The organism is Pseudomonas sp. W3I7 (assembly GCF_030816095.1).
GTDB lineage: Bacteria > Pseudomonadota > Gammaproteobacteria > Pseudomonadales > Pseudomonadaceae > Aquipseudomonas > Aquipseudomonas salomonii.
Genome location: NZ_JAUSXP010000001.1, coordinates 5,079,386 through 5,307,686, shown reverse-complemented (window position 1 = coordinate 5,307,686; position 228,301 = coordinate 5,079,386). Strand labels below are relative to the sequence as shown.

At 60.1% G+C, this 228,301-nt stretch carries 209 protein-coding genes, 1 other RNA gene, 5 pseudogenes and 1 riboswitch (2 of these 216 cut by a window edge); of the genes and pseudogenes, 113 read left to right on the top strand and 102 right to left on the bottom strand.

Annotated features, from left to right (window positions below; translation table 11 throughout):
• The 3 genes from QF043_RS24525 to QF043_RS24515 all read left to right on the top strand — a co-directional run.
• On the top strand, positions 1-335 hold the 3' end of the coding sequence (locus QF043_RS24525) for a Fe2+-dependent dioxygenase (protein WP_305457718.1). Its footprint begins 346 nt before the window's first position; only the last 335 of its 681 coding nucleotides appear in the window; the start codon falls outside the window, past its left edge; it ends in the stop codon at positions 333-335.
• 2 nt (positions 336-337) lie between these two features.
• Positions 338-1,090, top strand: coding sequence for a tetratricopeptide repeat protein (locus tag QF043_RS24520; protein ID WP_307420483.1), 753 nt, complete (start codon positions 338-340; stop codon positions 1,088-1,090).
• 98 nt (positions 1,091-1,188) lie between these two features.
• The gene (locus QF043_RS24515) at positions 1,189-1,455 is read left to right on the top strand and encodes a CopG family ribbon-helix-helix protein (RefSeq protein WP_307420482.1); all 267 of its coding nucleotides are present in this window, start codon (positions 1,189-1,191) and stop codon (positions 1,453-1,455) included.
• A gap of 211 nt (positions 1,456-1,666) precedes the next feature.
• On the opposite strand, the pseudogene QF043_RS24505 reads toward QF043_RS24515, so the two are convergent.
• Positions 1,667-1,842, bottom strand: a pseudogene (locus QF043_RS24505) (type III PLP-dependent enzyme); the annotation flags it as partial.
• A 177-nt stretch (positions 1,843-2,019) separates the two neighbouring features.
• On the opposite strand from QF043_RS24505, the gene QF043_RS24500 reads away from it, so the two are divergent.
• Positions 2,020-3,501, top strand: coding sequence for a M10 family metallopeptidase C-terminal domain-containing protein (locus QF043_RS24500; protein WP_307420481.1), 1,482 nt, complete (start codon positions 2,020-2,022; stop codon positions 3,499-3,501).
• Positions 3,502-3,644: 143 nt separating this feature from the next.
• Here the strand turns inward: QF043_RS24500 and QF043_RS24495 are convergent, their stop codons facing one another.
• From QF043_RS24495 to QF043_RS24475, 5 genes are all read right to left on the bottom strand, one after another.
• Positions 3,645-4,808 (bottom strand): type III PLP-dependent enzyme, encoded by a 1,164-nt coding sequence (locus QF043_RS24495; RefSeq protein WP_017138295.1) that lies wholly within the window; start codon positions 4,806-4,808, stop codon positions 3,645-3,647.
• Between the two features lie 496 nt (positions 4,809-5,304).
• On the bottom strand, positions 5,305-6,462 hold the full coding sequence (locus tag QF043_RS24490; protein ID WP_053131666.1) for a betaine/proline/choline family ABC transporter ATP-binding protein: 1,158 nt from the start codon (positions 6,460-6,462) through the stop codon (positions 5,305-5,307).
• Positions 6,459-7,112, bottom strand: coding sequence for an ABC transporter permease (locus tag QF043_RS24485; protein ID WP_027604864.1), 654 nt, complete (start codon positions 7,110-7,112; stop codon positions 6,459-6,461). The genes QF043_RS24490 and QF043_RS24485 overlap by 4 nt, the downstream gene beginning before the upstream one ends.
• A gap of 11 nt (positions 7,113-7,123) precedes the next feature.
• Positions 7,124-8,020: a glycine betaine ABC transporter substrate-binding protein gene (locus QF043_RS24480; protein WP_307420479.1), complete on the bottom strand. Its 897-nt coding sequence runs from the start codon at positions 8,018-8,020 to the stop codon at positions 7,124-7,126.
• Positions 8,021-8,040: 20 nt separating this feature from the next.
• Positions 8,041-8,757, bottom strand: a complete 717-nt coding sequence (locus QF043_RS24475; RefSeq protein WP_307420478.1) for an ABC transporter permease — start codon at positions 8,755-8,757, stop codon at positions 8,041-8,043.
• A gap of 332 nt (positions 8,758-9,089) precedes the next feature.
• Here QF043_RS24475 and QF043_RS24470 point away from each other — a divergent pair, with 332 nt between their 5' ends.
• Complete coding sequence (locus tag QF043_RS24470) at positions 9,090-10,673, top strand: peptide chain release factor 3 (RefSeq protein WP_307420477.1); 1,584 nt, start codon at positions 9,090-9,092, stop codon at positions 10,671-10,673.
• Between the two features lie 93 nt (positions 10,674-10,766).
• On the opposite strand, the gene QF043_RS24465 is transcribed toward QF043_RS24470, so the two are convergent.
• Positions 10,767-11,096 (bottom strand): hypothetical protein, encoded by a 330-nt coding sequence (locus QF043_RS24465; RefSeq protein WP_307420476.1) that lies wholly within the window; start codon positions 11,094-11,096, stop codon positions 10,767-10,769.
• 380 nt (positions 11,097-11,476) lie between these two features.
• Between QF043_RS24465 and QF043_RS24460 the strand changes: the two genes are divergently transcribed.
• Positions 11,477-11,722, top strand: a complete 246-nt coding sequence (locus QF043_RS24460) for a hypothetical protein (protein WP_307420475.1) — start codon at positions 11,477-11,479, stop codon at positions 11,720-11,722.
• Between the two features lie 97 nt (positions 11,723-11,819).
• On the top strand, positions 11,820-12,080 hold the full coding sequence (locus QF043_RS24455; protein ID WP_138816864.1) for a hypothetical protein: 261 nt from the start codon (positions 11,820-11,822) through the stop codon (positions 12,078-12,080).
• Positions 12,081-12,140: 60 nt separating this feature from the next.
• Here QF043_RS24455 and QF043_RS24450 read toward each other — a convergent pair whose 3' ends face one another.
• The 12 genes from QF043_RS24450 to QF043_RS24395 all read right to left on the bottom strand — a co-directional run bounded on the left by QF043_RS24450 (position 12,141) and on the right by QF043_RS24395 (position 30,646).
• Positions 12,141-13,277, bottom strand: a complete 1,137-nt coding sequence (locus tag QF043_RS24450; RefSeq protein WP_307420474.1) for a hypothetical protein — start codon at positions 13,275-13,277, stop codon at positions 12,141-12,143.
• A gap of 217 nt (positions 13,278-13,494) precedes the next feature.
• Complete coding sequence (locus tag QF043_RS24445) at positions 13,495-14,466, bottom strand: peptide ABC transporter ATP-binding protein (RefSeq protein ID WP_101266467.1); 972 nt, start codon at positions 14,464-14,466, stop codon at positions 13,495-13,497.
• Entirely contained in the window at positions 14,466-15,434 is a 969-nt protein-coding gene (locus QF043_RS24440; protein WP_017138287.1) for an ABC transporter ATP-binding protein, read from the bottom strand. Before QF043_RS24440 ends, QF043_RS24445 begins: the two co-directional genes overlap by 1 nt.
• A gap of 10 nt (positions 15,435-15,444) precedes the next feature.
• The gene (locus QF043_RS24435; RefSeq protein WP_065911602.1) at positions 15,445-16,356 is read right to left on the bottom strand and encodes an ABC transporter permease subunit; all 912 of its coding nucleotides are present in this window, start codon (positions 16,354-16,356) and stop codon (positions 15,445-15,447) included.
• Positions 16,357-16,366: 10 nt separating this feature from the next.
• A complete protein-coding gene (locus tag QF043_RS24430; RefSeq protein ID WP_056859204.1) occupies positions 16,367-17,377 on the bottom strand; it encodes an ABC transporter permease subunit in 1,011 nt (336 codons plus the stop codon).
• Positions 17,378-17,454: 77 nt separating this feature from the next.
• Positions 17,455-19,053 carry an ABC transporter substrate-binding protein gene (locus QF043_RS24425; RefSeq protein ID WP_307420473.1) on the bottom strand — a complete coding sequence of 533 codons (1,599 nt, stop codon included), beginning with the start codon at positions 19,051-19,053 and terminating at the stop codon, positions 17,455-17,457.
• 80 nt (positions 19,054-19,133) lie between these two features.
• Complete coding sequence (locus QF043_RS24420) at positions 19,134-20,528, bottom strand: OprD family outer membrane porin (RefSeq protein WP_307420471.1); 1,395 nt, start codon at positions 20,526-20,528, stop codon at positions 19,134-19,136.
• Positions 20,529-20,698: 170 nt separating this feature from the next.
• On the bottom strand, positions 20,699-22,243 hold the full coding sequence (locus tag QF043_RS24415; RefSeq protein ID WP_370694350.1) for an ABC transporter substrate-binding protein: 1,545 nt from the start codon (positions 22,241-22,243) through the stop codon (positions 20,699-20,701).
• 364 nt (positions 22,244-22,607) lie between these two features.
• Complete coding sequence (locus tag QF043_RS24410) at positions 22,608-24,236, bottom strand: ABC transporter substrate-binding protein (RefSeq protein WP_307420470.1); 1,629 nt, start codon at positions 24,234-24,236, stop codon at positions 22,608-22,610.
• A gap of 258 nt (positions 24,237-24,494) precedes the next feature.
• On the bottom strand, positions 24,495-26,096 hold the full coding sequence (locus QF043_RS24405; RefSeq protein WP_307420469.1) for an ABC transporter substrate-binding protein: 1,602 nt from the start codon (positions 26,094-26,096) through the stop codon (positions 24,495-24,497).
• Positions 26,097-26,187: 91 nt separating this feature from the next.
• Entirely contained in the window at positions 26,188-26,904 is a 717-nt protein-coding gene (locus tag QF043_RS24400) for an SIMPL domain-containing protein (protein ID WP_307420468.1), read from the bottom strand.
• Positions 26,905-27,061: 157 nt separating this feature from the next.
• The gene (locus QF043_RS24395; RefSeq protein WP_307420467.1) at positions 27,062-30,646 is read right to left on the bottom strand and encodes a dermonecrotic toxin domain-containing protein; all 3,585 of its coding nucleotides are present in this window, start codon (positions 30,644-30,646) and stop codon (positions 27,062-27,064) included.
• 242 nt (positions 30,647-30,888) lie between these two features.
• On the opposite strand from QF043_RS24395, the gene QF043_RS24390 reads away from it, so the two are divergent.
• The 3 genes from QF043_RS24390 to QF043_RS24380 all read left to right on the top strand — a co-directional run bounded on the left by QF043_RS24390 (position 30,889) and on the right by QF043_RS24380 (position 34,528).
• On the top strand, positions 30,889-32,151 hold the full coding sequence (locus QF043_RS24390) for an ATP-binding protein (protein ID WP_110622086.1): 1,263 nt from the start codon (positions 30,889-30,891) through the stop codon (positions 32,149-32,151).
• A complete protein-coding gene (locus QF043_RS24385) occupies positions 32,144-32,704 on the top strand; it encodes a response regulator transcription factor (protein ID WP_003171731.1) in 561 nt (186 codons plus the stop codon). The genes QF043_RS24390 and QF043_RS24385 overlap by 8 nt, the downstream gene beginning before the upstream one ends.
• Before the next feature lie 99 nt (positions 32,705-32,803).
• Entirely contained in the window at positions 32,804-34,528 is a 1,725-nt protein-coding gene (locus QF043_RS24380; RefSeq protein ID WP_307420466.1) for an ABC transporter ATP-binding protein/permease, read from the top strand.
• Positions 34,529-35,125: 597 nt separating this feature from the next.
• Here the strand turns inward: QF043_RS24380 and QF043_RS24375 are convergent.
• Positions 35,126-35,563 carry a YhcB family protein gene (locus QF043_RS24375; protein ID WP_017138275.1) on the bottom strand — a complete coding sequence of 146 codons (438 nt, stop codon included), beginning with the start codon at positions 35,561-35,563 and terminating at the stop codon, positions 35,126-35,128.
• 147 nt (positions 35,564-35,710) lie between these two features.
• Here QF043_RS24375 and QF043_RS24370 point away from each other — a divergent pair, with 147 nt between their 5' ends.
• From QF043_RS24370 to zapE, 3 genes are all read left to right on the top strand, one after another.
• Positions 35,711-36,340, top strand: coding sequence for an alpha/beta hydrolase (locus QF043_RS24370; RefSeq protein WP_307421507.1), 630 nt, complete (start codon positions 35,711-35,713; stop codon positions 36,338-36,340).
• 24 nt (positions 36,341-36,364) lie between these two features.
• Positions 36,365-37,720, top strand: coding sequence for a tryptophan--tRNA ligase (locus tag QF043_RS24365; RefSeq protein WP_307420465.1), 1,356 nt, complete (start codon positions 36,365-36,367; stop codon positions 37,718-37,720).
• Positions 37,721-37,799: 79 nt separating this feature from the next.
• Positions 37,800-38,894: a cell division protein ZapE gene (zapE, locus tag QF043_RS24360; protein WP_065911585.1), complete on the top strand. Its 1,095-nt coding sequence runs from the start codon at positions 37,800-37,802 to the stop codon at positions 38,892-38,894.
• Between the two features lie 129 nt (positions 38,895-39,023).
• On the opposite strand, the gene QF043_RS24355 is transcribed toward zapE, so the two are convergent.
• A complete protein-coding gene (locus tag QF043_RS24355; RefSeq protein WP_177336516.1) occupies positions 39,024-39,944 on the bottom strand; it encodes a GlxA family transcriptional regulator in 921 nt (306 codons plus the stop codon).
• 220 nt (positions 39,945-40,164) lie between these two features.
• Between QF043_RS24355 and QF043_RS24350 the strand changes: the two genes are divergently transcribed.
• Complete coding sequence (locus tag QF043_RS24350) at positions 40,165-41,301, top strand: acyl-CoA dehydrogenase family protein (RefSeq protein WP_307420464.1); 1,137 nt, start codon at positions 40,165-40,167, stop codon at positions 41,299-41,301.
• Positions 41,302-41,417: 116 nt separating this feature from the next.
• On the opposite strand, the gene QF043_RS24345 is transcribed toward QF043_RS24350, so the two are convergent.
• On the bottom strand, positions 41,418-42,458 hold the full coding sequence (locus tag QF043_RS24345; protein WP_307420463.1) for an NADP(H)-dependent aldo-keto reductase: 1,041 nt from the start codon (positions 42,456-42,458) through the stop codon (positions 41,418-41,420).
• A 249-nt stretch (positions 42,459-42,707) separates the two neighbouring features.
• Here QF043_RS24345 and rplM point away from each other — a divergent pair, with 249 nt between their 5' ends.
• The 8 genes from rplM (at position 42,708) to QF043_RS24305 (ending at position 48,507) form a co-directional block, all read left to right on the top strand.
• Positions 42,708-43,136: a 50S ribosomal protein L13 gene (gene rplM, locus QF043_RS24340; protein WP_003171742.1), complete on the top strand. Its 429-nt coding sequence runs from the start codon at positions 42,708-42,710 to the stop codon at positions 43,134-43,136.
• Positions 43,137-43,150: 14 nt separating this feature from the next.
• Complete coding sequence (gene rpsI / locus QF043_RS24335) at positions 43,151-43,543, top strand: 30S ribosomal protein S9 (RefSeq protein WP_003216038.1); 393 nt, start codon at positions 43,151-43,153, stop codon at positions 43,541-43,543.
• 265 nt (positions 43,544-43,808) lie between these two features.
• Complete coding sequence (gene petA / locus QF043_RS24330) at positions 43,809-44,405, top strand: ubiquinol-cytochrome c reductase iron-sulfur subunit (RefSeq protein WP_003216040.1); 597 nt, start codon at positions 43,809-43,811, stop codon at positions 44,403-44,405.
• Positions 44,405-45,616 carry a cytochrome bc complex cytochrome b subunit gene (locus QF043_RS24325; protein ID WP_017138268.1) on the top strand — a complete coding sequence of 404 codons (1,212 nt, stop codon included), beginning with the start codon at positions 44,405-44,407 and terminating at the stop codon, positions 45,614-45,616. Before petA ends, QF043_RS24325 begins: the two co-directional genes overlap by 1 nt.
• Positions 45,616-46,395: a cytochrome c1 gene (locus tag QF043_RS24320; protein WP_068932034.1), complete on the top strand. Its 780-nt coding sequence runs from the start codon at positions 45,616-45,618 to the stop codon at positions 46,393-46,395. The genes QF043_RS24325 and QF043_RS24320 overlap by 1 nt, the downstream gene beginning before the upstream one ends.
• Positions 46,396-46,544: 149 nt before the next feature.
• Entirely contained in the window at positions 46,545-47,162 is a 618-nt protein-coding gene (locus QF043_RS24315) for a glutathione S-transferase N-terminal domain-containing protein (RefSeq protein ID WP_017138266.1), read from the top strand.
• A gap of 17 nt (positions 47,163-47,179) precedes the next feature.
• The gene (locus QF043_RS24310; protein WP_069786065.1) at positions 47,180-47,599 is read left to right on the top strand and encodes a ClpXP protease specificity-enhancing factor; all 420 of its coding nucleotides are present in this window, start codon (positions 47,180-47,182) and stop codon (positions 47,597-47,599) included.
• A gap of 158 nt (positions 47,600-47,757) precedes the next feature.
• Positions 47,758-48,507 carry a FadR/GntR family transcriptional regulator gene (locus QF043_RS24305; protein WP_106578653.1) on the top strand — a complete coding sequence of 250 codons (750 nt, stop codon included), beginning with the start codon at positions 47,758-47,760 and terminating at the stop codon, positions 48,505-48,507.
• Between the two features lie 163 nt (positions 48,508-48,670).
• On the opposite strand, the gene QF043_RS24300 is transcribed toward QF043_RS24305, so the two are convergent.
• Positions 48,671-49,828: a phospholipase gene (locus QF043_RS24300; protein WP_307420462.1), complete on the bottom strand. Its 1,158-nt coding sequence runs from the start codon at positions 49,826-49,828 to the stop codon at positions 48,671-48,673.
• A 236-nt stretch (positions 49,829-50,064) separates the two neighbouring features.
• Between QF043_RS24300 and kdgD the strand changes: the two genes are divergently transcribed.
• The 5 genes from kdgD to QF043_RS24275 all read left to right on the top strand — a co-directional run bounded on the left by kdgD (position 50,065) and on the right by QF043_RS24275 (position 56,717).
• Positions 50,065-50,976 (top strand): 5-dehydro-4-deoxyglucarate dehydratase, encoded by a 912-nt coding sequence (gene kdgD / locus QF043_RS24295; RefSeq protein WP_138816847.1) that lies wholly within the window; start codon positions 50,065-50,067, stop codon positions 50,974-50,976.
• Positions 50,977-51,030: 54 nt separating this feature from the next.
• Positions 51,031-52,476, top strand: a complete 1,446-nt coding sequence (locus QF043_RS24290) for an aldehyde dehydrogenase family protein (RefSeq protein ID WP_017138260.1) — start codon at positions 51,031-51,033, stop codon at positions 52,474-52,476.
• A gap of 183 nt (positions 52,477-52,659) precedes the next feature.
• Complete coding sequence (locus QF043_RS24285) at positions 52,660-54,024, top strand: MFS transporter (protein ID WP_307420460.1); 1,365 nt, start codon at positions 52,660-52,662, stop codon at positions 54,022-54,024.
• Between the two features lie 11 nt (positions 54,025-54,035).
• Positions 54,036-55,589: a galactarate dehydratase gene (gene garD / locus QF043_RS24280; RefSeq protein WP_307420459.1), complete on the top strand. Its 1,554-nt coding sequence runs from the start codon at positions 54,036-54,038 to the stop codon at positions 55,587-55,589.
• Positions 55,590-55,775: 186 nt separating this feature from the next.
• Complete coding sequence (locus QF043_RS24275; protein ID WP_017138257.1) at positions 55,776-56,717, top strand: AEC family transporter; 942 nt, start codon at positions 55,776-55,778, stop codon at positions 56,715-56,717.
• 109 nt (positions 56,718-56,826) lie between these two features.
• Here the strand turns inward: QF043_RS24275 and QF043_RS24270 are convergent, their stop codons facing one another.
• The 6 genes from QF043_RS24270 to gatC form a co-directional block, all read right to left on the bottom strand.
• Complete coding sequence (locus QF043_RS24270; RefSeq protein ID WP_065875108.1) at positions 56,827-57,210, bottom strand: carboxymuconolactone decarboxylase family protein; 384 nt, start codon at positions 57,208-57,210, stop codon at positions 56,827-56,829.
• Entirely contained in the window at positions 57,207-58,253 is a 1,047-nt protein-coding gene (locus QF043_RS24265; RefSeq protein ID WP_307421503.1) for a calcium/sodium antiporter, read from the bottom strand. The genes QF043_RS24270 and QF043_RS24265 overlap by 4 nt, the downstream gene beginning before the upstream one ends.
• 56 nt (positions 58,254-58,309) lie before the next feature.
• On the bottom strand, positions 58,310-58,681 hold the full coding sequence (locus QF043_RS24260; RefSeq protein WP_056859040.1) for a septal ring lytic transglycosylase RlpA family protein: 372 nt from the start codon (positions 58,679-58,681) through the stop codon (positions 58,310-58,312).
• Between the two features lie 159 nt (positions 58,682-58,840).
• Positions 58,841-60,286, bottom strand: a complete 1,446-nt coding sequence (gene gatB, locus QF043_RS24255) for an Asp-tRNA(Asn)/Glu-tRNA(Gln) amidotransferase subunit GatB (RefSeq protein WP_307420458.1) — start codon at positions 60,284-60,286, stop codon at positions 58,841-58,843.
• A gap of 10 nt (positions 60,287-60,296) precedes the next feature.
• Positions 60,297-61,748, bottom strand: coding sequence for an Asp-tRNA(Asn)/Glu-tRNA(Gln) amidotransferase subunit GatA (gatA, locus tag QF043_RS24250; RefSeq protein WP_307420457.1), 1,452 nt, complete (start codon positions 61,746-61,748; stop codon positions 60,297-60,299).
• Between the two features lie 16 nt (positions 61,749-61,764).
• Entirely contained in the window at positions 61,765-62,052 is a 288-nt protein-coding gene (gene gatC, locus QF043_RS24245; protein ID WP_003188556.1) for an Asp-tRNA(Asn)/Glu-tRNA(Gln) amidotransferase subunit GatC, read from the bottom strand.
• Between the two features lie 210 nt (positions 62,053-62,262).
• On the opposite strand from gatC, the gene mreB reads away from it, so the two are divergent.
• The 8 genes from mreB (at position 62,263) to tldD (ending at position 73,467) form a co-directional block, all read left to right on the top strand.
• Positions 62,263-63,300: a rod shape-determining protein MreB gene (mreB, locus tag QF043_RS24240; protein ID WP_002555108.1), complete on the top strand. Its 1,038-nt coding sequence runs from the start codon at positions 62,263-62,265 to the stop codon at positions 63,298-63,300.
• Positions 63,301-63,486: 186 nt separating this feature from the next.
• Positions 63,487-64,551 carry a rod shape-determining protein MreC gene (gene mreC / locus QF043_RS24235; protein WP_373460788.1) on the top strand — a complete coding sequence of 355 codons (1,065 nt, stop codon included), beginning with the start codon at positions 63,487-63,489 and terminating at the stop codon, positions 64,549-64,551.
• On the top strand, positions 64,551-65,039 hold the full coding sequence (gene mreD, locus QF043_RS24230; protein ID WP_017138250.1) for a rod shape-determining protein MreD: 489 nt from the start codon (positions 64,551-64,553) through the stop codon (positions 65,037-65,039). The genes mreC and mreD overlap by 1 nt, the downstream gene beginning before the upstream one ends.
• A gap of 51 nt (positions 65,040-65,090) precedes the next feature.
• Positions 65,091-65,687, top strand: a complete 597-nt coding sequence (locus QF043_RS24225; protein ID WP_307420455.1) for a nucleoside triphosphate pyrophosphatase — start codon at positions 65,091-65,093, stop codon at positions 65,685-65,687.
• 71 nt (positions 65,688-65,758) lie between these two features.
• The gene (gene rng / locus QF043_RS24220; protein WP_010213134.1) at positions 65,759-67,216 is read left to right on the top strand and encodes a ribonuclease G; all 1,458 of its coding nucleotides are present in this window, start codon (positions 65,759-65,761) and stop codon (positions 67,214-67,216) included.
• A gap of 76 nt (positions 67,217-67,292) precedes the next feature.
• Complete coding sequence (locus QF043_RS24215) at positions 67,293-71,108, top strand: YhdP family protein (RefSeq protein ID WP_307420453.1); 3,816 nt, start codon at positions 67,293-67,295, stop codon at positions 71,106-71,108.
• A 48-nt stretch (positions 71,109-71,156) separates the two neighbouring features.
• Positions 71,157-72,008 carry a carbon-nitrogen hydrolase family protein gene (locus tag QF043_RS24210; RefSeq protein WP_307420452.1) on the top strand — a complete coding sequence of 284 codons (852 nt, stop codon included), beginning with the start codon at positions 71,157-71,159 and terminating at the stop codon, positions 72,006-72,008.
• 16 nt (positions 72,009-72,024) lie between these two features.
• The gene (gene tldD / locus QF043_RS24205) at positions 72,025-73,467 is read left to right on the top strand and encodes a metalloprotease TldD (protein ID WP_056859033.1); all 1,443 of its coding nucleotides are present in this window, start codon (positions 72,025-72,027) and stop codon (positions 73,465-73,467) included.
• Positions 73,468-73,512: 45 nt separating this feature from the next.
• Here the strand turns inward: tldD and yjgA are convergent, their stop codons facing one another.
• On the bottom strand, positions 73,513-74,034 hold the full coding sequence (gene yjgA / locus QF043_RS24200) for a ribosome biogenesis factor YjgA (protein ID WP_017138246.1): 522 nt from the start codon (positions 74,032-74,034) through the stop codon (positions 73,513-73,515).
• Positions 74,035-74,142: 108 nt separating this feature from the next.
• Here yjgA and pmbA point away from each other — a divergent pair, with 108 nt between their 5' ends.
• The 6 genes from pmbA to QF043_RS24170 all read left to right on the top strand — a co-directional run bounded on the left by pmbA (position 74,143) and on the right by QF043_RS24170 (position 79,382).
• Positions 74,143-75,489, top strand: coding sequence for a metalloprotease PmbA (gene pmbA / locus QF043_RS24195; protein WP_307420451.1), 1,347 nt, complete (start codon positions 74,143-74,145; stop codon positions 75,487-75,489).
• 133 nt (positions 75,490-75,622) lie between these two features.
• Positions 75,623-76,018 carry a hypothetical protein gene (locus QF043_RS24190; RefSeq protein WP_058419314.1) on the top strand — a complete coding sequence of 132 codons (396 nt, stop codon included), beginning with the start codon at positions 75,623-75,625 and terminating at the stop codon, positions 76,016-76,018.
• Positions 76,011-77,387 (top strand): lyase family protein, encoded by a 1,377-nt coding sequence (locus QF043_RS24185; protein WP_307420450.1) that lies wholly within the window; start codon positions 76,011-76,013, stop codon positions 77,385-77,387. The genes QF043_RS24190 and QF043_RS24185 overlap by 8 nt, the downstream gene beginning before the upstream one ends.
• 27 nt (positions 77,388-77,414) lie before the next feature.
• Positions 77,415-77,843, top strand: a complete 429-nt coding sequence (locus QF043_RS24180) for a hypothetical protein (RefSeq protein WP_065930275.1) — start codon at positions 77,415-77,417, stop codon at positions 77,841-77,843.
• Between the two features lies 1 nt (position 77,844).
• The gene (locus QF043_RS24175) at positions 77,845-78,456 is read left to right on the top strand and encodes a superoxide dismutase (RefSeq protein WP_058419317.1); all 612 of its coding nucleotides are present in this window, start codon (positions 77,845-77,847) and stop codon (positions 78,454-78,456) included.
• Between the two features lie 32 nt (positions 78,457-78,488).
• Complete coding sequence (locus tag QF043_RS24170; protein ID WP_307420448.1) at positions 78,489-79,382, top strand: ZIP family metal transporter; 894 nt, start codon at positions 78,489-78,491, stop codon at positions 79,380-79,382.
• Between the two features lie 37 nt (positions 79,383-79,419).
• On the opposite strand, the gene QF043_RS24165 is transcribed toward QF043_RS24170, so the two are convergent.
• The 10 genes from QF043_RS24165 to QF043_RS24120 all read right to left on the bottom strand — a co-directional run bounded on the left by QF043_RS24165 (position 79,420) and on the right by QF043_RS24120 (position 86,466).
• Complete coding sequence (locus QF043_RS24165) at positions 79,420-79,692, bottom strand: HPr family phosphocarrier protein (protein WP_017138240.1); 273 nt, start codon at positions 79,690-79,692, stop codon at positions 79,420-79,422.
• Between the two features lie 16 nt (positions 79,693-79,708).
• A complete protein-coding gene (gene rapZ, locus QF043_RS24160; protein WP_056859026.1) occupies positions 79,709-80,566 on the bottom strand; it encodes an RNase adapter RapZ in 858 nt (285 codons plus the stop codon).
• A 2-nt stretch (positions 80,567-80,568) separates the two neighbouring features.
• Complete coding sequence (gene ptsN / locus QF043_RS24155) at positions 80,569-81,033, bottom strand: PTS IIA-like nitrogen regulatory protein PtsN (protein WP_307420447.1); 465 nt, start codon at positions 81,031-81,033, stop codon at positions 80,569-80,571.
• 9 nt (positions 81,034-81,042) lie between these two features.
• The gene (gene hpf / locus QF043_RS24150; RefSeq protein ID WP_056859024.1) at positions 81,043-81,348 is read right to left on the bottom strand and encodes a ribosome hibernation-promoting factor, HPF/YfiA family; all 306 of its coding nucleotides are present in this window, start codon (positions 81,346-81,348) and stop codon (positions 81,043-81,045) included.
• Positions 81,349-81,423: 75 nt separating this feature from the next.
• Positions 81,424-82,917, bottom strand: a complete 1,494-nt coding sequence (locus QF043_RS24145) for an RNA polymerase factor sigma-54 (protein WP_305457774.1) — start codon at positions 82,915-82,917, stop codon at positions 81,424-81,426.
• A 184-nt stretch (positions 82,918-83,101) separates the two neighbouring features.
• Positions 83,102-83,827 carry an LPS export ABC transporter ATP-binding protein gene (gene lptB, locus QF043_RS24140; RefSeq protein ID WP_016974288.1) on the bottom strand — a complete coding sequence of 242 codons (726 nt, stop codon included), beginning with the start codon at positions 83,825-83,827 and terminating at the stop codon, positions 83,102-83,104.
• Positions 83,827-84,399 carry a lipopolysaccharide transport periplasmic protein LptA gene (gene lptA, locus QF043_RS24135; RefSeq protein ID WP_065930282.1) on the bottom strand — a complete coding sequence of 191 codons (573 nt, stop codon included), beginning with the start codon at positions 84,397-84,399 and terminating at the stop codon, positions 83,827-83,829. The genes lptB and lptA overlap by 1 nt, the downstream gene beginning before the upstream one ends.
• The gene (gene lptC, locus QF043_RS24130) at positions 84,386-84,958 is read right to left on the bottom strand and encodes an LPS export ABC transporter periplasmic protein LptC (protein WP_056859022.1); all 573 of its coding nucleotides are present in this window, start codon (positions 84,956-84,958) and stop codon (positions 84,386-84,388) included. The genes lptA and lptC overlap by 14 nt, the downstream gene beginning before the upstream one ends.
• 8 nt (positions 84,959-84,966) lie before the next feature.
• Positions 84,967-85,491 carry an HAD family hydrolase gene (locus QF043_RS24125; RefSeq protein WP_056859021.1) on the bottom strand — a complete coding sequence of 175 codons (525 nt, stop codon included), beginning with the start codon at positions 85,489-85,491 and terminating at the stop codon, positions 84,967-84,969.
• Entirely contained in the window at positions 85,492-86,466 is a 975-nt protein-coding gene (locus tag QF043_RS24120; RefSeq protein WP_307420445.1) for a KpsF/GutQ family sugar-phosphate isomerase, read from the bottom strand.
• A 287-nt stretch (positions 86,467-86,753) separates the two neighbouring features.
• Between QF043_RS24120 and QF043_RS24115 the strand changes: the two genes are divergently transcribed.
• The 11 genes and pseudogenes from QF043_RS24115 (at position 86,754) to hisC (ending at position 94,826) form a co-directional block, all read left to right on the top strand.
• On the top strand, positions 86,754-87,563 hold the full coding sequence (locus QF043_RS24115; protein WP_005784851.1) for an ATP-binding cassette domain-containing protein: 810 nt from the start codon (positions 86,754-86,756) through the stop codon (positions 87,561-87,563).
• Positions 87,563-88,360, top strand: coding sequence for a lipid asymmetry maintenance ABC transporter permease subunit MlaE (gene mlaE / locus QF043_RS24110; protein ID WP_056859019.1), 798 nt, complete (start codon positions 87,563-87,565; stop codon positions 88,358-88,360). Before QF043_RS24115 ends, mlaE begins: the two co-directional genes overlap by 1 nt.
• Positions 88,360-88,827, top strand: coding sequence for an outer membrane lipid asymmetry maintenance protein MlaD (mlaD, locus tag QF043_RS24105; RefSeq protein ID WP_005784855.1), 468 nt, complete (start codon positions 88,360-88,362; stop codon positions 88,825-88,827). The genes mlaE and mlaD overlap by 1 nt, the downstream gene beginning before the upstream one ends.
• Before the next feature lie 11 nt (positions 88,828-88,838).
• Entirely contained in the window at positions 88,839-89,486 is a 648-nt protein-coding gene (locus QF043_RS24100) for a phospholipid-binding protein MlaC (RefSeq protein WP_307420444.1), read from the top strand.
• A complete protein-coding gene (locus tag QF043_RS24095) occupies positions 89,483-89,788 on the top strand; it encodes a lipid asymmetry maintenance protein MlaB (RefSeq protein WP_307420443.1) in 306 nt (101 codons plus the stop codon). The genes QF043_RS24100 and QF043_RS24095 overlap by 4 nt, the downstream gene beginning before the upstream one ends.
• A 114-nt stretch (positions 89,789-89,902) precedes the next feature.
• Positions 89,903-90,157: a BolA family protein gene (locus QF043_RS24090; protein WP_307420442.1), complete on the top strand. Its 255-nt coding sequence runs from the start codon at positions 89,903-89,905 to the stop codon at positions 90,155-90,157.
• A gap of 23 nt (positions 90,158-90,180) precedes the next feature.
• On the top strand, positions 90,181-91,446 hold the full coding sequence (murA, locus tag QF043_RS24085) for a UDP-N-acetylglucosamine 1-carboxyvinyltransferase (protein ID WP_017138227.1): 1,266 nt from the start codon (positions 90,181-90,183) through the stop codon (positions 91,444-91,446).
• 25 nt (positions 91,447-91,471) lie between these two features.
• Positions 91,472-91,567: pseudogene (locus QF043_RS30880) on the top strand (N-acetyltransferase); the annotation flags it as partial.
• Positions 91,568-91,687: 120 nt separating this feature from the next.
• Complete coding sequence (gene hisG, locus QF043_RS24080; protein ID WP_003188599.1) at positions 91,688-92,323, top strand: ATP phosphoribosyltransferase; 636 nt, start codon at positions 91,688-91,690, stop codon at positions 92,321-92,323.
• 127 nt (positions 92,324-92,450) lie between these two features.
• A complete protein-coding gene (hisD, locus tag QF043_RS24075; RefSeq protein WP_056859015.1) occupies positions 92,451-93,770 on the top strand; it encodes a histidinol dehydrogenase in 1,320 nt (439 codons plus the stop codon).
• 3 nt (positions 93,771-93,773) lie between these two features.
• On the top strand, positions 93,774-94,826 hold the full coding sequence (gene hisC, locus QF043_RS24070) for a histidinol-phosphate transaminase (RefSeq protein ID WP_307420441.1): 1,053 nt from the start codon (positions 93,774-93,776) through the stop codon (positions 94,824-94,826).
• 127 nt (positions 94,827-94,953) lie between these two features.
• On the opposite strand, the gene QF043_RS24065 is transcribed toward hisC, so the two are convergent.
• Together QF043_RS24065 and upp are read right to left on the bottom strand one after the other, a co-directional pair.
• Positions 94,954-96,228 carry a uracil-xanthine permease family protein gene (locus QF043_RS24065; RefSeq protein WP_017138224.1) on the bottom strand — a complete coding sequence of 425 codons (1,275 nt, stop codon included), beginning with the start codon at positions 96,226-96,228 and terminating at the stop codon, positions 94,954-94,956.
• 2 nt (positions 96,229-96,230) lie between these two features.
• The gene (gene upp, locus QF043_RS24060; protein ID WP_017138223.1) at positions 96,231-96,869 is read right to left on the bottom strand and encodes a uracil phosphoribosyltransferase; all 639 of its coding nucleotides are present in this window, start codon (positions 96,867-96,869) and stop codon (positions 96,231-96,233) included.
• Between the two features lie 164 nt (positions 96,870-97,033).
• On the opposite strand from upp, the gene QF043_RS24055 reads away from it, so the two are divergent.
• From QF043_RS24055 to QF043_RS24040, 4 genes and pseudogenes are all read left to right on the top strand, one after another.
• A complete protein-coding gene (locus tag QF043_RS24055) occupies positions 97,034-97,591 on the top strand; it encodes a hypoxanthine-guanine phosphoribosyltransferase (protein WP_003216150.1) in 558 nt (185 codons plus the stop codon).
• Between the two features lie 3 nt (positions 97,592-97,594).
• Positions 97,595-98,062 (top strand): WbuC family cupin fold metalloprotein, encoded by a 468-nt coding sequence (locus QF043_RS24050; RefSeq protein WP_307420439.1) that lies wholly within the window; start codon positions 97,595-97,597, stop codon positions 98,060-98,062.
• A 36-nt stretch (positions 98,063-98,098) separates the two neighbouring features.
• Positions 98,099-98,585: pseudogene (locus QF043_RS24045) on the top strand (hypothetical protein).
• Positions 98,586-98,775: 190 nt separating this feature from the next.
• The gene (locus QF043_RS24040) at positions 98,776-99,063 is read left to right on the top strand and encodes a PA4642 family protein (RefSeq protein WP_307420438.1); all 288 of its coding nucleotides are present in this window, start codon (positions 98,776-98,778) and stop codon (positions 99,061-99,063) included.
• A 53-nt stretch (positions 99,064-99,116) separates the two neighbouring features.
• On the opposite strand, the gene mqo is transcribed toward QF043_RS24040, so the two are convergent.
• Both mqo and QF043_RS24030 read right to left on the bottom strand, forming a co-directional pair.
• Positions 99,117-100,625: a malate dehydrogenase (quinone) gene (gene mqo, locus QF043_RS24035; protein ID WP_307420437.1), complete on the bottom strand. Its 1,509-nt coding sequence runs from the start codon at positions 100,623-100,625 to the stop codon at positions 99,117-99,119.
• Positions 100,626-101,347: 722 nt separating this feature from the next.
• Complete coding sequence (locus tag QF043_RS24030; RefSeq protein ID WP_081321407.1) at positions 101,348-101,581, bottom strand: hypothetical protein; 234 nt, start codon at positions 101,579-101,581, stop codon at positions 101,348-101,350.
• Positions 101,582-101,763: 182 nt separating this feature from the next.
• On the opposite strand from QF043_RS24030, the pseudogene QF043_RS24025 reads away from it, so the two are divergent.
• Positions 101,764-102,349, top strand: a pseudogene (locus QF043_RS24025) (YajG family lipoprotein).
• Between the two features lie 71 nt (positions 102,350-102,420).
• On the opposite strand, the gene QF043_RS24020 reads toward QF043_RS24025, so the two are convergent.
• Positions 102,421-102,630 (bottom strand): hypothetical protein, encoded by a 210-nt coding sequence (locus tag QF043_RS24020; RefSeq protein ID WP_056859008.1) that lies wholly within the window; start codon positions 102,628-102,630, stop codon positions 102,421-102,423.
• A 183-nt stretch (positions 102,631-102,813) separates the two neighbouring features.
• Between QF043_RS24020 and QF043_RS24015 the strand changes: the two genes are divergently transcribed.
• Positions 102,814-103,071, top strand: a complete 258-nt coding sequence (locus QF043_RS24015) for a hypothetical protein (RefSeq protein WP_307420435.1) — start codon at positions 102,814-102,816, stop codon at positions 103,069-103,071.
• 167 nt (positions 103,072-103,238) lie between these two features.
• Here QF043_RS24015 and QF043_RS24010 read toward each other — a convergent pair whose 3' ends face one another.
• Positions 103,239-104,402, bottom strand: a complete 1,164-nt coding sequence (locus QF043_RS24010) for a 1-acyl-sn-glycerol-3-phosphate acyltransferase (RefSeq protein ID WP_307420434.1) — start codon at positions 104,400-104,402, stop codon at positions 103,239-103,241.
• A gap of 131 nt (positions 104,403-104,533) precedes the next feature.
• Here QF043_RS24010 and QF043_RS24005 point away from each other — a divergent pair, with 131 nt between their 5' ends.
• Genes QF043_RS24005 through QF043_RS23995 form a run of 3 tightly spaced genes read left to right on the top strand, consistent with a single transcriptional unit; the run spans position 104,534 to position 105,644 of the window.
• The gene (locus tag QF043_RS24005; RefSeq protein ID WP_307420433.1) at positions 104,534-104,713 is read left to right on the top strand and encodes a CPXCG motif-containing cysteine-rich protein; all 180 of its coding nucleotides are present in this window, start codon (positions 104,534-104,536) and stop codon (positions 104,711-104,713) included.
• Between the two features lie 12 nt (positions 104,714-104,725).
• On the top strand, positions 104,726-104,986 hold the full coding sequence (locus QF043_RS24000) for a putative signal transducing protein (protein ID WP_017138212.1): 261 nt from the start codon (positions 104,726-104,728) through the stop codon (positions 104,984-104,986).
• A gap of 37 nt (positions 104,987-105,023) precedes the next feature.
• Positions 105,024-105,644 carry an SOS response-associated peptidase gene (locus tag QF043_RS23995; protein WP_056859005.1) on the top strand — a complete coding sequence of 207 codons (621 nt, stop codon included), beginning with the start codon at positions 105,024-105,026 and terminating at the stop codon, positions 105,642-105,644.
• A gap of 117 nt (positions 105,645-105,761) precedes the next feature.
• Here the strand turns inward: QF043_RS23995 and QF043_RS30875 are convergent, their stop codons facing one another.
• Entirely contained in the window at positions 105,762-106,505 is a 744-nt protein-coding gene (locus QF043_RS30875; protein WP_373460787.1) for a methyl-accepting chemotaxis protein, read from the bottom strand.
• A gap of 114 nt (positions 106,506-106,619) precedes the next feature.
• Positions 106,620-106,814 (bottom strand): annotated as a pseudogene (locus tag QF043_RS30870) (HAMP domain-containing protein); the annotation flags it as partial.
• A 1,313-nt stretch (positions 106,815-108,127) separates the two neighbouring features.
• Here QF043_RS30870 and QF043_RS23985 point away from each other — a divergent pair.
• Positions 108,128-108,946 (top strand): M48 family metallopeptidase, encoded by an 819-nt coding sequence (locus tag QF043_RS23985; RefSeq protein WP_056859003.1) that lies wholly within the window; start codon positions 108,128-108,130, stop codon positions 108,944-108,946.
• 134 nt (positions 108,947-109,080) lie between these two features.
• Here the strand turns inward: QF043_RS23985 and QF043_RS23980 are convergent, their stop codons facing one another.
• From QF043_RS23980 to QF043_RS23970, 3 genes are all read right to left on the bottom strand, one after another.
• Positions 109,081-109,665: a TMEM165/GDT1 family protein gene (locus QF043_RS23980; protein WP_101266603.1), complete on the bottom strand. Its 585-nt coding sequence runs from the start codon at positions 109,663-109,665 to the stop codon at positions 109,081-109,083.
• Between the two features lie 89 nt (positions 109,666-109,754).
• Positions 109,755-109,874: riboswitch (yybP-ykoY riboswitch) on the bottom strand.
• A 51-nt stretch (positions 109,875-109,925) separates the two neighbouring features.
• On the bottom strand, positions 109,926-110,924 hold the full coding sequence (locus QF043_RS23975; RefSeq protein WP_307420430.1) for a class I SAM-dependent methyltransferase: 999 nt from the start codon (positions 110,922-110,924) through the stop codon (positions 109,926-109,928).
• A gap of 30 nt (positions 110,925-110,954) precedes the next feature.
• Positions 110,955-111,917, bottom strand: coding sequence for a 2-hydroxyacid dehydrogenase (locus tag QF043_RS23970; protein WP_307420429.1), 963 nt, complete (start codon positions 111,915-111,917; stop codon positions 110,955-110,957).
• A gap of 87 nt (positions 111,918-112,004) precedes the next feature.
• On the opposite strand from QF043_RS23970, the gene QF043_RS23965 reads away from it, so the two are divergent.
• The 5 genes from QF043_RS23965 (at position 112,005) to QF043_RS23945 (ending at position 121,096) form a co-directional block, all read left to right on the top strand.
• On the top strand, positions 112,005-112,637 hold the full coding sequence (locus QF043_RS23965) for a LysE family translocator (RefSeq protein WP_065930304.1): 633 nt from the start codon (positions 112,005-112,007) through the stop codon (positions 112,635-112,637).
• Between the two features lie 258 nt (positions 112,638-112,895).
• Positions 112,896-114,578: a fatty acid--CoA ligase gene (locus QF043_RS23960; protein WP_305457806.1), complete on the top strand. Its 1,683-nt coding sequence runs from the start codon at positions 112,896-112,898 to the stop codon at positions 114,576-114,578.
• A 333-nt stretch (positions 114,579-114,911) separates the two neighbouring features.
• Complete coding sequence (locus QF043_RS23955; RefSeq protein ID WP_307420428.1) at positions 114,912-116,771, top strand: DUF1302 domain-containing protein; 1,860 nt, start codon at positions 114,912-114,914, stop codon at positions 116,769-116,771.
• A gap of 43 nt (positions 116,772-116,814) precedes the next feature.
• Positions 116,815-118,179 carry a DUF1329 domain-containing protein gene (locus QF043_RS23950; protein WP_305457810.1) on the top strand — a complete coding sequence of 455 codons (1,365 nt, stop codon included), beginning with the start codon at positions 116,815-116,817 and terminating at the stop codon, positions 118,177-118,179.
• 187 nt (positions 118,180-118,366) lie between these two features.
• Positions 118,367-121,096: a LuxR C-terminal-related transcriptional regulator gene (locus tag QF043_RS23945; RefSeq protein ID WP_307420427.1), complete on the top strand. Its 2,730-nt coding sequence runs from the start codon at positions 118,367-118,369 to the stop codon at positions 121,094-121,096.
• A 197-nt stretch (positions 121,097-121,293) separates the two neighbouring features.
• Here the strand turns inward: QF043_RS23945 and QF043_RS23940 are convergent, their stop codons facing one another.
• Genes QF043_RS23940 through QF043_RS23925 form a run of 4 tightly spaced genes read right to left on the bottom strand, consistent with a single transcriptional unit; the run spans position 121,294 to position 124,730 of the window.
• Positions 121,294-121,854 (bottom strand): membrane integrity-associated transporter subunit PqiC, encoded by a 561-nt coding sequence (locus tag QF043_RS23940; protein ID WP_307420426.1) that lies wholly within the window; start codon positions 121,852-121,854, stop codon positions 121,294-121,296.
• Between the two features lie 14 nt (positions 121,855-121,868).
• A complete protein-coding gene (locus tag QF043_RS23935; RefSeq protein ID WP_307420425.1) occupies positions 121,869-123,518 on the bottom strand; it encodes an intermembrane transport protein PqiB in 1,650 nt (549 codons plus the stop codon).
• A complete protein-coding gene (locus QF043_RS23930; protein WP_307420424.1) occupies positions 123,499-124,143 on the bottom strand; it encodes a paraquat-inducible protein A in 645 nt (214 codons plus the stop codon). Before QF043_RS23930 ends, QF043_RS23935 begins: the two co-directional genes overlap by 20 nt.
• Positions 124,140-124,730: a paraquat-inducible protein A gene (locus QF043_RS23925; protein ID WP_169986918.1), complete on the bottom strand. Its 591-nt coding sequence runs from the start codon at positions 124,728-124,730 to the stop codon at positions 124,140-124,142. Before QF043_RS23925 ends, QF043_RS23930 begins: the two co-directional genes overlap by 4 nt.
• Before the next feature lie 136 nt (positions 124,731-124,866).
• Between QF043_RS23925 and QF043_RS23920 the strand changes: the two genes are divergently transcribed.
• Entirely contained in the window at positions 124,867-125,511 is a 645-nt protein-coding gene (locus QF043_RS23920; protein WP_056858989.1) for an MBL fold metallo-hydrolase, read from the top strand.
• A 244-nt stretch (positions 125,512-125,755) separates the two neighbouring features.
• A complete protein-coding gene (locus QF043_RS23915) occupies positions 125,756-126,535 on the top strand; it encodes an OmpA family protein (RefSeq protein ID WP_307420423.1) in 780 nt (259 codons plus the stop codon).
• A 68-nt stretch (positions 126,536-126,603) separates the two neighbouring features.
• Here the strand turns inward: QF043_RS23915 and QF043_RS23910 are convergent, their stop codons facing one another.
• The 4 genes from QF043_RS23910 to QF043_RS23895 form a co-directional block, all read right to left on the bottom strand.
• Positions 126,604-127,185 carry a BON domain-containing protein gene (locus QF043_RS23910; RefSeq protein WP_307420422.1) on the bottom strand — a complete coding sequence of 194 codons (582 nt, stop codon included), beginning with the start codon at positions 127,183-127,185 and terminating at the stop codon, positions 126,604-126,606.
• Positions 127,182-127,775, bottom strand: a complete 594-nt coding sequence (locus tag QF043_RS23905; protein WP_007904374.1) for a phosphoheptose isomerase — start codon at positions 127,773-127,775, stop codon at positions 127,182-127,184. Before QF043_RS23905 ends, QF043_RS23910 begins: the two co-directional genes overlap by 4 nt.
• A gap of 92 nt (positions 127,776-127,867) precedes the next feature.
• Positions 127,868-128,239 (bottom strand): YraN family protein, encoded by a 372-nt coding sequence (locus tag QF043_RS23900; protein WP_305459986.1) that lies wholly within the window; start codon positions 128,237-128,239, stop codon positions 127,868-127,870.
• Positions 128,239-130,050 (bottom strand): penicillin-binding protein activator, encoded by a 1,812-nt coding sequence (locus tag QF043_RS23895; protein WP_307420420.1) that lies wholly within the window; start codon positions 130,048-130,050, stop codon positions 128,239-128,241. The genes QF043_RS23900 and QF043_RS23895 overlap by 1 nt, the downstream gene beginning before the upstream one ends.
• 165 nt (positions 130,051-130,215) lie before the next feature.
• Here QF043_RS23895 and rsmI point away from each other — a divergent pair, with 165 nt between their 5' ends.
• The 19 genes from rsmI (at position 130,216) to QF043_RS23800 (ending at position 151,021) form a co-directional block, all read left to right on the top strand.
• Complete coding sequence (gene rsmI / locus QF043_RS23890; protein ID WP_307420419.1) at positions 130,216-131,121, top strand: 16S rRNA (cytidine(1402)-2'-O)-methyltransferase; 906 nt, start codon at positions 130,216-130,218, stop codon at positions 131,119-131,121.
• Between the two features lie 96 nt (positions 131,122-131,217).
• Positions 131,218-131,571, top strand: an RNA gene (gene rnpB / locus QF043_RS23885) — RNase P RNA component class A.
• A 355-nt stretch (positions 131,572-131,926) separates the two neighbouring features.
• Entirely contained in the window at positions 131,927-132,382 is a 456-nt protein-coding gene (gene mraZ / locus QF043_RS23880; protein ID WP_003171868.1) for a division/cell wall cluster transcriptional repressor MraZ, read from the top strand.
• The gene (gene rsmH, locus QF043_RS23875) at positions 132,379-133,326 is read left to right on the top strand and encodes a 16S rRNA (cytosine(1402)-N(4))-methyltransferase RsmH (protein WP_017138192.1); all 948 of its coding nucleotides are present in this window, start codon (positions 132,379-132,381) and stop codon (positions 133,324-133,326) included. The genes mraZ and rsmH overlap by 4 nt, the downstream gene beginning before the upstream one ends.
• A complete protein-coding gene (gene ftsL, locus QF043_RS23870) occupies positions 133,323-133,616 on the top strand; it encodes a cell division protein FtsL (protein WP_307420417.1) in 294 nt (97 codons plus the stop codon). Before rsmH ends, ftsL begins: the two co-directional genes overlap by 4 nt.
• The gene (locus QF043_RS23865) at positions 133,616-135,358 is read left to right on the top strand and encodes a penicillin-binding protein 2 (RefSeq protein ID WP_164488397.1); all 1,743 of its coding nucleotides are present in this window, start codon (positions 133,616-133,618) and stop codon (positions 135,356-135,358) included. Before ftsL ends, QF043_RS23865 begins: the two co-directional genes overlap by 1 nt.
• A complete protein-coding gene (locus tag QF043_RS23860; RefSeq protein ID WP_305457824.1) occupies positions 135,358-136,821 on the top strand; it encodes a UDP-N-acetylmuramoyl-L-alanyl-D-glutamate--2,6-diaminopimelate ligase in 1,464 nt (487 codons plus the stop codon). Before QF043_RS23865 ends, QF043_RS23860 begins: the two co-directional genes overlap by 1 nt.
• Positions 136,814-138,184 carry a UDP-N-acetylmuramoyl-tripeptide--D-alanyl-D-alanine ligase gene (gene murF, locus QF043_RS23855; protein WP_307420416.1) on the top strand — a complete coding sequence of 457 codons (1,371 nt, stop codon included), beginning with the start codon at positions 136,814-136,816 and terminating at the stop codon, positions 138,182-138,184. Before QF043_RS23860 ends, murF begins: the two co-directional genes overlap by 8 nt.
• A complete protein-coding gene (mraY, locus tag QF043_RS23850; protein ID WP_017138188.1) occupies positions 138,184-139,266 on the top strand; it encodes a phospho-N-acetylmuramoyl-pentapeptide-transferase in 1,083 nt (360 codons plus the stop codon). The genes murF and mraY overlap by 1 nt, the downstream gene beginning before the upstream one ends.
• Before the next feature lie 6 nt (positions 139,267-139,272).
• Complete coding sequence (gene murD / locus QF043_RS23845; protein ID WP_307420415.1) at positions 139,273-140,619, top strand: UDP-N-acetylmuramoyl-L-alanine--D-glutamate ligase; 1,347 nt, start codon at positions 139,273-139,275, stop codon at positions 140,617-140,619.
• Complete coding sequence (gene ftsW / locus QF043_RS23840; RefSeq protein WP_056858979.1) at positions 140,616-141,833, top strand: putative lipid II flippase FtsW; 1,218 nt, start codon at positions 140,616-140,618, stop codon at positions 141,831-141,833. Before murD ends, ftsW begins: the two co-directional genes overlap by 4 nt.
• On the top strand, positions 141,823-142,893 hold the full coding sequence (gene murG, locus QF043_RS23835; RefSeq protein ID WP_056858978.1) for an undecaprenyldiphospho-muramoylpentapeptide beta-N-acetylglucosaminyltransferase: 1,071 nt from the start codon (positions 141,823-141,825) through the stop codon (positions 142,891-142,893). The genes ftsW and murG overlap by 11 nt, the downstream gene beginning before the upstream one ends.
• Entirely contained in the window at positions 142,886-144,331 is a 1,446-nt protein-coding gene (murC, locus tag QF043_RS23830) for a UDP-N-acetylmuramate--L-alanine ligase (protein WP_065912514.1), read from the top strand. Before murG ends, murC begins: the two co-directional genes overlap by 8 nt.
• Positions 144,328-145,284, top strand: a complete 957-nt coding sequence (locus QF043_RS23825) for a D-alanine--D-alanine ligase (RefSeq protein WP_307420414.1) — start codon at positions 144,328-144,330, stop codon at positions 145,282-145,284. Before murC ends, QF043_RS23825 begins: the two co-directional genes overlap by 4 nt.
• A gap of 4 nt (positions 145,285-145,288) precedes the next feature.
• Complete coding sequence (locus QF043_RS23820) at positions 145,289-146,158, top strand: cell division protein FtsQ/DivIB (protein ID WP_017138182.1); 870 nt, start codon at positions 145,289-145,291, stop codon at positions 146,156-146,158.
• Between the two features lie 15 nt (positions 146,159-146,173).
• Complete coding sequence (ftsA, locus tag QF043_RS23815) at positions 146,174-147,439, top strand: cell division protein FtsA (protein WP_017138181.1); 1,266 nt, start codon at positions 146,174-146,176, stop codon at positions 147,437-147,439.
• 66 nt (positions 147,440-147,505) lie between these two features.
• Positions 147,506-148,711 (top strand): cell division protein FtsZ, encoded by a 1,206-nt coding sequence (ftsZ, locus tag QF043_RS23810; protein WP_056858975.1) that lies wholly within the window; start codon positions 147,506-147,508, stop codon positions 148,709-148,711.
• Positions 148,712-148,823: 112 nt separating this feature from the next.
• Positions 148,824-149,735, top strand: a complete 912-nt coding sequence (gene lpxC, locus QF043_RS23805) for a UDP-3-O-acyl-N-acetylglucosamine deacetylase (protein ID WP_003171886.1) — start codon at positions 148,824-148,826, stop codon at positions 149,733-149,735.
• Positions 149,736-150,016: 281 nt separating this feature from the next.
• Positions 150,017-151,021 (top strand): hypothetical protein, encoded by a 1,005-nt coding sequence (locus QF043_RS23800; RefSeq protein WP_307420413.1) that lies wholly within the window; start codon positions 150,017-150,019, stop codon positions 151,019-151,021.
• 81 nt (positions 151,022-151,102) lie between these two features.
• Here QF043_RS23800 and QF043_RS23795 read toward each other — a convergent pair whose 3' ends face one another.
• From QF043_RS23795 to QF043_RS23770, 6 genes are all read right to left on the bottom strand, one after another.
• Positions 151,103-152,596, bottom strand: a complete 1,494-nt coding sequence (locus QF043_RS23795; RefSeq protein WP_307420412.1) for a diguanylate cyclase — start codon at positions 152,594-152,596, stop codon at positions 151,103-151,105.
• A gap of 187 nt (positions 152,597-152,783) precedes the next feature.
• Positions 152,784-154,106, bottom strand: coding sequence for an OprD family porin (locus tag QF043_RS23790; RefSeq protein ID WP_307420411.1), 1,323 nt, complete (start codon positions 154,104-154,106; stop codon positions 152,784-152,786).
• Between the two features lie 257 nt (positions 154,107-154,363).
• Entirely contained in the window at positions 154,364-155,728 is a 1,365-nt protein-coding gene (locus tag QF043_RS23785; RefSeq protein WP_307420410.1) for a heavy metal sensor histidine kinase, read from the bottom strand.
• On the bottom strand, positions 155,718-156,395 hold the full coding sequence (locus tag QF043_RS23780; RefSeq protein WP_017138176.1) for a heavy metal response regulator transcription factor: 678 nt from the start codon (positions 156,393-156,395) through the stop codon (positions 155,718-155,720). Before QF043_RS23780 ends, QF043_RS23785 begins: the two co-directional genes overlap by 11 nt.
• A 10-nt stretch (positions 156,396-156,405) precedes the next feature.
• Positions 156,406-159,501: a multidrug efflux RND transporter permease subunit gene (locus QF043_RS23775; RefSeq protein ID WP_307420409.1), complete on the bottom strand. Its 3,096-nt coding sequence runs from the start codon at positions 159,499-159,501 to the stop codon at positions 156,406-156,408.
• Positions 159,498-160,664, bottom strand: coding sequence for an efflux RND transporter periplasmic adaptor subunit (locus tag QF043_RS23770; RefSeq protein ID WP_307420408.1), 1,167 nt, complete (start codon positions 160,662-160,664; stop codon positions 159,498-159,500). Before QF043_RS23770 ends, QF043_RS23775 begins: the two co-directional genes overlap by 4 nt.
• 215 nt (positions 160,665-160,879) lie before the next feature.
• Here QF043_RS23770 and QF043_RS23765 point away from each other — a divergent pair, with 215 nt between their 5' ends.
• Entirely contained in the window at positions 160,880-161,113 is a 234-nt protein-coding gene (locus tag QF043_RS23765; protein ID WP_056858969.1) for a hypothetical protein, read from the top strand.
• Positions 161,114-161,281: 168 nt separating this feature from the next.
• Positions 161,282-162,064 (top strand): transporter substrate-binding domain-containing protein, encoded by a 783-nt coding sequence (locus tag QF043_RS23760; RefSeq protein ID WP_307420407.1) that lies wholly within the window; start codon positions 161,282-161,284, stop codon positions 162,062-162,064.
• An 81-nt stretch (positions 162,065-162,145) separates the two neighbouring features.
• Here the strand turns inward: QF043_RS23760 and QF043_RS23755 are convergent, their stop codons facing one another.
• The 5 genes from QF043_RS23755 to QF043_RS23735 all read right to left on the bottom strand — a co-directional run bounded on the left by QF043_RS23755 (position 162,146) and on the right by QF043_RS23735 (position 166,753).
• A complete protein-coding gene (locus QF043_RS23755; protein ID WP_058419351.1) occupies positions 162,146-162,889 on the bottom strand; it encodes a YkgJ family cysteine cluster protein in 744 nt (247 codons plus the stop codon).
• A gap of 108 nt (positions 162,890-162,997) precedes the next feature.
• The gene (locus tag QF043_RS23750; RefSeq protein ID WP_307420405.1) at positions 162,998-163,480 is read right to left on the bottom strand and encodes an N-acetyltransferase; all 483 of its coding nucleotides are present in this window, start codon (positions 163,478-163,480) and stop codon (positions 162,998-163,000) included.
• Positions 163,481-163,483: 3 nt separating this feature from the next.
• Entirely contained in the window at positions 163,484-164,386 is a 903-nt protein-coding gene (locus tag QF043_RS23745; protein WP_017138169.1) for a chemotaxis protein CheV, read from the bottom strand.
• A 208-nt stretch (positions 164,387-164,594) separates the two neighbouring features.
• On the bottom strand, positions 164,595-165,569 hold the full coding sequence (locus tag QF043_RS23740; protein ID WP_307420404.1) for a D-glycerate dehydrogenase: 975 nt from the start codon (positions 165,567-165,569) through the stop codon (positions 164,595-164,597).
• 215 nt (positions 165,570-165,784) lie between these two features.
• The gene (locus QF043_RS23735; RefSeq protein WP_058419353.1) at positions 165,785-166,753 is read right to left on the bottom strand and encodes a LysR family transcriptional regulator; all 969 of its coding nucleotides are present in this window, start codon (positions 166,751-166,753) and stop codon (positions 165,785-165,787) included.
• A 182-nt stretch (positions 166,754-166,935) separates the two neighbouring features.
• Here QF043_RS23735 and QF043_RS23730 point away from each other — a divergent pair, with 182 nt between their 5' ends.
• The 4 genes from QF043_RS23730 to QF043_RS23715 are packed head-to-tail and all read left to right on the top strand — an operon-like array spanning position 166,936 to position 171,711.
• Positions 166,936-168,447, top strand: a complete 1,512-nt coding sequence (locus QF043_RS23730; RefSeq protein WP_307420402.1) for an efflux transporter outer membrane subunit — start codon at positions 166,936-166,938, stop codon at positions 168,445-168,447.
• A 10-nt stretch (positions 168,448-168,457) separates the two neighbouring features.
• Positions 168,458-170,635 carry an FUSC family protein gene (locus QF043_RS23725; RefSeq protein ID WP_307420401.1) on the top strand — a complete coding sequence of 726 codons (2,178 nt, stop codon included), beginning with the start codon at positions 168,458-168,460 and terminating at the stop codon, positions 170,633-170,635.
• Positions 170,625-170,825 carry a DUF1656 domain-containing protein gene (locus QF043_RS23720; RefSeq protein WP_307420400.1) on the top strand — a complete coding sequence of 67 codons (201 nt, stop codon included), beginning with the start codon at positions 170,625-170,627 and terminating at the stop codon, positions 170,823-170,825. Before QF043_RS23725 ends, QF043_RS23720 begins: the two co-directional genes overlap by 11 nt.
• 10 nt (positions 170,826-170,835) lie before the next feature.
• Positions 170,836-171,711 (top strand): HlyD family secretion protein, encoded by an 876-nt coding sequence (locus QF043_RS23715; protein WP_307420399.1) that lies wholly within the window; start codon positions 170,836-170,838, stop codon positions 171,709-171,711.
• Here the strand turns inward: QF043_RS23715 and QF043_RS23710 are convergent.
• The 3 genes from QF043_RS23710 to QF043_RS23700 all read right to left on the bottom strand — a co-directional run bounded on the left by QF043_RS23710 (position 171,708) and on the right by QF043_RS23700 (position 174,742).
• Positions 171,708-172,997, bottom strand: a complete 1,290-nt coding sequence (locus tag QF043_RS23710) for a hypothetical protein (RefSeq protein WP_307420398.1) — start codon at positions 172,995-172,997, stop codon at positions 171,708-171,710. The two genes, QF043_RS23715 and QF043_RS23710, sit on opposite strands and share 4 nt — an antisense overlap.
• A 159-nt stretch (positions 172,998-173,156) precedes the next feature.
• Positions 173,157-173,561, bottom strand: a complete 405-nt coding sequence (locus QF043_RS23705; protein ID WP_307420397.1) for a DUF4440 domain-containing protein — start codon at positions 173,559-173,561, stop codon at positions 173,157-173,159.
• Between the two features lie 2 nt (positions 173,562-173,563).
• Entirely contained in the window at positions 173,564-174,742 is a 1,179-nt protein-coding gene (locus QF043_RS23700) for an MFS transporter (RefSeq protein ID WP_307420396.1), read from the bottom strand.
• A gap of 111 nt (positions 174,743-174,853) precedes the next feature.
• Between QF043_RS23700 and QF043_RS23695 the strand changes: the two genes are divergently transcribed.
• A complete protein-coding gene (locus QF043_RS23695; RefSeq protein ID WP_138452322.1) occupies positions 174,854-175,711 on the top strand; it encodes a LysR family transcriptional regulator in 858 nt (285 codons plus the stop codon).
• On the opposite strand, the gene QF043_RS23690 is transcribed toward QF043_RS23695, so the two are convergent.
• From QF043_RS23690 to yaaA, 16 genes are all read right to left on the bottom strand, one after another.
• Positions 175,708-176,520 (bottom strand): SDR family oxidoreductase, encoded by an 813-nt coding sequence (locus QF043_RS23690; protein WP_307420395.1) that lies wholly within the window; start codon positions 176,518-176,520, stop codon positions 175,708-175,710. The genes QF043_RS23695 and QF043_RS23690 overlap by 4 nt on opposite strands.
• 14 nt (positions 176,521-176,534) lie before the next feature.
• On the bottom strand, positions 176,535-176,999 hold the full coding sequence (locus QF043_RS23685) for a multidrug transporter (protein WP_307420394.1): 465 nt from the start codon (positions 176,997-176,999) through the stop codon (positions 176,535-176,537).
• A 161-nt stretch (positions 177,000-177,160) separates the two neighbouring features.
• Positions 177,161-177,436: a DUF3077 domain-containing protein gene (locus tag QF043_RS23680; protein ID WP_064450788.1), complete on the bottom strand. Its 276-nt coding sequence runs from the start codon at positions 177,434-177,436 to the stop codon at positions 177,161-177,163.
• Positions 177,437-177,756: 320 nt separating this feature from the next.
• Positions 177,757-179,208, bottom strand: a complete 1,452-nt coding sequence (locus QF043_RS23675) for a mannose-1-phosphate guanylyltransferase/mannose-6-phosphate isomerase (RefSeq protein WP_056858955.1) — start codon at positions 179,206-179,208, stop codon at positions 177,757-177,759.
• Between the two features lie 195 nt (positions 179,209-179,403).
• Complete coding sequence (locus QF043_RS23670; RefSeq protein WP_053254501.1) at positions 179,404-180,060, bottom strand: alginate O-acetyltransferase AlgF; 657 nt, start codon at positions 180,058-180,060, stop codon at positions 179,404-179,406.
• A 16-nt stretch (positions 180,061-180,076) separates the two neighbouring features.
• Positions 180,077-181,249 (bottom strand): alginate O-acetyltransferase, encoded by a 1,173-nt coding sequence (locus QF043_RS23665; RefSeq protein WP_307420393.1) that lies wholly within the window; start codon positions 181,247-181,249, stop codon positions 180,077-180,079.
• Between the two features lie 11 nt (positions 181,250-181,260).
• Entirely contained in the window at positions 181,261-182,793 is a 1,533-nt protein-coding gene (locus tag QF043_RS23660) for an MBOAT family protein (RefSeq protein WP_305457878.1), read from the bottom strand.
• 227 nt (positions 182,794-183,020) lie between these two features.
• Complete coding sequence (locus tag QF043_RS23655) at positions 183,021-184,130, bottom strand: mannuronate-specific alginate lyase (protein ID WP_307420392.1); 1,110 nt, start codon at positions 184,128-184,130, stop codon at positions 183,021-183,023.
• 8 nt (positions 184,131-184,138) lie between these two features.
• Positions 184,139-185,587, bottom strand: a complete 1,449-nt coding sequence (locus QF043_RS23650) for an alginate O-acetyltransferase (RefSeq protein WP_307421496.1) — start codon at positions 185,585-185,587, stop codon at positions 184,139-184,141.
• A gap of 11 nt (positions 185,588-185,598) precedes the next feature.
• Positions 185,599-187,167: a mannuronan 5-epimerase AlgG gene (gene algG, locus QF043_RS23645; RefSeq protein ID WP_307420391.1), complete on the bottom strand. Its 1,569-nt coding sequence runs from the start codon at positions 187,165-187,167 to the stop codon at positions 185,599-185,601.
• Positions 187,167-188,654 carry an alginate export family protein gene (locus tag QF043_RS23640; protein WP_307420390.1) on the bottom strand — a complete coding sequence of 496 codons (1,488 nt, stop codon included), beginning with the start codon at positions 188,652-188,654 and terminating at the stop codon, positions 187,167-187,169. The genes algG and QF043_RS23640 overlap by 1 nt, the downstream gene beginning before the upstream one ends.
• Positions 188,651-190,192 (bottom strand): alginate biosynthesis TPR repeat lipoprotein AlgK, encoded by a 1,542-nt coding sequence (gene algK, locus QF043_RS23635; protein WP_373460726.1) that lies wholly within the window; start codon positions 190,190-190,192, stop codon positions 188,651-188,653. The genes QF043_RS23640 and algK overlap by 4 nt, the downstream gene beginning before the upstream one ends.
• A gap of 9 nt (positions 190,193-190,201) precedes the next feature.
• Positions 190,202-191,368: an alginate biosynthesis protein Alg44 gene (locus QF043_RS23630; RefSeq protein WP_307420387.1), complete on the bottom strand. Its 1,167-nt coding sequence runs from the start codon at positions 191,366-191,368 to the stop codon at positions 190,202-190,204.
• Positions 191,369-191,404: 36 nt separating this feature from the next.
• Entirely contained in the window at positions 191,405-192,886 is a 1,482-nt protein-coding gene (gene alg8 / locus QF043_RS23625) for a mannuronan synthase (RefSeq protein ID WP_307420386.1), read from the bottom strand.
• 83 nt (positions 192,887-192,969) lie between these two features.
• Complete coding sequence (locus QF043_RS23620) at positions 192,970-194,286, bottom strand: nucleotide sugar dehydrogenase (protein ID WP_056858946.1); 1,317 nt, start codon at positions 194,284-194,286, stop codon at positions 192,970-192,972.
• 879 nt (positions 194,287-195,165) lie between these two features.
• A complete protein-coding gene (yaaA, locus tag QF043_RS23615) occupies positions 195,166-195,945 on the bottom strand; it encodes a peroxide stress protein YaaA (RefSeq protein ID WP_307420385.1) in 780 nt (259 codons plus the stop codon).
• Positions 195,946-196,065: 120 nt separating this feature from the next.
• Here yaaA and QF043_RS23610 point away from each other — a divergent pair, with 120 nt between their 5' ends.
• From QF043_RS23610 to moaE, 6 genes are all read left to right on the top strand, one after another.
• Positions 196,066-197,190, top strand: a complete 1,125-nt coding sequence (locus QF043_RS23610; protein ID WP_307420384.1) for a polysaccharide deacetylase family protein — start codon at positions 196,066-196,068, stop codon at positions 197,188-197,190.
• A gap of 339 nt (positions 197,191-197,529) precedes the next feature.
• A complete protein-coding gene (locus QF043_RS23605; protein WP_012722339.1) occupies positions 197,530-198,924 on the top strand; it encodes a PhoH family protein in 1,395 nt (464 codons plus the stop codon).
• 309 nt (positions 198,925-199,233) lie between these two features.
• Complete coding sequence (locus QF043_RS23600; protein WP_307420383.1) at positions 199,234-202,968, top strand: autotransporter domain-containing protein; 3,735 nt, start codon at positions 199,234-199,236, stop codon at positions 202,966-202,968.
• A gap of 202 nt (positions 202,969-203,170) precedes the next feature.
• Positions 203,171-203,644 (top strand): cyclic pyranopterin monophosphate synthase MoaC, encoded by a 474-nt coding sequence (gene moaC, locus QF043_RS23595; protein ID WP_056858942.1) that lies wholly within the window; start codon positions 203,171-203,173, stop codon positions 203,642-203,644.
• The gene (gene moaD, locus QF043_RS23590) at positions 203,641-203,883 is read left to right on the top strand and encodes a molybdopterin converting factor subunit 1 (RefSeq protein ID WP_307420382.1); all 243 of its coding nucleotides are present in this window, start codon (positions 203,641-203,643) and stop codon (positions 203,881-203,883) included. Before moaC ends, moaD begins: the two co-directional genes overlap by 4 nt.
• A gap of 2 nt (positions 203,884-203,885) precedes the next feature.
• Positions 203,886-204,335, top strand: coding sequence for a molybdopterin synthase catalytic subunit MoaE (gene moaE / locus QF043_RS23585; RefSeq protein WP_307420380.1), 450 nt, complete (start codon positions 203,886-203,888; stop codon positions 204,333-204,335).
• Positions 204,336-204,439: 104 nt separating this feature from the next.
• Here moaE and rhlB read toward each other — a convergent pair whose 3' ends face one another.
• Both rhlB and QF043_RS23575 read right to left on the bottom strand, forming a co-directional pair.
• Positions 204,440-205,909, bottom strand: coding sequence for an ATP-dependent RNA helicase RhlB (rhlB, locus tag QF043_RS23580; protein WP_307421494.1), 1,470 nt, complete (start codon positions 205,907-205,909; stop codon positions 204,440-204,442).
• A 96-nt stretch (positions 205,910-206,005) separates the two neighbouring features.
• On the bottom strand, positions 206,006-206,662 hold the full coding sequence (locus QF043_RS23575) for an alpha/beta hydrolase (RefSeq protein WP_307420379.1): 657 nt from the start codon (positions 206,660-206,662) through the stop codon (positions 206,006-206,008).
• Positions 206,663-207,007: 345 nt separating this feature from the next.
• Between QF043_RS23575 and QF043_RS23570 the strand changes: the two genes are divergently transcribed.
• The 4 genes from QF043_RS23570 (at position 207,008) to QF043_RS23555 (ending at position 211,177) form a co-directional block, all read left to right on the top strand.
• The gene (locus tag QF043_RS23570; RefSeq protein WP_056858938.1) at positions 207,008-208,039 is read left to right on the top strand and encodes an amino acid ABC transporter substrate-binding protein; all 1,032 of its coding nucleotides are present in this window, start codon (positions 207,008-207,010) and stop codon (positions 208,037-208,039) included.
• A gap of 72 nt (positions 208,040-208,111) precedes the next feature.
• Positions 208,112-209,293 carry an amino acid ABC transporter permease gene (locus tag QF043_RS23565; RefSeq protein WP_065912585.1) on the top strand — a complete coding sequence of 394 codons (1,182 nt, stop codon included), beginning with the start codon at positions 208,112-208,114 and terminating at the stop codon, positions 209,291-209,293.
• A 10-nt stretch (positions 209,294-209,303) separates the two neighbouring features.
• Positions 209,304-210,401: an amino acid ABC transporter permease gene (locus QF043_RS23560; RefSeq protein ID WP_305457905.1), complete on the top strand. Its 1,098-nt coding sequence runs from the start codon at positions 209,304-209,306 to the stop codon at positions 210,399-210,401.
• Positions 210,402-210,412: 11 nt separating this feature from the next.
• Complete coding sequence (locus tag QF043_RS23555; RefSeq protein ID WP_003171943.1) at positions 210,413-211,177, top strand: amino acid ABC transporter ATP-binding protein; 765 nt, start codon at positions 210,413-210,415, stop codon at positions 211,175-211,177.
• 52 nt (positions 211,178-211,229) lie between these two features.
• Here the strand turns inward: QF043_RS23555 and QF043_RS23550 are convergent, their stop codons facing one another.
• Together QF043_RS23550 and QF043_RS23545 are read right to left on the bottom strand one after the other, a co-directional pair.
• Positions 211,230-211,718 (bottom strand): type II toxin-antitoxin system MqsA family antitoxin, encoded by a 489-nt coding sequence (locus tag QF043_RS23550; RefSeq protein ID WP_307420378.1) that lies wholly within the window; start codon positions 211,716-211,718, stop codon positions 211,230-211,232.
• Entirely contained in the window at positions 211,715-212,026 is a 312-nt protein-coding gene (locus tag QF043_RS23545; RefSeq protein WP_307420376.1) for a type II toxin-antitoxin system MqsR family toxin, read from the bottom strand. Before QF043_RS23545 ends, QF043_RS23550 begins: the two co-directional genes overlap by 4 nt.
• 159 nt (positions 212,027-212,185) lie before the next feature.
• Between QF043_RS23545 and QF043_RS23540 the strand changes: the two genes are divergently transcribed.
• Both QF043_RS23540 and QF043_RS23535 read left to right on the top strand, forming a co-directional pair.
• A complete protein-coding gene (locus QF043_RS23540) occupies positions 212,186-212,845 on the top strand; it encodes a FadR/GntR family transcriptional regulator (RefSeq protein WP_056858933.1) in 660 nt (219 codons plus the stop codon).
• Positions 212,835-214,100 carry a CynX/NimT family MFS transporter gene (locus QF043_RS23535; RefSeq protein ID WP_307420375.1) on the top strand — a complete coding sequence of 422 codons (1,266 nt, stop codon included), beginning with the start codon at positions 212,835-212,837 and terminating at the stop codon, positions 214,098-214,100. The genes QF043_RS23540 and QF043_RS23535 overlap by 11 nt, the downstream gene beginning before the upstream one ends.
• On the opposite strand, the gene QF043_RS23530 is transcribed toward QF043_RS23535, so the two are convergent.
• The 9 genes from QF043_RS23530 to QF043_RS23490 form a co-directional block, all read right to left on the bottom strand.
• Positions 214,097-214,741 carry a DUF1120 domain-containing protein gene (locus QF043_RS23530; RefSeq protein WP_307420374.1) on the bottom strand — a complete coding sequence of 215 codons (645 nt, stop codon included), beginning with the start codon at positions 214,739-214,741 and terminating at the stop codon, positions 214,097-214,099. The two genes, QF043_RS23535 and QF043_RS23530, sit on opposite strands and share 4 nt — an antisense overlap.
• Positions 214,742-214,766: 25 nt before the next feature.
• On the bottom strand, positions 214,767-215,906 hold the full coding sequence (locus tag QF043_RS23525) for a DUF1120 domain-containing protein (protein WP_307420373.1): 1,140 nt from the start codon (positions 215,904-215,906) through the stop codon (positions 214,767-214,769).
• Between the two features lie 11 nt (positions 215,907-215,917).
• Positions 215,918-218,371 carry a fimbria/pilus outer membrane usher protein gene (locus tag QF043_RS23520; protein ID WP_307420372.1) on the bottom strand — a complete coding sequence of 818 codons (2,454 nt, stop codon included), beginning with the start codon at positions 218,369-218,371 and terminating at the stop codon, positions 215,918-215,920.
• A gap of 118 nt (positions 218,372-218,489) precedes the next feature.
• Positions 218,490-219,194: a fimbria/pilus chaperone family protein gene (locus QF043_RS23515; protein ID WP_307420371.1), complete on the bottom strand. Its 705-nt coding sequence runs from the start codon at positions 219,192-219,194 to the stop codon at positions 218,490-218,492.
• A gap of 33 nt (positions 219,195-219,227) precedes the next feature.
• The gene (locus tag QF043_RS23510) at positions 219,228-219,902 is read right to left on the bottom strand and encodes a DUF1120 domain-containing protein (RefSeq protein WP_307420370.1); all 675 of its coding nucleotides are present in this window, start codon (positions 219,900-219,902) and stop codon (positions 219,228-219,230) included.
• 3 nt (positions 219,903-219,905) lie between these two features.
• Entirely contained in the window at positions 219,906-220,523 is a 618-nt protein-coding gene (locus QF043_RS23505) for a DUF1120 domain-containing protein (protein ID WP_307420369.1), read from the bottom strand.
• Positions 220,524-220,535: 12 nt separating this feature from the next.
• Positions 220,536-221,150, bottom strand: coding sequence for a DUF1120 domain-containing protein (locus QF043_RS23500; protein WP_307420368.1), 615 nt, complete (start codon positions 221,148-221,150; stop codon positions 220,536-220,538).
• A gap of 42 nt (positions 221,151-221,192) precedes the next feature.
• Positions 221,193-221,828 carry a DUF1120 domain-containing protein gene (locus tag QF043_RS23495; RefSeq protein WP_307420366.1) on the bottom strand — a complete coding sequence of 212 codons (636 nt, stop codon included), beginning with the start codon at positions 221,826-221,828 and terminating at the stop codon, positions 221,193-221,195.
• Positions 221,829-222,452 (bottom strand): DUF1120 domain-containing protein, encoded by a 624-nt coding sequence (locus QF043_RS23490; RefSeq protein WP_307420364.1) that lies wholly within the window; start codon positions 222,450-222,452, stop codon positions 221,829-221,831. It abuts the gene before it with no gap.
• A gap of 393 nt (positions 222,453-222,845) precedes the next feature.
• Between QF043_RS23490 and QF043_RS23485 the strand changes: the two genes are divergently transcribed.
• From QF043_RS23485 to QF043_RS23460, 6 genes are all read left to right on the top strand, one after another.
• Positions 222,846-223,664: a response regulator gene (locus QF043_RS23485; protein ID WP_307420362.1), complete on the top strand. Its 819-nt coding sequence runs from the start codon at positions 222,846-222,848 to the stop codon at positions 223,662-223,664.
• Between the two features lie 199 nt (positions 223,665-223,863).
• Positions 223,864-224,499 (top strand): response regulator transcription factor, encoded by a 636-nt coding sequence (locus QF043_RS23480; RefSeq protein WP_307420361.1) that lies wholly within the window; start codon positions 223,864-223,866, stop codon positions 224,497-224,499.
• Between the two features lie 277 nt (positions 224,500-224,776).
• Positions 224,777-225,370, top strand: a complete 594-nt coding sequence (locus tag QF043_RS23475; protein WP_307420360.1) for a DUF1120 domain-containing protein — start codon at positions 224,777-224,779, stop codon at positions 225,368-225,370.
• 127 nt (positions 225,371-225,497) lie between these two features.
• Entirely contained in the window at positions 225,498-225,968 is a 471-nt protein-coding gene (locus tag QF043_RS23470) for a nuclear transport factor 2 family protein (RefSeq protein WP_307420359.1), read from the top strand.
• A gap of 36 nt (positions 225,969-226,004) precedes the next feature.
• Complete coding sequence (locus QF043_RS23465) at positions 226,005-226,328, top strand: GIY-YIG nuclease family protein (protein ID WP_307420358.1); 324 nt, start codon at positions 226,005-226,007, stop codon at positions 226,326-226,328.
• Between the two features lie 83 nt (positions 226,329-226,411).
• A protein-coding gene (locus QF043_RS23460; protein WP_307420357.1) for a TonB-dependent receptor crosses the window boundary here: on the top strand, positions 226,412-228,301 show its 5' portion. Its footprint extends 525 nt past the window's final position; the window shows 1,890 of its 2,415 coding nt (coding positions 1-1,890); its start codon is at positions 226,412-226,414; its stop codon lies off the right edge, out of view.

Below are 228,301 nucleotides of genomic sequence, written 5' to 3'. Positions count from 1 at the left end.
CGTCCACGCTGTTCTTCAGCGACCCGCAGGAATACGACGGCGGTGAGCTGGAGATTCAAGACACCTTCGGCCTGCAACGGGTAAAACTGCCGGCGGGCGATATGGTCTTGTACCCCGGTTCCAGCCTGCACAAAGTCAACGCCGTGACCCGTGGCGCGCGCTATGCCTCGTTCTTCTGGACCCAAAGCCTGGTGCGCGAAGACAGCCAGCGCACGTTGCTGTTCGAAATGGACGGCGCTATCCAGCAATTGACCCGTGACGTCCCCGACCACCCGGCGCTGATCCAGCTCACCGGCACCTACCACAACCTGCTGCGCCGCTGGGTTGAGGTGTAAGCATGGGTTTTTTATTGCGCCGCGAAGAAGTGCTCAACGTCGAGCAACTGCAAAGCATGCTCGACGACTCCCCGGTGCGCGCGGCCCAGGCGATTTTGATGGCAGCCAAGGAAGGCGTGGTCGACGCTCAAGCGTTGCTCGGGCAAATCCTGCTGGAAGGGCGCGGCATTGCACGCGATGAAGCGCTGGCACTGCGCTGGTTCCAGATCGCGGCCCATGCCGGGCATACGATGGCGCGCAATATGGTGGGGCGTTGCCTGGAGCATGGCTGGGGTTGCGCCGTCGATGAAGCAGCGGCGGCGCGCAATTATCGTCTGGCGGCAGAAGCTGGATTGGATTGGGGGCAGTACAACTACGCCAACTTGCTGGCGACCGGCCGAGGTATTGCTGAGAACCGGCCGCAAGCGCTGGCGTTTTACCGGCTGGCCGCAGAGCAGGGTCATGCCAAGTCGATGAACCTGCTGGGGCGGTATCTGGAAGACGGCCAGTATTGCCCTCAGGATCTGGACGCGGCCGTGGCGTGGTATCGGCGCTCAGCCGAAGGCGGGGATTTTCGCGGGCAGTTCAGCTATGCGGCGGTGCTGGCTGACAGAGGCCAGATCGATGAGGCGCTGGGTTGGTTGCGCAAGGCGCTGGCTGGAGGGAATCTCAAGTTTTTGCGCACGGCGCACAAGGCACTGTTAAATGCAGCGCAGCCGCAAATCAGGTCTTTGGCTAAGGATTTCGAGCAGCGAGTGGCTCAATTAAACCATTAACGGCATGGGTTAGCGGTTGCTGCACCACTCTGAATCACCATGATTGAAGCTGATTCAGATTTAATCATATGTTTCGCGATGCTGCGAAGAGAGGATTTATGGGCGCCGACACTAAAGTACTGACCGCTCACGTCCCCACGGCCTTGGCGCAAAAAGTCGATCAGATGGCGGCACGGATGGATCGTTCGCATGGCTGGATCGTTAAGCAAGCGCTCGCCGATTGGGTCGATATGGAGGAAGAACGCAGTCGGCTGACACGAGAGGCCATGACCGATGTTGATGCTGGTCGGGTAATTGATCAGCAAGCCGTTCAAGCCTGGGCGGATAGTTTAAGCACTGATACGCCGCTGCCGGTACCTCGCTGATGGAGTTGAAGACGACCAGTAAGGCCTTATCAGATCTGGCTCGACTTTTCGACTTCCTGGCCGTTGTAAATCGCATGGCGGTGGCGCGCACAGTGCAGTCACTCTATATTTTGCGCTTATGGCACGTGCGCGAAGATCGTTGAACTGTAGACACCCCTAAAAAACCCCATGACATGTCATGGGGTTTTTGTGTGCAGCGTTGTTACACGTATCAAGACTTCAGCGGCGCAAAGCCGTTGAACTCAACCGCGCTGTAGCTGGTGGTGTATGCACCGGTCGACAGCCAGTACAGACGATGACCCCTTCTTCCATCTCACCTTTTTTCTCGGTCCAGATCGGGAACTTGATGGCTTCGTCCATGGTTTCGATCCGACCGGAGAATTTTCCTGCAGTGAGCAAGGCCGCGCAGACGACAATTAAAACCGAATGGACTGACCTTGCTGGGAGATGAGTCTGGAGATTGTGTGGCAGGAAGAGTGGCATGTTTGTGGCTCTTATTCACAAACGGTTGAAGCGTGTTTCCAGGTAAGCACTGCTTCTGCTAAGCACCCACAGTAGGTATTTATGATACGGGCCAATCAGCCATCTGGTTCTGCGAATTATGAACTGCTTCAGAAAGTTCTCGAAGAAGAAAAACGAGGCGGTAAAGCCAAAGGTGAGCATGATGAGCCGTCAATGACCAGCGCTCAGGTGGCCACTCGACTGACTCGTTCTGGCGCCGGCTGGATCGATCGCAATAGAAACGGGAAGACGGAACTTACTTATGAGTTTTCCACCGCTCCAGCACAACAATCCGAAGAATACCGCGTTGACCTCAGCAAACATAATGTCGAGAAAATAATACCGCTTACCATGAGGCAGAAAGAATTTGTCAGGAAAGCACAGCAGGAATATGCCGATGTTGCCAATGTAACGTTCACAGAAAAAACAGGTAGCGCTGCAAGTGAAGGGCACCTGACCTATAGAGCTTACAGCACTGGCAGTCGAGCCGGCGAAGGAGGGTTTGCTTACCCGCCGGTTCCGGACAACAAGGAGCACCAGGGCGAAGTGTGGCTGCGCCATCTGGATCGGGACAGCAAATTCACTACGGTGGACGGTGTTGATGAAAGTCTTGTCAGTGAGGAAAGCTGGCGCTCTAACTTGATCCACGAGGTGGGGCATGGCCTGGGTCTGGACCATCCGTTTTCTGAAAAAAATGAAGCGCTTGAACCCAGTGATTATTTTGAGAACTGGAAAAATTACACGGTCATGAGCTATAACATTCCGTTACTCAGCGCCGCTGAAGAGATTGTACAGCCGGTCAGCCTGATGATTGATGATATGGCGGGAATCCAATCAAAATATGGTGCCAACTATTCCACCCGTAAAGGCAATACGGTTTACGGCTTCAACTCCAATACCCATCGTGATCACTACAGCTTGAAAACTTCCCAAGACAAGCCGCTGTTCGCGGTGTGGGATGGTGGCGGTTGGGACACCCTCGATTTTTCTGAATTCACTCAAGATCAGACGATCAACCTCAATGAGGGCTCGCTTTCTTCAGTCGGCGGGTTGGCGGGTAACGTTGGCATCGCTCACGGCGTGACGATTGAGGAGGCCAGGGGCGGCAAAGGCAAGAACATATTGATCGGCAATGCCGCTTTCAATGTCCTGCGCGGCGGTGGCAATCGCGATCTCCTTTACGGCGGCAGTGGTGGCGCGCAGATGTGGGGTGGAGAGGGCGCGGATACTTTTGCCTTTGATACGACGTCCAGCGGCAAGCCGAACCTGGTGATGGATTTTGTCAGCGGCAAGGACAGGATCGACCTTTCCGGCATGCGCCGACAATCAGGCCCGCTGAACCTCGTTTCCAGGCTGGCGCTTGACCACAGAAAAGCGCAAAACCCGAACAATCCGACGTTTATCACCAAGCCCGGTGATGTGCTTGTGAATTACGACCGTACCCTGCAGCAGACGCTGTTGAGGATGGACACTACGGGAGATGGCAAAATGGATATGCAAATTTATGTCCGCGGAACAGTGCGGCGTGATGACATTGTTGTTTGACGCCATCAGACGCGTCACGCTGTGGGCTCTTGAATTGTCTGTGATTCAGCGAACCGATGAGCGGCCCGTACGCGAAGATCGCTGAAACGTAGCCCTCATAAAAAAACCCATGACATGTCATGGGTTTTTTGTGTGCGCGGATCTTACACGTAGTAAGACTTCAGCGGCGGAAAGCCGTTGAACTCAACCGCGCTGTAGCTGGTGGTGTACGCACCGGTCGACAGCCAGTACAAACGATCACCAATCGCCAGGTTCAGCGGCAGGCCGTACTTGTAGTTTTCGTACATGATATCGGCGCTGTCACAGGTTGGGCCGGCGATGACCACTTCTTCCATCTCGCCTTTCTTCTCGGTCCAGATCGGGAACTTGATGGCTTCGTCCATGGTTTCGATCAGGCCGGAGAACTTGCCCACATCCGTGTACACCCAACGCTCGACGGCGGTGCGCGATTTACGTGCAACCAGTACCACTTCGCTGACCAGGATACCGGCGTTGGCGATCAACGAACGGCCTGGCTCCAGGATGATTTCCGGCAGGTCGTCGCCGAAATCTTCCTTGAGGAAGCGGATGATTTCTTCGGCGTAGGTTTCCAGGCTGTTGGTGCGGGTAATGTAGTTGGCCGGGAAGCCGCCACCCATGTTGATCAGCTTGAGGTGGATGCCGTCTTCTTCCTTCAGGCGCTCGAAGATCACTTTGACCTTGGCGATCGCCGCGTCCCACACGCTGATGTCGCGCTGTTGCGAGCCGACGTGGAAGGAGATGCCGTAAGGCACCAGGCCCAGGTCACGGGCGAGGATCAGCAGGTCCATGGCCATGTCGGTCTGGCAGCCGAATTTGCGCGACAACGGCCAGTCGGCCGTGGTCGAGCCTTCGGTGAGGATACGCACATACACTTTCGAACCCGGCGCGGCCTTGGCGATGTTGCGCAGGTCGGCTTCGGAGTCGGTGGAGAACAGACGCACGCCTTTATCAAAGAAGTAGCGGATGTCCTTGGATTTCTTGATGGTGTTGCCGTAGCTGATACGGTCCGGGCTGACGCCACGGTCCATCACTTTATCCAGCTCGTAGATAGACGCGATGTCGAAGCTCGAACCCTTGTCTTTCAACAGGTCGATGATCTCGACGGCCGGGTTGGCCTTGACCGCGTAATAGACTTTGGCGAATTCGAAACCGGCGCGCAGGTCATCGTAGGCCTGGCTGATCATCGCGGTGTCGATCACCACGAACGGGGTTTCTTGCTTGTCGGCGAACGCCTTCATTTTGTCAAAAGTGGCGCGCGCGAAATAATCTTCGACGTTGATCGACATGCTGGGGAGCTCCTAAGGGCAAACTTTAATAAACAATGGGTGCAAATGAACGTCCTCCGTATCCCCACTTTGGTTCGCCTACTTCCCAAGGCATGTCGCCGAAAGCAAAAAGGCCATGGGAATTACCGCTTCCCTTGGCCTTGCTGTCTCGTCGTCAGTACTTGAGCCGGATGGATCGTTTCCAGCATGGACGTTCGGCGCGAACTTTAGGACGTGAGGGGCCATAGATCAACTAAAAATGTCGCGTTTTTGCACGCGTTCGTCGCGAGGTCGCGTGCAGCTACTTATGTAACCGACAGGTGTGACGGATTGATGTTCCCCCAGGAGTGTTATTTGAGGGGAATGTGGAGCACTTCTGTGGCGAGGGAGCTTGCTCCCGCTGGGGCGCGAAGCGCCCCCAAAATCAGTCAACCCCGTTTACCTGAAACTATTGAGTCGTCTGTTCTGGGGCTGCTGCGCGGCCCAACGGGAGCAAGCTCCTCGCCACAGACGTTAATCAGGCCAGCGCGGTTTCGGCCGGCGAAACAATACTGGTCTTGCCCCCACGGGACTTACCGGAACTCAGGTACTCGGCGATCGACTCCTGGGTCACTTCACCGAGGAACACCCGCTCAGCGTCCATCACCGGCAACCACGAACGGTTGAACTCGTACATGCGCGACAGCAGGATGCGCAAATGCTCGTCATACGCCGCCGTGGCGTTGAACTCGCGCAGGTACTGGCCGCACGTACCGGTCTGACGGTGCAGGTCGCGGCGTCGTACATAGCCCAGTGCCTTGTTCTCGGCGCAGGTGACCACCACATAACGGCGGTCCGTCTCGTCCATCAACTCCAGCGCTTCGGCCACCGGGGTTTCCGGGCTTACCGACGGGGCGTTGTCCGCCGCGTCTTCGGCTTTCACCAGGAGCAGGCGCTTGAGGGTGCTGTCCTGGCCGACAAAATTGCTCACGAACTCGTCAGCCGGATGCGCCAGCAGCGTGTCCGGGTGGTCGATCTGCAGCAGCTTGCCGGCGCGGAAGATGGCAATCTTGTCGCCCAGCTTGATCGCTTCGTCGATGTCGTGGCTGACCATGATCACGGTCTTGTTCAGCGCCCGTTGCATCTCGAAAAACTCGTTCTGGATCATTTCGCGGTTGATCGGGTCGACCGCGCCGAACGGCTCGTCCATCAGCAGCAACGGCGCATCCGCCGCCAGCGCGCGGATCACGCCGATGCGCTGCTGCTGGCCGCCCGAGAGTTCACGCGGGTAGCGATGCAGGTACTGCTTGGGTTCGAGCTTGATCATGCTCATCAATTCGCGGGCGCGGTCATGGCATTTCTGCTTGTCCCAGCCCAGCAGCTTGGGGACCACCACGATGTTTTCTTCGATGGTCATGTTCGGGAACAGGCCGATCTGCTGGATCACATAGCCGATGTTGCGGCGCAGGGTCACTTCGTCGAGGTCGGTGGTGTCTTCGCCATTGATCAAAATCTTGCCCGAAGTGGGCTTGATCAAGCGGTTGATCATTTTCAGCGTGGTGCTTTTGCCGCAGCCCGACGGGCCGAGGAATACGCAAATCTCGCCTTCGTTGACGGTCAGGCTTACGTCGTTCACGGCGGATACGGTTTTGCCGTTGCTTTGAAAAGTCTTGGTCAGGTTTTGAAGTTCGATCATTTGAGCAGTCCTTTTGGAGTCAGCGAGCGTTGCAGCCATTGCAGAAGCAGGTCGGCGAAGATGGCCAGGAGACTGACCAGTACGGCGCCAACGATCAGCATCGACATGTCGCTGCGGCTGATGGAAGCCAGAATAAGTACACCCAGGCCACCGGCGCCGATGGTGGCGGCAATGGTCATGACGCCAATGTTCATCACCACAGCGGTGCGCACACCGGCGAGGATCACCGGCACGGCGATCGGCAGTTCGACCATGCGCAGGCGCTGGCCGAAGGTCATGCCGATGCCTTTGGCGGCTTCGCGAATGCCCGGCTCAACGCCGGTCAGTGCCAGGTAGGTGTTACGCATGATCGGCAGCAGGGAGTAGAGGAACACGGCGGTGATCGCCGGCATCGGCCCCAGGCCCTGGCCGAACTTAGAGTAGAACGGCAGCAGCAGGCCGAACAGCGCGATGGACGGCACGGTCAGCAGCACCGTGGCGCTGGCTTGCAGCGGGCCGGCCAGGGTCGGGAAGCGCGTCATCAGCACGCCGAGGGGCACACCCACGACGATTGCCAGGATGACGGCAATGCCGACCAGGGTGATGTGCTGCCAGGTCAGGTGCAGGACCTGGGCCCAATCAAGATGGGAAAAGGCGTTTAAAAATTCCATGTCTTCTCCTCTTATTGGCTGATGGGATGCTGGCGCAGAAAATCTGCGGCCACGGCGGATGGGCTTTCATGGTCGACGTCAACCCGCGCGTTCAGCTGGCGCATGGTTTCGTCGTCGAACAGCGCGGCCAGTGGTTTCAGGTCGGCGGCCAATTGCGGGTGGGCGTCGAGATAAACCTGACGCACCACCGGCGCGGCGGTGTAGTCCGGGAAGTAGTGCTTGTCGTCTTCCAGCAGCTTCAATTTGAAGGCATTCAGGCGACCGTCGGTGGTGTAGACCAAGCCCGCAAACACCTGGCCATTACGCAGCGCGGTGTAGACCAGGCCGGCGTCCATCTGCCGAGTGTTTTTGCGCGTGAGGTTCATGTCGTACAGCTTGACCATGCCGGCCAGGCCGTCGGAGCGGTTGGCGAACTCAGTGTCCAGGGCCACCAGGCGGTTTTCCTTGGTGTGTTGCGCCATGGCTTGGGTGAGGTCGCTGATGCTGTTGATTTCAGGATGTTCCTTGGCCACTTTTTCAGGCAGTGCCAGGGCGTAGGTATTGCTGAAGTGCGACGGAGAGAGCCAGATCAGGCCTTTTTTCGCGTCGAGTTCTTTAACCCGGGCGTAGGACTGTTCGCTGTCGAGCTTCTCATCGACGTGGTTGTAGGCCACCAGCGACACGCCGGTGTACTCCCAGATCAAATCCAGCTGCCCGCTTTCCTGGGCACTGCGCGCCAGGTTACTGCCCAGGCCGCCGGTCACGCGGGTGTCGTAGCCTTTGGTGCGCAGGTACTGGGAAGTGATTTCGGCGAGCAGGGTCTGTTCGGTGAACACCCGGGCGCCGATGCGAATTACCGGTTTTTCGGCGGCTTGCGCAAACCCTGCAAACAGCAGGACGCAGCTCAATATCAAGGTCAGTTTTTTCATGTGATTTCCTTTGCCAAGCCTTAAGACGCACGCACTCCGCGTTCCAGCCAGAGGCGGCTGGCCATGGTCACCAGGCCGTCGAGCAGCAATGCCAGCAGCGCGGTGCACGCGGCGCCGAGCAGCAGTTGCGGCTGATTGTTCAGGGCGATGCCGGGGAAAATCAGGCTGCCAAGGCTGTTGGCGCCGATCAGGAACGCCAGTGGCGCAGTACCCACGTTGATCGCCAGGGCCACGCGCACGCCGCCGATGATGATCGGTACGGCGTTGGGCAGTTCCACGCGAAACAGCACCTGACGCGGCGTCATGCCGATGCCGGTGGCGGCTTCTTTGAGTGAGCCTTGAACGTTTTTGAGGCCTTCGTAGGTGTTGCGCACGATGGGCAGCAACGAGGCGAGGAACAACGCGAAGATGGCCGGGCCACTGCCGATGCCGAGGACGCCGAGGGCGATGGCCAGTACGGCCAGGGGAGGGACGGTGTTGCCGATGTTGAAGATCTGCATGAAACGTTCTGCGCGCCCGACCATGTTCGGTCGGCTGAGTAGGATACCGGCGGGGATCCCTACAACGAGGGCGGCCAGCATGGAGACTAGAACGAGGATCAGGTGTGCTTGCAGGTAAAACAACAAATCGTCGCGGTACAGTTCGATCGTGTTGATGCCGATCCAGTGGACCAGCAGGGCCAGGAGCGCGACGACAACCACGCCTCCTATCAGCCCTTTGCCATAGCGAATAGCCACAGGCGGACTCCTTTTTTTCTTTTGTCGGCGAACACATTTTCCGGCGGCAATGCCATTCCTGGCTGCCTTCGAATGTGTTCGCGAAAAGCAGCTCGCCGATACCGGCAACGCGGTATGCGATCGAGCCATGAGCGCAGCCTCGTCAGGCTAACTTGCTGATTTTTCAGCCCCTGTTCCGAGTGCGGTAGCAGGGGAGTGGACGTCTCTACCTTTTAAAAGGTTCCACACTTGGCACCATTTAGCCACCCCCAATCGGGTGAACGGTGGTCTGGCTCCCTGTGTTTGCGCTATACTCGCCGCCCTTTTTTGACTCACCTGCCAGGCGATTTCCCATGACCCACCAGGCCGCCGAAGTCGCGAAACGCCGCACTTTCGCCATTATTTCCCACCCCGATGCCGGTAAAACCACCATCACCGAGAAGCTGCTGCTGATGGGCAAGGCAATCGCTGTGGCCGGCACGGTGAAATCCCGCAAATCCGACCGCCATGCGACATCCGACTGGATGGAGATGGAGAAGCAACGGGGTATTTCCATTACCACGTCGGTCATGCAGTTCCCGTATCGCGACCACATGGTCAACCTGCTCGACACCCCCGGCCACGAAGACTTCTCCGAAGACACCTACCGCACCCTGACTGCGGTGGACTCGGCCTTGATGGTTCTCGACGGCGGTAAAGGCGTCGAGCCACGGACCATCGCGCTGATGGATGTGTGCCGCCTGCGTGACACGCCCATCGTCAGCTTCATCAACAAACTCGACCGCGACATCCGCGACCCGATCGAGTTGCTGGATGAAATCGAAGCGGTCCTGAAGATCAAGGCCGCGCCGATCACTTGGCCGATCGGCTGCTACCGCGACTTCAAGGGCGTGTACCACCTGGCTGATGACTACATCATTGTCTACACCGCCGGCCACGGTCACGAACGCACCGAAACCAAGATCATCGAAAAACTCGACTCGGACGAAGCCCGCGCCCACCTGGGTGATGAGTACGACCGTTTTGTCGACCAGCTGGAACTGGTGCAGGGTGCCTGCCACGCGTTCAACCAGCAGGAATTCCTCGACGGCCAGCTGACGCCGGTGTTCTTCGGTACCGCCCTGGGCAACTTTGGTGTCGACCATGTGCTCGATGCCGTGGTGGATTGGGCGCCCAAGCCTCTGGCCCGGGTTGCCAACGAGCGCACCGTGGAACCGGTCGAAGAGAAATTCACCGGCTTCGTGTTCAAGATCCAGGCGAACATGGACCCCAAACACCGTGACCGTATCGCCTTTATGCGTATCTGCTCCGGCAAATACGAAAAAGGCATGAAGATGCGCCACGTGCGCACCGGCAAGGACGTGCGCATCGGCGACGCCCTGACGTTCTTCTCTTCGGAGCGTGAACAGCTGGAAGAGGCGTTTGCCGGCGACATCATCGGCCTGCACAACCACGGCACCATCCAGATCGGCGACACCTTCACCGAAGGCGAAGCCCTGGGCTTCACCGGTATCCCGCACTTCGCCCCGGAACTGTTCCGCCGCGTACGCCTGCGTGACCCGCTCAAATCCAAGCAACTGCGCCAAGGTTTGCAGCAGCTGGCGGAAGAGGGCGCCACCCAGGTGTTCTTCCCCGAGCGCAGCAACGACATCATCCTTGGCGCCGTTGGTGTGCTGCAGTTCGATGTGGTCGCCAGCCGCTTGAAAGAGGAATACAAGGTTGAATGCTCCTACGAGCCGATCACCGTGTACTCCGCACGCTGGATCGATTGCAGCGATAAGAAGAAGCTGGAAGAGTTCTCCAACAAGGCCGTGGAAAACCTGGCGATCGACGGCGGTGGTCACCTGACCTACCTGGCACCGACCCGGGTCAACCTGGCGCTGATGGAAGAGCGTTGGCCGGATGTGAAATTCCGTGCGACCCGCGAGCATCACTAACAACGAGGCGGGCCATACAATACGTATGGCCCGGCTTGGCGTGTTGAGTATCAGCAACTGATGCTGAAACCACTCAGGCCAGCATTCAATTGACTATCGTTTAGTTGGAAAGTAACTGTGGGTCGTTGCCTCAACGACAAAGCGGTCATATTCGGGCCGTGAGATAAAACTGTTATTGTCTTTGTCGGCAGCCTTGAAGGCAACGCTGTCAAATTCTGATTTATCCGAATAACCCAGGTCTGTTGCTGTTTTAACGTAACGATCGTCCATGTATGAACTCCACTCTTGCCTTGAAAGTTGCTGGTCTTTGTTGCGGTCTGAATAATCCCAGTTGTCATTGTAGGTGCTGTTGTAGAGGCCTCCGCAGGCGGTGGTGTTTACTACGACAGCGATGAGTGCACAGGTGGCGAGAAAAGGTTTCACTTTACGTGTCTCGGGAGTAGTTCGTGGAGTCAGGACTTTAGTGATGGGTATTCGCTAGATGCAATAAACTCGGTTGTAGCATTAAGATTTTCGGAATATTCCTACGCTCGGGGCGGAAACACGCACCGCGTGATATCAAAGGGCGAAGCCGTCATGGCTTCGCCCTTTTTTGTAGGTGCGACGCCGCTCAAGTGTGGGAGCTGGCTTGCCTGCGATGGCGGTCTGTCAGTCACCCCATGAGTGGCTGGCCCACCGCTATCGCAGGCTAGCCAGCTCCCATATTTTGATCTTCATAGTGTCAGTGGCATTGGCGAGAACCCCGCATCCGGACTAGCGTATTCAAATGCTTCACCCATTCACCGACGGATCCGGAGGCGACCTTGCGTATAACTCAACGTGCCGTCCAACTGATGCTGCTGGCGGCTTTGGGCCTGGCCGGCACAGCGGCGCTGGCGGATACCGGCACGCCACAGTGGAAAGACACTGGCCCGGTCACCAAGAAAAAGCAGAAGGAAGTTAACTCCGGCAGCTGGCAGCCCCAGGTTCAGCCGGCCCCCAAGGAAGATCAAGAAAACCCCTACAACGAAGGTGAGGACAGCGAAACCTACGATGACGGCAATACCTGAGGCCTTATTGGCAGAAACCCGAGAACGGAACTAGCTTCATTCACAGCGCCGGTCGAACACTGGCGCACGTGTTTCACTGACTGGACGGAAATCGACCATGACTATCTTTCAACGTTTGGTGCTGTTGCTGAAAGTGTTGGTGATGTTATCGCTGGGCGCTTCATCGGCGTGGGCCAGTACGGCCGTGCAGAGCCAGGCCCCAGGCTATGTGGCGGCGAAGACGGCGCAGGTGGGTGGTTTGCAGTTGGCCAAGAGCGAGGCAGAGCCTGGTGATGAAGACCAGGGCGGTTCCAAGGATGACGATGACCAGCAAGCCCCGCCAGATGACGATGACACCGAAGGTGACAGCGATACGTAAGGTGATCTGAAAAAGCCCTTCCCGCTTAGCGGCGCGTCAACCGTCGGGAAGGGCTGCAGTTCAGCCGATGTCTTTGAAATAGTCGTTGTTGGGAATATGGTCTGTTGCAAGCCCAGGTTCCGGGGCATAACTGGCACTGCTTGCTGCCGTGAAGTTGATTTCTTTACTGCCCTTGGTAATGCTGCGCTCACCTGCTATTTGAGTCGGTGTGGTGTAAACCGTCCGACGCATCGTTACATAAGCGCTCTGGTCATTTTTCATCTTTGTGAGAAGCTCATTTATCGGGTCGGCGGTCAGGTTGAGTTTCTTTTCCAAACGAACACCCCAGCGTGTCAGGCATGTTTCTGCAAAGTGACGAACGATCTGACCGGGTTCTGCATAGACCTTCGCGCCTTGATTACCATCCGCAGCAGCATTGCCCACTAAGGTCGCGTGGCGGCCTGGCAATGGGTAAATATGCACCTTGGTCGCTGTATCAAACTCAGGAACAACACACGCGAAGCCGAGTGATCGCTCATCCCTTGCGTAAAAGGCTACATACTCTTTGACGTTGCTGCCGAGCTTTACCCGGCTGTCCTGGAAGTTCAACAACCCCGGAACAGGGTCAACTGCAAAGATGTTGACGGGCACATTTTTTAAGGCACTGTCATTGCGCATGGCATTGGCCAGCATATGGCAACTGATCCCGCCACGGCTCCAACCGACCAGATTGACTTGGGTAGGAATGATGCCGTCTTTTCGAAAGGTCTTGATGATCTGCTCTTGCAGCTGTTGTTGCGTTACTTTGCGCGTGCCGTAGTCATACGTGCGCCAATACCAGCTGCCCGTGGCTTTGACCTCTTCAATGGGGACGCCGGCTTTCTGTAGTTGGTTGTAGTTCTCTTCGGTCAGTTTTGTCCGCTGCCATGTGAAGGTGCCCTTCATGATATTGAGGGCGTGAGTCACATTTTCCTCCCAGCCGGAACCCAAGGCTGTTCCCGTTAGCTGTAAATGGTTCGCCGACGCCGTGAACATTTCATCGGCTTGCAGATTGCCGCTGCCGGGCCCGTCGATAACGATCCATTCGGCAAACTCTTTACTGAGGCTTGAAGTGTTTTGCGCGAGGGTGGAAATGAGTTCGCCGTTCCAATAGTTGGCGTTGCTGTCATCAAATTTGGTTGAGCCGGTGCCGCAGAAAAAAACTGTGAAAGTGGTCATGAGCGCTTACCCGTCCGCTGGATAAAGGTCGTGAGCCCATGAAAGTGCAAATAGGATTGGCTGCCTACTGTGAGAATTCACAGTTCGTTAGATTGCTTTTGAATACCTAACGGGGGGAGTGGTAGAAAAGCGTCGGTGATACACCAAAAAGAAAGCCCCTCCCGCCAGGCTGATGCGCAACCTGATGGGAAGGGCTGTAAAACTCAGTGTGATCTCGTCAGGCCACGAATTGCTCCGCATAGTGGCAAGCCACCTGACGATTATCCAAAGGCCTCAATAACGGCTCCTCACTGCTGCACCGCGCCGTGGCATACGGGCAGCGCTTGTGGAATGCGCAGCCAGGCGGCGGGTTCAGCGGGTTGGGCAGTTCGCCGACGATCTTGATCTTCGGCTTGTTCGGGTCCGGGTGGATGGTCGGGGTGGCCGACAGCAGCGCCTGGGTGTACGGGTGCAGGGGGCGGGCGTAGATGTCTTCCTTGGGGCCGACTTCCACCGGGCGGCCGAGGTACATCACCATCACGTCGTCGGCAACGTGCTGTACCACCGCCAGGTTGTGGGAGATGAACACGTAGGCGGTGTTGAATTCCTGCTGCAAATCCATGAACAGGTTGAGTACCTGGGCCTGGATCGACACGTCCAGCGCCGAGGTCGGCTCATCCGCCACCAGCACCTTGGGTTGCAGCATCATGGCGCGCGCCAGGGCGATGCGCTGGCGCTGACCGCCGGAGAACATGTGCGGGTAGCGCTGATAATGCTCAGGGCGCAGGCCCACTTGCTTCATCATCGCCTGCACTTTCTCGCGGCGTTCGGCGGCGGACAGGTTGGTGTTGATCAGCAGCGGCTCGCCGAGCTGGTCACCGACCTTCTGGCGCGGGTTCAGCGAGGCGTACGGGCTCTGGAACACCATCTGCACGTCTTTGCGCAATTGCTTGCGCTGGGCCTTGTCGGCGCCGGCCACTTCCTGGCCGGCGATTTTCAAGGAGCCCGAAGACGGCTCTTCGATCAGCGTCAATGCGCGGGCCAGGGTGGATTTGCCGCAACCCGATTCGCCTACCACGGCGAGGGTCTTGCCGGCTTCCAGTTCAAACGACACACCATTGAGCGCGCGTACCAGTGCATGGCCCTTGAACAGGCCACGGGACACTTCGTAGTGACGGGTGAGGTCGCGGGCGGTAAGAACGACGGCCATTACGCCACCTCCTGGTTCAAGGGGTAGAAGCAGCGCGCGAGGCTGTTGCTTTTCGGGTCAAGGCCGGGGCGCTGGGCGCGGCAGGATTCCTGCACGTACGGGCAGCGCGGCGACAGCAGGCAACCCTGCGGGCGGTCATAACGACCGGGCACGATACCCGGCAGCGTGGCCAGGCGCGTGGCGCCCAGGCTGTGCTCGGGAATCGCCTTGAGCAGTGCTTCGCTGTACGGGTGCGCCGGGATGTCGAACAGTTGCGGCACCTGGCCGACTTCCACGGCTTGGCCTGCGTACATCACGCACACGCGCTGGGCGGTTTCAGCCACGACCGCGAGGTCGTGAGTGATCAGCACCAGGCCCATGTTCTGCTCTTTTTGCAGGGCCAGCAGCAGCTCCATGATCTGTGCCTGGATGGTCACGTCCAGTGCCGTGGTCGGTTCATCGGCGATCAGCAGTTTCGGCTCGCCGGCAATTGCCATGGCGATTGCCACACGCTGGCTCATACCACCGGACAGTTGGTGCGGGTAGGCATCCATACGGCTGGCGGCGCCCGGGATTTCTACTTTTTCGAGCAGTTCGATGGCGCGCTTGCGCGCTTGCTTGCCGGACATTTTCAGGTGCAGGCGCAGCACTTCTTCAATCTGGAAACCCACGGTGTAGCTGGGGTTCAGCGCGGTCATCGGGTCCTGGAACACCATCGCCAGGTCTTTGCCGACGATCTGGCGGCGCTGGCGGTTGCTCAGCTTGAGCATGTCCTTGCCGTCAAAGTTCAGGGCGTCGGCGGTGACGATGCCGGGGTGCTCGATCAGGCCCATCAGCGCCATCATGGTCACGGATTTACCCGAGCCCGACTCGCCAACGATCGCCAGTACTTCGCCTTTGTCGACCGAGATGTCGAGGCCATCGACCACCGGTACGGCGGTCTTGTCGCCGAAGCGCACGTTGAGATTCTTGATTTCTAACAGTGACATGGGAATCTCCTCAGGCGGCGTTCTTGAGTTTCGGGTCCAGCGCATCGCGCAGGCCGTCACCCATCAAGTTGATTGCCAGCACGCTGAGCAAAATGGTCAAACCAGGCAGGCTCACCACCCACCAGGCGCGTTCGATGTAGTCACGGGCCGAAGCCAGCATGGTGCCCCACTCAGGGGTAGGCGGTTGTACGCCAAGGCCCAGGAAGCCCAGGGCCGCGGCATCGAGGATCGCCGAAGAGAAGCTCAAGGTAGCCTGTACGATCAGCGGCGCCATGCAGTTGGGCAGCACCGTGATGAACATCAGGCGTGGCAGGCCGGCGCCGGCGAGGCGGGCGGCGGTCACGTAGTCACGGTTCAGTTCGCCCATCACCGCAGCGCGGGTCAAGCGCACATAAGACGGCAGCGACACGATAGCGATGGCGATCACGGTGTTGATCAGGCCAGGGCCGAGGATCGCGACAATGGCTACAGCCAGCAGCAGCGATGGCAGGGCCAGCATGATGTCCATCAAGCGCATGATGGTTGGGCCAAGCAGGCGCGGGAAGAACCCGGCGAACAGACCCAGCAGGATGCCCGGGATCAGCGACATCACCACCGACGACAAACCGATCAGCAACGACAGGCGCGAACCCTGGATCAGGCGCGAGAGCAGGTCACGGCCCAGCTCATCGGTGCCCAGCAGGAACTGCATCTGCCCACCTTCCAGCCAGGCTGGCGGGGTGAGCAGGAAGTCGCGGTATTGCTCGCTCGGGTTATGCGGCGCTACCCACGGGGCAAACAGCGCGCAAAACACCACCAGCAACATGAACAGCAGGCCGGCAACCGCGCCTTTGTTCTTGGAGAAGGCTTGCCAGAATTCTTTGTACGGGGACGGGTACAGCAGGCTTTGATCAACTGCTGACACTTGAGTAGGTGTGGTCATGGTCATGATCTCAGCGCTGGTGACGGATGCGTGGGTTGGCGAAGCCGTAGAGGATATCCACCACGAAGTTCACCAGGATCACCAGGCAGGCGATCAACAGGATGCCGTTTTGCACCACCGGGTAGTCCCGTGCGCCAATGGCTTCGATCAGCCATTTGCCGATGCCGGGCCACGAGAAGATGGTTTCGGTCAGTACCGCACCGGCCAGCAGGGTGCCGACTTGCAAGCCGACGACGGTAAGCACCGGAATCAACGCGTTACGCAGGCCGTGCACGAATACCACGCGCGCCGGCGACAGGCCTTTGGCCTTGGCGGTACGGATGTAGTCTTCGCGCAGCACTTCGAGCATCGACGAACGGGTCATCCGCGCAATCACCGCCAGCGGGATGGTGCCGAGCACGATAGCGGGCAGGATCAGGTGGTGCAGGGCATCCCAGAATGCGTCCGGCTCGTCAGCCAGCAGGGTGTCGATCAGCATGAAGCCGGTGCGCGGCTCGATGTCGTAGAGCAGGTCGATACGCCCGGAAACCGGGGTCCAGCCCAGGCTCACCGAGAAGAACATGATCAGGATCAGGCCCCACCAGAAGATCGGCATCGAATATCCCGCGAGGGAGATGCCCATCACCCCATGGTCGAACAGGGATCCTCGTTTAAGGGCCGCGATCACCCCGGCCAACAGGCCCAGGATACCGGCGAACAACAGGGCGGCCATGGACAGTTCCAGGGTCGCAGGGAAGAGGGCGGTGAATTCGGTCCACACGCTGGTGCGTGTGCGCAGGGATTCGCCGAGGTCGCCGTGGGCGAGCTTGCCTACATAGTCAAAGTATTGCGCATAGAGCGGCTTGTTCAGGCCAAGGCGTTCCATTGCCTGTGCGTGCATCTCGGGGTCGACACGGCGTTCGCCCATCATGACTTCTACGGGGTCGCCGGGAATCATGCGAATCAACGCAAACGTCAGCAACGTGATGCCGAAAAACGTGGGGATCAGTAACCCCAATCGGCGGGCAATAAAACTAAACATCTTGTTGTGTACCTCAATCAGCCGGTTAGGCAGGTTCGGCACCGTCAATGTCGACGGTACCGAGCGTCTTCTCTTATTTACTTCACCTGGGTGGTGGCGAAGTTATTTGTGGTCAGAGGGCTTTGGGTAAAGCCTTCGACGTTTTTGCGCATGGCGGTGAACATTTTCGGGTAAGCCATGGGAATCCACGGTTGGTCTTTTTCGAAGACATCCATGGCTTGTTCATAGAGTGCAGCGCGCTGGCCAGGTTCAGCGATGGCGCGCGCCTTGTCGATCAAGTCTTGAAACTCTTTGTTACACCAGCGGGCGTAGTTTTCGCCGTTTTTCGCCGCATCGCAACTCAGGTTTGGCGTGAGGAAGTTATCCGGGTCCCCGTTATCCCCTGCCCAACCGGCGGAAACCATGTCGTGCTCGCCGTTTTTGGCGCGCTTGAGCATCTCGCCCCATTCCATCACTTTGATGTTCACCTTCAGGCCGATCTGCGCCAGATCCGCCTGCATGCGCTGGGCGCCGAGCATCGGGTTCGGGTTGGTCGGGCCGCCGCCGTTACGGGTGAACAGGGTGAACTCGGTGCCTTCCGGTACGCCGGCTTCCTTGAGCAGGGCGCGGGCTTTGTCGAGGTCACGGGTTGGGTTTTTCAGCTTGTCGCTGAAACCCAGCAGCGTTGGCGGATACGGGCCAGTGGCATCAATAGCATTGCCTTTGCCGTACAGGGATTCGTTGTAGCCTTTTTTGTCGAACGCGATGTTGATCGCGTGGCGTACGCGGGCGTCGCTCATGTACTTGTGGGTGGTGTTCAGCGCAGTGTAGGCGGTGGTCATCGCCGCCAACTCCGCAACCTTCAGGTTCGGGTCAGCCTTCACGCTTGGCACGTCATCCGGTTTGGGATACAGCGCGATCTGGCACTCGTTGGCCTTGAGCTTCTGCAGGCGCACATTGTTGTCGGTGGTGATCGCCAGGATCAACGGGTCAGCTGGCGGTTTGCCACGGAAGTAGTCCGGGTTGGCCTTGAAACGCACCTGGGCGTCTTTGGCGTAACGGGTGAAGATGAACGGGCCGGTGCCGATGGGCTTGGCGTTCAGGTCATCGGTCTTGCCGGACTTGAGCAACTGGTCGGCGTATTCGGCGGAGTGAATCGAGGAAAACGCCATGGCCAGGTCGGCCAAAAACGGTGCTTCAGGACGGGTCAGGGTAAAGACGACGGTGTGATCGTCGGTCTTCTCTACGCTCTTGAGCAGTTCCTTGAAGCCCATGCTTTCAAAATACGGGTAGCCCACGTTGGACTTGTTGTGCCAAGGGTGATTCGGGTCCAGCTGGCGCTGAAAGCTCCAAAGCACGTCGTCGGCATTCATGTTGCGCGTGGGTTTGAAGTAGTCGGTGGTGTGGAACTTTACATCGTCACGCAGGTGGAAGGTGTAGGTCAGGCCGTCGGCGCTGATTTCCGGCAGGGCCTTGGCCAGTGCCGGTACAACTTCGGTGGTACCGGGCTTGAAGTCCACCAGGCGGTTGAACATGGTTTCAGCGGCGGCGTCAGCGGTTACCGCAGTGGTGTACAGCACCGGGTCAAAACCTTCCGGGCTGGCTTCGGTGCAGACCACCAGCGGTTTGGCCGAAACGCCGATCGCAACGCTCAACAGCGCAGCGGCAATGGCAGCTTGTAGCGGGAGCATTTTCATTCAGAGCCCTCTGCAATCGATTAAACCAGACAAGCGTAGACGGCGGGCTCGCGATGAGCCCGCCGTCTACCTGGCGCTAATTAGAGAATGTTGAACGGGATGGTGGTCACCAGGCGGAACTCACGGATGTTGCCGTCAGCCTGGTTGGCGCTGGCACGGTGAGTCACGTAGGTACCACGGATGGTGGTGGCCTTGAGTGCGCCGCTCTGAATGGCGTACGAAGTGCCGACACCGTATTCCTGGTGTTTCTCGCCGTCCTGGGCCTGGATGCCGTTGTAAGCGAAGCCGGCACGGCCGCCGTCGCCGGTGTAGTGAGTGCCGTCGATGCCCCAGCCGCGAGCCGAGTAGATGTTGAACTTCAGGCCCGGCACGCCGTATTCGGCCATGTTGATGCCGTAAGCGATCTGGAACGATTTCTCGTTCGGACCGTTAAAGTCGGACGTCAGGGAGTTGGCCAGGTAGATGCCGTTGGTTTCGTGCAGGTAGTCGAAGTACTCGTTACCGTTCACTTCCTGGTACGAGAAGGTCAGGCTGTGAGCCTGGTGAGTCAGGCCCAGCGACAGCGAGTAAGTGTCGTTGTCGATCTTGCCCATCAACTTTTTGCCTTCGTCCACGGTCTTGTAGTAGTTCAGGCCGGTGGTCAGAGCCAGGGTCTGAGCATCACCCAGTTCGTGGGTAGCGCCGAAGTAGTACTGGTTCCAGAAGTCTTTGACTTGAGCGCCGAAGAAGCTGGTTTTCAGGCTCTTGAACGGCTGGTAGTTCACACCGGCGGTGTAGACGTGATCCGCTTCCTGGCCATTGCCGTATTCGGTACGGAATTTCGACAGGCTTTGTTCGGTACGTGGCGACACGCGGTCGAAGTAAGCGCCCTGGAACGACAGGTTGCTGAATTCTTCGCTGTTCAGGGCGAAACCTTCGAAGCTCGATGGCAGTGCACGGTTGCCGATGGTGTCGACGATGCCGCTGCTGAAGTTCTGGCGACCGGCGGTCAAGGTGGTGTTCGACACACGGAACTTCACGTTGGCCAGGCCCAGTTTGCTCCACTGATCGACTGCGTCGCCGTTGGAGTCGGCCAGGGTACGGTTGGAACCACCCTTGATGTCGCGCTTGCTGCGGTCCAGAACCAGAGCGTTGTACACCGCCAATTCGGTGCTCACGCCAACGGTGCCTTGGGTGAAGCCCGAGGTAGCGTTGAGGATCGTGCCCTGTACCCAGTTGGTACGGTAAGCGTCAGTGCGCGCTTCGCCGTGCTTCTGGTAGGTGAACTTGCCGCCACGGAACTTCTGTTCGTTGGAGAACCAGTTACGGGTGGTACCGCCCAGGCTTGCGCCGTCGATAAAGCCCTTGGCCTCGCTTTGGGCGCTGGTGCCGGCCAATGTGGTGGGGACGAAGTCCTGGCTCTGGGTTTCCGCAAATGCGGTGGCCGTGATGCTGCTGATGGCCAGGGCCAGAAGCGCTTTGCTGCTCAGTTTCATGGGTGAAGCTCCTTTGGTTCTCTTTTTAATGCCGGTCTTTTTAGGTGAACCGGCTATTGGGTGTGTAACTCGTTCAAGCTAGTGCAAACGTTTGCCGTAGGATAAATCCCAACAAAAGGCTGCACGTTTGCTACGGAGCCGATTGGGCTCCGCACCATCCGGTTATTTTCTTATGGGTTGAGACTGACGCCCGAAAACACGTTGCGGCCGAAGGGGCTGACTTTGAAACCTTCGACTTTGGCGCTTAACGGCTGGTTGACCGTCGAGTGGGCGACTGGCGTGATCGGCACTTGCTGTTTAAGCAATTGCTGCGCCTGTTTGTACAGAACAGTCCTTTGTTCGCGGTCGGTCACGACCTTGGCTTGCTTGATCAGCTTGTCGTACGCCGGGTCACACCACATGGAGTAGTTGTTCCCGCCGATGGCGTCGCAGCTGTAGAGGGTGCCCAGCCAGTTGTCCGGGTCACCGTTGTCGCCGGTCCAGCCGATCAGGCTGATATCGTGCTCACCGTTTTTGGTGCGCTTGATGTATTCGCCCCATTCATAGCTGACGATCTTGACCTTGAGGCCGATCTTGGCCCAATCGCTTTGCAGCATCTCGGCCATCAGCTTGGCGTTGGGGTTGTACGGACGCTGCACCGGCATGGCCCACAGAGTGATCTCGGTGCCTTCTTTAACGCCGGCGGCCTTGAGCAGTTGCTTGGCTTTTTCCGGGTTGTAGGCGGCGTCCTTGATGCTGTCGTCGTAGGACCACTGGGTCGGCGGCATGGCGTTGACCGCCAGTTGGCCCGCGCCCTGGTACACGGCATTCAGAATGCTCTGCTTGTTCACCGCCATGTCCAGCGCCTGGCGCACTTCGAGCTGGTCGAAGGGTTTGTGGCGCACGTTGTAGGCGATGTAGCCGAGGTTGAAACCCGGCTTGGTCAACAGTTGCAGGTTTGGATCGGCCTTGAGCGCGTCGACATCAGCGGGGCGCGGATGCAGGGTGATCTGGCACTCGCCTGCCTTGAGCTTCTGCACCCGCACCGAGGCGTCGGTGTTGATGGCAAAAATCAGTTGGTCCAGCTTGACGCGACTTGGGTCCCAGTACTGTTTGTTGCCCACATAACGGATCTGCGAGTCTTTCTGGTAGCGCTGGAATACAAAGGGCCCAGTGCCGATCGGCTTCTGGTTGATGTCGCTGGGTTTGCCCTCTTTCAGCAACTGTTCGGCGTACTCGGCCGACAGGATCGAGGCAAAGCTCATGGCGATGTTCTGTACAAATGCGGCGTCGACCGTGTTCAGGGTCATCACCACGGTGTAAGGGCCGGTCTTCTCGACCTTGGCGATGTTCTTGTTCAGGCTCATCCCGTTGAAGTACGGAAACTCGGTGGGGTAGGCCTTGCGAAACGGGTACTCCGGGTCAAGCATGCGGTTGAAGGTGAACAGCACATCGTCGGCATTGAAGTCGCGCGTCGGCTTGAATTCCTTGTTGCTGTGGAACTTCACCCCTTCACGCAGGTGAAAGGTGTAAGTCAGGCCGTCTTCGGAAATATCCCACTTGGTTGCCAGCCCTGGCACCACGTCAGTCGCCCCTTTTTCGAATTCAACCAGGCGGTTGTACAAAGGTTCCGCCGCGTCGTTGTCGGTGGCGGTGGTGTACTGCGCGGTGTCGAACCCGGCCGGGCTGCCTTCAGAGCAGAACACCAGGCTCTTCTTTTCGGCGGCTTGGCCCATCGTGGCCACCGCCAGCAGGCTGGTGCCAAAAATTGCGGATAGAACAGTGGTATGGCGCATGACGATCCCGATCCTTGTTTGTTGTTGTCATCAGCGAGCAATCACCCAGGCGTCAGGCCTGGTGGACATCACTGATCCCACACGCAGCAAGTGCCTTTCCTGGATTGGAGCTTCTGCTGTCCTACGACGTTATGGGTCGCGGAGCTTGCAGTAAATGCGCCAAAACGGACTGACCTTGTAGGCAACGGATGCACAAGTTGCAGTTCATTGCTGTAGGACGGCAATGTTGCGGTTGTGGTCTGTTTCCTATGGTCTAGGCAGATGCAATAACGGCGACGTTATGAAACGTCGCCGCTACTGAGTCTTACTTGCCGCTTACGCTCACGCCGTAGAAGGAGTTCAAGCCAAACGGGCTGATCTTGAAGTCCTGCACGGTGTTGCGCATGGGTTGATACACCGTCGAGTGCGCGATAGGTGTCATCGGGACTGCATCTTTGAGGATATGTTGCGCCTGCTTGTACAGCTCGGTGCGTTTGGCGATATCCGATGTGGCTTTGGCTTCTTTGACGATGCCGTCGAATTTCTTGTCGCACCATTTGGAGAAGTTGTTACCGGCCAGCGAGTCGCAGCCGAACAGCACGTTCAGCCAGTTGTCCGGGTCACCATTGTCGCCGCTCCAGCCAATGATCATGGCCTGGTTCTCGCCGCCTTTGGAGCGCTTGAGGTACTCGCCCCACTCGAAGCTGACGATGTTGACCTTCAGGCCGATCTGTTTCCAGTCGTTCTGCAGCATCTCGGCCATCAGCTTGGCGTTCGGGTTATACGGCCGTTGAACCGGCATGGCCCACAGGGTGATCTCGGTGCCTTCTTTAATGCCGGCTTCCTTGAGCAGTTCCTTGGCCTTGGCTGGGTCGAACTTCGTATCCTTGATGGTGGTGTCGTAGGACCACTGGGTCGGCGGCATGGCGTTGACGGCCAGTTGGCCTGCGCCCTGATACACGGAGTCGATGATCTGCTGCTTGTTCACCGACATGTCCAACGCTTGACGTACACGCAGGTCGGCCAGTGGGTTGGCGGCGGTCTGCCCCTTGATCACCGGCATGACGTTGTAAGCGATGTAGCCCAGGTTGAAACCGGCTTGGTGCGGCAGTTTCAGGTCCTTGTCTTCGCCCAGCGCCTTGAGGTCGGCCGGACGTGGGAACAAGGTGATCTGGCATTCGTTTTTCTTGAGCTTCTGGATGCGCACCGACGGGTCGGTGGTGATGGCGAAGATCAGGTTATCGATCTTCACATCCTCAGGTTTCCAGTAGTCCTTGTTGCCGGTGTAACGAATGTTCGAGTCTTTCTGATAGCTTTTGAACACGAACGGGCCAGTGCCGATTGGCTTCTGGTTGATGTCCGCGGGCTTGCCTTCCTTCAACAGTTGAGCGGCGTATTCGGCTGACTGGATGGAGGCAAAACTCATCGCCAGGTTCTGGATGAAAGCGGCGTCCACAGTGCCAAGGGTGAACTTGACGGTGTGGTCATCGACTTTCTCGATGTTCTTGATGTTGGTGTCCATCCCCATGTCCGTGAAGTACGGGAACTCGGTGGGGTAGGCTTTACGGAACGGATCGTCCTTGTTGATCATGCGATTGAACGTGAACAGAACGTCATCGGCATTGAAGGTACGGGTCGGCTTGAAGTACGAAGTGGTGTGGAATTTCACGCCATCACGCAGGTGGAAGGTGTACGTCAGGCCATCCGGGGCCACGTCCCAGCTGGTGGCCAGCCCAGGAATCACAGCGGTGCCGCCGCGTTCGAACTGGGTCAGACGGTTGAACATGGTTTCGGCCGAGGCATCGAAGTCTGTTCCGGCGGTGTACTGGCCTGGGTCGAAACCGGCCGGGCTCCCTTCGGAGCAGAACACCAGGTTACTCGCCGCATGGGCGAAAGGAGCAGCGGCCATAAGGCCAGCACTCACTAAAAGCGGAAGGACTGCGTGTTTAAGCATGTTGGCCTCATGATTTGTTGTCATTTTTGGTGGTGAGGGCGACCTCGTGAGTCGGCCTGCGGATACTTATGCAGGGGCCATACCCATTGCAAGATGCTGAACCGTTGCAAGAGGCAAACTGTGGTACGAACGTACAGGAATGTCGCATTTATGAAAGTTTGTACATAAATGCATATATATAGAGGGTTTTTTCGGTGCATCGAGCGCACCAAAAAAGCCCAGCCGAGGCGTCTGGCGCACTCGGTTGGGGCGCCTTTGTTACTTATCTAGACTGACACCGTAGAACGGCGTCAGCCCAAACGGACTGATTTTGAAGTCTTGCACTTCTTTACGCAGTGGCTGGAAAACCGTCGAGTTCGCAATAGGCGTTATAGGTACCTGTTCCTTAAGGATTTTCTGCGCCTGTTGATACCACTTGATGCGTTGCTCGCGGTCGTTGCTGACCTTGGCCTGCTGCACCAGTTTGTCGTAGGCCGGGTTACACCATTTGGCGTAGTTGCTGCCCTTTACGGCGGCACAACTGTAGAGCACGCCGAGCCAGTTATCGGGGTCGCCGTTGTCACCGGTCCAGCCGTAAATCATCGCGTCATGCTCGCCATTTTTGGCGCGTTTGATGTATTCGCCCCATTCGTAGCTGATGATGTTGGCTTTGATACCGACCTTCGCCCAGTCTTGCTGGATCATTTGTGCCGACATGCGCGCGTTGGGGTTGGAAGCCCGCTGGACGGTCATGGCCCACAAATTGATGGTGGTACCTGGTGCAACCCCTGCTTCTTTTAGTAGCGCCCGGGCCTTGGTCGGATCGTAGGGTGCATCCTTGATCGTCGGGTCATAAGACCACTGCGCCGGTGGCAGCGCGTTCTGCGCCAATTGTCCGGCGCTTTGGTAAACGGCCTTGATAATCGCCGGCTTATCAATGGCCATGTCCAGCGCCTGGCGTACCTTGAGCTGGTCCAGCGGTGGATGCGTCACGTTGTAGGCCAGGAAACCCAAATTGAAACCGGCCTGTTGCAGCACGCGCAGGTTGGGGTCTTGTTTCATTATTTCGATGTCGGACGGGCGCGGGTAACCGCTGACCTGGCATTCCCCGGCCTTGAGCTTTTGCAGGCGCGCGGCCGCGTCCGGGGTGATGGCGAATACCAGGTTATCGAGCTTCACATCCTCGGGTTTCCAATACTGTTTATTGGCCACGAAGCGAATCTGCGAGTCTTTCTGGTAGCGCTTGAACACAAATGGCCCGGTGCCTACCGGTTTCTGGTTGATTTCCTCGGCTTTGCCTTCTTTGAGCAGTTGAGCGGCGTATTCGGCTGATTGCACCGAGGCGAAGCTCATGGCCAGGTTCTGTACGAACGAGGCATCGACGTTGTTGAGGTTGAACTGCACGGTGTGGTCATCGAGTTTTTCGACGTTTTTGATCGTGGTGTTCAAACCCATGTCGGTGAAGTAGGGCGACTCGGACGGGTAAGCCTTGCGAAACGGACTGTCGGCATCCAGTAGGCGATTGAACGTGAATAGCACGTCATCCGCGTTGAAGTCGCGGGTAGGCGTGAAGTCATCGGTGGTGTGGAATTTGACGCCATCACGCAAGTGGAAGGTGTAGGTCAGGCCGTCCTTGGACACATCCCAGCTCGTCGCCAGGCCCGGCTCAACCTCGGTACCGCCGCGCTTGAACTGGGTCAGGCGGTTGAAGACGGTTTCGGCGGAGGCATCGAAATCGGTACCGCTGGTGTACTGGCTGGGGTCGAAACCGGCGGGGCTGGCTTCGGAGCAATAGACCAGGGTAGTCGCCGCCTGAGCCATCGGCATAAAAGCCAGGAGGCCTGCGGCAAGGAGCAACGGTTTTAAGGTGATTCTTTCCATAAAGACCCCTGAAGTGGCAGGCATATAAAAGCTGCCCAAACGAAAACGGCGGTCACCGAGGTTACCGCCGTTCAGGGTTGTCAGGTAGGGGTCACTGCATCTGTACTTCAATCACCCCATCAGCGCTCATGTTGACCTGGCTGGTGCCGGCTTCTACTTCTGGCGTTGGCGCCGAATCCGCCATGGCCGCTTTCATCATCATCCCGCCATTGCGGGCGTAAGGCATCGGGTAACCATTGGTGTTGAAGTTCAGGTTGACGATCTTGTAGCCCTTGCCACCCAACGCATCAGTTGCGAGCTGGGCGCGGGCCTTGAACGCGGCGACCGCATCCTTGAGCAACGCATCTTCGCTGGCCTTGCGCGTGGCGTCGGCGATGGCGAAGTCCATGTTTTCCATTTTCAGGGTGTTCAGCAGTTCGCCGGTGAGCTTGGACAGTGCCGGGAAGTCGGCGCTTTCCAGGCGCAGTTCGGCACGCTCGCGCCAGCCGGTGATCTTCTGGTTCTTGCTGTCGTAGATCGGGTAGCTGTTGCGGCTGCCTTGGCGCAGGGTCACCGCTTTGACTTCGCGTGCCTCGCCCAAGGCCTTGTTCATGGTGTTGGTGATTTCGGCCGCGAGTTTAGCCGGGTCGGCATTTTGCGACTCGGTGTAAAGGGTGACGATCATCTTGTCGCGGGCAACCTCCTGGCTGACCTCGGCGCGCAGGGAAATCTGGTTGTAATGCAAGTCATCGGCAGCGGTGGCCGGCAGGCTTGCGAGTGTTGCGGCACCGAGAGTGATAACGGCTGCAGTGCGGATCAAACGTGACATATAAACTCCTGGGGTTGTTCGTAATCGGTATGACTGTAGACGGAGCCTTTCGGTTCGTCGGGTTTATGCATACATAAAATAACGCGAACCATCAGTTGCGGACTGAATCTGAAAGACTGCGCAGGCCGACGATGTTCGGTTCCGACACGTCAATGCTTTAGAACACCTGCGCGTCGCCATGAACGGTTGCGTTTATCCATCCGGGATCCCTAGGGTCTCGCCATACCGATTGGGGCGGTGTGCCGCCATCGCTGATCAGGATTTGCTTGCCGCTACGGCTCCATTCCTGCATTCGTTGCTCGAACTGGTTACGATAGTCGCCGGCAGGGCAGGAGATTCCCGCCCACGGATCCACGACCCAGGCGTCGGCCCATTCCGGGCCTTTGAAACCGGAGGTGATTTGCCCTCCCTTGGGGCCACCTACCACGGCGAATGTATGCCCTTTGACTTGCGCAATTCTCGCATCACCGCCGCTGAGATTGATGGTGTCAACGGCCACGTGGGCCATCTGGTCACAGTTGCCTGCACCGACTTTCATAATGGATTCTGAGTAATTGGGGGCAGCAGTCCGTGTATATAACCAGGTCACTATTTCATCGGCGCTGTATGCACGGGCACCGTCAGCCAAGTCCTTAGGGATACGTTGATTGGCAGATCTTATTCCCGTCGCGTCGAATTGTCGGTCTATCGCCTCGCGTGACGCCTCAGCGAAGAACTTATTTTTATCAGCAGGGGACAATGAGTTGAACGTCGCCGGTATATTCATCGGTTCAAGCGCGATGGGCTTCAGCGCCGTGGGTACATTAATTTTTTTACCCCAGGCGCGAATGTTCAGCAGCAATTCGCGTTGTTTTTCGTCGCTCAAGCCACTCAGCACGTTTTTGAGCTGCTGGGTTTCGGCGGGCGACAAGTTATTATCGATAACGATATTTTTTACCAGGTCATCCATGCCGGGCAGTACGACGATGTCTTGATTGGGAGTGCCATTGGCGGCGTAACCATGAATATCTTTGTATTGATCGTGCAGCTCAATTATTCGACTGCTGACGGGGTTGTTATTGGCGGTGATTCGTTGAAAGTCCAGTTGACCTGACGCGTTAAGTTCCGCGCAGTAGAATACTCCGGTGTCGCCTTCGGCAACGACATAGTTTTTCCCGTTGTACTGAGTCTTATAACCCCTGAGCGTGCGTTGATCGTCACTGAGGTCACTGATGGGGCCCAGTTTTACAACCACGGTGTCATTGTTGATAGGGCGAAATTGTCCAAGTTTATCAAAACCAAAGTCTGGCTCATTGACAATACTGCCGGTTACTTGGTTTCGATAAGTGATGGGGGACTGTCTGGGCACCTCAATCAGCTGGTCTCCATTGTTGGGGTCCACTTGGTAAAGGCGATGATCGTGTACAACCGTTCTTGGCTGTCCACTGACTTCCGGGCTCGGCACCAGTCGTCTGTGTTCCAGCGCTTGGGCTTCTTGGTACACCGGTGTTCCGCCCGGTTCAATCCACTTGGTGTAGCACAATCCGTTTAAATCCCGGCCCATCCGAGCACCGGGCGAGCCGCATTTCATTTCAAAACCTGCCAGAGGCTCGAAATCAGTTTCTGCCCCGACTTCAGTCAATACATCGGGCTTGCTGGGGTCGAAGCGATAGACTTTGTCGCCGACGACCACATCGGTATATTTTTCTCTTCTCAGAATTTTCGGCTTTTCGGCCCAGATGCCATCAGGCACGAGCACACTTTGGCCGTCTGGCCCCACTTCGCGTTTGAGTGCAATCGTGCCTGTACCCTTTGCGGTTGGCGTCTGATTGTCGACTCGATTGGCTCCTTGACCTGGCGAAACTCGCTCAGGTACTGACTCAATAGGCGTTTCTGGTTCCACCCCAAGCGATGGTTCCACGGGTTCTAAAGGCCTTTCGGGAGTGATATGTGGGCCTTCTCCTCCGATACCTCTCGCCAGTACGGGTAACGTGGCATTGAGCACGCCAAACACTAATTTTTCGACGCCCCCGGGTTTGCCATGTGCGACGTCGACGGCACCGATACCGGCCTCAACCGCTCCTGAAGTAATAGCGAGTACGTCCAATACAATCGTCACTTCAGGCATTAAAAAAGCGAAGGGGGTGAAGAGCAGAGCAACCATCGCTGCTTTATTGAGGAATTTCTCGATCTCTTTTTTTATCACATCGTTTTTGCTGGTGATGAGCAGATCGGCGTCGGCGTATGAGCGGCTGCGCTGGCGTTCGCTCACTTCGGTGAAGGGGGAGGCGTAGGGTTCTATCTTGATTTCTTTGTCAGGATTCCACTTGTAGCGATGACCGGGTTTAGGCCATGCGCCAAGCCCTTTCAGTGCTTCGATAATACCGGCATGCCATTCACTACCGTTTCTTTCCTTTAATTTGAAATGCTGTAAAAGCGCCTCGCGCTTAACCGGGTCTGCCGCCCATTGTGCGAGGGTTGCTTTCATCTCCTCTGGTGAGTCGAAGGAATGTATGGGTGAGGAGTTGCCCGGTATGTAAAGCAACGTTCGGTGAATAGTCTTACCGTTTTTGACTTCCCCTTTTTTGTCGGTAATGACCATGATGTCGGTCGATGGGTAACGGCCAATTGTGAGTAAACCTGTCTCCACATCCGGATCCCGAGAGGGCGGTTTCAGCAAGCTTTCCATTGGGGTGTCGGCCCACGCAGGCTGATTCGGATCAAGCCCGATACCGCGCATCAATAGTTGTTTGTCTTTATCGGCGAGCGTGCCTTCCTGTGTTTGGGCGTGCGCAGCCTTTACTAACGAGGCCTTGACGAGGGTCGGATATTTCGCGCTGTTTTTGTCCCAGAAGTCATTCAGGAACTCAGTGTGAGACCTTTGAAAGTCAGAGTTTTTAATCGCGCTCTTGAGATCGTCGACCGAAAAGGGGAGCTGGGTTGCTGGGCTATAGATGTCAGGTTTGGAGGGGGCAGAGACGTACACGCCCTGGTAGGTATGAGTGACATGCGCGGACTCCCTGCCTGGGTTAGCGCGGCTACCAAAATCAGAGATGGTCGATACGACACTCTCCAATTTGTCGACCAATTTGATATCCGGGCCACCCCTGTAGTAAGGGACGTGAGTGCGCCCGGCCCCTGGGATATTTTGTGAGTTCTGAATAAAGGCCTGGGTCAGACTGATTTTGCTGACGATTTGTGCCGGGTACGGTTTGCCTGCATTTGTGTTGTATTTGTAAGTCACGATAAACGTAGTGTTGGGGTCGATATCCACCCCCCATTTTTCTTTGACGAGTTCTTTGACGGTTGTTGCGGCGTCCCGATTCACATCCTTGAACGACCGCGCGACTTGTTGAACATAGTCATCAACGTCAATATTTGTTCCAAGGTCGACAGGCGCGGGTTCTTTTGAGTGGCGCGATATTTCTTTACCTTCAGGCCTGCGGGGCGCATGCGTGTAGACCTTGTCCCCTGACGGCGACTCGGGGTCAGGTACCACGTCTTCGACTAATTCGTTTTCTATGGCGTCATCGCGGATTTTCAAGGTCTGACTTGGACTTATTGAGAGTTGGTGAGGTTGCGATTGCACGGCTGAAGAGCTGTGTTGTCCAGGACGACCGTGGCCATCTGCGCCTGCCCCCCGGGCCGATTCTTTCGACGGGGCATCATCAGTTGATAATTTGTTATTTGGTGCCGCGTGACTTTTCTGCTCCAAAACGAGAGGCGGTGCGGAGGTGATTTGCAGGGGAGTGATCGTGCTCAACTTTTCGGCTCTTGTGCAGTTAAGGGCTAGATGGGTGGCTGAGTGAGTACGAAGAGTTCCCGGTCAAGCCTGAAAAACGGCTATACGCATGTATGACTTGTTACCTGTTTGGCAAATATCCATCGTGGTGGTTGACGGTGAGAGGCTCCAGGGCTGTGGCCGTTTGCCGCAGTTTCGCTGTCCGTCGCTTTGCTTCGTTTATACTCGTGCCGATCCGCCTGCAGCGCTCACCGGGAGAGCTCATGCTCGCCGCCGTAAAACTTACTTCCGCCACACGCCAGAACCTCTGGCGCCTGACGTTCATCCGTACCCTGGTACTGGCCGCACAGGCCGGCTCCGTCGGGCTTGCCTATTGGTTCGACCTGCTGCCGCTGCCGTGGCTGCAACTGGGTGTGACCCTGGCGTTTTCCACGGTGCTGTGCGCGTTCACCGCCATCCGTTTGCGCACTACGTGGCCGGTGACCGAGTTGGAATATGCGCTCCAGTTGGCCTGCGACCTGTTTATCCACAGTGTTTTGCTGTATTTCTCCGGTGGTTCCACCAACCCGTTCGTTTCGTATTACCTGGTGCCACTGACCATCGCCGCCGTGACCTTGCCATGGCGCTACTCGGTGGTGCTGTCGGGCATTGCGCTGACGCTCTATACCTTGCTGCTCGCGCAATTCTATCCGCTGCAAACCTTTCCCATCGCCCGCGAAAACCTGCAGATCTACGGGATGTGGCTGAGCTTTGCGCTGTCTGCGGCGGTGATTACGTTCTTCGCTGCACGCATGGCCGAAGAGCTGCGCCGCCAGGAAGAGCTGCGCGCTATTCGCCGCGAAGAAGGCCTGCGCGACCAGCAATTACTGGCCGTCGCCACCCAGGCCGCCGGCGCCGCCCACGAATTGGGCACACCACTGGCGACCATGAGCGTGCTGCTTAACGAGATGACCCAAGACCATCACGACCCAGTGCTGCAAGAAGACCTCGGTGTGTTGCGCGAACAGGTCAAGCAGTGCAAGCAGACCTTGCAGCAACTGGTGCGCGCCGCCGAAGCCAATCGCCGCCTGGCGGTAGATATGCAGGACGTGACCCAGTGGCTCGATGAGGCCCTGAACCGCTGGCACCTGATGCGTCCCGAAGCCAGCTACCGCTTCAACCTGCTGGGGCAGGGCACGGTGCCGCGCATGGCGCCGCCGCCGGACCTGACCCAGGCCTTGCTCAACCTGCTGAACAACGCCGCCGACGCCTGCCCCGAAGGCCTGGGCGTACAGCTGGACTGGGACGCCGAAAACGTCACCATCAGTATTCGTGACCACGGCGCCGGCGTGCCGCTGGCCATTGCCGAGCAGATCGGCAAACCGTTCTTTACCACCAAGGGCAAAGGCTTCGGCCTCGGCCTGTTTTTGAGCAAGGCCAGCGTGACCCGCGCGGGCGGCTCAGTGAAGCTCTATAGTCATGAGGAAGGTGGCACGCTCACCGAGCTGCGCCTGCCCCGTGTCGCACGAGGAGATATCGATGAGTGACGAGATCCAAGTCGAAGGCGAAGAACTGCCGCACCTGTTGCTGGTAGATGACGACGCCACCTTTACCCGCGTAATGGCGCGCGCCATGAGCCGTCGTGGCTTTCGCGTGAGCACCGCAGGTTCGGCTGAAGAAGGCCTGACCATCGCCCAGGCCGACCTGCCGGACTACGCCGCGCTCGACCTGAAAATGGACGGCGACTCCGGCCTGGTGCTGCTGCCCAAGCTGCTGGAGCTGGACCCGGAAATGCGCGTGGTGATCCTCACCGGTTATTCCAGCATCGCCACTGCCGTCGAGGCCATCAAGCGCGGCGCCTGCAACTACCTGTGCAAGCCGGCGGATGCCGACGACGTGCTGGCTGCCTTGCTCTCCGAGCACGCCGACCTCGACACCCTGGTGCCGGAAAACCCGATGTCGGTGGACCGCCTGCAGTGGGAACACATCCAGCGCGTGCTCACCGAGCACGAAGGCAATATCTCCGCTACTGCCCGCGCGTTGGGCATGCACCGACGTACCCTGCAACGCAAGTTGCAGAAACGCCCGGTACGGCGCTGAACAAAGTCTGAACAATCCGCTTCAGGCCGCACGGAGCCCTGAACCGATCGTCTATGATCGGTTCAAACGCCTGTCACATTTTCTTACAGAGCCTGAACGATGAATCAGAACGCTGAGTATTCCGCGGTCAACGACGCGGTGCATGGGCACTTCCTGCGCCGAACGTGGGCGATGATCACACCCTATTGGCGCAGTGAAGAGAAGGGCAAGGCCTGGTTGTTGCTGGCTGTGGTGGTTGGTCTGACGCTGTTCAGTGTCGCGATTTCCGTGTGGCTCAACCACTGGTACAAGGATTTCTATAACGCCCTGGAAAAAAAGGACACTGCGGCTTTTTGGCAGCAGATCATCTATTTCTGCGGCATCGCTGCAGTGGCTATTCTCGGCGCGGTCTACCGCCTTTATCTGACCCAGATGTTGACCATTCGCTGGCGCGCGTGGCTTACCGAAAAGCACTTTGCACGCTGGCTTAACAACAAGAACTACTACCAGTTGGAGCAGGGCGGCTACACCGATAACCCGGACCAGCGGATTTCCGAAGACCTCAATAGCTTTACCTTGAACACGTTAACGCTGGGTTTGGGCCTGTTGCGCAATGTGGTCAGTCTGGTGTCGTTCTCGATTATCTTGTGGGGCGTGTCGGGCAGCATCGAAGTGTTCGGTATCACCATCCCCGGCTACATGTTCTGGTGCGCATTGCTGTATGCCGCCGTCGGCAGTTGGCTGACGCACCTGATCGGCCGTCGTTTGATCGGCTTGAGCAACCAGCAGCAACGGTTCGAAGCAGACTTGCGTTTCTCCATGGTGCGCGTGCGGGAAAATGCCGAAAGCATTGCTTTGTACAATGGCGAGTCAAACGAAAATCAACGTTTGAGTGCGCGGTTCGGCAAGGTCTGGCACAACTTTTGGGACATCATGAAAGTGTCCAAGCGCCTGACATTCTTCACCGCAGGCTATGAGCAGATCGCGATTGTCTTTGCGTTTATCGTGGCGGCACCGCGCTATTTCGCCGGCAAGATCGAACTGGGTGAGCTGATGCAAATCAACTCGGCATTCGGCAATGTGCAGGGCAATTTCAGCTGGTTTATCACCGCTTACTCCGACCTCGCCAGCTGGCGTGCCAGCAGTGACCGTCTGCTGAGTTTCCATGAGGCCATGAGCCGCAACGAGCAACGTGCTCCGGCCATCGATGTGCGCCCGCACGGCGAGCAACTGGTGGTCAAAGACCTGGGCATGGACCTGGCCGACGGTCGCCACCTGCTCACTGACGCCGACATGACGGTAGAGCCTGGGCAGCGCGTGATGCTCAGTGGGCGTTCCGGTAGCGGTAAAAGTACGTTACTGCGCGCCATGGGCAACTTGTGGCCGGCGGGCCATGGCAGCATTCGCCTGCCGGCGGCGCGTTATCTGTTCCTGCCGCAAAAGCCTTACTTGCCGATTGGCAGCCTGAAGGCCGTGTTGAGTTACCCACAAGACGACAGCACCTACCCGGCCGAACGTTATGCACAGGTCCTGGAAACCTGCCGCTTGCCCCATCTGGTCAGCCGTCTGGATGAGGCCAACCACTGGCAGCGCATGCTCTCACCCGGTGAGCAGCAGCGCCTGGCCTTTGCTCGCGCCTTGTTGTTCGCGCCGCAATGGCTGTACATGGACGAAGCCACCTCGGCCATGGATGAAGAGGATGAGGCGAACTTGTATCAAGCGTTGATCGATGAACTGCCGGGGCTGAGCATCGTCAGTGTCGGCCATCGCAGCAGCCTCAAGCGCTTCCATGGGCGGCATGTGCGGATTGAGGGTGGGCTGTTGCAGGAGCAACCCGTCTCCTGAGGTCGAACTCGATCAAAATGTGGGAGCGGGCTTGCTCGCGAATGCGGTACATCAGTAACAATCAAGCTGCCTGACCCACCGCCATCGCAGGCAAGCCAGCTCCCACACTTATTTGTGGCAGACCTGAATCCTGTGCACGCGGCAGTTCAAGTGTGGGAGCGGGCTTGCTCGCGAATGCGGTGTATCAGCAGTAGATAAGCTACCTGACCCACCGCCATTCGCAGGCAAGCCAGCTCCCACACTCATTTGTGCCAGACCTGAATCCTGTGCCCACCACCTTTCAACTGTGGGAGCGGGCTTGCCCGCGAATGCGGTGTATCAGCAGTAGATAAGCTACCTGACCCACCGCCATTCGCAGGCAAGCCAGCTCCAACGCTTATTTGTGGCAGACCTGAATCCTGTGTCCACCACCCTTCAACTGTGGGAGCGGGCTTGCTCGCGAATGCGGTCTGTCAGTTGCAGTTGTTTTGACTGATCCACCGCTTTCGCGAGCAAGCCCGCTCCCACAGTGGATCTCCACTGTTCTGGAGAGTGAGCACCCACAAAAAAGCCCGGCTGATCATCGATCAGCCGGGCTTTTTAGTGCTTGAAAATTACTTACTTCTTCAAGCCGTAATGCTCATCCAGCATGCCTGGGGCGTTCGGCGTTTTTGGCGCGTAGTCCCGTGGTGGCTCCTGGTTTTCCCGCGGTGGCGTCAAGCGCTCCCGTGGGGCTTGCGGTGCATCGGAATGCAGCGCGGCCAGCAGGCGCTGGCGGGTGATGTCGTCGAGGGCGAGGCGGTTGGCGCCATCGGCGAGATGATCCTGTACTTCCTGGTAGCTCTGAGTGAGCTTCTTGACCAGGGTCGCGGTGCTGTTGAAGTGGGTAACAACCTCGTTCTGATAACTGTCAAAACGTTCCTGAATGTCATCCAGCTGACGCTGCGTGCGGTTAGGCGCGGCATTCGGCAGCAAGCGGGCAACCAGGAATCCAATGGCGACACCGGCAACCAGGGCAAGAGTCGGCAACAACCAAACTAAGAGCGAGTGTTCCACGAGTCCTTCCTCTATAAACGGCTTTGCTTTACGTTAACGGCTCAAACCTGCGCTGTATACCGCGATTAAGCTCGCAATGATGCCATGCACAGACTTTTAGCTAGACGAGTCGACCCTTTGAGAGGTCACGGAGTTCATTCCTTGCTCATGCGTGAAACCCCCGTTTTGATCGCTGGCCCGGTAGGCCAATTGGAAGCCTTGTACCTGGATCACCCCGAGCCACGTGGCCTGGCGCTGATCTGCCACCCTAACCCGGTGCAAGGTGGCACCATGCTCAATAAAGTCGTTTCGACCCTGCAGCGTACTGCCCGCGATGCTGGTTTGATTACTTTACGTTTCAATTACCGTGGCGTCGGCGCGAGCGCCGGTACTCACGACATGGCCACCGGTGAAGTGGACGATGCCGAAGCGGCGGCCACCTGGTTGCGGGAAAAACACCCTGAACTGCCGATTACCCTGCTCGGCTTTTCCTTCGGCGGCTACGTCGCGGCCAGCCTCGGCGGCCGCCTGGAAGCCAAGGGCGAAAAGCTTGCGCACCTGTTCATGGTCGCCGCCGCGGTGATGCGCCTGCGTGATACCGACGTGCTGCCCCAAGGCTGCCCATTGACCCTGATCCAGCCGGAAACCGATGAAGTGGTCGACCCGCAGCTGGTCTACGATTGGTCCGCCGACCTCAAACGCCCCCATGAGCTGCTGAAAGTGGCAGAATGCGGACACTTTTTTCATGGCAAGCTCACCGATCTCAAGGATCTGGTGCTGCCGCGCCTCTCGAATTGATAGCAGTCTGATAAGCGATTACCCATGACGACTCGTACCCGTATCCTCACCGGCATCACTACCACCGGCACGCCGCACCTGGGCAACTACGCCGGTGCGATCCGCCCGGCGATCCTCGCCAGCCAGGACGCGAATGCCGATTCCTTCTACTTCCTGGCCGACTACCACGCCCTGATCAAGTGCGATGACCCGCAGCGCATCCAGCGCTCGCGCATGGAAATCGCCGCGACCTGGCTGGCCGGTGGCCTGGATGTGAACCGGGTAACCTTCTATCGCCAGTCCGACATCCCGGAAATCCCCGAGCTGACCTGGCTGCTGACCTGCGTTGCCGCCAAGGGCCTGCTCAACCGCGCCCACGCCTACAAGGCCTCGGTGGACAAGAACGTCGAAAGCGGTGAAGACCCGGACGCGGGCATCAGCATGGGCCTGTACAGCTACCCGGTGCTGATGGCGGCGGACATCCTGATGTTCAACGCGCATAAAGTGCCGGTGGGCCGCGACCAGATCCAGCACGTGGAAATGGCCCGCGACATCGGCCAGCGTTTCAACCACCTGTTCGGCAACGGCAAAGAATTCTTCACCATGCCCGAGGCGTTGATCGAAGAAAGCGTCGCCACCTTGCCGGGCCTGGACGGCCGCAAGATGTCCAAGAGCTACGACAACACCATCCCGTTGTTCACCAGCGCCAAGGACATGAAGGACGCCATCTCGCGGATCGTCACCGACTCGCGTGCGCCCGGCGAAGCCAAGGACCCGGACAACTCGCACCTGTTTACCTTGTTCCAGGCATTTGCCAGCAAGGCTCAGGAACAAGAGTTCCGCGCCGAGCTGCTGCAAGGCCTGGGCTGGGGCGAGGCGAAGAACCGCCTGTTCCAACTGCTCGACAGCCAACTGAGCGAGCCGCGCGAGCGTTACCACCAGTTGATGTCGCGCCCCTCGGACATGGAAGACCTGCTGCTGATCGGCGCCAAGAAAGCCCGCGCCGTGGCCGCACCGTTCCTTGCCGAGCTGCGTGAAGCCGTGGGCCTGCGCTCGTTCGTCAACCAGGCCGCCGCGCCGGTGGCGGCCAAGAAGAAAGCCGCGAAAGCTGCGCGCTTTGTGAGCTTTCGTGAAGACGACGGCAGCTTCCGCTTCCGTCTGCTGTCGGCCGAGGGCGAGCAATTGCTGTTGTCGCGCAATTTTGCCGACGGCAAAACAGCGGGCGCAGTGACCAAGCAACTGCAAAACGGCGACGCGCTGGATCTACGTACTGAGGCCACAGGCTTCAGCGTATGGCTGGACGGTGCTGCCGTGGCTGATAGCGCTGGCTTTGCCGACGAAACGTCACGCGATGCAGCCATCGCCGCCTTGCGCGTTGCGTTGACCCCCATCGAGGATTAACCCGACCAAGGGTTGATTGCCATTATTCAGGGCCGTCGTTACAGTGACGGCCCGTTTTTGTTGCCTTGCTAACGAAATTATGACGCCCCTAGAACGATATCAAGCTGATCTGAAACGCCCTGAGTTCTTCCATGACGCGGCCCAGGAAAATGCGGTGCGTCATTTGCAGCGCCTGTACGACGACCTGGTCGCGGCCTCGCACAACAAGCCAGGGATGTTCAGCAAGCTGTTTGGCAAGAAAGACCACACGCCGGTCAAAGGCCTGTACTTCTGGGGTGGTGTGGGCCGCGGCAAGACCTACCTGGTCGACACCTTCTTCGAAGCACTGCCCTTTAAGGAAAAGGTGCGTACGCACTTCCACCGCTTCATGAAGCGTGTGCACGAAGAGATGAAGACGCTGCCGGGCGAGAAAAACCCGCTGACCATTATCGCCAAGCGCTTCTCCGACGAAGCGCGGGTCATCTGCTTCGATGAATTCTTCGTCTCCGACATCACCGACGCCATGATCCTCGGCACCTTGATGGAAGAGCTGTTCAAGAACGGCGTGACCCTGGTCGCGACCTCGAACATCGTGCCCGACGGCTTGTACAAGGACGGCCTGCAACGTGCTCGCTTCCTGCCGGCCATCGCGCTGATCAAGCAGAACACCGAGATCGTCAACGTCGACAGCGGTGTCGACTACCGTTTGCGTCACCTTGAGCAGGCCGAGCTGTTCCACTTCCCGCTGAACGAAGCGGCGCATGAAAGCCTGAAAAAGAGCTTCCGCGCGCTGACGCCGGAATGCACCCAGGCGGTGGAAAACGACAAGCTGATGATCGAGAACCGCGAAATCATCGCCCTGCGTACCTGCGATGACGTGGCCTGGTTCGAATTCCGCCAGCTGTGCGACGGCCCACGTAGCCAGAACGACTACATCGAGTTGGGCAAGATCTTCCACGCGGTGATCTTGAGCGGCGTGGAGCAGATGAGCGTTACTACCGATGACATCGCGCGGCGGTTCATCAACATGGTCGACGAGTTCTACGACCGTAACGTGAAGCTGATCATCTCGGCGGAAGTCGAGCTCAAGGACCTCTACACGGGCGGTCGCTTGAACTTCGAATTCCAGCGCACCCTGAGCCGCTTGCTGGAAATGCAATCCCACGAGTTCCTGTCGCGTGGGCACAAGCCTTAAAAGCAACCCAGATCAAATGTGGGAGCGGGCTTGCTCGCGAATGCGGTGGATCAGTTAAAGATGCATTGACTGACACACTGCATTCGCGAGCAAGCCCGCTCCCACATTTTTTACCGTGTTGAGTCTGGCTTACGCGGCTTGCTGGAACTGTTGGCGGTACTGGTTCGGCGACAGCTCGGTGTGCTGCCTGAACAGCCGCGCAAAGAAGCTTGCATCGTCGTAACCCACTTCATAGCTGATGGTCTTGATGCTCTTGCGACTGCCCGAGAGCAGGCCTTTGGCCGTCTCGATGCGCAGCCTTTGCAGGTAATGCAGCGGCTTGTCACCCGTGGCCGTCTGGAAGCGGCGCATGAAGTTGCGAATGCTCATGCCGTGTTCCCGGGCGACGTCTTCGAAGCGGAACTTGTCGGCAAAGTGCTCTTCCAGCCAGTGCTGGATTTGCAGGATGATCACATCCTGGTGCAGCTTCTGCCCGCCAAAACCGATGCGCCCTGGCGCGTAGTTGCGCTGCACTTCGTAAAGGATGTCGCGGGCCACCGCCTGGGCGATGTTGGCGCCGCAGAAGCGTTCGATCAGGTAGATGTAAAGGTCACACGCCGAGGTGGTGCCGCCGGCGCAGTACAGGTTGTCGGCGTCGGTGAGGTGCTTGTCCTGGTTGAGCTGCACCTTGGGGAAACGCTCGCTGAAGGCGTTGAAGAAGCGCCAGTAAGTGGTTGCCTCTTTACCATCGAGCAGCCCGGCTTCGGCAAGCCAGAACACTCCGGTGGCTTCGCCGCACAGCACCGCGCCACGCGCATGTTGCTCGCGCAACCACGGCAGCACTTGCGGGTAGCGGCTGCACAGGGCTTCGAAGTCATCCCAGAAGGCCGGCAACACGATGATGTCGGCGTTTTCCAGGCCGCCGTCCACCGGCATGATCACATCGCTGAAGCTGCGTACCGACTGCCCGTCAGGGCTTACCAGTCGCGTTTCGAATGCCGGGGTCAGGCCCAGGCCTTGCTGTTTGCCATAACGCAGGCTGGCGAGGTGGAAGAAATCCTTGGCTTGCATGAGGGTGGAAGCGAATACCCGATCAATGGCCAAAATGCTGACGCGCCGCAAGGGCGTGGAGATTTGGTTAGACATAATTTCATTTATTCTTATAGGGGAAAGTGGTCACCAGACGGCTGGATCGTCTTATTTTTTGTCGCATGTGTCCAGTGTCCTGTGACGCCTTCGCGGCATAGGCTCTGTGGTCTGGTCTTTGTCCGACAATCCACGCAGGTGACCCATGATCCCCAGAACCTTGTTCAGCTCGGAGCACGAACTCTTCCGCGAAAGCGTGCGCACCTTCCTTGAAAAACACGCTGCGCCGTTCCACGGGCAGTGGGAAAAGCAGGGTTACATCGACCGTAATCTGTGGAGCAGGGCGGGGGAGGCGGGGATGCTGTGTTCCCACCTGCCGGAGGAATACGGCGGGCTGGGCGCGGACTTTTTGTACAGCGCGGTAGTGATCGAAGAGATCAGTCGCTTGGGCCTTACCGGCATCGGCTTCTCCCTGCATTCGGACATCGTCGCACCTTACATCCTGCACTACGGCAGTGAAGCGCTGAAGCACAAGTACCTGCCCAAATTGATCTCTGGCGAGATGGTCACGGCCATCGCCATGACCGAGCCGGGTGCCGGTTCTGACCTGCAAGGTGTGAAGACCACCGCCGTGCTGGATGGCGATGAGTATGTGATCAACGGCTCCAAGACCTTTATCACCAATGGCTACCTCGCCGAGTTGGTGATCGTGGTGGCCAAGACCGACCCCAAGGCCGGCGCCAAGGGCACCAGCCTGTTTCTGGTGGAAGCCGACACGCCGGGCTTCGACAAGGGCAAGCGCCTGGAGAAGGTGGGCATGAAGGCCCAGGACACTTCGGAGCTGTTCTTTCAGGATGTACGCGTGCCCAAGGAAAACCTGCTGGGTCAGGCAGGCATGGGCTTCGCCTACTTGATGCAGGAGCTGCCTCAGGAGCGGCTGACCGTGGCGATTGGCGCGCTGTCATCCGCCGAAGCTGCGCTGCAGTGGACCCTGGACTACACCCGCGAGCGCAAGGCGTTCGGCAAAGCGATTGCCGACTTTCAGAATACTCGCTTCAAGCTGGCGGAGATGGCCACCGAGATTCAGATCGGCCGCGTGTTTGTCGATAAATGCATGGCGCTGCACCTGGAAGGCAAGCTCGACGTGCCCACCGCTGCGATGGCCAAGTACTGGGCCACCGACCTGCAATGCAAAGTGCTCGATGAGTGCGTGCAGTTGCACGGTGGCTACGGCTTCATGTGGGAATACCCGATTGCGCGGGCCTGGGCGGATGCGCGGGTGCAGCGCATTTATGCGGGGACCAATGAGATCATGAAGGAGATTATTGCGCGGGCGCTTTGATGGTCTTGTGGTGCTGTTTAAGGGCCCATCGCAGGCAAGCCAGCTCCCACATTTGAAGGTATTCACAATTCAAAATGTGGGAGCTGGCTTGCCTGCGATAGCTATCTACAAATCAATCAAGGCGCTGGGTTCGGATGATCCTTCTGAATCGCCTCAATCCCATCCAGAACCTCTTTGGACAGTTCCAGGTCAGCACTGGCAATGTTGCTGTCCAATTGCTCCAGGCTCGTGGCGCCAATAATATTGCTGGTCACAAACGGCTGTTGCGTCACAAACGCCAGGGCCATCTGCGCCGGGTCCAGGCCATGTTCCCGCGCCAGGGCCACATAACGGCTGCACGCGGCTTCCGACTGCGGGTTGAAGTAGCGGCTGAAACGGCTGTACTCGGTCAGGCGCGCCTTGGCCGGGCGTGCGCCATTTTCGTATTTGCCGCTGAGCATGCCGAAGGCCAGCGGTGAATAGGCCAGCAAGCCGCATTGCTCGCGAATCGCCACTTCCGCCAAACCCACCTCAAAGCTGCGGTTGAGCAGGTTGTAGGGGTTCTGGATCGACACGGCGCGGGTCCAGCCACGGGCTTCGGCCAAGGCCAGGAACTTCATGGTGCCCCATGGGGTTTCGTTGGACAGGCCGATATGGCGGATCTTGCCGGCCTTGACCTGTTCGTCCAGCGCTTCGAGGGTTTCTTCCAGCGGGGTCAGGTCGTCTTCGTCCTTGTGCTTGTAGCTCAGTTGGCCAAAGAAGTTGGTGCTGCGCTCCGGCCAGTGCAGCTGGTAGAGGTCGATCCAGTCGGTTTGCAGGCGCTTGAGGCTGGCATCCAGGGCTTCGACGATGTGCTTGCGGTTGTGGCGCAGGTGGCCGTCGCGGATGTAGTCGATGGTATTGCCGGGGCCGGCGATCTTGCTGGCGAGGATCCAGTCGGCACGGTCGCCGCGGCTTTTGAAGTAATTTCCGATATAACGCTCGGTGGTGGCATAGGTGTCGGCTTTAGGCGGCACCGGGTACATTTCGGCGGTGTCGAGGAAGTTGATCCCTGCGGCCTTGGCCCGTTCGATCTGTGCGAAGGCCTCTGCCTCGCTGTTCTGCTCACCCCAGGTCATGGTGCCCAAGGCGATCGCGCTTACGTTCAGATCGGTGCGGCCCAGCTGTCGATAATCCATCGGGTACTCCTTCGGGGGAAAACAATCATAAAAGCAGGTTGAATTTTTTTTCGCAATCTGCATAATTGCCCACCTCTTTCTGCAGTGGAAGTGATGCGCCGCCTGCCGAAGAATCTTGCCGTTGAACGGACGCGCCGACCCGAGCCCCCGATAGCGTCTGTATCCGGCTGCCTTTGACTTGTCAAAGTACGCACTATTCAGTAAGATCCGCCGTCTAATTTACAGGGCGGCCCCTGAGGCTATTAAAGAATGACAACTTTTACTGCAAAACCGGAAACAGTTCAGCGCGACTGGTTTGTCGTCGACGCCGCTGGTCAGACCCTGGGTCGTCTGGCCACTGAAGTCGCCAGCCGTCTGCGTGGCAAGCACAAGCCTGAGTACACCCCTCACGTTGACACCGGTGACTACATTGTCATCATCAACGCCGAGCAGGTACGTGTTACCGGCAACAAAGCGCAAGACAAAATGTACTACCGTCACTCCGGTTTCCCAGGCGGTATCAAGTCTTCGAACTTCGAAGGCCTGATCTCCAAGAAGCCTGAAGCCCCGATCGAAATCGCGGTCAAAGGTATGCTGCCTAAGGGCCCACTGGGTCGCGATATGTTTCGCAAGCTGAAAGTCTATGCGGGCGCTGTACACCCTCATGCTGCTCAGCAGCCCCAAGAACTGAAGTTTTAACGGAATAGTTCATTATGTCGGCGACTCAAAATTACGGCACTGGCCGTCGCAAAACCGCTACCGCTCGCGTTTTCCTGCGTCCGGGTACTGGTAACATCTCGATCAACAACCGCACTCTGGAAAATTTCTTCGGTCGCGAAACTGCCCGCATGGTAGTTCGTCAGCCGCTGGAACTGACCGAGACTGTTGAAAAGTTCGACATCTACGTCACCGTTATCGGTGGCGGTGTAAGTGGTCAAGCTGGCGCAATCCGCCACGGTATCACTCGCGCTCTGATGCAGTACGACGAAACCCTGCGTGGCGCTCTGCGCAAAGCTGGCTTCGTAACTCGCGATGCTCGTGAAGTTGAACGTAAGAAAGTCGGTCTGCGTAAAGCGCGTAAGCGTCCGCAGTACTCGAAGCGTTAATTCGCTTTACGTTCCACAAAAACGCCCAACTCCTCACGGAGCTGGGCGTTTTTTATTGCCTGCGATTTATGCATAAATTTCACCGTGACAACTTGCCACATCCGTAGACCCCCTATACTACAAGGCCTGGAGGCTGAGCCCTGGGCAATTCCCTTGTCATACGTGGGGCTTTTCATTACCATCCGACAAAATTTTTATAAGTAAAGATTCAACACTTAGTAGACGCCTGATTTAACAGGCCAAAAAGCTGATGGGAGAGGACTGAATGAGCAATGACGGCGTGAATGCAGGCCGGCGTCGCTTCTTGGTAGCAGCCACATCCGTGGTGGGTGCTGCAGGAGCGGTGGGGGCTGCGGTCCCGTTCGTGGGGTCATGGTTTCCCAGTGCCAAGGCGAAAGCCGCAGGTGCACCGGTGAAGGTGAATGTCAGCAAGATCGACCCAGGCCAGCAGATGATTGCTGAGTGGCGCGGTCAGCCGGTCTTCATCGTTCGTCGTACTGAGGAGATCCTGGGGAATCTGAAGAAAATCGAAGGTCAGCTATCTGACCCCGACTCTAAGAACTCCGACCAGCCCGCCTACGTCGATAAGGAAATCCGTTCGATCAAGCCAGAGATCCTGCTGCTGATCGGTATCTGCACCCACTTGGGTTGCTCGCCTACCTTCCGCCCGGAAGTTGCTCCTGCCGACCTTGGCAAGGATTGGGTCGGTGGCTACTTCTGCCCTTGCCACGGCTCCCACTACGACCTCGCCGGTCGCGTCTACAAGTCACAACCCGCACCACTGAACCTGCCAGTGCCGCCACATCACTACGAGACTGACAGTGTCATTGTCATTGGCGTCGACGAGGGGGAGAAAGCCTGATGAGCAAGTTCATGGATTGGGTGGATGCGCGCTTCCCCGCCACTAAAATGTGGGAAGACCATCTCAGCAAATATTACGCTCCAAAAAACTTCAACTTCTTCTACTTCTTCGGCTCGCTGGCATTGCTGGTGCTGGTCAACCAGATCGTCACCGGTGTGTGGCTGACGATGAGCTACACGCCGTCGGCGGAGGAGGCGTTCGCCTCCGTCGAGTACATCATGCGTGACGTCGAGTACGGCTCGATCCTGCGTCTGCTGCACTCCACCGGCGCATCGGCGTTCTTCATCGTCGTGTATATGCACATGTTCCGGGGCCTGCTCTACGGTTCATACCAGAAGCCACGCGAGCTGGTGTGGGTGTTTGGCATGCTGATCTACCTGGCGTTGATGGCCGAGGCCTTCATGGGCTACCTGCTGCCGTGGGGCCAGATGTCGTACTGGGGCGCCCAGGTGATCATCTCGCTGTTTGGTGCTATCCCGGTGATCGGCAACGACCTGACCCAGTGGATTCGTGGTGACTACCTGATCTCCGGCATCACCCTGAACCGCTTCTTCGCCCTGCACGTGGTGGCACTGCCCATCGTGATTCTGGGCCTGGTGGTGCTGCATATCCTGGCGCTGCACGAAGTGGGTTCCAACAACCCCGATGGTGTGGACATCAAGAAGCACAAAGACGAAAACGGCATCCCGCTGGATGGCATTCCGTTCCACCCGTACTACACCGTCAAAGACATTGTCGGCGTGGTGGTCTTCCTGTTCATCTTCTGCTCGATCGTGTTCTTTTTCCCGGAGATGGGCGGTTATTTCCTGGAGAAGCCGAACTTCGAACAGGCCAACGCCTTCAAGACGCCAGAGCACATTGCGCCGGTCTGGTACTTCACGCCGTTTTACGCGATCTTGCGGGCTATCCCCGACAAGCTCATGGGCGTAATGGCCATGGGCGCGTCGATTGCGCTGCTGTTCGTACTGCCGTGGCTCGACCGCAGCCCGGTCAAGTCGATGCGCTACAAAGGCTGGCTGAGCAAGATCTGGCTGTGGGTGTTCTGCATTGCATTCGTGATCCTGGGCGTATTGGGCGTATTGGCGCCGACCCCTGAGCGCACGCTGCTGTCGCAGGTCTGCACCTTCCTGTACTTCGCCTACTTCATTCTGATGCCGTTCTACACCCGGCTCGAGAAGACCAAACCGGTTCCGGAAAGGGTGACTGGCTGATGAAAAAGTTATTCGTTGCTTTGATCCTTGCGGCGCTGCCGCTACTGTCCTTCGCGGCCGAGCACGGCGCGGAGCTGGAAAAAGTCGATATCGACGTGTCTGACAAGGCCGCCATGCAAGATGGCCTGCGTACGTTCACCAACTACTGCATGGGCTGCCACAGCGCCAAGTTCCAGCGTTACGAGCGGGTTGCCGATGACCTGGGCATTCCCCATGAGGTGATGCTCAGCCACGCCGTGTTCACGGGCGCCAAGATCGGCGACCACATGAACATCGGCATGCAGCCGGCAGATGCCAAGGCCTGGTTCGGCGCGGCGCCGCCCGACCTGACCCTGGTGGCGCGCGTGCGCGGTACCGATTGGCTGTATGGCTACCTCAAATCCTTCTACGAAGACCCGGCGCGCCCTTACGGTGTGAACAACAAAGTCTTCCCGAACGTCGGCATGCCTAACGTTCTGGTCGGCCTGCAGGGTCGCCAAGTGGTAGGATGCAAGCAGGTTCAGGTCGTTGAAGACGGCAAGAAGCAATATGATCCGCTGACCGGCACGCCTCTGACACACGAAGCGTGCGATCAACTGACCATCGTGCCCAAGACCGGTACGCTGAACGAAGAGCAGTTCGACGAGAAGGTCAAGAATCTGGTGACCTTCCTGGCCTACTCGGCCAACCCGGTCAAATTGCAGCATCAGCGCATCGGTACGTATGTGTTGCTGTACCTGGCCTTCTTCTTCGTGTTTGCTTATCTGCTCAAACGCGAATACTGGAAGGATGTGCATTGATCCAACCGTAAGCAATTGCTGTTAATCTTGCGCGCCCAGCGGCATCTCTGAATACGTAGCGGTCTGGTTGAACCAGGCACTACAGGGATGCTCTCTGGGCGCGCTCGTTTTTGAGCTTTCCATAATTTCAACAAGCGAGGAGGACCGCCATGGGCGTGACCAATCGGTTGGCCTGTTACTCCGACCCCGCCGACCACTATTCCCACCGAGTACGCATCGTGCTCGCAGAGAAGGGTGTCAGCGCCGAGATCATCAGTGTGGAGGCAGGTCGTCATCCGCCGAAACTGATCGAAGTGAACCCTTACGGCAGCTTGCCCACCCTGGTCGATCGTGACCTGGCGTTGTGGGAGTCAACCGTGGTGATGGAATACCTGGATGAGCGTTACCCGCATCCACCTTTGCTGCCGGTGTATCCGGTGGCGCGTGCCAACAGCCGCCTGCTGATCCATCGGATCCAGCGTGACTGGTGCGGGCTGGTGGATGTGATCCTGGATACACGCAGTAAAGAAGCCGTTCGTGTGCAAGCGCGCAAGGAATTGCGCGAGAGCCTGACCGGCGTTTCGCCGCTGTTCGCCGACAAGCCTTTTTTCCTCAGTGAGGAACAAAGCTTGGTGGATTGCTGCCTATTACCCATACTCTGGCGCTTGCCGATCCTGGGCATTGAACTGCCACGGCCGGCCAAGCCGTTGCTTGATTACATGGAGCGCCAGTTTGCGCGTGAGGCTTTCCAGGCGAGTCTGTCTGGTGTCGAACGCGATATGCGCTAAGGCTTAAGGAGCCGCTGATGAACTCCAGTCGACCCTATTTGGTCCGCGCGCTCTATGAGTGGATTGTGGACAACGATTGCACCCCGCACATGCTGGTCAACTCTGAATTTCCCAAGGTTGACGTGCCGCAGGGTTTTGCCAGTGACGGGCAGATCGTACTGAACGTTTCGCCAAGTGCTGTGCGCCACCTGCACATGGACAATGAAGCCGTCAGCTTCGAAGGGCGTTTTGGCGGCGTGCCGCATACGCTGTTCGTGCCGATTGGTGCCATCCTCGGGATCTATGCCCGGGAAAATGGCCAGGGCATGGTGTTTGATCTGGAGTCGCCTTTCGAGGATGACGAAGCGATTGAAGGCGAAGACGGTGATGATGTACCGCCACCGGACTCCGAGCCGCCGCGTCCAAGCGGTCGGCCGAGCCTGAAAGTGGTGAAGTAAGCGGCGTTCACCTTCGTGTGAGCCCTGAAAATGCCTCGGCCTGTGCCGGGGCATTTTTTTGCGTAAAGGATATGGATGAAAGTCGTGTCAGAACGGTGATCGTACAACCGCCATGGGCTATGATGCGGGCTCAAGTTCGCCGAGAAAGATCATTCGTCATGGAAAACGCCAACACCGCCCCTCGTCTTCCCCGCAAGCGCCGCAGCCTTGCCCAGGAATTGGTCACGGTGTTGTCCGAGCAGATCCGCGACGGCCAGCTCAAACGCGGCGACAAGTTGCCCACCGAGTCGGCCATCATGGAAGCCCATGGGGTCAGCCGCACGGTGGTGCGTGAGGCCATCTCACGCTTGCAGGCGGCGGGGCAGGTGGAAACCCGCCACGGTATCGGCACCTTTGTGCTGGACACGCCCAGCCCGAGCGGTTTCCGGATCGACCCGGCCACGGTGGTAACGTTGCGGGATGTGCTGGCGATTCTGGAGTTGCGTATCAGCCTGGAAGTGGAGTCGGCTGGCCTTGCTGCGTTGCGCCGCAGTGACGAACAACTGGCTGCCATGCGCGCAGCCCTCGATGCGCTGAATGAAAGCGCGGCCCACGCAGGGGACGCGGTGGCGTCAGATTTTGCGTTCCACCTGGAAATCGCGCTGTCCACCGGCAACCGCTACTTCACCGACATCATGACCCACCTGGGCACCAGCATCATTCCGCGTACCCGCCTGAATTCGGCGCGTCTGGCCCATGATGACCAGCAGCACTACATGGGCCGCCTGAGCCGCGAACACGAAGAGATTTACGAGGCGATTGCCCGCCAGGATTCGGACGCGGCACGCGCAGCCATGCGCCTGCATCTGACCAACAGCCGTGAGCGGCTGCGCCATGCCCATGAAGAGGCGGAGGCGCAGCGCGGTTAACTGGGCAACCGAGTGGTGTCAGGAGTAAATCGATCCAAGTGTGGGAGCGGGCTTGCTCGCGAATGCGGTGTGTCAGTCTGCACATGCATCAACTAAAACAACGCCTTCGCGAGCAAGCCCGCTCCCACATTTTGACCTCCTTGGCCTGGCGTTTTGTGTTTACTTAATGGGCCGGTTGGTTGGGCTTGTAGTCCTTGAGCAGCAGGTAAGTGCTCCAACCCCACCAATCATTGGTCCAGTGCTTGTCGTTCAGGTCATTCACGTCCTTGCGGCGCAACACCTTGTCACCCTCCATCTTGAACAGCGGCGAAAAGTTGTTCGCCGGGTTCTGCGCCGCATTCAGGTCCGGCACATACAACGGCGCCTTGAAGCTGGCCGGGGAGGGCGCGATACCGCTGATGAAGGTCTCGAAGATCTCATCGGCCGAGGCCTGCACCGCGCGTTTAACCATGGCCCGATTGTCCGCGTCGATCGCATCGAAGTAGCGCTTGTCCCCATACGCTTGCCATTGATCACCTTTGGCATTGCGTACCTTGAGCCCGAACTTGCTGTCTTCGTCGTGCATGAAGCGGCTGATCAGCGAGCCCAGCTCTGCGGGTGTGACCACCGCCGCCAATTGCTTGCGCGGCACGCGCAGGTGGCCGGCAGAAAACAGATCGGTCAAAAAGTGATCGGCAAAGCTGTTCATCGCATACGCCAGTTCCAGCGCCTGGTCGGTGCCGGTCTGGTGCGCGATGACCGCCTGTTGCAGCGCCGCCGTATGGCCGGCCAGGTACGCCGACAGCGCCCATTCGCCAAAGTGGTCGGCGTTGTCTGCGGCCAGCTTCAAGTAGCGCCCCAGTGGAATCAGCGCCGAAACCGCACTGCCGCCGCCGGTGATGCGGTTCCATTCCTCGGACAACGTATCACCCAGCGCGTCGTAGGCCTCATGGGGTTGTTTGCCGTCGCGGATTGCCAGGCTGACCGCGTTGATCTCCTTTTGCATGACCGCGAGGATTTTCCCGGCTTCTTCACGCGAGGCCGGTAGCACCGCCAGCGAGTTGAAGGCGGCGGTAAAACGTTGCACACGCTCGGCCGGGGAGGCGCCATCGCTGATGGCCTGGCCCGGAATGCCGTAGAAATCGCCGCCCAGGGCAATCACTTGGCCGTAGGTCAGCGCCAGGCCATTGGGCAGGTGCAGTTCAACTTGCCGCGCAGGAATCGCCGGAGCGTCCTTGACGAAACGCAGCAGCGTGTCATCGCCAATGGCAGTGTGTTCACCGCCTTCAAAACGTAAGGTGGGTGGTGTTTTTTCGGGGGCTGCGAGTTCAAGACCTGACATGTTAGCTCCTTGCTATGTCGTAGGAATCTTCCGTAATAACTGTATGTATATACAGTCTTTGTGAGCATAGAGGAATAATTTCCTACGTCAAGAAGCTGCGTTTAAACACGTGCCTACGAATGAGGCCCGATGAATTGCAGTTGACGAATCTTTTTATAGTTGTACGATGACGTACGACATCACCAAAACCAACAACAACCTTTCGACAGAAAGTCTTCATCCAGGGTGTTCGAATAATGAATCCACAAGAACTGAAGTCCATCCTCTCCCACGGTTTGCTGTCTTTTCCGGTAACCGATTTCAATGCCCAGGGTGACTTCCACCAGGCGGGCTACATCAAGCGTCTGGAATGGCTGGCCCCTTACGGCGCCACCGCCTTGTTCGCCGCTGGCGGCACCGGTGAGTTTTTCTCCCTGGCCGCCAGCGAATATTCCCAAGTGGTGAAGACTGCTGTTGATACCTGCGCCACCAGCGTGCCGATTCTGGCCGGTGTCGGCGGTTCGACCCGCCAGGCCATCGAATACGCCCAGGAAGCCGAGCGCCTTGGCGCCAAAGGCTTGCTGCTGTTGCCGCACTACCTGACCGAAGCCAGCCAGGACGGCGTTGCCGCCCACGTTGAGGCCGTGTGCAAGTCGGTCAAAATCGGCGTAGTGGTCTACAACCGCAACGTTTGCCGCCTGACCGCGCCCTTGCTCGAACGCCTGGCCGAGCGCTGCCCGAACCTGATCGGCTACAAAGACGGCCTGGGCGATATCGAGCTGATGGTGTCGATCCGCCGCCGTCTTGGCGATCGTTTCAGCTACCTCGGCGGCCTGCCGACTGCAGAGGTTTACGCCGCTGCCTACAAGGCCCTGGGTGTGCCGGTGTACTCCTCGGCGGTGTTCAACTTCATCCCGAAAACCGCGATGGACTTCTACCACGCGATTGCCCAGGACGATCACGCCACTGTTGCCAAGATCATCGACAACTTCTTCCTGCCTTACCTCGATATTCGCAACCGTAAAGCCGGTTACGCGGTGAGCATCGTCAAGGCCGGCGCCAAAATCGTCGGTTATGACGCAGGCCCGGTGCGCACGCCGCTGACCGACCTGCTGCCGGAAGAGTACGAAGCCCTGGCCGCGCTGATCGACAAGCAAGGTCCGCAGTAACTTATCCACAAGGCCGCTGAGCAATCAGCGGCCTTTTGCGTCAGGAGAGAATGTGTGTCCCAAGCCAAACGTTTTGAAAACTACATCAACGGCGAGTGGGTGGCCGGTGCCGACTACTGCAACAACATCAACCCGTCGGAGTTGTCCGATGTCATTGGCGAATACGCCAAGGCTGACGTAGCCCAAGTCAACGCTGCTATCGATGCCGCCCGCGCCGCGTTCCCGGCCTGGTCGACGTCCGGCATCCAGGCGCGCCACGATGCACTGGATAAAGTCGGCAGCGAAATCCTCGCCCGCCGCGAAGAGCTCGGCACCTTGCTGGCCCGTGAAGAGGGCAAGACCCTGCCCGAAGCCATCGGCGAAGTGACCCGCGCCGGTAACATCTTCAAATTCTTCGCCGGCGAGTGCCTGCGCTTGTCTGGCGATTACGTGCCTTCGGTGCGCCCAGGCGTAAATGTGGAAGTCACCCGCGAAGCCCTCGGTGTGGTCGGCTTGATCACGCCGTGGAACTTCCCGATTGCCATCCCCGCGTGGAAAATCGCCCCGGCCCTGGCCTACGGCAACTGTGTGGTGATCAAACCGGCCGAACTGGTGCCGGGTTGCGCCTGGGCCTTGGCCGAGATCATCTCCCGCGCCGGTTTCCCGGCCGGTGTGTTCAACCTGGTGATGGGCAGCGGCCGTGTGGTCGGCGATGTGTTGGTCAACAGCCCGAAAGTCGACGGCATCAGCTTTACCGGTTCGGTTGGCGTCGGTCGCCAGATCGCCGTCAGCTGCGTGTCGCGCCAGGCCAAAGTGCAGTTGGAAATGGGCGGTAAAAACCCGCAGATCATCCTCGATGACGCCGACCTCAAGCAGGCCGTCGAGCTGTCGGTACAGAGCGCGTTCTACTCCACGGGCCAACGTTGCACGGCCTCCAGCCGCTTGATCGTCACCGCCGGTATCCACGACCAGTTCGTCGCGGCCATGGCCGAGCGCATGAAGTCGATCAAAGTCGGCCACGCGCTCAAAAGCGGCACTGACATTGGCCCGGTGGTTTCCCAGGCCCAGTTGGACCAGGACATGAAGTACATCGACATCGGCCAAAGCGAAGGCGCGCGGCTGGTCAGCGGTGGCGGCCTGGTGACCTGTGACACCGAAGGCTACTACCTGGCGCCGACGCTGTTTGCCGACAGCGAAGCCGCCATGCGTATCAGCCGTGAAGAGATCTTCGGCCCGGTGGCCAACGTGGTGCGCGTGGCGGATTACGAGGCGGCGCTGGCCATGGCCAATGACACCGAGTTCGGCTTGTCGGCGGGCATCGCCACCACCTCGCTCAAGTACGCCAACCACTTCAAACGCCACTCCCAGGCCGGGATGGTGATGGTCAACCTGCCAACCGCTGGCGTGGATTATCACGTGCCGTTCGGTGGCCGTAAGGGTTCGTCCTATGGTTCGCGCGAGCAAGGCCGCTATGCGCAAGAGTTCTACACAGTGGTGAAAACCAGCTACATCGGGTCGTAGGAAATGGCCCGGTAGGCACCGGCTTATGTGGGAGCTGGCTTGCCTGCGATTGCATCACCAGGGTGTAACTGACACACCGTGGTGCCTGTATCGCAGGCAAGCCAGCTCCCACACAAAGCGGTTCCTGCACTTAAAACAGAAATGATTACCCGCAAAAAAAATAATTAGTGGGAGTACTTCTTCATGCAAGCGACCAAGCCGACTCACGTCCGCTATTTGATCCTGCTCATGCTGTTTCTGGTGACCACGATCAACTATGCCGACCGAGCCACTATCGCCATCGCCGGCTCCAGCCTGCAAAAAGACCTCGGCATTGACGCGGTCACCCTCGGTTACATCTTCTCTGCATTCGGTTGGGCCTACGTGGCCGGGCAAATTCCCGGTGGCTGGCTGCTAGACCGGTTCGGCTCGAAAAAAGTCTATGCGCTGAGCATTTTCACTTGGTCGCTGTTCACCGTGCTGCAAGGCTATGTGGGTGAATTTGGGGTCTCCACCGCGATTGTGGCGCTGTTCATGCTGCGCTTCTTGGTGGGCCTGGCTGAGGCGCCTTCGTTTCCCGGAAACGCCCGTATTGTGGCGGCGTGGTTTCCTACGGCAGAACGCGGCACAGCGTCGGCGATTTTCAACTCGGCGCAGTACTTCGCCACGGTGCTGTTTGCACCGCTGATGGGCTGGATCGTCTACAGCTTCGGCTGGCAGCACGTGTTTATCGTGATGGGCGGCATCGGCATCCTGTTCTCGCTGATCTGGCTCAAACTTATCCACAGCCCGCGCCAGCATCCGATGATCAATGAGGCCGAGTTCAACCACATCGCGGCCAACGGTGCGATGGTCGACATGGACCAGGACAAAGCCAAAGGCCAGAAAACCGACGGGCCGAAGTGGGATTACATCCGCCAATTGCTCACCAACCGTATGATGCTCGGCGTGTACCTGGGCCAGTACTGCATCAATGGCATCACCTATTTCTTCCTGACCTGGTTCCCGGTGTACCTGGTTCAAGAGCGCGGCATGACCATCCTCAAGGCGGGTTTCATTGCCTCGTTGCCTGCGATCTGCGGCTTTATCGGCGGCGTACTCGGCGGCGTGATTTCCGACTACCTGCTGCGCAAAGGCCATTCGCTGACGTTCGCGCGCAAGGCGCCGATCATTGCTGGCTTGTTGGTTTCCAGCAGCATCATTGCGTGTAACTACGTTGACGTTGAATGGATGGTGGTGGGCTTCATGGCTTTGGCCTTCTTCGGCAAAGGCGTTGGCGCACTGGGTTGGGCGGTGGTGTCCGACACCTCGCCGAAACAAATCGCCGGGCTCAGTGGCGGCTTGTTCAATATGTTCGGCAACCTGGCGTCCATCAGCACGCCGATTGTGATTGGTTACATCATTGCCACCACCGGCTCGTTCAAGTGGGCCTTGGTGTTCGTCGGCGCCAACGCGCTGCTGGCGGTGTTCAGCTATTTGGTGATCGTTGGCCCGATCAAGCGCGTGGTGCTCAAAGAGCCGCCAAGCAAAGGGCCGGAACTGACTAACCTTACCCAAGCGCACTCCTGAGGGGCGATGTAATGCAGTTGATTGAACATGCCGACTCGCCGCGCTCGATCCGTTTGCACGCGCGCGATAACGTGGTGATCGTGGTGAACGACCAGGGCGTGCCGGCCGGCACCGAGTTCCCGGACGGCCTGGTCACCGTGGATTTCATCCCGCAGAGCCACAAGGTCACCCTGGAAGACATCCCCGAAGGCGGTGAGATTATTCGCTACGGCCAGACCATCGGCTACGCGCTGGCGCCGATTCCGCGCGGCAGTTGGGTGCAGGAAGACCAGTTGCGCATGCCCACTGCGCCGCCGCTGGACAGCTTGCCGCTGTCGACCGAGGTGCCTGCCACCCAGGCGCCGTTGGAAGGCTTCACGTTTGAGGGCTACCGCAACGCCGACGGCACCGTCGGCACGCGCAATATCCTCGGCATCACCACCACGGTGCAGTGCGTCACCGGTGTGCTGGACCATGCGGTCAAGCGCATCAAGGACGAGTTGCTGCCCAAGTACCCACACGTTGATGACGTGGTGGCGCTGACCCACAGCTACGGCTGTGGCGTGGCCATCACTGCGACCGATGCCTATATTCCGATTCGCACCGTGCGCAACCTGGCACGCAACCCGAACCTGGGCGGCGAAGCGCTGGTGATCAGCCTGGGCTGCGAGAAGTTGCAGGCCGGACAGGTGATGCACGACGACGACAGTTCGGTCGACCTCAGTGAGCCGTGGCTGTACCGCCTGCAGGACTCCAGCCACGGGTTTACCGAAATGATCGAGCAGATCATGGCGCTGGCCGAAACCCGCTTGAAGAAACTCGACCAGCGTCGCCGGGAAACCGTGCCGGCGTCCGAGTTGATCCTGGGCATGCAATGCGGCGGCAGTGATGCGTTTTCCGGCATCACCGCGAACCCGGCGTTGGGCTATGCCTCGGATTTGCTGTTGCGGGCCGGGGCGACGGTGATGTTTTCCGAAGTCACCGAAGTGCGCGATGCCATCTACCTGCTGACGTCGCGCGCCGAGAGCAAGGCAGTTGCCCAGGAACTTGTCAGGGAAATGGACTGGTATGACCGTTACCTGGCCAAGGGTGAGGCGGATCGCAGCGCCAACACCACGCCGGGTAACAAGAAGGGCGGGTTGTCGAACATTGTCGAGAAGTCCCTGGGCTCCATCGTCAAATCCGGCAGCAGCGCGATCAATGGCGTGCTTGGCCCGGGTGAGCGGTTCAAGGGCAAGGGCCTGATCTTTTGCGCCACGCCGGCCAGCGACTTTGTGTGTGGCACCCTGCAACTGGCGGCCGGGATGAACCTGCATGTGTTCACCACCGGGCGTGGTACGCCGTATGGGCTGGCGATGGCGCCGGTGGTCAAGGTGTCGACGCGCACGGAACTGGCGCAGCGTTGGCCGGACTTGATCGATATCGACGCCGGGCGCATCGCCACCGGGCGTGCGACCATCGAGGAATTGGGCTGGGAGTTGTTCCACTTCTATTTGGATGTGGCCAGCGGCAAGAAACAGACGTGGGCGGAGCGGCATAAGCTGCATAACGACATCACCCTGTTCAACCCTGCACCCATTACCTGAGACCAGCACGGACTCTGTGGGAGCTGGCTTGCCTGCGATGGCGGTGTATCAGTAACGAATGCATCGACTGATACTGCGCCATCGCAGGCAAGCCAGCTCCCACATTTGCTCGGGGTTGCCCAGACGAACCGGGCTGCATGGCTTATCATTAGCCACCTGACGACACCCACCAAGGTTCTCCCCGGCATGCTGGCAATCTTCCTCACCACCCTGACCATCACCGCGCCGGTGTTTGCCATGCTGTTTCTGGGGGTGCTGCTCAAGCGCATCAACTGGATCAACGACAACTTCATCCACGTTGCATCGTCGCTGGTGTTCAACGTCACCATGCCGGCGCTGCTGTTTCTCGGCATTCTTCACGCCGACCTGCATTCGGCGCTCAAGCCCGGTTTGCTGATCTACTTTGCCGTCGCCACGCTGCTGAGCTTTGCCCTGGCCTGGGGCTGGGCGATCTTTCGCTGCCCGCGTGAAGACCGTGGCATTTATGCCCAAGGCGCGTTTCGCGGCAATAACGGCGTAATCGGCCTGGCGCTGGCGGCCAGCATGTACGGCGACTACGGCATCTCCCTTGGCGCGATTCTCGCGGCGCTGGTCATTCTGTTTTACAACACGCTGTCGACCATCGTGCTGGCGGTGTACAGCCCGGTGATCAAGTCCGACCCGTGGAGCATCTTCAAAAGCGTGATAGCCAACCCGCTGATCATCAGCGTGATCGTCGCCGCGCCGTTCGCGATCTTCAAGATCGGCTTGCCGGGGTGGTTGGAGTCGTCCGGGCAGTATCTGGCGGACATGACTTTACCGCTGGCACTGATCTGCATTGGCGGTACCTTGTCGTTGGCAGCCTTGCGCAAAAGCGGCAGCATGGCCTTGAGTGCGAGCCTGGTGAAGATGATCGGCCTGCCGCTATTCGCGACGCTGGGCGCGTGGCTGTTGGGCTTTCGCGGGCCCGAATTGGGGATTTTGTTTCTGTATTTCGGCGCGCCGACAGCGGCCGCGAGTTTTGTCATGGCCAGGGCTGCCGAGGGCAACCATGAATTGGCGGCGGCGATTATTGTGATCACTACGTTGATGGCGGCGGTGACCACCAATATCGGGATTTTTGTGTTGCAGGCGGGTGGTTGGATCTAGGTTTTGTGGTGTGTTTTAGGGCCAATCGCAGGCAAGCCAGCTCCCACACTTTGAATGTATTCACAGTTCAAATGTGGGAGCTGGCTTGCCTGCGAAAGCTATCTAACTGTCACTGCTTATCTGCCTGATACGCCTCAATCACTTCCTGCGCCGCCCTGAACGCATCAATCGCCGCCGGCACGCCCGCATACACCGCGCAATGCAGCAGCGCTTCGCGAATCTCTTCCACCGTGCAGCCATTGTTCAGTGCGCCGCGCACGTGGCCCTTGAGTTCCTGTGGGCACTTGAGTGCGGTCAGGGCCGCGAGGGTGATCAGGCTGCGAGTCTTCAAGGGCAAGCCTTCGCGATTCCACACGCTGCCCCAGGCATGTTCGTTGACAAAGTCCTGCAGCGGCTGGGTGAACTCGGTGGCGTTGCCCAGGGCGCGATCGACGAACACGTCGCCCATTACCTGGCGACGCATCTCAACGCCGGGCTTTTTCTGATCGGTCATTGCGCTTCCCTCTTGTGTTGGCGGCGCCAGGCGCGCAGCGTGCTGAGTAGCAGAAACGCCACCAGCGCCGGCAGGACGTAATACAGCATCAGTTTTTCCAGCCGGGCAGCCAAGGGCATGCCGAACGTGAACGACACCACATGCAACGCGTACACCAGGTACAGGCCCAGCAATACCAGACCTTCGGCGCGGGTGACCCGGTAACCGGTGTAGAACACCGGCAGGCACAGCGCCACCACGGCGAGCATCACCGGCAAGTCGAAATCGAGGGCGTTGGGCGATACCGACAGCGGTGACGGCGCTACCAATGCGGTAAACCCCAATACACCGAGCAGGTTGAACAGGCTGCTGCCGATCACATTGCCCACGGCAATCTCGCGCTCGCCGCGCACGGCGGCAATCAATGAGGTGGCCAGGCACGGCAACGAAGTGCCGACGCCGATCAAGGTCAGGCCAACGATGCGTTCCGACAGGCCCAGGTCGCTCGCCACGTCCACTGCCGCGCCCAGCAGCAAGTGCCCGGCCAGCACCAGAATCAATAGCCCGCCGAGCATCAGTAACACGCTGCTCAACCACGGCGCCCTGGCCACGGTGTCCAGCGTGCGCGGGCGCCGGGAATAGCGGGTCTGGTAGTGCAGCACACCCAGGTAGGCCACCAGCGCCGCGAGCAGTACCAGCCCGTCAGCGGGCGTCAGCTCTTCATTGGCCGACAGGGTAAACACCAGCAGCGCAGCGCAAATCATCACCGGGATGTCCAGGCGCACCAATTGCCGCGATACCCGCAGCGGGATGATCAACGCAGACAGGCCCAGGGTGACGAGGATGTTGAAAATGCTGCTGCCGATCACGCTGCCCACGGCGATATCGGTATTGCCGGCCAGGGTGGCTTGCAGGCTGACGGTCATCTGCGGCGCGCTGCTGCCGAAGGCGACGATGCTCAAGCCGATGATCAGCGGCCGCACCTTGAGGCTGGCCGCCAGGCGCACGGCGGCGCGCACCAGGATTTCGGCGCCGAGGATCAGCAGCAGCAGGCCGCTGACCAATTCGAGCAGGCTGAAGGGCGAGAGGGCGGTGAGTACGGAAATGGCCAAGGCTCCTGTCAGTTGCTCAGCGCTTGCACGCGAACCCGCGCGGTGCCACGGCCCAGCATACCGAGCTGCTCAGCCGCCTTGCGGGAAACATCGATCAGGCGACCACGGGTGTGCGGGCCGCGATCATTCACACGCAGCACCACGGATCTGTTGTTGTCGAGATTGGTCACCTTGACCCGCGTGCCAAAGGGCAAGCGCCGATGGGCGGCGGTCAGGGCGTTTTGGTTGAAGGGTTCACCGCTGGCGGTTCTATTGCCATGGTGCTTGGCGCCGTAATAGGAGGCGGTGCCGGTTTCGTCGTAGCCGTTGGGGTCGATGAGGCCGCTGGCGCAACCGGCCAGTAGAGAGAACAGGGCCAGGAGGCCGAGTAGACGCTTCATTATCAATGCTGCCCCGTATCAAATGTGGGAGCGGGCTTGCTCGCGAAAGCGGTGTGTCAGCTAAATATCTCTTCACTGACCCACCGCATTCGCGAGCAAGCCCGCTCCCACAAGGGGTCCGAGTTGGGCATGAAATCCCACTCCGACCATTCACCGCTGTCAGCCTTCGAGCTTGCTTTTGAGCAGTTCGTTCACCTGTTGCGGGTTGGCTTTGCCTTTGGAGGCTTTCATCGCCTGGCCGACAAAGAAGCCGAACATCTTGCCGCGTTTGGCTTCGTCTGCCCCACGGTATTGTTCAACTTGCTCGGCATTGGCGGCGAGCATCTCATCAAGCACGGCCGAAATAGCGCCGCTGTCGGTGACTTGCTTGAGGCCACGCTTCTCGATGATGTCGTCGGCGCTGCCTTCGCCTGCGGCCATCGCTTCAAACACGGTCTTGGCGATTTTGCCGGAGATAGTGTTGTCCTTGATGCGCAGCAGCATGCCGCCCAACTGCTCGGCGGTCACCGGGGCTTCGTCGATCTCCAGGCCCTGTTTGTTCAACAGGCTGCCCAGCTCAACCATCACCCAGTTGGCCGCCAGCTTGGCGTCGCCGGCAATGCTCACGACTTTTTCGAAGTAGTTGGCTTGCTCACGGCTGGAGGCCAATACGCTGGCATCGTAGACCGACAGGCCGAATTGTTCCTGGAAACGCTCGCGTTTTTGCGGCGGCAATTCCGGCAGGGTGGCACGCACGTCATTAAGGAACGAATCCTCGATGATCACCGGCAACAGGTCCGGGTCGGGGAAGTAACGGTAGTCGTTGGCTTCCTCTTTGCTGCGCATGGCACGGGTTTCGTCTTTGTTCGGGTCGTACAGGCGCGTTTGCTGGATCACCTTGCCGCCGTCTTCGATCAGCTCGATCTGGCGACGCACTTCGGTGTTGATCGCCTTCTCGATGAAACGGAACGAGTTGACGTTCTTGATCTCGCAGCGTGTACCGTACTCGGCCTGGCCTTTTGGCCGCACCGACACGTTGCAGTCGCAACGCAGCGAACCTTCGGCCATGTTGCCGTCGCAGATCCCTAAGTAACGCACCAGCGCGTGGATGGTCTTGACGTAGGCCACGGCTTCCTTGGCGCTGCGCATGTCCGGCTCGGAGACGATCTCCAGCAGCGGCGTGCCGGCACGGTTCAGGTCGATGCCGGTGGCGCCGTTGAATTCTTCATGCAGGCTCTTGCCGGCATCTTCTTCCAGGTGCGCACGGGTCACGCCGACACGTTTGATGGTGCCGTCTTCCAGCGGGATGTCCAGGTAGCCCTTGCCGACGATCGGCAATTCCATCTGGCTGATCTGGTAGCCCTTGGGCAGGTCCGGGTAGAAGTAGTTCTTGCGCGCGAACACGTTGTGCTGGCCGATCTCGGCGTCAATCGCCAGGCCGAACATCACCGCCATGCGCACCGCTTCCTCGTTCAGCACCGGCAGTACGCCGGGCATGCCCAGGTCCACCAGGCTGGCCTGGGTGTTGGGCTCGGAGCCGAACGTGGTGGCGCTACCGGAGAAAATCTTCGATTGGGTGGCGAGCTGGGTATGAATCTCCAGCCCGATCACAACTTCCCATTGCATAGTGTTCTCCTCAGAAGCCGGTAGGGGTGCGAGTGTGCCAGTCGGTGTTCAACTGGTACTGGTGCGCCACATTGAGCAGGCGGCCTTCCTGGAAATACGGGGCGAGCAATTGCACGCCGACCGGCAGGCCATCGACGAAACCTGCGGGCATGGACAAGCCCGGCAAGCCCGCGAGGTTGGCGGTGATGGTGTAGAGGTCTTCCAGGTACTCGGCGATCGGGTCGCCGGTCTTGGCGCCGATCTTCCAGGCCGGGTTCGGCGTGGTCGGGCCGAGGATCACGTCGACTTTTTCAAAGGCAGCCATGAAGTCGTTCTTGATCAGGCGACGGATCTTTTGCGCCTTGAGGTAGTACGCGTCGTAGTAACCGGCGGACAGCGCGTAGGCACCGACCATGATCCGGCGTTGCACTTCGGCACCGAAGCCTTCGCCACGGGAGCGTTTGTACAGGTCGGTAAGGTCTTTCGGGTTTTCGCAGCGGTAGCCGAAACGCACGCCGTCGAAACGCGACAGGTTCGAGGAGGCTTCTGCCGGCGCGATCACGTAGTACGCAGGAATCGCGTGCTGGTTGTTCGGCAGGCTGATTTCCTTGATCACCGCGCCGAGCTTTTCCAGCTCTTTGATGCTGTTGTGCACCAGTTCAGCGATACGCGGGTCGAGACCGGCACTGAAATACTCTTTCGGCACGCCGATACGCAGGCCTTTAAGCGAGGTATTAAGGCTGGCGCTGTAGTCCGGCACCGGCTCATCGATGCTGGTGGAGTCCTGTTTATCGAACCCGGCCATACCTTGTAACAATATTGCGCAGTCTTCTGCCGTGCGTGCCAGCGGGCCGCCCTGATCGAGGCTGGAGGCGTAGGCAATCATGCCCCAGCGGGAAACGCGACCGTAAGTCGGCTTCAAACCAGTGAGGTTAGTGAAAGCCGCAGGCTGGCGGATCGAGCCGCCGGTGTCGGTGGCGGTCGCAGCCGGCAGGAAGCGCGCAGCAACGGCAGCAGCCGAACCGCCCGATGAACCGCCGGGCACGTGTTCCAGGTTCCACGGGTTTTTCACCGCGCCGTAGTAGCTCGACTCGTTGGCCGAACCCATGGCGAATTCGTCCATGTTGGTCTTGCCCAGGGTCACGGCCCCGGCGGCAGCCAGCTTGGACACCACGGTGGCGTCGTAGGGCGCCTTGAAGTTGTCGAGCATCTTCGAGCCGCAGCTGGTGCGAATGCCCTGGGTGCAGAACAGGTCTTTGTGGGCGATCGGTGCGCCCAGCAGTGCGCCGTTTTCACCGTTGGCGCGACGTGCGTCGGCGGCCTTGGCCTGGCTCAGGGCCAGCTCCTCGGTGAGGCTGATAAAGCTGTTGACCTTGGGGTCCAGCGCGGCAATACGCGCCAGCAGGGTCTGGGTCAGCTCTTCGGAAGAAAACTTTTTGTCGGCGAGACCGCGGGCGATCTCGGCCAGAGTCATGTGATGCATGAAAGGCTCTTTCCCTTTAGTCGATGACTTTCGGAACCAGGTACAGGCCGTTTTCGACCGCTGGCGCGATGGACTGGTAGGCCTCGCGATTATTTCGCTCGGTCACAACGTCTGCGCGCAGGCGCTGGCTGGCTTCCAGCGGGTGAGCCAGGGGCTCGATGCCGTCAGTATTCACGGCCTGCATTTGGTCGACCAGCCCGAGAATGCTGTTCAGGGCTGCGGTGGTCTGTGGAAGATCGGCGTCATTCAGGCCAAGCGAGGCCAGATGCGCGATTTTTTCCACGTCGGAGCGTTCAAGCGCCATGGGTTTCTCCAGTGGAAAACAGAACGGAGGGCATCCGTGTGTTAGATTGTCGGAACACTACCGCATTTCTACGGTCATAAGGCCGCGATTGTGGGGGTTGGTGCACAGAAAGTCGGCCAATTTAGCACATTGGCGCCTTGCCCAAAATCCCTGTCGTTGTTAGAGTTTGCCGCACTTTTTTACCCACGCGTTGCCTAGGGTCCTTTCCCCATGTTCAAGAAACTGCGTGGCATGTTTTCCAGCGATCTTTCCATTGACCTGGGCACTGCCAACACCCTTATTTACGTGCGCGAGCGCGGTATCGTTCTGAATGAGCCATCGGTTGTGGCCATTCGGACCCATGGTAATCAGAAAAGTGTCGTTGCCGTAGGCACCGAGGCCAAGCGTATGCTCGGCCGTACACCAGGCAATATTGCTGCCATTCGTCCGATGAAAGACGGCGTGATCGCCGACTTCAGCGTCTGCGAAAAGATGCTGCAGTACTTCATCAACAAAGTTCACGAAAACAGTTTTCTGCAGCCCAGCCCTCGTGTGCTGATCTGCGTTCCGTGCAAGTCCACCCAGGTGGAGCGTCGTGCCATCCGTGAATCGGCCCTTGGCGCCGGTGCCCGCGAAGTGTTCCTGATCGAAGAGCCTATGGCTGCCGCAATCGGCGCCGGCCTTCCGGTTGAGGAGGCGCGCGGTTCGATGGTGGTGGATATCGGTGGTGGTACTACCGAGATCGCCCTGATTTCCCTGAACGGTGTGGTGTATGCCGAATCCGTGCGTGTAGGCGGTGACCGTTTCGACGAAGCGATCATCACCTATGTGCGTCGTAACTACGGCAGCCTGATCGGCGAATCTACCGCTGAGCGCATCAAGCAGGAAATCGGCACCGCTTACCCGGGCGGCGAAGTTCGCGAAGTCGATGTTCGCGGTCGCAACCTGGCCGAAGGCGTTCCACGTGCCTTCACCCTGAACTCCAATGAAGTGCTGGAAGCTCTGCAAGAGTCCCTGGCCACCATCGTTCAGGCTGTGAAAAGCGCCCTGGAGCAATCGCCGCCGGAACTGGCTTCCGATATCGCCGAGCGTGGCCTGGTGCTGACCGGTGGTGGCGCCTTGCTGCGCGACCTCGACAAGCTGCTGGCCCAGGAAACCGGCCTGCCGGTGATCGTCGCCGAAGACCCGCTGACCTGCGTTGCCCGTGGCGGTGGTCGTGCACTGGAAATGATGGATAAACACACCATGGACCTGCTCTCCAGCGAATAAGATCGTTGGTTGCACCATGCTTCGCCCGCAGGCAGCACTTTGCAGTGCTGCCTGTTGGCGTTTATCTTCTTCAATCTGCATCCAGGCCGGTTTGATGCCGTATGAATAAAGAGAACATTTGCCTGGGAGGAGCGGCTTATTAAACCGCTTTTCGCCAAAGGCCCCTCATTGGGCGTGCGCTTATTGGTGCTGGTCGTGCTTTCGGTCGCGCTGATGGTGGTCGATGCCCGCTTTGCATTGCTCAAGCCCGTGCGCAGCCAGATGTCGCTGGTGTTGATGCAGACTTACTGGATCACCGACCTGCCGCAACGTCTTTACCAGGGCGTGGCCAGCCAATTCGGCAGCCGTACCGAACTGGTCGCCGAGAACGAAAAACTCAAGACTGAAAACCTGCTGTTGCAGGGGCGCATGCAAAAGCTCGCGGCCCTCACCGAGCAGAACGTTCGGCTGCGCGAGTTGCTCAATTCGTCGGCATTGGTCAACGAGAAGGTCGAAGTGGCCGAGTTGATCGGCATGGACCCCAACCCCTTTACCCATCGCATCATCATCAACAAGGGTGAGCGCGACGGTGTGGTGCTGGGCCAGCCGGTGCTCGATGCCCGAGGCCTGATGGGCCAGGTAGTGGAGCTTATGCCCTACACCTCACGGGTCTTGTTGCTGACGGACACCACCCACAGCATTCCGGTACAGGTCAACCGTAACGGCCTGCGCGCCATTGCCAGCGGCACCGGTAACCCGGAACGCCTGGAATTGCGACATGTGGCCGACACCGCCGACATCAAGGAAGGCGACCTGCTGGTCAGCTCCGGTTTGGGCCAGCGCTTCCCGGCGGGTTACCCGGTGGCGACGGTCAAGGAAGTGATCCACGATTCCGGCCAGCCGTTTGCTATCGTACGCGCCGTGCCAACCGCCGCCTTGAACCGCAGCCGCTACCTGCTGCTGGTGTTCAGCGACAACCGCACCCCGGAAGAGCGCGCCAACGACGCCGCTCAAGCCCAGGAAGCGGAAGACAAGCAGAACGGTACAACGCCGATCGTTCCCGCAACGGTGCCCAAGCCAGCCTTTGTTGGGCCGCCTGCACCGGTGGCAACTCCGGCAGCGCCGGCGGCGACGCCCGTCAAACCCGCCGCCCACAACGCCCGCCCGGCTAAACCCGCCGCAGCCAAACCGCCTGCGACAACGCCTGCCGCCACACCCGCCGCTCGGCCAGCGGCCGCAGCCCCGGCAACCACGCGGCAGAGGGAGGAATAATGGCCGGTACTCATTCGCGTAATGGCTGGATCGTCTGGCTGACTTTCGCCATCGGTTTGCTGCTCAGCGTTTCGCCGCTGCCGCAATTCATGGAGATCCTGCGACCGCTCTGGCTGGCGTTGCTGCTGGCCTTCTGGTCGCTGACCCTGCCGCACAAAGTCGGGATGGTGACGGCAATGTGCCTGGGCTTGGCGGAAGACGTGCTCTATGGCACCTTGCTGGGTCAGAACGCACTGATCCTCACGCTGATTACGTTCCTGGTGCTGTCGTTGCAGCAGCGTTTGCGCATGTTCCCGATGTGGCAACAGTGCCTGGTGATCCTGGTGATCTTCGGCCTCGCGCAGTTGGTGCAACTGTGGCTCAGCGCCTTGACCGGCAACCGCCAACCGACCTTGGCGCTGGTGTTGCCGGCGTTGGTCAGTGCGCTGTTGTGGCCTTGGGTGAGTTTCGGCCTGCGTGGGTTACGTCGTCGCTATAAAATCAATTGAATGGATTGCGAGGCTCTGCCTGGTTATCGAACCCTACAGGGAGAGTCTGCAATGAATTCGCTTTACCTGGCCTCGGGCTCACCGAGGCGGCGTGAACTGTTGACCCAGATCGGTGTGCCTTTCACCGTGGTCAGCGCCGCCATTGATGAAACCCCTCTTACCAATGAACTCGCGGTTGCCTACGTCGAACGCCTTGCGCGCGGCAAGGCCACGGCGGGTTTTGCTGCGCTTGAACACGCCTCGGGCGCCTGTGTGCTGGGTGCCGATACGGCGGTGATCGTGGATGGCCAGATCCTTGGCAAGCCTGTGGACCAGGCCGATGCCCTGGCGATGCTGATGGCGCTTTCCGGCCGTGAGCATGAAGTGCTCACCGCGATAGCCCTTACCGACGGCCAGCGCTGCGAAACCCGCTGTGTAAGCAGCCGTGTTCGTTTTCGCGGTATTTCTGTCGAGGAAGCTACAACCTACTGGCACAGTGGCGAACCTGCGGACAAGGCGGGCGGCTATGCTATCCAGGGGCTGGGTTCGGTGTTTGTCGCCGGGCTCAATGGCAGCTATTCCGCTGTGGTCGGCCTGCCGGTGTGCGAAACCGCGCAACTGCTCGACCAATTCGGCATACCCTGTTGGCAAAACCTTACCGCGCGCTGAACGCCTTTATTTGCGCGCCAAGCCTTAAGCGATCGGTCACTATTGTGAAAACGCCTGAACGAGACCCAGCCATGAGTGAAGAGATTCTGATCAATATCACGCCGATGGAATCGCGCGTGGCGGTGGTAGAAAACGGTGTTCTGCAAGAAGTGCACGTCGAGCGCACCCAGAAGCGCGGGATCGTCGGCAATATCTATAAAGGCAAGGTGGTGCGCGTATTGCCGGGCATGCAGGCGGCTTTCGTCGACATCGGCCTGGACCGTGCTGCGTTTATCCACGCCTCGGAAATCTCCCTGCGTGAAGGCCCTGCAGTGGAAAGTATCAGCGCCCTGGTGCACGAAGGGCAGAGCCTGGTGGTGCAGGTCACCAAGGACCCCATCGGCTCCAAAGGCGCGCGGCTCACTACGCAACTGTCGATTCCTTCGCGTTATCTGGTGTACATGCCGCGTACCGCGCATGTGGGTATTTCCCTCAAGATCGAAGATGAAGCCGAGCGTGAGCGCCTGAAAAAGGTGGTCAGCGACTGCGTAGCGGCCGAAGGCATCAAGGAAGCCGGCGGGTTTATCCTGCGCACCGCCGCTGAAGGCGCCGGCGCCGACGAAATCCTCATGGACATCCGCTACCTGCGCAGGCTGTGGGACCAGATCGGCGCACAGATCAAAACCATTGGTGCGCCGAGCGTCATCTATGAAGACCTCGGTCTGGCGTTGCGTACCTTGCGTGATCTGGTCAGCCCCAAGATCGAGAAAATTCGCATCGACTCGCGGGAAACCTTCCAGCGCACCACGCAATTTGTCGCCGAGCTGATGCCGGAAATTGCCGACCGCCTGGAGCATTACCCTGGCGAGCGACCGATCTTCGACCTGTATGGCGTCGAAGATGAAATCCAGAAGGCTTTGGAGCGCAAAGTGCCGCTCAAGTCCGGCGGCTATCTGGTGGTGGACCCGGCCGAGGCCATGACCACCATCGACGTCAACACCGGCGCGTTCGTGGGCCATCGCAACCTCGAAGAAACCATCTTCAAGACCAACCTCGAAGCGGCCACTGCGATTGCCCGTCAGCTGCGCCTGCGCAACCTGGGCGGCATCATCATCATCGACTTCATCGACATGGAAGACGAAGAGCACCAGCGCCAAGTGTTGCGCACCCTGGAGAAGCAACTGGAGCGCGACCACGCCAAGACCAATATCATCGGCATCACCGAGCTTGGCCTGGTGCAGATGACCCGCAAGCGCACCCGCGAAAGCCTTGAGCAAGTGCTGTGCGAGCCGTGCAGCAGTTGCCAGGGGCGTGGCAAATTGAAGACCCCGGAAACGGTTTGCTACGAGATTTTCCGCGAAATCTTACGGGAGGCACGTGCCTACCAGGCCGAAGGCTATAGAGTGCTTGCCAACCAGAAAGTGGTCGACCGATTGCTGGATGAAGAGTCCGGTAACGTCGCTGAGCTGGAGGGTTTTATCGGGCGCACTATTCGTTTCCAGGTCGAAACCATGTATTCCCAGGAACAATACGACGTGGTGCTGCTCTGATCCCCAATCGCTTTATTTATTCGAGACCGGCAGGCATTGATCTGCCGTCCGCTAACTGCCTTGAGGGTCGCCTGACATGGAGCGTCTGACACGCTTTTTTGCCGCCTTGACCCGTTGGGGCCTGGGCCTGTGCGCCTTGCTGCTGGTATTGGCGGCGGTGTACGTGAGCCTGGGTCGTGAGTTGGTCCCACTGGTGGCGGAGTACCGCGCCGAAGTTGAAGCCAAGGCGCAGGCTGCGGTGGAAATGCCCCTGCACATCGGCAGCCTCGAAGGGCGCTGGAGTGGTTTCGCGCCGATATTGATGGCCCACGATGTGATGGTCGGCGAAGGCAACAGCGCCTTGCGCCTGGATCAGGTTGAAGTGGTGCCGGATATCTGGGCCAGCCTGATGGCGCGCGAAGTGCGTATCGCCCACCTCGAAGTCAGCGGCCTGCAGTTGAGTGTCAAGGAAGACCAGGACGGCCACTGGGCGCTGCAAGGTTTGCCGGTACAGGACGACCAGCCGCTGGACCCACAGCAGTTGCTCACGCGCATGCAGAGGGTCAAGCGTGTGTCGTTGCTCGACAGCCAGGTGACGTTGCAGCCGTTCGACCAGGCGCCCTTGACCCTGACCTATGTGGGCCTGAGCCTGCATACCGGCAACACCCGCCAACGCCTGGATGCGCGCCTCACCCTGCCGGATGGCCAGCCTCTGGCCCTGAGCCTGCGCAGCCGTATTCGCGCCAGCGCATGGAAAGAGGGTGAAGTCGAAGCCTACCTGAGCCTGCCCCAAAGTGACTGGGCCAAATGGATTCCCGCCAGGCTGACCCAGCAATGGAAACTCACCCAGTTCAAAGCTGGCGGCGAGGTCTGGCTCAATTGGGCCAAGGGCACCGTCCAAAGTGCCGTGGTGCGCCTCAACTCAGCGCAAGTAAAAGGCAGTTACGCCGACCGCAAACCTGTGCATATCGAAAACCTCGCCCTGACCGCCTACCTGCAACGCAGTGACAGTGGCCTTAAGGTGTTGTTCGATTCGCTGGCGATGAACATCGGCGACACCCGTTGGGAATCACACCTGCAACTGCAACAAAGCTTGGCGACCGACAAAGACCTGGAAACCTGGAAGCTTCAGGCTGACCGTCTTGACCTCACCCCGATTACCCCGCTGTTGAATGCCCTGGCGCCATTGCCGGAAGGCTTTGCCAAGACCATTGAGCACCTGAAGGCCACGGGCGTGTTGCGCAATGTGTTGGTGGATTTCCGCCCGCAGGACACCACCGATAAAAAAGTCAGCTTCGCCGCCAACCTTGAGCGCATCGGTTTTGACGCGTACTTCGGTGCGCCAGCCGCACGGAACGTATCCGGGAGCATCAGTGGCGATTTGGGCCAGGGTGAGTTGCGTATGGACAGCAAGGATTTTTCCCTGCACCTGTACCCGATCTTCGCCAAGCCCTGGCAGTACATCCAGGCCAACGCGCGGCTGACATGGAAGCTGGATAAAGAAGGCTTCACCCTGATTGCCCCGTACATCAAGGTGCTGGGCGAAGAGGGCAAAGTGGCTGCCGACTTCTTGATTCGCCTGCATTTTGACCATGCCCAGGAAGATTACATGGACCTGCGGGTCGGTATGGTCGATGGCGATGGCCGCTTCACGCCCAAGTATTTGCCGGCCGTGTTGAGCCCGTCCCTGGATGAATGGCTGCGCACCGCAATTCTCAAAGGTGCGGTGGACGAAGGGTTCTTCCAGTACCAGGGCTCGCTCAACCATGACGCGCTGCCCGCTGCGCGCAACATCAGTTTGTTCTTCAAGGTGCATGACGCCGAACTGGCCTTCCAGCCGGGTTGGCCGCATGTGAGCAAGGTCAATGGCGAAGTGTTCGTCGAGGAGAGCGGCGTGCGCATCCTGGCCAGCAAGGGCCAATTGCTCGATACCAAGGTCAAGGACGTCTACGTCAATATTCCCCACGCACCGGCCGGTAAAGACAGCCACTTGCTGATCACCGGCGGGTTTGCGGGCGGCCTGGGGGATGGTTTGAAGATCCTGCAGGACGCGCCGATAGGCACGGGGTCAACCTTTGCCGGCTGGAAGGGCGACGGTGACCTGCAAGGCAACCTGGACCTGGATATTCCGCTGGTCAAAGGCACAGAGCCCAGGATCGTGGTGGACTTCAAGACCGACAAAGCCCGTCTGCAATTGGCGGAGCCGACCTTGGACCTGACACAGCTCAAGGGCGACTTCCGCTTCGACAGCAGCAAGGGCTTGAGTGGCCAGAACATCTCGGCCCAGGCATTCGATCGGCCGATCACCGCGCAAATTGTTGCCGATGGCAAGCCGGGCAACATCAGTACCCGCGTCACCGCCAAAGGCCAGGTCACGGTCAAGCGCCTGACCGATTGGTTAAAAATCAGCCAGCCGTTGCCGGTGTCCGGTGATATTCCGTACCAATTGCAGCTTACACTGGACGGCGCCGACAGCCAGCTGATGGTCAGTTCCAGTATGAAGGGTGTGGCGGTAGACCTGCCGGCGCCCTTCGGCATGCCTGCCAGCCAAGGCCGTGACAGTGTGTTCCGCATGACGTTGCAAGGTGCCGAGCGTCGTTACTGGTTCGACTACGGCGAATTGGCGAGCTTTACCTTTGCTTCGCCGCCGGACAAATTCAATGACGGGCGCGGGGAGTTGTTCCTTGGCGCCGGCAATGCCGTATTGCCCGCAGCCAAAGGCTTGCGTATTCGCGGTGTGCTGTCGGAACTGGACATCGACCCGTGGAAACAACTGGCCAACCGTTATGCAGGTAACGACCCGGGCGGCAGCGCCAAGCAATTGCTCAGTGGTGCCGACTTCAAAGTCGGCAAGCTGACCGGTTTTGGCACCCAGCTGGATCAGGCCAACCTTCAGCTCGACCGCAAGCCGGCCGCCTGGGGCTTGCAGCTCGACAGCCAGCAGGCCAAGGGCACGGTCAACCTGCCGGACGCCAAAGGCGCGCCGATTGCGATCAACCTGCAATACGTGAAACTGCCGGCGGTTGACCCGACCGTGCAGGCCGACGAAAACGCACCGGACCCGTTGGCAGATATCGACCCCAAGGACATCCCTGCGCTGGATATCGCGATCAACCAGCTGTTCCAGGGGCCCGACCTGGTGGGCGCCTGGTCGCTGAAGATCCGCCCGACTGCCAAAGGCCTGGCTTTCAACAACCTCAACCTCGGCCTCAAGGGCATGCAGCTTAATGGTGCCGGCGGTTGGGAAGGCGCGCCGGGCGCCAGCAGCAGTTGGTACAAGGGCCGCCTGGACGGCAAGAACATTGCCGATGTGCTCAAGGGCTGGGGCTTTGCGCCGACCGTGACCAGCGAAGACTTCCATCTGGATGTGGATGGTCGGTGGCCGGGTTCGCCGGCGTGGGTGGGCCCCAAGCGTTTCTCCGGCAGCCTGGATGCGTCATTCCGTAAAGGCCAGTTTGTTGAAGTTGAAGGTGGCGCCCAGGCCCTGCGGGTGTTTGGTTTGCTCAACTTCAATTCCATCGGTCGCCGGTTGCGCCTGGACTTCTCGGACCTGCTCGGCAAAGGCCTGAGTTATGACCGGGTCAAAGGCCTGCTGGCCGCCAGTGATGGGGTGTTCGTCACCCGTGAACCCATCACCATGACCGGCCCTTCCACCAACCTGGAACTCAATGGCACCCTCGACCTGGTGGCTGACCGTGTCGACGCCAAGCTGCTGGTCACGTTGCCGGTGACCAACAACCTGCCGATTGCTGCGCTGATTGTTGGCGCGCCCGCCATTGGCGGCGCGTTGTTCCTGATCGACAAGCTGATCGGTGACCGTGTTTCGCGCTTCGCCAGCGTGCAATACAAGGTGCAAGGCCCGTGGAAGGATCCAAAAATCACCTTCGACAAGCCATTTGAAAAGCCAAACTGAGAGCCTGTGGAGTAGCATGGCCGCATGCCTATTACGGAGTGTCGGCCCATGTCCTTTGCGGTAATCCAAATGGTCAGCCAGAAGAGCGATGTGCTGGCCAACCTGGCCCAGGCCCGGCGCTTGCTGGAGCAAGCGGCTGCGGGCGGTGCGAAGCTTGCGGTACTGCCGGAAAACTTCGCCGCCATGGGCCGCCGCGACGTGGCCGATATCGGTCGCGCCGAAGCCTTGGGCGAAGGCCCGATACTGCCCTGGTTGAAACAGACCGCCCGCGACCTCACCTTATGGATAGTGGCCGGCACTTTGCCGTTGCCGCCCCAGGACCAACCGCACGCCAAGTCCAACGCTTGCTCGCTATTGATCGATGATCAGGGCGAAATCGTTGCCCGGTACGACAAATTGCACCTGTTCGATGTCGATGTTGCAGATGCCAGGGGCCGTTATCGCGAATCCGACGACTATGCTTTCGGCAGTAATGTGGTGGTGGCGGACACGCCGGTGGGGCGTTTGGGCCTGACGGTGTGCTACGACCTGCGGTTCCCCGAGCTGTACAGCGAACTGCGTGCTGCGGGGGCGGAATTGATTACTGCGCCTTCGGCCTTTACGGCGGTGACCGGCGCTGCACATTGGGATGTACTGATTCGGGCGCGAGCTATCGAAACCCAGTGCTATTTATTGGCTGCCGCTCAGGGCGGTGTGCACCCGGGGCCACGGGAAACCTTTGGCCACGCAGCCATTGTCGACCCCTGGGGGCGTGTGCTGACACAACAGGATCAAGGCGAAGCGGTGTTGTTGGCCGAACGCGATAGCAGTGAACAGGCGTCGATAAGGGCGCGCATGCCGGTGGTCAATCATCGGCGCTTTTTCTCGCAGGGCGCGCAGCGGCCTGCTTCAGAACGATGAATTTAAGGCCAAACCTATGAGCGAGTTGTTGTCCTCAGTCAGTGAACACCTCCTGGCACCCGGTGGCGTGACCATCGAAAGTTTGCAAACCGTGCTCGGTGATCTGGCCGGGCCAGGCATCGACGCGGCCGACCTGTATTTTCAGGGCCAGATTTCCGAGTCGTGGGCCCTCGAAGACGGCATCGTCAAGGAAGGCAGTTTCAATCTTGACCAAGGCGTAGGCGTGCGCGCGCAATCCGGTGAAAAGACTGGTTTTGCCTACAGCAACGCCATCACCCTTGAAGCCCTGGGCCTGGCGGCGCGTGCGGCGCGCTCGATTTCCCGCGCTGGCCAGAATGGCACCGTGCAGGCTTTCAGCACTCAGGACGTGGCCCAGCTGTACGCACCGGATAACCCGCTGGAAGTGATCAGCCGCGCGGAAAAGGTTGATTTGCTCAAGCGTATCGACGCCGCCACCCGCGCCCTCGACCCACGTATTCAGCAAGTGACCGTGAGCATGGCCGGCGTGTGGGAACGCATTCTGGTGGCGTCCACGGACGGCGGGCTGGCGGCAGACGTGCGGCCGCTGGTGCGTTTCAACGTGAGTGTCATTGTTGAGCAGAATGGTCGCCGCGAGCGCGGTGGCCATGGCGGTGGCGGGCGTACCGACTACCGTTATTTCCTCACTGACGACCGCGCCATGGGTTATGCCCGTGAAGCGCTGCGTCAGGCACTGGTCAACCTGGAAGCCATTCCAGCGCCGGCCGGTACTTTGCCGGTGGTGTTGGGCTCGGGCTGGTCCGGCGTGCTGCTGCACGAAGCCGTTGGCCATGGCCTGGAAGGTGACTTCAACCGCAAAGGCAGTTCGGCCTACAGCGGGCGCATGGGTGAAATGGTGGCGTCCAAGCTCTGCACCATCGTCGATGACGGCACCCTGGCCGGCCGGCGTGGCTCGCTGAGTGTCGACGACGAAGGCACGCCGACCGAATGCACCACGCTGATTGAAAACGGCGTGCTCAAGGGCTACATGCAAGACAAGCTCAACGCTCGCCTCATGGGTGTTGCACGCACCGGCAACGGCCGTCGCGAATCGTACGCGCACCTACCGATGCCGCGCATGACCAACACCTACATGCTCGGTGGCGAAAGCGACCCCGCAGAAATCATCGCCTCGGTAAAACGCGGGATCTACTGCGCCAACCTCGGCGGCGGCCAGGTGGATATCACCAGTGGCAAGTTCGTGTTCTCCACCAGCGAAGCGTACCTGATCGAAGACGGCAAGATTACCGCGCCGGTCAAAGGGGCGACGTTGATTGGCAATGGGCCGGAAGCGATGAGCAAGGTGTCGATGGTCGGTAACGACCTGTCGCTGGACAGCGGCGTAGGCACGTGCGGTAAGGATGGGCAGTCGGTGCCGGTCGGCGTCGGTCAGCCAACCTTGAAAATCGATGCGATCACCGTGGGTGGCACGGGGTCGTAGTGGCCGGAGCTTCGGGTGGCGAAGAACGCCACCCGGGGAAGAGGATCAACGCAGGCCGCGTTGAGTCTCGTCCAGCTCACGGATGTACTTGAATATTTTACGGCTGGTGGCCGGCGCCTTGTTATGCGCCTGCTCGTGCTGGGCCTGACGGATCAGGGAGCGCAGTTGCTGGCGGTCCGCATCCGGGTAGTCCAGCACGAATTTCTCCAGCACCGCGTCATCGCCCGAAATCAGGCGGTCACGCCAGCGCTCCAGGTTATGGAAGCGTTCGTTGTATTGGCGAGTGGAGGCATCGGTTTGATCAAGCAACGCCAGAATCGCGTCAGTGTCCTGATCGCGCATCAGCTTGCCGATAAACATGATGTGCCGCTTACGCGCGATATTCGCGGTGTGCTTGGGAGCATCCGCAAGCGCCCGGCGCATTTCGTCGGTCAATGGCAATTTGGCAATCAAGTCTTTCTTGAGCGTTGTAAGGCGCTCGCCGAGGTCAACCAGCGCATGCAGCTCGCGTTTGACCTGGGTTTTGCTTTTCTCCCCATCGAGGGAGTCGTCGTAAGAATCAACCATGGTGGCAGTCCGCAAAGAAACGCCGCCATGATAACCAGTCGGGGGCCGCTTGTCCGGCCCGGTCGCTCGATGGCCTTAACCGAAAGCAGAATTTGAGTGGAGAAAACCATGAGTGCAGCCCAAAGCGTCGGTCCGCAAGCGTTACCGGCACTGCAGGAACAAGTCGAGCAGATCCTCGCCGAGGCCAAGCGCCAGGGGGCCAGTGCCTGTGAAGTAGCCGTTTCGCTGGAGCAGGGGCTGTCGACGTCGGTGCGTCAGCGTGAGGTGGAAACTGTCGAATTCAATCGCGACCAGGGTTTCGGCATCACGTTGTATGCCGGGCAGCGCAAAGGCTCGGCCAGTACCTCCGCCAGTGGGCCGGAAGCGATTCGTGAAACCGTCGCGGCGGCGCTGGCGATTGCCAAGCACACTTCCGAAGATGAAAGCTCGGGCCTGGCCGACAAAGCGCTGATGGCCAAGGACTTGAAGGACTTCGATCTGTTTCACGCCTGGGACATCACGCCCGAGCAAGCAATCGAAAAGGCTCTGATCTGCGAAGCCGCCGCGTTTGATGCCGATGCCCGCATCAAGAACGCCGATGGCACCACGTTGAGCACTCATCAAGGCTGCCGTGTCTACGGTAACAGCCATGGCTTTATCGGCGGTTATGCCTCCACTCGGCATAGCTTGAGCTGCGTGATGATCGCCGAAGCCAATGGCCAGATGCAGCGCGATTACTGGTACGACGTGAGCCGTCAGGGCGAATTGCTGGCCGATCCGGTCAGCATCGGCCAGCGCGCGGCGCAACGTGCAGCCAGCCGCCTGGGCGCGCGCCCGGTACCAACTTGTGAAGTGCCGGTGCTGTTTTCGGCTGAGCTGGCCGGTGGTTTGTTCGGCAGTTTCCTGGGCGCGATTTCCGGCGGCAACCTGTACCGAAAATCCTCGTTCCTTGAAGGTGCGATTGGCCAGAAGCTGTTTCCTGAATGGCTGACCCTCGATGAGCGCCCGCATTTGATGCGTGCCATGGGCAGTGCGGCATTCGACGGGGATGGCCTGGCCACCTATGCCAAACCGTTCGTCGAGAACGGCGAGTTGGTGTCCTACGTACTGGGCACTTACGCCGGTCGCAAGCTGGGCCTGCCAAGCACGGCGAATGCCGGTGGCGTGCACAACCTGTTCGTCACCCATGGCGACGAAGACCAGGCAGCGCTGTTGCGTCGTATGGGGCGCGGTCTGCTGGTCACCGAGCTGATGGGCAGTGGCCTGAACATGGTGACCGGTGATTACTCGCGCGGCGCGGCGGGTTTCTGGGTGGAAAATGGCGAGATTCAGTTCGCTGTCCAGGAAGTGACTATTGCCGGCAACATGCGCGATATGTTCAAGCAGATCGTCGCAGTGGGGAATGACCTGGAGCTGCGCAGTAATATTCGCACCGGTTCGGTGCTGATTGAGCGGATGACCGTCGCCGGCAGTTAACGGCGCGACGCTTCATGAAAAGGCACGCCATCCTCGAGATGGCGTGCCTTTTTTTATGGCTGCGATTTGCCACGCTTGTTTTGATTCTCAATATCATTTAATAATAAATATCATTACCGAATGAGCGTGGATCATGAGTTCTGTCCTGCATGAGGATCCGTACCTGGAAAGTTGGCGTTGGATGAGTCGTCAGATTCGCTGCGGTCTCGATCCCAATGAGCCGCGCCTGATCGAACACTACCTCAACGAGGGTCGATACCTGGCGTGCTGCACCGCGACCCATCCGTGGACGATCGCCGAAACGTCATTCCGCCTTTTGATCGACACCGCCAGCGACATCGCCTTGCCCTGGCACTGGCGATCCATGTGCCTGGACCAGGCCTGGCGCCCACTGCGCGACCTGGAAAAACTTTCCCACTGTGCCTGCCGCCTCAAGCGCTGGCAGACCTTTGCCTGGCAATTGGCGACCTGCGAATTGCTGCCGTCTATTTCTCACTCCGACCTGGTGCAAGGATCAAACGATGAGTAACACCCGTATCGAACGCGACAGCATGGGCGAGCTGCAAGTACCCGCCGAGGCCTTGTATGGCGCGCAAACCCAGCGCGCGGTGAACAACTTTCCGATCAGCCATCAACGCATGCCGGCGCAATTCATTCGCGCCCTGATCCTGGCCAAGGTCGCCGCCGCCAAGGTCAACGTCGACCTCAAGCAAATCAGCGAAGGGCAGGGCAAGGCCATCGTTGACGCGGCCCAGGGCCTGCTCGAAGGCGACTTCATGCCGCACTTCCCGGTGGATATCTTCCAGACCGGCTCCGGCACCAGTTCCAACATGAATGCCAACGAGGTGATTGCGACCCTGGCCAGCCGCTTGCTGGGTGAGCCGGTCAACCCCAATGACCACGTGAACTGTGGCCAGAGCAGCAACGACATTATCCCAACCACCATCCACGTCAGCGCAGCCTTGGTGCTGCATGAGCAAACGCTGCCGGCCTTGCTGCATTTGGTACAAGTCATCGAGCAAAAGGCCGAAGAAGTCCACCCGTTCATCAAGACCGGCCGCACGCACCTGATGGACGCCATGCCGGTGCGCATGAGCCAGGTGCTTAATGGTTGGGCGCAACAGCTCAAGGCCAATATCGGCCACTTGCAGGATTTGCTGCCGAGCTTGCAGGCCCTGGCACAGGGGGGCACAGCGGTTGGCACCGGGATCAATGCACACCCGGAATTTGCAGCACGTTTCAGTCAGCAACTGAGCAGCCTGACCGGGGTGAAATTCACACCGGGCAAAAACCTGTTTGCGCTGATCGGCTCCCAGGACACTGCCGTCGCCGTGTCCGGCCAGTTGAAAGCCACCGCAGTGTCGCTGATGAAAATCGCCAACGACCTGCGCTGGATGAACTCTGGCCCGCTCGCAGGCTTGGGTGAGATCGAACTGGAAGGCTTGCAGCCAGGCTCCTCGATCATGCCGGGCAAGGTCAATCCGGTGATCCCGGAAGCCACCGCCATGGTCGCGGCGCAGGTCATCGGCAATGACACGGTGATCACTGTGGCGGGGCAGTCTGGCAACTTCGAGCTGAACGTGATGCTGCCGATCATCGCCCAGAACCTGCTCAGCAGCCTCGAACTGCTGGCCAATTCCAGCCGCCTGCTGGCCGACAAGGCCATTGCCAGCTTCAAGGTCAACGAAGCCAAGCTTAAGGAAGCGCTGTCGCGCAACCCGATCCTGGTCACCGCACTCAACCCGATCATTGGTTACCAAAAGGCCGCTGAAATCGCCAAGAAGGCCTATCAGCAAGGCCGCCCGGTGATCGATGTCGCCCTCGAGCACACCGACTTGCCACGTAGCCAACTGGAGATCCTGCTGGACCCGGAAAAGCTCACGGCCGGCGGCGTGTAATCACCGACCCTGCTTTGGAGGCTCACCATGGAGCACTGGAAACGCACGATCGAACGGGCTAATCGCTGTTTTATGGCGGGCGAGCTGGTCGACGCTCGCGAAGCCTATCTGCAAGCCCTGGCCCTGGCTCAAGTGTTGTTCGAGCGTTGGGCGGATGCCGACGAAGCAGTGGCGGCCTGCGTCATTTCCCATCACAACCTGGCGGACCTGCACCTGCGCCTCAACCAGCCGGAGGAAAGTGCGGAATACCTCTGCGCCATTCACCAGCGGCTGTTGCAGACCATGCAGGACCCGCGTCTGAGCCCGCAACTGCGCGAGGCGGCGCTGCGCCAGAGCAGCAAAACCTATGTCGAACTGTTGAATTTCATCAGCGATCACGGCGAATACCCGCGTACCCATCGCCTGCTGGGTGGTGCTGCGGCGCAACCGATCACTCCACACTACGGAGCACATTGATATGACCTACACCTTGCCTGCCCTGCCTTACGCCTACGATGCCCTGGAACCGCATATCGATGCGCAAACCATGGAGATCCACTACACCAAGCATCACCAGACCTACATCAACAACCTCAATGCTGCGGTCGAAGGCACGGAGTTCGCGGGCTGGCCGGTAGAGAAGTTGGTGTCCAGCGTGCAGCAACTGCCGGAAAAACTGCGTGCTGCCGTGATCAACCAAGGCGGTGGTCATGCGAACCACTCGTTGTTCTGGGCGGTGATGTCGCCAAAGGGCGGCGGCAAACCCGAAGGTGCACTGGGCAAAGCCATCGACGAGCAATTGGGCGGCTTCGACAGTTTCAAAGAGGCCTTCACCAAGGCCGCCTTGACCCGCTTCGGCAGCGGCTGGGCCTGGCTGAGCGTCACCCCGCAGAAGACGCTGGTAGTGGAAAGCAGTGGCAACCAGGACAGCCCGTTGATGAGCGGCAACACGCCGATCCTCGGCCTGGACGTGTGGGAGCACGCCTATTACCTGCTGTATCAGAACCGTCGCCCGGAATACATCAACGCCTTCTACAGCGTCATCAACTGGCCGGAAGTCGCCGCACGCTACCAGGCCGCTTTGGCCTGATTTTCACTCTATAACAAGATCTAAGGCCGACTATGGGCACTGAAACACTGGCGATCAGCAGCGGGCGAATGTTTCGTTATGCGTTTGGCTCGCTGTTGCTGTTGGCCGGGACTGCATTGCTGGTGGCCCACGGGCTGGCCTGGCTAAACCTTGAACCGCGTATCCTGCGCGCTTTGCAGGGTGGGGCGATCTGCGCGCTCGGCACTGCGCTGGGCGCGGTGCCCGTACTGGTAATACGCCGCATGCCGGTAGCGCTGAGCGATACCTTGCTGGGCTTTGGTGCCGGGGTAATGTTGGCGGCGACTGCGTTTTCGCTGATCGTGCCCGGTATTGCAGCCGCTGAAGGCCTAGGGCTCTCACCCTGGGGCGCCAGTGGGTTGATCAGCTTCGGCATCATGCTCGGCGCGTTCGGGTTGTATCTGGTAGACCGCAAGGTCTCCGGCGCGAGCCCGGAAATGCTGGTGGGCACGCCGGATAAACCGGTTATTGCGCCGCGCATCTGGCTGTTTGTGTTCGCCATCATTGCCCATAACATTCCGGAAGGCATGGCGGTGGGGGTTTCTGCCGGTGGCGGCATGCCGGATGCCGACAGCCTGGCCATGGGCATTGCCCTGCAGGATGTGCCGGAAGGGTTGGTGATCGCGCTGGTGCTGGCAGGGGCGGGCATGTCGCGGGTCAAAGCGTTCTTGATCGGCGCTGCGTCAGGATTGGTCGAGCCAGTGTTTGCCGTGCTGTGTGCATGGCTGGTGAGTCTGGCTGAGGTTCTGTTGCCGTTGGGGCTTGCGCTGGCGGCGGGGGCTATGTTGCTGGTGGTGACTCACGAAGTGATCCCGGAATCGCGCCGCAACGGTCACGAAAAGCTTGCCAGCCTGGGGTTGTGCATCGGGTTTTGTTTGATGATGGTGATGGATACCGCGCTAGGGTGAGGCCATTGCAGCCCCACACCCGTCTCAAAGGGTGAGTTTACTCACCCTCATCAAAGTAGTTGTTGATCAACTTGACCAGAGCATCCATCGCTTCCTGCTCCTGTTCGCCTTCGGTCTTCAAGTGAATCTTGGTGCCCTTGCCCGCAGCCAGCATCATCATGGCCATGATGCTTTTGCCGTCGACCATCGACTCTGGCGTGCGCCCGGCGCGGATCTGGCAAGGGAACTGCCCGGCAACGCCGACGAATTTAGCCGAGGCGCGGGCGTGCAGGCCCAGCTTGTTGATGATTTCAATTTCCAGAGCGGGCATCGCGGGGGTGTTCCTTTCAGCTAAGGTCGCGGTGGCGAACCTGGACGTTCTTGAGGGTTTGTTGCAGCACCTGGCCCAGGCGTTCGGTCAGGTAGACGGAGCGATGGTGGCCGCCGGTGCAGCCGATGGCAATGGTGACATAAGCCCGATTACTTGCGGCAAAGCGCGGTAACCATTTGAGCAGGTAGCTGGAGATATCCTGGAACATCTCCTCGACATCCGGTTGCGCCGCCAGGTACTCGGCCACCGGCTGGTCCAAACCGGACTGGTCACGCAGCTCCGGCTTCCAGTAAGGGTTGGGCAAGCAGCGCACGTCGAACACCAGATCGGCATCCACCGGCATCCCGCGCTTGAACCCGAACGACTCAACCAGAAAGGCCGTGCCTGGCTCCGGCTGGTTCAGCAGGCGCAGCTTGATCGCATCGCGCAACTGATACAGGTTGAGGTCCGTGGTGTTGATCTTGAGATCAGCGAGGTCAATGATCGGCCCTAACAGCGAGGTTTCGTCCTCGATGGCTTCGGCCAGGGAGCGATGCGGGCTGCTGAGGGGGTGACGTCGACGGGTTTCGGAGAAACGCTTGAGCAGCGTCTCCTCGTCGGCATCCAGGTACAGCACATCGCAATGAATATGCTTGGCGCGTACTTCCTCGAGCAGTTGCGGGAAGCGCTCAAGGTGGCTGGGCAGGTTGCGGGCGTCAATCGAGACGGCCACCAATGGCTGCGCCAGTTCAGTGTGGATCAGGGCGCGTTCGGCCAATTCCGGCAGCAGGCCCGCCGGCAGGTTGTCGATGCAATAGAAACCATTGTCCTCAAGGACGTTGAGGGCGGTGCTTTTACCCGAGCCGGAACGGCCGCTGACGATGATCAAACGCATGATTACTGCCTGTTTTGCTCATCAAGTACAACCTGATATAGCGCCTCGTTGCTGCTGGCACTGCGCAGTCTGTCGCGTACTTCCTTGCGGTCGAGCATGCTGGCTATCTGCCGAAGCAGTTCCAGGTGCGCATCGGTGGCGGCTTGCGGGACCAGCAGAACGAACAGCAGGTCAACCGGGGCGCCGTCGATGGCGTCGAAATCGATTTTCTCCTGCAGGTGCAATAGCGCACTGACGGGAGACGTGCAGCCTTCAAGGCGGCAGTGAGGAATGGCGATGCCGTTGCCAAAACCGGTGGAGCCCAGTTTTTCACGGTCGATCAGGGCCTTGAACACGACTTGCTCATCCAGTTCAGGCACTTCACGGCTGATCAGTTTGGCGATGTGTTCGAGGGCTTTTTTCTTACTGCCGCCCGGCGCGTTCACGAGGGAACGGCCGGGGGTCAGGATGGTTTCAAGTTGGATCATGGGGGAGAGTTAACGACCTGTACCTTGCATCAGGTGCAGATTCTTTTCCTTATGCTTTAAGAGTTGGCGGTCAAGCTTGTCGGTGAGCAAGTCGATCGATGCATACATGTCTTCATGCTCGGCCTTGGCCTGCACTTCACCACCGGGAATCTGGAGGGTCGCTTCAATTTTCTGCTGAAGCTTGTCGACCTTCATGATGACCTCCGCGTTGGTGATCTTGTCAAAATGGCCCTCAAGCTTCTTCAGCTTCTGCACGACATAGTCGCGAAGTGGTGGGGTGACTTCCACATGTTGTCCACTGATGTTGACTTGCATACAGCTTCTCCTTCGTTGCCAGTGCATAAAGCGGTGGGTAGGAATACCCACCACTGGAACGCTATGGCCCGCCCGTCACATCAAACGCTTACGCTCGCTGGAAGGCGCGATCCCGAGGGACTCGCGGTACTTGGCGACGGTTCGACGGGCGACCTGAATGCCTTGTGCCTCCAGTAAACCAGCGATCTTACTGTCACTCAATGGCTTTTTCTGATTTTCCGCCGCAACCAGTTTTTTGATGATCGCGCGGATCGCCGTGGACGAGCATTCACCGCCTTCGGAGGTGCTGACGTGGCTGGAGAAAAAGTATTTCAGCTCATAAATACCGCGTGGGGTATGCATGAATTTCTGTGTGGTCACGCGGGAAATCGTCGATTCATGCATGCCCACAGCCTCGGCAATGTCATGCAGGACCAGCGGCTTCATCGCCTCGTCGCCATATTCCAGGAAGCCGCGCTGGTGCTCGACGATCTGGGTGGCCACTTTCATCAGGGTTTCATTACGGCTTTGCAGGCTCTTGATGAACCAGCGCGCTTCCTGCAATTGGTTGCGCATGAAGGTGTTGTCGGCGCTGGTGTCGGCGCGGCGCACAAAGCCTGCGTACTGCGGGTTGACCCGCAAGCGTGGTACCGACTCCTGGTTCAGCTCCACCAGCCAGCGTTCGTTGTCTTTGCGCACGATCACGTCAGGCACGACATATTCGGCTTCGCTGGACTCGATCTGCGAGCCGGGGCGCGGGTTGAGGCTCTGCACCAGTTCGATGACCTGGCGCAGGTCATCTTCCTTGAGCTTCATGCGGCGCATCAACTGGCTGTAGTCGCGGCTGCCCAGCAGGTCGATGTAGTCAGTGACCAGGCGCTGGGCCTCGACGAGCCAAGGGGTCTTGGCCGGCAGTTGGCGCAGTTGCAGCAACAGGCATTCGCTCAAGGTGCGAGCGCCAATGCCGGCAGGCTCGAACTGTTGGATGCGATGCAGGACGGCTTCGATTTCGTCCAGCTCGATGTCCAGTTCCGGGTCGAAGGCTTCCAGAATCTCGTCGAGCGTTTCGTCCAGGTAGCCCTGATTGTTGATGCAGTCGATCAGGGTTACGGCGATCAGGCGATCGGTGTCGGACATCGGCGCCAGGTTCAGTTGCCACAGCAAATGGCTCTGCAGGCTCTCGCCGGCGGACGTGCGGGTGGTGAAGTCCCACTCGTCGTCGTCATTGCTGGGCAGGCTGCTGGCGCTGGTCTGGTAGACGTCTTCCCAGGCGGTGTCGACGGGAAGCTCGTTGGGAATGCGTTCGTTCCATTCGCCTTCCTCCAGGTTATCCACCGTAGGGGCGGTTTCCTGATAGGACGGTTCCTGCACGTCGGGGTTGGGTTTTTGCTCGATGTTGTCGGCCAGCGGGTCTGCATTATCGAAGTCGTCGCCTTCTTCCTGGCGTTCGAGCATCGGATTGGACTCCAGGGCCTCCTGGATTTCCTGTTGCAGGTCCAGGGTCGACAATTGGAGCAGGCGGATGGCCTGTTGCAGCTGCGGTGTCATCGTCAGCTGCTGGCCCATTCTCAGGACTAGCGATGGTTTCATGGCAGGGGCTTAACACCTTATTCGCCGGCGCAATGCGCCATCCACGACAGGGCGCGTGAGCGCCAAACATAAGCAAATTATATGCCTGATATCAGGGGCTTTGCCTAGAGCGCGGTAACAATAAAAAAACTGAGGTTTTTATTGACTTGCACGCGCCCCTGGCAATGGCCTGATACCACCGTGTTTACAGGCGGAACTCGTGACCCAGGTACACTTCCTTCACCAGTTCATTGGCCAGGATAGTGGCGGAATCACCTTCTGCAATCAGTTGCCCATCGTTGACGATATAGGCGGTTTCGCAGATATCGAGCGTCTCACGCACGTTGTGGTCGGTGATCAATACACCGATGCCCTTGGCCTTGAGGTGATGGATGATCTGCTTGATATCGCCAACCGAGATCGGGTCGACACCGGCAAAAGGTTCGTCCAGCAGGATGAACTTCGGCGCGGTAGCCAGTGCACGGGCGATTTCCACACGGCGACGCTCACCACCGGACAAGCTCATGCCGAGGTTGTCGCGGATGTGGTTGATGTGGAATTCCTGCAGCAGGCTTTCCAGCTCTTTGCGACGGCCGTCGCGGTCGAGCTCCTTGCGGGTCTCGAGGATCGCCATGATGTTGTCGGACACCGACAGTTTGCGGAAGATCGACGCCTCCTGGGGAAGATAGCCGATACCCGCGCGTGCACGACCGTGCATCGGCTGGTGGCTGACGTCCAGATCGTCAATCAATACACGGCCCTGATCCGCCTGGACCAGGCCAACAATCATATAGAAGCAGGTGGTCTTGCCGGCGCCGTTAGGGCCGAGCAAGCCGACGATCTGGCCGCTGTCGATCGACAGGCTGACGTCGCGTACGACCTGACGGCTTTTATAAGCTTTGGCCAGATGCTGGGCTTTCAGGGTTGCCATTAGTTCGTCTTCTTCGCAGCGGGTTTAGGCGCAGGGGCGGCAGCGTCTTTCTGTTTCGGCTGGATCACCATGTCGATGCGAGGACGGGGTTGCGTGACCTTGCTGCCATTGGCGCGACCGGCGGTGGCGATCTGTTTGACGGTGTCGTAGGTGATTTTTTCACCTTCGGTGGTGTTGCCGTCAGTGCTGACAACCCGTGCCTGGTCGATCAGGACAATGCGGTTCTGCTGGGCGTGATATTGGATGGTCTTACCGTAGCCCTGCATCGGCTTCTTGTCGGTAACCGACTGCATCTGTTCGAAGTAAGCCAGGTTGCCTACCGAAGTCACCACGTCGATGTCACCAGCCGGGGTACGAGTCAGCGTTACCGTGTTGCCGGTAATCTTCATCGAACCCTGGATAATGACCACGCCACCGGAATAGGTGGCGACACCTTGCTTGTCATCCAGCTGCGCATCGTCAGCCTGAATGCGGATCGGTTGCTGGCTATCGTTCGGCAGAGCCCAGGCGCTCACGCTTCCCAGTGCTGCGCCCAGACCGAGCAAAATAGGGAGAGTTTTAACGAGCCTCATACTGTCCTCTTACGTTCGATAGCAGGTGTATCCTGCTTTCTTTCAAATACGCTTTCATTCCCTTGCCAGTCGATACACCGCCAGCGCCGTCAATTCTAACGTCTTGCTCGGTCTGCGCATATTGCTGTTGTGGGAAAACGGTCATGCGACTGCTGGTGATGATGGTGTCGCGCTTCTGTTCATCGGTGCGCGCGACGCGCACCGAGTCGATCAACTCAACCTGGGTGCCGTCCGCATTGACCTCGCCACGTTTGCTGGTGACGTGCCACGGAAAGTCGGTGCCGCGGAACAGGTTCAGGTCCGGGTTGGTCAGCAGGCTGACGTCGGAGGCTTTGACGTGCTCCACCTTATCGGAGGTCATCTCGTATTGGACCTTGCCGTCTGGCATGAACTGCACCGTATAGGCATTGGTGGCGAAATTGTCGATCAGCCCCTCGTCCACCTGCGCAACAGGCTTGTCGAGAAAGCGCTCCGGGCTGATATTCCAGTAGCCCACCGCCAGGAACAGCGCGGCGATGACTCCGAATAACAGGAAGTTGCGAATCTTTTTGCTCAGCATAAAACGCTCTATAAGTAGGCGGCGTGGGCCGCTTCAAGACTGCCCTGGGCACGCAGGATCAATTCGCAGAACTCGCGGGCCGCGCCTTCACCGCCACGTGCGACAGTAATGCCATGGGCGTGTTCACGCACAAATGCCGCCGCATTGGCGACGGCCATGCCCAGGCCTACTCGGCGAATGACCGGCAGGTCAGGCAGATCATCACCCAGGTACGCAACCTGCTCATAGCTTAGGTTGAGTTGGCCAAGAAGCTCGTCCAGAACCACCAGTTTATCCTCACGGCCTTGATACAGGTGAGGAATCCCCAGGTTTTGTGCGCGGCGTTCCACAACCGGTGTCTTTCGACCACTGATAATGGCCGTTTGCACACCGGCGGCCATCAACATTTTGATGCCCTGGCCGTCGAGGGTGTTAAAGGTCTTGAATTCGCTGCCATCTTCGAGGAAGTACAGGCGGCCATCGGTCAGCACGCCGTCCACGTCGAAAATCGCCAGTTTGATGTTTTTGCCGCGTTGCAGCAGGTCGCTGGTCATTTACATCACTCCCGCACGCAGCAAGTCGTGCATGTTCAGGGCGCCGATCGGGCGGTCGTCACTATTGACCACCACCAGCGCGCCAATCTTATGGTCTTCCATGATCTTCAGCGCTTCGGCTGCAAGCATCTCGGGGCGGGCTGTCTTGCCGTGGGGCGTCATCACCGCATCGATAGTCGCGGTGTGGATATCGATGGTGCGGTCCAGGGTGCGGCGCAGGTCGCCGTCGGTGAAGACCCCGGCCAGGCGCCCGTCGGCTTCCAGGATCACGGTCATGCCCAGGCCCTTGCGGGTCATTTCCATCAGTGCGTCTTTGAGCAGGGTGCCGCGTTGTACGTGGGGCAGTTCATCGCCCGAATGCATGACATTTTCCACTTTGAGCAGCAGGCGACGACCCAGCGCGCCGCCCGGGTGCGAAAACGCGAAGTCTTCAGCGGTAAAACCACGGGCTTCCAGCAACGCCACGGCCAGGGCGTCGCCCATCACCAGGGCGGCGGTGGTGGAGGAGGTCGGTGCCAGGTTAAGAGGGCAGGCTTCGTGGGCCACATGCACGTTCAAATTGACTTCGGCAGCCTTGGCCAGCGTGGATTCCGGGTTGCCGGTGAGGCTGATCATCTTGATGCCCAGGCGCTTGATCAAGGGCAGCAAGGTCACGATTTCGTTGGTGGTGCCGGAGTTCGACAGCGCCAGGATAATGTCCTCCTTGGTGATCATGCCCATGTCACCGTGGCTGGCTTCGGCCGGGTGCACGAAAAACGCCGTGGTCCCGGTGCTGGCCAGGGTGGCGGCGATCTTGTTGCCAACGTGGCCGGATTTGCCCATGCCGACCACCACCACGCGGCCCTTGCTGGCCAGAATCATCTCGCAGGCGCGTACGAAATCTGCGTCGATATGGGCCAGTAAACCTTCTACGGCTTCAAGCTCGAGGCGGATGGTGCGTTGTGCGGATTGAATAAGGTCGCTGGATTGGCTCATGTCTGAAATCGTATAGCCTGACGAAAAGTCGGCGATTATAGCGGTAATGATCAAATCCCTCACGCTAGTTATTCAGCAGGTGCCTGCTATTGATGCTCAGTCAGGTGTTTTCCCTGTCCCGAATCTGAACAAGCGCTGTTCCGGCCTTGGGGGCTCTGTACCAGCAGTGATATAGTTCGCCGCCAGTTCGGTCGGCCCAAGCCATGCCGCTAACTTTTGTGCATCTGTTGCAAACGAAAGTCGCAAGCATGGTGTCTGAGTGAAAGGCTGCATCCCAAGGAGATTAGATGAGTGCCGATAACGCCTACGCGGTCGAGCTGAAGGGCCTTACCTTCAAGCGCGGTTCGCGCAGCATCTTCAATAACGTCGATATTCGCATTCCCCGCGGCAAAGTCACGGGCATCATGGGGCCTTCCGGTTGCGGCAAGACCACTCTGTTGCGCCTGATGGGCATGCAATTGCGGCCCAGCGCCGGCGAAGTGTGGGTCAACGGCCAGAACCTGCCGACCCTGTCGCGCAGCGATCTGTTCGATGCGCGCAAGCATATGGGCGTGCTGTTCCAGAGCGGTGCCCTGTTTACCGACCTCGACGTTTTCGAAAACGTAGCGTTTCCGCTGCGGGTGCATACCCAGCTGTCCGATGAAATGATTCGTGACATTGTGCTGCTCAAATTGCAGGCCGTGGGCCTGCGCGGTGCTATCGACCTGATGCCCGACGAGTTGTCCGGTGGCATGAAGCGCCGTGTTGCGCTGGCGCGAGCAATCGCCCTCGACCCGCAGATTCTCATGTATGACGAGCCGTTCGTAGGCCAGGACCCGATCGCCATGGGCGTGCTTGTGCGCCTGATCCGCCTGCTCAACGATGCGTTGGGGATCACCAGCATCGTGGTTTCCCACGACCTGGCCGAAACCGCGAGCATTGCTGACTACCTTTATGTCGTCGGCGATGGCCAGGTGCTGGGGCAGGGCACGCCCGAAGAGCTGATGAACGCTGACAACCCGCGCATTCGCCAATTCATGACCGGCGATCCCGATGGCCCGGTGCCTTTTCATTTTCCGGCAGCGGACTACCGCTCAGATCTTCTGGGGAAGCGCTGATGCGCAAGACATCTTTAATCGAGAAGGTTCGCCTTTTCGGCCGCTCCGGCATCGACTTGATCGAGGTTCTGGGGCGTTCGACGATTTTCCTGTTTCACGCGCTGCTCGGGCGTGGCGGCATTGGCGGCGGTTTCGGCCTGCTGATCAAGCAGCTGCATTCGGTGGGTGTGATGTCCCTGGTCATCATCGTGGTGTCCGGGATATTCATCGGCATGGTGCTGGCGTTGCAGGGGTTCAATATCCTCTCCAGCTACGGTTCAGAGCAGGCAGTCGGGCAGATGGTTGCCCTGACACTGCTGCGTGAGCTGGGGCCGGTGGTCACCGCCTTGCTGTTCGCCGGGCGTGCGGGTTCTGCATTGACCGCCGAAATCGGCAACATGAAGTCCACCGAGCAGTTGTCCAGCCTGGAAATGATCGGCGTGGACCCGCTTAAATATATTGTTGCCCCGCGCCTGTGGGCCGGCTTCATATCCCTGCCGCTGCTGGCGATGATTTTCAGCGTGGTGGGCATCTGGGGTGGTTCGTGGGTGGCGGTTGACTGGTTGGGCGTTTATGACGGCTCGTACTGGGGCAACATGCAAAACAGCGTGACCTTCAGCGGCGACGTGCTCAATGGCATCATCAAAAGCATCGTTTTCGCCTTTGTAGTTACCTGGATCGCCGTATTCCAAGGCTATGACTGTGAGCCCACTTCAGAAGGGATCAGTCGCGCCACCACCAAGACCGTTGTGTACGCCTCGCTGGCGGTACTGGGCCTTGACTTCATTTTGACCGCCTTGATGTTTGGAGATTTCTGATGCAAAACCGCACTGTGGAAATCGGTGTCGGCCTTTTCTTGCTGGCTGGCATCCTGGCTTTACTGTTGCTCGCCCTGCGAGTCAGCGGCCTTTCGGCCAGCCCCACCGCCGATACTTATAAACTTTACGCGTACTTCGACAATATCGCCGGTTTGACGGTCAGAGCTAAAGTGACCATGGCTGGTGTAACCATCGGCAAGGTCACGGCAATCGATCTGGATCGCGACAGCTTCACTGGCCGGGTGACCATGCAAGTCGACAAGAAGGTAGATAATCTGCCGACTGACTCCACTGCATCTATCCTCACTGCTGGGCTGCTGGGCGAGAAGTACATCGGCGTCAGCGTGGGTGGGGAAACGGCCCTGCTCAAGGATGGTTCGACAATCCACGACACACAGTCGTCGTTGGTGCTTGAAGACTTGATCGGTAAATTCCTGCTCAATACGGTCAATAAAGACGCCAAATGAGGAACCTGTTCATGATCTCTACCTTGCGACGTGGCCTGCTGGTGCTGCTGGCAGCACTGCCGTTGATGGCCAACGCGGCGGGTTCTGCGCACGATCTGGTGCAGGACACGACCAACAAGATGCTGGCTGACCTGACTGCCAACAAAGAGCAGTACAAGCAAGACCCCACCAAGTTCTACGATGCGCTCAACACCATTGTGGGTCCTGTGGTCGATGCCGAGGGCATTTCCCGCAGCATCATGACGGTCAAGTATTCGCGCAAGGCCACGCCTGCGCAGATGCAGACCTTTCAGGAAAACTTCAAGAAGGGCCTGTTCCAGTTCTATGGCAATGCCCTGCTTGAGTACAACAACCAAGGTATTACCGTTGCTCCCGCCGGGGATGAGTCGGGTGACCGCACCAGCGTCAACATGACCGTCAAAGGCAACAACGGCGCGATTTACCCGGTTCAGTACACGCTGGAGAAGGTCAAGGGCGAGTGGAAACTGCGCAACGTGATCATCAACGGCATCAACATCGGCAAGCTGTTCCGCGATCAGTTCGCTGATGCGATGCAGCGTAATGGCAATAACCTGGACAAAACCATCAATGGTTGGGCCGGTGAAGTCGCCAAGGCCAAGGAAGAAACCGACAAACAAGCCGGGAAGCCTGCGCAATGACCGAGTCGGCTGTTCGTCTTGGTGACGCCGGCGAGTTGTTCCTCAGTGGCGTGCTGGATTACCGCACCGGGCCTGACCTGCGCAAGCAGGGCCAGGCGCTGATCAACAGCAGTAATGCACCAGCGCTGGTGCTTGATTGCTCGGCGGTGAGCAAGTCCAGCAGCGTCGGCTTGTCGTTGTTGCTGTGCTTTATGCGTGATGCGCAAGCGGCCAAGAAACCGGTCAGCATCCGCTCAATGCCTGAAGACATGCGTGAAATCGCTGAAGTTTCCGGTATTACCGAGTTGTTGGCGCATCCTTAATACGCATTATTAAAGAAGCCCCCCGTCAGAGTCCTGCTATGCGGGGTTCGCAGGCGCGGGGCTTTTTTGTATGATGTGCGACCCGTGCGCACTGGGCGCCGATAGAGGTTGAGCATGCAGGCCTACGAAGTTAAGAGCTTCCTTGAAGAAAAGCTGCCCGAAAGCCTTTCTTCACAAGTGCAGGTAGAAGTTGAAGGCGAAGGCTGCAATTTCCAGCTGAACGTGATTAGCGATGAACTGGCAAAATTAAGCCCGGTCAAGCGTCAACAGCAGATCTATGCCCATTTGAACCCGTGGATCACCGATGGCAGCATCCACGCGGTTACTATGAAATTTTTCAGCCGCGCGGCCTGGGCCGAGCGTACCTGAGCCCCCAAGGCGTCGAGATTCTTATGGATAAATTGATTATTACCGGTGGTGCCCGCCTTGATGGCGAGATCCGCATTTCCGGTGCAAAAAACTCCGCCTTGCCGATCCTGGCAGCGACCCTGCTGTGCGATGGCCCGGTAACCGTGGCCAACCTGCCGCACCTGCACGACATCACCACCATGATCGAGCTGTTCGGTCGCATGGGTATTGAGCCGGTGATCGACGAGAAGCTGTCTGTCGAAATCGACCCGCGCACCATCAAGACCCTGATCGCTCCGTACGAACTGGTGAAAACCATGCGTGCCTCGATCCTGGTGCTGGGCCCGATGGTTGCCCGTTTTGGCGAAGCTGAAGTCGCACTGCCTGGCGGTTGCGCGATTGGCTCGCGCCCTGTCGACCTGCACATCCGTGGCCTTGAAGCCATGGGCGCGGTCATCGACGTAGAAGGTGGCTATATCAAGGCCAAGGCGCCGGAAGGCGGTTTGCGCGGTGCCAACTTCTTCTTTGATACCGTCAGCGTCACCGGTACCGAGAACATCATGATGGCCGCCGCCCTGGCGAACGGTCGCAGCGTGCTGCAAAACGCTGCGCGCGAGCCTGAAGTGGTCGACCTGGCCAACTTCCTCATCGCCATGGGTGCCAACATCACCGGCGCCGGCACTGACACCATCACTATCGACGGTGTGAAGCGTCTGCACTCGGCCACCTACAAAGTGATGCCGGACCGTATCGAGACCGGCACCTACCTGGTTGCCGCCGCCGTTACCGGTGGCCGCGTCAAGGTCAAGGACACCGATCCGACCATCCTGGAAGCCGTGCTGGAAAAACTCAAGGAAGCCGGTGCTGAAATCACTACCGGTGAGGACTGGATCGAGCTGAACATGCACGGCAAGCGGCCAAAAGCCGTCAACGTGCGTACGGCTCCTTATCCGGCGTTCCCGACCGACATGCAGGCGCAGTTCATTTCCTTGAACGCGATTGCCGAAGGCACAGGCGCCGTAATCGAGACCATCTTCGAAAACCGCTTCATGCACGTGTATGAACTGCACCGCATGGGCGCCAAGATTCAGGTCGAAGGCAACACCGCCATCGTTACCGGCATCGACAAGCTCAAGGGCGCGCCAGTGATGGCAACCGACCTGCGTGCCTCGGCCAGCCTGGTGATTTCGGCGCTGTGCGCGGACGGCGACACCCTGATCGACCGCATTTACCACATCGACCGTGGTTACGAGTGCATCGAAGAAAAACTGCAGATGCTCGGCGCTAAAATCCGCCGCGTACCGGGCTAGCTCCTGGAACTGTAAACACCGTCACCTGTGGCGAGGGAGCTTGCTCCCGTTGGGTCGCGAAGCGGCCCCCAAGAACGGGACTGCTGCGCAGTCCAGCGGGAGCAAGCTCCCTCGCCACAGGGCTGTGTTTGCTGTTGATCCTGCTGAATTTGTTTCAAATCGAGGCTGTAATGGCCTCGATCTGTGTCTGGCGCCGTTTGCGACCGGACAGCAATAGCCTGATGAAGGACTGACGTTTCCCATGTTGACCATCGCACTGTCCAAGGGCCGCATCCTTGACGACACTTTGCCGCTTCTGGCTGAAGCGGGCATCGTGCCGACCGAGAATCCGGACAAGAGCCGCAAGCTGATCATCCCCACGACCCAGGACGATGTACGCCTGCTGATCGTACGGGCTACCGACGTGCCGACCTACGTTGAACATGGCGCCGCCGACCTCGGTGTGGCCGGTAAAGACGTGTTGATGGAATACGGTGGTCAGGGCTTGTACGAGCCGTTGGACCTGCGTATTGCGCTGTGCAAGCTGATGACCGCCGGCCGTGTCGGTGATGTTGAGCCCAAAGGCCGCCTGCGCGTGGCCACCAAGTTCGTCAACGTCGCCAAGCGCTACTACGCCGAGCAAGGCCGTCAGGTCGACATCATCAAGCTTTACGGCTCGATGGAGCTGGCGCCGCTGATCGGCCTGGCCGACAAGATCATCGACGTGGTCGACACCGGCAACACCCTGCGTGCCAACGGCCTCGAACCCCAGGATTTCATTGCTGACATCAGCTCCCGCCTGATCGTCAACAAAGCTTCCATGAAAATGCAGCACGCCCGTATCCAGGCGTTGATCGACACCCTGCGCAAGGCAGTGGAGTCTCGACACCGCGGTTGACTCACCCGCGCGGCCTTAGGCCGCGCCCGTCTATCCGCCTCATAGCCAGAATTCTCAGGTGCCCAAGCGGAAATGACTGCTAGTTTAGGGCGCCTGAGTTTTTGCCAATTCTATTGAGGCCCTCGCTATGACCACGTCCACTGCAATTGCCCGACTCAACGCTGCCGACCCGGATTTCGCCCATCATCTGGATCATCTGCTGAGCTGGGAAAGCGTGTCTGACGACTCGGTCAACCAGCGAGTGCTCGACATTATCAAGGCTGTGCGTGAGCGCGGTGATGCGGCGCTGGTGGATTTCACCCGTCAGTTCGACGGCCTGGACGTGAAGTCCATGGCTGACCTGATCCTGCCCCGTGAACGCCTGGAGCTGGCGCTGACACGCATCACGGCACCCCAGCGCCAAGCCCTGGAAGTGGCGGCGGCGCGGGTGCGCAGCTACCACGAAAAACAGAAACAGGATTCCTGGAGCTACACCGAAGCCGACGGCACCGTGCTGGGCCAAAAAGTCACGCCGCTGGACCGCGCCGGTTTGTACGTGCCCGGCGGCAAGGCCTCGTACCCGTCATCGGTGCTGATGAACGCGATCCCGGCCAAAGTGGCGGGCGTAACCGAAGTGGTCATGGTGGTGCCGACCCCGCGTGGTGAAATCAACGAGCTGGTGCTGGCCGCTGCCTGCATCGCCGGCGTCGACCGCGTGTTCACTATTGGTGGTGCGCAAGCCGTTGCGGCCCTGGCCTACGGCACCGAAAGCGTGCCGAAGGTCGACAAGGTGGTTGGCCCAGGCAACATCTATGTCGCCACCGCCAAGCGCCACGTGTTTGGCCAGGTCGGTATCGACATGATAGCCGGCCCTTCGGAAATCCTCGTGGTGTGCGACGGCCAGACCGACCCGGACTGGATCGCCATGGACCTGTTTTCCCAGGCCGAGCACGACGAAGACGCCCAGGCGATTCTGGTCAGCCCGGACGCCGAATTCCTCGACAAGGTCGCCGCCAGCATCAACACGCTGCTGCCGACCATGGACCGCGCCGAGATCATCGAGAAGTCGATCAATGGCCGTGGTGCGCTGATTCTGGTGCGTGACATGGAACAGGCCATCGAAGTGGCCAACCGCATTGCGCCGGAGCACTTGGAATTATCTGTAGCCGACCCGCAGGCCTGGCTGCCGTCGATTCGCCACGCCGGTGCGATCTTCATGGGCCGCCACACCAGCGAAGCCCTGGGCGACTACTGCGCCGGCCCCAACCACGTGCTGCCGACGTCGGGCACCGCGCGGTTCTCATCGCCGCTGGGGGTGTATGACTTCCAGAAGCGTTCGTCGATTATCTTCTGCTCGCCACAAGGCGCCTCCGAACTGGGCAAGACTGCCTCGGTGCTGGCCCGTGGTGAATCGCTAAGCGCCCACGCGCGCAGCGCCGAATATCGCATCCTTGAAGAGGGGAAATGAGGCATGAGCAAATTCTGGAGCCCCTTCGTCAAGGACCTCGTGCCTTACGTACCCGGCGAACAACCCAAGCTGACCAAACTGGTCAAGCTCAACACCAATGAAAACCCCTACGGCCCATCGCCCAAGGCGCTGGCGGCGATGCAGGCCGAGTTGAACGAAAACCTGCGTTTGTACCCCGACCCCAACAGCGACCTGCTCAAGCAGGCCGTGGCCAAGTACTACGGCGTTGACGCCGGCAAAGTGTTTCTCGGCAACGGCTCCGACGAAGTGCTGGCGCACATCTTCCACGGCCTGTTCCAGCACGACTTGCCGCTGCTGTTCCCGGACATCAGCTACAGCTTCTACCCGGTGTACTGCGGCCTTTACGGCATCCAGTCCGCCCCGGTGCCGCTGGACGAGCAATTCCAGATCCGCGTGGCCGACTACGCCAAGCCCAACGGCGGGATCATCTTCCCCAACCCGAACGCGCCGACTGGCTGCGTACTGGCGCTGGACGCGGTGGAACAGATTCTCAAGGCCAGCCCGGATTCGGTGGTGGTGGTGGATGAGGCCTATATCGACTTCGGCGGCGAAACCGCCATCAGCCTGGTGGATCGCTACCCAAACCTGCTGGTGACCCAGACCCTGTCCAAATCGCGCTCACTGGCCGGTTTGCGTGTAGGCCTGGCCGTGGGCCACCCAGACCTGATCGAAGCGCTGGAGCGGGTCAAGAACAGCTTCAACTCCTACCCGCTGGATCGCCTGGCGATTGTCGGGGCGGCGGCGGCGTTTGAGGACCGTGAGTATTTCGAGAAGACCTGCAAGCAGGTGATCGACAGCCGCAACACGGTGGTCGCGCAATTGGAGGGCAAAGGTTTTGAAGTGTTGCCTTCAGCGGCCAACTTCATCTTTGCCCGTCACCCACGGCACGACGCCGCGGGTTTGGCCGCAAAGCTGCGTGAGCAAGGGGTGATTGTGCGGCACTTCAAGCAGGAGCGGATTGCCCAGTTCCTGCGGATCAGCATCGGTACGCCGGAGCAGAACCAGGCGCTGATCGATGGCCTCGGTGAGCTCTAAGCCACACTGAATAAAAAAATGTGGGAGCGGGCTTGCTCGCGAATGCGGTGTATCAGTCACATGTTTATCGACTGACACTCCGCATTCGCGAGCAAGCCCGCTCCCACATTTAGTTTTGCGGTGCTAATTAGATCAACGGCTCATCCGGCTTCTTGTTCTTCCAGCCATCATTGCCCGGCAGCAGCAGGTTCAAACCAATCGCTACCACCGCACACAGGGCGATGCCCTTGAGGCCGAAGTCATCCGGGCCAGTGCCGGTGCCGACCAGCACACCGCCAATCCCGAACACCAGGGTCACCGACACAATCACCAGATTGCGCGCCTCGCCCAGGTCGATCTTGTGGCGAATCAGCGTGTTCATGCCCACCGCCGCAATCGAGCCGAACAGCAGGCACAGAATCCCGCCCATCACCGGTACCGGGATGCTTTGCAGCAACGCGCCGAACTTGCCGATAAACGCCAGGCTGATGGCAAACACTGCCGCCCAGGTCATGATTTTCGGGTTGTAGTTCTTGGTCAGCATCACTGCGCCAGTCACTTCGGCGTAGGTGGTGTTTGGCGGGCCGCCGAACAGGCCGGCAGCGGTGGTGGCAATCCCGTCACCCAGCAAGGTGCGGTGCAGGCCGGGCTTCTTCAGGTAATCGCGACCGGTCACGCTGCCCACCGCAATCACGCCGCCGATATGTTCGATCGCCGGGGCCAGGGCCACCGGGACGATAAACAGAATCGCCTGCCAGTTGAACTCCGGCGCGGTGAAGTGGGGCAGGGCGAACCACGGCGCGGCGGCGATCTTCGCCGTGTCGACCACACCAAAGTAGAACGACATGGCAAAGCCGACCAGCACGCCGGAGATAATCGGCACCAGGCGGAAAATGCCTTTGCCGAATACCGCAACGATCAGGGTGGTCAGCAGTGCCGGCATCGAAATCAGCATCGCCGTCTGGTAATGGATCAGCTCGCTGCCATCCCCGGCTTTGCCCATCGCCATGTTGGCGGCAATCGGCGCCATGGCCAGGCCAATCGAGATGATTACCGGGCCAATCACCACCGGCGGCAGCAGGCGGTCGATGAACCCGGTGCCCTTGACCTTCACGGCCAGGCCCAGGAAGGTGTAAACGAAACCGGCCGCCATCACGCCGCCCATGGTCGCCGCGAGGCCGAACTGGCCCTTGGCGAGAATGATCGGCGTGATAAACGCAAAGCTCGATGCCAGGAATACCGGCACCTGCCGCCCTGTCACCACCTGGAACAGCAACGTGCCCAGGCCTGCGGTAAACAGTGCGACGTTTGGATCAAGACCTGTGATCAGTGGCATCAACACCAGCGCGCCAAATGCTACAAACAGCATTTGTGCGCCAGACAGGATCTGGCGCCAAAGCGGGTCGTTGAATTCATCCTGCATGCTCACGCGTCCTTCTGCTTGGTGCCGAAGATCTTGTCACCGGCATCGCCCAGGCCTGGGATGATGTAGCCGTGTTCGTTCAAGCGCTCGTCGATGGAGGCGGTGTAGATCTGCACGTCCGGGTGAGCCTTTTCAACGGCGGCGATGCCTTCGGGTGCAGCCACCAGGACCATGGCGCGGATGTCCTTGCAGCCGGCTTTTTTCAGCAGGTCGATGGTGGCAACCATGGAACTGCCGGTGGCGAGCATCGGGTCGATGATCATTGCCAGGCGTTCGTTGATTTCCGGGACGAGTTTTTCCAGGTAGGTGTGCGCCTGCAAGGTTTCTTCATTGCGGGCCACGCCCACAGCGCTGACCTTGGCGCCCGGGATCAGGCTGAGCACGCCTTCGAGCATGCCGATACCGGCGCGCAGGATAGGCACTACGGTGATTTTCTTACCGGCGATTTTCTCCACTTGTACGGGACCGGCCCAACCGGGGATCTCGTAGGTTTCAAGCGGCAAATCCTTGGTCGCTTCATAAGTCAGCAGCGCTCCGACTTCCTGAGCAAGCTCACGGAAATTCTTCGTGCTAATGTCGGCACGGCGCATAAGGCCGAGTTTGTGTCGGATCAGCGGGTGGCGGATCTCGCGAGTGGGCATGGGAAAGGCTCCGGCGGCGGGCAAAAAAACCGGCCTAGATTAATCTATCCGAGGGTGTTGTCCTATAGACATCTAGTACGTTAGTCCATTAAGGCTTGATCGTTGCGCCTCACATGCGTACCTTTGCCCGCTTTTCTTGCCACAGCACCCCCTTGGAGAGCGCCATGTCCGCTGATCTCGAGCATATCCGTCAAATCATGCGCGAGGCTGACTGCCTGTACACCGAAGCGCAAGTCGAAGAAGCGATCGCCAAGGTCGGCGCACACATCAGCCGCGAAATGGCCGACACCAACCCGGTGGTCTTCTGCGTGATGAACGGCGGCCTGATTTTCGCCGGCAAATTGCTGACTCATCTGCAATTCCCGCTGGAAGCCTCGTACCTGCATGCCACCCGTTATCGCAACGAGACCAGCGGCGGCGACCTGTTCTGGAAAGCCAAGCCGGAAGTCTCGTTCATCGACCGCGACGTGCTGATCATCGACGACATCCTCGATGAAGGTCACACCCTGGGCGCGATCATCGACTTCTGCAAGCACGCCGGTGCGCGCAAAGTGCACACCGCCGTATTGATCGACAAAGACCACGACCGCAAGGCCCGCCCGGACCTCAAAGCCGATTACGTCGGTCTGCCGTGCATCGACCGTTACATTTTCGGCTACGGTATGGACTACAAAGGCTACTGGCGTAACGCCAATGGCATTTACGCGGTTAAAGGGATGTAAACCATGGCACGCTTTCTTGATCAGACGCTGTTCGCGCAATTGGCCGAGAAAGCGGCCGCCAGCCCTCGCGGCCGGCACCATCACAACTTGCATCAGATGAAAGAACCCTGTCATCGCCTGGCCGTCGGCCTGCAACCCGACACCTATGTACCGCCGCATCGGCACCTGAGTGCCGACAAGGCGGAAACCTTGTTGGTGCTCAAGGGCAGCCTCGGCATACTGGTGTTCAGCGACACCGGCGAGGTGATTGCCAAGCGCATTTTGCAGGCGGGCGGCGAGTGCGCAGGCGTCGATTTGCCGCCAGGCGTGTTTCATGGCCTGGTGGTGCTGGAACCCGACAGCGTGATGTTTGAATGCAAGGCCGGGCCATATCGACCGATAGGCGAGGGCGAGTCACCCGACTGGGCGCCCCGCGAAGGCGATGCCGGTGTGGCCGAGTACCAACGCTGGATGCTCGCCCAGTTCGATTGAGCTACAGTGCTCGGCTACCTTTCTACGGAGCGGCCCATGAGCCTGTTGACACGCACCTGCGCCGCCCTGGCGTTGACTCTCAGTTTGCCACTGGCTGCCGCGCCCGCGCCGATGCACAGCCAGTTCCTGCCCGCCGGATGACCTCACCCTGCGCGCGCAAACGCCCGAGCAGCAGCAACTGCTGCAAGTTACCGAATATGCGGTGGTGGTGGGTAACCAGCGGCAATCAACGCAACAGCCGATTCCGGTGACCTCGCCGTTGATGATCCGCCTCAAGGGCAAATCCCTGAACAAAGGCGCGACCATCGCCCAGGTGGTGCTCAATTTCGACGCCGAAAGCAAAAGCCTGAAAAAGCCGCTGTTTGATGACGCCAGCAAGACCCTGACCCTTTCTTACCCGATGGCGCAATATCGAGTGATTGTCGACCTGCTGCGCAATGACACGGTGTATGTACAGTTCCTCAGTTATGCCAACGGGCATATCTGGGCGGACCTGCACACAGGGGCGGTTCGCGCAAAGTAATTAAGCCGAATGCAGTCAATGTGGGAGCTGGCTTGCCTGCGATGGCAGCGGGTCAGTTGGCCCGACTGTCACTGATGCACCGCCATCGCAGGCAAGCCAGCTCCCACATGTGTGTTTGGTTGTTTTCGAAGGCGGTGTCTGGCAGGTAGACTTCCTCTCCCGTGTAAATGTCTGCAGGCTGGAGTCGGTAATGCGTAAAGATAAGAAACAGGTGATTGGTGACGAGATCGGCGACGACCAGATCAAGTTGTTCCTGGATTTCGAGCCGGTCGACGCGACCTCTCCGTCCCTGCACAAGCTGATCAAGGCTTACCGAGGCCTGCGTATCGACGACTTCGAGCGCTTCCTGGGCTTTTTCAAGGAAGCAGGCCTGGACCTGGACGGCAAGGATGAGCATGGCCAGACCTTCGTCGAGATTATCAAGGACCAGCGCAACGCACCCGACTACATCGAGCTGATCGTAAAAGCTCGCGGCTGATTATTCGAGCCACAAAAAAACGCCCCGAGGGGCGTTTTTTTTGCAGCCAGGTCTTAAGCGTAGCTTTCGGCCTCGTTGCTTTGCGCAACCAGCTCCAGGCTGATGTTGTTCTGCGCATTGATCTTGCGATACAGCTCAGCATCCGTCTCCAGCACTTTTTCCCGCGCCGGGAAGATCTCGTGCAGCTTGGCCGCCCACTCTCCGGCAGCCTTGGCCGGGAAGCAGCGCTCGATCAGTTCCAGCATGATCGAAACCGTCACCGAAGCGCCTGGGGACGCGCCCAGCAGGGCTGCCAGCGAGCCGTCTTTGGCCGCGACCAGCTCGGTGCCGAATTGCAGCACGCCGCCTTTTTTCGGGTCTTTCTTGATGATCTGCACCCGTTGGCCGGCCACTTCCAGGCGCCAGTCTTCGGCTTTGGCTTGCGGATAGAAGCGGCGCAGGGATTCCAGGCGCTGCTCCATGGATTGCATCACTTCGCTGACCAGGTACTTGGTCAGGTCCATGTTGTCGCGAGCGACTGCCAACATCGGGCCGATGTTGCCGGCGCGAACCGACAGCGGCAGGTCGAGGAACGAGCCGTGCTTGAGGAACTTGGTGGTAAAGCCGGCGTATGGCCCGAACAGCAGGGATTTCTTGCCATCGACCACGCGGGTGTCCAGGTGCGGCACCGACATCGGCGGCGAGCCCACGGCGGCCTGGCTGTAAACCTTGGCCTGGTGGTGCTTGACCACTTCCGGGTTGTCGCACCGCAGCCACTGGCCACTGACCGGAAAGCCACCGAAGCCTTTGCTCTCTTCGATGCCCGAAGCTTGCAGCAGCGGCAGGGCCGCGCCCCCGGCGCCGAGGAAGACGAACTTGGCGTCGACTTCGCGGCTGTTACCGCTGTTGACGTCCTTGATGCTCACGGTCCAGCCCGCGCCATTGCGCTTGAGGCCGGTGACGCGCTTGCTGTACTTGACCTGGGCATCTGGTGCGCTGGTCAGGTGCGACAGCAGTTGGTTGGTCAGGGCGCCGAAATTGACGTCGGTGCCGTTCATCACGCGGGTGGCCGCGATTTTTTCATCGAGCGGGCGGCCCGGCATCATCAGCGGCATCCACTCGGCCATCTCATTGCGGTCTTCGGTGTAATGCATGTCCGAGAACGCATGGTGCTGGCTGAGGGTTTCAAAGCGCTTCTTGAGGAAGGACACGCCTTTGTCGCCTTGCACGAAGCTCAGGTGCGGCACCGGGCTGATAAAGGACTTGGACGAGCCAAAGGTGCCCTTTTTGGTCAGGTACGCCCAGAACTGCTTCGACACCTCGAACTGGGTGTTGATGTGCACGGCTTTCTTGATGTCGATGGAGCCGTCGCCGGCCTGCGGCGTGTAGTTCAGCTCACACAGCCCGGCGTGGCCGGTGCCGGCGTTGTTCCACGGGTTGGAACTCTCCGCGGCACCCGAATCCATCAGCTCAACGACTTCCAGCTTGAGGCCGGGGTCGAGCTCTTTGAGCAATACGGCCAGGGTGGCACTCATGATGCCGGCCCCTACCAGTACTACGTCGACTGCTTCGTTATGCGCCATTTAACGCGTCTCCAAAATCTGCAGCACCAAATTGACGGCATGGCTGCCAGGAGTGACGGGGCGGTTCACGTGTTGCCCCAGGTTACCCATGGCCAGGATCGCCATGTCCGTTTCGCAATTCTTTGCAACTTCAGCACACGCTTCCTGCCGGCTAATCTGCCTATGAACGCATTCATGGGCGCCTGTGGCAATTCGACTTATGGTCAAAGCGTGCGATTCGTGCAACCAATCCGTAGCGGACAGGCTCAAGCTCCGGTGTTTGAGGAGTACTCGGTCCTGTGTGGTTGGGCTGTTCCAGACGCTGATGGTGCTTGTACAAACGCCAAACTATTCATTTGCTCGCCACACTCTTGTGAAGTTGTGAAAACCCGTTTTTTCACGCTCTTTTGAAGACGTGAACCTCAAAAAAGGGCTGCCCCAGCCTGGCACCTGGCCCGTAAACCCCTGCCGACACGCGGCAAGACGGGCAAACAACTCAAGTGGCCGAGCGCAATGGCAGCTCTGGCAGATTCGGCAAAGAGGGGTGGTTTGCAAAGAAATCAGCAAGCGCGCCAGCTTCACTCGATCTGTGTGGGCGGCTCTCTGTGGGCGATTGGGGGGTTAATACCGAGGCATTAACGGTGCTGCGGGGCCCGATCAGGAGACGTCCTTATAATCGGGGGGAGATTGTAGCGAAGAACGTCGGGGAAATGGGCGTGTTTTGTGACTTTTATTAGGGCTGTTCAGGAAGCCAGTGCGTGCCGCGAATGCCTGTGAGCAACCTGCGGGCTGATTCGGGCACTCATCGGCAGTGGACGGTGCATCCAGCCCAGGTGAGTCTCCGAGACTTCCACCCAGCCATCGCCCACAGGTGGCAGGCTGCACTGCTTGAACGCCACGCAATGGCCGTTGGCATCGAGCCGTGCGTAGTGGCGATGGCGGGGGTGTGACATGAACAATGATTTAAGAAGGCGCATGGCTTTGTACCTGTTACGTTACATGCTCGAAGGTTGCCAGTGTGCCATGACAGTGGAGTGACGAAATTATGCGAAATTGTAATTTCGGCCCGCCTTCAGCTGACGTTCAGGATGGCTGGTGAGTGGCCCACATGCGCCGTTATACTGGTGGCCTGTTTGCACCCCGTCCTGGAGAAATGAGTATGTTGCAACGCCTGTTGTTCGGTTTGATCACTGTGACCAGTTTGACCCTGGTTGGCTGCGCCAACAGCCCGCAACAACTCAGCCCGCAACCTAAAGTCACGGCGCAACTGGCGCCTGTCGGCCATGGCCAGCCGGTGTCGGTGCGCGTGGTAGATGGTCGTCCTTCGCCCACCCTGGGCTCCCGTGGTGGCCTGTACCCTGAGACGGCGCTGATTTCGGTCCAGGGCCAGGACGTGCTGCCCAAGCTGCAAGCCCAGGCTGAAGCCGCCGTGCGCCTGCTGGGCTTTACCCCGGCCAACTCGCCGGGCGCGCCGCAGTTGACCATCACCCTGGCTGAGCTCAAGTACCAGTCGCCCAAAGAAGGCCTGTATGTGACGGAAGCGTCCATCGGCGCGACCTTCAAGTCCGACGTCAGCGCCGGCACACGCCCGCTACAGTGGCCGCTACGGCGCGTCCCTGAACCAGCGTTTTGGTATGTCGCCGAACCAGGAAACCAATACCAAGCTGGTCAGCGACGTGTTGAGCGACGCCCTGACGCGCTTGTTCAAAGACCCGAGCATCGGTTCGCTTCTCAACGCGCAGTAACCGTCAGGCGGGCGCGCAACGCCCCGATCACCGGGCTCAGCAATGAGCCCGGTTTTTTATGCCTGTAGCCTTCATGCAGCCGTTTCGACATAAAAGTCCAGCACACTCACGCCTGTGAGCAAGTCCAGCTCCGGCAGGTCGGCATGCTGGTGCCCGCCGAGGGCGCAATACACCAGCCAGTGGCGGTCCTGGACGTTGAATGCAAGGCCGCCGACCAGCGCTTCCTGCTCATCGTTCTGGGCCATCAGGTACAGCCGATCCTGGTTTTGTGCGTGCAGCATGACAAGCTCCCAAGCGTTCGAAGGGCAACAGAGTGGCTTGTTAAGGTGACGTTCAGGTGACGCTGTAAATTACTGGATACATTAACCGTACATGGGGGACGGAACGTTTCAGCGGCAGGAGGCCAATATCATTCAGGTTTGTATCTGAAGTGATACCAGGACACTCGTCTACCGAGGTTTGCGATGGCGCTGCCCGCACTGTTGATCAATGCTGTGGCTTTATTGGTGGCCTGCTTGGGTGCAGCGCTGCTGTTCATTACCCGCCTGCGCGAGCAGCGAGCGCTGGCCGACCTGACCGCCCAAAGCGAAGACCGCGCGATCGACCAACCGATGTTGTTTCTGGATGTGCGTACCGAACGGTCGCATCGCCTGGCTTACCGCGTCGGGTTTGCCTGCCTCGCCCTGGCGCTGGCTGTGTCCTGGCTCAGCACCCACCTCTAAAACCACCGCAAAACCAATGTGGGAGCGGGCTTGTTGTGGCGAGGGAGCTTGCTCCCGCTGGGCAGCGAAGCGGCCCCAAAAAGATCGGAGCGCTACGCACTGGAGCGCCAGCCCGGTTCAGCGGGAGCAAGCTCCCTCTCCAGAGATGCCCCACACCTTGGTGGTGTTTAGAGAGGAATCCCGGCCTTGACCCGGTATTGATTCCTTACCGGCGTCGCATACTGCACCACCAAAAACGGTCGGTGCTCAGCCGGGCACTCATTCAAACGCCGCTCCCACTCCGCCTTGGCCTTGGCCAGCTCATCGGCCGGGAACACCTCGGCTGCCGCGGGCACCTGCAATTGCGGGTCGGCGTCGCTCCATTGCGCATACGCCAGGTAATGCACCGGGAACAGGCGATAACCGCCGAGAATCTGCCGGTCCATTTCCACGGCCAGCAGCTTGGTGTCTTCAAAACGCTCGGTAATCGGCGGGGCAAAGTTCACGTGCACGCGGCCCTTGTAGCCGGTAATGCCCAGCGCAATGCTCACATCGTCTTCGCCTGGCGCCTTGCTGTAGGTGCCGGTGGTGGCGCGGATGTACAGCTCGCGGGCCTTGGCGCTGTCGCACGGGTCGTATTCATAGCTGATCGACACCGGCGTCAGGTTCAGCGACTGGATCACCTCGGCAAACGGCTCGTCCTTGCGGCTGACGTGGAACATCTTGAGGATTGCCGACTCGGTGCGATCATCGCCATCCTTGGCGCGGCCTTCGGCCTGGGCGATCCAGATCGACTGGCAGTCGTTGCGGATCGAATGGTTGATATAGGCCGACAGCAGGTTATACGCCGCCATCTTCTCCTTTCGCCCAGTGATCGAGCGGTGCACGATGAAGCTCTTGTTCAGGCGCATCAGGTCGCTGACAAACGGCTTTTGCAGCAGGTTGTCGCCGATGGCGATACGTGGCGTCGGCAGGCCGGCGTGGTACACGGCATAGTTGACGAAGGCCGGGTCCATCACGATATCGCGGTGGTTGGCCAGAAACAGATAGGCGGTGCCGGACTTGAGCTGCTCGACGCCGGTATAGGTCACGCCGTCGGTCGCGCGATCAATGGTGTGATCGACGTAATACTCGACTTTGTCCTGCAGCGTGGCCACGGTGGTGACGCCGGCAAATTCACGGCGCAGCTTGCGGGCGATCATCGGCTTGAGCAGCCAGCCCAGGGCGCCGGCAAAGCGCGGGAAGCGAAAGTGAGTCAGGATGTCCAGAAAGGCCTTGTCACTGAACAGCCGCGCCAGCACGGCCGGGACTTCGCTGTCGTTGTAAGGTCGGATGGTATCGAATTCGCCCATCATGCTCTCTTGTTAGAAACGGCTAGGGTAAGTAAAGGAAATATCAGGGTGCGGCCGCAATATTGGCTCTGCCGTGAATAGCCCTGTAAATAGACCGGCGATTATACGCACAAGTCACCTGGGAGACCGCGATGGAAGAGGAGTCGTACGAATGTCCTTATTGTGGAGAGGTGGTCACGGCGTTGCTGGACCTGTCGGGAGGTGATCAGCAATATATAGAGGATTGCCCGGTGTGCTGCCGGCCCATTACTTTCGAGCTACAGGTGCACGAGGAAGAATGGATGCTGAGCGTGCGCAGCGAAAACGAGTAACAGGAACGCCCCATGCAGCGAATCTACGAACCGGAAAACCTGATGGAAGGCGAGCTGCTGCAACAGATGCTTGCCAGCGAAGGCATCGAGGCGCACCTGGTGGGGCGCCATTTGCTCGGTGGCACCGGCGAATTGCCGATCTTCGGCCTGTTGGGCCTGGAAGTGGACAACGACCAGGCCGCCTACGCCCGTGAATTGATTACGGCCTATAACGGCGCGCAACCCATGCCCGGCGATGAACCCGACAGCTTCCCCGACGTGTTGGTCTGTTAGGCTGTCGGTCGGTTTACCCCAAGAGTCGTGTTGCCCCATGTGTGGACGTTATGCCCTGTTTCGCTGGAACCCTTCTTTTGCTGCCTTGCCGGGCTTCCCGGCCGATCAGCAGGCCCAGTGGAACATCTCCCCGAATGATTCGGTGCTGATCCAGCGCCTGAGCGAAGGCCAGCGCACCCTGGCCCGTGCGCGCTGGGGCCTCACGCCACCGTGGCTCACCGACCTTTCGCGCACGCCAGCCCACGCGCGCGCCGAAACCCTGGCCGAACAACCGATGTTTCGCGAAGCCTTGCGCCAGCGCCGCTGCCTGCTGCCGGCCAACGGTTTCTACGAATGGCGCGGCACCCAGCGTAAACGCCCGTATTGGCTGACGCCGGGCGAAGGCTCGACGCTGTTTTTTGCGGCGATCTGGGAGGCTTATCCGGTGCAGGAGCAGGTGTGGCTGAGTACAGCGGTGGTGACCCAGGCTGCGCAGAGCCAGCGGCGGCCGTTGATTCTGGATGCGGCGGGGCAAGAGGCATGGTTAAACCCCGAGACGCCATTGCATGTGCTGCAGGGTTTGTTGGCCAGCGAGCCTGCAGCGTTGCGCGAGCGGGTGCTGGCGAATATGGTCAATGATCCCAAGTTGAATGGGCCGGAGTGCCTGACTCCGGGTTGAGGTTGAATGTGCTGGCCTCTTCGCGAGCAAGCCCGCTCCCACATTTTGATTTGTGAACACCGTCAAATGTGGGAGCGGGCTTGCTCGCGAAGGCGGCCTCAAAACCACCGCAGATCGCTAAACCTTGAACTGATTGATCAACCGCCGCTGCTGCTCCGCCAACTTGGTCAGATCCGCACTCGCTGCACTGGACTCATCCGCACCACCCGCCACCTCATTGGCCACCTGGCCAATATTGATCACATTACGATTGATGTCCTCGGCCACCGCACTCTGCTCCTCAGCCGCACTGGCAATTTGCGTGTTCATGTCGTTGATCACCGACACCGCCTGGGTAATCGTCTCCAGCGCTTCGGCCGCCTTCGCCGCGTGCTGCACGCTTTCGTCGGTACGGTTCTGGCTGTCTTCCATCACCCGCACCACATCCCGCGTGCCTTGTTGCAGCTGCTGGATCATGGTCTGGATTTCTTCGGTGGCCTTCTGGGTTTTCTGCGCCAGGTTGCGCACCTCATCGGCCACCACCGCGAAACCACGGCCTTGTTCGCCAGCACGGGCCGCCTCAATGGCGGCGTTGAGCGCCAGCAGGTTGGTCTGCTCGGCAATTCCGCGAATCGCCGTGAGGATCGCGTTGATGTTTTCGCTGTCCTTGGCCAGGGTTTGCACCACGCCCACGGCCTTGCCGATTTCTTCAGCCAGCGCGCCGATGGACGTGGACGTCTCGCGCACAATGCGCATGCCCTGGCTCGCGGCCTGGTCGGCGTGGCTGGCAGCTTGCGCGGCCTGGGTGGCGTTGCGTGCCACGTCTTGCGCAGTGGCGGTCATTTCGTGCACAGCGGTGGCCACCTGGTCGATCTCGACCATTTGTTTATGCACGCCCTGATTGGTGCGAATCGCGATGTCAGCGGTGTGTTCCGATGAGTCGCTGACCTTCTGCACCGAACTCACCACCTGAGTGATCATGCCCTGCAATTTGATCAGGAAGGTATTGAAGCCGTTGGCGATCGCGCCCAGCTCATCGGCGCGATCACTGGTGAGGCGGCGGGTGAGGTCGCCTTCGCCCTGGGCGATATCGTTAAGCATCGCCACCATCTGCTTGAGCGGGCGGGCGATGCCATGGCCCACCAGCCAGATCACCAGCAAACCGATACCGGCGATCAACAGGCCGACCATGGCCATGCCGAAGGTATCGGTCTTGCGCTGGGCTTGCAGGTCGCTTTGCAGCTTCTGCGAGTCGGCCATCACAGCGCTCAGCGGCAGTTGCAGCATCAAGGTCCAGCGCGCTTCGGTCTGGCCGATGTTGAAGGGCAGGAACAGTTCGATATGCCCGTGTTCCTTGTCGATGTCGTAGCGCACTTCGCCGACTTTCAACTGGCCGAGGTTGGCCAGCTCGTTGCTGTCGAGCAGGTCGCTGGCTTTTTCGCCAAGCTTGCTGGCGTCCTTGGTGTAGGCCACCAGGCGACCGTTGCTGGAGATCAGCGCCAGTTCGCCGGCGCCGTTATAGAGGTTCTGGTCGGCGCGGGTGAGCATGTCCTGGATAAAGTTCACCGACAGGTCGGCGCCGACGATGCCCTGGAACGTGCCGTCGACCATGATCGGTTCGATAAACGAGGCGAGCATCACCATCGCATTCCCGACTTTGTAAGGCGCAGGGTCGATGGCGCAGGGTTTCTTGCTCTCTTTGGAGCACAGGTAGTACTCACTGGCGCGCACGCCGGTGGACAGGATTTTCTGGTCGTTGACGTCGGCGAGCTTATCCAGGCCCAGGCTGCCATCGGCGTTGCGGTACCACCACGGCAGGAAACGGCCGTCGGCGGCCATGCCGACAATTGGGGTGTTTACGTAGGCGGCGTCGTTATGGTCGATGGCATTGGGTTCCCAGCCGATGTAGGCGCCGAGGATTTTCGGGTTGCGCGCCACGGTTTCATGCAGCAGGTTGATCAATTGCTCACGGCCAACCTGCAGCGCGGGCTCGCCCTTGGCGTCTTTCATCGCCAGCAGGGCGTTGGCAGTGGCCAGGCCTTTGGCGGTCACCAGCGGCGCTTCCAGTTCGCGCTGGACCAGCGTGGCCTGGGTTTGCGCCAGGGCGGTGAGGCGCTGCTCGATGATCTGCTCAAATTGCGCCTGGGTGCGCTCCTGCACCAGCTCCTGGGTGCGGGCACCGGCAAACACCGCATAAAGCACCAGCACCGCGACCACACTCAGCACGATGGCCCCGGTCAATGCGGCGACAGAAAACTGAATCGACTTGAATTTCATGGAGGCTCCAGGCGCAGGGGCAGGTGGGCTGCCTTTTATGTATCGGCCACGGGCTCTGGAGGCTTAAGGCTTGGCCGGCAAAATAGTGCGAGATGTCGCAAACGAGCTGTTCGCCGCCGCTGTGGGTGTGTGGGATGTATCTGAAAGTTAGTGGTTAAACGTCGCGTGTATCTGGCGTTGATACAAATCACCGCCTAGGATACGCACCAGGTTTCAGGGAGAGCGTCATGAAAAAGTCATTGGCAGTAAGCGTACTCAGTGCAGCGATGCTGCTGGCAGGTTGCCAGTCGGTTAACACCACCAGCGGCGGTGCCGTTGGCGTGGAGCGCAAGCAGTACATGTTCAGCATGCTGTCGAGCCAGGAAGTCGACCAGATGTATGCCCAGTCCTACCAGCAGACGCTGGGCGAGGCGAGCGGCAAGGGCATGCTCGACAAGACCAGTGCCAACGCCAAGCGCGTGCAGGCCATCGCCAACCGTCTGATCGCCCAGGCGCCGACTTTCCGCCCGGATGCGGCGCAGTGGAAGTGGGAAGTGAACCTGATCAAAAGCGATGAGATGAACGCCAACTGCGGGCCTGGCGGGAAGATCTTCGTGTACAGCGGGTTGATCGACAAGCTCAAGCTCACCGACGACGAGCTGGCCGCTGTGATGGGTCATGAGATCGCCCACGCCTTGCGTGAACACGGGCGTGAGGCCATGTCCAAGGCGTATGGCATCCAGATGGCCAAGCAGGGCGCCGGTGCGTTGTTCGGCCTGGGCCAGGACAGCCTGGCGTTGGCCGATACCGTGGCCAACTACGGTATGACCTTGCCTAACAGCCGTGCCAATGAAAACGAAGCCGACCTGATCGGCCTCGAGCTATCGGCCCGCGCCGGTTACAACCCGAATGCCGCGATCACCTTGTGGAACAAGATGGCCAAGGCGTCGGAAGGCGCGCCACCGGAGTTCATGAGCACCCACCCGGCTTCCGACAGCCGAATCGCCTCGTTGCAGGCGGCGATTCCGAAGGTGATGCCGCTTTACCAACAGGCCAAAAAATCCTGATATTCCAGGACTTGTGAAGATCCAAATGTGGGAGCGGGCTTGCTCGCGAAGGCGTCAGTTCAGTCAAATATTTACCGACTGACACACCGCTTTCGCGAGCAAGCCCGCTCCCACATTGGTTTGGATTTACAGCCTTAGATCCAGCCGCTGCTCTGCATGGCCTTGTACACCGCCACCACCGCCAGGATGAAAAACGCCGTAGCCGCCAGTCGACGAATCAAGGTCAGCGGCAGTTTTTCCGCCGCGAAATTACCCGCCAATACCACCGGCACGTTGGCAATCAGCATGCCCAGCGTGGTGCCGATAATCACCAGCCACAACTCCGGGTACTGCGCCGCCAGCATCACCGTGGCGATCTGGGTCTTGTCACCGATTTCGGCGAGGAAGAACGCAATCAGCGTGGTCAGGAACGGCCCGAACTTGCGCGTGGTACTGGCTTCGTCATCGTCGAGTTTGTCCGGCACCAAAGTCCACAGCGCAGTGGCGCAGAAGCTCGCTGCGAGGATCCAGTGCAACACCGCATCCGAGAAGAAACTGCCGAACCAGGCCCCCACGGCGCCGGCGGCCGCGTGGTTGGCCAGGGTCGCGGCGACAATGCCGGCGATGATCGGCCAGGGTTTGCGAAAGCGTGCGGCAAGGATGAGCGCGAGCAGTTGCGTCTTGTCGCCGATTTCGGCCAAGGCAACGATTGCGGTAGGAACGAGTAATGAATCCAGCATCAGGTAGGTTTCCAGGGGCGGGTCGACACGGCTATGACACGTACAGCCTTCCCGCCCCGGGTAAGGTGTGCGTGTCATAGGTCTTGTCAAACCCCGGTCCGTCTGTGCGGACTCCTGGGTCGCATACGCCATGGTCTGCTGACCAAGTATGTTGACGTATGCCGGACGAGCGTGGGGCTCGTGGGAGACTACTCCCCTAGGACGGAGCGGATTCTGCCTAGGCAAAACCCATTCGGCAAGCGTTCTTTTTCAAATCGCCATCAGCCGCGTTTGGCACGATAAATGCGAAAACCATTGCCTTCGGCCTTCACTGCACACACGCCCAAGTGCTCTTCGATCAGCGGTTGATACTTGAGGAAACTGTTGGCGACCAGGCGAAGTTCGCCGCCTTTTGCCAGGTGTTTCGCTGCTTTTCGCAGCAAGTTTTCCGTAGCAAAATAATCCGTGTGCACGCCGACATGGAACGGCGGGTTGCTCAAGATCGTGTTCAAACCCATCGGCGCGGCGTCGATGCCATCACCGGTCAACACCTCGGCTTCCAGACCATTGGCTGCCAGGGTCAGACGACTGCTGGCAGCGGCGAAGGCGTCCACGTCGAGCATCGTCACGCTGTTATGCGGGTAGCGGCGTTTGACCGCCGCCCCAAGTACGCCGGCGCCGCAACCAAAGTCGAGCAGATGCCCGCTCGGCAGCTTATCCAGATGCTCCAGCAGCAGCTCGGTGCCGCGATCCAGGCGGCCGTGGCTGAACACGCCGGGCAGGCTCACCACCTTGAGCGGCCCTTCGGCCAGCGGCACCTCGAAGACGTGCGCCAGGCTTTCCAGCTCGACCGCCTGCGGAGCGTTGGTCACGGTGACTTGCCACAGTTGGCAGTGCCGCGCGTTGTCGAGCTTGCGCGGCTTGCCGAACGGGATCATCTGCTTGGCGGCGCTTTCGATGCCGCCCTTTTTCTCCCCGACCAGAAACAGCTCGGCGCCGGGCAAGCGTGCGGCCACGGCGTTAAGCAGGTAGTCGGTGAGGTCTTTGGATTTTGGAAGGAAAATCACCGCCGCATCAAACCCGCGCTCGGGCACGTTCACGCCGAACTGGCTGCGTTCGGGAAAGCGCGCATCCAGTGCCGCCTGATCGCCGGCATGCCAGCTCCAGCCGTGGGCATTGGGCAGGCGGCCGAGCAAGTCGTCGGCAGGCAACCCTACCAGTAGCAGGTTGCCTTGAAAAAGTTCGGCCTGACGAAGCAGTACTTCACTGCGCGGATCCATAGTCTGCTCCTTGAAAAGGGGCGCAGTTTATCAACTGACGACGCGCAGCGGGGCACCGCTGAAAAAGCCTCGGGCGTTTTCAGCCAGTTGGCCGACGATACGCTGGCGCGCTTCGCGACTGCCCCAGGCATTGTGGGGGGTAACGATCAAGCGAGGAATGTCGCCGGCCAGCAGCGGGTTACCATTCACGGGCGGCTCCACGCTCAGCACATCGGTGGCCGCGCCGCCCAAATGGCCGCTGCGCAAGGCATCTGCCAGCGCCTGTTCGTTGATCAAACCGCCGCGCGCGGTGTTGACGATAAACGCGCGCGGTTTGAGCAGCGCCAGTTCGCGGGCGCCGATAAAGTCGCGCGTGTGCTCATTGAGCGGGCAGTGCAAGGTCAGTGCGTCGACCTGTGCGAGCAGTTCATCCAGCGGCACGCGGTCGGCGCGGGCAGGGCGCCCGGGAATGGCGCCGAGCACCACGCGCATGCCGAAGGCTTCGGCCAGGCGTGCCACCGCGCCACCCAGTTCACCATGGCCGAGCAGGCCGAGGGTTTTGCCTTCCAGCTCGACAATCGGATAGTCCAGCAGGCAGAACTGTTTGGCCTGTTGCCATTTGCCTGCCGCCACATCCCGTTGATAGTCCTTCAGACGCGTCGCCAGGTTGAGCAGCAGCATGATCGTGTGCTGCGCCACCGACGGCGTGCCGTAGCCGTGGCAATTGCTCACGGTAATGCCGTGGGCGCGGGCGGCGTCGAGGTCGACGTTGTTGGTGCCGGTGGCCGACACCAGGATCAGCTTGAGCTCAGGGCAGGCCGCCAGGGTTTGCGCGTTGAGGGGGATCTTGTTACTGATCACCACCTGGGCGCCTTGCACGCGTTCAAGCACATTCTGCGGCGTGGTGCCGGTGAACAACTGCAAGTCACTGAAGCTGTTGCGCAGCTCGCTGAGGTCGAGGTCGCCCAGGTCCAGGGACGGGTGATCAAGGAAGACGGCGCGGCGATTGTTCATTCTCAACTGTACCTTTTGCGGCGAGGTTCGAAGGCGTAATCTGCCGAGCCTATCAGATGAAATAATCAGTTACTTAATGGAGTGAGCATGTACGTCGCCGAGTTTTTGACCGTAGCCTTGATTCACTTGTTGGCGGTGGCCAGCCCCGGCCCGGATTTCGCCGTGGTGGTGCGTGAAAGTGTTACCCATGGCCGTCGCGCCGGCACCTGGACTGCGCTGGGCGTGGGCTCGGCGATTTTCCTGCACGTGGGTTACTCGCTGCTGGGCATCGGTTTGATTGTGTCGCAGTCCATTGTGCTGTTCAACGCGCTCAAATGGGCCGCTGCTGCGTACCTGCTGTACATCGGCTTCAAGGCCCTGCGCGCGCAGCCGGCCAAGCCGCCCGCCGAAGGCGAGTTGCACCCTGAAGTCGGCGAGCGCACCCCACGCGGGGCGTTTACCGCAGGGTTTGTGACCAATGGCTTGAACCCCAAGGCCACACTGTTTTTCCTGTCGCTGTTCACGGTGGTGATCAACCCGCACACGCCGCTGGCGATCCAGGCTGGTTACGGGGTGTACCTGGCGGTGGCGACGGCGTTGTGGTTTTGCCTGGTGGCCATGCTGTTCAGCCAGCAGCGCGTACGCGCCGGCTTTGCGCGGATGGGGCATTGGTTTGATCGCACCATGGGCGCGGTGCTGATTGCCATTGGTGTGAAGTTGGCGTTTACCAGCATGAAATAAACCCACGCGGGTAACACACTGCCCCTGTGGGAGCCGGGCTTGCCCGCGATGCAGGCGCCTCGGTGTATCAGTTGCACCGAGGCGACGCTATCGCAGGCAAGCCAGCTCCCACAGGGAATCACTGTAAGGCTCCAATGCTGGCGCAAAGCTAGCATTCATTGGCCGCTGCAAATCATTCCTTTGGCTGATTTGGCTGAAACATTAGCGCTCTACAGTGCAGGTCTTAGCCAAGACCGTGCAGTCAGATAAGGGATTCGTATGTTGCAGACCCGTGTTATCCCGCCCGCCGAAGGCGCTTACCAATACCCGCTGTTGATCAAACGCCTGCTGATGTCCGGGGCGCGTTACGAGAAAACCCGGGAGATCATCTACCGCGACAAGCTGCGCTACACCTACCCCACCCTGATCGAGCGGGTCGCGCGCCTGGCCAATGTGCTGACGGAAGCCGGGGTCAAGGCCGGTGACACGGTTGCCGTGATGGACTGGGACAGCCACCGTTACCTGGAGTGCATGTTCGCCATCCCGATGATCGGCGCGGTGATCCACACCATCAACGTGCGTCTGTCGCCGGAGCAGATCCTCTACACCATGAACCACGCCGAAGACCGCTTTGTGCTGGTCAACAGCGAGTTCGTGGGGCTCTACCAGGCGATTGCCGGGCAACTGACCACGGTCGACAAGACCCTGCTGCTCACCGACGGTGAGGCCAAGACTGCCGAGCTGCCGAATCTGGTTGGCGAGTATGAAACCCTGCTGGCGGCCGCCAGCCCCAAGTACGACTTCCAGGACTTCGACGAAAATTCCGTCGCCACCACCTTCTACACCACCGGCACCACCGGCAACCCCAAAGGCGTGTACTTCACCCACCGCCAACTGGTGCTGCACACCATCGGTGTGGCGACCATCATGGGCAGCGTCGACAGCGTGCGCCTGCTGGGCACCAACGACGTGTACATGCCGATCACGCCAATGTTCCACGTGCACGCGTGGGGCCTGCCGTATGTGGCAACCATGCTTGGCTTGAAACAGGTCTACCCCGGCCGCTACGACCCGGAATACCTGGTGGAGCTGTGGCGCAAGGAGAAGGTCACCTTCTCCCACTGCGTGCCGACCATCCTGCAAATGGTGCTCAACGCCAAGGCCGCCCAGGGCGTGGATTTTGGTGGCTGGAAAATCGTCATCGGCGGCAGCGCGCTCAACCGCACGTTGTATGAAGCGTCCAAGGCGCGGGGCATTCAGCTGACTGCCGCGTATGGCATGTCCGAGACCGGGCCGCTGGTGTCCTGCGCTCACCTTAACGAAGAGTTGATGGCGGGCACCGAGGACGAGCGCACCACCTACCGCATCAAGGCCGGCGTGCCCGGGCCGTTGGTGGAAGCGGCAATTATCGACGGCAACGGCAACTTCTTGCCCGCCGACGGCGAATCCCAGGGCGAGCTGGTGCTGCGTGCGCCGTGGCTCAGCGAAGGGTATTTCAACGAGCCGCAAAAGGGCGCCGAGCTGTGGGAAGGCGGCTGGATGCACACCGGCGACGTGGCCACGCTGGACGCGTTTGGGGTGATCGATATTCGCGATCGCATCAAGGACGTGATCAAGACCGGCGGCGAGTGGATTTCGTCATTGGCCCTCGAAGATTTGGTCAGCCGTCACCCCGCGGTACGCGAAGTAGCGGTGGTGGGCATCGCCGACCCACAGTGGGGCGAGCGCCCGTTTGCGTTGCTGGTGGTGCGTGATGGCCATGTGATAGGTGCCCGCGAGCTCAAAGAGCATCTCAAGCCGTTTGTCGAACTGGGCCACTTGAGCAAGTGGGCGATTCCAAGCCAGATCGCCGTTGTTACCGAAATTCCCAAGACCAGTGTCGGCAAACTCGACAAAAAACGTATCCGCGTTGACATCATCGAATGGCAGGCCAACAACAGCACGTTCCTGTCCACGCTCTGACCCCCTGCGCCGCGCCCGTTCGGGCGCGGCAATGCTCTAACTCGCGGCTCCACTTGTGATTTTGGGATTTTCAGCCATCCTTGCCTCGCCGGCCTTCGTCGGCGTGGCGAAAGGACTGTGGCAGACGGGTTGGTGATGCAAATCACACTTTAGAGGGATCAAGCGGTACCCCCTGCTGGCTATAGTCCTACTCAGAGTTTTTCACGGATGTTGCGCTGCGGGCCATGGGGGCCCGGTTGCCGTTCGGCATTGGAGTCGTTGTATTCCGGCCGTTACATGCATCCAGACGAAAGAGCTCACTGCCATAACAATAATGCACATGGAGTAGCGTCGATGACCTCAGTAAACCAGTTCTGGCGCCGGGCAAGACTGCCCCTGGCCGTCAGTCTCGCTTCTACGCTCGCCGGGCCCGCATTCGGCGTCAGTTTCAACATCGGTGAAATCGAAGGCAGCTTCGACTCATCCCTGTCGGTGGGGGCGAGCTGGTCGACTGCCGGTCGCAATAAAGACCTGATCGGTGCCAACAACGGTGGCAAGGGGTTATCGCAGACCTCCGATGACGGCCACTTGAACTTTGATAAGGGTGATTCCTTCTCGAAGATCTTCAAGGGTATCCATGACCTTGAGTTGAAATACGGCGACACCGGCATCTTTGTGCGTGGCAAGTACTGGTATGACTTCGCGCTGCAAAACGAAGACCTGGACTTCAAGAACGTCAGCAACAACAACCGCAAAGAGGGCGCCAAGTCCTCCGGCGGGCAGATCCTCGATGCCTTCATCTACCACAACTACACCATCGCCGATCAGCCGGGTAACGTGCGGTTCGGTAAGCAGGTGGTGAGCTGGGGTGAAAGCACCTTCATCGGTGGCGGTATCAACTCCATCAACCCGATCGACGTGTCTGCGTTCCGTCGTCCGGGCGCCGAAATCAAGGAAGGCTTGATTCCGGTCAACATGTTCTACGTGTCGCAAACCCTGACCGATAACCTCTCGGCCGAAGCGTTCTACCAGCTGGAATGGGACCAGACCGTCACCGATAACTGCGGCACATTCTTCTCCCAGCCGGACGTCATCTCGGATGGTTGCAGCAATAACCTGCGGGTGCTGAACAAGCGCTCCACCATCCCGGGCGCGGCCTTGCCCACCCTTAACGCCCTGGGCGTGGATGTGAACAACGAAGGGGTGCTGGTACGTCGCGGCGGTGACCGTGATGCACGCGACAGCGGCCAGTTCGGCGTGGCCATGCACTACAACTTCGAGCCGCTGGACACCGAGTTCGGCGCGTACTTCATGAACTACCACAGCCGTGCGCCGATCTTCAGCGCCACCGGCGCGCCAAACTCGGCTTACACCCGTCCGCTGGGGCCGCTGGCGGCGTTGCGGCCATTGATCGTGGCAGGCAGCTCCCAGTACTTCGTCGAGTACCCGGAAGATATTCGCCTCTACGGCTTGAGCTTCTCCACCACGCTGCCTACCGGTACCGCCTGGAGTGGTGAACTGAGCTACCGGCCAAACGCGCCGGTACAACTGAGCACCACCGATATCCTGTACGCGGGCGTCACGCCGATCCCAGGTTATGGCAATGCGTCAGTGCTCAAGGGCACACCGGGCCAGGACCTGCACGGCTACAACCGTAAGGAAGTGACCCAGTTCCAGACCACCTTCACGCACTTCTTCGACCAGGTCATGGGCGCCTCTCGGCTGACCACCGTGGGCGAAATCGGCGTGACCCACGTGGGCGGCCTGGAGAGCAAAAACCAGGCGCGTTATGGCCGCGATCCGGTCTTCGGCCCAGGCACGCTGCCCGGCGGCTTCTGCAATGCGCTTAACAATTCGACAGCCAACGGCGCAGGCCTGCCGAATGCGTCCGGCCTGAACACCAACTGCAACAACGACGGCTACACCACCGCCACGTCCTGGGGTTATCGCGCCCGGGCCATCTGGGAATACCCGGATGTGTTTGCCGGTGTAAACCTCAAGCCCAACGTGGCCTGGTCCCATGACGTCAAAGGTTACTCGCCAGGCCCTGGCGGCAACTTTGAAGAAGGTCGCAAGGCCGTCAGCCTGGGTGTGGATGCCGAGTACCAGAACACCTACACCGTCAGCCTCAACTACACCAACTTCTTTGGTGGCAAGTTCACCACCGTGGATGACCGTGACTTCATCGCGCTGAGCGCCGGCGTGAACTTCTAAGCACAACCTCTTTAAGCAGTCTGTTTTCAGGAAGAACCAGAACATGAAAATAACTAAAAGTCTGTTGCACGTGGGTGTGCTTGGGCTGTCGATCCTGGCGAGTAACGTCATGGCGGCAGTCTCGGCGGATGAAGCCGCCAAGTTGGGCACGACCCTGACGCCGATGGGCGCCGAAATGGCCGGTAATGCGGCCGGCACCATTCCTAAATGGTCGCCGCTGCCTACCAATGCCGGCGCCGTAGATGCCCGTGGCTTCCTGGCCAACCCGTATGCCAGCGAACAGCCGCAGTTCACCATCACCGCGCAGAACGTCGAGCAGTACAAGGACAAGCTGGCGCCGGGGCAGTACGCGATGTTCAAGCGCTACCCGGACACCTTCAAGATGCCCGTGTACCCGACCCATCGTGGCGCTACCGTGCCGGCCGAAGTGTTTGCCTCGATCAAGAAGAACGCCACCAACACCAACCTGGTGTCCGGCGGTAACGGCCTGGAAAACTTCGAAACCGCGGTTCCGTTCCCGATTCCTAAGAGCGGCGTGGAAGTCATCTGGAACCACATCACCCGCTATCGCGGGGGCAGCGTGACCCGCCTGGTGACCCAGGCCACGCCGCAAACCAATGGTTCGTTCAGCCTGGTGTACTTCCGCGATCAGTTCGTGTTCCGCGACAAGATGAAGGACTACGACCCGAAAAACCCGGGCAACGTGCTGTTCTACTTCAAGCAGCAAGTCACCGCACCGGCGCGTCTGGCCGGTGGTGTACTGCTGGTGCACGAAACCCTGGACCAGGTGAAAGAGCCGCGTTCGGCGTGGGTCTACAACGCCGGCCAGCGCCGTGTGCGCCGGGCGCCGCAAGTGTCCTATGACGGGCCGGGTACTGCTGCCGATGGCCTGCGTACCTCCGACAACCTCGACATGTACAACGGCGCACCGGACCGCTACGACTGGAAGCTTGAAGGCAAGAAAGAAATCTACATCGCCTCCAACAGCTACAAGATCGACGATCCGAAGCTCAAGTACGCCGACATCATCAAGGCCGGCCACATCAACCAGGACCTGGCACGCTACGAGCTGCGCCGCGTCTGGCACGTGGTCGCGACCCTGAAGGAAGGCCAGCGCCACATCTATGCCAAGCGTGACTTCTTCATCGACGAAGACACCTGGCAAGCAGCGGTTATCGACCACTACGACGGTCGCGGCCAACTGTGGCGCGTCGCCGAAGCCCATGCCGAGAACTACTACGACAAGCAAGTGCCGTGGTACGCCATCGAGACCCTCTACGACCTGCAGTCCGGCCGCTACCTGGCCCTGGGGATGAAGAACGAAGAGAAGCAGGCCTATGACTTCGGTTTTACCGCCTCCACCGCAGACTTCTCCCCGGCGGCCTTGCGCCAGGATGGGGTTCGCTAAGCGGTTTTAACTGAGGCCGCATCCTCAGCGTGAAGCCCCGACTGGTTCGGGGCTTTTTTATGTGGGGATATTTTTTGTCGCAGTTCTTTTTCAGGCAAATGTCGCAAAGATCTACAAACCCGCCGCTTTTACCGCTAGTCTGCGGACATCTGCAGTGCCGACAACAGCCTTCTACAAGAGCCCGGCGATGACTGATCTGTCCCGAATCCAAGGGCCTGCGAGCGCGGTGATTCCGACCCTGGAATCGCGTTTCTACAGGCCACCGCTGCCTGACGGCTATGTGCTGCGCCCGCGCCTGTGCGAACGCCTGAGTGCTGGCCTTGCGGGACGACTGTTGCTGGTGAGCGCCCCGGCCGGGTTCGGCAAGAGTTCGCTGGCAGTGGAGTTCTGCCAGAGTCTGCCGGCGCATTGGCAAAGCCTGTGGCTGGGCCTGAGCCCACGGGATAACGACCCCGGCCGCTTCCTTGAGCGCCTGCTCGACGGCTTGCAGCAATACTTCCCGCAACTGGGTGGCCAATCCCTGGGCCTGCTGAAAATGCGTCAGCGTCACCAACCCTTTGCCTTTGAAGAATGGCTCGACGGCTTGCTCGACGAGCTGACGCTGCACCTGTCCACCCAGGCGCCATTGCTGCTGGTGCTGGATGACTACCACCTGGCCCAGGGCCCGGTGCTGGATCGCTGCCTGCAATTTTTCCTCAATCATTTACCCGATGGGCTGCTGGTGATGGTCACCAGCCGCCAGCGCCCGGACTGGCACCTGGCGCGGCTGCGACTCTCGCGCCACCTGCTGGAGCTGCATGAACAAGACCTGCGCTTGACCCACGACGAATCGCTGGCGGTACTCGACAGGCACAGCAGCTCGTTGCGCGGCGAAGCCCTGGACAACCTGATTCGCCGCAGCGAGGGCTGGGTGGCTGGCCTGCGCTTCTGGTTGCTGGCCCTTTCCGAAGCCGGCAATGAGGCTGCGTTGCCACAACATTTGCATGGAGGCGAAGGGCTGATCCGCGACTATCTGCTGGAAGAAGTCATCGATTGCCTGCCGGCAGACGTTCAAGCCTTTCTGTATGACACCGCCCCACAGGATCGTTTTTGCAGCGAGCTGTGCGACGCCGTGCGCGAAGCCCACGACAGCGCGCATATCCTCGGTTACTTGCAGGCCCACCAAGTGTTTCTGGTGCCGCTGGATGAGCAGGGCCACTGGTATCGCTACCACCATCTGTTTTCCGACCTGCTGCGTACCCGCCGTGCGAGCAGTGCCACCGTACCGATTGCCAGCCTGCACCTGCGTGCCTGTCGCTGGTTCAACACCCAGGGCTTGATCGATGAAGCGGTGGAACAGGCGTTGCGCGCCGGCCACCTGGATGTGGCGGCGAACCTGGTGCAGAACCTGTCGGAGGAGCAACTGCTGGCCGAGCAGAACGTTGGCATGCTGCTGCGCTGGAAGATGGACTTGCCCGACAGCCTGCTGATCAGCACGCCGCGCTTGATCGTGCTCTACAGCTGGGCATTGGGGCTGGCCTGCCAACTGGATGCGGCCGAAGAACTGTCCGGCTACCTCAGCCGCTTCCTGCCGGCGCCGTCGGCCACTGCGCAAAAGTCGATGCTGGCACAGTGGCTGGCGCTGAGCGGGATTATCGCTCGGGGCCGAGGCGATCGTGAGTTGACCCTGCGTTATTGCAGCGAGGCGTTGGAAAGCTTGCCGCAAAAACGTTATGGCCAGCGCCTGATGTGCCTGTCGACCCTCTCAAACCTGGCCATCGTCGATGCCGATTTGTGGCGTGCCCGTGGCCTGAATCGCGAATCCCTGGAGCTGGCGCAGCGCGTCGGTAACCCGCTGTTCGAGGCGTTGGCCCATTACGATCGCGCGCGGGTGTTGCAGGCGCGCGGCGAAATTCTGCGTTCCCTGGACGAAGTGCGCCAGGGGCTGCAACGCCTGCACGGCCTGGCGCCGCAGCGGCTGTACGCGGTGCGCGCGCGGTTGTCGCTGTACGAGGGCTATCTGTTGCTGGTGCGCTATCAGCCCGAGGCCGGGCTTGTCCGTTTACGCGCGGGTCTGAACGAAGCCCGTGCCTGCCGGGATATCAGCGTGCTGATCGGGCATTGTGTGATTGCCAACTTTGAAGGGCGCCGTGGGGATTTCGCCACGGCGTTTGCCGAGCTTGCCGAAGCTGAGCGCTTGATGCACATCTGGGATGTGCCGCCGATCTACTACCTGGCGATGATCACCTTGATCAAATGCGAGCTGTGGCTGGCTCAAGGCCGCACTGACCTGGCAGAGGCCTGGTTGACCCGGCTGGGGCAAACCTACAACGGCGAACACGCAGCAGCGGCGCCGGAATTTCACCCGCATTTGCCGCAACATATCGGGCTGCAACAGGCTGCGTTGGACGCCACCCGTCATCAGCCGGCCGCCGCGTTGCAACGTCTCGAAGAACTGGCGCAGCAGGCGCATAACAGTGGGCGGCAAATGATTGCCTTGATGGCCCTGACCCAGCAAGTGCAGTTGTTGCTGGAGTGCGGGCAGCAAGACCAGGCCCGACTGGCATTGGCCCGCGCCCTTGAGGCTGGCGCTGGTGGGGCATTGCAACCCTTCCAGCGGCTGCTGGAGAGTTACCCGGATTGGCTGCGTGAACAGCTGGGCCGGGAGGCTCATGGTTTGCTGAACCAGAGTCTGTTGGCGCTGTTGCCGGTGGCTGCGGTGGTTGAGGCCTTGCCTAATCATGAAACCTTGAGCGCACGTGAACTGGCGGTGCTGCAGTTGATTGCCCAAGGCTGCTCGAACCAGGAGATCAGCAATCAGCTGTTTATCTCCCTGCACACCGTGAAAACCCACGCCAGCCATATCAACAGCAAGCTGGGTGTCGAGCGCCGGACTCAAGCGGTGGCGCGGGCCAAATCGATGGGGCTGCTGGCCTGATAATGGGCCAGCTTTCCTGTAGGAGCTGATGTGTGTGGGAGCTGGCTTATGTGGGGCTGGCTCATGTGGGAGCTGGCTTGCCTGCGATAGCATCACCTCGGTATGACTGAAAGACCAAGGTGTCTGCATCGCAGGCAAGCCAGCTCCCACACAAGCCCGGCTCCCACATTCGACCGAGTACACCCTTAGTGGTCTCGCTACGGCGCAGTCGGGCACGCTTTCAGCGACGTGTCGGCGGTTTTGCTGACCAGCGCGGCAAAACGCTTGAGGTTGTTCTGATGCGCCGCCACCAAGTCATCAATGCTCGGGCCTGCGGGTGTCTGCAACGTGGTGCGGCAGGTCAGCGGTGCGGTATCTGCGCCGCTTGCGGGCCGCAGGCGCCAGCGCACGTCGAGCAGTGCATATTGACCCGGCACCGAGTCGAATCGCTGCACTTCAAGGCGCAACGACAGCGGCTGCCGGGAGTGACTGTTGGCCAGTTGGTCCACCAGCGCGGTTTTCAGCTCATCGGCCAGGGTTGCGGCCCACCATTGGGTTTCAAGGATCGCCACGCCACTGTCGCCCTGGCGAATCACGATTTGTGCGCGGTCCACCTGAGGCGGCACGCTGATGCTTTCAATGCGGATATCGCTGGCCTGTGCCTGAGTGCTGTTATTCCAGTGCACCGGGGTCAGGGTGTGGAAGGCAATCGGCTCACTACGACAGGCCGCGAGCAGCACCAGCGCGGCGACCAGGGTGAGTTTCAAGGGAAAGGTCATGGCGGCTCCAATGGTCATTTGCGCGGTGGCCCTTGCAGGTCTGTTGGCGCGGCGTTGTCAGGGCGACCGCGGATCAGCGATTCCGGATGGCGGCCCAGGTAGTCCGACAGTTCGCGCAAGGAGCGCGACATGCGCGCCAGTTCATCCAGGGTCTGGGTCAGTTGTTCACGCTGCGGCGAGTCTTCGGCCAGGGTTGAGTTGGCCGACTGCAAGGTCTTGCTCACGTCACCCAGGGTGCTTTGCACGCCAGGCAGGGTCTTGGCGTTGAACTGGGCAAGGCTTTTGCGCAACTCCACCAGGCTGCCGTCGAGGTTGCCGGCGATGCGTTCGATCGGCAGTTGGTTGACCTTGTTGACGATGCCTTCGAGCTTCTCCTGCAACTGTTCCAGATTGCCGGGGATGGTCGGAATGTTGACCGGGCGCAGGTTCGGGTCAAACGCGACTTTGTCGGCTTTCGGGAAAAAATCCAGGGCGATGTACAACTGGCCGGTCAGCAGGCTGCCGCTGCGGGCTTGGGCGCGCAGGCCGTTTTCGATAAAGGTGCCGATCAGGCGCACGCCGCCCGCTTCATCGTTGGGGTCATGGTTGGTGGCCTTGAGCAGCTTGGTGTTGGCTTCGCCGAGCAACTGCGGGTAAATCACGATGCCGACGTTGATCGGGAAGCTGCGTTTTTTGGCATCGAAGTCCAGGTTGATCGACACCACCTTGCCGAATTCGACCCCAAGAAATTCCACCGGCGCGCCAACTTTGAGCCCACGCAGTGCCTGATCAAAACGCAGTGCCATGTATTGTCCTTGACCGCTGGGCGGGGCGAGGGCGCTTTGCTGGTCGTCGAACAGTTCATAGGTGTGATCTTCGTTGGCCGGTTTGTCGTTGGGGCTGTAGGGCGGCGCCTGGAACGCGATGCCGCCGGCCAACATCGATGACAAGGACTCGGTTTTCAGCGCGAAACCATTGGCGCCGACGCTCAGGTCAATGCCGCTGGCATTCCAGAACCGCGTGTTTTCGGTGACGTACACATCATTGGGCGCATGCACGAAAACCTCGATCTTCACGCCCTTGCCATCGTCATCCAGCTCGTAGGCCACTACCTGGCCCACCGGGATCTTGCGGTAGTACACCGGCGAGCCGATATCCAGCGAGCCCAGGCCCTGGGTATGCAACGTGAAGCGCTTGCCCGGCTCGCCATAGGTGATGGGCGGCGGGTTTTCCAGGCCTTTGAACTGTTTGGCGCGCGTATCGGACTGGCCGATATCCGCGCCGATATAGTCACCGGACAGCAAGGTATCGATGCCGGACACGCCTCCGGCGCCGATACGTGGGCGTACCACCCAGAACTTGGAGTCTTCACGGGTGAAGCTTTCCGCCTGTTTGGCCAGCTTGATGGTGGCGTTGACGCTTTTCTGGTCATCGCTCAAGGCCACATCCGAGACTTGGCCGATCACCACGTTGCGGTATTTGACCTCGGTTTTATTGGCGACCAGGCCGTTGCCGGTCTTGAAGTTGAGGACGATGACCGGCCCCTGTTGCAGCACGCTGTGCACCACCAGCGAGAGGCCCACCAGCACTGCCACGATCGGCACGATCCACACCAGCGAAACGCTGAAGCGCCGCGTCTTGATCGCCGGTGAGCCGGCAGGCGTGTCAGTGTTGTGTGAACTCATCCGAGATCTCCTCGTTGTGTGGGTTTTCCCAGATCAGGCGCGGGTCGAAACTCATGGCCGCGAGCATGGTGAACACCACCACCAGACCAAAAAACAAAATGCCCAGGCGCGGCTCAATGGTGCCCAGCGCCTGGAACTTCACCAGCGCGGCCACCAGCGCGACCACAATGACATCGAGCATGGACCAGTAGCCGATCAATTCGACGAACCGAAACAGCTTCGAGCGCTCTTTGCGCGCCCACTGGCTGTTGCGTTGTACGGTGACCAACAGCAGGGTCAGTGAGAAAAACTTGATACCCGGCACCGCAATGCTGGCAATGAAAATGATCAGGGCAATGTCCCAGGCGCCATGCTGCCAGAACTCCAGCACGCCGCTCATGATGGTGCTGTCGGCGCCGGAACCTAGCATAGTAGTGTTCATCACCGGCAATAAATTCGCCGGGATATAAAACGCCAGTGCCGTGAGCATGTAGGCCCAGGTGCGGGTCAGCGAGTGGAGTTTACGCCGATGCAGCGGCGCACCGCAGCGCTCGCACTCGCTGGGCTCGTCGCGCATGTCGCACGGCTGGCCGCAGGTGTGGCACAGGCAGAGGTTGAGTTCGCGGGCGGTCGGTGGCGAGTTCATACGGCGTCCCACAAATCGCGTACGTCACGCCCGGCGATGCGAATCAGCAGCAAGGCGAGGGCGGCGAGGGCGAACAGGCCGGTGCCGGGGATCACGTCGAGCATGCCGGCCAGCTTGAACACCGCAACCATGGCGCCTAGCAGGCAGACTTCGAGCATGCTCCACGGCCTCAGCGCTTCCAGCCAGCGCATGCACAGTTTGAACGCTGGCGAGCGCTTGCCGGCCAGGGCGAAACTCAGCACCCACATCAGCAATAGCAACTGAAACACCGGCGCGATGATGATCGAGATCGCGGCCACCAGCGCAATAAAAGTGATCGGCCCCAGGCTCAGCGCGACCACCGAGTCCCATAGGGTCGCGCTGTTTTTCAAGCCTTTGAGGCTGATGCTCATCACCGGATAGAAATTGGCAAAGGTCCACAGCACCGCTGCGGTGACGGTCAGCGCCAGGCGTTGTTGCACCGACAGCCCGTTGTAGCGCTGCAGCACGCCTGCGCAACGGGTGCACAGGGCTTTTTGATGTTTGGCGAGCGTGACCTTTTCGTACACGCAATCGCAGTGTTCGCAGATGATCCGAGAATTGGCCATACGTCTTGCTCCAAATGCGACGCTGCGGTGCGGGTTCCATGGCGCTTGAGTAGCTTAGCAGTTGAGGCTCTTCGAATCCGGAGCAAGCTCCACCATACTGCGCCTGGAATGTGCCATAGAGCTTGCAGGAACGCCCATGAATATCGAAAAACCCGTGCTGATCCGCGAAACCTTCCCCGTCGGCCCGTTGCAGTGCAACTGCACCATCATCGGCGACCCGATCAGCAAAAAAGCCATTGTGGTCGACCCGGGCGGCAATCACGAACTGATCCTGGCGCGCCTCGATGCGCTGGGCCTCAAGGTGGTGAGCATTATCCACACTCACGCTCACCTTGATCACTTCCTGGCTTCCGGCCAGTTGAAAGAGAAGACCGGTGCCACGCTGCATTTGCACAAAGAAGACCAATTTCTTTGGGATAACCTGGAAATGCAATGCCAGATGTTTCGTGTGCCCTACACGCCGGTGCCGTCGCCGGACCGCTGGCTGGAGGACGACGAGGAGTTGGCGTGTGGTTGTGGGGTGGCGCTGCATACGCCGGGGCATACACCGGGTTCGATGAGCTTCTGGTTTGCCGATGCCAAGCTGCTGATCGCCGGCGACACCTTGTTCAAGCGCGGCGTAGGGCGTACCGACCTGTGGGGTGGCGACCAGGCGACAATAGTGCGCTCGATCAAGCAGCGTTTGTACACCCTGGATGAGGGCGCGACCGTGGTGACAGGGCATGGGCCGGACACCCGCTTGGGTGATGAGATGCGCGAGAACCCGTTTGTGCGAGCTTGAGGGTACGCCTGGAAATAATTCGTTTACCGGCGCTGTTCTCTCTCAAGCACCGCAGTAGCAAAAAAGCGCAGGTCGCGTTCAGCCTGCGTCTGCTACGGTTTCCCTGCCGGTGATAGCGGCCAGTAGTTTGTTCTGGCGCGGGACGCGGCCACGGAATTTTTACCGCTTGTCGCGTTCCAAACTCCGCACAGGTCGATTGCCAATGTCCTCTGCACCACAGAATGCAAAAGTAGGAGCTCCCTTCATGTTTACTCCGCGTCGTCTGCTTGTTGTCGCTACCGCCGTAGCCCTGTTGTCCGGCTGCGCTTCACCTAATCCTTATGACGGCAGCCAGGGACAGGCCAGCAACGGTTCCGGAGGGGGCATCAGCAAAACCGCCAAATACGGCGGCCTGGGTGCCCTGGCCGGTGCGCTGGCAGGTGCTGCCATCGACCATAACAACCGTGGCAAGGGCGCACTGATCGGTGGTGCTATTGCAGGCCTGGGCGCCGCCGGTTATGGCTACTACGCCGACCAGCAGGAAAAGAAACTGCGTGAAAGCATGGCCAACACCGGTGTTGAGGTGCAGCGCCAGGGTGACCAGATCAAGTTGATCATGCCGGGTAATATCACTTTCGCGACCAACTCCGATGCCATCGCCAGTAGCTTCTACACGCCGCTCAATAACCTGGCTGGCTCGCTGAAGCAGTTCAACCAGAACACCATCCAGATCGTCGGCTACACCGACAGCACGGGCAGCCGCCAGTTGAACATGGACCTGTCCCAGCGTCGTGCCCAGAGCGTGGCCAAATACCTGACTTCCCAAGGCGTCAGCCCGACCAACCTGAGCGCCCGTGGTGCCGGCCCGGATAACCCGATTGCCAGCAACGCTGACGTCAATGGCCGTGCCCAGAACCGTCGCGTAGAAGTTAACCTCGGCCCGATCCCTGGCCAACAATACGGCCAGCCTGGTCAGCAGCAACAACAACAGGCGCCGCAGCAGAACAACCAGTTCCAGGGCAACCCGTACCAGCAATACCAGTAAACCCTGGGCATTAAAAAGGGCGCCGTGCAGTCAATGCACGGCGCCCTTTTTTGTGGCTGGCGATTACATCAGTCGATGTATTCGAACACCTTCACAATCTTCTGCACCCCGGACACGCCCTGAACCAGGTTGGCCGCACGGGTGGCTTCCGCCTGGGTCAGCAGGCCCATCATGTAGACGATGCCATTATCGGTGACGATCTTGATGCGCGAGCCGGGTACAGCGCTGTCGGTGAGCATCTGCGCCTTGATCTTGGTGGTCAGCAACGCATCGTTGCTGATGGCCAGCAGGGTGATCGGGTCCATGACCTGCAGTTCGTTGTGAACCTTCTTGACCCGCTGAACCGTCGACGCGGCTTGTTCGGCCTGGGCCTTGAGGTCGGCACGCGGGGTCTGCCCGGCCAGCAGTACCACGCCGTTGAAGCTGGTGACCACAATGCGCGAGGCGCCGTTGCCCAGGTCGGTAGCGGCCTTGGCGACGTTGACCTTGACCTTGGTTTCGATCAGCGAATCATCGATGGTGCTGCCGAATGTGCGTGTGCCCCGGTCATCCTGAATGGGTGTGTCGCGTGTCGCAGTGATTGCCGTGCTGCAGCCGCTGATGGCGAGGCACAGCGTAATGGCCAAAAGGCTGAGGCGGTTAACGGTCATTCTTCACTCCCGAACAGTTGGCTGTCGATCAGATCGCACAGGCAGTGGATCGCCAGCAGGTGGACTTCTTGAATGCGTGCAGTGACGTTGGCCGGGACACGGATCTCCACGTCCTCAGGCAATAACAGCGAGGCCATGCCGCCGCCGTCGCGCCCGGTCAAGGCTACGACAATCATTTCGCGGTCATGTGCGGCCTGGATCGCTTGAATAATGTTCGCCGAGTTGCCGCTGGTGGAAATCGCCAGCAGCACATCGCCGGGTTGGCCCAGGGCGCGGATCTGCTTGGAGAAGATTTCGTTGTAGCTGTAGTCGTTGGCGATCGAGGTGATCGTCGACGAGTCGGTGGTCAGGGCAATGGCCGGCAGGCTCGGGCGCTCGCGCTCGAAGCGGTTGAGCAGCTCGGAGGAGAAGTGCTGGGCATCACCGGCCGAACCGCCATTGCCGCACGAAAGCATTTTGCCCTCGTTGAGCAAGGCATTGACCATGACCTGACTGGCTTGCTCGATGTGCGGTGCAAGTACGTCCATCGCCTGTTGCTTGGTGTCGATGCTGGCCTGGAAAAGCTGGCGAATTCGGGATTGCATGTCCATCTGTGTGACCTTAAGTAGCGCGGCTGTTTGGCACAGTAATGTGCAGCCCGCAAAGCAAAGAGCAAAAGTGTGTGGTGAAGATATCCGGGCAATCAGCTGTCGAAGGCATTCTTGAGCCAGTTCAAATCAGCTGGGCCTGCCGGTGTGCTTTCCATGGCAACCACATCGAAACGGCAAGGGCTGTCAGCCCAGCGATGCTCTTTTTGCAGGAAAAACTGCGCGGCGAGTATCAGCTTCTGACGCTTGCGCCCGTCGATACTGGCGAGCGCGCCACCCCATTGTGCGTGTTTTCTGTAGCGGACTTCGACGAATACTACTGTATCGCCGTCAAGCATGACCAGATCAAGCTCACCGCGTTTGCATAACCAGTTCTGCGCCAGAAGGCGCAGACCCTGTTGTTGCAGATAGTTCAGAGCTTGCAGTTCGGCATCCTTGCCGCTTTGTGCGCTGGACCGCTCGGGCATCAGCGCGGGGTGTCCGGCAGGCGTTGAATCTCGCCACCGACGAATTTCGCCCATGGCATCTGGCGGTCAACGCGCTGGTAGGCGCCGATGCCCAGGTTGCCCGACAGGCCGTCAATGCGAGTGTCCGGCAGTGCCTTGAGTTGGCCCAGGCGCGGTGCCAGGCGGTAGGCGTCCACGCCCATCGCATACAGGCGGCCAAGGCTGCCGTTGGCTTGCGGCCATTGCGCGGCAACCTGGTTGCGCAACGGGTCGGTGGTGTTGAGCAGCCACGGGGTTTCGCAGAACATCACATTGGTCATGTCCAGGTACTGGTTTTTGTCGCCGCTGGCGCTGAATACGTGGGACGTCGCATACACAGGCACATCACCGGCGTACTGGAAGTTCAGGGTCGGTTTGATCTGTTGGGCCAGTTGCGGGGTCACAGCCAGGAAGATGAACTCGATGTCCTGGCGGCGCGAAGGTTGCGCGGCGACGTCGGTGCCGACGGTGCTTTGCAGGCTCTTGGCGCGGCCTTCGCTTTTACGCAATTGGAACAGGTCGGCAATCTGCTGGGCGAGGGCCACCGGCTGATCGACGTACTCGACACCCACCACGGTGCCGCCGTTGGCTTCCCAGTCCTGACGGAAGGCTTTATAGACACGTTCACCCCATTCGCCACGCGGCACCATGGCGGCGGCGCGGTGCAGGCCGTCGGCACGGGCGCGACGCGAGACTTCGCGGGCTTCGTCTTCAGCGGCCAGGCCGAACTGGAACAGTTGCGGCGGGTTTTCGTTGAGTTCGCTGTAGTTGAGGCCCAGGGTAGTGATCGGCAATTGCCCACGGGAGGCGAGCTGCTTGACCAGTGGTTTCTCCAGCGGGCCGACTACCAGTTGCACACCGGCGGCCTGGGCCTTGGCATAGAAGTCGTCGAGGGAGGTCAGGCGCGAGCTGTCATAGAACTCGATGACCGGCGGCTTCTGTCCGGCTTGTTCAGCCTGGAAGTGCGCGGCCATGAAGCCTTCGCGCAGCGCCTTGCCGACCGCCGCCAATGGGCCTTCCTGCGGCAGCAGCAGGGCAATTTTGGTCAGCGGCTGGCTGGCCAGCTCCTTGAGTTTGGTCAACGGGGTCGGCAGGTTGACTGCCGCCGGGTGGCCAGGGTTCTGCGCGCGCCAGGTATCAATGGCGGCTTGCTGTTGCTCCAGGGTGCCGGCGCCCTTGATTGCCTGGGCCAGGGTGATCCAGCCGTCGAGGGTCGGGTTGCCGCTGGCTTGCAGTTGCTCTGCAGGCAGCGCGGCGACCAGCGCCCAGATGGCTTCGTGGTTGTCCTTGGCGGCATCACCCGTCAGCAAGGGCGCCATGGCGACCCGCTCACGCGCGGCAGCCAGGGTCTGGCCATCGGCTTCATAGGCGCGGGCATGCACGGTGCCGGTCCGCACCTGCTGCTCAGCCGGCAGCTCTTTCAGGCTTTGCAGGCTGGGGTGGTTCAGGGCGGCCAGCGCCGCTTTGGGCTGATTGCGCGCCATGGCCAGTTCCGCAGCCAGGGTGCTGGCAAACACTTGGGCGGCCGGCTTCAGGACATCCAGGGGCACCTGCGCAAGAATCTGCGACGAACGGCCAGGGTTGTTCTGGTGGTAGGCCAGGTCTGCCGCACTCAGGCGCAACATCGCGGCCTTTTCTGGCGTACTGGCTTTGCTGGCCTGTTCGAGCAGTTGCTCGATACTGGCATCCGGGGTCCGGGGGAGGTCGCCAAGGCTGGACGAGGGCGAGCTGGCGCACGCGGCCAGTAAGGCAGCGAGGCAGAGGGCGGAGAGCAGCCGCAGGCAAGCGATCATGTAAGTGTTCCTGATACCGATCAAATTAGCGTGGAATTGTACCCAAGCACTGGCCCAGGCGCGATGTTACTGGCGTGAAACCATCGATTTAGGTCGTGTAAATGTTGCGAGCCGGCATCGATGGCCGACCTCGAGGGCATATTATCGAGGCGCCTACGCGCTACAATGCGACTTTTCCTTACCATCGAGGTGTGCGTTTTGACTGCTCCAGGTCCTTTGAATTCCACTGCAGGCTCGCTTTTTGTCGTGGCGACGCCCATTGGCAACCTGGACGACATCAGTGCTCGGGCGCTGAAAGTGTTGCGCGACGTAAAATTGATCGCGGCTGAAGACACGCGGCACTCCCAGCGGTTGATGCAGCATTTTGGTATCAGCACGCCATTAGCTGCGTGCCATGAGCATAACGAACGCGAAGAAGGCAGCCGTTTTATCACGCGCTTGCTGGCGGGCGACGATGTGGCGTTGATCTCGGATGCCGGCACTCCGTTGATTTCCGACCCTGGCTACCACCTGGTCCGCCAGGCGCGTGCCGCTGGTATCAATGTAGTGCCAGTTCCGGGAGCGTGCGCGCTGATTGCGGCATTATCGGCTGCCGGGTTGCCGTCGGACCGTTTTATCTTCGAAGGTTTCCTGCCCGCCAAGGCGGTTGGGCGCCGTGCGCGCCTGCAAGCGTTAAAGGAAGAACCGCGTACGTTGATCTTTTACGAGGCGCCGCATCGCATTCTCGAGTGCTTGCAGGACATGGCGCTGGTGTTCGGCGGCGAACGCCTGGCGTTGTTGGCCCGGGAGCTGACCAAGACCTTTGAAACCCTCAAGGGCTTGCCACTGGAAGAACTCAGGGCGTTCGTCGAGGGCGACAGCAACCAGCAGCGCGGTGAGTGTGTGGTGCTGGTGGCCGGCTGGACCGCACCGGAAAATGAAGACGCGGTGGGCAGCGAGGCCATGCGTATTCTCGATTTATTGCTTAAAGAGATGCCCCTTAAGCGTGCGGCAGCCCTGGCGGCTGAAATTACCGGCTTGCGTAAGAATGTGCTGTATCAAGTCGCGCTCGATAAGCAGAAGGCCGAATAGTTCCGGGGTTAAACCGGTATTGCGTCGGAACGTGATGGCATTGCTGCACTTTTAATACTTGTCCTCAAGCCGTCGTGCCGTTAACCTGCGCGGCGGAGAGTCGATTGGACAGTCGCTGCCCTCTATGAAAATTAGGGGGGGGAGGAAAGTCCGGGCTCCATAGGGCGAAGTGCCAGGTAATGCCTGGGAGGCGTGAGCCTACGGAAAGTGCCACAGAAAATAACCGCCTAAGCACTTCGGTGCCGGTAAGGGTGAAAAGGTGCGGTAAGAGCGCACCGCACGTCTGGCAACAGTTCGTGGCTAGGTAAACCCCACTTGGAGCAAGACCAAATAGGGTCCCAAGGCGTGGCCCGCGCTGGGACCGGGTAGGTTGCTAAAGATGTCCAGTGATGGCCATCGTAGACGAATGACTGTTCAAGACAGAACCCGGCTTACAGATCGACTCTCCACCTTTTTTCCTTCTGTCCGAGTCTCGGGCAGAAAACCGGTAGTAACGCAAGAATCCCTCCCTGCCAAATCATTGGCAGATGCATCTTCGTAATACCAAAAAAATCTTACTCTTAATAAATCACTTTAACTTTAAGCCATAGCTCCATGAGCTATTTGCGGTTGTTGAGTCAAAAACATCGCTGAACTCGCGTTTCTCCTCCTTTTACGTTCCTAAATCTCCGTTCTGTAAGGCTTTTCCTTGAATCCGTGCCTTGACGGTGTGGTGGGCGCATTCCTATAGTGTGCGCAAGTGGCGGAAAGTGGCACAAAGTGGGTTTTTTGAACGTAAAACGCTAAAATTTGGAGAAACGCATCTGTGTTTCGCGGAGCTAACGCTATCAGTCTCGATGCAAAAGGCCGTCTCGCCATGCCGAGCCGGTATCGTGACGAGCTCATTTCGCGAAGTTCAGGCCAGTTAATCATCACGATTGACGCCGTTGACCCTTGTTTGTGTGTTTACCCCCTCGATGAGTGGGAGCTGATCGAAACCAAGTTGCGCGCTCTGCCTTCATTGCGTGAAGAAAACCGCCGCCTCCAGCGTTTGCTGATAGGCAATGCCGTCGACCTTGAACTCGATGGCAGTGGTCGTTTCCTGGTGCCTCCACGCTTGCGCGAGTACGCCAAGCTGGATAAACGCGCAATGCTGGTGGGCCAACTGAACAAGTTCCAATTGTGGGACGAAGATGCCTGGGATGCTGTTTCTGCAGCAGACCTGGCTGCTATTCAACAACCGGGCGCCATGCCTGATGAACTGCGTGATTTGATCCTGTGACTATTGATAGCGGCTTTAACCACATCACCGTACTGCTTGACGAAGCCGTTGAGGCTCTCGCCGTACGCGCGGATGGCTGCTATGTAGATGGCACCTTCGGCAGGGGCGGGCACAGCCGGTTGATACTCAGCCAGCTCGGGTCCGACGGTAAACTCCTCGGGTTTGACAAAGACCCTCAAGCGATTGCCACCGGGCAAGCGCTAGCGGCCGAAGACGGCCGCTTTGTCGTTGTGCAGCGCAGCTTTGCCGAGTTGGGTGCCGAAGTCGCCGAGCGCGGCATGGCAGGCAAGGTGGCCGGGGTTTTGCTCGACCTGGGCGTATCTTCGCCACAGCTTGACGACCCCGAGCGCGGCTTCAGTTTCATGAACGACGGCCCGCTCGACATGCGCATGGACCCGACCCGTGGCATCAGCGCGGCGCAGTTCATCGCCACTGCGCCCCATGAAGAAATCACCCGCGTGTTCAAGGAATACGGTGAAGAACGCTTCGCTGGCCGCATGGCCCGTGCCGTGGTCGAGCGCCGTGAAATCCAGCCGTTCGAGCGCACCGCCGACCTGGCTGAAGTGCTCAAGGTTGCGAACCCTGCGTGGGAAAAGGGCAAGAACCCTGCAACCCGTGCGTTCCAGGGCCTGCGCATTCACGTCAATAACGAATTGGGCGACCTGGAAGCTGGCCTCGAGGCCGCACTGGACGCCCTGGAAGTGGGTGGTCGCCTGGTGGTGATCAGCTTCCACTCCCTGGAAGACCGCATCGTCAAACTGTTCATGCGTCGTCTGGTCAAGGGCGAGTCCGATAACCTGCCGCGCAACCTGCCGGTGCGTTTCGAAGCCTTTGTGCCGAAAATCAAAATCCATGGCAAAGCGCAGTTCGCCTCCGAAGCCGAACTCAAGGCCAACCCACGTTCCCGTAGCGCCGTTATGCGCGTCGCGGAGAAGCTGCGGTGAGCAAGCTTTTCGCCAAGCCCCTCCCGGGCGGCAGCTTCCTTATGTTGCTGTTGTTTGTCGGCGTGCTGGTGTCCGCGATTGCGGTGTCTTACAGCGCCCACTACAACCGTCAACTGCTCAACACCCTGTACGGGGAATTGAGCGTGCGTGATAAAGCGCAGGCGGAATGGGGCCGGTTGATTCTTGAGCAAAGCACCTGGACGGCCCATAGCCGCATCGAAACGCTCGCCACCGAGCAGTTGAAAATGCACATTCCGGGCGCAGCTGAAGTGCGGATGGTGGCGCCATGATGAAACTCGAAGGCGCACTCTATCCGTGGCGCTTCCGCCTGATGCTCGGCATCCTGGCCCTGATGGCCGGCGCGATTGCCTGGCGGATTATCGACCTGCAAGTGATCGACCGCGACTTCCTGATCGGCGAGGGTAACGCCCGTAGCCTGCGGCATATCCCGATTCCTGCGCACCGCGGCCTGATCACCGACCGTAACGGCGAGCCTCTGGCCGTGAGTACGCCGGTGACCACCCTGTGGGCCAATGCCAAGGAACTGCAAACCGCCAAGGACAAGTGGCCTGAGTTGGCTGCCGCGCTGGGCCAGGACCCTAAAGCCTTGAGCGAGCGTCTGGAAGCCCAGGCCAACAAAGAATTCATCTACCTGGTGCGTGGGCTGACGCCTGAGCAGGGCCAGCAAGTGCTCGACCTTAAAGTCCCCGGTGTCTATGGCATCGAGGAGTTTCGTCGTTTCTACCCGGCCGGTGAAACCACCGCGCATATGGTTGGCTTCACCGACATTGATGACCACGGCCGTGAAGGTGTGGAACTGGCCTACGACGAATGGCTTGCCGGCGTGCCCGGCAAACGGCAGGTCATCAAGGATCGACGCGGCAGACTGATCAAAGATGTCCAGGTGACCAAAAACGCCAAGGCCGGCAAGCCCTTGGCGTTGTCGATTGACCTGCGTCTGCAGTACCTGGCCAACCGCGAGCTGCGCAACGCGATCATCGAGAACGGCGCCAAGGCCGGTAGCCTGGTGATCATGGATGTCAAGACCGGCGAGATTCTCGCCATGGTCAACCAGCCGACCTACAACCCGAACAACCGTCGCAACCTGCAACCGGCGATGATGCGTAACCGCGCCATGATCGACGTGTTCGAGCCGGGTTCGACCATGAAAGCCATCTCCATGAGTGCCGCCCTGGAAACCGGGCGCTGGAAGCCGAGCGACAAGGTCGAGGTTTACCCAGGCACCTTGCAGCTGGGCAAATACACCATTCGTGACGTGTCCCGCAGCGAAGGCCCGGTGCTGGATCTGACAGGTATCCTGATCAACTCCAGTAACGTCGGCATGAGTAAGGTCGCCTTCGATATCGGCGGCGAGACCATCTATCACCTGGCGCAAAAAATCGGCCTGGGCCAACCCACCGGCCTGGATTTCCCAGGCGAACGCGTGGGCAACCTGCCGAACTACCGCGACTGGAAAAAAGCCGAGACTGCCACGCTCTCCTACGGTTACGGCCTGTCGGTCACCGCGATCCAGCTGGCCCACGCTTTCTCTGTATTGGCCAATAATGGCCGAATGGTTCCACTGAGCTTGATCCATGTCGACGAAGCGCCGAAAGCCACCCAGGTGATCCCGGAAAACGTCGCCAAGACCATGCAAGGCATGCTGCAACAAGTGATCGAAGCCCCGCGCGGTGTGTTCCGGGCGCAGGTGCCGGCTTATCACGTGGCCGGCAAGTCCGGTACTGCACGTAAAACCTCGGTCGGCACCAAGGGCTACGCCGAAAACTCTTACCGCTCGCTGTTCGCCGGCTTCGGCCCGATGAGCGATCCGCGCTTCGCCATCGTCGTAGTGATTGATGAACCCAGCAAGGCCGGCTACTTCGGCGGCCTGGTATCGGCGCCGGTGTTCAGCAAAGTGATGTCCGGCACCCTGCGCCTGATGAACATCACGCCGGACAACCTGCCGCCGACTCAACAAGCGAACGCCGGACCACCGGCCGCAGCTGTCAAAGCCAATGGAGGGCGCGGCTGATGTCTCTTAGCCTGAACAAGATTTTTGCCCACGCCGGACGCGATCTGCTGATTCGTGAGCTGAGCCTGGACAGCCGTAACGTACGCGCCGGTGACCTGTTCCTGGCGGTGCCCGGTGGCAAGCTCGATGGCCGTGCGCATATCGCCGATGCCCTGCAACGTGGCGCGGCCGCCGTGGCTTATGAAGTGGATGGCGCCACCGTGCTGCCGATCACCGATGTGCCATTGATTCCGGTCAAGGGCCTGGCCGCGCAACTGTCGGACATCGCCGGGCGTTTTTATGGTGACCCGAGCCGTCAGTTGAACCTGGTCGGTGTGACCGGCACCAACGGCAAGACCAGCGTGACCCAATTGGTTGCGCAGGCACTCGACCTGCTGGGCCAGCATTGCGGCATTGTCGGCACCCTGGGCACTGGCTTTTACGGATCGCTGCAAAGCGGCCTGCACACCACGCCGAACCCGATCGCCGTGCAAGCGACCCTGGCCGACCTGAAAAAGGCCGGTGCCAAGGCGGTGGCCATGGAAGTCTCCTCCCACGGCCTGGACCAGGGCCGCGTGACTGCCTTGGCGTTTGACGTGGCGGTGATGACCAACCTGTCTCGCGACCACCTCGACTACCACGGCACCATGGAGGCGTACGCCGCCGCCAAGGCCAAGCTGTTCGCCTGGAATGACTTGAAGTGCCGGGTGGTCAACCTGGATGACGCCTTCGGCCGCCAACTGGCTGCCGAAGACAGCGAAGCGCGCCTGATCACTTACAGCCTGGAAGACTCCAGCGCGTATCTGTATTGCCGCGAAGCCCAATTTAACGACGAAGGCGTGCTCGCCACGCTGGTCACGCCCCAGGGCGAACACCACTTGCGCAGCACCTTGCTCGGGCGTTTCAACCTGAGCAACGTGCTGGCGGCTGTTGGCGCATTGCTTGGCCTGGACTACGCCCTGGACGAAATCCTGCGCGTACTGCCCAAGCTCGAAGGCCCGGCCGGTCGCATGCAGCGTTTGGGTGGCGGCTCACAGCCGCTGGTGGTGGTCGATTACGCCCACACCCCGGACGCGCTGGAAAAAGTCCTCGAAGCGCTGCGCCCACACGCCAAGGGCAAATTGCTCTGCCTGTTCGGCTGCGGCGGTGACCGTGATCGCGGCAAGCGCCCGCTGATGGCTGAAATCGTCGAGCGCCTGGCCGATGGCGTGCTCGTCACCGACGACAACCCGCGCAGCGAAGACCCGAGCCAGATTTTCGACGACATCCGTGTCGGCTTTAAAGACGCCACCAAGGCCACCTTCGTTGCCGGTCGCGGCGCCGCTATTGCCCAATTGATCGCCAGCGCCAGTGCTGACGACGTGGTGGTGCTGGCCGGTAAAGGTCACGAGGACTATCAGGAAATCAACGGCGAACGCCATGCCTTCTCTGATCTGGTCGAGGCTGATCACGCCCTGACTGCCTGGGAGGTCGCCCATGCTTAAGGCGATGAAGTTCAGCGAACTGACCCAGGCCTTGTCGGCCCGCGTAGTGTCGAGCGATTGCAGCTTCGACGGCGTCAGTATCGACAGTCGTAACATCAAGCCGGGGCAACTGTTTATTGCACTGGCCGGCCCGCGTTTCGATGGGCACGACTACCTGAACGAAGTCGCCGCCAAAGGTGCCGTGGGGGCCTTGGTGCAGCGTGAAGTGACGGACTCGACGCTGCCGCAATTGCTGGTTGCCGATACCCGTCTGGCCCTCGGCCAGTTGGGCGCGCTGAACCGTGCCGCGTTTGATAAGCCGGTTGCCGCCATCACCGGCTCCAGCGGCAAAACCACGGTCAAGGAGCTGCTCGCCGGCGTGCTGCGCACGCGCGGGCCGGTACTCGCCACCCGTGGCAACCTGAACAATGACTTCGGCGCGCCGCTGACCCTGCTCGAACTGGCCCCGGAACACACGGCGGCGGTAATCGAGCTGGGCGCTTCACGCGTCGGCGAAATCGCTTACACCGTGGCGCTGACCAAGCCTCACGTGGCGATTATCAACAATGCCGGCACCGCCCACGTGGGTGAGTTCGGTGGCCCGGAGAAAATCGTCGAAGCCAAGGGCGAGATTCTCGAAGGTCTGGATGCCTCGGGCACGGCTGTATTGAACCTCGACGACAAGGCCTTCGAGACCTGGCGTGTACGCGCCGCCGGTCGCAAGGTGCTGACGTTTGCCGTGCTCAACGCGGCCGCTGATTTCCACGCAGCCGATATCACCGTCGACGCCCGTGGTTGCCCGTCCTTCACCTTGCACACACCGCAAGGCAGCGAGCACGTGCAACTGAACCTGCTGGGCAACCATAACGTCGCCAATGCCTTGGCCGCCGCCGCTGCCGCCTGCGCCCTGGGCGTATCGCTGTTCGGTATCGCCACCGGTCTGGGCGCGGTGCAGCCGGTCAAGGGCCGTACCGTGGCGCAACTGGCGACCAACGGCATGCGTGTGATTGATGACACCTACAACGCCAACCAGTCTTCCATCTGCGCCGCTATCGACCTGCTTAAAAGCTTCGCCGGGCGCAAGGTGCTGGTGCTGGGCGATATCGCTGAACTGGGCGAGTGGGCCGAGCAGTCCCACCGTGAAGTCGGCGCCTACGCGAGCGGCAAAGTCGACGCGCTGTACGCCGTCGGCCCGAACATGGCCCACGCCGTTGACGCCTTTGGCCTCGGTGCGCGGCATTTCGCTACCCAGGCCGAGCTGATCCAGGCGCTGGTGGCGGCTGAACACGACAAACAAACAACCATTTTGATCAAGGGATCGCGCAGCGCGGTGATGGAAAACGTCGTCGCGGCCTTGTGTGGCTCAAGTACGGAGAAACATTAATGCTGCTGCTGCTGGCTGAGTATCTGCAACAGTTCCACAAAGGCTTCGCGGTCTTTCAGTACCTGACCCTGCGCGGGATCCTGGGTGTACTGACTGCGCTGTCTTTGTCGCTGTTCCTGGGGCCGTGGATGATCCGCACCCTGCAGAACCTGCAAATTGGTCAATCGGTTCGTAATGACGGCCCGCAGTCGCACCTGTCCAAATCCGGCACCCCGACCATGGGCGGTGCGCTGATCCTGTCTTCCATCGGCATCAGCACCTTGCTGTGGGCCGACCTGCATAACCGCTATGTGTGGACAGTGCTGCTGGTGACCCTGTTGTTCGGTGCGATCGGCTGGGTCGATGACTACCGCAAAGTGATCGAGAAAAATTCCAAGGGGTTGCCCAGCCGCTGGAAGTATTTCTGGCAGTCGGTGTTTGGCCTTGGCGCCGCGATCTTCCTCTACATGACGGCGCCAAGCGCCGTCGAAACCACCTTGATCATTCCGATGCTCAAGGACGCCAGCATTCCACTGGGCGTTGGCTTTGTGGTGCTGACCTACTTCGTGATCGTCGGCTCCAGCAACGCGGTGAACCTGACCGATGGTCTCGACGGTCTGGCAATCATGCCGACCGTGATGGTCGGTGGTGCGCTGGGTATCTTCTGCTACCTGTCGGGTAACGTGAAATTCGCTGAATACCTGCTGATCCCGTATGTACCGGGCGCGGGTGAGTTGATTGTGTTCTGCGGCGCGCTGATCGGCGCGGGGCTTGGCTTCCTGTGGTTCAACACCTACCCCGCACAAGTCTTTATGGGCGACGTCGGCGCGCTGGCGCTGGGCGCAGCCTTGGGCACCATCGCGGTGATCGTCCGCCAGGAAATCGTGCTGTTCATCATGGGCGGTGTGTTCGTGATGGAAACCCTGTCGGTGGTCATCCAGGTGGCTTCCTTCAAATTGACCGGGCGCCGTGTGTTCCGTATGGCGCCGATTCACCACCACTTTGAACTCAAGGGCTGGCCCGAGCCACGCGTGATTGTCCGCTTCTGGATCATCACTGTGATTCTGGTACTGGTCGGCCTTGCCACCCTGAAACTGAGGTAGAAACGAGTGTCCCTGATCGCTTCAGACCACTTCCGCATCGTTGTCGGCCTCGGCAAGAGCGGCATGTCCCTGGTTCGCTTCCTGGCGAACCGGGGCACGTCGTTTGCCGTGGCCGATACGCGGGAAAATCCACCGGAGCTGGTCACGCTGCGCCGTGACTACCCGCACGTGGAAGTGCGTTGTGGCGAGCTGGATGTCGAGTTTCTGTGCCGTGCCGACGAGCTCTACGTGAGCCCCGGCCTGGCCTTGGCGACACCGGCCCTGCAAGCCGCTGCGGCCCGTGGCGTGAAGCTGTCCGGCGACATCGACCTGTTTGCGCGTCACGCGAAGGCACCGATCGTGGCCATCAGCGGCTCCAATGCGAAAAGCACCGTGACCACCCTGGTCGGCGAGATGGCGGCTGCGGCCGGCAAGCGCGTGGCCGTGGGCGGCAACCTCGGCACGCCGGCGCTGGACCTGCTCAGTGACGATATCGAGTTGTACGTGATGGAGCTGTCGAGCTTCCAGCTCGAAACCACCCACGACCTGGGGGCAGAAGTCGCCACCGTGTTGAACGTGAGTGAAGACCACATGGACCGCTACAGCGGCCTGCCGGCGTACCACTTGGCCAAACACCGGATTTTCCGCGGTGCCAGGCAATTTGTGGTCAACCGCCAGGATGCCCTGAGCCGTCCGTTGATGGGCGAAGGCATGCCTTGCTGGACCTTTGGCCTGAGCAAACCTGATTTCAAAGCCTTCGGCATTCGCGAAGAGAACGGCGAGAAATACCTGGCCTTCGAATTCGAGAACCTGATGCCGGTGCGCGAGCTGAAAATCCGTGGCGCGCACAACCAATCCAATGCCTTGGCGGCCTTGGCGTTGGGGCACGCCGTCGGCCTGCCCTTTGATGCGATGCTGTCGAGCCTGCGTACCTTCGGCGGCCTCGAGCATCGCTGCCAGTGGGTGCGCGACCTCAATGGCGTGAGCTACTACAACGATTCCAAGGCCACCAACGTGGGGGCCGCACTGGCTGCCATCGAAGGGCTCGGCGCTGATATCGACGGCAAGCTTGTGCTGATCGCCGGTGGCGACGGCAAGGGTGCCGACTTCAAAGACCTTAAAGGCCCGGTGGCTGCACATTGCCGCGCCGTGGTGCTGATCGGCCGGGACTCGGACTTGATCGCCGCCGCGTTGGGCGACGCTGTACCGCAGGTGCGCGCCACCTCGCTGGACGATGCTATTGCCCACTGCAAGGCCCTGGCCCAATCGGGAGATGCGGTGCTGCTGTCCCCGGCGTGCGCCAGTTTCGACATGTTCAAGAACTACGAAGAGCGCGGCCAGCTGTTCGCTCGCGCCGTGGAGGCCTTGGCATGAATTTCAGAAATATCATCAAGCCGTACCCATCGCCGATCATCACCGGTCGTGGTATCGACCTCGACTTCCCGATGCTCGCCGGCTGCCTGGCGCTGCTGGGCCTTGGGTTGGTCATGATCACTTCGGCGTCTTCGGAAGTGGCCGCGGTGCAGTCGGGCAACACCCTGTACATGATGATCCGTCACCTGGTGTACCTGGTGATTGGCCTCGGCGCCTGCATCGTTACCATGATGATTCCCATCGCCACCTGGCAGCGCCTGGGTTGGCTGATGCTGATCGGCGCGTTTGGTTTGTTGATCATGGTGATCCTGCCCGGCATCGGCCGTGAGGTGAACGGTTCGATGCGCTGGATCGGCTTCGGTGCGTTTAACGTGCAGCCGTCGGAAATCGCCAAGGTGTTCGTGGTGATCTACCTTGCCGGTTACCTGGTCCGTCGCCAGAAAGAAGTGCGCGAAAGCTGGATGGGCTTCTTCAAGCCGTTCATCGTGCTGCTGCCCATGGCTGGCCTGTTGCTGATGGAGCCGGACTTCGGTGCCACCGTCGTCATGATGGGCGCGGCCGCAGCGATGCTGTTCCTCGGCGGTGTGGGCTTGTTCCGGTTCGCCATGATGGTGGTGCTGGCGGTGGTCGCAGTTTACCTGCTGGTGGAAGCACAACCGTACCGTATGGCGCGCCTGATTACCTTTACCGACCCCTGGTCCGATCAGTTCGGCTCCGGCTACCAGTTGACCCAGGCGCTGATCGCCTTTGGTCGCGGCGGATGGCTGGGTGTGGGCCTGGGCAATAGCGTGCAGAAGCAGTTTTACCTGCCGGAAGCGCATACCGACTTCGTGTTCTCCGTGCTTGCCGAAGAACTCGGTGCCGTGGGTTCGCTGTGCACCGTTGCACTGTTCATGTTCGTCTGCGTGCGAGCGCTTTACATCGGTCTCTGGGCCGAGAAAGCCAAGCAGTTTTTCGCAGCCTATGTTGCCTACGGCCTGGCGTTTTTGTGGATCGGCCAGGTGCTGATCAACATCGGGGTAAACATCGGTCGCTTGCCGACCAAGGGTTTGACCCTGCCGTTTCTCAGCTACGGCGGCAGCTCGTTGGTTATCTGCTGCGTGTGCCTGGGCTTGCTGCTGCGCATCGAGTGGGAGAGCCGTACTCACCTGGGCAGCGAAGAGATGGAATTCAGCGAGAGCGATTTTGCCGAGGAGCCGAACCATGGGCGCTAACGTGCTGATCATGGCGGGCGGCACCGGGGGCCATGTGTTCCCGGCCCTGGCGTGCGCGCGTGAATTCCAGAACCGTGGCTACACCGTGCATTGGCTCGGTACGCCACGTGGCATCGAAAACGAATTGGTCCCGAATGCCGGCTTGCCGCTGCACTTGATCAACGTCACCGGCTTGCGTGGCAAGGGCAAGTTGTCCCTGCTCAAGGCACCGTTCGTGTTGCTCAAGGCGGTATGGCAGGCGCGCAAAGTGATTCGTGAATTGAAGCCGGTGTGCGTGCTGGGCTTTGGTGGTTATGTGACCGGCCCGGGTGGAGTTGCCGCCAGGCTCGCCGGCGTACCGGTGATCGTGCACGAACAGAACGCCGTTGCCGGTACGGCCAACCGCCTGCTGGTGCCGTTGGCCAGCCGAGTGTGCGAAGCGTTCCCGAAGACCTTCGGCGCCTCGGACAAATTGCGTACCACCGGCAACCCGGTGCGCACCGAACTGTTCATGGCCATTGCTCGTCAGGCGCTGGAAGGGCGCAAGCCGCACTTGCTGATCCTGGGCGGAAGCCTGGGCGCCGAGCCGCTGAACAAATTGCTGCCCGAAGCCCTGGCGCTGCTGCCCGTGGACCTGCGTCCCGAGGTGTTCCACCAGGCCGGTAAAAACCACGATGAAATCACCGCTGCCCGCTATCGCGAGGCCGGTGTCGAGGCGAACGTACAGCCTTTCATCAAAGACATGGCCCATGCCTATGGCTGGGCCGACCTGGTGGTTTGTCGCGCTGGTGCGCTGACCGTCAGTGAACTGGCCGCCGCCGGTCTGCCGTCCTTGCTGGTGCCTTTGCCCCACGCCATCGACGATCACCAGACCCGCAACGCCGAATATTTGGCCGGGGAGGGCGCTGCCTTCCTGCTGCCGCAAAGAACGACTGGCGCCGCCGATTTGGCCGCACGCCTGACCGAGGTTTTGATGCAACCGGAACGACTCAACAGCATGGCGAGCACCGCAAGCCGCCTGGCTAAACCTGACGCAACCCGCACCGTGGTCGATATCTGCCTGGAGGTGGCCCATGGTTGAGAATCAGAAAGCCATGCCGCAGCCCGAAATGCGCCGCATCCGTCGTATCCACTTCGTCGGCATCGGCGGCGTGGGCATGTGCGGGATTGCCGAAGTCCTGCTGAACCTGGGTTATCAGGTGTCCGGCTCGGACTTGAAAGAGTCGCCGGTCACTGATCGCCTCAAGTCTTTTGGCGCGCAGATTTTCATCGGCCACCGCGCCGAGAACGCCGCCGAGGCTGACGTGCTGGTGGTGTCCAGCGCCGTGAACACCTCCAACCCGGAAGTGGCCACCGCCCTTGAGCGCCGTATTCCAGTGGTGCCACGCGCCGAGATGCTGGCCGAGCTGATGCGCTATCGCCATGGCATTGCCGTGGCCGGTACGCACGGCAAAACCACCACCACCAGCCTGATCGCCTCGGTGTTCGCCGCCGGCGGCCTGGACCCGACCTTCGTGATTGGTGGCCGCCTGAATGCAGCCGGCACCAATGCCCAGCTCGGCACCAGCCGTTACCTGATCGCCGAAGCCGATGAAAGTGATGCGAGCTTCCTGCACCTGCAGCCGCTGGTCGCTGTCGTTACCAATATCGACGAAGACCACATGGCCACCTACGACGGTGACTTCAACAAGTTGAAGAAAACCTTCGTCGAGTTCCTGCACAACCTGCCGTTCTACGGTTTGGCGGTGGTGTGCCTGGACGATCCGGTGGTGCGTGAGATCCTGCCATCGGTCAAACGCCCAACCGTGACCTACGGCTTCAGCGAAGACGCCGACGTGCGCGCGATCAATGTGCGCCAGGAAGGCATGCAAACCTTCTTCACCGTGCTGCGCCCTGACCGCGAGCCGTTGGACGTGTCGGTGAACATGCCGGGCAATCACAACGTATTGAACTCGCTGGCGACCATCTGCATTGCCTCCGATGAAGGCGTCAGCGATGAGGCCATCGTCGAAGGCCTGTCGCGTTTTGCCGGTGTTGGCCGGCGCTTCCAGGTCTACGGCCAACTGCCGGTAGAAGGCGGCGACGTGATGCTGGTGGACGACTACGGTCACCACCCAACTGAAGTTGCAGCCGTTATCAAAGCCGTGCGCGGTGGCTGGCCGGAGCGCCGCCTGGTGATGGTGTACCAGCCGCATCGCTACAGCCGCACCCGCGACCTGTACGACGACTTTGTCAATGTATTGGCCGATGCCAACGTGCTGTTGCTGATGGAAGTCTACCCGGCCGGTGAAGAGCCGATTCCGGGCGCCGACAGCCGCAAGCTGTGCAACAGCATCCGTCAGCGTGGCCAGTTGGACCCGATCTACATCGAACGCGGTGTGGACCTGGCGCCGATCGTCAAGCCGCTGCTGCGTGCCGGCGACATCCTGCTGTGCCAGGGCGCCGGTGACATCGGTGGCCTTGCGCCCAAGCTGCTCGCCAGCCCGCTGTTTGCGGCGGCGAAGGGGAAGTCGAAATGATCACTGACTACGCCTCCCTGTTCTCGACCATCACGCCTGCCGACTTCGGCCGCGTGGCCGTGTTGTTCGGCGGTAAAAGCGCTGAGCGCGAAGTCTCGCTCAAGTCCGGCAATGCCGTGCTCGAAGCGCTGCAAAACGCCGGCGTAAATGCATTCGGAATCGATGTGGGCGACGATTTCCTCGCCCGCTTGCAGGCCGAGAAGATTGACCGTGCCTTCATCATTTTGCACGGCCGTGGCGGTGAAGACGGCAGCATGCAAGGCTTGCTGGAGTGCCTGGGCATTCCTTACACCGGCAGCGGCATCCTCGCGTCGGCACTGGCCATGGACAAGTTGCGCACCAAGCAGGTGTGGCACAGCCTGGGTATTCCAACCCCGCGTCACAGCGTGCTGTGCAGCGAAGACGATTGTATTTCTGCAGCCAAGGAACTGGGCCTGCCTTTGATCGTCAAACCTGCCCATGAAGGCTCCAGTATCGGCATGGCTAAAGTGAACTCGGCCGCCGAATTGATCGACGCATGGAAAGCGGCAAGTACCTACGATTCGCAAGTGTTGGTGGAACAGTGGATCCAGGGTCCCGAGTACACCATCGCCACCCTGCGTGGCCAGGTATTGCCGCCTATCGCATTGGGCACGCCCCACACTTTTTACGACTACGACGCCAAGTACGTGGCTTCCGATACTCAGTACCGGATCCCGTGTGGCCTCGACGCAACCAAGGAACAGCAATTGATGGACCTCACGGCGAAAGCCTGTGAGGCACTGGGTATCGCCGGTTGGGCGCGGGCAGACGTGATGCAGGATGACCAAGGGAATTTCTGGTTCCTTGAAGTCAACACCGCTCCGGGCATGACCGATCACAGCCTGGTACCTATGGCAGCCCGTGCTGCCGGTCTGGACTTCCAGCAGTTAGTGCTGGCGATCCTGGCCGCAAGCATTGAGCCAAGAGGCTAACCCCATGAACGGCGCATCGCTTCGTCATCAGCAACCTCCAGTGCCCAGCCGCAAGCCGGTGCCTCGAGGTGCCAGCCGAATGGTGGCTAAAGAGCCGATGTCGGCGCGCCTGCCGAAAGCCAACTTTGGTTTTCTCAAAGCGCTGTTCTGGCCGGTATTGCTGGTGGCGTTGGGCTTCGGCACTTACGAGGGCGCACAACGCCTGTTGCCGTATGCCGACCGGCCGATCACCAAGATCAGCGTGCAGGGCGACTTGAGCTACATCAGCCAGCAAGCGGTACAGCAGCGCATCGGCCCGTACCTGGCGGCGAGCTTCTTTACCATCGACCTGGCGGGCATGCGCGCAGAGCTGGAACAGATGCCGTGGATCGCCCACGCCGAAGTCCGTCGTGTATGGCCGGACCAGGTGACGATCCGCCTGGAAGAGCAACTGCCCGTGGCCCGTTGGGGTGATGGCGCACTGTTGAACAACCAGGGCCAGGCGTTCGCGCCGCGTGAAGTGGCCAACTATGAGCACCTGCCGCAGCTGTTCGGGCCGCAGCGGGCGCAGCAGCAAGTGATGCAGCAGTACCAGGCGCTGAGCCAGATGCTGCGGCCATTGGGTTTCTCCATTGCACGCCTGGAATTGCGTGAGCGGGGCAGCTGGTTTTTGACGACCGGGGCAGGCAGTTCCGGCCCGGGCATCGAGTTGTTGCTGGGACGCGACCGCTTGGTGGAAAAGATGCGCCGCTTTATTGCCATCTATGACAAGACCTTGAAAGAACAGATTACGAACATTGCGAGCGTCGACCTGCGTTACGCCAACGGCCTGGCCGTCGGATGGCGTGAACCAGCTGCGCCGACGACAGCCAAACCCGCTGTCGCGAAGAATTAAGAAGAGGCAGGACCCATGGCAAACGTGCAAAGCGGAAAAATGATCGTCGGTCTCGATATCGGCACCTCCAAGGTGGTGGCGCTGGTCGGCGAGGTCGGGGAAGACGGTGTGATCGAAATCGTCGGTATCGGCACGCATCCGTCCCGGGGCCTGAAGAAGGGCGTGGTGGTGAACATCGAGTCCACCGTGCAGTCGATCCAGCGCGCCATTGAAGAAGCGCAGCTGATGGCCGGTTGCCGAATTCACTCGGCGTTCGTCGGCGTGGCCGGCAACCATATCCGCAGCCTGAACTCCCACGGCATCGTGGCGATTCGCGACCGTGAAGTCAGCTCGGCCGACCTTGAGCGCGTACTCGACGCTGCCCAGGCCGTGGCGATCCCGGCTGACCAGCGCGTGCTGCACACCCTGCCGCAGGACTACGTGATCGATAACCAGGAAGGCGTGCGCGAGCCGCTGGGCATGTCGGGCGTGCGCCTGGAAGCCAAGGTTCACGTGGTGACCTGCGCCGTCAACGCCGCACAGAACATTGAAAAATGCGTGCGCCGCTGCGGCCTGGAAATCGACGACATTATTCTTGAGCAGTTGGCCTCGGCCTACTCGGTACTCACCGACGATGAAAAAGAGCTGGGCGTGTGCCTGGTCGACATCGGCGGCGGCACCACCGACATCGCGATCTTCACCGAAGGTGCGATCCGCCACACTGCCGTGATCCCGATTGCGGGCGACCAGGTCACCAACGACATCGCCATGGCGCTGCGTACGCCGACCCAGTACGCCGAAGAAATCAAGATCCGCTACGCCTGCGCCCTGGCCAAACTGGCCGGTGCCGGTGAAACCATCAAGGTGCCGAGCGTGGGCGACCGTCCACCGCGCGAACTGTCGCGCCAGGCCCTGGCCGAAGTGGTCGAGCCACGCTACGACGAGCTGTTCACTCTGATCCAGGCTGAACTGCGCCGCAGCGGCTACGAAGATTTGATCCCGGCCGGCATCGTGCTGACCGGTGGCACCTCGAAGATGGAAGGCGCGGTCGAACTGGCCGAGGAAATCTTCCATATGCCCGTGCGCCTGGGCGTGCCCCATGGCGTCAAAGGCCTGGGCGACGTGGTGCGCAACCCGATTTATTCCACCGGTGTGGGCTTGCTGTTGTACGGGCTGCAAAAGCAGACCGACGGCATTTCCCTGTCGGGCCCGAGCATCCGTGACAGCTACCGTGGCGGCGACGACGAAGCCAAAGCGCCGTTGTTCGAGCGGCTGCAGGCTTGGGTAAAAGGCAATTTCTAAAGATTTACCGCAACACCGCAGTAAGTAGTAGGCGAAAAAACTAGAGAAAACGAAAGGAGAGGGAACATGTTCGAACTCGTAGACAACATCCCCGCAAGCCCGGTTATCAAAGTAATCGGTGTTGGCGGTGGCGGCGGCAACGCTGTCAATCACATGGTCAAGAGCAACATTGAAGGCGTTGAATTCATCTGCGCCAACACTGATGCCCAGGCGCTGAAAAGCATCGGCGCGCGGACCATCCTGCAATTGGGCACAGCTGTGACCAAGGGCCTCGGCGCTGGCGCCAACCCGGAAGTCGGCCGTCAAGCCGCGCTGGAAGACCGCGAGCGTATTGCTGAAGTGCTGCAAGGCACCAACATGGTGTTCATCACCACCGGCATGGGCGGCGGTACCGGTACCGGTGCAGCCCCGATCATTGCCGAAGTGGCCAAGGAAATGGGGATTCTGACCGTTGCTGTGGTGACGCGTCCGTTCCCGTTCGAAGGTCGCAAGCGTATGCAGATCGCTGACGAAGGTATCCGTCTGCTGTCTGAAAGCGTCGACTCGTTGATCACCATTCCCAACGAGAAACTGCTGACCATCCTGGGCAAGGACGCCAGCCTGCTGTCCGCGTTCGCCAAGGCTGACGATGTACTGGCCGGTGCCGTTCGCGGTATCTCCGACATCATCAAGCGCCCAGGCATGATCAACGTCGACTTTGCCGACGTGCGTACCGTGATGAGCGAAATGGGCATGGCGATGATGGGCACTGGCTGCGCCAGCGGTCCGAACCGTGCACGCGAAGCCACTGAAGCGGCGATCCGCAACCCGTTGCTCGAAGACGTGAACCTGCAAGGTGCACGCGGCATCCTGGTGAATATCACCGCCGGCCCTGACCTGTCCCTGGGTGAGTACTCCGACGTGGGTAGCATCATCGAAGCCTTCGCTTCCGAGCACGCCATGGTCAAAGTCGGTACCGTTATTGATCCGGACATGCGCGATGAACTGCACGTGACCGTGGTTGCGACCGGCCTGGGCGCAAAAATCGAGAAGCCTGTGAAGGTCATCGACAATACCGTTCATACCAGCCACAACAGCCACGCCAGCCAGCAAGCTGCCGCTCCAGCGCCTGCGCGCCAGGAACTGCCGTCTGTGAACTACCGTGACCTGGACCGTCCAACCGTGATGCGCAACCAGGCTCAGGCCGGTGCTGCGGCGTCCCGTAGCCTGAATCCGCAAGATGATCTGGACTACCTGGACATCCCGGCATTCTTGCGTCGTCAGGCCGATTAATGGAATGTATCAGGGCTATGAAGGTGATTGGTGTTCAGCAAAGGTCTGGTCTGCTATTATCGCCAGCCTTTGTTGATACCAGTTCGCAATTTGCGCTGAAGCGGTCCAAGCCATGATTAAACAACGCACCCTGAAGAATATTATCCGTGCCACAGGTGTAGGTCTGCACTCCGGGGAGAAGGTATACCTGACTCTCAAACCTGCACCTGTCGACACCGGCATCGTGTTTGTTCGTGCCGACCTGGACCCTGTGGTGCAGATTCCTGCTCGCGCGGAAAATGTTGGCGAAACCACGATGTCGACCACGTTGGTCAACGGTGACGTCAAAGTGGACACGGTGGAGCACTTGCTCTCGGCCATGGCTGGCCTGGGCATCGATAACGCCTACGTCGAGCTCTCCGCGTCCGAAGTCCCCATCATGGATGGCAGCGCTGGACCCTTCGTATTCTTGATTCAATCTGCCGGCCTGGAAGAACAGGACGCAGCCAAGAAGTTCATTCGCATTCTGCGGGAAGTGACAGTAGAAGACGGCGACAAGCGCGCCACCTTCGTTCCGTTCGAAGGCTTTAAAGTGAGCTTTGAGATCGATTTCGATCACCCGGTATTCCGTGACCGCACCCAAAGTGCAAGCGTGGATTTTTCCAGCACTTCGTTCGTAAAAGAAGTCAGCCGCGCCCGTACCTTTGGTTTCATGAGTGACATCGAGTACCTGCGCAAGCACAACCTCGCACTCGGCGGCAGCGTTGAAAACGCCATTGTGGTCGACGCGGATGGTGTACTGAACGAAGACGGCCTTCGCTATGAAGACGAATTCGTGAAGCACAAGATCCTCGATGCAATCGGTGACCTCTACCTGCTGGGCAATAGCCTGATAGGCGAGTTCAAAGGCTTCAAGTCGGGCCACGCCCTTAACAACCAGCTGCTGCGCAAGTTGATTGAGCAGACAGACGCTTGGGAAGTCGTGACCTTCGAAGATGCCAGCACCGCACCGATCTCTTACATGCGTCCCGTTGCGGCGGTGTAAGTAACAACTCTCTTTCTTTAGTTTTGAAAGGCCACCTTCGGGTGGCCTTTTTTTTTCTTCAGGTTTTTGCTGTGACGTGTTGATTAAGACGCTGATGATGAAACGTGTAGAAAACATTAACGTTTTTTTTGTAGGAACTGATACCTCTGCGTATTCCACAAAGTGTACGTGGTGCCGTTGAATTGACGACATATTGAAAAGTGATTCAGACCCCGACTGCAATTTCGTCAACGCTATGCCGACGGACCGTAAACATTAACTAATGCAAAGGTGTATCAGCGATGAGTAATGTTTCTACAAGCCCTCTATATCCTGCGCGCTATCCGCAGCAGCAAAATAATGACGGTGCTAATAATCAAGCGCCTCCTCGCGCCTTGACGGCACCCTACACAGCTAATGTTTTCGGTGGCGAGCTAAAGTATCAACCGATTCCCACGTTCAGCTTTTCGCCATCGACCACGGCCACTATTGCCGCTAAAGTTACAACGCCCATCGGCCTGAGTGTGGGGGTAGGTGCAACTGCACGGTTTCAACCCGAGATCAGCATTGGCCCAAACGACGCCGGCGGCGTTAAAGTCGCCATCGTGCCAAAGATGCGGCTGGAGCTCAGCGGTAATGTGAGTGTGGGCGTTCCCAGCATCTTAGGGTCGGATATTGGCGTCAACGCCGGCGGCAGCCTCGCCAAGTGGGTTGAGTTTAGTGCTCCAGAGTTCAGCGTTAACTTGAACCCGGATGGCGTATTAAATATTAATGCTAATTTAAACCCCACGCTCACGCTGACTCAGCGCGCTGCTTTAAACGGTGGTGTTCAGGCGAATGTTGCCAACTCAGGTGTTGGTGCGGGCGCAGGCGTGGATCAAAGTCTTGTGCATCAAACACAGCAACAAATAAGGCTGGGTGGTCCGGGCGTCAAGTTTGAAATGCTGCCTGGCAGCAGGCCGCAAATAACGACAAACCTCGATGGGACAGTTTCTATTTCTAATAGTTATAGTTTCGTCCCCAAGACGTCGGTAAGCGGAAATGTCCAGGCCGGTCCAGTCAGTTTTAATGCGGGTGGGGGCGTTACACCGGGAGTGACCGTGAAGTACACAATGACACTCAGTACTGATCTCTCAAGTAAGATCCCTCCCAAAACTAACGTGACTATTTCGTCTGGTGTTTTGGTTGACGCTTACTTAGGTCTTAAAGTTTCCTTGTTTCCTAAGGAGTGGCCAGTGAAGGTTGAGGCTGGCGTCGCTTTCCACCCTTCTGCCTCGGCATCGACTTCGGGGGGAGTGACGGTGTAAGTCTCGGCGCCAGGTTATGTCGGTACGGGCCGAACACCTGGTGGACGCATGTGCGCAGATCGGCTGGGCAGGCATCAACGTTCAGCCAAGGTCTGAGGCCTCGACAATGCGATTACGCCCGGTGTGCTTGGCCTCATACAACGCCTGATCCGCATTGAGCAGCAAGTCCTCAAGTGCCATGCGGCTGCGTTTTTGCCATGTGCCCATGCCGATACTCACCGTGATCGGCCCGTCGGCACCGGCCACCCGTGGCAAATGCTCGACGCTGCTGCGGATATGTTCGGCAATCAACCAGGCGCCCTTGGCGTCGGTATGCGGCAGCACCACCGCAAACTCTTCGCCACCGTAGCGCGCCGCCAGGTCAGCCGGGCGGCGGATGTTGTCTTCGATTACTTGGGCGACTGCACGCAATGCTTCATCGCCGCCGTGATGGCCATGCAGGTCGTTGAAGGCCTTGAAGTGATCCACGTCGATCATCAGCAGGCTCAGCGGCTCGGTCGAGCGTTGTGCGCGGTCCCATTCCAGGCGCAGGCGCTGGTCCAGAGTGCGGCGGTTGGCAAGGCCGGTGAGGGCGTCGGTGGCCGCCAGTTCTGACAGCACTTGCTCTGCACGATGGCGGCGGCGCAGCTCCTTGCTCAGCATCCAGGTGAGCCACAACAGGCCGATGCACAACACGCCCGTGGCCATGCTGACCAACCACGCTGCACGCCGCCATGGGGCAAACACTTCATCGCTGGACAACGCCACCGCGACAATTAACGGCAAGGTGCCCACGTTCGAGAAACTATAAAGCCGTGGCTGGTTGTCGACGCTGGAGACGCCACGAAAGCTGCCATCGCGTTCACGCAGCATGCGCGCGACATTAGGGCGCTGGCTCAAGTCCTTGTCGATCATGTCCACTTCCAGCAGCGGTTGTTGCGCCAGCAGGATGCCTTGGTGGTTGATCAGGTTGATGGTGCCGTTGTTTCCGATGTTCAGGCCGCTGAACAACTGTTTGAAGTACGACAGACGCATCGAGGCCACCGCCACGCCCAGAAAGCGCCCGTCCGGGGATGACACACGGCGGCTGAATGCGATGCGCCACTGGTCATCACACACGCAACGGGCCAGGAAGGGGCGGCTGATGTACAGCCCCGGCTCAGGGTTTCTGCGGTGTGCCTGAAAATAGTCGCGGTCAGCGAAATTACCGGTCTTGGGGGTGAGCAGCGAGGAGTCGGCGATCACTTCACCACTGGGGCCCAGCAGCAGAATGTCGCCCTTGAAGGGCGCGGCGGCCGAGCGATCGAACAGCACCAGATGGCGGATACTGGCGGACACTCCCTGCAGGTCGCTGCGTTCGGTGGCGGCGATCAGGCCCTTGAGGGCCATGTCGTAGAGTTCGACATTGCGCAGCACATCGGCGTCGATCAGTTGGGTGATGTTATTGGCGGTACGCTTGGCGGTCTGCAAGGTGTTGGCATGTTCGCGAATCAGCAGCGCGGTGACGATCGCCACGATCAGGAACACCGTGAGGCAACTGCCCAGGATCAACAAGCGTTCCGGGCGACGGGTGGGTCGGTTGAGACTTGGACTCATCGGGCGTACTTCTGCTTCGAGGATGCCAATAGCGTAGTAGGCAAACGCAGGTTTGGTGTGGGAGCTGGCTTGCCTGCGATGCAGACACCTCGATGCAGCTGCAACACCGCAGCGATGCTATCGCAGGCAAGCCAGCTCCCACACAAGCCAGCCCCACATCAGCTATTCATCGCCAGACAGATTTAGCTCAGAACACGTTGATCGGGTAATCCACAATCACGCGGTATTCATCCACATCCCGGTCCACCGCCGAGTAGCCATTGCCACCACGATTGGTTGCCCACTGCAGGCGCACGGCCAGGTCTTTGGCTTTGCCGCCTTGCACCACGTATTTCAAGTCGATGTCGCGTTCCCAGTGCTTGGCGTCTTTGCCATCGGCGCTGTACCAGGCGCTGTAGCCACGGCTGTTGGGGTCGACCTTGGTCAGGTCGGTCTTGCCGCTGATGTACGACACGGCGGACGTCAGCCCCGGCATGCCGAGGCCTGCAAAGTCGTAGGCATACTTGAGCTTCCACGAGCGCTCGTTGGGGCCGTTGAAGTCCGAGTATTGCTGGGAATTGTCCAGGTACACGCTGTCGCCCTGGGTGATGTAGTCGAACGGTGTGTTGCCGTTGACCCGCTGGTACGCGGCGGTGAGGCTGTGGTTGCCCACGCCCACGGTGAAATGCAGGCTGTAGGTGTTGTTGTCGATGCTGCCCAGCAACGACTGGCCGGTGTCCTGGGTGTGGTAGTAGTGCAGGCCCGGGTTGAGACTGACCAGGTCGTTCAGCGCGTAGGTGTAGTCCAGGTCGTAGTAGTACTGGTGCCACACGTCCTTGAGTTCGGAGGCGTACAGGTTGCTGGTCAGGCCCGGAACGCCGCTGAAGGACACACCGGCCCAGTTCAGGTGCTGGCTGTCGGCGTTGGCGGGCAACGTGCCGTAGCTGGTGCCGATGCGCCGGTGGCCGCTCTGGTTGTAGAGCTTGGTAAAGCTCGCCTGGCCGCCTTCGAGCATCCAGCCGTCGAAACTGTGGTTGGTCAGGCTCACCCCCCGGAACGTCTGCGGCAACATGCGAGTCATGCCGCCGGCGATCACCGGGTTGTTAAGGAACAGGTCGCCGGCTTTGAGCTCGGTGTCGAAGGCGCGCATTTTCAAGGTGCCGCCAGCGGTGGAGAACGAGCCAGGCGCTTTGCCGTTGCCGCTGCCGTAAGGCAGGATGCTGGAACCGTCAGTGCCGCCGCCGCCGTCGAGCTTGAGGCCGAGCATGGCATTGAGGTCCAGGCCAAAACCGACGGTGCCCTGGGTGTAGCCGGATTCGAAGGTGCCGATAAAACCCTGGCCCCATTCTTTGCTGTCATCGGTGTGAATGTCGCGGCGGTCGCGGTTCATGTAGTAGTTGCGGGTATTGATTTTGAGGCTTGAGCCTTCGACGAAACCGTCAGCGGGGGTCGAGTCTGCCGCGTGGGCAAGGGGGCCGATCGTTGCTGCAATCGCGAGGAATAACGGGGTGAACGTCAGCGAGTTCTTCACCGGTTTAGCTCCTTTGGTCAATCGAAAACGGCCATGTCGTGAGGGTGTGCCTGGCCTTTTTTTACGGCAAAAAAAAGCCGCTGAAGTCAGCGGCTTTAAACAGATTCCCAGTGTAGAGCCCTGGAAATAAGTCGAGGGAAATTCGGGTGAGCGGGAAGCTGCCTTGCCGTCGCGCTCATCGGTGCGTCAAAGTAACGCAGGTGAGCGGTGCGATATAGAGTGTAACAAGATAATGACTGTTGCCCAAACCGCAACAGTCAGACCGGCAAGGTAATGCCAAAGGTATTACCGCCCCCCTCACTGCGCACAAACACATCGCCGCCATGCATCAACGCGATCGCCTTGACGATCGCCAGCCCCAGTCCGTGATTCGCGCCGCTGTTACTGCGTGACGCGTCCACCCGGTAGAAGCGTTCAAACAAGCGCGGCAAATGCTCGCTGGCAATTTCATCGCCGGGGTTGGTAACCCCAATCGCTACCCACTGCTCCTGCACTTCAATGCTCACGTCGATGTTCTGCCCCGGCGCGGTGTGCTGCACCGCATTGCTCAGCAAGTTGATCAGCGCGCGGCGCAGGTGGGCTTTTTCGATGTGCACCAAGGCGTCGCCGCGCACGCGCACGTTGACTTGGGCGTCTTCGAGGATGAAGTCCAGGTAGTCGAGGGTGGTGGCGACTTCATCGGCCAGGGAGCTTTCGATCAGTTTGGTGGCCTTGCTGCCTTGGTCGGCGCTGGCCAGGAACAGCATGTCATTGATGATCGAGCGCAGGCGTTCCAGCTCTTCGAGGTTCGATTGCAGCACCTCGAAGTAATGCTCGGCCGAACGACCACGGGTGAGCGCCACTTGGGTCTGGCCGATCAGGTTGGTCAGCGGCGAGCGCAGTTCGTGGGCCACATCGGCATTGAATGACTCCAGGCGTGAATACGCCTGCTCGACTCGATCCAGTGTGGCGTTGAATGAGTTGACGAACTGGCTCAGCTCCGGCGGCAAGGGCGACAATTGCAAGCGCCCAGAGAGTTTGGGCGGAGCGAGTTTTTGCGCTTCATCCGAGAGCTTGCCCAGCGGTTTGAGGCCGATACGCGAGACCCAAAAGCCCAGCAGCGCCGCCAGCGCGACGCCAACACAGGCCAGGCCGATCAAGACCATCAACAGATGGTGCTGAGTGGCGCGGAAGTTCTCGGTGTCGATGGCGATCATAAAGCGCAGTGATGGGCGTTGATCCTTGGCCGCGAACTGGCTCACCAACACTTTGAACGGGTATTCATGCCCCGGCAGGCGCAGGTCGCGCTTGCCGGTCGGCCCCTGGGCGAATGCGCGGATCTGCGCAGTGGGGTTGCCGTATTCGTAGCTCGGGTCGCTGCTCACCACCCAGAAGCGGATGCGCGTGTCTTCTTCGCCGAGCAACTTCAACTTGGCGGTGATTTTTGCCCAGTGATCGGGTGTACCAAAGCGGTTCACCGAGGACTCCAGCACGCTGTAGCGCGCATCCAGTTCGGCGCCCGGCAACAAGCCCAGGCCGCGATCCACTTGTTGGTACAGCGCGCCGCCGATCAACACGAAGATCAGCAGCGCCACCAACGTGAACATGCCGCTCAGGCGCACGGCGATGGAGTTAGCCGACACTTCTGCTCTCCAGCACATACCCCATGCCACGAATGGTGTGCAGTAACTTGTGTTCGAACGGCCCATCGAGCTTGGCGCGCAGACGCTTGATCGCCACTTCCACCACATTGGCGTCGCTGTCGAAATTGATGTCCCAGACCATTTCCGCAATCGCAGTCTTGGACAGGATTTCACCCTGACGCCGTGCCAACACGCTGAGCAGCGAGAACTCCTTGGCGGTCAGGTCCAGGCGCAGGCCATTGCGACTGGCCTTGCGGCTGATCAGGTCGATCCACAGGTCGGCCACGGTGACTTGCACCGGCTCGTGCCCGCCACTGCGACGGGTCAGCGCTTGCAGGCGCGCCACCAGTTCGAGGAACGAAAACGGTTTGCCCAAATAATCATCGGCGCCTTCACGCAGGCCACGGATGCGGTCTTCCACACGCTCGCGGGCGGTGAGCATGATCACCGGCGTCTGTTTGCGTGCCCGCAGTGCGCGCAACACCCCAAAGCCGTCGAGGCCGGGCAGCATCACGTCAAGCACGATCACCGCGTAGTCGTTTTCCAGCGCCAGGTGCAAGCCTTCGACGCCCTCGCGTGCTACATCGACGGTGTAGCCTTGCTCCGTCAGGCCGCGGTGCAAGTAGTCCGCGGTTTTTTCTTCATCTTCAATAATCAGGACGCGCATGACCCCGCCTTTAGTGTGTGGTCGCCAGCGCCAGCGCTGGTTTGGGCCTGTGGAAAAACTTCTCAAGGTACAAGTATATGACCGGTGTGGTGAACAGCGTCAGCGCCTGGCTCACCAACAGGCCGCCGACCACCGCAATCCCCAGCGGCTGGCGCAGTTCCGCGCCTGGTCCGGAGCCGAGCATCAACGGCACGGCGCCGAGCAGGGCGGCGAGGGTGGTCATGATGATCGGCCGGAACCGGGTGACGCAGGCTTCATAAATCGCCTCCTCAGGTGGCAGCCCGCGCACGCGCTGGGCTTCCAGGGCAAAGTCGATCATCAGGATGCCGTTTTTCTTGACGATACCGATCAGCAGCACCAGCCCGATCAAGGCCATGATCGAAAAATCCTGGCCCAGCAGCCACAGCATGATCAACGCCCCCAAACCCGCCGAGGGCAAGGTGGAGATGATGGTGAGCGGGTGCACGAAGCTCTCATACAGCACACCCAAAATAATATAGACCGCCACCAGCGCCGCCAGAATCAGCCACGGTTGGCTGGCCAGCGAACTCTGGAACGCCTGGGCGGCGCCCTGGAAGGTGCCGATCAGGGTGGTCGGCATGCCGATTTCGTTCTTGGCCTGGTTGAGCATGATCACCGCATCGCCCAATGCCACGCCGGGTGCCAGGTTGAATGACAGGTTGGCCGCCGGGAACATGCCGTCATGGCTGATGGACAACGGCCCCACGCTGGGCGGGTCGACCTTGGCCAGTGCCGACAGCGGCACCATCTCGTTGGTCAGCGGTGAGCGCAGGTAAAAGTAATTCAGGCTTTCGGCCTTGCCGCGTTGTTGGGTATCGAGTTCCAGCACCACCTGGTACTGGTTGATCTCGGTCTGGAACTCGTTGATCTGGCGCTGGCCGAACGCGTCATACAGCGCCTGGTCGACATCTGTGGCAGTGAGGCCAAAGCGTGCCGCCGCCTGGCGATCGATGCTGATGTGAGTGATGCTGCCGCCCAGTTGCAGGTCGTTGGACAGGTCGCGAAAGGCCGGGTTGGCGCGCAGTTTTTCGGTCAGGCGTTGGGTCCAGGTATTGAGCGTGGGGCCGTCGTTGCTCTTGAGTACATATTGGTACTGGGCGCGGCTTGGGCCGGAACTCAAGTTGATGTCCTGGCCGGCGCGCAGGTACAAGACGATACCCGGCACCTTGGCCAGTTTGGGGCGGATGCGGTCGATGAACTGGCTGGCGGACACATCGCGATCACCGCGGTCTTTCAAGGCGATCCAGAAACGCCCGTTGGCGATGGTCTGGTTGCTGCCGGTCACGCCCACCGAATGGGAAAACGCGGCCACCGCCGGGTCGTCCTTGACGATCTCGGCCAGGGCCTTGTGCTTGGCGACCATGTCCGGGTACGACACGTCGGCGGCCGCTTCGCTGGTGCCGAGTACAAAGCCGGTGTCCTGCACCGGGAAGAACCCCTTGGGGATAAACACGTAGCCGATCACGGCCAGTGCCAGGGTCACTATGAAGATCGCCGCCATGCTGCGTTGATGCGCCAGCGCGCGGCGCAGGTTGCGCGCGTAGCCGGCGAGCAGGCGCTCGCTGAAACCCGGTTTGTCATGGGCATGATGAGTCGGTGCGCGCATGAACAGCGCGGCCAGGGTCGGCGCCAATGTCAGCGAAACCACCACCGAAATCAGGATGGTCGAGGTGGCCGTCAGCGCGAACTCCTTGAACAGCCGCCCGACCACGCCACCCATGAACAGCAGCGGAATAAACGCCGCCACCAGCGAGAAGCTGATGGACACCACGGTAAAACCGATCTCGCCGGAGCCCTTGATCGCCGCCTCGCGTTTATCCAGGCCCGCCTCCAGGTGACGGTGAATGTTCTCCACCACCACGATGGCATCGTCGACCACAAAGCCCACGGCGATCACGATCGCCACCAGCGTCAGGTTGTTCAAGCTGAAGCCGAGCACATACATCAGCGCGAAACTGGCGATCAGCGACACGCCGAGCACACTGGACACAATCAGCGTCGCCGACAATTGGCGCAGGAACAGCGCCATCACCGCCACCACCAGCAAGATGGCGATCAGCAGGGTCACTTCCACTTCATGCAAGGACGCGCGGATAGTCTTGGTGCGGTCGGTCAACACGCTGACCTGCACCGAGGCGGGCAACATGCCTTCCAGGCGCGGCAGCTCGGCTTGAATGCGGTCCACGGTCTCGACAATGTTGGCGCCGGGCTGGCGCGAAATCACCAGGTTGACCCCGGGCGTGTCACCGGACCAGGCCTGCACGTAGGCGTTTTCCGAACCGTTGATGACTTTGGCGACATCACGCAGTTGCACCGGCGCGCCGTTCTTGTAGGAAACGATCAGTTGGCCGTATTCCTCCGGGTGAAACAACTGGTCGTTGGTGGATAACGTCGACACGCTGTTCTCGCCGTAAATCGCACCTTTGGCCAGGTTCAGGCTGGACTGCTGGATGGCCAGGCGCACATCGGCGAGGGTCAGGCCGATGGCCGCGAGCTTGTCCGGTGAAGCCTGTACCCGAATCGCCGGGCGTTGCTGGCCGGTGATGTTGATCTGGCCAACGCCGTCGATCTGGCTGATCTGGCGTGCCAGCAGGGTTTCCACATAGTCGCTCAGTTCGGTGCTGGGCATGCTGTCGGAACTGACGCTGAGGATCAGCACTGGGCTGTCCGCCGGGTTGACCTTCTTCCAGGTCGGCAGGCTCGGCATGTCGCTGGGCAGCTTGCCGGAGGCGGTATTGATCGCCGCCTGCACTTCCTGCGCGGCGGTGTCGATGCTTTTGTTCAGGGTGAATTGCAGGGTCAGCAGGCTTGAGCCCAAGGCGCTGCTGGACGTCATCTGGGTCATGCCGGGGATGGCGCTGAATTGCACTTCCAGGGGCGTGGCCACGGATGAGGCCATGGTGTCCGGGCTGGCGCCGGGCAAGGTGGCGGTGACCTGGATGGTCGGGAATTCCGCTTCCGGCAGCGGCGCCACCGCCAGGCGCGGGAAGGCAATCAGCCCCAACAGCACCAGCGCAAAGGTCAGCAGCAGGGTAGCCACCGGGTGGTCGACGCACCAGGCGGACGGCGAACGGCTGCCGCTCATGGTTGCACCTTGGCTTGGGCGGTCTGGATCACTTGCGGTGGTTCTTTGAGCACCTCGATCTGCGCGCCGGCCTTGAGCCGTGACTGGCCATCGCTGACCAGCACGTCACCGGCTTGCACGCCCTTGATGATGTTCACGTCGCTGTCCTGATACGCCACCTGCACCGGCACGATCTCAACCTTGTCGCCGTTGACGCGGTACACAAAGTGCGCGTCGAGCCCACGTTGCACCACGGTCGGCGGCACCACCAGGGCGTTTTTGTCGAGGGCGGTCTGGATCTTGATGGTCACCAGTTGCCCTGGCCACAGGCGTTGCGAGGCGTTATTGAATTCAGCCTTGGCGCGCAGGGTGCCGGTGGTGGAGCTGATCTGGTTGTCGATCAGGCTCAAGTGGCCTTCGCCGAGCAGGTCGCCGGTCTGGCCGTCGGTGTCGGCGCCCATGTAGGCATCGACGCTGGCCTGTGTGGGCGCTGCGATCAAGCCTTGCAGGGTCGGCAGCATCTGTTGCGGCAACGAAAACTCCACGGCGATCGGATCGATTTGCGTCACCGAGAACAAGCCTTGGGTATCACTCATGCGCAGGAAGTTGCCTTCATCCACGGTACGAATGCCGACACGGCCGGTGACCGGCGAGCGAATCTGGGTGTAGGAAAGCTGTACCAGAGCCGAATCAATCGCGGCCTGATTACCTTGCGCCGTGGCCTTGAGCTGATTGACCAGGGCTTGCTGCTGGTCATAGGTCTGCTTGGACACGCCGTCGTCGACGCTCAGCTCTTTGTAGCGCTTGAGGTTCACCAACGCCACTTGCAACTGCGCCTGGCTTTCACCCAACTGCGCCTTGGCCTGATCGAGGCTGGCGCGGATCGAACGGTCATCGAGGGTCGCCAGCAGGTCACCGGCCTTGACCAATTGGCCCTCCTTGACCAGCAGCTTGGTGAGGATGCCGTCGATTTGCGGGCGGATCACCACGCTGTGCAACGACAGCACCGAGCCGATACCACTGACAAATCGCGGAATGTCCTGCTGTGTGACGCTCACCACCCGCACTGGGATGGCGGTGGACACCGCCAGTTTGGTTTTGGCCGGTCGGTTGAAGGCCCAGGCTGCCATTGCCACGACCACCAGAGCACCCACGATCAGGGCGGTTTTTCGTTGAATCTGCATGGGGTGTGGCGCCGGGGCAAGGGGTTGGGAGTGTGAGGGTTCTTTATAGCCCGCCAACCCGGTCAGCACGGTGACTGCTAACTGACAGCGCTGTCAGTAAAGTCCGACCATTCGTACCGGCGGTGGTTAAAGATCCGAGGCGCGCAGGTATACTGCGCGCCAGCGTGGCCCGCAAGCCGGCCGCCGCCTCATTTTCTGCACGCTCCGGAGCTTCCATGACTTCCCCGACACAACCCCCTGTTGAAGCGGCCGACCTCGTCGATCCGGCTGACGCTCAAAGCGTTGAAAAAGCCGAGATCCCGGCGTTCAAGTTTCCGTTCAAGCCGGGTGAACTGGCCGGGGCCAAAAACGCCGCCCAGCCTTGGTACAAGAATGGCGCCAAGAACGGCCATACCAAGTCGCCCGGCATGGCGCCGCCGGGCACTCGCCGCTCGATGGGTAAACGCTGAGAATAGAACCATCAGCGTTTTATCAGGTGTGGACTACAACGCCTGCTGATATTTCTGATTGAAGACCCACGACCGTTTCTAGAAAGCTTGCACAGCCTTGATTGCAGCCCGACCGTTTAGATCGCGTCGAGTGGTCAAGGCTGGTCTTTCTGGAAAAGGATGTTTCCCGTGGCTCTGATACCTCTGTGTGCAGCACTTGCTCTCTTGCTGTCGATCAACGCCGTGGCCGACGATGATCAACCCCGGCGCGAAATCCGCTTCGCCGTTGCCGCGCAGTTCCCGCCGTTTCAGAGTCGCAGCCCGCAAGGTCAATTGGTGGGCTTGAACATCGACTTGGGCAATGCCCTGTGTACACAGTTGAATGTGCGCTGCACCTGGGTTGACCAGGTGCTTGTCGAAGACTTCCCGGCCCTGGAAGCCCGGCAGTTCGATGCGATCATGGGCATGGCTGCCACCTCCGGGCGGCGTCGGTTGGTGGGGTTCACCGATAATCTGTATCCCTTTACCACGCGTCTGGTCGCCCGTAGGGACTCCGGCTTGTTGCCCGACACACGCTCGCTCAAGGGCAAGCGTGTCGGTGTACTGCTGGGCAGCAACCGCGAAGCCTTTGCGCGGTCGCAGTGGGCACCGGCGGGCGTCATTATCAAGAGTTTCTGGCTCAACGACGAACTGGCGCGCAGCCTGGTGGCCGGCACAATCGATGCGACGCTGCAAGGCACTGTGGAAATTCGCAGGGCGCTGCTCGACACCCCGGATGGCCAGGATTTCGACTTCCTGGGGCCGCCCTTGTCCGGCGAGCTGTTGGGCAACGGCATTGCCATTGCCGTGCGCAAGTTTGACTCCAGTTTGCGCAACGACCTCAACCACGCGCTTGAACAATTGATGCACAACGGCGAATACCAGCGGATCCTCGCGCCCTATCATCTGGACGAACCGCCTCCCCGTCAGTGATGGCCAATTAAGTGCGCGGAACATGAGTTGGCCCCGTGTTTTGCAAGCCATGGCCAACTGTGGGAGCTGGCCGCATCGAGCCTAAGCCGCTCTCAACGAAATAAACGCATAGTTGGCCGGCACCTCAGTGGCAATCTGCGCCCCCGCATCCAGCACCTGCTCGGCGATGTCCATGCCGGACACATGAAACACCCACTCATTAGCCACCGAGGGTTGCCCAATCGCCCACTCGATCGCCTGGGCAAAGGCAGCCATGTTCGGCAGGTACGCGGTAAACCCATCGCCCTTGAGCGCCGTAGTACGAATACCCAGCAAGGCGCACACGGCCTCCTTGGTCTGTACATCGTCACGGTCGGCCTGGCGTGAGCGGCGGATCAGTTCGGCCAGCTCGGCATCCATCAATTCACCGCCAACGATCAGCGCCGGCCCCTGTTCCCAGGACTCTGGCGGGCAATCCTTGGCGGCGGGGTTCAAAGGAATGTGCGGGTTGATTTCCATCGGGTAGATGCGGCACACCAGCGGGCGACGCTCATAGATGCGGCAACGGTTGTCTTCGTCAAGATTCCGGCAACGCCCGGCGTTGTAAGCGGCAAAGGTGATTGCCACAAACGCCTCGGTATTGCCGCTGGGGACCACCACTGAGCGCAACTGGGCATGCTCGCGTTGTTGCACCGGCAAGCCCAGGCCGCTGGCAAGAAAGCCTTCTACCAGAACGATGACGTCACCGCCGTCAGCCGCCCAACTGCGGGCTTCTTCAAGGGTCAGCGGGACGTGATGGTCGCTGCAGCATTTGCCGCAACCGACGCAGGAAAAGTGAGTGTTCATGGAGGATCTGTCACCAGGCAAGGTCAGAGGGCACTCTTGAACGGTGACGGTTTTTTGCCTCTATTCACTGTTCAGGCTCAGTGGAAGCAAGTTATGCGCCAGTGCCGGTCAGTCCTCGGGCACCTGGTCGCGCAGCACAAACACCATGCCGGCGCTTTCATACAGCTGTCGGGCGCGCTGGTTGGTTTCCAGTACCTTCAGGTCCACATAGGGCTCGCCGCGTTGCTTGAACACGTGGAAGGTATGCAGCAACAAGGCACGCCCCAGCCCCTGGCCCTGGGCGCACGGATGGATCGAGAGGTTCTTGATAAACGCGCTGGTCCAGCACTGGGCCACACCCAGAATGCCGTCTGCGTTACTGGCCACCAGGCATAGTGTGGGATCGAACTCGGCGTCGGTGATGAACTGCCGGCGCCACTCTGCCAGGCTGGGGACACGGCCGCCGCCCTGTTCCTGGGTCATGCGCAACACGGCATGGATGGCCGGGGCCAGCTCATCGCGGTAATGATCCAGCCGGGTATTGGCCGGCCACTGCGGGGCTGGCAGGCTGGTAGTAAGGTCGCGGCGCAGCAGTTGGAAATACTCCGCCACCGCTTACAGGCCTTTTTGCGCCACAGTTTGCGCGGCTACCACCAGGCATTTGGTCAGCTCGGGCGACGAGAACTTGGTGAGTACCGCGTCAGCACCGGCCAGGCGCGCTTTCTCGCTGTTCATCGCGCTGTCCAAAGAGGTGTGCAGCAGCACGTAAAGCTCCTGGAAATCCGGGGTTTCGCGCAGGGTGCGGGTGAGGGCGTAACCGTCCATTTCGGACATCTCGATGTCCGACACCACCACGTTGATCTGCTCGACCGTGCCTTGCAGCTCCAGCAGCACATCAATGGCTTCCTTGGCACTGCGCGCGGTGTGGCAGGTCAGGCCGAGGTTGCGCAGTGTGTGCACCGATTGCTGCAGAGCCACCTGGCTGTCGTCCACCACCAGGATGCGCGCGTTACCGAGTACTTCGGCTTCTTCCATGGTCAAGTCGGTCGGCGCCGCTTCAACGGGGGCCGGGGCGATGCCGTGGATGACCTTTTCGATATCCAGCACCTGCACCAGGCCGCCTTCGACCTGCGTCACGCCGGTGATAAACGAGCGATTGCCGCCGGAGCCATAGGGCGGCGGGCGGATGTCGGTGGTCAGGCAGTGCACGATCTTGCTCACCGCCTGCACATGCAGGCCCTGCTTGGAACGGCTGACATCGGTGACGATCAGGCAGCCACCGTTCGGGTCTTGCAGCGGCATCTCGCCGAGGGCGCGGCTCAGGTCGATCACCGACAGCGAGGCGCCGCGCAGGGTGGCGATACCTTTGACGTGCGGGTGCGACTCCGGCAGCTTGGTCAGCGGCGGGCAGGGGATGATCTCACTGACTTTGAGCAGGTTGATCGCCATCAGCTTGCCGCTGCGCAAGGTAAAGAGCAGAAGCGAGAGTGAATCTGCGCGGGCTTTGGTGGTGGACATAAAAACCTTCTGTGGATCAGGGATGACGATCTATAGAGGGTTATCGACTTGGGGGAGCCAGGCTTTAACCGGATTTTGTGTCGGGCTGGGCTTGTGTGGGAGCTGGCTTGCCTGCGATGGCATCACCTCAGTGCAACTGGAAGACCGAGGTGCCTGCATCGCAGGCAAGCCAGCTCCCACACAAAACCCATCCCATATGAGATCGGCGTCAGCCCTTCCAGACCTGCGGGTTGACCAGATCCTGCGGGCGCTGCCCCAGCAAGGCGCTGCGCAGGTTGTCCAGGGCGCGATTGGCCATCGCTTCACGGGTTTCATGGGTGGCCGAGCCGATATGCGGCAGGGTCACCGCATTGCTCAGCTTAAACAGCGGCGATTCGGCCAGCGGCTCCTGCTCATATACATCCAGCCCGGCGCCACGGATTTTCTGGGTTTGCAGCGCTTCAATGAGTGCCGGTTCATCCACCACAGGCCCACGGGAAATATTGATCAGGATCGCGCTGGACTTCATCAGCCCCAATTCGCGCGTGCTGATCAAGTGGCGGGTCTTGTCGCTCAACGGCACCACCAGGCAGACAAAATCCGCCTCGGCCAGCAACTGGTCCAGGCTGCGAAATTGCGCGCCCAGCTCCTGCTCCAGCTGGGTCTTGCGGCTGTTGCCGCTGTACAGAATCGGCATATTGAAGCCCAGGCGCCCGCGCCGGGCCACGGCTGCGCCGATATTGCCCATGCCCACTATGCCGAGGGTCTTGCCGTGTACATCGCAGCCAAACAGCGGCGCGCCAACACTGGCTTTCCACTGGCCGGCCTTGGTCCAGGCATCCAGCTCGGCCACGCGGCGCGCACTGCTCATCAGCAGGGCGAAGGCCAGGTCGGCGGTGCTTTCGGTGAGCACGTCGGGGGTGTTGGTGAGCATGATCCCGCGCTCGTTGAAGTACGGCACGTCGTAGTTGTCGTAGCCCACCGACACGCTGGACACCACTTCCAGCTTGCTCGCGCCTTCCAGCTGCGCACGCCCCAGCTTGCGGCCTACGCCGATCAGGCCATGGGCGTGGGGCAGGGCTTCATTGAATTGAGCGTTGAGGTCACCCAGCTTGGGGTTCGGCGCGATCACCTCGAAATCCTGTTGCAGGCGTTCGGTCATTTCCGGGGTGACACGGCTGAAGGCGAGGACAGTCTTTTTCATTGCAGGCGGGCTCATCGACTACGGGAGAATGGTAAGCACGCTAACATTCCTGCCGACAATTGTCAGGACACCGCCGACCCCATGTGTACACAGTTCAAAATGTGGGAGCGGGCTTGCTCGCGAATGCGGTGGGTCAGTCGATACATCCAGTGGCTGATACACCGCCTTCGCGAGCAAGCCCGCTCCCACAGTTGATCTGTGTTGCCAGGTATAAATCAGTTCGCCAGGCGTGTGCCGCCGAGGCTGCCGCTCAACTCATACGCGACCAACTCCGCCTGATGCGCCGCCAGAATCTCCGGCAACGAACCGCGCAGGTATTCCACCCAGGTCTTGATCTTCGCATCCAGGTACTGACGCGACGGGTAGATGGCGTACAGGTTCAGCTCCTGCGAGCGATAGGTGGGCATCACCCGGACCAGCGAGCCGTTGCGCAAACCTTCAATAGCCGCATACACCGGCAGCAGGCCGACGCCCATGCCGCTGGTGATCGCGGTTTTCATCGCATCGGCCGAGTTGACCAGGAACGGCGAGGTGTTGATCGCCACGCTTTCCTGGCCTTCGGGGCCATTGAAAGTCCATTTATCCAGCTGGACCACCGGGCTGACCAGGCGCAGGCAGGCGTGGTTGAGCAAATCCTGTGGCCGCTGCGCGCAGCCTTTGGCCTTGACGTAATCCGGCGAGGCACAGGCGATGCTGTAGGTGATGCCCAGGCGCTGGGACACAAAACCCGAGTCCGGCAGTTCGCTGGCCAGCACGATAGAGACGTCGTAACCCTCGTCGAGCAGGTCCGGCACGCGGTTGGCCAGGGTCAGGTCGAAGGTCACGTCGGGGTGGGTGCGCCGGTAACGGGCAATGGCATCAATCACAAAATGCTGGCCGATGCCGGTCATGGTGTGCACTTTCAACTGCCCGGCTGGGCGCGCGTGGGCGTCGCTGGCTTCCGCTTCGGCCTCCTCGACATAAGCAAGGATCTGCTCGCAACGCAGCAAATAGCGCTTGCCGGCCTCGGTCAGCGCGATGCGGCGAGTGGTGCGATTGAGCAAGCGGGTTTGCAGATGGGCCTCAAGGTTGGAGACCGCGCGCGAGACGTTGGCGGTGGTGGTGTCCAGTTGCACGGCGGCGGCGGTGAAGCTGCCGGCCTCGGCCACGCAACTGAAGGCGCGCATATTTTGCAAAGTGTCCATGGAGTGTTCTCAAGGGAGATAGCAAATTGTGACAGAAAGTTACGCCGTCCAGTGATCCCTACCAACGGATTATCGCCTGAACGGTAACAAAGATTCACAGGAATGCCAGCTTATCGTTCCCCATGGCGCCCCCTAGAATTGCGCCACCTTCCCCGCCTCACCACCTCAGGAATTCGTTCGCCGTGCCGCGTCGCATCAGCAGAGAGCTTAAGGCTCTCAGTGTTTTGGCCTTATCGTTAGCAATCAGCGGCTGCATCGGAACCGGAGGAATCGCCCCCCAAGGCCAGGCCCTCAACGCCAATACCCTGGCCACCGACGCCGCCATTCAGAGCGCCGCCCAGGACGCCCATTGGCCCACCACCCAATGGTGGCAAGCCTATGGCGACACGCAACTCAACCGCTGGGTCGACCTCGCCACGCAAAACAGCCCGAGCATGGCCATGGCCGCCGCGCGGGTGCGGGAAGCGCGGGCCATGGCCGGGATTGCCGAGTCGGCCGAGTCGTTGCAGATCAACAGTGACACCACCCTCAAGCGCCACAGCTGGCCGAAAGATCAGTTCTACGGGCCGGGGGCGTTGAGCGGTGCCAATACCTGGGACAACACCTCATCCCTGGGCCTGAGCTACGCCCTCGACCTGTGGGGCCGCGAAAGCAATGCCAGCGAACGCGCCGTCGACCTGGCGCACATGAGCGCCGCCGAAGCACGCCAGGCCCAGCTCGAATTGCAGAACAATGTGGTACGCGCCTATATCCAGCTGTCGTTGCACTTCGCCAACCGCGATATCGTCGCCGCCACCCTGGCCCAGCAACAGCAGATTCTCGACCTGGCCAACAAGCGCCTGAATGCCGGGATCGGCACGCATTTCGACGTGAGCCAGGCCGAAACGCCGCTGCCGGAAACCCATCGCCAGCTCGACGCCCTCGACGAAGAAATCGCCCTGAGCCGCAACCAACTCGCGGCATTGGCCGGCAAAGGCCCAGGCCAAGGCGCACAACTGCAACGCCCGAGTTTGTCCCTGGCTGCGCCGCTGAAGCTGCCCTCAAGGCTGCCCGCGCAACTGCTCGGCCAACGCCCGGACGTGGTCGCCAGCCGCTGGCAGGTCGCCGCCCAGGCCCGCGGCATCGATGTGGCGCACGCCGGTTTCTACCCCAACGTCGATCTGGTCGGCAGCCTCGGCTATGTGGCCACCGGCGGTACGATGCTGGGGTTTCTCAGCGGGCAGAAATTCAACTACACCGTCGGCCCGGCGATCAGCTTGCCGATCTTCGACGGCGGCCGTTTACGCGGGCAGTTGGGCGAAGCCAGCGCCGGGTATGACCTCGCCGTGGCCAAGTACAACCAGACGCTGGTCAACGCGCTCAAGGGCATCAGCGACCAGTTGATCCGCCGCGAATCCATGGACAAGCAAGCCGACTTTGCCGCGCAGTCAGTGGCCTCGGCGCAGAAAACCTACGACATCGCCATGATCGCTTACCAGCGCGGCCTCACCGATTACCTCAATGTGCTCAACGCCCAGACCTTGTTGTTCCGCCAGCAGCAGATCGAGCAACAGGTGCAGGCCGCGCGCCTGAGTGCCCATGCCGAGCTGGTTACGGCATTGGGTGGCGGGCTCGGCGCCGGCAACGACGTACCACAGGACGCCAAGACACTTCCCGGCAAAACCCCGGCGGCGCTTGCCGTGTTTGATCACTGAGTAGACTGTAATGACTCGCTTGCCTGCACCGCTGCGCTGGTTGCACTCCCTTGAGTGGCGCCGTGGTTTTTTCGACTGGGCACGCAGCGACGGCGTGACCTGGGTGTATATCTTCAAGGTGCTGATTGCTGCGTTCCTGACGTTGTGGCTGGCCATGCGCCTGGAGTTGCCGCAACCGCGCACGGCGATGATCACCGTATTTATCGTGATGCAACCGCAGAGCGGCCAGGTGTTTGCCAAGAGTTTTTATCGCTTCCTCGGCACCTTGGCGGGGTCGGCGGTGATGGTCTTGTTGATTGCCTTGTTTGCGCAGAACACCGAGTTGTTTCTCGGCGCGTTGGCGATCTGGGTGGGTATCTGCACCGCGGGTGCCACGCGTAATCGCAACTTTCGCGCCTACGGGTTTGTGCTGGCCGGCTATACGGCGGCGATGGTCGGTTTACCGGCGCTGGCGAACCCGGACGGCGCGTTTATGGCGGCGGTATGGCGGGTGTTGGAAATCTCCCTGGGGATTATCTGCTCCACCGTGGTCAGCGCCGCGATCCTGCCGCAAACCTCCAGCGCGGCGATGCGCAACGCCTTGTATCAACGCTTTGGCGTGTTCGCGCTGTTCGTCACCGACGGCCTGCGTGGGCGCAGCCAGCGCGACGGTTTCGAGGCCAGCAATGTGCGCTTTATCGCTGAGGCGGTGGGCCTGGAAGGGCTGCGCAGCGTCACCGTGTTCGAAGACCCGCACATGCGTCGGCGCAATGGTCGGCTCAGCCGCCTCAACAGCGAATTCATGAGCATCACCACGCGTTTCAACGCCCTGCACCAGTTGCTCGAACGGTTGCGTGCCGATGCGGCCGATCACGTGGTTGCGGCGATCAAGCCTGGCCTGCAGGACCTTGCCGAAGTGCTCGATGGCTTCTCCGGCCGGGCACTTACCAGCCCCGACGCCGCACGGCTGGTCAACCAGCTCAGTGCCTACAAGGACGGCCTGCCCGCCAAGGTGCGTGCTCTGCGTGCGGCCTTTCAAGAGGGCAACCCGAGCGAAGCCGAGCAACTGGATTTTCATACCGCCTATGAGCTGCTTTATCGCTTTGTCGATGACTTGCACAACTACGCGCTGACCCACGCTTCCTTGGCCGACCACAGCCATGAACGCGAACAGTGGAACGAGACCTTTATCCCCAAGACCAACTGGCTGGCCTGCGCGGCTTCGGGAATTCGTGCGTCGTTCATTCTGATCGTGCTGGGCAGCTACTGGGTGGCCACCGCCTGGCCCAGCGGCGCAACCATGACCCTGATTGCCGCTGCTACGGTCGGCCTGTCCGCCGCCACGCCCAACCCCAAGCGCATGGCGTTCCAGATGGCCTGCGGCACCTTGATCGGCGCACTGGTGGGCTTTGTCGAAATGTTCTTCGTGTTCCCCTGGATCGACGGCTTCCCGCTGCTGTGCGTGATGCTCGCTCCGGTGATCATCTTCGGCGCGTTCCTGGCCTCACGCCCGCAATATGCCGGCGTGGGCGTCGGCCTGTTGATCTTCTTCAGCACCGGCTCGGTGCCGGACAACCTCACGGTCTACAACCCCTACACCTTTATCAACGACTACATCGCCATGATCATCGGCATGTTGGTGTGCGCGGCGGCGGGGGCGATCATCCTGCCGCCCAACAGCCGCTGGCTGTGGCGCCGCTTGGAGCAGGACCTGCGCGAGCAAGTGGTGTACGCGATCAGCGGCAAGCTCAAGGGCCTGGCCTCGAGTTTTGAAAGCCGCACCCGCGATTTGCTGCACCAGGCCTACGGCCTCGCCGCCGGCCAACCGCATGTGCAGCGTGATTTGCTGCGCTGGATGTTCGTGGTGCTGGAGGTCGGCCACGCAATCATCGAGCTGCGCAAGGAACAGGCGATTTTGCCGGTGCACCCGGCGTATGCCGAATCCCAGCCGTGGCGCCAGGCGATCCGCGTGATGGGCCGCTCGCTGGTGCGGTTGTTCCTGCAACCCAGCGCGAGCAACCTGGAGCGCGGCCTGGTCGCTGTCGACCACGCGATCAGCCGCGTGCAGGCCACCGACGAACCCTTCGCCCCGCACTTCGACACCTCCGCCCTGCGGCGTGTGAAGAGCTACCTGCACTTTATCCGCACCTCGTTGCTCGACCCGCAATCGCCACTGGCGGCCCTTAAAGGAGCCCCGCATGCCCCGTGAAATCGCGTTCCACGGCCTGTATATGCCGACCATGACCCTGATGTTTTTGATGGCGGCCGTGCTGGCCTGGGCGCTGGACCGCTTCCTGGCCGGGTTCGACCTGTACCGTTTTTTCTGGCACCCGGCGTTGTTGCGCCTGAGCCTGTTCGTTTGCCTGTTCGGCGCCTTGGCGCTGAGCGTCTACCGTTGAGAATGCCCCGATGAAAAAGTTTTTCAGCCTGCTCGCAACCTTGCTGGTACTGGCTTTGGCGATCTGGATTGGCCGCACGCTGTGGGTGCATTACATGCAAACGCCCTGGACCCGCGACGGCCGCGTGCGCGCCGACATTATCAATGTGGCGGCGGACGTCACGGGTGAAGTGGTCGACGTGCCGGTGCGTGATAACCAGTTGGTGAAAAAGGGCGACCTGCTGATGCAGATCGACCCTGAGCACTACCGCATTGCGGTCAAGCAGGCGCAGTCGCTGGTGGCTTCACGCAAGGCCACCTGGGAGATGCGCAAGGTCAACGCCCATCGCCGTGCCGACCTGGATGCGCTGGTGATCTCCAGGGAAAACCGCGACGACGCCAGCAACATCGCCGACTCCGCCCTGGCCGATTACCAGCATGCGCTGGCGCAACTGGAAGCCGCCGAGCTGAACTTGAAACGCACGCACGTGGTGGCGGCAGTGGACGGCTATGTCACCAACCTCAATGTGCATCGTGGCGACTACGCACGCATCGGCGAGGCGAAAATGGCCGTGGTGGACATGAACTCGTTCTGGGTCTACGGCTTCTTCGAGGAGACCAAGCTGCCGCACGTCAACGTCGGCGACAAAGCCGATATGCAACTGATGAGCGGCGAGACGCTCAAGGGCCACGTGGAAAGCATCTCGCGAGGAATCTACGACCGCGACAACCCCGAGAGCCGTGAGCTGATCGCCGATGTGAACCCGACCTTCAACTGGGTGCGCCTGGCCCAGCGGGTGCCGGTGCGGATTCATATTGATGAGGTGCCGGAAGGCGTATTGTTGGCAGCTGGCATCACCTGCACGGTCGTGGTTATGCCATCACTCAGTGCCGCTGTCGTTGACTAGCCCAGGTAGCTGACAAGCTTGCCTAGCGATCCGCCGATCCCGACGGGGTTACCGGACCAAAGGATTTTTCCATCAAGACGGCCGACTACCATGGTCGGCTGGCCGGTAATCAGGTAGCCCTCTCCCACAACGCCGCCCGTACCGAACTGGAGATCGGCGTTGCCGCTCTTCTCCCAACGTGAAGTGCGCGCATCACCCCATTTTGTGGGGATAACCAGTTCTCCTTCAGTTTGTACGTAACCGTCGGCCCAAGCGTTGTTCATGTTTGCAGAGTATTTCGTCAGCACCGGCTCGCCGTTATTGAAATCGGCGTCCATGAGACCTTCTTTGGATAGACCGACAAGCAGCCCCTTATTTTCTGCACTGGGAGGGTTTGCACCGGCTTCACCCACGCCAATAAAACCTCGGGCCGTGGGGAGCAGGTCGTTGAACTGGGTCCAGTCGGAGCCTACCGGCACCGTGCAGTATCCCGGTGTATTTCGATGGCCAAACGTTGTGTCGAGGGCACCGTCTTTATCAAAGCGCGCAACGAGCGCCGTGCCCCGTTGAGGTTGAAAGCAGATATGGCCCGCCACAACGATTTTATCCTCGGCTTGCACGAGGCAGGCACTCAGGCCGGTGGATGCCTCGGGGTCTTGACCTTTGAGTTCCAGGCGGCCTGTACCATTGAAGGTTGTGTCGAGAGTGCCATTGGGATGCAGTCGATACAGTACGCCCGTGGTGACCTGCCAGTCGCCGAGTCTGTGATAGGTGGTGCTGATGAGTAGTTTGCCATCTGCTTGCTGAGAGACTTTGGCGGTGTCGGCTATATAGACTTCGGTGGGCTGATTGTCGATAACCAGATGGCCTGTACCGTTTCCTCCGAACGTCTTGTCCAGCGCGTAGTCTGCGGTGAAACAGGCCATCGCCAAATGTGCAGCATCGTTTACCTCGTTCGGAATGATTACGCCGAGCATCAGCAAGCGCCCATCTTTAAGGCGCAGCAGCCTGCCACCGTTACTGTCCTTGTCTTTTCTGAACGCGTTGATGATCACCCCTTTATTACCAAAGCTCTCATCCAGTTTCCCGTCGTGGGTCAACCGCACCAGGCCGTATCGAAATCCAAACTGCTCCACCATCGACACCCCGACACTGACCAGGATTTTGCCGTCCGGCAGGGGCAGGACGCCCTTGATCAGGCGGTCAGTGCCAATATAGTCAGGCAGTATGGTCAGCGTGAGTTCACCGCCGGAGCCGAACGTCGGATCGCGGTCACCTGCACGGAGTGTCGAGTTATCGCGGATCATAAAAGCTCCCAAAGACGAAAGTGATGTCCACCGGCGGATGCCTTATGACGCCTTAAGGCTTACGAATCCCGGTCAATGAGAGCTTCCGTGAAGGGCTGGAGCGCGTCTACTGTCAGAAGTAACAGGTGAGCATGGCGTTCAGACGAACCGTCGATGTGCTCAGCCGTGTGAGCAGAACGTTTCGTGCAAATGCCGCCACAACAGCGCACCACTCGCCTGCTTCTCGAACACCACGGTGGCGCGGCGGTCAGTCTGCGTGCCGCTGTTATCAATCTGATGCTCGCGATAAGTCACCGTGGCACCTCGTGCATGCCGGTCAATCCCGGTCATTTCGCTCAGGGTGATCTTCAGCCCTGGGCGCATGCCGCCCAAGCGGGTGAACAGCGCATTCACTCCGGCCGCATTGACCCGTGCGCCGGTGGCTGGCGCAACCATGCTGAACTCAGGCGAAAACCGCGCGAGCAAGTTCTGCAACGTGCCTTCAGGTGCGACCCCGGCAAACCATTGTTCGATCTCGACGTGGGTCTGGATCACTTCTTCAAAAAAATCGCTGTAATCAATCATGGCTATGCCTCGCTGGCAGGGTGAAGCAGTGTCCGTACTCTGGACGCATCCAGGCGCAGCACCGCGAAAAGGGGCAGCAGTGTCAAGGCTGCGGCTATCGTGAAGGTTGTGGCGAAGGAATCCAAGGCCGACAACAGCGCGCTGAGTAGCGCCGCGCCGAGGCAGAAGCTCACTTGCCGGTTGATGTTCCACAGGGCGCTGGCGTGGCCCATGCGCTCGGCGCCAATGTCGAGAAACGCCAGCGTCTGTGCGGTGCTGCTGCACAGACTGCCGCCCAGACCCATCAACGCGTAGGCGGGAATCACCCAGGTTGACTGGTTCAACAGCAGGATGCCAATGCATTGCAGGGCCATGCCCGCCAGCAGCAACGGTTTTGGACCGCAACGGTTGAACAGTTTTTTACTCAGGTAAATCGCCAGTGCCGATGCCATTGCCCACGGCAGCATCAGCGCACCGGTCTGTGTGGCGTCATAGCCCAGGCCGCGCAGATAGAGGATGGCGATCAGGCTGGTACCGATAAATACGCCAGGGATGCACAGGTACACCAGCATCGCCACGCGCAGCATCGGGCTGCGGATTTGCTTGAAGATACTTCCCACATCCAGTGCCGGGCGCACTGTTGCAGGCACGTCGGGTTTTATCCACAGCACTGCCAGCAGCAAGGTGATCAACGCCAGCGGCAGGTTGGCGTAGAAGATCCAGCGCCACGAGACGCTGTCGACAATCACGCCACCCAATGCTGGAGACAACGCCGGCACCAGCAGGGCTACCGACATGACGCGCGCCGTCAGTGAGCTGCGTTGCGCGGGTGGAAAGTTCCGATATGCCAGGGCTTGCCCCACTGGGATCAGCAAGCCACCGCCCAGGCCTTGCAGCAAACGCCAACCGATCAGCGCTTCAATCGAACCGGCCTGGCCAACCATCACCGAGGCTCCCGCGAACAGCAACAGGCTGGTGGCTATCAGGTTGCGTTCGCCCAACAGGGCTGCCAGCCACACGCTAAAAGGAATGATCACGGTCAACCCGAGCATGTAGGCGTTGCTGACCCAGGCCAATTGCGTCACCGAGGCGTGCAGTTCCAGGGCGATATCCGGGTAGGCGACGGTGGCGACAAACATGTTCACCAGGTCCAGGGCAAAGCCCAGTAGAAAGATCCAGGCGACTTTCGAGCGGTAGGTCATAAACGCGATCCTGCGAGTGAAGCGGGCAGGGTAGGCGTGATGCAGGGTTTGGGATACGCCGGTTTGCCTGTTAGTTTGTCAAAAATATTTTGACAAAGGAACGCGAGGTTTATGGTCAGCCTGGACCGATTCGACACCTTCAAAGCCGTGGTCGAGGCCGGCTCGCTCACCGCCGCCGCCGACCGGCTGGGCCAGACCCGCGCCGTGGTCAGCTTCAACCTCAAGCGCCTTGAGGCGGAACTGGGCGTGACCCTGTTAACTCGCAGCACTCGCCAGTTGGCGCTGACGGATGCCGGTGAGCGCTTTTACCTGCGTTGCACGCGCATGCTGGAAGAAGCCCGGCTGGCAGTGGAAGAAGCTCGCTCTGAACATGCGCAACTCAAAGGCACCTTACGCATCACTACCACGGTGGAATACGCGCTGGCAGTCGTTGCACCAGCGGTGGAAGCTTTTCGGCGCCTGCACCCGGACTTGAACATTCACTTATCCACATCCTCCACCCATGCGGACTTGATCTCCGAGCGCTTTGACGTAGCGATTCGGTTGGGGCGACTGCTCGACTCCAATCACCGGGCGGTGCAGCTGTCGACCTTTGAGGTGTTTGCCGTAGCCGCGCCTGAGTTTGCCGAGGTGCAAACCCTGGATGCGTTGGAGCGCGTGCCCAAGCTGGGCCATGGCCGCTTGACGGAGCTGAGCCTGACCGACCCGGCCGGCGGCGAGCATCAATACCGTTCCGGCCCTGCTGCACTGGTGGCCGACAGTGCGTCTGTGCTCCAGGCTTTTGCCGTGCGTGGACACGGTGTGGCGGTACTGCCGCAATGGCTGGTGCAGGGCGATCTGGACGCGGGGCGGTTGGTGCGCTTACTGGCGGATCATCGGTTTGCCCCGCAAGGCATTTACGCCATGTACCCGGATACACGGCATTTGCCGCTGAAGGTGCGGGCGTTTATTGATTTTATGAAGGGCTAGAGTGAGCCAGAGAGTCCGAAGCGCTTTTTCAGGACTTTCTCCAGCAATCCTTTTGGCAGCAGCGCCGCCATCAACGGCAGCGCTCGGCTGCCATTGCCCGCACGCAACATCCTTGGCGGTTTTGGGTGTTGCACCGCCTTGAGCACTTGCGCTGCAAATTGCTCGGCAGATGTCGGGTTGCCCTGCGAGGCCTGGGAGCGCGCACGAATGCCTTCGCGCAAGGGCCACCAGGGCGATTGTTCGTTGATCAGCCGTTCGGCCTGGGCGCCGGCGTTTTTGGCGAAACTCGTGTCGATGGCTCCCGGCTGCACTTCCAGCACCCGAATACCAAACGGCGCCAGTTCCATACGCAATGCATCGCTCAAGGCATGCACCGCGGCTTTCGAGGCGCAGTACGCACCGGCAAACGGCGTGACCAGCACACCCGAAACGCTGCCGATATTCACCACCAAACCTTTACTGCGCCGCAGCGCGGGAAACAGCGCCTGGGTGACGCCGACGATGGAAAATACATTGGTCTCGAACTGGCGCTGCATGGCTTCGGTGCCGCCGTCGAGCAGCGGGCCCATGGCGCCGTAGCCGGCGTTGTTGATCAACACATCCAGTTCACCCAGTTGTTCGGCCAGGCGCTGCAAGGCCACGCTGTCGTTGACGTCCAGTAGCACGGCATTGAAGCCGGCAGCAGCCAGGGCGGCGACGTCTGCTTCGCGGCGGGCGCTGGCCCACACGTCGAAGCCGGCGGATTTGAAGGCGTCAGCCAGGGCGCGGCCGATGCCGCTGGAGCAACCGGTGATCAGTACATTGGGCATGGATCAATCCTTTGTCAGTCCGAGAAACTGCCTTGCAGGTGCTCGGCGCGAAATTCCAGGGTTTGTGGGCGGTAGCCGGGGCGCAGGGGCGGCGTGGGCAAACAGTCATCCCAGGTGGCGCCGGCCTGTAGTTCGCCGGGGCCGCGGTAGCGCGGGGCAGCATAAACATTATCGGCCAGGTTCACCGTGTCCCCCGGCGCATAGGCCGCGAGACGCCAGCGCAACTCGGTGAGCGGCACGTCGTTGCCATTGATCAGCAGCAGTTTCAATGGGCGGTCGGCCGGGCAATCCTGTGGCGCGTAGCTGATGCGCAGTTCCAGACGCGCCAGTTGCGACGCTTCGCGGCTGTCCAGCCACACCACCCAGATCGCCACAAAACCCAGGCCGACGGCGGCGGCCAGCGATACCGGCAAGGCTTTGGCGGGGTAGCGCAGCAGCAGGATCAGCCAGGTGATGATCAAGAGAACGCCGAAGAACATGGAGACCACCTCGAATAGTGAACGAGCATCCTAACTTAAGCGTAGGTGGGATTGGGTAGCTTGAGATAAGTGTTGATTGGGCGGGCGCCATCGCAGGCAAGCCAGCTCCCACCGTTGGATTGCGTTCCACTGTGGGAGCTGGCTTGCCTGCGAAGACTTACTTACTGAGCGGAAGAATCAGCCTGCAAACCTTCGATGGAAGCTTCAACCAATGCCAAGCCGGTTTCAGCCAATTGCAGGCTGGCCCAGTTCAGGTAGCTCTGGTGTTCGGTGCACAGGTCTTGAGCTGCCAGGGTGAGCACGCGCGCGGTGCCTAAAACATAGCTGGCATGTTCCAGTGCATGTTCGATGGGAATGCCGGGTTGTACGCAAAAAAGAGGTTCTTCACTGCGCTCGCTGGGGCCGAAGGGGGTGGGGCGGGTGGTTTGTTTGGACATGGTGGATCTCCTGATGAAAATGGGATCCTATGAGTTCGCGAGGCCGTCAAACCTCATCACGAATGAGTCGTGACAGGCGCGAGGATAGGCAGGAAGGGGGCAGGGGTCAATGCTGGCGGGGTGCTTTCGGACGCCATCGCAGGCAAGCCAGCTCCCACAGTTGGCGCGGGTACACCTTTGGAATGCAGTCGAATGTGGGAGCTGGCTTGCCTGCGATGAGGCCCTTGCAGTCAACGCAAGGCCCAAAGAAAAAGCCCCCACCCAGCCCACTGCGGATAGGGGACGCAGCGGGCTGGATGAGGGCTTCTTGTACGACCGTGTTACTGCGCGATAGTTTTCACCGACACGCCACGTTCGACCGGGGTGGAGCGCCCGTAGATATCTTCAAAGCGTTCGATATCGTCCTCGCCCAGGTAGCTGCCCGATTGCACTTCAATAATCTCCAACGGGATCTTGCCCGGGTTGCGCAGGCGGTGCACCGAGGCGATCGGGATGTAGGTGGACTGGTTCTCGCAGAGCAGGAACACGTTTTCGTCACAAGTGACTTCCGCCGTGCCGCTGACCACGATCCAGTGTTCGGCGCGGTGGTGGTGCATCTGCAGCGACAGGCACGCGCCCGGTTTGACCGAGATGTGCTTGACCTGGAAGCGCCCACCCATGTCCACCGAGTCGTAGGAGCCCCACGGGCGGTAGACTTCGCAGTGGTTCTGGGTTTCGCTGCGGCCTTGCTCGTTGAGGGTGTTGACCATCTGCTTGACGCCCTGAACCTTGTCCTTGTGGGCAATCATCATCGCGTCCTTGGTTTCCACCACCACGATGTTGTCCAGGCCGATCACCGACACCAGTTTGCCGTTGCCATGCACCATGCAGTTGCGGCTGTCCTGGATCACCACGTCGCCTTTGCTCACGTTGCCATTGGCGTCTTTGTCATTGACCGCCCACAACGAGGCCCAGCAACCCACGTCGCTCCAGCCGGCACTCAGCGGCACCACGCAGGCGCGCTGGGTTTTTTCCATCACCGCGTAGTCGATGGAATTGTCCGGGCAGCAGGCGAAGGTAGCTTCGTCGAAGGTTACGGTGTCGGCATCTTGTTCGCTGCGCTCCAGGGTCAGCACGCAGGTGTCGTAGATGTCCGGGTCGTGTTTTTTCAGCTCTTCGAGGAAGCGGCTGGCGCGGAACAGGAACATGCCGCTGTTCCAGAAGTAACCGCCGCTTTTGACGAACTCGACGGCGCGTTTTTCATCGGGTTTTTCCACGAACTGCTGCACGCGGCTGACGCCTTCGGGCAGCAGCGAATCGTTGCTGGACTTGATGTAGCCGTAACCGGTTTCCGGACGGGTCGCCGGGACGCCGAACAGCACCATCTCGCCACGCTCGGCCGCCACAGTGGCCAGGGCCAGGGCGCGTTGCAGGGCTTTCTGGTCGTCGATCACGTGGTCGGCGGGCAGCACCAGCATCAACTCGTCGCGGCCTTCGTTGACCAGCATCATCGCAGTTAGGGCCACGGCCGGCGCGGTGTTGCGGCCGAAGGGTTCCATCAGCACGCGTTGGCATTCGAGCTTGCGGGCGCTGAGTTGCTCGTTGACGATAAAACGGTGGTCTTTGTTGCAAACCACGATCGGCGCGTCCATGCCTTCGAACACCAGGCGCTCCAGGGTTTGCTGGAACAGCGTGTGTTCGCCGGTGAGGGCCAGGAATTGCTTGGGGAACTGTTTGCGGGAAAGCGGCCAAAGACGTGAGCCGCTACCACCGGAAAGGATTACTGGGATCATGGGTGTTTCTCCTTGAATCGATTTGGGTCAGAGCTACGAAGGTTTGTCGTTTCACTCTTGTTTTTGTCTCGGTCTGAACGGACTGTCTCGGTCAGTGTGGGAGCTGGCTTGCCTGCGATGGCGGTGTTGGATTCACCACCGCCATCGCGGGCAAGCCCGGCTCCCACAGGGGCCGGTGTCAGTTCAGAAAACTAATCAGCGGGTCGACACGGGGCGTTTCACCCACACCGGCGAAATGCTCGAGCCGGAACCGGTCACGTACAGCACCGCCGCTTCACCACGTTCCAAAGCCACTGGCTTCACATCGCCGACTTTCTTGTCACCGTCGTACAACGCCAGGCTCACTTTCACCGGGTTGATTTCGCGCTCGCCACGGCCCTTGGCGGCCACCGACTTGACCACATCGGTCTTGCCGTCGGCGGTCTTCAGGGTCAGGGCCTTGTCGCTGAGGTTTTGCACACGCACCAGGGATTTCTGCTTGTTCTTGAACGGCGGCTCTTCGATCAGTTGGGGCTGGCCGCTGCCGCTGTTAACCAGGGTGTAGTAGTGATCGGCCGCGAGCTTGACCGGCACGGTCTGGCTGCCGACCTTGGCGCTGTAGTCGCCGCCGGGCATGAAACTGAAGTCACTGCTGGCCAGCGGTGCAACGTCGCTCAGGTTGGTGGCGCCGACGGTGGCGCTGACTTCCTGGTTGCTGGCGTTGTACACACGTACAAAGCTTGAGCCTTTTGGCGCGGTTGGGCCGTAGAGGGCGGCGTCGCCCCCGGCGAAGGCGGACATCGATACGAAGCTCAAGCCGGCAGCGATGGCCAGGGTCTTGGCGAGACGACGCGGAGTAGTAGTGAAAGTCATGTGAGTTACCTCTCTTTCAGTTTTGCGCCCGGTCGGGCGTCTCGGATTTTTGAGTGTTCAAAGCCATGTTCTGTTGGCGCGAACCGGCTTGTTTAAGCTGCGCAACCCACTGTGGGTCGGCATCACCGATTTCGTTGTTGACGGGCAGATAACGTTCCGGAAACTCCCAGATCAGCACTTGGGGCGGGCTGTTCTTGAAGTCATCGCTTTTCAGGTAGCTGAGCATCGGCAGGATCGGGCCGTGGCCGTCTTCGGAGTAGTTGATGACGTCGCTGTGCAAGGCTTGCTTGAGGGCGCCGACGAAGTTCCAGTTGGGGTTGGCGCTATAGCTGGTGCCCACCAGGGCCACTGGGGTTTCACTGTCGGCAAACAGGGCGTCGTCGCCTTTGTTCTCCGCCAGGTGCGTGACGCGTTTTTGCAGCGGCTCTTTAGGTGGCATCAGGTTTTCAAACAGCGGGTCCAGCGGCAGGAACAGGCGCAGGTCGCCTTTGTGCGGTTCGGTTTTTTCGGCTTCGGTGACAAAGCGCTGTGGCTCACCGCTCAGCGGCGTCTTGTCGGCAATGGTCTTGGCCAACTGTTTGGCAGCGATTTCCGCACCGTCCGGGGTCCAGTGGGTGTCGGTGCGCAGGAACACTTGCGTGCCGCCCAGCTTGGCCTGTTGCAGCGGGCCAAGCAGGTCAGGGGCAATGATCTTGTCGGCCGCCACGCGGGCGTGGAAGTCCTCGTACAGGTTGGCGTGGATGCTCGCCGGTTTCACTTCACCCACGTGTTCCGGGTACAGGCGCACCTTGGCCGGCACAATCGCCATCACCAGTTGGATGCCCTGGGCCTTGAGCTTTTGGCGCACGCCTTCGACCAGCGCGTAGTTGCCTTGCAGGTTCTGGTCTTCGTTGACGATGGGGTTGAATTCCTCATCGCTGTACAGCCAGTGGTCGCGGCCCAGCACCACGCCGGGGCGGCCTTCATTGAACAGCTTGTAGTCCAGCGCCGCCCAGAGGTTGGTGCCCAGGCGTTTGATCGGGAACTCGTCGTCGTAGTGGGTCTCGACGGCCTTGGTCCAGCGGCCGTTGAGCACGGTGGCGTCGGCGTTGGTGCTGAAGCCGAAGAAGCTGCGCGTCGACCAGGCGCCCAGGGCCAGCAGCACCAGCAGGAACAGCGTGATATAGAGGACGCGAAATGAACGGGTCATGGTCGGCTCCCTCAGAATTGGAAGTAAAGGAACGGCGAGAAACTCTGCGCCGACAGTTTCAGGATCGACGCCACAAACAGCAGCAGCACCGCAGCGCGCATCGCGTAGCGTGGCCAGTCAGCGGTCCAGTAAGCCGGTTGTACGGCGGCGTCCTGGCCGACGGTGAAACCTGGCTGGTGGATGCTGTCCGGGTTGTCGCCAGGCACGGCCTTGATCAGGCTCGGGTCGGCAGGCTTGGCTTTCTCGGCAGGGCGGTTGGTGTAGAAGTCGCGCAGGCCGAAGAACGCCAGCGTTGCGTACGCCACCACCAGGGTTGCCACTTGCAGACCGGTGAGGCTGGCGCGGTTGAGTTCCGACAGCGACCATTCGCCAAAGCTGAACATCGCACCGTACATACGGCCTGCGACGTGCAGGTTCTCCGAGCGGAAGATCACCCAGCCCATCACCACCAGCAGGAAGGTAAAGGCCCAACGAACCACGTTGAAACTGCGTGGCGCGGTATTCAGGCCGATGGCTTTTTCAATCGCCAGCCACATGCCGTGCCAGGCGCCCCACACGATGTAGGTGATGTTTGCGCCGTGCCACAGGCCACCGAGCAGCATGGTCAGGAACAGGTTGCGATAGGTGGTCAGCGTGCCTTTACGGTTGCCGCCCAGGGTGATGTACAGGTAGTCACGCAGCCAGGTGGACAGGCTGATGTGCCAGCGGCGCCAGAACTCGGTGATCGACTGGCTGATGTACGGCTGCTTGAAGTTTTCCATAAAGCGGAAACCCATCATCAAGCCCAAACCGATGGCCATGTCGCTGTAGCCGGAGAAGTCGAAGTACAGTTGCGCGGTGTAGGCCAGCGCGCCGAGCCAGGCATCGCCCGTGGTGGGGTTTTGCAGGGCGAAGCAATGGTCGGCCACCACCGCCAGGGTGTCGGCGATGAAGACCTTTTTGATGAAACCCTGCATGAACCGCGTGCAGCCCTCGGAGAACTTGTCGAGGGTGTGGGTACGGTTGTTGAACTGGTCGGCCAGGTCGCGAAAGCGCAACACCGGGCCGGCAATCAGGTGCGGGAAGATCGCCACGAACGCCGCAAAATCGATGAGGTTGCGGGTTGCCGGGGTGTCGCCACGGTACACGTCGATGATGTAGCTGATGGACTCGAAGATGTAGAACGAGATGCCAATCGGCAACAGTACGTGGGTGAGGATAAACGGCTCCAGGCCCGCCGACTTCATCATCACATTGATGCTGTCGACGCCGAAGTTGGCGTACTTGAAGTAGCCGAGGATGCACAGGTCGACAGCCACGCCGAGCAACAGCCAGCGCTGTGCCGGTTTGGTGCGCACGCCGGCGGCACCGACCTTGAGGCCGATCCAGTAATTCCACAGCGTCACGGCGGCGAACAGCGCCAGGAAGTCCACTCGCCACCAGGCGTAGAACACGTAGCTGGCAATCAGCAGCAGCAGATTGCGATAGCGTTGCCCGCTCAAGTAGTACAAGCCGAGAAAGATCGGCAAGAACAGAAACAGGAACACATTGGACGAGAAAACCATCCCGATCTCTCCATGTTTAACCAACAGTCAAGGGCCAACGGCCCCCCCAAACCCCCCACGATTTCGCGGGAGGGCGGTACTACATTCCTACTGACGAAACCGGCTCAAACTGTGGGAGCGGGCTTGCTCGCGAAAGCGGTGGTTCTGTAACGGATGTGTTGACTGACACTCCGCCTTCGCGAGCAAGCCCGCTCCCACACTGGGACCCAGTTTCGTCAGTTGTTTTTTCAGGAACCTTTGTTGCCTTTTTCGTGCGTCGGGTCGTAGACCTTGGTCAGGTCACCGCCGAGGCGGAAAGTCTTGAACGGTTGCATGCCGTGCTTGCGCTCGATCACCTCCGGCGCACAGGTGTAGAGGGTGCAGAAGGGCTCAAGCCAGGCAAATTTCATGTCTTCCTTGAGATCCTTCATGTCCTGCTCTTTGCCGTTCTTCTGCTCGAAGATGTCCGGGTCTTTAACTCCGGCCAGCACCTTGTCGCCCAGGCGTTTGAGCGCGCCGTTATTTTCCTGGCGCAGGTCCACACCGTTGACCAGGGCAAAGCTGGCGATCATCGACAGCGGCGGCAGCGCGTAGTTGTGGTACGCCAGGGCGCGTTGCTGGCGCTTCAGTTCGTTGGGCAAGAAGCCCTGGGCGTCCACCTGGTTGGCGCCGACCTTGTATTCCTTCACCGCCCAATCAAACAGGTCACGACGGTTGGTGGCGATGGAAGTGGCCATCACCGACCATGCGGCCCAGTAGGAGTGGTTGTTGGTTTTATCCAGTGGCAGGTTGTCCCAGTCGCTGACGACTTGATCGGCGAGCTTGTTGAACCAGGCTTCGATCAACTGCGATTCCTGCTGATGGTTGGCCAGCGGGTGCGAGTCGGAGAACTTCAGGCGCACATAGGCCGACGCCATGCTGCCCAGCGCCCATTTGCGCATCGACTTGCCGGTGTGGTTGAAGTCCTTGGACATCAACGCATCGGCCTTGGCCCAGCTCGTAAGCCAGTTGAGTGTGCATTCCAGCTGCTCCGGGCGGCCGTCGCGCATAAACTGCATCACGCGCTTGCTGGTGTCTTTTTCCAGCTTGGTGATGTCGGCAGTGCTGTCGCGAAAGGCTTTTTCCGACTGGGTATTCAAGGTGGCGCGGGCCTTGTCCGAGCCTTCGTACTTGCTGCGAAATTGCAGCGAGCCGGTGTACGGCGCCGGCATGGCGTCGCAGTCATTCTTGAAGTCGCCGGTCTTGAACGCTTCCACCGGGGCGAAATAGCCCTGGGGTGGACGCAGAGGCGCGGCGGCGTTGACTACACCTGCGAACATCGCCAGGCCCAGCAGCGTTGGAATCAATAATTTCTGCATAAGTAACCTCACTTCCCAAGCTGGGCGGTCTGTTGACCACTCGCCGGGAACACGTTGCGTGTGCAAATTTTCGCTTCGACTTTCTGCGCAGCAGTGCCCGCTTCGGGGCCTTGCACTTCCACGGCCAGCAAGTTCTGCGAGGCCCAGTCTTCATCGGTGCGCAGTTCAAAGGCGAAACGCCCGTCTGTATCGGATGTTTCGGGTTTCTCGATCTTGATGTCCTCGTGGCGCCCGTTCATGTACCAGAGGGTGGCTTGCAAGGTTTTCACCGACGGGTCGGCGAAGCGGATATCGACCTGATGGTTGGCGTTGCGCAGGTCTTTGTTGGAGCTGTTGACCATCAACTCGTTCTTGCCGGGTTTGAGCGTGGTGCTGGCGCTCATTTGCGCAGGCTTGCCTTCGCAGCCGTTGTCGAGCAGCGCCATCATCTGGCGGTAAATGGTTTCCTGGTCGAGGCGGTACAACGGCGAGAATTCCCAGATAAGAATTTTCGGCGGGGTTTTCTGGAACTCGTCGCTGCCCAGGTACTGGATCATCGAACCTTCCAGGCCGCCGCCAGGGAAGGCGACGTTAAGGATGTCGGCACCGATTTCCTGTTCCAGGAAGCCGGCGAAGTTGTAATTCTTGCCGCTGTGGCTGGTGCCCACCAGGGTGATTTGCGGGTTACCCGAATCACCGAACAAGTCACCGTCACCGGCTTCGCCTTTAGGCTCGGTGGTGAACTGGTCCATGTACTGGATCGCGTAGCTGGTGCCGCACAGTTGCCCGGCCATGTTGTGCAGGGTGCCGGTCTTGCCCATGCGCCCGGAGCGTTTGGTTTCGAACTCGCGCTTGGGAATATCGGCAAACTCGGGCATGGCGCGCACTTTGGCGCCGACGATTTTTGCCGTGCGTTGAGCGCCGTATGGCGTCCAGTGCTGGTCACCACGGAAGTAGAAATCGTGGGCTGGCAGTTCATCGGGCAACTGTTCGTTGGTCAGCGGCGACAGGTCCGGCACCACATAACCCATCTTGGCGAAACGGCCGAGCATGCTTTTGTAATTGCCCAGCGCTTTGTCGAAATTGAACGCGGCTTTTTCTTCAGGGTTGAGCTTGTTGCGGTTCACCAGGCCACGGGTCGGCTGATAGACCACCACCAGCTCCACGCCCTTGGCCTTGAACGCATCGTGCAGTTGCTGCATGCGTTTGTAGCCCGCGGGGCTGGTGTCGAATTCGGTGCGCAAATCTTCCTGGGTACGGAACAGCCAGTCGCCCTGGGCTTGCACCAGGGTGGTGAAGTTCTGCTGGTAACGCGTGGTGTAGTTTTTTGCGTCATGGGCGGCCGGGCACAGGCTGCAGCACGGCTCGGCGGTGAACGTGGGGGCTTTGACTTCATCGGCGCGCACGCCCTGGCTGGCCGCCAGCAGGCCGAGGGTCAGACCCGAGAGGCTCAGCAGTTTGATCATGTGTGGGTGCATAAGGGTCATCCTCAGTCCTGCATTTGGGTCTGGCGTTCGACAGGGTCGATCAGCACGGCTTTCTGCTGGCGCACCAGCAGGTCGAGAATCTCTTCCTGGCGATCGCCCAGCACGCCGGCAAAGCTGATGCCGCTGGATTTGGTCGGCGCCAGCATCGATACGCGGTACAGCTCGATGCTCAATGGCGAATCAATCGACAGCGGCCCGCTGCCGTTGCCGGCCAGCTCGCCGCCGACCACGATCAACGAGACTTTCGCGTCAAACGGGTCGAGGGCGATGTCGCGGTCGGTGTCGGTCAAATCCTTGATGTGCCCGTACACGCCGGTCAGCCCGTTGGCCATGGCGGAGTTCTCGTACAGGCGAATGTTCACGCTGTTACGCACGCGGATGCCGTGGCGACGGTTGGCGATGACCTTGTTGCCCCACAACAGGTTGTCGCCGCTCTCATAGAGGGTGATGCCGTCGGTGTGGTTGCGGTAGATCTCGTTGTCGGCGATCAGGTTGTTGACGCTGTTACGGTCGATCACCAGGCCCGAGAGCTTGTTGTCGTAGCTGCGGTTGTTGAAGATGAAGCTGTCGTTGACCTCACGGGAAATGATGATGCCGTGCTTCTTTTTGGTGCCGTAGACGGTGTTGTCGGCAATGATCAGGCCGTGGGAACGGTCGTGCGGGTCGATGCCGTAGACGATGTTGTCTTTGTAGGTGTTGCCCTTGATCACAAAGCCCGTGGTCTCGTAGCAATAGAAGCCGTACCACATGTCCGAGAACTCGGAATCGATGATCCAGCCGGTCGGTTCCGCACGCTTGAGCACCTTGGCCATGTTCGGCGTGTACTGGGAAATACTCACGCCGTACGACTTACTGTTGGCGTAGCCGAAGCTGGCCATCTTGCTCTTGGAGATGTAGGTCTCGGTGCCGCCCCAGGCCAGCAGGAACGGGCGGAACTCCTTGGGCGACTTGAACAGCGCCGGGCCGTTGGTCTTTTCGTCCCAGCCGGTGATTTTGGTGTCACGTACAAACAGCTGGCCGTCGTTGATCAAGAACGAACCGGCTTGCTGGGACAGGCGCAGCTCCTGAGTCTGCTTGTCGATGTCGAGGATGCCTTTGCGCCCGACCACAATCGGCAGCTTGGCCAAAAATACCCCCGGCGAGGTTTCGCTGAGGTACTGCTTGGGCACTTTGCCGAGCAGGTCCTTGAGGTTCATGTAGCCGTCGTCGACAAAGATCGCCTGGGGAATGCCGTGCTGGCGCACCACCCATTCGGCCATCTTGTTATCGCCGCCGATAAAGTCCTTGAGCGCGTCTTCCTGCATCATGCGGCGGATGCTGACTTTGCCCGGCTTGCTGCGCACGATCTTCTTTTCCATCGCCGCCGCGGTGTAGCCAGTCAGGTCGGGCAGCGCAGGCTTGGGCATTTCCAGCGGCGCGGTCGGCGGGCTGGAAATGGTGTAGGTCTTGGCCTGTTGCAGTTCCTTGGCGATGGTCGGCGCCTTGGCCGCCGTATCGGCAAAGGCTGTGGCGCTGGCCATCAGCATTGCCGCGACGAGTAGGCTTTGAGCATTCATTGCGCAGGCTCCCATCAGAATTTCCAGATCACGTCGACAAACGCGCGGTGCATGTACGAGTCGACCTGGCTGCCGTAGGCGTCACCCGGCTTGAACACGCCTGCACGCAAACGCACGAGGGCCGAGGGTTCGTCGATTGACTGGCTGAGGGCGGCCGGCAACAGGCCCTTTTTGAAGTACTTGGTGACCACCAGGTCCATCTCCTGGCCCAGGTCTTTTTTGCCGTCTTCCAGCGGTAACGAGGTGCTGGAAAGAATCGCGCCGGTCACGTCGTCGGTGTTGTTCTGCACCGCATCGATGCCGTTGCTGCCCACCGGCTTGTTGCCGTCGACGCGCCAGAATTTGTGATAGACCAGGCTGGCGTCGTAGTCCTCGCGCAGCTGCCAGGAGCCGAACAGGCTCATGGACTGCATGTTGTTCATTTCGCCGCGAAACGCTTCGCCAAAGCGATGCACACGGGACTGGGTGCCGGTCCAGTTCGAGCGGTTGCTTTGCAGGCCGTTCTGCTCGTATTCGGCGCTGGCGCGGGAGTAGGCCGCACCGACCTGCCACTGCGGGTCGAGGCGCAGGCGCACGCCGATGTCAGTGGCCCAGCCATTCACGTCGTCGCTGCGCTTGGCCTGGGTTGGGCGGGTGCCGTCGGTGTTGAGGGCATTGACCGTGTCGCGGTTGCCTTTCATGCCCGTGACGCTGGCCCAGTAGTTGACGGTGTTTCTGTTGTTCAAGCTGTAGGCGTCGCTGTTAGCTTCGATGCCGAGCCAGGTCAGGTCGCCGTTTTCGCGCTTGTCCAACGAGTCGGTCGCCACGCCCGGTTCCGGGTAGTCGAGCTTACCGTTGTCATGGGTGTGGTGGGCGCGCAAGCCGATCCACTGGCCTGGGGTCCACTGGTAGGCGGCGTCGGCGTAGAGGTGCTGGCGGTCCTTGTCCTTGGGCGACAGCTCCTTGAGGTCGGTGCGGTATTCGCTGAAGCGTTCGGCAACGCCGACATTGGCCTTGAGCAGGGTGGTATCGAAGGTCCAGTTCAGCGCTTCGATATTGGTGTCGCGCCATTGGCCGTCGTCATTGCGCAGGCGTTGGCGACCCAGCTTGAGCAGCTCGCCCGGGTAAGGCGTGAAACCGCTGTAGCCGACCCAGAACTCGCGCATGGCCAGGTAGTTTTTCTTGGACTTGCGGTCGTTGTTGGTGGTTTGCTGATTTTCGTCATCGGCCGATTGTTGCAGGGGGTCGGTCTCGATGATGTCACTCGACACGACCGCCTGCCCCATGGCGTAGGCGCTCCACGCGCCGCTTTCGCCGTAGACCCACGGGCGCAGGTCGAGGCCGATGCCATTGACGTCGCCGCCTTTTTGCGTGCCGAGGTCGCGGTCATCTTCGGACTGTGCGGTGGCTTTGACTTCCAGGCCGAAGTTCTTGGCTTCGGTGAGCTCGGCCAGGGTCGGGCACGACCACAGCAGGGCGAAGGTCAGGCCGATACCGGCCTTGACGAATGGGTTGAGCTTCATAGGGATTCCTCGCCGTCTTCTTCTTGCAGGGCGTGCAGTTGCAGCGTGCTCTGGGCCAGGGTGCCGCGCGTGGCCAGTTCCTGTTGCACCAGGCGTTGGCCTTCGGCGCGTTGTTCTGGCGTGAGCGGAGCTTCGAGCTGCGTGGCCAGGTCATTCGCTTCTGGCGTGTCCTGGGCTTTGGCCAACTGGCTGAAGACATAGGCGTTCAATGGGTCGGGCTTGGTGCCCTTGCCCTGGGAAAACAATTGCGCGATGGCGAAGTCGGCGCTGTTCTGGCCGTTGCGTGCAGCGGTCAGCAGGTGGTCGAGGGCTTTTTGCGAGTAGACCTTGCCCAGGTAGCCACGGCGGTAGATCTGGCCGAGGTAGTAATCGGCGGCGACTTCACGGCCCACGGCTTTTTCGAAATGCGCTTCGGCGGCCTTGGCGTCTGCCGGCACCCACTTGCCTTCGTAGTAGAGCTTGCCCAGCAACAGCTCGGCGCGCGGTTGGTCGGCGGCGCGGCCGTTGTCCAGGTACTTCATCATCTGGTCGACGTCGCCCAGTTCGGGGAAGTCGTAGAGCAGTTGCGCCAGGCTGACCCAGGAGGCCGGGTAGCCGGGGGCGATTTTTTCCAGCAGGGCCTGGGCGGTTTTTTCGTCCGGCTGGCCGAGGGTCGCGTCACCCAATACGCGCGCCACGCTGTCGACACGCTGGGCGGTGACGGTGCCACGGGCGTAGCCGGCGTCGAGCTGCTTGAGCAGTTCGGCCTGTTTTTCCGGCTCGGCTTTTTTCTGATAAACCGTGGCCAGCTCGACGTAGCAGATATCAGTGGTGTTCAGCGCCGCCTTGCAGATGCGTTCCACATCATCCAGGTGCTGGTCGTAGGTGCCCTGGGTGCGATACAGCAGCACCTGGGCCAAACCTGCTTCCGGGTAACCCGCCGCCTGCCATTTGCTGATCTGCTGCTGGGCGTTCACGTTGGGGAAGCTGTGCGGGTATTGCAGGTACAGCATCGCCAGCGGGATCAGGGTGTTGCCTTCGCCATTGGCAAAGGCTTTTTTCAGCAGGCCTTCGGCTTCGTGCTGTTGGGCTTCGGTAGCGCCGGGTTTGGCCACGAGCAGGCGGCCCAGACGTGCCTGGGCACGCGGCGACGTGTCGGCGGCCGCGCGGTAAGTGGCCTCGGCCTGGCGGATTTGCTCGGGATCGCGGGTGGTGACCTGGATGTCAGCGAGGCCGACTTGGGCTTCGCTGTAGCCCAGGTCTGCCAACTGCTGGTAGTTCTGTTGGGCGGTGACGGTGTCACCACGCTTTAGAGCTTCATTGGCCAGGCGTTGGTCGGGCAGGCCGGCGCAACCGGCGAGGCTGACTGCAAGCGCCAGCAATGCGACTGTACCCAAGTGGGAACTGCTTTTGTGGCGAGGGAGCTTGCTCCCGCTGGGGTGCGCAGCGCCCCCAAAAGCGGGCTCCAGCTGCGCTGTCGAACGGGAGCAAGCTCCCTCGCCACAGTAAGCCCGCTCCCTCAGGGATTGCGGTGTTTTCAAATGAGTCATCACAGGCATGTCCTCCGCTTACAGGCCGTGAGCCATGGCTTTATCGATCAGCCAGTTCAGCGAAGGGCCACGGTCGCTGATGACTTCCACTGGGCGGCCGGCATAGGTGCTGTCCAGCGGTGCATCCGGCTTGATCTGCACGCGAATGTCGGAGGACAAGTCGGCGCTGTTCAGGCTGGTGCTGCTGACGATGGTGCCGGTGCGCAGCTGTTCTTCGTCGGCGACCTGGAAGCTCACCTGTGTACCTGGGCGTACGTCACCGAACTGGCGATAGGTAAAGCGCGCTTCCACATTGGCCTGGCTGCCGCGTGGCACCAGCTGGAAGATCACATCGCCCTTGCTGGCGTACTGGCCGTCGGCGACCAATTGCTGGGCGACCACGCAATCGCACGGCGAGGTCAGGGTGCCGGTCATTTGCTTGCCGAACAGCTCTTCAACCTTGGCCGGTTGCAATTGGTCTTCGTCCAGATGGCCCTTGAGCACATCGAGCATGCTGGTGCTGAACGTCGCCAGTGGCGCGCCTTTGGCTGCAACCGCGTCGCCTTTGAGCAGGCTCTGCACAGTGCCGTCGCGCGGCATGGTCACGTTCATGCCGGGCACGCTGACAAGGCCGGCCTGGGCGTGGCTGACGAAGTACATGCCGTACACCGACTTGAACACAAAACCGAACGCGGCGAGGCCGACAATGAAGATCCCGGCGCTGAACACCACCGCGCGCAAGCGACCGAACGCGGTCATGCCGCTGCCGCCGTCCTTGACCTTGCGCGCCTTGGTGAAGTTGTCGCGTTGCAGGGTGGCCAGCACGTCGCCCATGGTCACGATGTCGCCGGACAGGTGCGAAGTGATCAGGTGGCGCAGGGTGGAGATATCCTGGGCGTCGAGGTTCTGGAACTGGCAACCGGTGCGGCCGCTCTGGCGGTCGTAGGAGCGAATCTGCAGCTCTACATCCATCGCCAGACCGAGGTTATCGATCACGAACTGCAGGCGGCCCTTGTGCACTTCACCGACGGTCAGCGGCTGGGTGGCGGTGAACGCCAGGCCACCGGCGGACAGGTCGATCACCCGTGCTTCGGTCTGGGTGCGGTCGGTGTTGAAGAAGCGCAGCTTGGCCGGGATTTTGACCCGGGCATGTTGGCGCTGGGCTTCGGATTCGTGGACAACGTTGGCGTTTACTGGGCTGTTCATATGTTCGATTTCCTAGTTAATTCAGGCTTGGCTGGGTCAGACCATCATCAGCAACACGGCGACGAAAATGCTGCCGGCGGAGAAGGTCATGGTCCGAGACGACCAGGTGTTGAACCAACGTTGAAAGCTGGCCAAATCGCGGGTCAGTTTGGTGTCCTGGCGGGTCCAGGACTGTTGATCAAGGCGGAAGAACACGTAGATCTTCACCAGCGCGCCCATGATCTGGTTGTAATAGAGAATCACCGGGTAGGCCGGGCCGATCTTGTGGCCGGAGCACGACAGCAGCAGGGTCAGGATCAGGCGGGTGATGCCGATCCACAGCAGGTACGCGAGGATGAACGCGCCGCCGTATTTGAAGGTGGCGATGATCGCCACGGTCAGGCCGAGCAGGGAGGTCCACATCGATACGCGCTGGTCGAACAACACGATGCTGGTGAACAGGCCCAACCGACGCATACCCAGGCCCAGGGCGCGGGAGTTCTGGCGCAGGTTGTTGCCGTACCAGCGGAACATCAGTTTGCGGCTGGCCTTGATAAAGCTCTTTTCCGGTGGGTGTTCCACGGTGTGGATCGCGGCGTCCGGCACGTAGAAGGTGTCGTAGCCCAGGCGCATCAGGCTGAACCAGCTCGACTTGTCGTCACCGGTCAAAAACTTGAAGCGGCCCAGGCGCCAGTGTTGCAGCGAGTCGCTTTCCACGTCGGCGATAAAGCCCGGGTCGGTGACCACGTTGGCACGGAACACCGACATGCGCCCGGTCATGGTCAGCACGCGCTTGGACAGGGCCATGGAGCACATGTTGATGTGGCGCTGGGCGAAGCGCAGCTTGTGCCACTCGCTCATGATGTAGCCGCCGCGCACTTCGCAGAATTCGTTGGTGGTCAGGCCACCGACATTGCCGAACAGCTGAAACCACGGCACGGTCTTGCGCACTACGCCTTCGGCGAGCACGGTGTCGCCATCGATCACCGCCACCACGGCGCGGTCATCCGGCAGGTGGCGCGAGATGGCGCGGAAACCGAAGGCCAGGCCGTCGCGTTTGCCGGTGCCGGCGATGCGCACGAAGTCGAGCTTTACGCGCTCCGGCGGGTTCATGCGTTCCCACAGGCTTTTCACCAGCAGCTCATCGGACATCTCCACCAGGGAGCACACCACGGTGGTGGGGAAGCCACACTCGATGGCTTCGCGAATCACCGAGCTGTAGACCTGCGCGGTGGTCAGCGCGTCGATACGGAAGCTGGTAACCATCAGGAATACGTGGGACGGGTCTGCCGCCTTGCCCAGCTTGCGCACCTTGCGGCGCAAGTGTGGGTAGACCACGTACAGGAACAGCATGCCGCGAAAGAAATGCGTAGCACCCATCGAGTAGCGCCAGATGCCGACGGCGCCAATCAGGAAAATAAAATTCTTCGACTCGGAGTCGAACGTACTCGCCGGCAGCAGCAGGGCGAGACCCATCAGCAGGCTGAGAAAGAACAGCCAGCCGGCGGACTGTAGCATTAGGTGTTTTAACTTGGACATGAGCGTCATCCGAAGGTGAAGAAGGCTCCACGCTGCACGTGCTGGGGATCAGGACACGTGCAGCGCGAAACTTGCCGTTGCTGTTACCAGCAAATGCCTTCGGTACGGCCACTGACACTGGTGGCCTGGGACATGAAGCCCACCAAATCGATCACCTGTTTGCCGTGGGGAGCGTTGTGCGCCAGGGCACGAAATTTCTCGTCACGGTTGCCGAGGATGATCACATCGGAGTTGTTGATCACGTCGTCGAAGTCGGAGTTGAGCAGCGACGACACATGCGGGATCTTGCCTTCGATGTAGTCCTTGTTCGCACCGTGGACACGGGCGTATTCGACGTTGCTGTCGTAGATGCTCAGGTCAAAGCCCTTGCCGATCAGCATTTCCGCGAGTTCCACCAGCGGGCTTTCGCGCAGGTCGTCGGTGCCGGCCTTGAAGCTCAGGCCCAGCAAGGCGACTTTGCGTTTGTCGTGGCCGGCGACGATATCGAAGGCGTTCTGCACCTGGGATTCGTTGCTGCGCATCAGCGAGTTGAGCAGCGGCGCTTCCACGTCCAGGGTGCTGGCGCGGTAGGTGAGGGCGCGCACGTCTTTGGGCAGGCACGAACCGCCGAAGGCGAAACCCGGGCGCATGTAGTACTGGGACAGGTTGAGGGTCTTGTCCTGGCAGACCACTTCCATCACTTCACGACCATCGACGCCGACAGCCTTGGCGATGTTGCCGATCTCGTTGGCGAACGTGACCTTGGTGGCGTGCCACACGTTGCAGGTGTACTTGATCATCTCGGCGACGGCGATGTCCTTGCGGATGATCGGTGCATCGAGTTCTTCGTACAGCGACTGCAGGACATCGCCGGAGGCTTTGTCGAATTCGCCGATGACGGTCATCGGTGGCAAGTCGTAGTCGGCGATGGCAGTGGATTCACGCAGGAACTCAGGGTTCACCGCCACGCCGAAGTCGACACCGGCTTTTTTGCCGGAGCAGTCTTCCAGAATCGGGATCACGACGTTGGCCACGGTGCCTGGCAGTACGGTACTGCGCACCACGATGGTGTGACGGGTGGTTTTGTCACGCAGGACAAAACCGATCTCGCGGCATACCGCTTCGATGTAGTTGAGTTCCAGGTCGCCGTTTTTCTTGCTCGGCGTGCCCACGCAAATCATCGACAGGTCGGTATCGCGGATGGCGTCGGCGAAGTTGGTCGTGCCGCGCAGTCGACCGTTTGCGATGCCTTGGCTCAACAGTTCGCCCAGACCCGGTTCAACGATCGGCGATTTACCCGCGTTGATCAGGTCGATCTTATCCTTGGAGATGTCTACGCCGACCACTTCGTGGCCACGGGCAGACAGGCAACCGGCACAGACTGCGCCAACGTAACCCAAACCAAATATGCTGATGCGCATCGCAATTACCTCTTTGTTTAATACAGGCCATTAGATGGCTGGAGTTCATGTTTGCAAGCGTCACTGATGCCGCGAAAGTTGGGCGAATAGACGCCGACTTACCGCGTGCAGGCATGTTTAATGACGAGTGACTAATAAGTGCACCCAAGGTGTGCGCAACGTGGCCTTGTTATTGGAGCTTGCCCTCAAATGCAGCCGGCCTTCCTGGGAGAAGGGCCTGGCGTCAGTGCCTCAGGGCCTTGATAGAGGCTGATAGCCTTTAAATATCAATGCCTTGGGTTCTCTCACTGACCCATTAGGGGAAGCTTGGCCTTGGCCTTATAGTGTGTGGCAATTCATCCTTGTCGCCGCTATCAATTAATCAGTTGGCAATATGACTCCTGAGTCAAAGTTGAAATATGACAACTTTGCTACTTCCGTGGGTTGGTCATGTAAGTCATCTCTTACAGCAACAGAGAATTTCGTTACCGGTGGTATGAGCGGTGCTTTAGGGTGAAGTTCCTGGCCGCTCATCCTGTTTCCGGAAATTTCTTGAAATATTAGAAAAGATGGCACTGGTACTATATTGATAGCACTTGCTATTTGGGCGAGTGATTATGGGGAGTTGAAGAGAGGGGATAGTTTTGTGCCACTAGTGTTTGAAAAAAGTGGTGCCACTACGAAAAAAAATGACGAATGTCGAGTGAAAGATTCGTTAGGAATCTGCTTGAGTTTTTTTTTGACGCCAAATAAATGACTTTTTCGGCGTGGAATGCAGACAAAAATGTGGGAGCTGGCTTGCCTGCGATAGCGGAGTGTCAGGTAAAGAAATACTGACTGATCCACAGCTATCGCAGGCAAGCCAGCTCCCACAGTTGAACTACAGCGTGAGAGCGGGCCCTATTCCGGTGCGTGATCGCGCAGGAACACCAAATTATCCGGCTTGGACTGCTCCGCATTGAAGCGATAACCCTGCACATCAAACTGCTTCAGCTTGGCTGGGTCGTTGATGCGTTCTTCGATCACGAAACGGCTCATCATGCCCCGCGCCTTTTTGGCGTAGAAGCTGATGATCTTGTACTGGCCGTTCTTCAGGTCCTTGAACTCGGTGTTGATGATGCGTGCGTTCAGGGCCGTGCGCTTGACCGCCGAGAAGTACTCGTTGGAGGCCAGGTTGAGGAGCACGTCGTCGCCTTGTTCGGCCAGCGCTTCATTCAACCACTCACTGATGCGCGTGCCCCAGAACGCGTAGAGGTCTTTGCCGCGGGCGTTGGGCAGTTTGGTGCCCATCTCCAGGCGGTACGGCATCATCAGGTCCAGCGGGCGCAGCAGGCCGTAGAGGCCCGAGAGCATGCGCAGGTGGTCCTGGGCGTAGCTGAAGTCGGCATCGCTGAAGGTTTCGGCATTCAGGCCGGTGTACACGTCACCCTTGAATGCCAGCAGCGCCTGCTTGGCATTGGCCGGCGTGAAGGCCGGGGTCCAACTGCCGAAACGGGCGGCGTTGAGGCCACCAATTTTGTCGGAGACGTGCATCAACTCGCTGATTTGCGCCGGGCTCAGTTCGCGCAATTGTTCGATCAGTTCCTGGGAGTGGTCGAGGTATTGCGGTTGGGTAAAGCGCGGGGTGACCGGCTTTGACTCGAAGTCGAGGGTTTTGGCGGGGGAAATCACCATCAGCATGAAGTTGGCTCCTGTAATCGTGGCAGGGATTCTAGGGGGTTGAGTGGTTTGACTCCACCTATGATGGCGATAGGCACGATCCGCTATGATGGGCGGTAACTCTGGAGAGGGAGACCCTGCGTGCGCCTAGCACTTTTATTGTCAGCCTGCTTACTGTGCCTGAACGCCAGCGCTGCGCCGGTGGATGTGGCCAGCCTGGACCGCACCACCTGGCCCGAAAAGCTCAGCAGCCCGGCACTGTTCGATGTCGCCTCACGCGCCGAAATCCTGATGTTCTCCCATGGCCTGCTGGCCAGCGAAAACCAGGATGAGGCCGCGCTCAAACAACGTCTGGGCCTGAAGATCATCAACCTGGCCGCCGTCGACGACCTGCGTCGCCAGCTCTGGCAGCGCTTGCTGGAAAACTACACGGCCGCCCAGCAAAGCTGCGAAGAGGACGCCTCGTTCTGCTACCTGGTGGAAAACATGGACGACCTGCGCGAGCAGGCCGGCAAGTTCCAGGTCAGCGATAACTCCTTCTATATAGGCTGGGCCGGGCCCAGCCATAACTTCCATGAACGCTACCTGGACGAACTGCTGCGCAAAGCCGCACTGTTTCCGCAGATCAGCAGCGAAGTACTGCGTTTTGGTGACCACGAACGCAATGGCGACGAGTTGAACGACCGGCTGTTCCTGCTGACCTTCGACGGCGGCCCGGCGCCGGTCAGCGGCAATACCGACTGGCTTACCGACTACCTGCGCAAGCAGAAGATGAACGCCACGTTCTTCGCCCTTGGCAGCAGTTTGCAAACCCGCGTGGAGCGCAGTTCCAGCAGTGACGTGCAGGCGTTGTACCAAGGCCAGTGCGTGGGCACCCAGGGTTGGCAATACCGGTCCCATAGCCATTGGGTCGAGTGGCAAAGCTCAATTACCCGCAGCGCTGCGCTGGTGCAGAACCTGATGCCGGAAAACTACGTGCCGCTGTTTCGCCCGCCCTATGGCCAGCGCCGTGCCGACAGCCAGGGTTTCTTCCAATCCCAGGGTTTGCAGGTGGCGTTGTGGGACATCGACTCCCAGGATGAACCCGGCAAACTCAAGGCCGATGAATCGGCGCAGCGGGTGCTGACGTTGATGCTGTTGTGGCGCAAAGGCGTGATCGTGTTTCACGACACCCAGGACAAGGCGCGGGTGGCATTGCCGATGTTGTTGCAGGCAACGGCGCAAAGTGGCTTGGGGTGGCAGGACTGCCGGGAGGCATTTCGCTGAAGTGCCCGGCCCTGTTAGGGATGGGGGATTTCAGGGGTGATTTTGTGCGACATTTCGATGCAGGCGGACTTCCGACTTTAACGGGGTCACTGGCACTCGGCTAGTGCTATTCGTCATCCTGAAAAATAAACTTCAAAAAAGCGTCAAAGTGCTTTTTCCTGTCATGGGTTTTGCGGTATTACGAAGTCAGATCGCCGAACCCTGCAACACAGGTGGCGTCTTCCAAGACTCCTCATGTGGGCACTGCACTTGACGTCACTCAGGTGCAGTCGGTGGTCGAATCGAGGCGCAGCACCGCCCAGGTATTGCGTCGAATGGCTCCCACAAAGGTGACCGAGTATGGATGATCATGGACGTAACCCTTCTTCCGACCAGCCAATCCTTTATGTGCTTGATACCAACGTATTGATCCACGATCCAAACGCACTGCTTAACTTCGAAGAACACCACGTCGCCATCCCGATGATCGTGCTTGAGGAACTCGACAAACTCAAAAGCGGGCACCACAGCGTGGCTGCCGAATGCCGCCAGGCGATCCGCCTGATCGACAAGACCCTGGGCGAAGCCTCGCCCGAGGACGTTGAAGTCGGCGTGCCGATCCAGCGTGGCAAAAGCGGGCCGAAGGGCTTGCTGTCGATTCTGATGAGCAAACGCAGCGAGCCCAACAGCCTGTTGCCGGAAAACCTCAACGACAACAAAATCATCAACCAATTGATCGACCTGCACGCGCGCGACAAGGACCTGCGCCTGGTGCTGGTGACCAAAGACATCAATATGCGCCTCAAGGCACGAGCGTGTGGGATCGCTGCCGAGGACTACAGTACCGACCAGCTCGTCGACGACGTGTCGATGCTGTCGCGGGGTTATCACACCGTGACCGGTTCCTTCTGGGATCTGGTCAGCAAGGTCGAAACCCGTCAGGACCATGGCCGCACCTGGCACCAGGTACAGCTGATCGACAACCTGCCGGCCGTGCACATCAATGAATTCATTATCGACGAACAGGGGTTTGTGGGCTGGATCAAAGAGATCCAGGTCGACAAGCTGCTGATCCTCGACCTGCATCAGGAACCCCTGTTGCACCAGGAAGCCTGGGGCCTGAAACCGCGTGATATCTACCAGAGCCTGGCGCTGTATGCGCTGCTCGACCCGGACATTCACCTGGTCAACCTGACCGGCGCTGCGGGTTCGGGGAAAACCATCCTCGCCCTGGCGGCCGCCATCGAACAGACCATGGTGACCAAACGCTATCGCCGCATCATCGCCACTCGCAGCGTGCAGGGCCTGGACCAGGAGATCGGCTTTCTGCCCGGCACCGAAGCGGAAAAAATGGAGCCGTGGCTGGGGGCGATCACCGACAACCTCGAAGCCTTGCACATGGATGACGAAAACACCCATGGCAGCGTCGACTACATCCTCAGCAAAGTGCCGTTGCAGTTCAAATCCCTCAACTACATCCGAGGTCGCAGCTTCCAGCAAAGCCTGATTTTGATCGATGAATGCCAGAACCTCACACCGCACCAGATGAAAACCATCATCACCCGTGCCGGCGCCGGTTCCAAAGTGGTGTGCCTGGGCAACCTGGCACAGATCGACACCCCTTACCTGTCCGCGACCAGTTCCGGGCTGACTTACCTGACGGAACGCTTCAAAGACTTCCCCAACGGCGTGCACATCGCGCTGCAAGGGGTGCCACGTTCGATTCTGGCCGAGTACGCCGAATCCCATCTGTAATCGCCCATGCTGTAGTTAGTGGCTAAATGCCACAAAACACCCCGAATTTCTCGCGAAGTTCGGGGTTTTTGTTATGGGCGACATTTGTCTTCGTTAATGCGTCCTGGGTGCTTGTAGGCTTTGTAATTATTTTGTTACATTTTTTATTGCCGAAAACTATAAGAACACTGCGTAACCCCGTCGAAACGCTATCGCTTTGATTCGACGATTTATTCAAGACCCGGCGTTGGTCTTGCGCGTGATCCTGCCTATTACAAAAAGCCCGATACATCGCTCATTGACGAAGCACATATTCAAAGGGAAAGGAAAATGGACGCAGCAGGTAATGGCTTCACTTTGTCGCAAAAACGCAAGCGCGCTACAGGCTCCAAATCGATACCCCTTACACCTATCGCACTCGGCTTGGCCCTGTGGCTGGGCCAAGGCGCCATGGCCTGGGCCGATGACGCCAACCCCTACACGTCGCCAGTGTTGGAGTCGGCCTTCAGAAAAGCCGTTGCCTCGTTTGGCCCCAACACCGATGTGTATAAAAACCTGCGGTTCGCCTACACCGATATCGTCGACCTGGCGGCCAAGGACTTTGCCGCACAGTCCGGCAAGTTCGATTCGGCCCTCAAGCAAAACTACGAACTGCAACCGGAAAACCTCACCATCGGCGCCATGCTCGGCGATACCAAGCGGCCGCTGGACTACGCCTCGCGCCTGGATTACTACCGCAGTCGGCTGTTCAGCAACAGCGGGCGCTATACCACCAATATTCTCGACTTCTCCAAGGCCATTATCGCCAACCTGCCGGCGGCCAAGCCCTACACCTACGTAGAGCCTGGCGTGAGCAGCAACCTCAACGCGCAACTGAATGCCGGCCAATCCTGGGTCGGCGCCACCCGTGACTGGAGCGCCAACGCGCAAACCTGGAAAACCCCCGAAGCGCAGGTCAACTCCGGCCTGGATCGCACCAACGCGTATTACGCCTATGCCTTGGGCATGACCGGCAAGGGCGTTAACGTCGGCGTGCTCGACTCGGGCATCCTCACTGAACACTTCGAGTTCCAGGGCAAGAATGCTCAGGGCCAGGACCGTGTGCAGGCCGTAACCTCCACCGGCGAGTACTACGCCACCCACCCGCGATACATTCATGACACGCCGGACGGCGAGTTTCAGAAGGGCGAGCACTTCAGTATTTCCGGTGAGTACGACCCGACCATCAATGACGGTCACGGCACCGAGATGTCCGGCGTGCTGGGCGCCAGCCGCAACGGCACCGGCATGCATGGCATTGCGTTTGACGCGAATATCTTTGTCGCCAATACCGGCGGCACTGACGACAACCGTTTCCAGGGCTCCAACGACCTGGACTACAACGCGTTCATGGCCAGCTACAACGCGCTGGCGGCCAAGAACGTGTCGATCGTCAACCAGAGCTGGGGCCAGAACTCGCGTAATGACGTGGAAAACCATTTCGGCAACGTAGGCGACAGCGCGGCCGACAATTTGCGCGACATGACCGCCGCCTATCGCCCGTTCTGGGACAAGGCCCACGCTGGGCAAAAAACCTGGATGGATGCGATGGCTGACGCCGCGCGGCAAAACACCTTCATCCAGATTATCTCGGCGGGCAACGACAGCCACGGTGCCAACCCGGACACCAACGCCAACCTGCCGTTTTTCAAGCCCGATATCGAGAGCAAATTCCTCTCGATCACCGGCTACGACGAGACCAGCGCCCAGGTCTATAACCGCTGCGGCACCTCGAAGTGGTGGTGTGTGATGGGCGTTTCGGGTATTCCGTCCACCGGGCCTGAAGGGGAAATCATCCCCAACGCCAACGGCACCTCTGCCGCTGCGCCGAGCGTCTCCGGTGCCTTGGCCCTGGTGATTCAACGCTTCCCTTACATGACCGCCAGCCAGGCCCGGGATGTGTTGTTGACCACCTCCAGCCTGCAAGCGCCGGACGGTCCCGATACGCCGGTGGGCGACCTCACCGGTGGCCGCACTTACGACAACCTGCAACCGGTGCACGACGCCGCGCCGGGCACGCCGCAAGTGCCGGGCGTGGTCAGCGGTTGGGGCTTGCCCAACCTGCAAAAAGCCATGCAAGGGCCGGGGCAGTTCCTCGGTTCGGTGGCAGTGGCCTTGCCGGGTGGCACGCGCGATATCTGGGCCAACCCGATTTCCGATGAGGCCATCCGCGCCCGCCGTGTAGAAGACACCGCCGAACAGGCCACCTGGGCCGCCACCAAGCAACAGAAGGGCTGGCTCAACGGCTTGCCCGCCAATGCCTCTGACGATGACCAGTTTGAATACGAAATTGGCCATGCCCGGGAACAGGCGACGCTGGCACGCGGCAAGGATTTGCTTACCGGCGCGACCTACGTCGGCAGCCTGGCCAAGTCGGGCGACGGCGAACTGGTGCTCGAGGGCCAGAACACCTATTCGGGCAGCACCTGGGTGCGTGGCGGCAAACTTTCGGTAGACGGCTCGTTGACCTCCGCGGTGACCGTGGACGGCAGCGCAGTGGGCACCCGCAATGCGGATAACGGCGTACTGACCACGTTGGGCGGCACCCTGGCCGGTAACGGCACAGTCGGCGCCTTGACCGTGAACACCGGCGGGCGCGTGGCACCGGGCCATTCGATCGGTACGCTGCGCACTGGCGACGTGACCTTCAACCCTGGTTCGGTATACGCCGTGGAAGTCGGCCCGAACGGGCGAAGCGACCAGATCCAGAGCAGCGGCGTCGCCACCCTTAACGGTGGTGTGGTGACCGTGTCCCTGGAAAACAGCCCGAACCTGCTGTCGGCCACTGAGGCCCGTAGCCTGGTGGGCCAGCAGTTCAACATCCTCACCGCCAGCCAAGGCATCAACGGCCAGTTTGCAGCGATCACGCCCAACTACCTGTTTATCGGCACTCAGCTGAGCTATCAGCCGAACCAACTCAGCTTGGCCGTGGCGCGTAACCAGACGACCTTTGCCAGCATCGCGCAAACTCGCAATGGACGCGCCGTGGCGACGGCGGCCGAAGCCTTGGGCGCTGGCAGCCCGGTGTATGAAAGCCTGCTGGCCTCGGACTCGGCGGCCCAGGCGCAGGCCGCATTCAAGCAGCTCTCGGGGCAACTGCATTCGGACGTGGCGGCGGCGCAAATGGCCGACAGCCGTTACATTCGTGAGGCGGTCAACGGCCGTCTGCAACAGGCTCAGGCGCTGGATTCCAGCGCGCAGATCGACACCCATGACAACGGCGGCTGGGTCCAGCTGCTGGGCGGTCGCAATAACGTCAGCGGTGACAACAACGCCAGCGGTTACTCCTCGTCTACCAGTGGCGTGCTGCTGGGCCTCGACACCGAGGTCGGCGACGGCTGGCGTGTGGGCGCCGCCACCGGCTACACCCAAAGCCATCTCAATGGCGAGTCGGCGTCGGCGGACAGTGACAACTATCACCTGTCGGTCTACGGCGGCAAACGCTTTGACGCGATCGCTTTGCGCATGGGCGGCGCCACCACCTGGCACCGTATCGACAGCTCGCGCCGCGTGGCTTACGCCAACCAGTCGGACTACGACAAAGCCGACTACAACGCGCGCACCGATCAGGTGTTTGCCGAGATCGGTTACACCCAGTGGAGCCAGTTCGAACCCTTCGCCAACCTGACCTACCTGAACTATCAGAGCGATTCGTTCAAGGAAAAAGGCGGCGCTGCAGCCTTGCATGCCAGCAAGCAAAGCCAGGACGCCACGCTTTCCACCCTGGGCCTGCGCGCACATACCCAACTGCCGGTCAGTTCCACCTCGGCGGTGACGTTGCGCGGTGAGCTGGGCTGGGAGCATCAGTTTGGCAATACCGATCGCGACGCCTCGCTGAAGTTTGCCGGCAGCGACAACGCGTTTGCGGTCAACAGCGTGCCTGTGGCTCGCGATGGCGCAGTGATCAAGGCCAGTGCGGAAATGGCCCTGACCAAGGACACGCTGGTGTCGTTGAACTACAGCGGTTTGCTGTCCAACCGGGGTAACAACAACGGGATCAATGCCGGGTTTACTTTCCGGTTCTAACGGCCCACACCCTGTGGCGAGGGAGCTTGCTCCCGCTGGACTGCGAAGCAGGCCCATGCTCTTAAAGCAAAGAGCAGGGGCCGCTGCGCAGCCCAGCGGGAGCAAGCTCCCTCGCCACAGATGTTCTTCTTCAAGGATAAACAGCCCTGCGCAAAATTGACTCACAGGTTTACAATTGCCGCTCCTGATCAGGAGTATCCCTGTGCTGACTCATCTCGATTCCCAAGGTCGCGCCCACATGGTCGACGTCACTGACAAAGCCGTGACGTTCCGTGAAGCCGTGGCCGAAGCGCGGGTGCGCATGCTGCCCGACACCCTGAAAATGATTGTCGACGGCGCCCACCCCAAGGGCGACGTGTTTGCCGTGGCCCGCATCGCCGGGATCCAGGCGGCGAAAAAAACCAGTGACCTGATCCCGTTGTGCCATCCGCTGATGCTGACCGGCGTCAAGGTTGAACTGCGCGCCGACGGTGTGGACGCCGTGCATATCCTCGCGCGCTGCAAACTCAGCGGCCAGACCGGCGTGGAGATGGAAGCGCTGACCGCCGCCAGTGTTGCGGCGCTGACGATCTACGACATGTGCAAGGCTGTGGACCGTGGTATGACCATCGAAAGTATTCGCCTGCTGGAAAAGCTTGGCGGCAAAAGCGGGCATTTCAAGGCGGACCAGGCATGAGCATCAACGTATTGTTTTTTGCGCGCTATGCCGAAGCCACAGGCTTCGATTCACTGGAGATGGAAGGCGAGTTCGCAACCGTCGATGCGGTGCGCCTGGCGTTGGCCGGTGATCCGGAATTTGCAGTACTCAATGAAAGCCGCTTGATGTGCGCGCGTAACGAGGAACTGTGCGACCTCGACGAGCCGGTGCAGGCCGGTGATGAAGTGGCGTTTTTCCCGCCCGTGACCGGAGGCTGAGCATGGCCATTCGCGTACAGGCCGAGGCATTTGACCCCGGCGCAGAGGTCAACGCCATGCACGCCGCCAATGTCGGCGTGGGCGCGGTGGTGAGTTTTGTCGGTTATGTACGCGACTTCAATGACGGTCGCGATGTGTCCGGGATGTTCCTTGAGCACTACCCCGGCATGACCGAAAAAGCCCTGGCCAAGATCAGCGTGGAAGCCGAGCAGCGCTGGCCGTTGCTCAAACTCGAAGTGCTGCACCGCATTGGCGCGCTGGAGCCGGGCGAGCCGATTGTGTTTGTGGCGGCAGCCAGCGCGCATCGCCAGGCGGCGTTTGATGCCTGTGCGTTCGTGATGGATTACTTGAAGACGCGGGCGCCGTTCTGGAAGAAAGAGAACACGCCCGAGGGGCCACGTTGGGTGGAAGGGCGAGGCAGTGATCACGCGGCGGCGGATCGCTGGAAGTGAGCATCTGACTAAAGGTGTATGGAGACCCAAATGTGGGAGCGGGCTTGTGTGGGAGCTGGCTCCCACACAAGCCAGCTCCCACATTTCAAACTGCATTTCAGCTATTAAGGGCGTTTGCGCTCTACAGCCCGCAGCAAATGCGTCGGCGGCGTCTCGCAGCTGATCTTGCGACCCAGCAACGTTTCGATCGACGGCAGCTGGTACGAATCATCCTCGCCGGCAAAGCTGATCGACACACCCGCCGCCCCGGCACGGCCCGTACGGCCAATGCGGTGCACGTAGTCGTCCGGCACTTCCGGCAGGGTGAAGTTGATCACGTGGCTGATGCCGTCGATGTGAATGCCGCGGCCGGCCACGTCGGTGGCCACCAGCACGCGGATCTTGCCTTCGCGGAAACCTTCCAGGGTCTTGATACGCTTGTGCTGCGGCACATCGCCAGACAGTTGCGCGGCGTTGACGCCATCACGCACCAGGCGTTCTTCGATGCGGCGCACTTCGTCCTTGCGGTTGGCGAACACCATCACGCGCTCCCAACCGTTGTCATTGACCAGGTTGTAAAGCAGCTTGTACTTGTCGGCCCCGGCCACGGCATAGATGTGTTGCTCAACGTTTTCGCTGGCAACGTTCAGCGCTTCGATTTCGACGATGGACGGGTCGGTGGTCCACTGCTTGGCGAGGTTCATCACGTCTTCGGTGAAAGTCGCGGAGAACAGCAGGGTCTGGCGCTCGTTTTTCGGCGGGGTCTGGCGAATGATCTGGCGCACTTGTGGGATGAAGCCCATGTCGAGCATGCGGTCGGCTTCGTCCAGTACCATCACTTCAACCATGTCCAAATGCACGTCGCCGCGCTGGTTGAAGTCGAGCAAGCGGCCTGGCGTGGCCACCAGGATGTCGCAGTGACGGGCTTCGAGGTGCTTGAGCTGCTTGTCGAAGTCCATGCCGCCTACGAACGTCATGACGTTGAGGCCGGTGTACTTGGTCAGGTCGGCGGCGTCCTTGGCGATCTGCACCACCAGCTCGCGGGTCGGGGCGATGATCAGTGCGCGCGGCTCACCCATGTAGCGTTCTTTGGGCGGCGGCGTTTGCAGCAGCTGGGTAATGATCGAAATCAGGAACGCGGCGGTCTTGCCGGTGCCGGTCTGCGCGCGGCCGATGGCGTCTTTGCCGGCGAGGGTGAAACCCAGCACCTGCGCCTGGATCGGCGTGCAGTACGGGAAGCCCAGGTCCTGGATGGCGTGCATCAGTTCCGGGGCCAGTTTGAAGTCATGGAAGCGGGTCTTGCCTTCCTGGGGCTCGACCACGAAGTCCTCGAGTTTCCACGGGGCCACGGGCGGCTTCGGTGCACGTTCACGACGCGGCGCTTTCGGCGCCGGCGCGGGGGCTGCCTCGACAGGTTGGGCCTGTTCGGGCGCGGTCACCTTTGGCTTCTGCGGCTGTGCGGCAGGTGCGGTCCGGCCGGGCTGTTGGCCGTCATGGCGGCTGCCGGAGGAGGGCACGGGAGCACTGGGAACTGGCGCGAGCGGCTCAGCCTCGCTTTTGCCGAACATCTTCTTAAGTGCTTTGAGCACGGTGATCTCATTAATTGGTTAAGGAATGTACGCCGGCCAGTGTAATGCAAGAAACGGGCGCGGCGTAGTGCGTCTGTCATACAGCTACATAAAGGCGGGTGTTCAGCCCAGGCGGGCGGTCAACCAGGCACCGATATCGCGTATCTCTTCGGGTAACACTTCGTGACCCATTGGGTATTCCTGCCATGTCACGGTGACACCACGGCTGTTTAAATGCTCGTAGGCGCTGCGGCCCATGGCGTTCTGCACCACATCGTCGTATTGGCCGTGCAGGCACAGCGTTGGAATACGCTGCTGGCTGGCGGACAACTCCAGCTCATTGCCGAAGGTCGGTGCATAAGTCGAGAGGGCGATTACGCCACCCAACGGTCCCTGCCAGCTAAGGAAGGCGGTGTGGAAAACCACGGCGCCGCCCTGGGAGAAACCCGCGAGGAAAATTCGCGAAGCGTCTATTCCGGTTCTCTTCTGCGCTTCGATCAAGTCGGTGACCATTTTGGAAGATGCTTCCAACTCTTCCAGGCTGATCGATCGGGCCGGGCTCATGGCCTTGATGTCGTACCAACTCGGCATCTCGTAACCGCCATTTATAGTGACCGGGCGTGTCGGTGCCTGGGGCAAAACAAAGCGCGTGCTCAGCAGGTTTTCCTGCAACGCTTCGGCCACCGGCAAAAAGTCGTAGCGATCGGCACCCAGGCCATGCAACCAGATAACGCAGGCGTCTGCGGGCTTGGCGGGCTGAAGAATCAAGGGTTCGGTCATGTCTGCTCCATATATGTGCGTGCGCTCCGATTGGGTGCGTCGGAACGGTGCGCGACGGGTTGATCTGTTAAGAGAATGTCGCAACGTTGAATGTTTTTCTATTGACCATGGGCTGAAACGACTCAGCCACCACTCTGGTACGCGCCTTGCTATGTGTAGGTCGATGTCAGAACTATCTTGGGACGGTAACACTATCAGTGACTGCCGCTTGTGGGATAGCAACTGGAATTACCGCGAAAACCTCATGCCGCTTGACCCCAAAAAAAGCCAACACGGGTCGATATCGCCTCATAAGGGTGCGCTGAGGTTCGAGCTCCGACACAACAAGAGCAACTGGAGGTTTGAATGAAGGTATTGAAATCCACCCTGGCCATCGTTTCCGCGGCTGCTGTACTGGGTGTCAGTGGTTTTGCCCAAGCTGGCGCCACCCTGGACGCCGTGCAGAAGAAAGGCTTTGTGCAATGCGGCGTGAGTGACGGCTTGCCGGGTTTCTCGGTGCCGGATGCCAGCGGCAAGATCCTCGGGATTGACGCTGACGTGTGCCGCGCTGTGGCCGCTGCCGTGTTCGGTGACGCAACCAAGGTCAAATTCAGCCAGTTGAACGCCAAGGAGCGTTTCACCGCGCTGCAGTCCGGCGAAGTCGACGTACTGTCGCGCAACACCACCATGACCAGTTCGCGCGATGCGGGCATGGGCCTGAAATTCCCAGGCTTCATCACCTACTACGACGGTGTTGGCTTCCTGGTGAACAACAAGCTGGGCGTTAAAAGCGCCAAGGAACTGGACGGTGCAACCATCTGCATCCAGGCCGGTACCACCACCGAGCTGAACGTTTCCGACTACTTCCGCGCCAACAACCTCAAGTACACGCCGATCACCTTCGACACCTCCGATGAAAGCGCCAAGTCGCTGGAATCCGGTCGTTGCGACGTGCTGACCTCGGACAAATCCCAGCTCTACGCACAGCGCAGCAAACTGGCTTCGCCGAAAGACTACGTGGTTCTGCCGGAAACTATCTCCAAAGAGCCACTGGGCCCGGTCGTGCGTAACGGCGACGACGAGTGGCTGGCCATCGTGCGCTGGGTTGGCTACGCCATGCTCAACGCTGAAGAAGCCGGCATCACCTCGAAAAACGTTGAAGCTGAAGCCAAGTCCACCAAGAACCCGGACGTTGCTCGTCTGCTCGGTGCTGACGGCGAATACGGCAAAGACCTGAAAGTGAAAAAGGATTGGGTTGTACAGATCGTCAAGCAAGTCGGTAACTACGGTGAAGTGTTCGAGCGCAACCTGGGCAAGAGCACCCCGCTGGAAATCGACCGTGGCCTGAACGCACTGTGGACCAACGGTGGCATTCAATACGCACCCCCTGTGCGCTGATCGCTGATGGTTCTATCACCCGGTGGGCCAACCACCGGGTGATGTTCTGTTCCATTCTTTCCGGGGCACTTCATGCAAAATCAAATCGGCGCACCCAAGCAGAAGCTCAGCTTCAGCGACCCTAAAGTGCGTGCGTGGCTCTTCCAGATCATCACCATTGTGGCGGTCGTCGCGCTGGGCTGGTACCTCTTCAACAATACGCAGACCAACCTGCAACACCGGGGCATTACCTCGGGTTTCGACTTTCTTGAGCGCAGTGCCGGCTTCGGCATCGCTCAGCATCTGATCGACTACACCGAATCGGACAGCTATGCCCGCGTTTTTGTAATCGGGCTGCTTAACACCTTGCTGGTGACTGTGATCGGTGTGGTCCTGGCGACTATCCTGGGTTTCATCATCGGCGTGGCGCGCTTGTCACCCAACTGGATGATCAACAAGCTGGCGACGGTGTATGTGGAAGTGTTCCGCAACATCCCGCCGTTGCTGCAAATCCTGTTCTGGTACTTCGCGGTATTCCTGACCATGCCGGGGCCGCGCAACAGCCATAACTTCGGTGACACCTTTTTTGTCAGCAGCCGTGGCCTGAACATGCCGGCGGCGCTGGCTGCCGATGGGTTCTGGCCGTTTGTGGCCAGTGTGGTGGTTGCCATTGTGGCGATCGTGCTGATGGCGCGGTGGGCCAACAAACGCTTTGAGGCCACCGGCGTACCGTTCCATAAGTTCTGGGCGGGCCTGGCGCTGTTTATTGTGATTCCGGCTTTGTGTGCCTTGGTCTTCGGCGCGCCGCTGCACTGGGAAATGCCCAAGTTGCAGGGCTTCAACTTTGTCGGCGGCTGGGTACTGATCCCTGAACTGCTGGCGCTGACCCTGGCGCTTACCGTGTACACGGCGGCGTTTATTGCCGAGATCGTGCGTTCGGGCATCAAGTCCGTCAGCCATGGCCAGACCGAAGCTGCACGTTCCCTGGGCCTTCGCCCTGGGCCGACGCTGCGCAAGGTCATCATTCCGCAAGCCCTGCGGGTGATCATTCCACCGCTGACCAGCCAATACCTGAACCTGGCGAAAAACTCGTCGTTGGCCGCCGGTATCGGTTACCCGGAAATGGTTTCGCTGTTTGCCGGCACGGTGCTCAACCAGACCGGCCAGGCCATCGAAGTCATTGCCATCACCATGAGCGTGTACCTGGCGATCAGCATCAGCATTTCCCTGCTGATGAACTGGTACAACAAGCGCATTGCGCTGATCGAGCGGTGAGGAAACGCACATGAGTTCGCATACTTTCAAACCCGATATGCCGCCGCCGAACAAAGTCTTCGGACCGATGGCCTGGATGCGCGCCAACCTGTTTTCCAGCTGGCTCAACACCTTGCTGACACTGCTGGCGTTCTACCTGATTTACCTGATCGTGCCGCCCATCCTGCACTGGGCCATCCTGGATGCCAACTGGGTCGGGACCACGCGCGCCGATTGCACCAAAGAGGGCGCCTGCTGGGTGTTTATCCAACAGCGCTTCGGGCAGTTCATGTATGGCTACTACCCCGGCGACCTGCGCTGGCGCGTGGACCTCACCGTGTGGCTGGCTATCGTGGGCGTGGCGCCGTTGTTCATCTCGCGGTTTCAACGCAAGGCTGTGTATGGCCTGGGTTTCCTGGTGCTGTACCCGATCATCGCCTACTGCCTGCTGCACGGTGGGGTTCTGGGCCTGACCAACGTGCCCACCAGCCAATGGGGCGGCTTGATGCTGACCCTGGTGATCGCCACTGTCGGCATCGCCGGCGCCTTGCCGCTGGGCATTGTGTTGGCACTGGGGCGACGCTCGAACATGCCGGCGATTCGGGTGGTCTGCGTGACCTTCATCGAGTTCTGGCGCGGCGTGCCGTTGATCACCGTGCTGTTCATGTCCTCGGTGATGCTGCCGCTGTTCCTGCCCGAAGGCATGGGCATCGACAAGCTGCTGCGTGCATTGATCGGCGTGATCCTGTTCCAGTCGGCCTACGTGGCCGAGGTGGTGCGCGGTGGCCTGCAGGCGATTCCCAAAGGTCAGTACGAAGCGGCCGCGGCGATGGGCCTGGGTTACTGGCGCAGCATGGGCCTGGTGATTCTGCCGCAAGCCCTGAAGATGGTAATCCCCGGCATCGTCAACACGTTTATCGCGTTGTTCAAGGACACCAGCCTTGTGATCATCATCGGCCTGTTCGACCTGCTCAACAGCGTCAAGCAAGCCGCCGCCGACCCTAAATGGTTGGGCATGGCCACTGAAGGCTACGTGTTCGCCGCCCTGGTGTTCTGGATTTTCTGTTTTGGTATGTCGCGCTATTCCATTCATTTGGAACACAAGCTCGACACAGGCCACAAGCGTTAGGAGTTGTTGTTATGAGCGAAGCGATCAAACAGCCTGTGAGCCCTGAAGGCATTATCCAGATGCAGGGCGTCAACAAGTGGTACGGCCAGTTCCACGTGTTGAAAGACATCAACCTCAACGTCAAGCAGGGCGAGCGTATCGTGCTGTGCGGCCCGTCGGGTTCGGGCAAGTCCACCACCATCCGCTGCCTCAACCGCCTGGAAGAGCACCAGCAGGGCCGCATCGTGGTCGATGGCGTGGAACTGACCAATGACCTCAAGCAGATCGAAGCGATCCGCCGTGAAGTCGGCATGGTGTTCCAGCACTTCAACCTGTTCCCGCACCTGACCATCCTGCAGAACTGCACGCTGGCGCCGATGTGGGTGCGCAAGATGCCCAAGCGCAAGGCCGAAGAAATTGCCATGCATTACCTGGAGCGTGTACGCATTCCGGAGCAGGCGCACAAGTTTCCGGGGCAGCTGTCCGGCGGCCAGCAACAGCGTGTGGCCATCGCCCGTGCCCTGTGCATGAAACCGAAAATCATGCTGTTCGATGAGCCGACCTCGGCACTCGACCCGGAAATGGTCAAAGAGGTTCTGGACACCATGATCGGCCTGGCCGAAGACGGCATGACCATGTTGTGCGTCACCCACGAAATGGGCTTTGCGCGCACCGTGGCCAACCGCGTGATCTTCATGGACAAGGGCGAGATCGTTGAACAGGCGGCGCCGAATGACTTCTTCGATAACCCGCAGAATGACCGGACCAAGTTGTTCTTGAGCCAGATTCTGCATTGATCGAAGCTTGAACCCATAAACCCGGCCTGGTGCCGGGTTTATTTTTGCCTGTTCAAGAGGCTTTGAGAGCTTCCTGTGTCTGGTTATGGGGAGTGCAGGTGAAGGCGTTGCGCAGGTCTGCGCCTTCGGCCAGCTCTTTGGCGTCGGCGAGCAAATGCGGGTAACGGTCCAGCAGGCGCATCAACACCATCAACGGTTTGGGCGGCGTTATTTCGCCGCGTTCGTAGCGTGAGAATGCGTTGTGCCCGCCACCGGACAGCAACTGCACGGTTTCTTTTTGCGTCAGGTGCAGTTTGCGACGGATACGCTTGAGTTCGACGCCCATCATCCGTCGGGCGGCGTGCAGCAGGTCATCACTTGCCTTGGCATGGCGTTCGCTGCTGTCGGGGTCATACATGCCGTCTTCGCACAGTTGGCACTCCCAGCCCGATAGATCTTCAATGCGCTGTTCCAGGCCTTTGATGCGCAGGGTTTCACTGCGGCCCTCAAAACGCACCATGGCGTCCGGGGCACCGCATATGAAGCAGTGTTGGGTGTTCATAGGTTCATCCCTTTGAAGGAGATCACCGGTGGGTTACTGCCGGAGCAGTAAGTGACCTTGATGTAAATCTCCAGACCGTGTGAATGGATGTGGTAGACGTCCTGCCAGACGCGGTGATCGGCATAGGTGGTCATCGACTTGTACAACATCCTGTTTTGTAGTTTGAAAACGATCGCCTGCATCTCGCTGATGTCGAGGTCGAGTTGCTTTCCCGCCTCCTTGGCTGCACGGGTGAATGCTTTTGCACCCAGTCGCCTGACATCCGCCTTGATCACCGTCAGATCGTAGTGAGGTGTGTACTTTTCCATAAGACACCTGAGTCCAATAATTACCCTATATGGGTAATATTACCAATCGAAAATACTGCTCCATTTGCTGCTTAGGAACCCTAGTGCGTTGCCTTTGTAGGCAAGTCCGAATAGGCTGTAGGAAAATTCATCCTATGATTGGACGAAAGCGAATAATCCATGACAGACATCGCCCCCCTGATCAAACGCTCTTTGGTCGATCAAGCGTTGGAGCAACTGCGTTGGCGTATTACCGAGGGCAAATGGGCTATCGGTGAACGCCTGCCCACCGAGCCGGAGTTGTCCGCCGAACTGGGCATCAGCCGTAATACCGTGCGTGAGGCCATGCGCGTCCTGGCGTTCTCGGGGCTGATCGAAATCCGCCAGGGTGACGGCAGTTACCTGCGCTCGATGACCGACCCGTTGGGCACAATGCGTGCGCTGTCCCACTGCACACTGGCGCAGGCGCAGGAGACGCGGCAGATTCTCGAAGTGGAGGCCATCGGCCTGGCGGCATTGCGCCGTACCGAGGACGACCTCAAAGGGCTGCGTGAAGCCCTTGAGCGCAGCGGCGAGCTGTACCACGGTGATCTGGAAGCCTATATCAGCGCTGACCTGGTGTTTCACAAGCGCCTGGTGGATGCCGCGCGCAACCCGGCGTTGAGCGAGCTGTATCAGTATTTTTCCAGCATCGTCGGCGCCCAGTTGCGTCAGACCCTGAACATCTCACCCCGTCGCCAGGCGGTATTCGACCTGCATATCGCCTTGCTCGACGCGGTAGAAAACCAAGACCCCGAACGCGCCAAATCCCTCTGCCGGCAGTTGATCAATGAACCTTGAAGCCAAACGTACGACTGAACTCGAAGAACTGCTGATAGACGCCGAAGCCGATGACGAAGCCGTCCAGCAGGCCTCTGCGCAGGTGGCTCGCCCGTGGCTGTTGCTGCTGGGGCTGGTGCTGGTGGCGTTGAACCTGCGGCCGGCGCTGTCGAGCATGTCGCCGTTGCTGGCTGAAGTCTCCAGCAGCCTGGGGTTATCGGCGGCCAAGGCCGGGTTGCTGACCACCTTGCCGGTGTTGTGCCTGGGGCTGTTCGCGCCGACTGCGCCGATCCTGGCCCGACGTTTTGGCGCCGAGCGCGTGGTGCTGGGGATTCTGATCACCCTGGCCTGCGGCATCATTTTGCGCAGTGCGTTCGGTGAAGTGGGTTTGTTCGCGGGCAGCCTGATCGCTGGCGCGAGCATCGGCATTATCGGCGTATTGCTGCCGGGTATCGTCAAGCGTGATTTTGCCAGGCAGGCGGGCGCCATGACCGGCGTCTACACCATGGCGTTGTGTCTGGGCGCCGCGTTGGCAGCCGGGGCCACGGTGCCTCTGAGTCAGCACTTCGCCGACAGTTGGGCCATCGGCCTGGGGTTCTGGGTTGTTCCGGCGTTGCTGGCGGCCCTGTTCTGGTTGCCGCAAGTGAGGCAAAAGCACGGCGCCCATCAGGTGGCTTATCGGGTCAAGGGCTTGCTGCGTGACCCGCTGGCCTGGCAGGTGACTTTGTACATGGGGCTGCAATCGTCCCTGGCCTATATCGTGTTCGGCTGGTTGCCGTCGATCCTGATTGGGCGCGGCCTGAGTGCCACCGAAGCGGGCCTGGCGCTCTCAGGCTCGATCATCGTGCAACTGCTCAGTTCCCTGGCCGCACCGTGGCTGGCCACCCGCGGCAAGGACCAGCGCCTGGCGATTGTGGTGGTGATGCTGCTGACCCTCGGCGGCCTGTTCGGTTGCCTGTATGCGCCGCTGGACGGTTTGTGGGGCTGGGCGATTCTGCTCGGCCTTGGGCAGGGCGGCACCTTCAGCCTGGCGCTGACCTTGATCGTGCTGCGCTCGCGCGATTCCCATGTGGCTGCGAACCTGTCGAGCATGGCCCAGGGCATTGGTTACACCCTGGCGTCGATGGGGCCCTTTGCGGTTGGCCTCGTGCATGACTGGACCGGCGGCTGGACGGCTATTGGCTGGATTTTCGCCGTGATTGGCCTGGGCGCGATTGTCGCGGGCCTTGGCGCCGGACGTGCGCGCTACGTCCAAGTGACCAGCGAGAAACTCTAGAGGTACACCACCTCCAGCGTGGCCGAACCATCGAGTGGGGTTTCCACACTCAAGTCGAGGTTCTGCCGGGCGTTGATCACGGTTTGCACCGTGACGGCGCCCACCAGGGTGCCGATGGCCGTGGGCCCGCTGACGCTGCCCTCGACCTCGGTAAAGCCCAGGTAGCTTCGCGAGCCGATGTCGATAGGGTTGAGGTTGGACGTGCGCCACGCCAGGCCGCCGGTGGTGGACTCGGTGCCGAAGATCTGCGCGGTGTTGCTGGCTTGGGTCTGGCGCGGGTCGAAGGTCATGGAGTACACCCCCAGGCGGTTGCCGCTGATATCAAACCCTAGCCCGTAGTAAATCTCACTGTTGACCATGGCCGAGCCGTCGCGGTTGTCACGCATGCGCAGGGCATAGCGGGTGGGGCCGTTGCAGGCGATGCCGATGCGCAGGGTCTGGACGGGCAGGCGCGTGGCGGTCTCCAGGTTCAAGTCTTGCTGAGCGATCTTGCCGTAGTCGATCAAGGCGCCGCCGGGGAACTGCGGCAAACAGGCGGCGGGCGTGATCAGGCCTTTGACGCTCAAGTCCACTGCCGAGGCAGCCAGCAGCGGGGGGGCGCAGGCCAGTAACAGCAAGCTGTAAAGCACGTGGGTTTTCATGGGGCGGACTCCTTGCAGTGACGGGTTAGGGATAAACGATTTCAAGGGTGCCGGAACCGTTGATTTGCACCACCTCGCGCAGATCCAGGCTTTGCATGGGCGCCAGGTAAGTCTTGATGCGCAGGGTGCCGGTCAGGGTCTGGATGGCGACCGGGCCGGTGGTGACACCGGTCTTGTCGGTAAAACCGAGGATGCTGTTGGCGGCCATGGGGATTTGCCGTGCGGTGGAACTGCTCCACGCCACGCCATTGCTGGTGGAATCGGTGCGGTACAGCGTGGGGAAGCTATCGGCGCTGAACTCCGCCGGGTCGATGGTCAGGTAAAAACGTCCGATCTTGTTGCGACTGGCGTCCAGGTCCAGGCCATAGGCGGTTTCATCGGTGCCGCCGGTGGCCGAACCGTCGCGGTTGTCTTTCATGCGCAGGGCGAAGGGGATCGGCGCGTCGCAGGTCACGCTCAGGCGCAGGGTGCGGGTGGGCAGCGGCGATTCGTTGGTGGCACTCAAGTCCTTGGCATACAGGGTGCCGTAGTCCACCACGCCGTGGTCCGACAGCGAGGGCAGGCAGGCGATCGGCGCAAAGTGCGCACGCAGTGTCAGTTCCCGGTAGCGCCCATGCTGTGCCCCGTACACCATTGCGGTGGTTTCCCAGGTGGTGGCATCGCGCACTTGTGTGGCGGCGAGGTCGGCCCAGGCGCGTAAGGTCAGTTGCAGCGACAGCGTGTTGCCGGTGAGTACCGCGCCGCGCTCGACCGGCGCGATGCCATGGCCGGGACGCCACTCCAGCACGTTGCCAATGGCGACGGGCGCCTGGCCGGTGGCCGGCAGCAAACCCAGTTCTACGGCGCGGCCGTCGAGCAGTGCGTTGCCGGCTTCGATGGCGTAACTGCCGTGCTCGGTAAATTGCAGGCGCTGCGGGTTGGCGGCCAGGGCGCGGTAGAACAGGCTGAGGTCGTCGGCTTGCGGGCAGTTGACGGTCACGCTCAGGCGCCGCTCGCCGAGCAGGCGTTGCGGCGCGCTGTCGTTCTGCGCCAGACGGCTCATCCGGCCGAAATCCACCAGCGCTTCGCTGACATTCAGTTGGCATTCTTCCAGGGCCTGGGCAGTACCGGCGACGCCGAGCAGCAGCCACAGGCACAGTTGACGCAGATAAGGTGTGACGGGCATCGCGGACATCCTCAAGGCACGTTGCAACGTGCGGGAGCAGTTTCGAAGTACACCGACGGATCGACCTTCGCCGGCAGTTCGTAGCGCAGCTCGCAACGCCCGCCTTGCGGCGTGGTTATCCATAGCGTTGGCTGCTCCAATACATTGGGTAGAAACACCTGGCTGCCGTCCTGCACCAAGGTGACGAACTCACCACTGGCAGTGCTGACGGAGGCGCCCGCCGGCAGCGGCGCACCCTGGTCGTTGCTGACGGTAAGCAGCATGCGGCGGGTGAGACCGACGCCGAACTCAACCCGGTCCACGGCGCCGCGCCCGGCCGAGATCATTGCCAGGCCGTTGTTGATATCGGCATTGCGCGGCAGCGAACGGGTCTGCACTTCCACCGGGCTGCGGCCATAAGCGGCGACTTGCGGCACCACGGCCTGGCCTTGCCAGTCGGTCCACACCGGGCCGCTGGGCGTGCTGAGCTTGATGCCGCTCATGTCGCCGACCGATATCAGGGCGAAGGTGTCGCGCACCGGGTAGGGGGAAAAGGTCATGCCGTCGCTGTGCAGCACCACACCGCCGCGCGCGCCACCCTGGTAACTGGAACGCTCGGCATCGGAGCGGCTGTAGCTGAAATCGAGCTGGCTATAGCGCGGCAATGCCGAGACGCCCAGGGTGGTTTCTACCTGATGATCGCTGCTGTCGTGTTCGGCGCTGACGCGATAGCTGAGTTGATCGTCGATCTGCTCGGTAATGCCCAGGCCAGTGCGGTTTTCACCGCCGGAGTTACGCACCCAACTGCGCATTCTTCGGCTTTCGCCCAGCGGCACGCTGACGTTCAAATAGACGGCGTTGTCCTGTTGCTGGCTGCCGCCCATTTGCCACTCGGCACTGGCCGACAACGATACCGCGCCGATGCTCGTGCCCCATGACGCCAAGGCGCGGCTGCTGCTGTCGCCGGCGAAATTGGCCGAGCGCGAAACCCCGGCGCTGAATGCGCCCAGCAGCGGGTGCGACCAGCCCAGGTTGAGGCTTTGCTGGTCGCGATAACGTGAGTTGCGACGCTCGCTGTTGCGCCCAGGGCTGTCGTCGCGTTCGTAGGTGCTTTCTTCCAGTTCGCGATAGCCGACACTGCGCCAGGAGTTGGCGGCGCTGATCGACCACTTTTCGCCCAGGCGCTGGGACCACGACAGGTCGGTCTGCACGCCCGAGACCTTTTCCCACCCCTGGGAATTGGACAGCTGAGTCGACAGCTGGATCTGGCTGTCCAGCCACGGCAACCAGCCCAGGCTGGCGCCCGCCGAGCGGTATTCGCTGGCCGCCAGCACGCCTGTGCCCAGGGTCAATTGCGGGTGCAGGGCGCCGGTCCAGCCGGCGCTCACCACCCACGGATCATCGCCCTTGGCGTCACCCACATTGCGCACCCGGCCCGCAGCCACGGAATAGCCCGGCGCCGGTAATCCAAGGCCGAGCATCGCCGCCGGCACCGTGAAACGCCGTTCGCCACCGACACTTTCCTTGACCGTGACTTCGACGTCCGAGCGCGTGTTCAAGCGGCGTACATCGTTCAGGGTAAAGGGCCCGGCGGGCACCACGGTGGAATGAATCAGCGCGCCGTTCTGGCGCACTTCCACCTGTGCCGGGCTGTTGGCGATGCCTTGAATCAACGCGCCTTCGCCTTGTTCTTGCAGCGCATGTTCGGTGAGCACTTGTATGCCGGTGATCTGCGCACCGGACAGTACCGGGTTATAGAGGTTGATCTGCCCGGCTTGCAGCACCGCTTGGTGGCTGGCGAAAGTGCGTTGCGCGTAGGCTTCCAGGTGAGTGCTGCGCGACAGCCCATCCTGCCAGGTCTGTACCTGGCGGCTGCGCACGATCCAGTCGCCGGCGTTGAACCCGACTTCGGTATTGGCTGAGCCAAAGCGGCTGGCGTCATCGCCGAAGCGGTTGTAAAAACCGCTGAGGTCGTAGTTGAGCAGCCCGGCAAAACCGCCGGTCTCGTAGCCCGAAATATCCTGCTGCACAGGGCGCATCGCTTCGGTGGGCACCACCAGCGACACCGTCAGTGTCGCCGGGTCCGGCTCCACCAGGGCTTGCGGGTACTGCGCGAGGAAATCCCCACAGCCCACCGTGTCACTGGGGGCCACCAGGTTGGCGGCGTCCAGTAACGCACGGTCGAAGCACAGGTTGCCTTGTGGGTCGAAGGTCAGGTCTTGTCGGCCACGCCGCTGGCCGTTGACCCGCAGGTTGACGGTGTGCCGCCCGGCGGCGAAGCGCGGTGCCGCCAGCAGCAGGCTGGCCAATTGCGGGTCGATGCCGCGCTGATGCAAGGTTTGGGCGTCGAAGCCGGACGGGCTGGCGCCTTCGGCCCAGGCCTTGGCAGGCACGAGTGCACAGAGCAACAACACCAGCGACAAGGCCGGGTTGGCGGGGGTGTCAGACACGGCTTCGCCGTCACGGTAGCTCAATACTGTTTTCACGCAAGGTACTCAAATAGTGAACGCACAGGCCCGGTGCTCCCAGGCGTTCCGGTGACGGTCAATGAGCCGTCACTTCGTTATCAGGCGGCGGTCTGTATACGGCGCCTGTGGTTTTCAGTCAGAGGGTGATCGGTGCGTCGTAGGCCTTGACCGCAAATCCATACACCGTGGCCGGCTGCAGCCTGACCGTGGTGGCCTGGTCATTGCCGGCCGGCATACTCAACGCCTCACCCGGCAGCACATAGGTGCGCGGCAGCATCGCCTTGCGGTTACTCGGCAACAGCAGCAGTTCCTGCGCCAGGCGCACCACATACGGCGTGTCATTACGCACCTGCAATTGGCCGTCGCGCAGGGTCCAGGTCAGGTCGGTCCACGGCGTGCGGTTGGGCGCCAGGCCCTTGGGATGCACGATCACCGGCAGGTTCTGGCGCACGGTCACGCCCACACGGGCATGCCCGGCGGCGGTGGCCGCGCGGCCTTGGGGCATGCCTTCGAACACTGCGCGTTTAAGCCGCTGGGTGAGTAGCGGCTGCTGGTTCTGCAGGATGAAACGCACCAGCTGGGATTTGGACGCCTCGACCCGCGACAGCGGCGGCGTCACCACCAGCAGTGGCTCGGTGTCTTCAGGAATGTCCTGCAAGGTGACATGCAGCAGCGCGAGTTGGCTGTCAGTGTTGGTCACTGACACCGCCGCTTCGCCATCGGCTTCATGCACGATGACCACCGAAGTATCCGGCACCATGCCATCGGCTTTGACTTGATTGCCAAGGATCAGCAGCAGGGCGACAAGGCCCACAGCGGTGTTTGAGAATATCGTCGTCATGACGGGGTTTCCATTAGGCCAAAAGAGGATCGTTCAGAGATAGCGCAGGTCCAGGACAATCGCGCCGTCGAGCGGGACTTCCTGGTCCAGGGTCAGGTACTGCGAAAAATTGATGGCGGTGCTTACTTGAACCTGAACGGTCAACTGGCCGATGAAGTCCGGTTGGCGGTCCCCGACTGGCGCAAAGGCCATAAACACGCGAGGGTAGGCGTTGGGCTCCTGTGACCAGGTTTCGCCGTTGTCGATGGAAGCCATAACCTGCATGGGCTGTGCATCGCCCACGGCGTTGCGATAGGCCAGCGCCACCGAACCCAGACGCTCCTCCGGGACGTGGATGTTCCTGCCCAGCCCGTAGAAGTAATCGGGGGCCGACGAGGAGTCGGCGCGATTATCGATGCCCACCAGCGCAAACAGCATCGGCCTGGCGCACTGCACGCGCAGGTCGAGCACCTGGACAGGCAGCACGGTGAACTCGTCGGCGTTGAGGCTGTGGGACGGAATCTTGCCGTAATCGACGGTGCCGTCATTGGTCAACTCGATAAGGCAGGCGTCCGGGGTGACCCGGCCGGTCACCGTGAGGTCGACAGTCGAAGCCGCGTGGGCATCGGCCAGGCACAGCAGGGCGGCGAGGCAACAGGCGAGCCTGTTCAGTACCGGCACAGGTAGGCGCAGCCCATGCCCGACTGTGTTCAAGGGATGGGCGGCCATGGGTTAGAGGTACTTCACTTCAAGGGTGGCGGAGCCGTCGATGTTCACTTCGTTGCTCAAGTCCAGGCCATCGGCGCGATTGATGATGGTCTGCACCTCCAGATCAACGTTCAAGTCCTGGACGGGGACGGGTTGGGTGTCGTCATCCATTGCGGCGACGGACATGTACATGCCTGGGTCCCAGAACTTTTCCGCGTACCAATTTTCCTGGTCATACGAGCCAATGGTTTGCACCACTGTGCCGTCACCCGTGATCGGGTTGCGCAGGGTGAGCGAATACCGGCCCAGTTTTTGGGTGTCGTTGATAAAACCCAGGCCGTAGTCCGTGGCGAGACCCGAACCCGCGCGGTTATCGATCGAGTGCAAGGCAAACAGGATAGGGGCGTCGCAATTGACTGCCATGCTCAGCGAATTGTTGCCAATCACGGTAATACGGTCTGAGTTCAGGTCTTTGGCGGAAATTTTGCCATGGTCGATCACGCCTCCACCGGACAGGCTGGGCGTGCAGGCGCTGGGCACAATCAGGCCCTTTACCGTCAGGTCGACGCTGGAAGCGGCGAAGGTGTTCGCCGAGTTAAGCAGCAATACACTGGCGGCCAGAGTGGCCAATCGTACGTTCATCGGTGCGGCTCCTTAGAGGTAATTGACTTGTACGGTGGCGTGGCCGTCGATAGGCACTTCGTCGGTCAGCGTCAGGCCGTTTGCGGGTGCAATGTGGGTGATCAGGCGGATCTCGGCGTCCAGTTCCTCGATCGCAATCGGCATCACGCCATCGTTGTTGGCAACGGCTGTCAGCAGGGTGTGGCTGAGCATTGCCGAGGGCATCCAGGTCACGCCGCCATCCCTGGAGGTGATGGTGCGCACCGGCACGCCGTCGGCTACCGGCACGTAGAGGCCAAGCCCGGCATCACCGACTTTTTCATCGTTGGGCGTCATGCCCAGGCCATGCCAGCTGAAGTGGTTGGCGGTGGTGCCTGCACGGTTGTCGATGGTGTTGAGGGTGAAGAACGTCGGCCCGTCGCAGCGCACGCTCAACAGCATGATTTCCCGTGGCAGATCGGTGTAGCTGTCGGCATTGAGGTCCTTGACCGATACCTTGCCGAAGTCGACGTTGCCGCCGCCGGAGACCATTGGCGCGCAGGCGCTGGGGGTGATAATGCCTTGGACGAGCAACTCGGTATTACTGGCGGCGAACGCTGTCGGGCAGAGCAGCAAGGCGCCGATCAAGCTGGGGGCAAAAACCTTCATGGTCAGTGGATCTCCTCGGGCATGGGTGCGGGTTAAGGGGGGTTACAGGTACATGACTTCAAGGGTCGCGGCGCCATCGAGAGGCACTTCCTGGGTCAGTGTCAGGTCGTTCGCAGGTGCAATTGCGGCACGCAGCGTGACGTCCATGCTCATGTCCTGCAGTGGGTGGGGAGCCCAGTCGCCGCTGTTGCGGCTGCCCAGGGCTACCCAGTTGTCGGGGCCGATGCCGTCGCTCTCGACCAGCTCCCACCAATAGCCTTCGGAATTCATGATCAGCACGGTCGAAGGGATCGGGGCGACGGGGTTGCCGAATGACAACTGAAACGCACCGAGCTTCTCTGTCTGGTTGATCACACCCAGGCCAAAGGCATTGGCGATCATTGCGGAGCCGCCGCGATTGTCGAAGGACTTGAGCGCAAACAGCGTCGCGGCCTCGCAGTTCACGTTCAGTGTCATGCGCCTGGGTTCCAGCCAGGTGGGTGTGTCGGTGTTCAGATCCCTTGCCGCGATTTTTCCGAAGTCGATATCGCCCGGCATGCTGGGTGTGCAGGCGCTGGGGGTGATCAACCCTTTGACGGTCAGGTCGACGCTGCTGGCTGCAAACGCGGATGAAGTCATGGCGAGCAACAGGGCGCCGCCTGGCAGGGACAGGCTGGTCTTCATGTGAAAAGTGTCCATTTACAGGTACCTGACTTCGAAGGTCGCGGAACCGTCGATTGCCACTTCGCTGGTCAATGTCAGGTTTCTTGCAGGCTCGATCGAGGCAACGACAGTGACGTCCATGATTGCGTCCTTGATCGGGTGCGGTGCCCAACCGGAGTCACCACGGCTGCCCAGCGCCACCAGGTCATTTGGCGCAATGCCGTCGTCCGGAAGGAGTTCTGTCCATCGACCCTCGGCGTTGTACATCGCTACCAGCGTGGAGGGCGTTTCGGCGACGGGGTTGCTGAACGCCAAGCTGAAGGCGCCGAGTTTCTGGGTGTCGTTGATCAAGCCCAGGCCAAAGGCGAAGGCATAAGCGGCAGAACCTGCGCGATTGTCGACGGGGTGAATGGCAAACAGGGTCGCGGCATCGCAGTTCACGCTCAGTTGCAAGGTCTGGCGCTCAAGCCAGGTTCGGGTGTCGACATTCAGATCTTTCGAGGCGATTTTCCCGAAGTCGACATCGCCCGGCAGGCTGGGGGTGCAGGCGCTGGGCGTGATCAAACCTTTGACGGTCAGGTCGACGCTGCTGGCGGCCAATACCGAGGAAGTCATGGCGAGCAGCAGGGCACTGCTCAACAGGGATACAGGGGTCTTCATTTTAATGTTCCATTGCAAACTGGCAGATAGAGGCGCGTGCAGGGCTACGCCCGACCCGATATGAGCGGGTGGTTGGCCAAGCAGCGGTCTCGATGTTTATTGGCTGTTGCCGGGGAGTGGCAAGCCGACCCTCTTTGGGGTGAGCACAATTTAGCGAGGGGGATGCGCAGGGGAAATACAACTAATACGACATTGGCAGGACGGCGCGAAGGCCACGATTCAGGGGAGATTTTCGTAGTAGTTGTATGGGCTTTTATTAACTCAAAAGGTTATTTGTTTGCGGCCGATAGCATTCAAAAGAATGCGTCGACCATTGCTGCATGACAGGCCTCACAGGCTATTGCACCAGTGCTGCGGATTGCTGCCGGATCAATAGTCGCGATAGAGGTACTGATGGGTTCGCTGGTAGGTTCAACCACAAGAGCGAGCCGCTTGCTGAAGCCGCCAGGCACACCTCCGTTTCATTGGCGGCGCCTGCGCGTGCTGGTGGTGGATGACCATTCTGCCTATCGCCTGTTGCTGGGTGGGTTATTGCAGAAACTGGGGCTGGGACACGAGGTGGCCGCCGACGGCTACCTCGGGCTGGTGGCCTATACCAGTCGCCCCTTCGACCTGGTGATCAGCGATTGCCAGATGCCCTTTATGGACGGCTACAGCATGGCCCGCGCCATTCGCCAACACGAGTGCGACACCGGGATGAGACGCGTGCCTATCATTGCCTTGACCGCCAACCTGCAAAACGACAGCCCCAAACGTTGCCACGATGCCGGCATGGATGCCTGGTTGATCAAGCCACTGACGCTGGAACAATTGCACGCAGTGCTGGCGCGTTGGTTGCCGGGCGTGGATGACTGCTCCGTGGCCCAGGAGACTGTCGCGCCGCGCGCCGGCTGGCCAACCCGGGCCACGCTGGTCGCAACCTTTGGCAGTGGGGATATCGTCGATCAGTTGTTGGAAACCCTGTTGCTGGAAGCGTGGGAAGACCATCGTGTATTGCGCCACGCCTGCACGACGTTGAACGCGCCACTGACCGCTGAGCGCCTGCATCGTTTGGTCGGCAGCCTGGTGTTTCTGGGCGGTACCGGCCTTGAGTCGTGTGCCGTGAAGTTGATCGAGCAGGTCCGGTCCCAGGGCGTTGCGGCGCACAAGGTGCAATTGGAATTGTTCCTGGCCCGGTTGCTGGTGTATCTCGAGTACCTGACCGAGGTCTGAAGAACGGTATTTGCTTCAGGCGTTTGCAATCCGACGATCTAGTTTTGGTTGTAGGTTTTTTCCTGTTGTTCTGTAGGCAAAAAAATGTGAACTAGTGAACATTGGGGGCGACTGCAAGCGGCTGTTTGTTAGCGGTTGTTGATGAGCGCTTGCGGGGGTATTTTGCGCGGATTCAAGTTGCCATCATTCGTGGGAATTTATGCTTCGAGTAATTATTGCTGACGATCACCCCATTGTTCGTATCGGGCAGAAAGTCGTGATTGAGGCGCACGGCCGATGCAAAGTGGTCGCTGAGGCCGATGGCCCCGATCAACTGCTCTGCCTGTTAAGTACCACGCCGTGCGATGTGATCGTCACGGACTTTGCCATGCCGGGCGGCCAGCAGGCCGATGGCTACGGCTTGTTGAGCCTGTTGCACCGCCAGTATCCGCAGTTGCCGGTGATTTTGGTGACCATGTTCGCCAGCGTCGCCACCTTGCGCGCTTCCTTCGCCCATGGGGCCAAGGCGGTGGTGGCCAAAAGTGCTTCCGCCAAGGAATTGCCCCTGGCGATCAAGGCTGTGTGTGCCGGCCAGACCTTCGCCAGCGAGTCGCTGCGGGTGCAAATGGTCGAGGCGGGCACGGGCGATCAGTCCCAGGAGCCGCAATTATCCGGCAAGGAGCGCGAGGTGGTGCGCATGCTGGCCAGCGGCATGACCGTCAGCGAGATCGCGGCACAGGTCAATCGCAGTATTTCCACGATCAGTAAGCAGAAAAGTAGCGCGATGAGCCGCTTGTGTATTTCCACCGATGTGGACCTGTTTGCGTATGCCCGGGAAAGCGGGATGGTTCCATAACTGCGCACTTAGTTGCGCGGGCTCGACCGCAGTTAATGCAAACGTTCAGCACAGTCGTATTAGTTGCATAGAGTCGCGTAGTGGCGCGGGTTAACCTGCACTTATGTACTCGGCATCAATAATGCCGACGGCATGATAACCCCCCTGTCCGACACATAAGTCGAACTTTCAAGATAACTACGCGTGTTCAATGCGCGAGGTGTTTTGCGTGCGATCGACATAAAAACGAGCCACAACTGATGAAAACTCCCTCTCCCTGATCACTGCCACCTTCCTGTTGGGTGGTGCCACCCACCTGTTTGCTGCGTCCAGCGTAGACCTGGCCGTCAAGGGCATCATTACTCCCGCTGCCTGCACGCCTTCGCTGTCGGGCGGTGGGGTGGTTGACCATGGCAAGATCTCGATCCAGGATTTGCCTAATGACCGTAAGAACCCGCTGCCAGAGGCGACGTTGCAACTCACTGTCGTCTGTGATGCGGCCACCCTGATAGCGCTCAAAAGCACCGATAATCGCGAGGGGACTGCGTTTTACGACTATGTCACCACGTCATATTATGGCTTGGGCGCGACTGCCGATAATTGGATGCCGGGGGCCTACAGCCTCGTGATGAAAAACACCACAGTTGAAGGCGCCGCCGTACCGGTGGTGGAGTCGGTGGGAGGGGCCACCTGGTTTCCCGTGTATGGTGGTTTCTGGCAGCCCGGTTGGATGAGGGCGGTTGCCGGGCCGGATTCGCCTGACAATTTACCGGTCGCGATTCAAAACCTGACCACCGATTTGGTGATCGCAACTTTCGTGAGAAAGCCGATACGGTTGACGGAAGACTTGCCGCTGGACGGCAGCGCCACCGTGGATATCGTCTATATGTAATTACCGTCATGGCGCAAAGGGGCGATGGCAGCGCGAGTCAGCTATTCAGGGCACCAATGAGCATGGTCTTTCCCGACCTTGCAGATTATTGTGCAGGTCCTAAACCAGTAATCGCGGAGCCTGCCTGATGAGTGATGCCCATAACGCCCTGATCACCGCCTTCTACAGTGCGTTTCAACGCCTGGACGCCGAAGCCATGGCCGACTGCTACACCGACGACGTGGTGTTCAGCGACCCGGCGTTCGGCGAGCTGCGCGGCCGTGACGCCGGGGACATGTGGCGCATGCTCACCACGCGGGCCAAAGACTTTTCCCTCACGTTCGACCACGTGCGCAGTGACGAAACCACCGGCAGTGCGCATTGGGTGGCCACGTATTTGTTCAGCGCCACCGGCAACACAGTGGTCAACGATATCGGCGCCCGCTTTGTGTTTCGTGATGGCAAGATCTGCGAGCATCACGACCACTTCGACCTGTGGCGTTGGTCGCGCCAGGCCCTGGGCTTGAAGGGCTTGCTGCTGGGCTGGTCGCCGGCGCTGAAAAACGCCGTGCGTGCCCAGGCGCTTAAAGGCTTGAAGGCATTTCAGGCCGGTCGTTGATAAGCTGGATGCTCCTCTGGTTAGCCGAAATGACCTGTGACTGATCTTCCTGAACCCAAACCCTGGTTCGTCTACCTGGTGCGTGCCGCCAATGGCTCGCTGTATTGCGGCATCAGCAATGACCCGGTGCGCCGATTTGCTTGCCACCAAAGCGGCAAGGGCGCGCGGTTCTTTCTGTCCAGCCCTGCCGTTGCACTGGTATACACCGAGCAGTGTGCGAGCAAGGGCGAGGCGCTGCGCCAGGAGCGACTGATCAAAAAACTCAAGAAGAGCGCCAAGGAATGCCTGGCGGCGAGCGGTGCAGCGCATGGGGTGTCGCATTCAGGCGCAATAAATAAAAATATTTGCAAACAAAGGTGAGGTAAATCGCCCGCCCATCCGTGTAGTGTTTGAAACTGCGAGCTATTCGCATTAACAGCGTTTTCTACACGGGTTCTCACAGCATGAAGTCGACGGCGGGCGGTTGGGTAAAACAGTGGCTGGGAGCCTCGGTATTGGCAGTATCAGGGCTGGCGTTGCTGCCCCTGGCGATTGCGCAGGCGCAGGAACAACAAAGTGCCCAGTTCAACTTTGCCCTGGCAGCCAAACCGCTGCCCCAGGCGCTGAGTGATTTCAGCCGGGTGACCGGCATCAGCGTGATCTACACCGACGAAGCGCCCTATGGTCTCAATGCCCCGGCGGTCAGCGGGCAGATGAGTGCCACCCAGGCCCTGCAACGGCTGCTCGGCAACTCAGGCTTTACCTTTCGCCAGATCGACGCCCGTACTCTGGCGCTTGAGCCTGTGCCCACCGACGGCGCAGTCAACCTGGGCGCCACCACCATCAGCGGCGCGAGCCAAGCCCAGGACACCACCAGCTATCAGCCACCGCCCACCAGTTCGGTGATGCGCTCCCACGGCCTGCTGCTGGAAACCCCGCAAACCGTCAACGTCGTGCCGGCCCAGGTGCTGCGTGACCAACAGCCGCGCAACCTGGATGACGCCCTGGGCAATATCAGTGGCATCACCCAGGCCAACACCCTCGGCAGCACCCAGGACGCGGTGATGCTGCGCGGTTTTGGTGACAACCGTAACGGCTCGATCATGAAGGACGGTATGCCCGTGGTGCAGGGCCGCGCGCTGAACGCCACCGCCGAGCGTGTTGAAGTGCTCAAAGGCCCGTCGTCTTTGCTGTATGGCATCCAGGACCCAGGCGGCGTGGTCAATATCGTCAGCAAAAAGCCCGAGCTGGTGCAGTCCACCTCGTTGACCGCGCGCGGCTCGACCTTCGGTGACGGCAAAAACGGCAGCGGCGGCAACCTCGACACCACCGGCCCGATTGGTGACAGCGGCCTGGCCTATCGGCTGATCGTCGACCACGAAGACGAAGATTACTGGCGCAACTTCGGCACTCACCGCGAAACGTTGGTGGCGCCGTCTCTGGCCTGGTACGGCGACACCACCAAAGTAGTGTTCGCCTATGAGCACCGCGAATTTCTCTCGCCGTTCGACCGTGGCACCGCCATCGACCCCAAGACCAACCACCCGTTGAACATCCCCGCGACCCGTCGCCTGGATGAACCGTTCAACAATATGCAAGGCCGCTCCGACCTGTACCGCCTGGAAGTCGACCACGACTTGAACGACGACTGGAAGGCGCACTTCGGCTACAGCTGGAACCGCGAGACCTACGACGCCAGCCAGGTGCGCGTAGTCAAGGTCAACACCAACGGCACCCTGACCCGCAGCATGGACGGCACCCAAGGAGCACTGACCAACGACCGCTTCGCCACCACCAGCCTGGAAGGCAAGGTCAATGTCGGCGGCATGCAGCACGACCTGGTGTTCGGGCTCGACGACGAATACCGCAAGATCTACCGTGCCGACCTGATTCGCCAGGCGCCGCGCGGTGTCTTCGACTACAACAACCCGGTGTACGGCAACGAAGTCGCGGGCACCAAAGTCAGCCCGCCGGACAGTAACCAGACCGACCTGCTGCGCAGCGATTCGCTGTTCTTCCAGGACGCCATCCACCTCAATGACCAATGGATTCTGGTCGGCGGTGCGCGCTACCAGATGTACGACCAATACGCCGGCAAAGGCGTGCCGTTCACCGCCAACACCGATGGCAACGGCCAGAAGTGGGTGCCGCGTGCCGGCCTGGTGTATCGCTACACCGATCAATTGTCGTTCTACGGCAGCTACACCGAGTCGTTCAAACCCAACTCCACCATCGCACCGTTGGCGAACAAAAGCGTGCTGGACGGCAGCCTGGAACCGGAGCAGTCCAAGGCCTGGGAGCTGGGCACCAAACTCGACATACCGGGGCGCATTACCGCGAGCGCGGCGCTGTTC

Bases quoted from the DNA above. Each gene is read 5' to 3' on its own strand.
- QF043_RS23715 (WP_307420399.1), top strand. From the start codon at position 170,836: ATGAAAAAGTTTTTCAGCCTGCTCGCAACCTTGCTGGTACTGGCTTTG.
- QF043_RS24310 (WP_069786065.1), top strand. From the start codon at position 47,180: ATGAACTCCAGTCGACCCTATTTGGTCCGCGCGCTCTATGAGTGGATT.
- QF043_RS24415 (WP_370694350.1), bottom strand. From the start codon at position 22,243: ATGGGCCAAGCCGCCGAAAAGAAGAGCCTGGTGTTCTGCTCTGAAGGC.
- QF043_RS24365 (WP_307420465.1), top strand. From the start codon at position 36,365: ATGACGACTCGTACCCGTATCCTCACCGGCATCACTACCACCGGCACG.
- moaE (WP_307420380.1), top strand. From the start codon at position 203,886: ATGGCCATTCGCGTACAGGCCGAGGCATTTGACCCCGGCGCAGAGGTC.
- mreB (WP_002555108.1), top strand. From the start codon at position 62,263: ATGTTCAAGAAACTGCGTGGCATGTTTTCCAGCGATCTTTCCATTGAC.
- QF043_RS23925 (WP_169986918.1), bottom strand. From the start codon at position 124,730: ATGGCCAATTCTCGGATCATCTGCGAACACTGCGATTGCGTGTACGAA.
- QF043_RS23660 (WP_305457878.1), bottom strand. From the start codon at position 182,793: ATGGTTTTCTCGTCCAATGTGTTCCTGTTTCTGTTCTTGCCGATCTTT.
- QF043_RS23865 (WP_164488397.1), top strand. From the start codon at position 133,616: ATGAAACTCGAAGGCGCACTCTATCCGTGGCGCTTCCGCCTGATGCTC.
- QF043_RS23490 (WP_307420364.1), bottom strand. From the start codon at position 222,452: ATGAAGACCCCTGTATCCCTGTTGAGCAGTGCCCTGCTGCTCGCCATG.
- QF043_RS23775 (WP_307420409.1), bottom strand. From the start codon at position 159,501: ATGAGCGGCAGCCGTTCGCCGTCCGCCTGGTGCGTCGACCACCCGGTG.
- QF043_RS23655 (WP_307420392.1), bottom strand. From the start codon at position 184,130: ATGCAGAAATTATTGATTCCAACGCTGCTGGGCCTGGCGATGTTCGCA.
- QF043_RS24380 (WP_307420466.1), top strand. From the start codon at position 32,804: ATGAATCAGAACGCTGAGTATTCCGCGGTCAACGACGCGGTGCATGGG.
- QF043_RS23910 (WP_307420422.1), bottom strand. From the start codon at position 127,185: ATGACCGTTAACCGCCTCAGCCTTTTGGCCATTACGCTGTGCCTCGCC.
- ftsW (WP_056858979.1), top strand. From the start codon at position 140,616: ATGAATTTCAGAAATATCATCAAGCCGTACCCATCGCCGATCATCACC.
- murF (WP_307420416.1), top strand. From the start codon at position 136,814: ATGCTTAAGGCGATGAAGTTCAGCGAACTGACCCAGGCCTTGTCGGCC.
- QF043_RS24345 (WP_307420463.1), bottom strand. From the start codon at position 42,458: ATGGATTATCGACAGCTGGGCCGCACCGATCTGAACGTAAGCGCGATC.
- QF043_RS24210 (WP_307420452.1), top strand. From the start codon at position 71,157: ATGTCCTTTGCGGTAATCCAAATGGTCAGCCAGAAGAGCGATGTGCTG.
- lptB (WP_016974288.1), bottom strand. From the start codon at position 83,827: ATGGCAACCCTGAAAGCCCAGCATCTGGCCAAAGCTTATAAAAGCCGT.
- QF043_RS24485 (WP_027604864.1), bottom strand. From the start codon at position 7,112: ATGGAATTTTTAAACGCCTTTTCCCATCTTGATTGGGCCCAGGTCCTG.
- QF043_RS23470 (WP_307420359.1), top strand. From the start codon at position 225,498: ATGAGTGATGCCCATAACGCCCTGATCACCGCCTTCTACAGTGCGTTT.
- mreD (WP_017138250.1), top strand. From the start codon at position 64,551: ATGGCCGGTACTCATTCGCGTAATGGCTGGATCGTCTGGCTGACTTTC.
- QF043_RS30875 (WP_373460787.1), bottom strand. From the start codon at position 106,505: ATGGTCGAGATCGACCAGGTGGCCACCGCTGTGCACGAAATGACCGCC.
- QF043_RS23860 (WP_305457824.1), top strand. From the start codon at position 135,358: ATGTCTCTTAGCCTGAACAAGATTTTTGCCCACGCCGGACGCGATCTG.
- QF043_RS23560 (WP_305457905.1), top strand. From the start codon at position 209,304: ATGAGTTCGCATACTTTCAAACCCGATATGCCGCCGCCGAACAAAGTC.
- QF043_RS24090 (WP_307420442.1), top strand. From the start codon at position 89,903: ATGCAGGCCTACGAAGTTAAGAGCTTCCTTGAAGAAAAGCTGCCCGAA.
- QF043_RS23930 (WP_307420424.1), bottom strand. From the start codon at position 124,143: ATGAACTCGCCACCGACCGCCCGCGAACTCAACCTCTGCCTGTGCCAC.
- QF043_RS24490 (WP_053131666.1), bottom strand. From the start codon at position 6,462: ATGATCGAACTTCAAAACCTGACCAAGACTTTTCAAAGCAACGGCAAA.
- hisD (WP_056859015.1), top strand. From the start codon at position 92,451: ATGACCACGTCCACTGCAATTGCCCGACTCAACGCTGCCGACCCGGAT.
- QF043_RS23480 (WP_307420361.1), top strand. From the start codon at position 223,864: ATGCTTCGAGTAATTATTGCTGACGATCACCCCATTGTTCGTATCGGG.
- QF043_RS24050 (WP_307420439.1), top strand. From the start codon at position 97,595: ATGGCACGCTTTCTTGATCAGACGCTGTTCGCGCAATTGGCCGAGAAA.
- QF043_RS23680 (WP_064450788.1), bottom strand. From the start codon at position 177,436: ATGTCCAAACAAACCACCCGCCCCACCCCCTTCGGCCCCAGCGAGCGC.
- rng (WP_010213134.1), top strand. From the start codon at position 65,759: ATGAGTGAAGAGATTCTGATCAATATCACGCCGATGGAATCGCGCGTG.
- QF043_RS23920 (WP_056858989.1), top strand. From the start codon at position 124,867: ATGAATATCGAAAAACCCGTGCTGATCCGCGAAACCTTCCCCGTCGGC.
- QF043_RS23515 (WP_307420371.1), bottom strand. From the start codon at position 219,194: ATGACGACGATATTCTCAAACACCGCTGTGGGCCTTGTCGCCCTGCTG.
- QF043_RS24175 (WP_058419317.1), top strand. From the start codon at position 77,845: ATGACCTACACCTTGCCTGCCCTGCCTTACGCCTACGATGCCCTGGAA.
- ftsZ (WP_056858975.1), top strand. From the start codon at position 147,506: ATGTTCGAACTCGTAGACAACATCCCCGCAAGCCCGGTTATCAAAGTA.
- QF043_RS23940 (WP_307420426.1), bottom strand. From the start codon at position 121,854: ATGACCTTTCCCTTGAAACTCACCCTGGTCGCCGCGCTGGTGCTGCTC.
- QF043_RS24420 (WP_307420471.1), bottom strand. From the start codon at position 20,528: ATGAAACTGAGCAGCAAAGCGCTTCTGGCCCTGGCCATCAGCAGCATC.
- QF043_RS23895 (WP_307420420.1), bottom strand. From the start codon at position 130,050: ATGATCGCTTGCCTGCGGCTGCTCTCCGCCCTCTGCCTCGCTGCCTTA.
- QF043_RS23975 (WP_307420430.1), bottom strand. From the start codon at position 110,924: ATGGATCCGCGCAGTGAAGTACTGCTTCGTCAGGCCGAACTTTTTCAA.
- QF043_RS24410 (WP_307420470.1), bottom strand. From the start codon at position 24,236: ATGCTTAAACACGCAGTCCTTCCGCTTTTAGTGAGTGCTGGCCTTATG.
- QF043_RS24385 (WP_003171731.1), top strand. From the start codon at position 32,144: ATGAGTGACGAGATCCAAGTCGAAGGCGAAGAACTGCCGCACCTGTTG.
- QF043_RS24455 (WP_138816864.1), top strand. From the start codon at position 11,820: ATGACTATCTTTCAACGTTTGGTGCTGTTGCTGAAAGTGTTGGTGATG.
- QF043_RS23600 (WP_307420383.1), top strand. From the start codon at position 199,234: ATGGACGCAGCAGGTAATGGCTTCACTTTGTCGCAAAAACGCAAGCGC.
- QF043_RS24015 (WP_307420435.1), top strand. From the start codon at position 102,814: ATGGCGCTGCCCGCACTGTTGATCAATGCTGTGGCTTTATTGGTGGCC.
- QF043_RS23700 (WP_307420396.1), bottom strand. From the start codon at position 174,742: ATGACCTACCGCTCGAAAGTCGCCTGGATCTTTCTACTGGGCTTTGCC.
- QF043_RS23725 (WP_307420401.1), top strand. From the start codon at position 168,458: ATGACTCGCTTGCCTGCACCGCTGCGCTGGTTGCACTCCCTTGAGTGG.
- QF043_RS23640 (WP_307420390.1), bottom strand. From the start codon at position 188,654: ATGAAGCTCAACCCATTCGTCAAGGCCGGTATCGGCCTGACCTTCGCC.
- QF043_RS24000 (WP_017138212.1), top strand. From the start codon at position 104,726: ATGCAGCGAATCTACGAACCGGAAAACCTGATGGAAGGCGAGCTGCTG.
- zapE (WP_065911585.1), top strand. From the start codon at position 37,800: ATGACGCCCCTAGAACGATATCAAGCTGATCTGAAACGCCCTGAGTTC.
- QF043_RS23985 (WP_056859003.1), top strand. From the start codon at position 108,128: ATGAAAAAGTCATTGGCAGTAAGCGTACTCAGTGCAGCGATGCTGCTG.
- murC (WP_065912514.1), top strand. From the start codon at position 142,886: ATGGTTGAGAATCAGAAAGCCATGCCGCAGCCCGAAATGCGCCGCATC.
- QF043_RS24370 (WP_307421507.1), top strand. From the start codon at position 35,711: ATGCGTGAAACCCCCGTTTTGATCGCTGGCCCGGTAGGCCAATTGGAA.
- moaD (WP_307420382.1), top strand. From the start codon at position 203,641: ATGAGCATCAACGTATTGTTTTTTGCGCGCTATGCCGAAGCCACAGGC.
- QF043_RS24470 (WP_307420477.1), top strand. From the start codon at position 9,090: ATGACCCACCAGGCCGCCGAAGTCGCGAAACGCCGCACTTTCGCCATT.
- algK (WP_373460726.1), bottom strand. From the start codon at position 190,192: ATGCCTGTGATGACTCATTTGAAAACACCGCAATCCCTGAGGGAGCGG.
- QF043_RS24185 (WP_307420450.1), top strand. From the start codon at position 76,011: ATGAGTAACACCCGTATCGAACGCGACAGCATGGGCGAGCTGCAAGTA.
- QF043_RS23570 (WP_056858938.1), top strand. From the start codon at position 207,008: ATGAAGGTATTGAAATCCACCCTGGCCATCGTTTCCGCGGCTGCTGTA.
- QF043_RS23735 (WP_058419353.1), bottom strand. From the start codon at position 166,753: ATGGACACTTTGCAAAATATGCGCGCCTTCAGTTGCGTGGCCGAGGCC.
- QF043_RS24020 (WP_056859008.1), bottom strand. From the start codon at position 102,630: ATGCTGCACGCACAAAACCAGGATCGGCTGTACCTGATGGCCCAGAAC.
- QF043_RS24040 (WP_307420438.1), top strand. From the start codon at position 98,776: ATGCGTAAAGATAAGAAACAGGTGATTGGTGACGAGATCGGCGACGAC.
- QF043_RS24125 (WP_056859021.1), bottom strand. From the start codon at position 85,491: ATGACCAGCGACCTGCTGCAACGCGGCAAAAACATCAAACTGGCGATT.
- QF043_RS24170 (WP_307420448.1), top strand. From the start codon at position 78,489: ATGGGCACTGAAACACTGGCGATCAGCAGCGGGCGAATGTTTCGTTAT.
- QF043_RS24425 (WP_307420473.1), bottom strand. From the start codon at position 19,053: ATGAAAATGCTCCCGCTACAAGCTGCCATTGCCGCTGCGCTGTTGAGC.
- lptA (WP_065930282.1), bottom strand. From the start codon at position 84,399: ATGAGGCTCGTTAAAACTCTCCCTATTTTGCTCGGTCTGGGCGCAGCA.
- lpxC (WP_003171886.1), top strand. From the start codon at position 148,824: ATGATTAAACAACGCACCCTGAAGAATATTATCCGTGCCACAGGTGTA.
- QF043_RS23795 (WP_307420412.1), bottom strand. From the start codon at position 152,596: ATGAGTCCAAGTCTCAACCGACCCACCCGTCGCCCGGAACGCTTGTTG.
- QF043_RS24350 (WP_307420464.1), top strand. From the start codon at position 40,165: ATGATCCCCAGAACCTTGTTCAGCTCGGAGCACGAACTCTTCCGCGAA.
- QF043_RS24145 (WP_305457774.1), bottom strand. From the start codon at position 82,917: ATGAAACCATCGCTAGTCCTGAGAATGGGCCAGCAGCTGACGATGACA.
- rapZ (WP_056859026.1), bottom strand. From the start codon at position 80,566: ATGCGTTTGATCATCGTCAGCGGCCGTTCCGGCTCGGGTAAAAGCACC.
- QF043_RS23900 (WP_305459986.1), bottom strand. From the start codon at position 128,239: ATGCCCGAGCGGTCCAGCGCACAAAGCGGCAAGGATGCCGAACTGCAA.
- QF043_RS24270 (WP_065875108.1), bottom strand. From the start codon at position 57,210: ATGACCGATCAGAAAAAGCCCGGCGTTGAGATGCGTCGCCAGGTAATG.
- QF043_RS23745 (WP_017138169.1), bottom strand. From the start codon at position 164,386: ATGTCCACCACCAAAGCCCGCGCAGATTCACTCTCGCTTCTGCTCTTT.
- QF043_RS23995 (WP_056859005.1), top strand. From the start codon at position 105,024: ATGTGTGGACGTTATGCCCTGTTTCGCTGGAACCCTTCTTTTGCTGCC.
- gatA (WP_307420457.1), bottom strand. From the start codon at position 61,748: ATGCATCACATGACTCTGGCCGAGATCGCCCGCGGTCTCGCCGACAAA.
- QF043_RS24445 (WP_101266467.1), bottom strand. From the start codon at position 14,466: ATGGCCGTCGTTCTTACCGCCCGCGACCTCACCCGTCACTACGAAGTG.
- mqo (WP_307420437.1), bottom strand. From the start codon at position 100,625: ATGGCGCATAACGAAGCAGTCGACGTAGTACTGGTAGGGGCCGGCATC.
- QF043_RS23495 (WP_307420366.1), bottom strand. From the start codon at position 221,828: ATGGACACTTTTCACATGAAGACCAGCCTGTCCCTGCCAGGCGGCGCC.
- QF043_RS23500 (WP_307420368.1), bottom strand. From the start codon at position 221,150: ATGAAGGTTTTTGCCCCCAGCTTGATCGGCGCCTTGCTGCTCTGCCCG.
- QF043_RS23485 (WP_307420362.1), top strand. From the start codon at position 222,846: ATGGGTTCGCTGGTAGGTTCAACCACAAGAGCGAGCCGCTTGCTGAAG.
- QF043_RS23980 (WP_101266603.1), bottom strand. From the start codon at position 109,665: ATGCTGGATTCATTACTCGTTCCTACCGCAATCGTTGCCTTGGCCGAA.
- pmbA (WP_307420451.1), top strand. From the start codon at position 74,143: ATGAGTGCAGCCCAAAGCGTCGGTCCGCAAGCGTTACCGGCACTGCAG.
- murG (WP_056858978.1), top strand. From the start codon at position 141,823: ATGGGCGCTAACGTGCTGATCATGGCGGGCGGCACCGGGGGCCATGTG.
- QF043_RS23755 (WP_058419351.1), bottom strand. From the start codon at position 162,889: ATGAACACTCACTTTTCCTGCGTCGGTTGCGGCAAATGCTGCAGCGAC.
- QF043_RS24325 (WP_017138268.1), top strand. From the start codon at position 44,405: ATGAGCAAGTTCATGGATTGGGTGGATGCGCGCTTCCCCGCCACTAAA.
- QF043_RS23935 (WP_307420425.1), bottom strand. From the start codon at position 123,518: ATGAGTTCACACAACACTGACACGCCTGCCGGCTCACCGGCGATCAAG.
- QF043_RS24305 (WP_106578653.1), top strand. From the start codon at position 47,758: ATGGAAAACGCCAACACCGCCCCTCGTCTTCCCCGCAAGCGCCGCAGC.
- QF043_RS24320 (WP_068932034.1), top strand. From the start codon at position 45,616: ATGAAAAAGTTATTCGTTGCTTTGATCCTTGCGGCGCTGCCGCTACTG.
- QF043_RS24190 (WP_058419314.1), top strand. From the start codon at position 75,623: ATGAGTTCTGTCCTGCATGAGGATCCGTACCTGGAAAGTTGGCGTTGG.
- alg8 (WP_307420386.1), bottom strand. From the start codon at position 192,886: ATGTCCAAGTTAAAACACCTAATGCTACAGTCCGCCGGCTGGCTGTTC.
- QF043_RS23540 (WP_056858933.1), top strand. From the start codon at position 212,186: ATGACAGACATCGCCCCCCTGATCAAACGCTCTTTGGTCGATCAAGCG.
- QF043_RS23740 (WP_307420404.1), bottom strand. From the start codon at position 165,569: ATGAAAAAGACTGTCCTCGCCTTCAGCCGTGTCACCCCGGAAATGACC.
- QF043_RS23510 (WP_307420370.1), bottom strand. From the start codon at position 219,902: ATGGCCGCCCATCCCTTGAACACAGTCGGGCATGGGCTGCGCCTACCT.
- QF043_RS23535 (WP_307420375.1), top strand. From the start codon at position 212,835: ATGAACCTTGAAGCCAAACGTACGACTGAACTCGAAGAACTGCTGATA.
- QF043_RS23675 (WP_056858955.1), bottom strand. From the start codon at position 179,208: ATGATCCCAGTAATCCTTTCCGGTGGTAGCGGCTCACGTCTTTGGCCG.
- QF043_RS23800 (WP_307420413.1), top strand. From the start codon at position 150,017: ATGAGTAATGTTTCTACAAGCCCTCTATATCCTGCGCGCTATCCGCAG.
- QF043_RS23550 (WP_307420378.1), bottom strand. From the start codon at position 211,718: ATGAACACCCAACACTGCTTCATATGCGGTGCCCCGGACGCCATGGTG.
- QF043_RS24390 (WP_110622086.1), top strand. From the start codon at position 30,889: ATGCTCGCCGCCGTAAAACTTACTTCCGCCACACGCCAGAACCTCTGG.
- tldD (WP_056859033.1), top strand. From the start codon at position 72,025: ATGAGCGAGTTGTTGTCCTCAGTCAGTGAACACCTCCTGGCACCCGGT.
- QF043_RS24435 (WP_065911602.1), bottom strand. From the start codon at position 16,356: ATGACCACACCTACTCAAGTGTCAGCAGTTGATCAAAGCCTGCTGTAC.
- QF043_RS23820 (WP_017138182.1), top strand. From the start codon at position 145,289: ATGAACGGCGCATCGCTTCGTCATCAGCAACCTCCAGTGCCCAGCCGC.
- ptsN (WP_307420447.1), bottom strand. From the start codon at position 81,033: ATGATCCAACTTGAAACCATCCTGACCCCCGGCCGTTCCCTCGTGAAC.
- mlaE (WP_056859019.1), top strand. From the start codon at position 87,563: ATGCGCAAGACATCTTTAATCGAGAAGGTTCGCCTTTTCGGCCGCTCC.
- yaaA (WP_307420385.1), bottom strand. From the start codon at position 195,945: ATGCTGATGGTGATTTCCCCCGCCAAAACCCTCGACTTCGAGTCAAAG.
- QF043_RS24315 (WP_017138266.1), top strand. From the start codon at position 46,545: ATGGGCGTGACCAATCGGTTGGCCTGTTACTCCGACCCCGCCGACCAC.
- QF043_RS23765 (WP_056858969.1), top strand. From the start codon at position 160,880: ATGACTTCCCCGACACAACCCCCTGTTGAAGCGGCCGACCTCGTCGAT.
- rsmI (WP_307420419.1), top strand. From the start codon at position 130,216: ATGCGACTTTTCCTTACCATCGAGGTGTGCGTTTTGACTGCTCCAGGT.
- rplM (WP_003171742.1), top strand. From the start codon at position 42,708: ATGACAACTTTTACTGCAAAACCGGAAACAGTTCAGCGCGACTGGTTT.
- QF043_RS24165 (WP_017138240.1), bottom strand. From the start codon at position 79,692: ATGCCCGCTCTGGAAATTGAAATCATCAACAAGCTGGGCCTGCACGCC.
- QF043_RS23665 (WP_307420393.1), bottom strand. From the start codon at position 181,249: ATGACCCGTTCATTTCGCGTCCTCTATATCACGCTGTTCCTGCTGGTG.
- QF043_RS23530 (WP_307420374.1), bottom strand. From the start codon at position 214,741: ATGAAAACCCACGTGCTTTACAGCTTGCTGTTACTGGCCTGCGCCCCC.
- kdgD (WP_138816847.1), top strand. From the start codon at position 50,065: ATGAATCCACAAGAACTGAAGTCCATCCTCTCCCACGGTTTGCTGTCT.
- QF043_RS23965 (WP_065930304.1), top strand. From the start codon at position 112,005: ATGTACGTCGCCGAGTTTTTGACCGTAGCCTTGATTCACTTGTTGGCG.
- QF043_RS24225 (WP_307420455.1), top strand. From the start codon at position 65,091: ATGAATTCGCTTTACCTGGCCTCGGGCTCACCGAGGCGGCGTGAACTG.
- QF043_RS23630 (WP_307420387.1), bottom strand. From the start codon at position 191,368: ATGAACAGCCCAGTAAACGCCAACGTTGTCCACGAATCCGAAGCCCAG.
- QF043_RS24010 (WP_307420434.1), bottom strand. From the start codon at position 104,402: ATGGGCGAATTCGATACCATCCGACCTTACAACGACAGCGAAGTCCCG.
- QF043_RS23770 (WP_307420408.1), bottom strand. From the start codon at position 160,664: ATGCAGATTCAACGAAAAACCGCCCTGATCGTGGGTGCTCTGGTGGTC.
- QF043_RS23960 (WP_305457806.1), top strand. From the start codon at position 112,896: ATGTTGCAGACCCGTGTTATCCCGCCCGCCGAAGGCGCTTACCAATAC.
- QF043_RS23565 (WP_065912585.1), top strand. From the start codon at position 208,112: ATGCAAAATCAAATCGGCGCACCCAAGCAGAAGCTCAGCTTCAGCGAC.
- lptC (WP_056859022.1), bottom strand. From the start codon at position 84,958: ATGCTGAGCAAAAAGATTCGCAACTTCCTGTTATTCGGAGTCATCGCC.
- QF043_RS24115 (WP_005784851.1), top strand. From the start codon at position 86,754: ATGAGTGCCGATAACGCCTACGCGGTCGAGCTGAAGGGCCTTACCTTC.
- QF043_RS23970 (WP_307420429.1), bottom strand. From the start codon at position 111,917: ATGAACAATCGCCGCGCCGTCTTCCTTGATCACCCGTCCCTGGACCTG.
- QF043_RS23670 (WP_053254501.1), bottom strand. From the start codon at position 180,060: ATGACTTTCACTACTACTCCGCGTCGTCTCGCCAAGACCCTGGCCATC.
- QF043_RS24215 (WP_307420453.1), top strand. From the start codon at position 67,293: ATGGAGCGTCTGACACGCTTTTTTGCCGCCTTGACCCGTTGGGGCCTG.
- QF043_RS23780 (WP_017138176.1), bottom strand. From the start codon at position 156,395: ATGCGCGTCCTGATTATTGAAGATGAAGAAAAAACCGCGGACTACTTG.
- QF043_RS23690 (WP_307420395.1), bottom strand. From the start codon at position 176,520: ATGCCCAATGTACTGATCACCGGTTGCTCCAGCGGCATCGGCCGCGCC.
- QF043_RS24300 (WP_307420462.1), bottom strand. From the start codon at position 49,828: ATGTCAGGTCTTGAACTCGCAGCCCCCGAAAAAACACCACCCACCTTA.
- QF043_RS23555 (WP_003171943.1), top strand. From the start codon at position 210,413: ATGAGCGAAGCGATCAAACAGCCTGTGAGCCCTGAAGGCATTATCCAG.
- QF043_RS23720 (WP_307420400.1), top strand. From the start codon at position 170,625: ATGCCCCGTGAAATCGCGTTCCACGGCCTGTATATGCCGACCATGACC.
- QF043_RS23705 (WP_307420397.1), bottom strand. From the start codon at position 173,561: ATGATTGATTACAGCGATTTTTTTGAAGAAGTGATCCAGACCCACGTC.
- QF043_RS24120 (WP_307420445.1), bottom strand. From the start codon at position 86,466: ATGAGCCAATCCAGCGACCTTATTCAATCCGCACAACGCACCATCCGC.
- yjgA (WP_017138246.1), bottom strand. From the start codon at position 74,034: ATGGTTGATTCTTACGACGACTCCCTCGATGGGGAGAAAAGCAAAACC.
- QF043_RS24405 (WP_307420469.1), bottom strand. From the start codon at position 26,096: ATGGAAAGAATCACCTTAAAACCGTTGCTCCTTGCCGCAGGCCTCCTG.
- gatB (WP_307420458.1), bottom strand. From the start codon at position 60,286: ATGCAATGGGAAGTTGTGATCGGGCTGGAGATTCATACCCAGCTCGCC.
- QF043_RS23710 (WP_307420398.1), bottom strand. From the start codon at position 172,997: ATGATCCGCGATAACTCGACACTCCGTGCAGGTGACCGCGATCCGACG.
- QF043_RS24180 (WP_065930275.1), top strand. From the start codon at position 77,415: ATGGAGCACTGGAAACGCACGATCGAACGGGCTAATCGCTGTTTTATG.
- algG (WP_307420391.1), bottom strand. From the start codon at position 187,167: ATGGGAGCCTGCGCAATGAATGCTCAAAGCCTACTCGTCGCGGCAATG.
- QF043_RS24430 (WP_056859204.1), bottom strand. From the start codon at position 17,377: ATGTTTAGTTTTATTGCCCGCCGATTGGGGTTACTGATCCCCACGTTT.
- ftsA (WP_017138181.1), top strand. From the start codon at position 146,174: ATGGCAAACGTGCAAAGCGGAAAAATGATCGTCGGTCTCGATATCGGC.
- mraY (WP_017138188.1), top strand. From the start codon at position 138,184: ATGCTGCTGCTGCTGGCTGAGTATCTGCAACAGTTCCACAAAGGCTTC.
- QF043_RS23620 (WP_056858946.1), bottom strand. From the start codon at position 194,286: ATGCGCATCAGCATATTTGGTTTGGGTTACGTTGGCGCAGTCTGTGCC.
- QF043_RS24285 (WP_307420460.1), top strand. From the start codon at position 52,660: ATGCAAGCGACCAAGCCGACTCACGTCCGCTATTTGATCCTGCTCATG.
- QF043_RS24030 (WP_081321407.1), bottom strand. From the start codon at position 101,581: ATGCGCCTTCTTAAATCATTGTTCATGTCACACCCCCGCCATCGCCAC.
- QF043_RS24005 (WP_307420433.1), top strand. From the start codon at position 104,534: ATGGAAGAGGAGTCGTACGAATGTCCTTATTGTGGAGAGGTGGTCACG.
- QF043_RS24500 (WP_307420481.1), top strand. From the start codon at position 2,020: ATGATACGGGCCAATCAGCCATCTGGTTCTGCGAATTATGAACTGCTT.
- petA (WP_003216040.1), top strand. From the start codon at position 43,809: ATGAGCAATGACGGCGTGAATGCAGGCCGGCGTCGCTTCTTGGTAGCA.
- hisG (WP_003188599.1), top strand. From the start codon at position 91,688: ATGTTGACCATCGCACTGTCCAAGGGCCGCATCCTTGACGACACTTTG.
- QF043_RS23575 (WP_307420379.1), bottom strand. From the start codon at position 206,662: ATGACCGAACCCTTGATTCTTCAGCCCGCCAAGCCCGCAGACGCCTGC.
- QF043_RS24400 (WP_307420468.1), bottom strand. From the start codon at position 26,904: ATGTCACGTTTGATCCGCACTGCAGCCGTTATCACTCTCGGTGCCGCA.
- QF043_RS23545 (WP_307420376.1), bottom strand. From the start codon at position 212,026: ATGGAAAAGTACACACCTCACTACGATCTGACGGTGATCAAGGCGGAT.
- QF043_RS23605 (WP_012722339.1), top strand. From the start codon at position 197,530: ATGGATGATCATGGACGTAACCCTTCTTCCGACCAGCCAATCCTTTAT.
- QF043_RS23505 (WP_307420369.1), bottom strand. From the start codon at position 220,523: ATGAACGTACGATTGGCCACTCTGGCCGCCAGTGTATTGCTGCTTAAC.
- QF043_RS23825 (WP_307420414.1), top strand. From the start codon at position 144,328: ATGATCACTGACTACGCCTCCCTGTTCTCGACCATCACGCCTGCCGAC.
- upp (WP_017138223.1), bottom strand. From the start codon at position 96,869: ATGCCCACTCGCGAGATCCGCCACCCGCTGATCCGACACAAACTCGGC.
- QF043_RS24520 (WP_307420483.1), top strand. From the start codon at position 338: ATGGGTTTTTTATTGCGCCGCGAAGAAGTGCTCAACGTCGAGCAACTG.
- QF043_RS24100 (WP_307420444.1), top strand. From the start codon at position 88,839: ATGATCTCTACCTTGCGACGTGGCCTGCTGGTGCTGCTGGCAGCACTG.
- QF043_RS24495 (WP_017138295.1), bottom strand. From the start codon at position 4,808: ATGTCGATCAACGTCGAAGATTATTTCGCGCGCGCCACTTTTGACAAA.
- QF043_RS24480 (WP_307420479.1), bottom strand. From the start codon at position 8,020: ATGAAAAAACTGACCTTGATATTGAGCTGCGTCCTGCTGTTTGCAGGG.
- QF043_RS24515 (WP_307420482.1), top strand. From the start codon at position 1,189: ATGGGCGCCGACACTAAAGTACTGACCGCTCACGTCCCCACGGCCTTG.
- garD (WP_307420459.1), top strand. From the start codon at position 54,036: ATGCAGTTGATTGAACATGCCGACTCGCCGCGCTCGATCCGTTTGCAC.
- murA (WP_017138227.1), top strand. From the start codon at position 90,181: ATGGATAAATTGATTATTACCGGTGGTGCCCGCCTTGATGGCGAGATC.
- QF043_RS24095 (WP_307420443.1), top strand. From the start codon at position 89,483: ATGACCGAGTCGGCTGTTCGTCTTGGTGACGCCGGCGAGTTGTTCCTC.
- rpsI (WP_003216038.1), top strand. From the start codon at position 43,151: ATGTCGGCGACTCAAAATTACGGCACTGGCCGTCGCAAAACCGCTACC.
- QF043_RS24450 (WP_307420474.1), bottom strand. From the start codon at position 13,277: ATGACCACTTTCACAGTTTTTTTCTGCGGCACCGGCTCAACCAAATTT.
- QF043_RS24440 (WP_017138287.1), bottom strand. From the start codon at position 15,434: ATGTCACTGTTAGAAATCAAGAATCTCAACGTGCGCTTCGGCGACAAG.
- QF043_RS24260 (WP_056859040.1), bottom strand. From the start codon at position 58,681: ATGAAGCGTCTACTCGGCCTCCTGGCCCTGTTCTCTCTACTGGCCGGT.
- QF043_RS23905 (WP_007904374.1), bottom strand. From the start codon at position 127,775: ATGGACATGCAATCCCGAATTCGCCAGCTTTTCCAGGCCAGCATCGAC.
- QF043_RS24065 (WP_017138224.1), bottom strand. From the start codon at position 96,228: ATGCAGGATGAATTCAACGACCCGCTTTGGCGCCAGATCCTGTCTGGC.
- QF043_RS24355 (WP_177336516.1), bottom strand. From the start codon at position 39,944: ATGCAAGCCAAGGATTTCTTCCACCTCGCCAGCCTGCGTTATGGCAAA.
- QF043_RS23955 (WP_307420428.1), top strand. From the start codon at position 114,912: ATGACCTCAGTAAACCAGTTCTGGCGCCGGGCAAGACTGCCCCTGGCC.
- QF043_RS24275 (WP_017138257.1), top strand. From the start codon at position 55,776: ATGCTGGCAATCTTCCTCACCACCCTGACCATCACCGCGCCGGTGTTT.
- QF043_RS23915 (WP_307420423.1), top strand. From the start codon at position 125,756: ATGTTTACTCCGCGTCGTCTGCTTGTTGTCGCTACCGCCGTAGCCCTG.
- QF043_RS24055 (WP_003216150.1), top strand. From the start codon at position 97,034: ATGTCCGCTGATCTCGAGCATATCCGTCAAATCATGCGCGAGGCTGAC.
- QF043_RS23950 (WP_305457810.1), top strand. From the start codon at position 116,815: ATGAAAATAACTAAAAGTCTGTTGCACGTGGGTGTGCTTGGGCTGTCG.
- hpf (WP_056859024.1), bottom strand. From the start codon at position 81,348: ATGCAAGTCAACATCAGTGGACAACATGTGGAAGTCACCCCACCACTT.
- QF043_RS23525 (WP_307420373.1), bottom strand. From the start codon at position 215,906: ATGCCCGTCACACCTTATCTGCGTCAACTGTGCCTGTGGCTGCTGCTC.
- QF043_RS23945 (WP_307420427.1), top strand. From the start codon at position 118,367: ATGACTGATCTGTCCCGAATCCAAGGGCCTGCGAGCGCGGTGATTCCG.
- mlaD (WP_005784855.1), top strand. From the start codon at position 88,360: ATGCAAAACCGCACTGTGGAAATCGGTGTCGGCCTTTTCTTGCTGGCT.
- QF043_RS23695 (WP_138452322.1), top strand. From the start codon at position 174,854: ATGGTCAGCCTGGACCGATTCGACACCTTCAAAGCCGTGGTCGAGGCC.
- hisC (WP_307420441.1), top strand. From the start codon at position 93,774: ATGAGCAAATTCTGGAGCCCCTTCGTCAAGGACCTCGTGCCTTACGTA.
- QF043_RS23650 (WP_307421496.1), bottom strand. From the start codon at position 185,587: ATGCACCCACACATGATCAAACTGCTGAGCCTCTCGGGTCTGACCCTC.
- gatC (WP_003188556.1), bottom strand. From the start codon at position 62,052: ATGGCGCTTGAACGCTCCGACGTGGAAAAAATCGCGCATCTGGCCTCG.
- QF043_RS23685 (WP_307420394.1), bottom strand. From the start codon at position 176,999: ATGTTCTTCGGCGTTCTCTTGATCATCACCTGGCTGATCCTGCTGCTG.